The 230,686-nt window shown below is 28.1% G+C and carries 217 protein-coding genes, 25 tRNA genes, 4 rRNA genes, 1 pseudogene, 1 riboswitch and 3 other annotated features (1 of these 251 cut by a window edge); of the genes and pseudogenes, 224 read left to right on the forward strand and 23 right to left on the reverse strand.

What is annotated here, in order from left to right:
* From BGI42_RS00835 to BGI42_RS00850, 4 genes are all read left to right on the forward strand, one after another.
* Window positions 1–1,503: ribosomal RNA gene (locus BGI42_RS00835) — 23S ribosomal RNA — on the forward strand; it begins 1,406 nt to the left of the window's first position.
* Between the two features lie 54 nt (window positions 1,504–1,557).
* A 5S ribosomal RNA gene (gene rrf / locus BGI42_RS00840) occupies window positions 1,558–1,674 on the forward strand.
* Window positions 1,675–1,678: 4 nt separating this feature from the next.
* Window positions 1,679–1,754 (forward strand) — tRNA-Phe (locus tag BGI42_RS00845).
* A 1-nt stretch (window position 1,755) separates the two neighbouring features.
* Window positions 1,756–1,829: transfer RNA gene (locus tag BGI42_RS00850), tRNA-Cys, on the forward strand.
* A gap of 372 nt (window positions 1,830–2,201) precedes the next feature.
* Here BGI42_RS00850 and BGI42_RS00855 read toward each other — a convergent pair.
* A complete protein-coding gene (locus BGI42_RS00855; RefSeq protein ID WP_069678525.1) occupies window positions 2,202–3,146 on the reverse strand; it encodes a magnesium transporter CorA family protein in 945 nt (314 codons plus the stop codon).
* Between the two features lie 280 nt (window positions 3,147–3,426).
* On the opposite strand from BGI42_RS00855, the gene BGI42_RS00860 reads away from it, so the two are divergent.
* The gene (locus BGI42_RS00860; RefSeq protein ID WP_069678526.1) at window positions 3,427–3,903 is read left to right on the forward strand and encodes a hypothetical protein; all 477 of its coding nucleotides are present in this window, start codon (window positions 3,427–3,429) and stop codon (window positions 3,901–3,903) included.
* A 58-nt stretch (window positions 3,904–3,961) separates the two neighbouring features.
* Here BGI42_RS00860 and BGI42_RS00865 read toward each other — a convergent pair whose 3' ends face one another.
* A complete protein-coding gene (locus tag BGI42_RS00865; protein WP_069678527.1) occupies window positions 3,962–5,122 on the reverse strand; it encodes a zinc-binding metallopeptidase family protein in 1,161 nt (386 codons plus the stop codon).
* Between the two features lie 162 nt (window positions 5,123–5,284).
* On the opposite strand from BGI42_RS00865, the gene BGI42_RS00870 reads away from it, so the two are divergent.
* The 6 genes from BGI42_RS00870 (at window position 5,285) to BGI42_RS00895 (ending at window position 8,857) form a co-directional block, all read left to right on the forward strand.
* Window positions 5,285–5,455, forward strand: coding sequence for a sigma factor G inhibitor Gin (locus BGI42_RS00870; protein WP_069678528.1), 171 nt, complete (start codon window positions 5,285–5,287; stop codon window positions 5,453–5,455).
* 146 nt (window positions 5,456–5,601) lie between these two features.
* A complete protein-coding gene (locus BGI42_RS00875; protein ID WP_069678529.1) occupies window positions 5,602–6,279 on the forward strand; it encodes a dTMP kinase in 678 nt (225 codons plus the stop codon).
* A gap of 72 nt (window positions 6,280–6,351) precedes the next feature.
* Window positions 6,352–6,684, forward strand: a complete 333-nt coding sequence (locus BGI42_RS00880) for a cyclic-di-AMP receptor (protein WP_069678530.1) — start codon at window positions 6,352–6,354, stop codon at window positions 6,682–6,684.
* A 12-nt stretch (window positions 6,685–6,696) separates the two neighbouring features.
* Window positions 6,697–7,629 carry a DNA polymerase III subunit delta' gene (locus BGI42_RS00885; RefSeq protein WP_069678531.1) on the forward strand — a complete coding sequence of 311 codons (933 nt, stop codon included), beginning with the start codon at window positions 6,697–6,699 and terminating at the stop codon, window positions 7,627–7,629.
* A gap of 4 nt (window positions 7,630–7,633) precedes the next feature.
* Window positions 7,634–8,542: a PSP1 domain-containing protein gene (locus BGI42_RS00890; RefSeq protein WP_069678532.1), complete on the forward strand. Its 909-nt coding sequence runs from the start codon at window positions 7,634–7,636 to the stop codon at window positions 8,540–8,542.
* Window positions 8,543–8,686: 144 nt separating this feature from the next.
* A complete protein-coding gene (locus tag BGI42_RS00895; RefSeq protein WP_069678533.1) occupies window positions 8,687–8,857 on the forward strand; it encodes a DUF362 domain-containing protein in 171 nt (56 codons plus the stop codon).
* A 220-nt stretch (window positions 8,858–9,077) separates the two neighbouring features.
* On the opposite strand, the gene BGI42_RS00900 is transcribed toward BGI42_RS00895, so the two are convergent.
* The gene (locus tag BGI42_RS00900) at window positions 9,078–9,716 is read right to left on the reverse strand and encodes an MBL fold metallo-hydrolase (RefSeq protein ID WP_069678534.1); all 639 of its coding nucleotides are present in this window, start codon (window positions 9,714–9,716) and stop codon (window positions 9,078–9,080) included.
* Between the two features lie 183 nt (window positions 9,717–9,899).
* On the opposite strand from BGI42_RS00900, the gene BGI42_RS00905 reads away from it, so the two are divergent.
* The 6 genes from BGI42_RS00905 (at window position 9,900) to BGI42_RS00930 (ending at window position 16,071) form a co-directional block, all read left to right on the forward strand.
* Entirely contained in the window at window positions 9,900–10,355 is a 456-nt protein-coding gene (locus BGI42_RS00905; RefSeq protein ID WP_069678535.1) for a CtsR family transcriptional regulator, read from the forward strand.
* Between the two features lie 14 nt (window positions 10,356–10,369).
* Entirely contained in the window at window positions 10,370–10,945 is a 576-nt protein-coding gene (locus BGI42_RS00910) for a UvrB/UvrC motif-containing protein (protein ID WP_069678536.1), read from the forward strand.
* A complete protein-coding gene (locus BGI42_RS00915) occupies window positions 10,929–11,942 on the forward strand; it encodes a protein arginine kinase (protein ID WP_069678537.1) in 1,014 nt (337 codons plus the stop codon). Before BGI42_RS00910 ends, BGI42_RS00915 begins: the two co-directional genes overlap by 17 nt.
* 33 nt (window positions 11,943–11,975) lie before the next feature.
* Window positions 11,976–14,414, forward strand: coding sequence for an ATP-dependent Clp protease ATP-binding subunit (locus tag BGI42_RS00920; RefSeq protein ID WP_069678538.1), 2,439 nt, complete (start codon window positions 11,976–11,978; stop codon window positions 14,412–14,414).
* 490 nt (window positions 14,415–14,904) lie between these two features.
* A complete protein-coding gene (locus BGI42_RS00925) occupies window positions 14,905–15,840 on the forward strand; it encodes an NAD(P)/FAD-dependent oxidoreductase (protein ID WP_069678539.1) in 936 nt (311 codons plus the stop codon).
* 3 nt (window positions 15,841–15,843) lie between these two features.
* The gene (locus BGI42_RS00930) at window positions 15,844–16,071 is read left to right on the forward strand and encodes a glutaredoxin domain-containing protein (RefSeq protein WP_069678540.1); all 228 of its coding nucleotides are present in this window, start codon (window positions 15,844–15,846) and stop codon (window positions 16,069–16,071) included.
* Window positions 16,072–16,167: 96 nt separating this feature from the next.
* Here BGI42_RS00930 and BGI42_RS00935 read toward each other — a convergent pair whose 3' ends face one another.
* Together BGI42_RS00935 and BGI42_RS16145 are read right to left on the reverse strand one after the other, a co-directional pair.
* The gene (locus tag BGI42_RS00935; protein WP_069678541.1) at window positions 16,168–16,395 is read right to left on the reverse strand and encodes a glutaredoxin family protein; all 228 of its coding nucleotides are present in this window, start codon (window positions 16,393–16,395) and stop codon (window positions 16,168–16,170) included.
* A gap of 66 nt (window positions 16,396–16,461) precedes the next feature.
* Window positions 16,462–16,629, reverse strand: coding sequence for a hypothetical protein (locus BGI42_RS16145; RefSeq protein ID WP_192875383.1), 168 nt, complete (start codon window positions 16,627–16,629; stop codon window positions 16,462–16,464).
* A 262-nt stretch (window positions 16,630–16,891) separates the two neighbouring features.
* On the opposite strand from BGI42_RS16145, the gene radA reads away from it, so the two are divergent.
* Window positions 16,892–18,259 carry a DNA repair protein RadA gene (radA, locus tag BGI42_RS00940; RefSeq protein WP_069678542.1) on the forward strand — a complete coding sequence of 456 codons (1,368 nt, stop codon included), beginning with the start codon at window positions 16,892–16,894 and terminating at the stop codon, window positions 18,257–18,259.
* Between the two features lie 17 nt (window positions 18,260–18,276).
* Window positions 18,277–19,341 carry a DNA integrity scanning diadenylate cyclase DisA gene (gene disA / locus BGI42_RS00945; RefSeq protein ID WP_069678543.1) on the forward strand — a complete coding sequence of 355 codons (1,065 nt, stop codon included), beginning with the start codon at window positions 18,277–18,279 and terminating at the stop codon, window positions 19,339–19,341.
* Window positions 19,342–19,415: 74 nt separating this feature from the next.
* Here the strand turns inward: disA and BGI42_RS00950 are convergent, their stop codons facing one another.
* Complete coding sequence (locus BGI42_RS00950; RefSeq protein WP_069678544.1) at window positions 19,416–19,814, reverse strand: DUF1573 domain-containing protein; 399 nt, start codon at window positions 19,812–19,814, stop codon at window positions 19,416–19,418.
* A gap of 245 nt (window positions 19,815–20,059) precedes the next feature.
* Between BGI42_RS00950 and BGI42_RS00955 the strand changes: the two genes are divergently transcribed.
* The 63 genes from BGI42_RS00955 to cwlD all read left to right on the forward strand — a co-directional run bounded on the left by BGI42_RS00955 (window position 20,060) and on the right by cwlD (window position 68,796).
* The gene (locus BGI42_RS00955) at window positions 20,060–21,154 is read left to right on the forward strand and encodes a PIN/TRAM domain-containing protein (RefSeq protein WP_069678545.1); all 1,095 of its coding nucleotides are present in this window, start codon (window positions 20,060–20,062) and stop codon (window positions 21,152–21,154) included.
* An 18-nt stretch (window positions 21,155–21,172) separates the two neighbouring features.
* Window positions 21,173–21,847 carry a 2-C-methyl-D-erythritol 4-phosphate cytidylyltransferase gene (gene ispD, locus BGI42_RS00960; RefSeq protein WP_069678546.1) on the forward strand — a complete coding sequence of 225 codons (675 nt, stop codon included), beginning with the start codon at window positions 21,173–21,175 and terminating at the stop codon, window positions 21,845–21,847.
* A 69-nt stretch (window positions 21,848–21,916) separates the two neighbouring features.
* Window positions 21,917–22,097 (forward strand) — a binding site (T-box leader).
* A 72-nt stretch (window positions 22,098–22,169) separates the two neighbouring features.
* Window positions 22,170–23,882, forward strand: coding sequence for a proline--tRNA ligase (locus BGI42_RS00965; RefSeq protein WP_069678547.1), 1,713 nt, complete (start codon window positions 22,170–22,172; stop codon window positions 23,880–23,882).
* A gap of 18 nt (window positions 23,883–23,900) precedes the next feature.
* Window positions 23,901–25,313: a cysteine--tRNA ligase gene (gene cysS, locus BGI42_RS00970; RefSeq protein WP_069678548.1), complete on the forward strand. Its 1,413-nt coding sequence runs from the start codon at window positions 23,901–23,903 to the stop codon at window positions 25,311–25,313.
* A gap of 47 nt (window positions 25,314–25,360) precedes the next feature.
* On the forward strand, window positions 25,361–25,786 hold the full coding sequence (locus BGI42_RS00975; RefSeq protein WP_069678549.1) for a Mini-ribonuclease 3: 426 nt from the start codon (window positions 25,361–25,363) through the stop codon (window positions 25,784–25,786).
* 6 nt (window positions 25,787–25,792) lie between these two features.
* The gene (gene rlmB / locus BGI42_RS00980; RefSeq protein WP_069678550.1) at window positions 25,793–26,599 is read left to right on the forward strand and encodes a 23S rRNA (guanosine(2251)-2'-O)-methyltransferase RlmB; all 807 of its coding nucleotides are present in this window, start codon (window positions 25,793–25,795) and stop codon (window positions 26,597–26,599) included.
* A 23-nt stretch (window positions 26,600–26,622) separates the two neighbouring features.
* A complete protein-coding gene (locus BGI42_RS00985) occupies window positions 26,623–27,135 on the forward strand; it encodes an NYN domain-containing protein (protein WP_069678551.1) in 513 nt (170 codons plus the stop codon).
* 85 nt (window positions 27,136–27,220) lie between these two features.
* Window positions 27,221–27,841, forward strand: coding sequence for an RNA polymerase sporulation sigma factor SigH (gene sigH, locus BGI42_RS00990; RefSeq protein WP_069678552.1), 621 nt, complete (start codon window positions 27,221–27,223; stop codon window positions 27,839–27,841).
* Window positions 27,842–27,918: 77 nt separating this feature from the next.
* Window positions 27,919–27,994 (forward strand) — tRNA-Thr (locus BGI42_RS00995).
* Window positions 27,995–28,052: 58 nt separating this feature from the next.
* Window positions 28,053–29,246 (forward strand): elongation factor Tu, encoded by a 1,194-nt coding sequence (gene tuf / locus BGI42_RS01000; RefSeq protein WP_069678553.1) that lies wholly within the window; start codon window positions 28,053–28,055, stop codon window positions 29,244–29,246.
* Between the two features lie 160 nt (window positions 29,247–29,406).
* A complete protein-coding gene (rpmG, locus tag BGI42_RS01005; protein ID WP_069678554.1) occupies window positions 29,407–29,556 on the forward strand; it encodes a 50S ribosomal protein L33 in 150 nt (49 codons plus the stop codon).
* 49 nt (window positions 29,557–29,605) lie between these two features.
* Window positions 29,606–29,839 (forward strand): preprotein translocase subunit SecE, encoded by a 234-nt coding sequence (secE, locus tag BGI42_RS01010; RefSeq protein ID WP_069678555.1) that lies wholly within the window; start codon window positions 29,606–29,608, stop codon window positions 29,837–29,839.
* A gap of 36 nt (window positions 29,840–29,875) precedes the next feature.
* Complete coding sequence (gene nusG / locus BGI42_RS01015) at window positions 29,876–30,397, forward strand: transcription termination/antitermination protein NusG (protein ID WP_069678556.1); 522 nt, start codon at window positions 29,876–29,878, stop codon at window positions 30,395–30,397.
* Window positions 30,398–30,474: 77 nt separating this feature from the next.
* Complete coding sequence (rplK, locus tag BGI42_RS01020; RefSeq protein WP_069678557.1) at window positions 30,475–30,900, forward strand: 50S ribosomal protein L11; 426 nt, start codon at window positions 30,475–30,477, stop codon at window positions 30,898–30,900.
* A gap of 54 nt (window positions 30,901–30,954) precedes the next feature.
* On the forward strand, window positions 30,955–31,644 hold the full coding sequence (gene rplA, locus BGI42_RS01025; RefSeq protein WP_069678558.1) for a 50S ribosomal protein L1: 690 nt from the start codon (window positions 30,955–30,957) through the stop codon (window positions 31,642–31,644).
* A 46-nt stretch (window positions 31,645–31,690) separates the two neighbouring features.
* Window positions 31,691–31,820: a sequence feature (ribosomal protein L10 leader region), on the forward strand.
* Window positions 31,821–31,855: 35 nt separating this feature from the next.
* Window positions 31,856–32,359: a 50S ribosomal protein L10 gene (rplJ, locus tag BGI42_RS01030; RefSeq protein WP_069678559.1), complete on the forward strand. Its 504-nt coding sequence runs from the start codon at window positions 31,856–31,858 to the stop codon at window positions 32,357–32,359.
* A gap of 52 nt (window positions 32,360–32,411) precedes the next feature.
* The gene (gene rplL, locus BGI42_RS01035; protein WP_069678560.1) at window positions 32,412–32,774 is read left to right on the forward strand and encodes a 50S ribosomal protein L7/L12; all 363 of its coding nucleotides are present in this window, start codon (window positions 32,412–32,414) and stop codon (window positions 32,772–32,774) included.
* Window positions 32,775–33,137: 363 nt separating this feature from the next.
* Complete coding sequence (rpoB, locus tag BGI42_RS01040) at window positions 33,138–36,860, forward strand: DNA-directed RNA polymerase subunit beta (RefSeq protein ID WP_069678561.1); 3,723 nt, start codon at window positions 33,138–33,140, stop codon at window positions 36,858–36,860.
* Window positions 36,861–36,880: 20 nt separating this feature from the next.
* Window positions 36,881–40,414, forward strand: coding sequence for a DNA-directed RNA polymerase subunit beta' (rpoC, locus tag BGI42_RS01045; RefSeq protein ID WP_069678562.1), 3,534 nt, complete (start codon window positions 36,881–36,883; stop codon window positions 40,412–40,414).
* Window positions 40,415–40,713: 299 nt separating this feature from the next.
* On the forward strand, window positions 40,714–41,091 hold the full coding sequence (gene rpsL / locus BGI42_RS01050) for a 30S ribosomal protein S12 (protein WP_069678563.1): 378 nt from the start codon (window positions 40,714–40,716) through the stop codon (window positions 41,089–41,091).
* A 147-nt stretch (window positions 41,092–41,238) separates the two neighbouring features.
* The gene (gene rpsG / locus BGI42_RS01055; RefSeq protein WP_069678564.1) at window positions 41,239–41,709 is read left to right on the forward strand and encodes a 30S ribosomal protein S7; all 471 of its coding nucleotides are present in this window, start codon (window positions 41,239–41,241) and stop codon (window positions 41,707–41,709) included.
* Between the two features lie 78 nt (window positions 41,710–41,787).
* Window positions 41,788–43,854, forward strand: coding sequence for an elongation factor G (gene fusA, locus BGI42_RS01060; protein ID WP_069678565.1), 2,067 nt, complete (start codon window positions 41,788–41,790; stop codon window positions 43,852–43,854).
* Window positions 43,855–43,911: 57 nt separating this feature from the next.
* Entirely contained in the window at window positions 43,912–45,105 is a 1,194-nt protein-coding gene (tuf, locus tag BGI42_RS01065; RefSeq protein ID WP_069678553.1) for an elongation factor Tu, read from the forward strand.
* 502 nt (window positions 45,106–45,607) lie between these two features.
* Complete coding sequence (gene rpsJ / locus BGI42_RS01070; RefSeq protein ID WP_002582605.1) at window positions 45,608–45,916, forward strand: 30S ribosomal protein S10; 309 nt, start codon at window positions 45,608–45,610, stop codon at window positions 45,914–45,916.
* A gap of 68 nt (window positions 45,917–45,984) precedes the next feature.
* On the forward strand, window positions 45,985–46,614 hold the full coding sequence (gene rplC, locus BGI42_RS01075) for a 50S ribosomal protein L3 (protein ID WP_069678566.1): 630 nt from the start codon (window positions 45,985–45,987) through the stop codon (window positions 46,612–46,614).
* 25 nt (window positions 46,615–46,639) lie between these two features.
* Window positions 46,640–47,260, forward strand: a complete 621-nt coding sequence (rplD, locus tag BGI42_RS01080) for a 50S ribosomal protein L4 (RefSeq protein ID WP_069678567.1) — start codon at window positions 46,640–46,642, stop codon at window positions 47,258–47,260.
* Window positions 47,260–47,556, forward strand: coding sequence for a 50S ribosomal protein L23 (gene rplW / locus BGI42_RS01085; RefSeq protein ID WP_012423941.1), 297 nt, complete (start codon window positions 47,260–47,262; stop codon window positions 47,554–47,556). Before rplD ends, rplW begins: the two co-directional genes overlap by 1 nt.
* A 60-nt stretch (window positions 47,557–47,616) precedes the next feature.
* Window positions 47,617–48,450 (forward strand): 50S ribosomal protein L2, encoded by an 834-nt coding sequence (gene rplB, locus BGI42_RS01090; protein ID WP_069678568.1) that lies wholly within the window; start codon window positions 47,617–47,619, stop codon window positions 48,448–48,450.
* 67 nt (window positions 48,451–48,517) lie between these two features.
* On the forward strand, window positions 48,518–48,796 hold the full coding sequence (rpsS, locus tag BGI42_RS01095; RefSeq protein WP_069678569.1) for a 30S ribosomal protein S19: 279 nt from the start codon (window positions 48,518–48,520) through the stop codon (window positions 48,794–48,796).
* A gap of 20 nt (window positions 48,797–48,816) precedes the next feature.
* Window positions 48,817–49,152 (forward strand): 50S ribosomal protein L22, encoded by a 336-nt coding sequence (gene rplV, locus BGI42_RS01100; protein WP_069678570.1) that lies wholly within the window; start codon window positions 48,817–48,819, stop codon window positions 49,150–49,152.
* Window positions 49,153–49,171: 19 nt separating this feature from the next.
* A complete protein-coding gene (gene rpsC / locus BGI42_RS01105; RefSeq protein ID WP_069678571.1) occupies window positions 49,172–49,837 on the forward strand; it encodes a 30S ribosomal protein S3 in 666 nt (221 codons plus the stop codon).
* Window positions 49,838–49,854: 17 nt separating this feature from the next.
* Window positions 49,855–50,289, forward strand: a complete 435-nt coding sequence (gene rplP, locus BGI42_RS01110) for a 50S ribosomal protein L16 (RefSeq protein ID WP_069678572.1) — start codon at window positions 49,855–49,857, stop codon at window positions 50,287–50,289.
* Window positions 50,289–50,501 (forward strand): 50S ribosomal protein L29, encoded by a 213-nt coding sequence (gene rpmC / locus BGI42_RS01115; protein ID WP_069678573.1) that lies wholly within the window; start codon window positions 50,289–50,291, stop codon window positions 50,499–50,501. The genes rplP and rpmC overlap by 1 nt, the downstream gene beginning before the upstream one ends.
* Before the next feature lie 23 nt (window positions 50,502–50,524).
* Window positions 50,525–50,779, forward strand: a complete 255-nt coding sequence (gene rpsQ, locus BGI42_RS01120; protein ID WP_069678574.1) for a 30S ribosomal protein S17 — start codon at window positions 50,525–50,527, stop codon at window positions 50,777–50,779.
* Between the two features lie 28 nt (window positions 50,780–50,807).
* Entirely contained in the window at window positions 50,808–51,176 is a 369-nt protein-coding gene (gene rplN / locus BGI42_RS01125; protein ID WP_069678575.1) for a 50S ribosomal protein L14, read from the forward strand.
* Window positions 51,177–51,191: 15 nt separating this feature from the next.
* Window positions 51,192–51,506, forward strand: coding sequence for a 50S ribosomal protein L24 (rplX, locus tag BGI42_RS01130; protein ID WP_069678576.1), 315 nt, complete (start codon window positions 51,192–51,194; stop codon window positions 51,504–51,506).
* Between the two features lie 23 nt (window positions 51,507–51,529).
* Window positions 51,530–52,069 carry a 50S ribosomal protein L5 gene (gene rplE / locus BGI42_RS01135; RefSeq protein ID WP_069678577.1) on the forward strand — a complete coding sequence of 180 codons (540 nt, stop codon included), beginning with the start codon at window positions 51,530–51,532 and terminating at the stop codon, window positions 52,067–52,069.
* Window positions 52,070–52,085: 16 nt separating this feature from the next.
* Complete coding sequence (locus tag BGI42_RS01140) at window positions 52,086–52,271, forward strand: type Z 30S ribosomal protein S14 (RefSeq protein ID WP_069678578.1); 186 nt, start codon at window positions 52,086–52,088, stop codon at window positions 52,269–52,271.
* A gap of 32 nt (window positions 52,272–52,303) precedes the next feature.
* Window positions 52,304–52,702, forward strand: coding sequence for a 30S ribosomal protein S8 (gene rpsH / locus BGI42_RS01145; RefSeq protein WP_069678579.1), 399 nt, complete (start codon window positions 52,304–52,306; stop codon window positions 52,700–52,702).
* Between the two features lie 72 nt (window positions 52,703–52,774).
* Entirely contained in the window at window positions 52,775–53,317 is a 543-nt protein-coding gene (rplF, locus tag BGI42_RS01150) for a 50S ribosomal protein L6 (protein WP_069678580.1), read from the forward strand.
* Between the two features lie 18 nt (window positions 53,318–53,335).
* Window positions 53,336–53,695 carry a 50S ribosomal protein L18 gene (rplR, locus tag BGI42_RS01155; RefSeq protein ID WP_069678581.1) on the forward strand — a complete coding sequence of 120 codons (360 nt, stop codon included), beginning with the start codon at window positions 53,336–53,338 and terminating at the stop codon, window positions 53,693–53,695.
* 19 nt (window positions 53,696–53,714) lie between these two features.
* Window positions 53,715–54,212 carry a 30S ribosomal protein S5 gene (gene rpsE / locus BGI42_RS01160; RefSeq protein ID WP_069678582.1) on the forward strand — a complete coding sequence of 166 codons (498 nt, stop codon included), beginning with the start codon at window positions 53,715–53,717 and terminating at the stop codon, window positions 54,210–54,212.
* An 11-nt stretch (window positions 54,213–54,223) separates the two neighbouring features.
* Window positions 54,224–54,403, forward strand: coding sequence for a 50S ribosomal protein L30 (gene rpmD, locus BGI42_RS01165; protein WP_069678583.1), 180 nt, complete (start codon window positions 54,224–54,226; stop codon window positions 54,401–54,403).
* 23 nt (window positions 54,404–54,426) lie between these two features.
* Window positions 54,427–54,867, forward strand: coding sequence for a 50S ribosomal protein L15 (gene rplO, locus BGI42_RS01170; RefSeq protein WP_069678584.1), 441 nt, complete (start codon window positions 54,427–54,429; stop codon window positions 54,865–54,867).
* A 1-nt stretch (window position 54,868) separates the two neighbouring features.
* Window positions 54,869–56,149 carry a preprotein translocase subunit SecY gene (gene secY / locus BGI42_RS01175; protein ID WP_069678585.1) on the forward strand — a complete coding sequence of 427 codons (1,281 nt, stop codon included), beginning with the start codon at window positions 54,869–54,871 and terminating at the stop codon, window positions 56,147–56,149.
* Between the two features lie 24 nt (window positions 56,150–56,173).
* Window positions 56,174–56,821, forward strand: a complete 648-nt coding sequence (locus BGI42_RS01180; RefSeq protein ID WP_069678586.1) for an adenylate kinase — start codon at window positions 56,174–56,176, stop codon at window positions 56,819–56,821.
* A 3-nt stretch (window positions 56,822–56,824) separates the two neighbouring features.
* Complete coding sequence (map, locus tag BGI42_RS01185; protein WP_069678587.1) at window positions 56,825–57,574, forward strand: type I methionyl aminopeptidase; 750 nt, start codon at window positions 56,825–56,827, stop codon at window positions 57,572–57,574.
* Window positions 57,575–57,662: 88 nt separating this feature from the next.
* Window positions 57,663–57,944, forward strand: a complete 282-nt coding sequence (locus BGI42_RS01190) for a KOW domain-containing RNA-binding protein (protein ID WP_069678588.1) — start codon at window positions 57,663–57,665, stop codon at window positions 57,942–57,944.
* A gap of 7 nt (window positions 57,945–57,951) precedes the next feature.
* Window positions 57,952–58,170, forward strand: a complete 219-nt coding sequence (infA, locus tag BGI42_RS01195; RefSeq protein ID WP_002582630.1) for a translation initiation factor IF-1 — start codon at window positions 57,952–57,954, stop codon at window positions 58,168–58,170.
* Between the two features lie 51 nt (window positions 58,171–58,221).
* On the forward strand, window positions 58,222–58,335 hold the full coding sequence (rpmJ, locus tag BGI42_RS01200) for a 50S ribosomal protein L36 (protein WP_003373491.1): 114 nt from the start codon (window positions 58,222–58,224) through the stop codon (window positions 58,333–58,335).
* A 205-nt stretch (window positions 58,336–58,540) separates the two neighbouring features.
* Window positions 58,541–58,909 (forward strand): 30S ribosomal protein S13, encoded by a 369-nt coding sequence (gene rpsM, locus BGI42_RS01205; RefSeq protein ID WP_069678589.1) that lies wholly within the window; start codon window positions 58,541–58,543, stop codon window positions 58,907–58,909.
* 18 nt (window positions 58,910–58,927) lie between these two features.
* On the forward strand, window positions 58,928–59,320 hold the full coding sequence (rpsK, locus tag BGI42_RS01210; RefSeq protein ID WP_069678590.1) for a 30S ribosomal protein S11: 393 nt from the start codon (window positions 58,928–58,930) through the stop codon (window positions 59,318–59,320).
* Window positions 59,321–59,347: 27 nt separating this feature from the next.
* Window positions 59,348–59,968 (forward strand): 30S ribosomal protein S4, encoded by a 621-nt coding sequence (rpsD, locus tag BGI42_RS01215; protein WP_069678591.1) that lies wholly within the window; start codon window positions 59,348–59,350, stop codon window positions 59,966–59,968.
* 111 nt (window positions 59,969–60,079) lie between these two features.
* Entirely contained in the window at window positions 60,080–61,027 is a 948-nt protein-coding gene (locus tag BGI42_RS01220) for a DNA-directed RNA polymerase subunit alpha (protein ID WP_069678592.1), read from the forward strand.
* Between the two features lie 12 nt (window positions 61,028–61,039).
* On the forward strand, window positions 61,040–61,381 hold the full coding sequence (gene rplQ / locus BGI42_RS01225) for a 50S ribosomal protein L17 (RefSeq protein ID WP_069678593.1): 342 nt from the start codon (window positions 61,040–61,042) through the stop codon (window positions 61,379–61,381).
* Window positions 61,382–61,630: 249 nt separating this feature from the next.
* Entirely contained in the window at window positions 61,631–62,482 is an 852-nt protein-coding gene (locus BGI42_RS01230; protein ID WP_069678594.1) for an energy-coupling factor transporter ATPase, read from the forward strand.
* Complete coding sequence (locus BGI42_RS01235) at window positions 62,467–63,324, forward strand: energy-coupling factor transporter ATPase (protein WP_069678595.1); 858 nt, start codon at window positions 62,467–62,469, stop codon at window positions 63,322–63,324. The genes BGI42_RS01230 and BGI42_RS01235 overlap by 16 nt, the downstream gene beginning before the upstream one ends.
* Before the next feature lie 94 nt (window positions 63,325–63,418).
* The gene (locus BGI42_RS01240; RefSeq protein WP_069678596.1) at window positions 63,419–64,222 is read left to right on the forward strand and encodes an energy-coupling factor transporter transmembrane component T family protein; all 804 of its coding nucleotides are present in this window, start codon (window positions 63,419–63,421) and stop codon (window positions 64,220–64,222) included.
* Window positions 64,223–64,238: 16 nt separating this feature from the next.
* Window positions 64,239–64,973, forward strand: a complete 735-nt coding sequence (truA, locus tag BGI42_RS01245) for a tRNA pseudouridine(38-40) synthase TruA (RefSeq protein ID WP_069678597.1) — start codon at window positions 64,239–64,241, stop codon at window positions 64,971–64,973.
* A 158-nt stretch (window positions 64,974–65,131) separates the two neighbouring features.
* Complete coding sequence (gene rplM, locus BGI42_RS01250) at window positions 65,132–65,566, forward strand: 50S ribosomal protein L13 (RefSeq protein WP_069678598.1); 435 nt, start codon at window positions 65,132–65,134, stop codon at window positions 65,564–65,566.
* A 27-nt stretch (window positions 65,567–65,593) separates the two neighbouring features.
* Entirely contained in the window at window positions 65,594–65,986 is a 393-nt protein-coding gene (rpsI, locus tag BGI42_RS01255; RefSeq protein ID WP_069678599.1) for a 30S ribosomal protein S9, read from the forward strand.
* 334 nt (window positions 65,987–66,320) lie between these two features.
* Window positions 66,321–67,919 carry a Na/Pi cotransporter family protein gene (locus BGI42_RS01260; RefSeq protein ID WP_192875396.1) on the forward strand — a complete coding sequence of 533 codons (1,599 nt, stop codon included), beginning with the start codon at window positions 66,321–66,323 and terminating at the stop codon, window positions 67,917–67,919.
* Between the two features lie 214 nt (window positions 67,920–68,133).
* Entirely contained in the window at window positions 68,134–68,796 is a 663-nt protein-coding gene (gene cwlD, locus BGI42_RS01265; RefSeq protein ID WP_069678601.1) for an N-acetylmuramoyl-L-alanine amidase CwlD, read from the forward strand.
* A 48-nt stretch (window positions 68,797–68,844) separates the two neighbouring features.
* On the opposite strand, the gene BGI42_RS01270 is transcribed toward cwlD, so the two are convergent.
* Both BGI42_RS01270 and BGI42_RS01275 read right to left on the reverse strand, forming a co-directional pair.
* Complete coding sequence (locus tag BGI42_RS01270) at window positions 68,845–69,603, reverse strand: hypothetical protein (protein WP_069678602.1); 759 nt, start codon at window positions 69,601–69,603, stop codon at window positions 68,845–68,847.
* 365 nt (window positions 69,604–69,968) lie between these two features.
* Complete coding sequence (locus BGI42_RS01275) at window positions 69,969–70,826, reverse strand: YitT family protein (RefSeq protein WP_069678603.1); 858 nt, start codon at window positions 70,824–70,826, stop codon at window positions 69,969–69,971.
* A gap of 256 nt (window positions 70,827–71,082) precedes the next feature.
* On the opposite strand from BGI42_RS01275, the gene BGI42_RS01280 reads away from it, so the two are divergent.
* The 10 genes from BGI42_RS01280 to iadA all read left to right on the forward strand — a co-directional run bounded on the left by BGI42_RS01280 (window position 71,083) and on the right by iadA (window position 84,180).
* Window positions 71,083–71,799 (forward strand): tetratricopeptide repeat protein, encoded by a 717-nt coding sequence (locus BGI42_RS01280; RefSeq protein ID WP_069678604.1) that lies wholly within the window; start codon window positions 71,083–71,085, stop codon window positions 71,797–71,799.
* Window positions 71,800–71,873: 74 nt separating this feature from the next.
* Complete coding sequence (locus BGI42_RS01285; RefSeq protein WP_069678605.1) at window positions 71,874–72,566, forward strand: response regulator transcription factor; 693 nt, start codon at window positions 71,874–71,876, stop codon at window positions 72,564–72,566.
* A complete protein-coding gene (locus BGI42_RS01290) occupies window positions 72,538–74,376 on the forward strand; it encodes a sensor histidine kinase (protein ID WP_069678606.1) in 1,839 nt (612 codons plus the stop codon). Before BGI42_RS01285 ends, BGI42_RS01290 begins: the two co-directional genes overlap by 29 nt.
* 206 nt (window positions 74,377–74,582) lie before the next feature.
* Window positions 74,583–76,808, forward strand: a complete 2,226-nt coding sequence (locus BGI42_RS01295) for a ribonucleoside-diphosphate reductase subunit alpha (RefSeq protein ID WP_084023895.1) — start codon at window positions 74,583–74,585, stop codon at window positions 76,806–76,808.
* Between the two features lie 317 nt (window positions 76,809–77,125).
* The gene (locus BGI42_RS01300) at window positions 77,126–78,160 is read left to right on the forward strand and encodes a ribonucleotide-diphosphate reductase subunit beta (protein ID WP_069678607.1); all 1,035 of its coding nucleotides are present in this window, start codon (window positions 77,126–77,128) and stop codon (window positions 78,158–78,160) included.
* Between the two features lie 192 nt (window positions 78,161–78,352).
* Window positions 78,353–79,972, forward strand: a complete 1,620-nt coding sequence (gene ptsP, locus BGI42_RS01305; protein WP_069678608.1) for a phosphoenolpyruvate--protein phosphotransferase — start codon at window positions 78,353–78,355, stop codon at window positions 79,970–79,972.
* Window positions 79,973–80,486: 514 nt separating this feature from the next.
* A complete protein-coding gene (locus tag BGI42_RS01310) occupies window positions 80,487–81,020 on the forward strand; it encodes a chromate transporter (RefSeq protein ID WP_069678609.1) in 534 nt (177 codons plus the stop codon).
* 3 nt (window positions 81,021–81,023) lie between these two features.
* Window positions 81,024–81,548: a chromate transporter gene (locus tag BGI42_RS01315; protein ID WP_069678610.1), complete on the forward strand. Its 525-nt coding sequence runs from the start codon at window positions 81,024–81,026 to the stop codon at window positions 81,546–81,548.
* A gap of 146 nt (window positions 81,549–81,694) precedes the next feature.
* Complete coding sequence (locus BGI42_RS01320; RefSeq protein WP_069678611.1) at window positions 81,695–82,972, forward strand: tetratricopeptide repeat protein; 1,278 nt, start codon at window positions 81,695–81,697, stop codon at window positions 82,970–82,972.
* Window positions 82,973–83,007: 35 nt separating this feature from the next.
* Window positions 83,008–84,180, forward strand: coding sequence for a beta-aspartyl-peptidase (gene iadA / locus BGI42_RS01325; RefSeq protein ID WP_069678612.1), 1,173 nt, complete (start codon window positions 83,008–83,010; stop codon window positions 84,178–84,180).
* Between the two features lie 260 nt (window positions 84,181–84,440).
* Here iadA and BGI42_RS16655 read toward each other — a convergent pair whose 3' ends face one another.
* Together BGI42_RS16655 and BGI42_RS01335 are read right to left on the reverse strand one after the other, a co-directional pair.
* Window positions 84,441–85,073: a cell wall hydrolase gene (locus BGI42_RS16655; protein WP_069678613.1), complete on the reverse strand. Its 633-nt coding sequence runs from the start codon at window positions 85,071–85,073 to the stop codon at window positions 84,441–84,443.
* Window positions 85,074–85,142: 69 nt separating this feature from the next.
* Window positions 85,143–86,129 (reverse strand): hypothetical protein, encoded by a 987-nt coding sequence (locus BGI42_RS01335; protein ID WP_069678614.1) that lies wholly within the window; start codon window positions 86,127–86,129, stop codon window positions 85,143–85,145.
* A gap of 188 nt (window positions 86,130–86,317) precedes the next feature.
* On the opposite strand from BGI42_RS01335, the gene cdaA reads away from it, so the two are divergent.
* The 35 genes from cdaA to BGI42_RS01515 all read left to right on the forward strand — a co-directional run bounded on the left by cdaA (window position 86,318) and on the right by BGI42_RS01515 (window position 116,269).
* On the forward strand, window positions 86,318–87,172 hold the full coding sequence (cdaA, locus tag BGI42_RS01340) for a diadenylate cyclase CdaA (protein ID WP_069678615.1): 855 nt from the start codon (window positions 86,318–86,320) through the stop codon (window positions 87,170–87,172).
* Window positions 87,142–88,365, forward strand: coding sequence for a CdaR family protein (locus BGI42_RS01345; RefSeq protein WP_069678616.1), 1,224 nt, complete (start codon window positions 87,142–87,144; stop codon window positions 88,363–88,365). Before cdaA ends, BGI42_RS01345 begins: the two co-directional genes overlap by 31 nt.
* 194 nt (window positions 88,366–88,559) lie before the next feature.
* Window positions 88,560–90,152 (forward strand): NAD(P)/FAD-dependent oxidoreductase, encoded by a 1,593-nt coding sequence (locus tag BGI42_RS01350; protein ID WP_069678617.1) that lies wholly within the window; start codon window positions 88,560–88,562, stop codon window positions 90,150–90,152.
* Between the two features lie 189 nt (window positions 90,153–90,341).
* Window positions 90,342–91,250: a phosphate butyryltransferase gene (gene ptb / locus BGI42_RS01355; RefSeq protein ID WP_069678618.1), complete on the forward strand. Its 909-nt coding sequence runs from the start codon at window positions 90,342–90,344 to the stop codon at window positions 91,248–91,250.
* Between the two features lie 24 nt (window positions 91,251–91,274).
* A complete protein-coding gene (gene buk, locus BGI42_RS01360) occupies window positions 91,275–92,342 on the forward strand; it encodes a butyrate kinase (RefSeq protein ID WP_069678619.1) in 1,068 nt (355 codons plus the stop codon).
* Between the two features lie 387 nt (window positions 92,343–92,729).
* The gene (locus tag BGI42_RS01365) at window positions 92,730–93,563 is read left to right on the forward strand and encodes an AIM24 family protein (RefSeq protein ID WP_069678620.1); all 834 of its coding nucleotides are present in this window, start codon (window positions 92,730–92,732) and stop codon (window positions 93,561–93,563) included.
* An 83-nt stretch (window positions 93,564–93,646) separates the two neighbouring features.
* Complete coding sequence (locus BGI42_RS01370) at window positions 93,647–93,943, forward strand: YerC/YecD family TrpR-related protein (protein ID WP_069678621.1); 297 nt, start codon at window positions 93,647–93,649, stop codon at window positions 93,941–93,943.
* A 357-nt stretch (window positions 93,944–94,300) separates the two neighbouring features.
* Window positions 94,301–95,644: a phosphoglucosamine mutase gene (gene glmM, locus BGI42_RS01375; RefSeq protein ID WP_069678622.1), complete on the forward strand. Its 1,344-nt coding sequence runs from the start codon at window positions 94,301–94,303 to the stop codon at window positions 95,642–95,644.
* A gap of 424 nt (window positions 95,645–96,068) precedes the next feature.
* Window positions 96,069–96,764 carry a phage baseplate assembly protein V gene (locus BGI42_RS01380; RefSeq protein WP_242984736.1) on the forward strand — a complete coding sequence of 232 codons (696 nt, stop codon included), beginning with the start codon at window positions 96,069–96,071 and terminating at the stop codon, window positions 96,762–96,764.
* Window positions 96,765–96,777: 13 nt separating this feature from the next.
* Window positions 96,778–97,143 (forward strand): DUF4280 domain-containing protein, encoded by a 366-nt coding sequence (locus tag BGI42_RS01385; protein WP_069678623.1) that lies wholly within the window; start codon window positions 96,778–96,780, stop codon window positions 97,141–97,143.
* 17 nt (window positions 97,144–97,160) lie between these two features.
* Complete coding sequence (locus tag BGI42_RS01390; RefSeq protein WP_069678624.1) at window positions 97,161–98,612, forward strand: hypothetical protein; 1,452 nt, start codon at window positions 97,161–97,163, stop codon at window positions 98,610–98,612.
* Window positions 98,613–98,642: 30 nt separating this feature from the next.
* Window positions 98,643–99,167, forward strand: coding sequence for a hypothetical protein (locus BGI42_RS01395; RefSeq protein ID WP_069678625.1), 525 nt, complete (start codon window positions 98,643–98,645; stop codon window positions 99,165–99,167).
* 2 nt (window positions 99,168–99,169) lie between these two features.
* Window positions 99,170–99,796 (forward strand): hypothetical protein, encoded by a 627-nt coding sequence (locus BGI42_RS01400; RefSeq protein WP_069678626.1) that lies wholly within the window; start codon window positions 99,170–99,172, stop codon window positions 99,794–99,796.
* A gap of 4 nt (window positions 99,797–99,800) precedes the next feature.
* Entirely contained in the window at window positions 99,801–100,751 is a 951-nt protein-coding gene (locus BGI42_RS01405) for a pentapeptide repeat-containing protein (protein WP_069678627.1), read from the forward strand.
* Window positions 100,752–100,795: 44 nt separating this feature from the next.
* Window positions 100,796–101,686, forward strand: coding sequence for an HNH endonuclease (locus BGI42_RS16150; RefSeq protein WP_069678628.1), 891 nt, complete (start codon window positions 100,796–100,798; stop codon window positions 101,684–101,686).
* Between the two features lie 17 nt (window positions 101,687–101,703).
* Window positions 101,704–102,192 carry an SMI1/KNR4 family protein gene (locus BGI42_RS01420; RefSeq protein ID WP_069678629.1) on the forward strand — a complete coding sequence of 163 codons (489 nt, stop codon included), beginning with the start codon at window positions 101,704–101,706 and terminating at the stop codon, window positions 102,190–102,192.
* 275 nt (window positions 102,193–102,467) lie between these two features.
* The gene (locus BGI42_RS16335; RefSeq protein ID WP_105165889.1) at window positions 102,468–103,007 is read left to right on the forward strand and encodes an HNH/ENDO VII family nuclease; all 540 of its coding nucleotides are present in this window, start codon (window positions 102,468–102,470) and stop codon (window positions 103,005–103,007) included.
* The gene (locus tag BGI42_RS01430) at window positions 103,004–103,447 is read left to right on the forward strand and encodes an SMI1/KNR4 family protein (RefSeq protein WP_105165890.1); all 444 of its coding nucleotides are present in this window, start codon (window positions 103,004–103,006) and stop codon (window positions 103,445–103,447) included. The genes BGI42_RS16335 and BGI42_RS01430 overlap by 4 nt, the downstream gene beginning before the upstream one ends.
* 57 nt (window positions 103,448–103,504) lie before the next feature.
* Window positions 103,505–103,717: a hypothetical protein gene (locus tag BGI42_RS01435; protein ID WP_069678630.1), complete on the forward strand. Its 213-nt coding sequence runs from the start codon at window positions 103,505–103,507 to the stop codon at window positions 103,715–103,717.
* Window positions 103,718–104,201: 484 nt separating this feature from the next.
* On the forward strand, window positions 104,202–104,585 hold the full coding sequence (locus tag BGI42_RS01440) for an EndoU domain-containing protein (protein ID WP_069678631.1): 384 nt from the start codon (window positions 104,202–104,204) through the stop codon (window positions 104,583–104,585).
* A 10-nt stretch (window positions 104,586–104,595) separates the two neighbouring features.
* Complete coding sequence (locus BGI42_RS01445; RefSeq protein ID WP_069678632.1) at window positions 104,596–105,147, forward strand: hypothetical protein; 552 nt, start codon at window positions 104,596–104,598, stop codon at window positions 105,145–105,147.
* 256 nt (window positions 105,148–105,403) lie between these two features.
* Window positions 105,404–105,685 (forward strand): ribonuclease domain-containing protein, encoded by a 282-nt coding sequence (locus BGI42_RS01450; RefSeq protein WP_242984737.1) that lies wholly within the window; start codon window positions 105,404–105,406, stop codon window positions 105,683–105,685.
* Window positions 105,686–105,699: 14 nt separating this feature from the next.
* A complete protein-coding gene (locus tag BGI42_RS01455; RefSeq protein WP_069678634.1) occupies window positions 105,700–106,146 on the forward strand; it encodes a barstar family protein in 447 nt (148 codons plus the stop codon).
* Between the two features lie 96 nt (window positions 106,147–106,242).
* Complete coding sequence (locus BGI42_RS16155; protein ID WP_069678635.1) at window positions 106,243–106,791, forward strand: hypothetical protein; 549 nt, start codon at window positions 106,243–106,245, stop codon at window positions 106,789–106,791.
* A gap of 11 nt (window positions 106,792–106,802) precedes the next feature.
* On the forward strand, window positions 106,803–107,306 hold the full coding sequence (locus tag BGI42_RS01470) for a hypothetical protein (protein ID WP_069678636.1): 504 nt from the start codon (window positions 106,803–106,805) through the stop codon (window positions 107,304–107,306).
* Window positions 107,307–107,498: 192 nt separating this feature from the next.
* Window positions 107,499–107,858, forward strand: a complete 360-nt coding sequence (locus tag BGI42_RS01475) for an SMI1/KNR4 family protein (protein ID WP_069678637.1) — start codon at window positions 107,499–107,501, stop codon at window positions 107,856–107,858.
* A 132-nt stretch (window positions 107,859–107,990) separates the two neighbouring features.
* Window positions 107,991–109,052 (forward strand): leucine-rich repeat domain-containing protein, encoded by a 1,062-nt coding sequence (locus tag BGI42_RS01480; protein WP_069678638.1) that lies wholly within the window; start codon window positions 107,991–107,993, stop codon window positions 109,050–109,052.
* A 261-nt stretch (window positions 109,053–109,313) separates the two neighbouring features.
* Window positions 109,314–109,475: a hypothetical protein gene (locus BGI42_RS16340; protein ID WP_242984738.1), complete on the forward strand. Its 162-nt coding sequence runs from the start codon at window positions 109,314–109,316 to the stop codon at window positions 109,473–109,475.
* A gap of 21 nt (window positions 109,476–109,496) precedes the next feature.
* Window positions 109,497–109,697 (forward strand): leucine-rich repeat domain-containing protein, encoded by a 201-nt coding sequence (locus BGI42_RS16345; protein WP_275542705.1) that lies wholly within the window; start codon window positions 109,497–109,499, stop codon window positions 109,695–109,697.
* Between the two features lie 69 nt (window positions 109,698–109,766).
* Window positions 109,767–110,180, forward strand: a complete 414-nt coding sequence (locus BGI42_RS01490; protein WP_069678640.1) for a hypothetical protein — start codon at window positions 109,767–109,769, stop codon at window positions 110,178–110,180.
* Between the two features lie 318 nt (window positions 110,181–110,498).
* Window positions 110,499–110,759 (forward strand): GIY-YIG nuclease family protein, encoded by a 261-nt coding sequence (locus tag BGI42_RS01495; protein WP_069678641.1) that lies wholly within the window; start codon window positions 110,499–110,501, stop codon window positions 110,757–110,759.
* A 21-nt stretch (window positions 110,760–110,780) separates the two neighbouring features.
* Window positions 110,781–111,782 (forward strand): LacI family DNA-binding transcriptional regulator, encoded by a 1,002-nt coding sequence (locus BGI42_RS01500; RefSeq protein ID WP_069678642.1) that lies wholly within the window; start codon window positions 110,781–110,783, stop codon window positions 111,780–111,782.
* 308 nt (window positions 111,783–112,090) lie between these two features.
* Window positions 112,091–113,755 carry a glycoside hydrolase family 13 protein gene (locus tag BGI42_RS01505; RefSeq protein ID WP_105165891.1) on the forward strand — a complete coding sequence of 555 codons (1,665 nt, stop codon included), beginning with the start codon at window positions 112,091–112,093 and terminating at the stop codon, window positions 113,753–113,755.
* Window positions 113,756–113,817: 62 nt separating this feature from the next.
* A complete protein-coding gene (locus BGI42_RS01510; protein ID WP_069678643.1) occupies window positions 113,818–115,479 on the forward strand; it encodes a PTS transporter subunit IIBC in 1,662 nt (553 codons plus the stop codon).
* Between the two features lies 1 nt (window position 115,480).
* The gene (locus BGI42_RS01515) at window positions 115,481–116,269 is read left to right on the forward strand and encodes an endonuclease/exonuclease/phosphatase family protein (RefSeq protein ID WP_069678644.1); all 789 of its coding nucleotides are present in this window, start codon (window positions 115,481–115,483) and stop codon (window positions 116,267–116,269) included.
* A 47-nt stretch (window positions 116,270–116,316) separates the two neighbouring features.
* Here the strand turns inward: BGI42_RS01515 and BGI42_RS01520 are convergent, their stop codons facing one another.
* The gene (locus BGI42_RS01520) at window positions 116,317–116,808 is read right to left on the reverse strand and encodes a MarR family winged helix-turn-helix transcriptional regulator (RefSeq protein WP_069678645.1); all 492 of its coding nucleotides are present in this window, start codon (window positions 116,806–116,808) and stop codon (window positions 116,317–116,319) included.
* A 286-nt stretch (window positions 116,809–117,094) separates the two neighbouring features.
* Between BGI42_RS01520 and BGI42_RS01525 the strand changes: the two genes are divergently transcribed.
* The 6 genes from BGI42_RS01525 to BGI42_RS01550 all read left to right on the forward strand — a co-directional run bounded on the left by BGI42_RS01525 (window position 117,095) and on the right by BGI42_RS01550 (window position 127,168).
* The gene (locus BGI42_RS01525; RefSeq protein WP_069678646.1) at window positions 117,095–118,321 is read left to right on the forward strand and encodes an efflux RND transporter periplasmic adaptor subunit; all 1,227 of its coding nucleotides are present in this window, start codon (window positions 117,095–117,097) and stop codon (window positions 118,319–118,321) included.
* 4 nt (window positions 118,322–118,325) lie between these two features.
* Window positions 118,326–121,526 (forward strand): efflux RND transporter permease subunit, encoded by a 3,201-nt coding sequence (locus BGI42_RS01530; RefSeq protein WP_069678647.1) that lies wholly within the window; start codon window positions 118,326–118,328, stop codon window positions 121,524–121,526.
* A 26-nt stretch (window positions 121,527–121,552) separates the two neighbouring features.
* Entirely contained in the window at window positions 121,553–122,722 is a 1,170-nt protein-coding gene (locus BGI42_RS01535) for a multidrug transporter (protein WP_069678648.1), read from the forward strand.
* Window positions 122,723–122,883: 161 nt separating this feature from the next.
* Window positions 122,884–123,930, forward strand: a complete 1,047-nt coding sequence (locus BGI42_RS01540; RefSeq protein ID WP_069678649.1) for a transglutaminase domain-containing protein — start codon at window positions 122,884–122,886, stop codon at window positions 123,928–123,930.
* Window positions 123,931–124,754: 824 nt separating this feature from the next.
* A complete protein-coding gene (gene glmS / locus BGI42_RS01545; RefSeq protein WP_069678650.1) occupies window positions 124,755–126,581 on the forward strand; it encodes a glutamine--fructose-6-phosphate transaminase (isomerizing) in 1,827 nt (608 codons plus the stop codon).
* A gap of 182 nt (window positions 126,582–126,763) precedes the next feature.
* Complete coding sequence (locus BGI42_RS01550; RefSeq protein ID WP_069678651.1) at window positions 126,764–127,168, forward strand: hypothetical protein; 405 nt, start codon at window positions 126,764–126,766, stop codon at window positions 127,166–127,168.
* A gap of 221 nt (window positions 127,169–127,389) precedes the next feature.
* Here BGI42_RS01550 and BGI42_RS01555 read toward each other — a convergent pair whose 3' ends face one another.
* On the reverse strand, window positions 127,390–127,950 hold the full coding sequence (locus BGI42_RS01555; RefSeq protein ID WP_069678652.1) for a beta-class carbonic anhydrase: 561 nt from the start codon (window positions 127,948–127,950) through the stop codon (window positions 127,390–127,392).
* A gap of 224 nt (window positions 127,951–128,174) precedes the next feature.
* On the opposite strand from BGI42_RS01555, the gene BGI42_RS01560 reads away from it, so the two are divergent.
* Window positions 128,175–128,771: a 5-formyltetrahydrofolate cyclo-ligase gene (locus BGI42_RS01560; protein ID WP_069678653.1), complete on the forward strand. Its 597-nt coding sequence runs from the start codon at window positions 128,175–128,177 to the stop codon at window positions 128,769–128,771.
* Between the two features lie 289 nt (window positions 128,772–129,060).
* Here the strand turns inward: BGI42_RS01560 and thrS are convergent, their stop codons facing one another.
* Window positions 129,061–130,992, reverse strand: coding sequence for a threonine--tRNA ligase (gene thrS, locus BGI42_RS01565; RefSeq protein WP_069678654.1), 1,932 nt, complete (start codon window positions 130,990–130,992; stop codon window positions 129,061–129,063).
* Between the two features lie 49 nt (window positions 130,993–131,041).
* Window positions 131,042–131,290 (reverse strand) — a binding site (T-box leader).
* A 79-nt stretch (window positions 131,291–131,369) separates the two neighbouring features.
* On the reverse strand, window positions 131,370–131,783 hold the full coding sequence (locus tag BGI42_RS01570; protein WP_069678655.1) for an HNH endonuclease: 414 nt from the start codon (window positions 131,781–131,783) through the stop codon (window positions 131,370–131,372).
* A 254-nt stretch (window positions 131,784–132,037) separates the two neighbouring features.
* Between BGI42_RS01570 and BGI42_RS01575 the strand changes: the two genes are divergently transcribed.
* The 3 genes from BGI42_RS01575 to BGI42_RS01585 all read left to right on the forward strand — a co-directional run bounded on the left by BGI42_RS01575 (window position 132,038) and on the right by BGI42_RS01585 (window position 135,070).
* A complete protein-coding gene (locus BGI42_RS01575; protein WP_069678656.1) occupies window positions 132,038–132,598 on the forward strand; it encodes a glycerol-3-phosphate responsive antiterminator in 561 nt (186 codons plus the stop codon).
* 116 nt (window positions 132,599–132,714) lie between these two features.
* Window positions 132,715–134,043, forward strand: coding sequence for a glycerol-3-phosphate transporter (gene glpT / locus BGI42_RS01580; RefSeq protein ID WP_069678657.1), 1,329 nt, complete (start codon window positions 132,715–132,717; stop codon window positions 134,041–134,043).
* Window positions 134,044–134,473: 430 nt separating this feature from the next.
* A complete protein-coding gene (locus BGI42_RS01585) occupies window positions 134,474–135,070 on the forward strand; it encodes a hypothetical protein (RefSeq protein WP_084023823.1) in 597 nt (198 codons plus the stop codon).
* 111 nt (window positions 135,071–135,181) lie between these two features.
* Here BGI42_RS01585 and ispF read toward each other — a convergent pair whose 3' ends face one another.
* On the reverse strand, window positions 135,182–135,655 hold the full coding sequence (gene ispF / locus BGI42_RS01590) for a 2-C-methyl-D-erythritol 2,4-cyclodiphosphate synthase (RefSeq protein WP_069678659.1): 474 nt from the start codon (window positions 135,653–135,655) through the stop codon (window positions 135,182–135,184).
* Window positions 135,656–136,280: 625 nt separating this feature from the next.
* Here ispF and BGI42_RS01595 point away from each other — a divergent pair.
* On the forward strand, window positions 136,281–137,318 hold the full coding sequence (locus BGI42_RS01595; protein ID WP_069678660.1) for an anti-sigma factor domain-containing protein: 1,038 nt from the start codon (window positions 136,281–136,283) through the stop codon (window positions 137,316–137,318).
* Between the two features lie 55 nt (window positions 137,319–137,373).
* On the opposite strand, the gene BGI42_RS01600 is transcribed toward BGI42_RS01595, so the two are convergent.
* Entirely contained in the window at window positions 137,374–138,309 is a 936-nt protein-coding gene (locus tag BGI42_RS01600) for a polysaccharide deacetylase family protein (RefSeq protein ID WP_069678661.1), read from the reverse strand.
* 244 nt (window positions 138,310–138,553) lie between these two features.
* Between BGI42_RS01600 and BGI42_RS01605 the strand changes: the two genes are divergently transcribed.
* Both BGI42_RS01605 and BGI42_RS01610 read left to right on the forward strand, forming a co-directional pair.
* The gene (locus tag BGI42_RS01605) at window positions 138,554–139,279 is read left to right on the forward strand and encodes a DUF3298 and DUF4163 domain-containing protein (protein ID WP_069678662.1); all 726 of its coding nucleotides are present in this window, start codon (window positions 138,554–138,556) and stop codon (window positions 139,277–139,279) included.
* A 64-nt stretch (window positions 139,280–139,343) separates the two neighbouring features.
* Window positions 139,344–140,192: a YitT family protein gene (locus tag BGI42_RS01610; protein ID WP_069678663.1), complete on the forward strand. Its 849-nt coding sequence runs from the start codon at window positions 139,344–139,346 to the stop codon at window positions 140,190–140,192.
* Between the two features lie 201 nt (window positions 140,193–140,393).
* Here the strand turns inward: BGI42_RS01610 and hydE are convergent, their stop codons facing one another.
* Together hydE and BGI42_RS01620 are read right to left on the reverse strand one after the other, a co-directional pair.
* Complete coding sequence (gene hydE / locus BGI42_RS01615) at window positions 140,394–141,443, reverse strand: [FeFe] hydrogenase H-cluster radical SAM maturase HydE (RefSeq protein WP_069678664.1); 1,050 nt, start codon at window positions 141,441–141,443, stop codon at window positions 140,394–140,396.
* Between the two features lie 185 nt (window positions 141,444–141,628).
* Complete coding sequence (locus BGI42_RS01620) at window positions 141,629–144,298, reverse strand: cation-translocating P-type ATPase (protein WP_069678665.1); 2,670 nt, start codon at window positions 144,296–144,298, stop codon at window positions 141,629–141,631.
* A 377-nt stretch (window positions 144,299–144,675) separates the two neighbouring features.
* Here BGI42_RS01620 and BGI42_RS01625 point away from each other — a divergent pair, with 377 nt between their 5' ends.
* The 46 genes and pseudogenes from BGI42_RS01625 to BGI42_RS01855 all read left to right on the forward strand — a co-directional run bounded on the left by BGI42_RS01625 (window position 144,676) and on the right by BGI42_RS01855 (window position 200,021).
* Window positions 144,676–145,368, forward strand: a complete 693-nt coding sequence (locus tag BGI42_RS01625) for a FadR/GntR family transcriptional regulator (RefSeq protein ID WP_069678666.1) — start codon at window positions 144,676–144,678, stop codon at window positions 145,366–145,368.
* Window positions 145,369–145,671: 303 nt separating this feature from the next.
* Complete coding sequence (locus BGI42_RS01630; protein ID WP_069681010.1) at window positions 145,672–147,201, forward strand: L-lactate permease; 1,530 nt, start codon at window positions 145,672–145,674, stop codon at window positions 147,199–147,201.
* Window positions 147,202–147,225: 24 nt separating this feature from the next.
* Window positions 147,226–148,014 (forward strand): electron transfer flavoprotein subunit beta/FixA family protein, encoded by a 789-nt coding sequence (locus BGI42_RS01635; protein WP_069678667.1) that lies wholly within the window; start codon window positions 147,226–147,228, stop codon window positions 148,012–148,014.
* Window positions 148,015–148,101: 87 nt separating this feature from the next.
* Window positions 148,102–149,292 carry an electron transfer flavoprotein subunit alpha gene (locus BGI42_RS01640; protein WP_069678668.1) on the forward strand — a complete coding sequence of 397 codons (1,191 nt, stop codon included), beginning with the start codon at window positions 148,102–148,104 and terminating at the stop codon, window positions 149,290–149,292.
* A gap of 4 nt (window positions 149,293–149,296) precedes the next feature.
* Window positions 149,297–150,700, forward strand: coding sequence for an FAD-binding oxidoreductase (locus BGI42_RS01645; protein ID WP_069678669.1), 1,404 nt, complete (start codon window positions 149,297–149,299; stop codon window positions 150,698–150,700).
* 336 nt (window positions 150,701–151,036) lie between these two features.
* Complete coding sequence (locus BGI42_RS01650) at window positions 151,037–151,879, forward strand: patatin-like phospholipase family protein (protein WP_069678670.1); 843 nt, start codon at window positions 151,037–151,039, stop codon at window positions 151,877–151,879.
* Window positions 151,880–152,041: 162 nt separating this feature from the next.
* On the forward strand, window positions 152,042–153,256 hold the full coding sequence (locus tag BGI42_RS01655) for an SEC-C metal-binding domain-containing protein (RefSeq protein WP_069678671.1): 1,215 nt from the start codon (window positions 152,042–152,044) through the stop codon (window positions 153,254–153,256).
* A 176-nt stretch (window positions 153,257–153,432) separates the two neighbouring features.
* On the forward strand, window positions 153,433–154,500 hold the full coding sequence (locus BGI42_RS01660) for a mannose-1-phosphate guanylyltransferase (protein ID WP_069678672.1): 1,068 nt from the start codon (window positions 153,433–153,435) through the stop codon (window positions 154,498–154,500).
* Window positions 154,501–154,766: 266 nt separating this feature from the next.
* Window positions 154,767–155,348: a zinc dependent phospholipase C family protein gene (locus BGI42_RS01665; protein WP_069678673.1), complete on the forward strand. Its 582-nt coding sequence runs from the start codon at window positions 154,767–154,769 to the stop codon at window positions 155,346–155,348.
* A 287-nt stretch (window positions 155,349–155,635) separates the two neighbouring features.
* Window positions 155,636–156,001 (forward strand): ArsR/SmtB family transcription factor, encoded by a 366-nt coding sequence (locus tag BGI42_RS01670; protein ID WP_069678674.1) that lies wholly within the window; start codon window positions 155,636–155,638, stop codon window positions 155,999–156,001.
* Window positions 156,002–156,019: 18 nt separating this feature from the next.
* Window positions 156,020–158,281, forward strand: coding sequence for a heavy metal translocating P-type ATPase (locus BGI42_RS01675; protein WP_069678675.1), 2,262 nt, complete (start codon window positions 156,020–156,022; stop codon window positions 158,279–158,281).
* A gap of 408 nt (window positions 158,282–158,689) precedes the next feature.
* Window positions 158,690–159,322, forward strand: a complete 633-nt coding sequence (locus tag BGI42_RS01680) for a redox-sensing transcriptional repressor Rex (protein WP_069678676.1) — start codon at window positions 158,690–158,692, stop codon at window positions 159,320–159,322.
* A 347-nt stretch (window positions 159,323–159,669) separates the two neighbouring features.
* Window positions 159,670–160,452: a short-chain-enoyl-CoA hydratase gene (locus tag BGI42_RS01685; RefSeq protein WP_069678677.1), complete on the forward strand. Its 783-nt coding sequence runs from the start codon at window positions 159,670–159,672 to the stop codon at window positions 160,450–160,452.
* 80 nt (window positions 160,453–160,532) lie between these two features.
* Window positions 160,533–161,672: an acyl-CoA dehydrogenase gene (locus BGI42_RS01690; protein ID WP_069678678.1), complete on the forward strand. Its 1,140-nt coding sequence runs from the start codon at window positions 160,533–160,535 to the stop codon at window positions 161,670–161,672.
* Between the two features lie 15 nt (window positions 161,673–161,687).
* On the forward strand, window positions 161,688–162,470 hold the full coding sequence (locus BGI42_RS01695; protein WP_069678679.1) for an electron transfer flavoprotein subunit beta/FixA family protein: 783 nt from the start codon (window positions 161,688–161,690) through the stop codon (window positions 162,468–162,470).
* Window positions 162,471–162,492: 22 nt separating this feature from the next.
* A complete protein-coding gene (locus BGI42_RS01700) occupies window positions 162,493–163,500 on the forward strand; it encodes an electron transfer flavoprotein subunit alpha/FixB family protein (RefSeq protein WP_069678680.1) in 1,008 nt (335 codons plus the stop codon).
* Window positions 163,501–163,583: 83 nt separating this feature from the next.
* Entirely contained in the window at window positions 163,584–164,432 is an 849-nt protein-coding gene (locus BGI42_RS01705) for a 3-hydroxybutyryl-CoA dehydrogenase (RefSeq protein ID WP_069678681.1), read from the forward strand.
* A 150-nt stretch (window positions 164,433–164,582) separates the two neighbouring features.
* Window positions 164,583–165,011, forward strand: a complete 429-nt coding sequence (locus tag BGI42_RS01710) for a C-GCAxxG-C-C family (seleno)protein (protein WP_069678682.1) — start codon at window positions 164,583–164,585, stop codon at window positions 165,009–165,011.
* Window positions 165,012–165,092: 81 nt separating this feature from the next.
* A complete protein-coding gene (locus BGI42_RS01715; RefSeq protein WP_069678683.1) occupies window positions 165,093–166,016 on the forward strand; it encodes a DNA-3-methyladenine glycosylase family protein in 924 nt (307 codons plus the stop codon).
* A gap of 160 nt (window positions 166,017–166,176) precedes the next feature.
* Window positions 166,177–167,661 (forward strand): 4Fe-4S dicluster domain-containing protein, encoded by a 1,485-nt coding sequence (locus tag BGI42_RS01720; protein ID WP_069678684.1) that lies wholly within the window; start codon window positions 166,177–166,179, stop codon window positions 167,659–167,661.
* Between the two features lie 380 nt (window positions 167,662–168,041).
* On the forward strand, window positions 168,042–168,737 hold the full coding sequence (locus tag BGI42_RS01725) for a response regulator transcription factor (protein WP_069678685.1): 696 nt from the start codon (window positions 168,042–168,044) through the stop codon (window positions 168,735–168,737).
* 3 nt (window positions 168,738–168,740) lie between these two features.
* Complete coding sequence (locus BGI42_RS01730) at window positions 168,741–170,165, forward strand: sensor histidine kinase (RefSeq protein ID WP_069678686.1); 1,425 nt, start codon at window positions 168,741–168,743, stop codon at window positions 170,163–170,165.
* Between the two features lie 14 nt (window positions 170,166–170,179).
* Window positions 170,180–171,010: a DUF3919 family protein gene (locus BGI42_RS01735; protein ID WP_069678687.1), complete on the forward strand. Its 831-nt coding sequence runs from the start codon at window positions 170,180–170,182 to the stop codon at window positions 171,008–171,010.
* A 21-nt stretch (window positions 171,011–171,031) separates the two neighbouring features.
* Window positions 171,032–172,069: an ABC transporter substrate-binding protein gene (locus BGI42_RS01740; RefSeq protein WP_069678688.1), complete on the forward strand. Its 1,038-nt coding sequence runs from the start codon at window positions 171,032–171,034 to the stop codon at window positions 172,067–172,069.
* A gap of 409 nt (window positions 172,070–172,478) precedes the next feature.
* Entirely contained in the window at window positions 172,479–172,763 is a 285-nt protein-coding gene (gene groES / locus BGI42_RS01745) for a co-chaperone GroES (RefSeq protein WP_069678689.1), read from the forward strand.
* A gap of 13 nt (window positions 172,764–172,776) precedes the next feature.
* Window positions 172,777–174,402 carry a chaperonin GroEL gene (groL, locus tag BGI42_RS01750; protein ID WP_069678690.1) on the forward strand — a complete coding sequence of 542 codons (1,626 nt, stop codon included), beginning with the start codon at window positions 172,777–172,779 and terminating at the stop codon, window positions 174,400–174,402.
* 197 nt (window positions 174,403–174,599) lie between these two features.
* Window positions 174,600–175,004 carry a type II secretion system protein gene (locus BGI42_RS01755; protein ID WP_069678691.1) on the forward strand — a complete coding sequence of 135 codons (405 nt, stop codon included), beginning with the start codon at window positions 174,600–174,602 and terminating at the stop codon, window positions 175,002–175,004.
* A 98-nt stretch (window positions 175,005–175,102) separates the two neighbouring features.
* A riboswitch (purine riboswitch) is annotated at window positions 175,103–175,200 on the forward strand.
* Window positions 175,201–175,342: 142 nt separating this feature from the next.
* The gene (gene guaB / locus BGI42_RS01760; protein ID WP_069678692.1) at window positions 175,343–176,797 is read left to right on the forward strand and encodes an IMP dehydrogenase; all 1,455 of its coding nucleotides are present in this window, start codon (window positions 175,343–175,345) and stop codon (window positions 176,795–176,797) included.
* A 76-nt stretch (window positions 176,798–176,873) separates the two neighbouring features.
* Window positions 176,874–178,415, forward strand: a complete 1,542-nt coding sequence (gene guaA / locus BGI42_RS01765) for a glutamine-hydrolyzing GMP synthase (RefSeq protein WP_069678693.1) — start codon at window positions 176,874–176,876, stop codon at window positions 178,413–178,415.
* 317 nt (window positions 178,416–178,732) lie between these two features.
* The gene (fliB, locus tag BGI42_RS01770) at window positions 178,733–179,896 is read left to right on the forward strand and encodes a flagellin lysine-N-methylase (protein ID WP_069678694.1); all 1,164 of its coding nucleotides are present in this window, start codon (window positions 178,733–178,735) and stop codon (window positions 179,894–179,896) included.
* A gap of 116 nt (window positions 179,897–180,012) precedes the next feature.
* Entirely contained in the window at window positions 180,013–180,864 is an 852-nt protein-coding gene (locus BGI42_RS01775) for a polysaccharide deacetylase family protein (protein ID WP_069678695.1), read from the forward strand.
* Between the two features lie 124 nt (window positions 180,865–180,988).
* The gene (locus tag BGI42_RS01780; protein ID WP_069678696.1) at window positions 180,989–181,564 is read left to right on the forward strand and encodes a Yae1 family protein; all 576 of its coding nucleotides are present in this window, start codon (window positions 180,989–180,991) and stop codon (window positions 181,562–181,564) included.
* A 345-nt stretch (window positions 181,565–181,909) separates the two neighbouring features.
* The gene (locus BGI42_RS01785) at window positions 181,910–183,874 is read left to right on the forward strand and encodes a BglG family transcription antiterminator (protein WP_069678697.1); all 1,965 of its coding nucleotides are present in this window, start codon (window positions 181,910–181,912) and stop codon (window positions 183,872–183,874) included.
* Window positions 183,875–183,877: 3 nt separating this feature from the next.
* The gene (locus tag BGI42_RS01790; RefSeq protein WP_069678698.1) at window positions 183,878–184,294 is read left to right on the forward strand and encodes a transcriptional regulator GutM; all 417 of its coding nucleotides are present in this window, start codon (window positions 183,878–183,880) and stop codon (window positions 184,292–184,294) included.
* Window positions 184,295–184,325: 31 nt separating this feature from the next.
* Window positions 184,326–184,886, forward strand: coding sequence for a PTS glucitol/sorbitol transporter subunit IIC (gene srlA, locus BGI42_RS01795; protein WP_069678699.1), 561 nt, complete (start codon window positions 184,326–184,328; stop codon window positions 184,884–184,886).
* 70 nt (window positions 184,887–184,956) lie between these two features.
* Window positions 184,957–185,945 (forward strand): annotated as a pseudogene (gene srlE / locus BGI42_RS16350) (PTS glucitol/sorbitol transporter subunit IIB).
* A gap of 37 nt (window positions 185,946–185,982) precedes the next feature.
* Window positions 185,983–186,348 (forward strand): PTS glucitol/sorbitol transporter subunit IIA, encoded by a 366-nt coding sequence (locus tag BGI42_RS01810; protein WP_105165893.1) that lies wholly within the window; start codon window positions 185,983–185,985, stop codon window positions 186,346–186,348.
* A gap of 279 nt (window positions 186,349–186,627) precedes the next feature.
* The gene (locus BGI42_RS01815; protein WP_069678701.1) at window positions 186,628–187,449 is read left to right on the forward strand and encodes an SDR family oxidoreductase; all 822 of its coding nucleotides are present in this window, start codon (window positions 186,628–186,630) and stop codon (window positions 187,447–187,449) included.
* A 448-nt stretch (window positions 187,450–187,897) separates the two neighbouring features.
* Window positions 187,898–189,247 (forward strand): glucose-6-phosphate isomerase, encoded by a 1,350-nt coding sequence (locus BGI42_RS01820; RefSeq protein ID WP_069678702.1) that lies wholly within the window; start codon window positions 187,898–187,900, stop codon window positions 189,245–189,247.
* A gap of 3 nt (window positions 189,248–189,250) precedes the next feature.
* On the forward strand, window positions 189,251–189,697 hold the full coding sequence (locus BGI42_RS01825) for a YaiI/YqxD family protein (RefSeq protein WP_069678703.1): 447 nt from the start codon (window positions 189,251–189,253) through the stop codon (window positions 189,695–189,697).
* Between the two features lie 339 nt (window positions 189,698–190,036).
* Window positions 190,037–192,064: a triple tyrosine motif-containing protein gene (locus tag BGI42_RS01830; RefSeq protein WP_069678704.1), complete on the forward strand. Its 2,028-nt coding sequence runs from the start codon at window positions 190,037–190,039 to the stop codon at window positions 192,062–192,064.
* 153 nt (window positions 192,065–192,217) lie between these two features.
* Complete coding sequence (locus BGI42_RS01835; protein WP_069678705.1) at window positions 192,218–192,955, forward strand: lytic transglycosylase domain-containing protein; 738 nt, start codon at window positions 192,218–192,220, stop codon at window positions 192,953–192,955.
* A 147-nt stretch (window positions 192,956–193,102) separates the two neighbouring features.
* Window positions 193,103–193,819 (forward strand): pseudouridine synthase, encoded by a 717-nt coding sequence (locus BGI42_RS01840; RefSeq protein ID WP_069678706.1) that lies wholly within the window; start codon window positions 193,103–193,105, stop codon window positions 193,817–193,819.
* A gap of 522 nt (window positions 193,820–194,341) precedes the next feature.
* The gene (locus BGI42_RS01845; protein WP_069678707.1) at window positions 194,342–197,662 is read left to right on the forward strand and encodes a UvrD-helicase domain-containing protein; all 3,321 of its coding nucleotides are present in this window, start codon (window positions 194,342–194,344) and stop codon (window positions 197,660–197,662) included.
* An 86-nt stretch (window positions 197,663–197,748) separates the two neighbouring features.
* A complete protein-coding gene (gene ligA / locus BGI42_RS01850; protein WP_069678708.1) occupies window positions 197,749–199,749 on the forward strand; it encodes an NAD-dependent DNA ligase LigA in 2,001 nt (666 codons plus the stop codon).
* Window positions 199,749–200,021, forward strand: coding sequence for a hypothetical protein (locus tag BGI42_RS01855; RefSeq protein ID WP_069678709.1), 273 nt, complete (start codon window positions 199,749–199,751; stop codon window positions 200,019–200,021). Before ligA ends, BGI42_RS01855 begins: the two co-directional genes overlap by 1 nt.
* A gap of 88 nt (window positions 200,022–200,109) precedes the next feature.
* Here BGI42_RS01855 and BGI42_RS01860 read toward each other — a convergent pair whose 3' ends face one another.
* Window positions 200,110–200,409 (reverse strand): hypothetical protein, encoded by a 300-nt coding sequence (locus BGI42_RS01860; protein ID WP_069678710.1) that lies wholly within the window; start codon window positions 200,407–200,409, stop codon window positions 200,110–200,112.
* A 227-nt stretch (window positions 200,410–200,636) separates the two neighbouring features.
* Between BGI42_RS01860 and BGI42_RS01865 the strand changes: the two genes are divergently transcribed.
* A complete protein-coding gene (locus BGI42_RS01865) occupies window positions 200,637–202,121 on the forward strand; it encodes an ABC transporter substrate-binding protein (protein WP_069678711.1) in 1,485 nt (494 codons plus the stop codon).
* 71 nt (window positions 202,122–202,192) lie between these two features.
* Here the strand turns inward: BGI42_RS01865 and BGI42_RS01870 are convergent, their stop codons facing one another.
* Window positions 202,193–203,923: a hypothetical protein gene (locus tag BGI42_RS01870; protein WP_069678712.1), complete on the reverse strand. Its 1,731-nt coding sequence runs from the start codon at window positions 203,921–203,923 to the stop codon at window positions 202,193–202,195.
* 242 nt (window positions 203,924–204,165) lie between these two features.
* On the opposite strand from BGI42_RS01870, the gene rph reads away from it, so the two are divergent.
* From rph to BGI42_RS02035, 33 genes are all read left to right on the forward strand, one after another.
* The gene (rph, locus tag BGI42_RS01875) at window positions 204,166–204,915 is read left to right on the forward strand and encodes a ribonuclease PH (RefSeq protein WP_069678713.1); all 750 of its coding nucleotides are present in this window, start codon (window positions 204,166–204,168) and stop codon (window positions 204,913–204,915) included.
* Between the two features lie 4 nt (window positions 204,916–204,919).
* On the forward strand, window positions 204,920–205,537 hold the full coding sequence (locus BGI42_RS01880; protein ID WP_069681011.1) for an XTP/dITP diphosphatase: 618 nt from the start codon (window positions 204,920–204,922) through the stop codon (window positions 205,535–205,537).
* 11 nt (window positions 205,538–205,548) lie between these two features.
* A complete protein-coding gene (locus BGI42_RS01885) occupies window positions 205,549–206,028 on the forward strand; it encodes a YfcE family phosphodiesterase (RefSeq protein ID WP_069678714.1) in 480 nt (159 codons plus the stop codon).
* A 129-nt stretch (window positions 206,029–206,157) separates the two neighbouring features.
* A tRNA-Pro gene (locus BGI42_RS01890) sits at window positions 206,158–206,233 on the forward strand.
* Window positions 206,234–206,248: 15 nt separating this feature from the next.
* Window positions 206,249–206,322: transfer RNA gene (locus tag BGI42_RS01895), tRNA-Gly, on the forward strand.
* Between the two features lie 220 nt (window positions 206,323–206,542).
* A tRNA-Arg gene (locus tag BGI42_RS01900) sits at window positions 206,543–206,619 on the forward strand.
* 7 nt (window positions 206,620–206,626) lie between these two features.
* Window positions 206,627–206,702, forward strand: a tRNA-Pro gene (locus BGI42_RS01905).
* 15 nt (window positions 206,703–206,717) lie between these two features.
* A tRNA-Gly gene (locus BGI42_RS01910) sits at window positions 206,718–206,791 on the forward strand.
* A gap of 13 nt (window positions 206,792–206,804) precedes the next feature.
* Window positions 206,805–206,881, forward strand: a tRNA-Arg gene (locus tag BGI42_RS01915).
* A gap of 4 nt (window positions 206,882–206,885) precedes the next feature.
* Window positions 206,886–206,961, forward strand: a tRNA-His gene (locus BGI42_RS01920).
* Window positions 206,962–206,964: 3 nt separating this feature from the next.
* Window positions 206,965–207,039, forward strand: a tRNA-Gln gene (locus BGI42_RS01925).
* Window positions 207,040–207,045: 6 nt separating this feature from the next.
* Window positions 207,046–207,121 (forward strand) — tRNA-Lys (locus BGI42_RS01930).
* Between the two features lie 10 nt (window positions 207,122–207,131).
* A tRNA-Leu gene (locus BGI42_RS01935) sits at window positions 207,132–207,216 on the forward strand.
* 5 nt (window positions 207,217–207,221) lie between these two features.
* A tRNA-Gly gene (locus tag BGI42_RS01940) sits at window positions 207,222–207,296 on the forward strand.
* A 26-nt stretch (window positions 207,297–207,322) separates the two neighbouring features.
* Window positions 207,323–207,396 (forward strand) — tRNA-Gly (locus BGI42_RS01945).
* 8 nt (window positions 207,397–207,404) lie between these two features.
* Window positions 207,405–207,480: transfer RNA gene (locus BGI42_RS01950), tRNA-Lys, on the forward strand.
* Between the two features lie 9 nt (window positions 207,481–207,489).
* Window positions 207,490–207,565: transfer RNA gene (locus tag BGI42_RS01955), tRNA-His, on the forward strand.
* A gap of 5 nt (window positions 207,566–207,570) precedes the next feature.
* Window positions 207,571–207,645: transfer RNA gene (locus BGI42_RS01960), tRNA-Gln, on the forward strand.
* A 6-nt stretch (window positions 207,646–207,651) separates the two neighbouring features.
* A tRNA-Lys gene (locus BGI42_RS01965) sits at window positions 207,652–207,727 on the forward strand.
* Between the two features lie 10 nt (window positions 207,728–207,737).
* Window positions 207,738–207,822 (forward strand) — tRNA-Leu (locus BGI42_RS01970).
* A 5-nt stretch (window positions 207,823–207,827) separates the two neighbouring features.
* Window positions 207,828–207,902 (forward strand) — tRNA-Gly (locus BGI42_RS01975).
* Window positions 207,903–207,928: 26 nt separating this feature from the next.
* Window positions 207,929–208,002 (forward strand) — tRNA-Gly (locus BGI42_RS01980).
* Window positions 208,003–208,042: 40 nt separating this feature from the next.
* Window positions 208,043–208,119 (forward strand) — tRNA-Arg (locus BGI42_RS01985).
* 1,289 nt (window positions 208,120–209,408) lie between these two features.
* A 16S ribosomal RNA gene (locus BGI42_RS01990) occupies window positions 209,409–210,922 on the forward strand.
* A 119-nt stretch (window positions 210,923–211,041) separates the two neighbouring features.
* A tRNA-Ile gene (locus BGI42_RS01995) sits at window positions 211,042–211,118 on the forward strand.
* 270 nt (window positions 211,119–211,388) lie between these two features.
* Window positions 211,389–214,297: ribosomal RNA gene (locus BGI42_RS02000) — 23S ribosomal RNA — on the forward strand.
* Together the 16S and 23S rRNA genes with 2 tRNA genes alongside form the textbook arrangement of a ribosomal RNA operon.
* Before the next feature lie 54 nt (window positions 214,298–214,351).
* A tRNA-Asn gene (locus tag BGI42_RS02005) sits at window positions 214,352–214,426 on the forward strand.
* A gap of 306 nt (window positions 214,427–214,732) precedes the next feature.
* On the forward strand, window positions 214,733–215,692 hold the full coding sequence (locus BGI42_RS02010; RefSeq protein WP_069678715.1) for a polysaccharide deacetylase family protein: 960 nt from the start codon (window positions 214,733–214,735) through the stop codon (window positions 215,690–215,692).
* A gap of 209 nt (window positions 215,693–215,901) precedes the next feature.
* Complete coding sequence (locus BGI42_RS02015; RefSeq protein ID WP_069678716.1) at window positions 215,902–216,591, forward strand: response regulator transcription factor; 690 nt, start codon at window positions 215,902–215,904, stop codon at window positions 216,589–216,591.
* Window positions 216,592–216,595: 4 nt separating this feature from the next.
* On the forward strand, window positions 216,596–217,993 hold the full coding sequence (locus BGI42_RS02020) for a sensor histidine kinase (RefSeq protein ID WP_069678717.1): 1,398 nt from the start codon (window positions 216,596–216,598) through the stop codon (window positions 217,991–217,993).
* Complete coding sequence (locus BGI42_RS02025) at window positions 217,990–219,447, forward strand: hypothetical protein (protein WP_069678718.1); 1,458 nt, start codon at window positions 217,990–217,992, stop codon at window positions 219,445–219,447. The genes BGI42_RS02020 and BGI42_RS02025 overlap by 4 nt, the downstream gene beginning before the upstream one ends.
* A gap of 226 nt (window positions 219,448–219,673) precedes the next feature.
* On the forward strand, window positions 219,674–221,056 hold the full coding sequence (locus tag BGI42_RS02030) for a TldD/PmbA family protein (protein WP_069678719.1): 1,383 nt from the start codon (window positions 219,674–219,676) through the stop codon (window positions 221,054–221,056).
* 3 nt (window positions 221,057–221,059) lie between these two features.
* Window positions 221,060–222,403 carry a TldD/PmbA family protein gene (locus BGI42_RS02035; protein WP_069678720.1) on the forward strand — a complete coding sequence of 448 codons (1,344 nt, stop codon included), beginning with the start codon at window positions 221,060–221,062 and terminating at the stop codon, window positions 222,401–222,403.
* Between the two features lie 124 nt (window positions 222,404–222,527).
* On the opposite strand, the gene BGI42_RS02040 is transcribed toward BGI42_RS02035, so the two are convergent.
* Entirely contained in the window at window positions 222,528–224,378 is a 1,851-nt protein-coding gene (locus BGI42_RS02040) for an LTA synthase family protein (protein WP_069678721.1), read from the reverse strand.
* A 191-nt stretch (window positions 224,379–224,569) separates the two neighbouring features.
* On the opposite strand from BGI42_RS02040, the gene BGI42_RS02045 reads away from it, so the two are divergent.
* Complete coding sequence (locus BGI42_RS02045; RefSeq protein ID WP_069678722.1) at window positions 224,570–225,526, forward strand: NAD(P)/FAD-dependent oxidoreductase; 957 nt, start codon at window positions 224,570–224,572, stop codon at window positions 225,524–225,526.
* Here the strand turns inward: BGI42_RS02045 and BGI42_RS02050 are convergent.
* Both BGI42_RS02050 and BGI42_RS02055 read right to left on the reverse strand, forming a co-directional pair.
* Window positions 225,510–226,073, reverse strand: a complete 564-nt coding sequence (locus BGI42_RS02050; protein ID WP_069678723.1) for a GDSL-type esterase/lipase family protein — start codon at window positions 226,071–226,073, stop codon at window positions 225,510–225,512. The genes BGI42_RS02045 and BGI42_RS02050 overlap by 17 nt on opposite strands.
* 15 nt (window positions 226,074–226,088) lie before the next feature.
* On the reverse strand, window positions 226,089–226,730 hold the full coding sequence (locus BGI42_RS02055; protein ID WP_069678724.1) for a RusA family crossover junction endodeoxyribonuclease: 642 nt from the start codon (window positions 226,728–226,730) through the stop codon (window positions 226,089–226,091).
* Between the two features lie 439 nt (window positions 226,731–227,169).
* Between BGI42_RS02055 and tsaD the strand changes: the two genes are divergently transcribed.
* The 3 genes from tsaD to BGI42_RS02070 all read left to right on the forward strand — a co-directional run bounded on the left by tsaD (window position 227,170) and on the right by BGI42_RS02070 (window position 230,540).
* Complete coding sequence (gene tsaD / locus BGI42_RS02060; RefSeq protein ID WP_069678725.1) at window positions 227,170–228,189, forward strand: tRNA (adenosine(37)-N6)-threonylcarbamoyltransferase complex transferase subunit TsaD; 1,020 nt, start codon at window positions 227,170–227,172, stop codon at window positions 228,187–228,189.
* A gap of 2 nt (window positions 228,190–228,191) precedes the next feature.
* On the forward strand, window positions 228,192–229,196 hold the full coding sequence (locus tag BGI42_RS02065) for an alpha/beta fold hydrolase (RefSeq protein ID WP_069678726.1): 1,005 nt from the start codon (window positions 228,192–228,194) through the stop codon (window positions 229,194–229,196).
* A gap of 162 nt (window positions 229,197–229,358) precedes the next feature.
* Window positions 229,359–230,540, forward strand: a complete 1,182-nt coding sequence (locus BGI42_RS02070) for a S1C family serine protease (protein ID WP_069678727.1) — start codon at window positions 229,359–229,361, stop codon at window positions 230,538–230,540.
* The last annotated feature ends 146 nt before the right edge of the window (window positions 230,541–230,686 follow it).

Consider the following 230,686-nt stretch of genomic DNA (forward strand, 5'->3'; position numbering starts at 1 on the left):
TAGGCGATGGACAATCGGTTGATATTCCGATACCACTATTATCGTTATTATCGATGGTGTGACGGAGAAGGATAGGATGTGCTAGCTATTGGATGCTAGTCTAAGCGTTTAGGGAGTTAGAATAGGCAAATCCGTTCTAACAATCCTGAGGCGTGATGGGGAAGGTTCTACGGAACCGAAGTATCTGATTCCATGCTTCCAAGAAAAGCATCTAGAAAGAGAAGTAGTGCCCGTACCGCAAACCGACACAGGTAGGTGAGGAGAGAATCCTAAGGCCGGCGGAAGAATTGCAGTTAAGGAACTAGGCAAATTGACCCCGTAACTTCGGGAGAAGGGGTGCCTGCGAGAGCAGGCCGCAGAGAATAGGCACAAGCAACTGTTTAACAAAAACACAGGTCTCTGCTAAAGCGAAAGCTGATGTATAGGGGCTGACGCCTGCCCGGTGCTGGAAGGTTAAGGGGAACACTTAGCGTAAGCGAAGGTGTGAACTTAAGCCCCAGTAAACGGCGGCCGTAACTATAACGGTCCTAAGGTAGCGAAATTCCTTGTCAGGTAAGTTCTGACCCGCACGAATGGCGTAATGACTTGTGCACTGTCTCAACTGCAAATCCGGCGAAGTTGTAGTGCGAGTGAAGATGCTCGCTACCCGCGATTGGACGGAAAGACCCCGTAGAGCTTTACTGTAGCTTAGCATTGAATTTCGGTATTGTCTGTACAGGATAGGTGGGAGACTGGGAAATCAGAGCGTCAGCTTTGATGGAGTCATCCTTGGGATACCACCCTGATAGTACTGGAATTCTAACTGGATGCCATGAATCTGGTGACAGGACATTGTTAGGTGGGCAGTTTGACTGGGGCGGTCGCCTCCTAAAAAGTAACGGAGGCGCCCAAAGGTTCCCTCAGAACGGTCGGAAATCGTTCGTAGAGTGCAAAGGCAGAAGGGAGCCTGACTGCGAGACCTACAAGTCGAGCAGGGACGAAAGTCGGGCTTAGTGATCCGGTGGTACCTCGTGGGAGGGCCATCGCTCAACGGATAAAAGCTACCTCGGGGATAACAGGCTGATCTCCCCCAAGAGTTCACATCGACGGGGAGGTTTGGCACCTCGATGTCGGCTCGTCGCATCCTGGGGCTGAAGTAGGTCCCAAGGGTTGGGCTGTTCGCCCATTAAAGCGGCACGCGAGCTGGGTTCAGAACGTCGTGAGACAGTTCGGTCCCTATCCGTCGCGGGCGCAGGAAATTTGAGAAGAGCTGTCCTTAGTACGAGAGGACCGGGATGGACCGACCTATGGTGTACCAGTTGTTTCGCCAGAAGCATAGCTGGGTAGCTAAGTCGGGACGGGATAAACGCTGAAAGCATCTAAGCGTGAAGCCTCCTTCAAGATGAGATTTCCCATAGCGTAAGCTAGTAAGACCCCTTGAAGACTACAAGGTTGATAGGTCAGAGGTGTAAGTGTGGTAACATATTTAGCTGACTGATACTAATAGGTCGAGGGCTTGACCAATAAATATTATATATAAATTATGTGTAATTTTGAAAGAACAATCTTTCAAAATAATCTGGTGATGATGGCATGGAAGTAACACTCCTACCCATTCCGAACAGGATAGTTAAGATCCATAGCGCCGAAGGTACTGCATGGGAGACTGTGTGGGAGATTAGGACGTTGCCAGGTGAATGGCTCGATAGCTCAGTCGGTAGAGCAGAGGACTGAAAATCCTCGTGTCACTGGTTCGATTCCAGTTCGAGCCACCATGGCGCTATAGCCAAGTGGTAAGGCAGAGGTCTGCAAAACCTTTATCCCCAGTTCAAATCTGGGTGGCGCCTCCATTAAAAACCTTGAATTATCATTCAAGGTTTTTTTTATTTGCAAATTAAAAGTTTTATATTATAAATAATTTTTAATTGTATACTTTTAATATAATGATTGTTATTTTAAAGTATTTAAGTTTAGTGATTTTTTCTATTAGACATTTCTAAATTTTTAAACAAAAAGATTAAAAATTATCCACAAAAAATCCGGTTATTAAAAAGTTATCAACAATTTATTTAAAAAACTCATATAAATAATGTTTTTATGTGGATAAGTTGTAGATATTGTTTATACAACTTTCATTTATAAAAAATGAAATTAATATTTTTAGGTAATATAAAAACCTATATTAATAGACATTTTTATTGTATATTAATATAGGCTTTAGATTAATTAAACATATCTTTTTTATATAAGATAAATGCCACTATAAAGCATATTCCAAGTGTTAATATCATAACTATTGGAAATCCATTTGGATCTTTTGCAAATGGTAATATAACATTCATACCAAATATTCCACTTATAATAGTAGGAATTGCCATAAGGATAGTTACAGAAGCTAATACTTTCATAACTATATTTAAGTTATTTGATATAACAGATGCAAAGAAATCCATTGTACTAGCTAAAATATTGCTATAAATTTCTGTCATTTCTATAGCTTGCTTATTTTCAATAATAACATCTTCTAATACATCTTTATCTTCTTCATACTTTTGCATAATTTCTAATTTTAACATCTTTTCTAATGTTATTTCATTAGCTTTTAATGAGGTAGAGAAATATACAAGAGATTTTTCTAGAGAATGAAGCTGAATAAGCTCCCTATTTTTCATTGATTTATGTAATCTTTTCTCAATCATTAGACTTTTTTTATCTATCTGTCTTAAATACAATAAGTAGTAAGTGGATATCCTATTTAATATTTGTAGTATAAATCTTGATTTTTTAAATGTAAAAAATGATTTTATTCTAGCATTAGCAAAGTCAGTTATGATTTTACTATTTTTTAAACATATAGTAACTAACAATTTGTTAGTATGTATTATGGCAAGTGGATAGGTATCATATGTTAAAGAGTTTTCTTCCATTTCAGTAAATGGTATATCTACTATAACTAATATAGCATCATCTTCAATATCTATTCGAGATGTTTCCTCATCATCTAAAGCAGCGTTTAAGAAATCAATAGATATACCAGTTTTTTTAGATACAAGTATAAGTTCTTCTTCTGATGGAGCCACTATATTTATCCAACAACCATTTTCAATACTATCAATAGATTTTAAGTTTGAATTTAATTCACTCTGACTTTTGTAAATTTGAATCAATAAAATCACCTCCAAGTATATTTATTATATCATTATACTATTATAATAAAGATATTACGAATATGCTATAATAATAAGTTAAAGAGAAAAATCAGCTTTTATAATAAGGAAATAGGATTAAAACATAGAAAACATATAATTAAAAAGCAAAAATTAATGATATTTTAATATTTATCGGAAATATAAAGGAATATGAGGTTATTTGAAAATAGCATTATATTGAAAAGCTTAGTATAATCATAATGTTATTTTAATTATTGAAATATGGAGGAAAATATTAATGCATAAAGAGGTAGTCATAAAAAAGAAGGCACCTGTTATAGCGGTAGTATTACTTATAATTACAGCAATGTTATATTTATATCAAGGAATAAGTATTTTGGGTATAAAAAATGCGATGTTTGTTAAATTTTATAATATTACAATTACGTTTTTAACTTTGAGTATAATATTTTTTGAAATAATCAAATGCAAGATATCATATAAATATTTAATTATTGCGAACAAGCTTATTATTAATAAAATTTTCAATAATAATGAAAAAAACTTAGAAAGTATAAATCTAGATGATATTGTTTATATTGGAAAAGAGAATTATATACCAAAAGAATACACAATAAAGAATAAAGGTAATTATTCTTGTGGTACAATTAATAAGAATAAATATTGTTGTGTATACAAAAGAGAAAATGTGTATTATAAGTTTACCTTTAATCCAAGTGAGAAACTTATAAAAAGATTAAATATAAATAACTAAATTATAATAAAAATATATGTTTACTATATAAATAAAGGTACTCTAAGAGTACCTTTATTTATATAGTTTTATTATTAAAAAAATCAGTCTTTACTTCATTAAGAAGATTTTCATTTTGTATTAAATCCATTCCTGTGTAGGCTAATGCTAGGGAAGCATTTTTACATTGTTTATGTGCAAAATTTGATTGAGTAGCATTAGCAAAATCTTTTGTTCCATACTTAATATTAGGATCATCAGTTATGCGTATATAAGGATGTATACAAGGAACCTTATGACTAACATCTCCTAAACTTAAACCAGCATATATATCACGAGGTTTTCCAATATCAATTATTCCACTTTCTTTTAAATTATGACTAAATAATCTATTAAGAGTTCTATTAGTTATTAGTTCTTTGTTTGATGGTTCATATAAAGAAGCCGTATATTCTAAATTTGTTAACTCTGAAATATATTTAGCTATGGTTCTAAGTTTATTATCAGCCCATTCAGCAGTTTTATAATTATTACTTCTTATATAAAATTTAGCTTCTGCTTCATATGGTAATAATAAAGGAGTATAACCACCTTTAGATAAAATTGAGTTTATATCTAAATTTTTTGGAAATCCTTTTTGTAGTGAATTTAATATATTTAAATTTAATAATACAGCATCTAATGCTGTATATGTATTTTGATTTAAAAAGGCTAAACCATCAGTTCCACTGTATTGTATACTTAAAGGAATTATTGATGATGATGTTCCACTTTCACTTGTTACTACATCTGGATGTGCTAGCATCACAACATCTATATCATCAAAAACTCCTTGCCTAGCCATAACAGCTTTAGTTCCACCTAAATATTCTCCTGGACAGCCTATAACTATAACAGATCCTCCTATTTTATCAACAATACTTCCTAATGCTAGAGCAGCTCCAATTGATATTGTACTTAAAGCATTATGTCCTGTTATATGTCCATAACCTTTTACAGCATCATATTCGCTTAAAAAACATATTTTAGGATACCCAGTACCTTTTTTACATACAAAAGAATTAGAAATATCTAAAAAGTTATTAGTAACTTCAAAATTATACTTATTTAATAAATCACATATATATTTTGATGAATTAGTTTCAGCATAACTTTCTTCTGGATTATTATATAAATAAGAACTTAAATCAATAAGTTCTTTATCACAAGTCTCTATAAATGAATTCATTTTTTGTTTCATAATACAATCCTCCCAAATATTATTTAATTTTATTTTTTCCAACTATTAAAAAAATATTTGTTATTATGAATTAAAAGAAAAATATATAAGTAAATTTAAGATTAAAAAATTTGTATATGGACATAATTAAGCTAAAAGAAGTATTAGGGGGTATATATAATTTTGAATAATAAAGTATGTTTTTTATGTGGTAAAAAAGAAGGTAGTGGTATAATATTAAAAGGGAAAAAGATATGTTCTCATTGTGAATGTGAATTAACTAATATTAGCATTGTAAATCCTAAATATAATTATTTTAAAGATAAGCTAAAAGATACATTATTTAAAAGATAAAAAAATTTGTTTTAAATTTAGATTTATTAAAAGCTATATTTAATTATATAGCTATTTTTATTTTATAGGAATTTTAAATCTATATAGATTATAAGTTTAAAATTTATATAAGAATTATAGAATAAACTATTATGGGGGATTTTATTATGAAAAAAGGTAAACTAATTATAATAGAGAGTGGATCAGATGCTTCAGGAAAAGCTACTCAAGCAAAAAAATTATATGATAGATTATTGGAAGAAGGATATAAAGTAAAGAAAATAACATATCCTAATTATGATAGTCCAGCATGTATGCCCGTTAAGATGTACTTAAGTGGTGAATTTGGAAATAAGCCAGAAGATGTAAATGCATATGTAGCATCAACTTTCTATGCTATTGATAGATTTGCTTCATACAATAAAGAATGGAAAGAGTTTTATAATGATGGTGGAATAATCATTTCTGATAGGTATACTACATCAAATATGGTTCATCAAGCAGTAAAAATGGATAAGGAAGAAAAAAATAAATATTTAGATTGGTTATATGATTTAGAATTTAATCTATATAAGTTACCTATTCCTGATTGTGTAATATTTTTAGATGTATTACCTAAAATAAGTCAGAAATTAATGAAGGATAGAAATAATAAATTTACAGGTGAAAAGGAAAAAGATATACATGAAAATAATAAGGAATATTTAATTAAATCTTATTATAATTCATTGGAAATATCGGACAAATATAACTGGAATAAAATAGAATGTACTGATGGTGAAAATTTAAAGACAATAGATGAAATTCATGAAGAAATTTATAAAGAAGTTAAGAAGTATGTATAGTATATAATTAAGAATATAAACATTTATGGTAAAATAAAATTAAGAATAATATGAATTAGAGGTGGAGAGGATATGAAATTAGTTATTGCTATAGTACAAGATGAAGATGCAATTGATGTATTAGATTCATTAACAGAGAAAAATTTTCGAGTAACTAAGCTAGCTACTACTGGTGGGTTTTTAAAAGCAGGAAATACAACTTTGATGGTTGGAGTAGAAGAAGAAAAACTTGATGAAGTAATAGAGATAATTAAGAATGTATGTAAAAAGAGAAAAGAAACAGTGATAGCCCCAACACCTTTAAGCAGTAATGAGGGCGGGTATATTCAACAATGTCCTATGCAAATTACTGTAGGTGGAGCAACTGTATTTGTTGTAGATGTTGATAAATTTATAAGAATATAAGGAGAAGAAGCATTGAGGGAAATTATTGGTCATGAAAGAATTATTAATGGATTCAATTTAAGAAAAAAAAATAATGCTTTTTCTCATGCTAATTTAATTATTGGTGATGATGGGATTGGAAAAAGTTTAATTGCAACTTATCTTGCAAATAGTATGTTGGGACTAGAGGGTAATAAAGAGTTTGTAGATATTATAAATTATAGCCCTCTGTCTTCTTCATTTGGAGTAGACGATATAAGAAATATTATAGAAGAAGTAGCTAAAAAGCCATTTCAAGGTGATAAGAAAGTATTAATACTTCATAAGTGTGAAAAGATGACTATTCAAGCGCAAAATGCATTATTAAAAACTATAGAAGAGCCTCCCAAAGGAGTATATTTAATACTTCTTAGTGAATCATTAGAATTAATTTTAGATACTATAAAATCACGTTGTCAAACTTATAAATTAACGCCATTATCTAAAGATGAAATTGATAAATATATAAGTTATAAGTATTGTGATATAGATTTGGAAAATAGAAAAGCAGCTTTAGCATACAGTCAAGGGATTCCAGGAAAAGTCGAAAAATTTATAGAAGATCATAAGTTAAATAAATTAAGAAATATATTATTAGAATTATTATATGATTTAGAAAATAAAAAAGAAGATTTTGTTTTAAAATATAAAGAAATATTAGGTGGTTATAAAGATAAACAAGATGAGGTCTTGAATATACTAATTTCATATATAAGGGATATAATGTTCTTGAAGGAATTAGATTCTAATGGTTTAATTGTAAATTTCGATAAACTTAAAGAAATAGAAGACATATCAATAAGAATGTCTTATAAAAAGCTTAATTCTATGTTAGAATACATAAAAGAAGCTAGAATCAGTTTGAATAACAACAATAATTATTCAATGACCATAACAGTATTACTTATGGGATTTGTGGAGGTATAATTTTATGATAAAAGTTATTGGAGTAAGATTTAAAAAGGCAGGAAAAATTTATTATTTTGATCCAGTGAATTTTGCTGTTAAAAAAGAAGACTATGTAATAGTTGAAACAGCTAGAGGTATAGAATTTGGTCAATGTGTTATAGGAATAAAAAATATATCAGAAGATGAAATAGTATCACCTTTAAAAGAAGTGATAAGAATTGCTGACGAAAAGGATATTCAAAAACATAAAGATAATAAAAGCAAAGAAAATAAAGCTTTAGAAATATGTTTAAAAAAAATACAAGAACATGGCTTAGAGATGAAATTGATAGATGTAGAATATACATTTGATAATCATAAAGTTATATTTTACTTTACAGCAGATGGAAGAGTTGATTTTAGAGAATTAGTTAAAGATTTAGCTACTATATTTAAAACTCGAATAGAACTTAGACAAATAGGTGTAAGAGATGAAGCTAAAATGATAGGTGGTTTAGGACCATGTGGAAGACCGATGTGTTGTTCTACTTTTTTAGGTGATTTTGCATCTGTATCTATTAAAATGGCTAAAGAACAAAATCTATCTTTAAATCCTACTAAAATATCTGGAATATGTGGTAGACTTATGTGTTGCTTAAATTATGAACAAAGTACTTATGAAAACATTAGAACACGACTTCCCAAAGTAGGATCAATAGTTAAAACCGCTGATGGAAAAGGAGAAGTAATAGGTAATTTAACTGTAAAAGAAAGTGTAAAAGTTAAGTTAAAGCGTGGAGATGAAGAAGTAATTGATGTATATAAAATAGATGAAATTAAATTAATTTCAGGAAGCTATGAAGGAACAGTTGATAATTCAGATATAAAATTAGAGGTTGAATCTGAAGAAGATAAAAAATTAATAAAAGAGTTGATTAAAGAAGAAAATTAGAGAAATATAAAGAAAAATTTCGTAAATTATCAATATAATAGGTTATCAAATCCATACTTTTACCACAAAGTACTTTTAAAACATTAAAATACATGATAAAATTGTAGATGGTTAATTATCATACAATTTTAGGAGGTGTTTTTAATGGCATACGTAATTAATGATTCATGTGTAAGCTGTGGAGCATGTGCTGGAGAATGTCCAGTTAATGCTATAAGCCAAGGAGACGCATACTACGTTATTGATGCAGATACTTGTATCGATTGTGGTAACTGTGCTAATGTTTGTCCAGTTGGTGCTCCAGTTCAAGAATAGTAAAAAAGATCGTCATTAGACGATCTTTTTTATTCTTTATGAAATTATATTACTAAAGAATATGTGGATAATTTTAAAAATACTGCATTTTAAATATATTATGAGTACATTTAAACAATAAAAAGTAAGCATATGTGGCATCATTATTTTAAATATCAGTTAAGAGCAGACAGTGAAAAGTAGAGAGTTAAAGTGGAATAGCCACTTTTTCTATACAATTTTATGGAGGAGATAATAATAAAACAGAATTTTCCTTATATAATTTTAAATCATCACTAGTTAGTATATTAGAGTTAATTTTTTCGACATTATTCATATTTATTAAAAAGTTTTTAGGGTCATCTAGATAAAGTAACGACTTAAAAGTTTTATAATGAATAGGAATTATGTATTTGGGTGAAATTAATTTACTTATTTTAGCACCTTCTTCACCATTTAAAGTAAAATGTCCTCCTATTGGAACAAGTAAAATATCGATATCTTCTAATCTTTTGGAAATTAATTCTGATGGAATTTCTCCTAAATCTCCCAGATGACAAATTTTCAACTTATCTAATGTAAAAGTATATATTATATTAGTTCCTCTTTTTAATCCATTTAATTTATCATGAAATGAAGAAAAACCTTCAATACTAGCAAAGTCAAAATCAAATCTACCAGGGGTATTAATAATTTTTATATTATTATCATTGTTTTTTAAAAATGAATGATCAAAGTGATTATGACTGATTGTTATAATATCAGAATGAAGAAAATTATTACTGTATCCTATAGAATCATCAAATGGGTCTATTAATATTCTTTTACCATTATTACTTGTTATTAAAAAACAAGAATGTCCATACCAAGTTAATTTCATAATTTAAATTCCTTTTTAAAATATATAAAGTTGTATATTAAATATATTTAACATCTAGTAAAGTTTTATTCATATTTTAATAAATATAGTATTTTAAATTATAATATAAATATAGTATAATAACTAAAAAGTCAAAGTAAGTCAAAAACAAAAATATAAACTTATGTTTAGGTAGGTGAACTTATGGCAAAACTTTCAGATATAATTGAAGAATTTATAAAAGAGATGTTTAATGATAGTGGAGATAATATAGTTTTGATACAGCGTAATGAATTGGCTGATCAATTTAGGTGTGCTCCGTCACAAATAAACTATGTTTTAACAACTAGATTTACTTATAATAAAGGTTATTTAATTGAGAGTAAACGAGGTGGCGGTGGTCATATTATTATCAAACAATTAGATAATGATAGTTCTAATAAAAGAGAGGAGATAATAAATCAAAGTATAGGTAATATAATAACATATCATAATGCTGTAAATATAATTGATAATCTATTCGAGTCAGATGTTATTACAGAAAAAGAATGTGAATTGATGAAAATAGCTGTAAATGATAGAACTTTAATTTCAGCTGAAAACAGAAATAAAATAAGGGCAGATATTCTTAAAGCAATGATTATGGTTATTTTATCTTAAGAGGTGGGGATTATATGTTATGTGAAAAATGTAAAAAGAATGAGGCTAAAATTAATTTAGTGAAAATAGTTAATGGAGAAAAAAATGAAATTTGGTTATGTGAATCTTGTGCTAAAGATATATCAGATATACCATTTATAAATTCTTTAAATGAAATTAGTGGATTACAATTTGAAAATATATTAACAGGATTTTTAAATAATCTTGGTGATAAAAAAGAAAAGCCAAAAGAACTTGTTTGTCCAAAATGTAAAATGAATTATTCTGAATTTGAAAAAACAGGTAAATTAGGTTGTAGTGAGTGCTATAATGTATTTTCTGAATATATAAAGCCTATAGTAAAAAGAATTCATGGAAATGTAAAACATGTAGGAAAAATTCCTAAGTATGATGGTGAATCCTTAATTAAAAGAAAAAAAATAATAAAATTAAAGCAAGAATTACAAAATGCTATTAAACTAGAAGAATATGAAAAGGCAGCTGTATTAAGGGATGAGATTAAAGAATTAGAAGATTTTATATTTATTAACAGCAAAGATAGCAAGGTATTTTTAGTTAAGGAGGAAAAAGGTAATGAAAAACTGGATTAATGAAGAATGTAATAGAGAAGATATAGTTATAAATACTAATATTTCTTTAACTAGAAACCTAAAAGAAAAACCTTTTTCCAATAAACTAGATAAGATAGAAGCTAGAGAAAATGCAGGATTTATTTATCAAGTTATTAGAAGTGAACTTGAAGATGACTGTTGTATATATCAATTATGGAATGAAGATAAAGAAACAATTAATAGCTATTTAGATAAGCAATTGATAAGTAAAGAATTAATAAAAAATAAAGATAAAACTGCATTTATTTTAAATGGTGAAGAAACTTTAAGCATTATGATAAATGAAGATGATCACTTAAAAGTAAAATGTATAACAGCCGGTTTTGATTTAGATACTACATTTGATAGTATAACAAAGCTTGATGATAAAATAGAAAAGCGAGTTCATTATGCATTTGATGAAAATTTAGGTTATTTAACTACTTCTCCTACAAACTTAGGTACAGGAATGAGAGCAGCCGTTAATATTCATTTACCAGCTTTAAATTTTAGCAATGAAATAAATAATTTTTCAAAAGGATTAACTCAAATTGGAATGGATATGAAAGCTATCTATGAAGAAGGTAATAAATCTTATGGAAATATATATAAAATATCTAATCAAGTAACTTTAGGATTAACAGAAGAAGAAATAATAGATAATTTAAAAGGTGCAGTATCAAATGTTATTTGTGAAGAAAAGAAGTTTAGAGAAGTTTTATTAACAAAATGTAAATATGATATAGAAGATAAAATTTTTAGAGCATATGGTATTTTAACTTCTGCTATCTTATTAGGGGAAAAAGAATGTATAGAATTATTATCTAGTGTAAGGTTTGGAGTTGAATTATCATTATTAGATATTCCTCAAAGTAAATTAAATAAATTATTAGTTTATACTAGAGATTCATCACTTCAAAACTATTTAAAAAGAAAGCTTTCAAGTAAAGAACTTAATTATGAAAGAGCTAAATTTGTAAAATCAGTATTAGCTTAGAATTAAATGAGATAAGGGAGGGATTTTTTTAGTATGGATTTCAATAAATTTACAGAAAGAACTCAATCAGTAATATTAGAAGCGCAAATTGAATCACAAGAATTTAAACATGGATATGTAGGAACAGAACATTTATTATTAGGTTTAGTTAAAGAAAATGGTGATCAATCTAAAATATTAAATGAATTTGGTATTGATGCTGAAATAGTTCGTGATATGATTAATAGATATTTAGGTTATGGTGAATTGCAAATGCCTGAAGACGATATTTTATTAACACCTAGAGCTAAAAGACTTATTGATAAAAGTTTTGTTGAAGCTAAAAAATTTAATCATAAAAATGTTAGTCCAGAGCATATATTAATGGCATTACTTAATCAAGACGAAGGAATGGCATATACTATATTAAAAAATTTAAAATTAAATTTTAAAGAAGTAAAAGATAAATTATCTATATTTTTAAATAATGAATTTGTAGATAGCAATGAAGAAGTTAAATCTAAAAAGTCGGAAAAAACTAAAACGCCTATGTTGGATAAATATGGAAGAGATTTAACTGAAATTGCAAGAGAAGGAAAGTTAGATCCTGTGATAGGAAGAGATTCAGAAAATCAAAGAGTATTAGAAATATTATGTAGAAGAATAAAGAACAATCCTTGTCTAATAGGTGAACCAGGAGTAGGAAAAACAGCTGTTGTAGAAGGATTAGCTCAAAGAATTGTAGAAGGTAATATACCTGAAATTTTAAGAAATAAAAGAATAGTAACTTTAGATTTAACTGCATTACTTGCAGGTGCAAAGTACAGAGGTGAGTTTGAAGATAGACTAAAAAAAGTAATGCTAGAAATAGAAAAAGATAAAAGTATTATAATATTTATAGATGAAATTCACACTATAATAGGTGCAGGCGCAGCAGAAGGTGCTATAGATGCTTCTAATATATTAAAACCAGCACTTTCTAGAGGTGAAATTCAATGTATAGGTGCAACTACTATAAATGAATATAGAAAGCATATAGAAAAAGATTCTGCGTTAGAAAGAAGATTTCAACCTGTTAATGTTGGTGAACCATCAAAAGAAGAGACTTTAATAATATTAAAAGGTCTAAAAAATAAGTATGAGGATCATCATAAAGTTAATATTACAGATAAAGCATTAGAAGCAGCTGTTGAATTATCTGATCGATATGTATCAGATAGATTTATGCCAGATAAGGCTATTGATCTAATAGATGAAGCAGCTGCTAAGGTTAGAATTAAAAATTTAATACCTCCTGCTAATTTAAAAGAAATTGAAGAAAAAATAAAAAACGTCATTAAAGAAAAAGAAGAATGCATAAGAGTTCAAGATTTTGAAAAAGCAGCTAATATGCGAGATCTTGAGAATAATCTAAAAAATGAATTAGAATCACTTAGAAAAGATTGGCATGATAAAAATTCTAATAAACAATTAAGTGTAGATGAGGAAGATATAGCAGAGGTTGTGTCCGCTTGGACTAGGATACCAGCTAAAAAACTCACAGAAAAAGAAAGTGAAAAATTATTAAAACTTGAAGAAATATTACAAAAGAGGGTTATAGGTCAAAATGAAGCTGTTAAATCTATAGCTAAAGCTGTAAGAAGGGCTAGAGTTGGAATAAAAGATCCTAATAGACCAATAGGTACATTTATATTTTTAGGACCTACTGGTGTTGGAAAGACAGAACTTTCAAAAGCTTTAGCTGAAACTATGTTTGGAGATGAAAATAGTATTATTAGAATAGATATGTCTGAATATATGGAAAGTAATTCTGTATCTAAATTAATAGGTTCACCTCCAGGATATGTAGGTTATGATGAAGGTGGTCAATTAACAGAAGCAGTTAGAAGAAAACCTTATTCGGTAGTTCTTTTAGATGAAATTGAAAAAGCACATTCAGATGTGTTTAATATATTACTTCAAATAATGGAAGATGGAAGACTTACAGATTCTCATGGAAAGGTAGTTAATTTTAAAAATACAATAGTTATAATGACTTCTAATGTAGGAGCTCATGAAATAAAGAAACAAAAATCAATTGGATTCAATACTAATGTAGATGAAAATTCTGAATATGAAAAGATGAAAGAAAATGTATTAGAAGAATTAAAGCGAAGTTTTAAACCTGAATTTTTAAATAGAATAGATGATACGATAGTATTCCACAAATTAAAAGAAGAGGATCTTTTAGATATAGTTGATTTAATGCTAAAATCTATTACTAAAAGGCTTCAAGATAGAAATATACATTTGAATTTTGAAAAAGATAGCAAGAAGTTCTTGATTAATAAGAGAGTGGATTTAAATTATGGAGCAAGACCTTTAAGAAGAATTATTACAAAAGAAGTAGAAGATAAACTTAGTGAAGAGATACTTTTAGGTAATATAAAGATTGGTGATAGAATTAAAGTAAATCAATCAGAAGATAATTTAGTATTTACAAAATTAGATTAGGAATGCGAAAATAAATACCAAGTCAAATATGCAACGGATATTTTGTGAAACAAAATGACTTGGGTTATATTAATGGTTGTGTGCTATTAGTAGGTTCAGAAGAGAAGCAGTTTACAAGATAAACTAGCCATACTGACTAGCTATTTATTTGAATGTGTATTAATAGTGTAAAACTATTTTAAAATCACTTTAATGTGTTTATATACGTTAAAGTGATTTTTTAGATAAATTTGTTTATATATGTTTATTTGAATAATGATATATAAACAAATGATGAATTAAGATTTAAACTTAGTAATACTAAAATAAGTATAGTTATTTTATTTATTAACTTACAGTTAAATAATATTTATTTAATAATAGTGTTTATTAATTAAGTATTAAGTGATAGAATTATAAATATAATAGTTAATTTAAGAAAATAATTAACTTATACAATTTTAAATAAATTTGTTAGATAAAATTTATTTAAAAGACGAGAGGTGAATTTATGGCTAAACAAGAAAAAGAAATAGATTTAATAGTAGTTGGTGCAGGTCCTGCTGGATTAGCAGCAGCAATTTATGGTGGAAGAGCAAAATTAGATATGATTGTTTTAGAAGAAAAAATTATAGGTGGTCAGGTAAGAAATAGTTATACTATTGAAAACTATCCTGGATTTGAAAAGATATCAGGATCAGAATTAGCAGATATTTTTCAAAAACAAGTTGAATCATTAGGAGTAACTATAGATGAATTTGATTTAATAGAAAATGTAGAACTATATGAAGATAAGAAAATTGTAGAAACTGAAAGTTATATATATAAACCTAAATCTGTAATAATTGCAACAGGAGCTTCACCTAAAAAAATACCAGTGTTAAATGAGTCAAAGTACCAAGGCAAAGGTGTTCATTATTGTGCTGTTTGTGATGGTGCTATATATGAAGGCAAAAAAATTGGTGTAGTAGGTGGAGGAAACTCAGCACTAGAAGAAGCAATTTTTTTAACTAAATTTGCTGAAAAAGTTTTTATTATTAGAAGACATGATTATTTTAATGGAGAAAAATCTTTAATAGATGAGGTACTAAATCATCCTAAAATAGAAGTTTTGTTTAATGAAGATTTAGTAGATTTAAAAGGTGAAAACTTTTTGGATGAAGTAGTTATTAAAAATAAAAATACAGGTAAACTAAGTAATTTAAAGCTTGATGCTGTATTTGGATACATTGGTACAGAACCAAAAACAAATGGATTTGATAAGTATTTAAAAGTGAATGATTATGGATATATAATTACTAATGAAGATATGGAAACTAATATAGATGGAGTATATGCAGTTGGTGATGTACGTGAAAAGAAATATAGACAAATAACTACAGCTGTTTCAGATGGAACAATAGCGTTGTTAAATGCTGAAAAATATATAGTGCAAAAGGAGAGATAATATATGATAAAAATTTATTCAACATCATGGTGTCCAGATTGTATAAAAACAAAGAAGTATTTTGATTTAAAAGGCTTAAAGTATGAAGAAATAAATGTTGCTGATAAGCATGAAGATAGAGAAGAGGTATTTAAAGTATCAGGTCAAAGAAGTGTACCTGTGATAGATATGTCTGGTAATATAATTGTTGGTTTTGATAAGAAAAAAATAGATGAGTATATAAGAATTTAAAAAAATTAATGTTTTTTAGTTAATGAATAAAACAAAAGAAGACTTGGTAAATAATTATAAGTGTTACCAAGTCTTTTTATTATTGATAATGTAGATTTATTTGCTTAGAGCTTCATCTATAGAGGATTTGTCAAATCCGATAATTATAGTATCATTTATATCTAATACGGGTACGCCCATTTGTTTAGATTTTTTAACCATTTCTTCTCTAGCAATCATATCCTCTTGAACATTTAATTCTTGAAAGTTAAAATTTTTTGATTTTAAATAATTTTTAACTTTAACACACCAAGGACAAGAATTTGTAGTATAAACTTTTATCATAATAACACTCCTTAATTAACAATTATTATTACCTAATATTATAATACTTAAGGAACAATATATCAATTATTTTATAATATTATTATTTTCTAAATTGGAGTTTAAAATTAAATTAGAAAATTCATTTTGAGAGTATGTATTAGTAAAATTATGTTTAAAAAAATGTTCTTCATTATCTCTTAATATATTTTTAGAAGGAAGTGTAACATTATTAAAAGAATTACTAGTTATCATATTATCATCTCCTTAAATTATATAAATAGTTTTTGTAATGAACAAAATATTTATACAAATTAGGTTTTTAAAATATTAAAATATTTTAAATTAAAATGAATAATCATATTGTTAATTTTAGATATTATAACTATGTAATATCTAAAATTAAAATAGTTACACATATTTTTATTTAAAAGTTATAATTAATATTAAAATTTATGTTATTATAAAATTATTGATTAATATAGCAATTGAATCTAAATGAAAGAAAGGAATATTTATGGCTAAGATAAAATCTACATATATATGTCAACAATGTGGATATGAAGCCCCTAAATGGTTGGGAAAATGTCCATCTTGTAATAATTGGAATACTTTTAATGAAGAAATAAAAGAAGATAATAAAACAACAACTTCATTAAAGGTTAATAGCATAGTACAAAATAACCAACCCAAAAGTATAAAAGATATAAAATCTGGTGAAAAAGAAAGATATGATACAGGAATAAAAGAACTTAATAGAGTTTTAGGTGGTGGATTAGTTAAGGGATCTTTAACTTTGATTTCAGGAGATCCTGGAATAGGAAAATCAACATTATTACTACAAACAGCCAATAACATAGCTATAAAATGTGGTAAGGTTTTATATGTTTCTGGAGAAGAATCTGAAGAACAGATAAAAATTAGAGGAGATAGATTAGGCGCAAATAGTGAAAATTTATTTATAATATCTGAGACCAATTTAGATGCTATCTCAATATACATAGAACAAATTAATCCTAATTTTGTTATAATAGATTCAATTCAAACTATATTTAAAGAAAGTGTTTCTTCAGCACCTGGTAGTGTATCACAAGTAAAGGAATGCTCAAATACTATTATGAGAATGTGTAAGGGTAAAAACATACCATTCTTTATAGTTGCGCATGTAACTAAACAAGGTGAATTAGCTGGACCAAGAGTTTTAGAGCATATGGTTGATACTGTTTTATATTTTGAAGGAGAGAGAACAGAGGAGTATAGAATTTTAAGAACCATGAAAAATCGTTTTGGAACTACTAGTGAAATAGGTGTATTTGAAATGCAACAGGAAGGTTTAGTAGAAGTATTTGATCCATCAAAGATTTTCTTAGAAGATACTAGTTTTAATCAAGAAGGTTCTGTGGTGGTTGGAGTTATGGAAGGTACTAGACCTATATTAATAGAAATTCAAGCATTAGTAAGTGAAACTAAGGCACCAATGCCTAGGAGAACAGCTGTTGGAATTGATAATCAAAGGTTAAGCCTTATATTGGCGGTTTTAGAGAAAAAGCTAAAAGTATTTTTCTATAATAAGGATGTTTATGTAAATGTAGTTGGTGGATTTAATATAGATGGTACATCAGCAGATTTAGGTTTAGCATTAGCATTAATATCTAGTGCAAAGTCTAGAGAATTTAGATTAGATAAAACATTAATGGTTGGAGAAGTAGGATTAACTGGAGAGATAAGACCAATTTCATCAGCAGAAAGACTAGTTAAAGAAGCTGAAAAACTTGGATTTAGTAATGTAATAATTCCTGAAAGAAATTTAGATAAAGTAAAAAAAGAACATATAAATGTAATAGGTATTAGACATTTAATAGAGGCAGTAAATAAGATATTTTAAAAAGAACAGGTGAGTGTATGAGATTAGAAAAGGGAATGAAAATAAAAGATACATTAAAAATTATGTGCCCAGGCACTCAACTAAGAGAAGGGCTTGAAAATATCCTTAGAGCTAAAACTGGTGGATTAATTGTAATTGGTGATAGTAAAGAAGTAATGGGAACGGTAGATGGCGGCTTTATTCTTAATTCAGATTATAGTCCATCATATGTTTATGAATTAGCTAAAATGGATGGGGCAATAGTAATTAGTGAAGATCTAAAAAAAATTGTTTGTGCAAATGCTCAACTTATACCAGATGCATCTATTATAACTCATGAGACTGGTACTAGGCATAGAACAGCACATAGAATAGCTAAGCAAACTAATAATATAGTAGTTGCTATTTCTCAAAGAAGAAATATAATAACTGTATATAAGGGTGATATAAAGTATGTATTAAGAGATAGTAGTATAATTTTAGCTAGGGCAAATCAAGCTATTCAAACGTTGGAGAAATATGTTTCAGTGTTAGAAAGAGTAATTAATAATTTAAATCTTTTAGAATTTCAAGATTTAACAACTTTGTTTGATGTTGTTACTGCAATTCAAAGAACTGAAATGGTAATGAGAATAGTAGAAGAAATAAATATGTATATTTTAGAACTTGGAAATGAAGGTAGACTTATATCTATGCAACTTAATGAACTTGTTAAGCATATAGAAAGAGATGGAATATTATTAATAAGAGATTATTGCAAAGAAGATGATGAATATAATGAAGTATATGAGCAAATACAAAAATTGAATTCGGCTGAACTTTTGGATTTAGATGCAATTGCAAGAGTTTTAGGTCATGGAGGAGTCTCAATTGTAGATACCCTTATATCTGCTAAAGGGTATAGAATATTAAGTAAAGTTCCTAGAATACCATCAACAGTAATTGAAAATTTAATTAAAGAATTTAAAGAATTAAATAATGTAATAGAAGCTGATATTGATGAATTAGATATTGTTGAAGGAATAGGTGAAGCAAGAGCAAAAGCTATTAAAGATGGATTAAAAAGAATAAGGGAACAAATTCTTTTAAATAAAAAAATATAAAAATAAAAAATCGGTATTACCAATAGATGGTAAGCCGATTTTTTATTCCGTTAAGTAAAAAATGAATTTATATCTTATCTAAGATTAAATTTTCCAAGTGTATTTATTCTATTGTATTCTTTAAGCAAAACATCATATAAGTTTATATTTAAGTTATTGCATAAAGAAGTAAGATAAAAAATATTGTTTCCAATTTCTCTTTCTATAATTTCACGACAGTTTTCACAAATCTCACCATTTAAGTGGGAAGATAAACAGGCAGATAAGTCGTCAATAGATTTATCTTCATTCAATGAATTTTGTTTAGAAGCATTAATATTTACACATCCGCAATTTGTAACAGATTTTGCAATTGCTCTATTAACTCTAGAACTAGATTCACTATATTTAGTAAGGATATCTAAGATGCTCTTATGTCTTACCAAAGAATCACTTACAGAGTTTTGAAAATCATCAAATATTATATCTTTCATACGCCTCAACTCCTTGATATACTTTAAATAATTATAAATATTTTTAGACTATTTTCTTAATAAGGGATTAAGATTTAGAATACATGTATATAATACAGAAGAATTATATTAATTCATAGGGGGAGTATTTAAGTAAAATTAATAAATTATTAATTTTAGATATATGTATATTGTGATATAATACAGTTAATATATGAAAATGGATTATAATGAATATTGTAGTAATTTAGGAAGGGGTGAACTATTTGTTAAAGAGAATTGTAAGAGGCATTTTTTCAGCTATAGGTTTATTGGTTGGTTATATTGTAGGAAAATCTTTGTTAGATGTATCCAGTATTAAAGAATTAAAATATTTTTCAACATTAACAGGATCTATAGTGTTTATAACGGTTATATCTTTATTATTCGGAATTATATTGTATATTGTATCTCCAGTTATATATAAGGCTATTTCTAATTTAGTTGAATATATAGAAAAAAATATTCAAAAGCTTACTTTAATTGAAATCATTTGTGGGGCATTTGGTTCTATTATAGCTCTAATATTAATGAGTTTTATTGCAAAGCCAATAAATGGACTAGATGATTTGTTTGGGCCTATTTTATTTATATTTCTAAATTTAATATCAGCAATAATAGGTGCTGATATTATGATTAAGAAAAAAGATGATATAGTAACGTTAATTTCTAGCATAAAGAAGAATACAGGTAAGGAAAAGAAATCAAAAGGTAATCAGGTAAAGGGTGTAGCAAAAGTTTTAGATACTTCAGTTATAATTGACGGAAGGATATTTGATATTTGTGAAACCGGATTTATAGAAGGGCCGTTAGTAATTCCTAATTTTGTTTTAGATGAATTAAGGCATATTTCAGATTCTTCAGATTCGTTAAAGAGAAATAGAGGAAGAAGAGGGTTAGACATATTAAATAAGATACAAAAAGAGCTTTCAATCGAAACTCAAATTTGGGAAGGTGATTTTCCTAAGATTAATGAGGTAGACAGTAAATTATTAAAGTTAGCTCAAACATTGAATGGAAAAGTAATAACTAATGATTACAACTTAAATAAAGTTGCAGAATTTCAAGGAGTACCTGTATTAAATATAAATGAATTATCAAATGCTATAAAGTCAGTTGTTTTACCAGGTGAAGAAATGTCAGTAGATATGATTAAGGATGGTAAAGAGTCAACTCAAGGAGTAGGTTATTTAGATGATGGTACTATGATAGTAGTAGAGGGCGGTAAAAAATATATTGGTGAAACAATCTCTGTCATAGTAACGTCAGTTTTACAAACAGCAGCAGGAAGAATGATTTTTGCTAAGCCGAAAGATAATTAAGTAAAGGAGCTTTTCTATATGGTTAGTGCGATAGTAGTAGCTGGTGGAAGAGGTAAAAGAATGGGCACTGTTCAAAGTAAGCAATATCTTAATTTGAATGGAAAGCCCATTCTTTATTACACCATTAAAAGTTTTTTAAACTGTAAATTAGTAGATAATATTATATTGGTAGTGCCTTTTCATGAAATTGATTATTGCAAAAATGAGATATTAAATAAAAATTTTATAAAGGTAAATAAAATAATAGCTGGTGGAAGTGAGCGATATGAATCAGTATATAATGGATTAATGGCAGCAGAAGGATCAGATATTGTTTTAATTCATGATGGTGTAAGACCATTTGTTTCAGAAAAATTAATAAATGACTCAATAATGTATGCCAAAAGATACGGTGCAGCAGCACCGGGAGTTATGCCAAAAGATACTATAAAGGTTATTGATAAGAATAGATTTTCTATACAAACACCTAATAGAAGTGAATTAGTGTCAGTACAAACGCCTCAAGCATTTAGATATGATTTAATATATGAATGCCACAAAAAAATAAAAAATGAAGATGTGGAAATTACAGATGATACTATGGTGGCTGAATATTTTGGTAATAATGTATATATATATGAAGGAGAGTATTCGAATATAAAAATTACTACCCCAGAAGATCTTATTATAGGTGAGTATTTAGCTAATAAATAGGTAGTAGATAATATATTGACAGTGAAATTACAAAAAGTTATAATGAATTAAGTTAATTGTAAAATTATATGAAAAACGTTGATGAAGAATAGTAGAAATCACTTTTCAGAGAGAAAATCCATAGGCTGAAAGATTTTCAATAGATTTTGAACCAGCTTCGGAGTAATAGGAAAAAACTATCGGTTTAATACCGTTATCATTATTAGAGAACAAATTTAGGTGGTACCGCGATCATAAGTTCGCCCTAAGCGATAGGGTGGGCTTTTTTATTATTCTTAAAGCCACTTTAATATAAAAATAATATATTGGAGGAAGTTTAATTATGAAAATGTCTAACATGTTAATATCTACACTAAGAGAAGTTCCAGCAGAAGCTGAAATTGATAGTCATAAGCTTATGCTTAGATCAGGAATGATAAGAAAAATGGCTTCAGGAATATATAACTATATGCCATTAGGTTTAAAAGCTTTAAAAAAAGTTGAAGATATAATAAGAGAAGAAATGAATGAAGCAGGAGCACAAGAATTTTTAGCTTCTGCAATGATTCCAGCAGAATTGTGGCAATCATCAGGAAGATGGGATGCTTATGGACCTGAAATGTTTAGAGTAAAAGATAGAAATGAGAGAGATTTTTGTTTAGGACCTACACATGAAGAAGTATTCACTGATATAGCTAAAAATGAAATTAAATCTTATAAACAATTACCAGTAAATTTATATCAAATTCAAACAAAATATAGAGATGAACGTAGACCAAGATTTGGTGTTATGAGATCAAGAGAATTTGTTATGAAAGATGCTTATAGTTTCGATAAAGATCAACAAGGATTGGATGAATCATATAATAAAATGTATGAAGCATATGTTAAAATTTTTAATAGATGTGGATTAGACGCAAAATGTGTTGAGGCAGATTCAGGAGCAATTGGAGGATCAAATTCAGCAGAATTTATGGTTAAATCAGAAGTTGGAGAAGACGATATTGTTTTCTGTACTAAATGTGATTATGCAGCTAATATTGAAAAAGCAACTGCTAGTTTAGATGAATCAGAAAAAGAAGAATTAATGGAAATTGAAAAGGTAGCAACTCCAGATAGCAGAGGAATAGACGAAGTATCAGAATTTCTAAAGATATCTTCTAAAAAAACTGTTAAGACATTATTATATAATGTTGATGGAAAGATAGTTGCTGTATTTGTAAGAGGAGACAGGGAAGTTAATGAAGTTAAGGTTGCTAATGCTTCAAATGCTTCAGGAGATATAGAGATGGCTTCTCATGAAGAGTATATGAATGCAACTGGTTGTGGAATTGGATTTGCAGGACCAATAGGAATAAAAGTTGATTTAATGTTAGTAGATGAAGAAGTTAAAGAGATGTGTAACTTTGTAACTGGAGCAAATGAAACAGGATACCATATTAAAAATGTAAATTATGGTCGTGATTTTGAAGGTGTAGTTGGAGATTATAGAAATGTAGTTGAAGGAGAATCATGCGTTAAATGTGGAGGAAAACTTACAATTTCTAGAGGAACAGAAGTAGGTCATATATTTAAATTAGGAACTAAGTATTCAGAAGCTATGGATGCTAAATTTATAGATGAAAATGGAAAAGAAGCTCCATTTATAATGGGATGTTATGGAATAGGTGTTACAAGAACTATGGCATCTATTATTGAACAACATAATGATGAAAATGGGATAATGTGGCCGTTAGCAGTTGCTCCATATCATGTTTCAGTAATTGCTGTAAATGTTAAAGATGAAGAACAAGTAAAAATTGCAACTAAGATTTATGAAGATTTAAAAGCTATAGGAGTAGATGCATTATTAGATGACAGAAAAGAAAGAGCTGGGGTTAAATTTAAAGATTCTGAAATAATGGGAATTCCTATGAGAATAACAGTAGGAAAGAAAATTTCAGATGGAGAAGTTGAATTTAAACTTAGAACTGGTGATATGGAAGTTATTAAAATAGAAGATGTTTGTCAAATTGTTAAAGGAGAGTTTGATAAAAATAATATTAAATTAAGATAACACAGGAGGTAAAAATTAATGAGGATATTTAATACTTTAACGAGAAAAAAAGAAGAATTTATCCCTATTACTCCAGGTCAGGTTAAAATGTATGTTTGTGGCCCGACAGTTTATAATTTCTTTCATATAGGGAATGGGAGAACTTTTATAGTATTTGATACAATAAGAAGATATTTAGAGTATAGAGGGTATAATGTTAAATTCGTTCAAAATTTTACAGATATAGATGATAAAATGATTAAAAAAGCTAATGAAGAAAATACTACTGTAAAAGAAATAGGCGATAAATATATTAAAGAATATTACGAAGATGCAGACAATCTTAAAATAGAAAGAGCTACAGTTAATCCAAGGGCTACTGAATATATAGATGATATTATTGAATTTGTTACTAAATTAATTGAAAAAGGGTATGCATATGAAGTTAAAGGTGATGTATATTTTAATACTAATAAGTTTAATAATTATGGTAAATTATCAGGTCAAAGTATAGAAGATTTACAAATGGGAGCAAGTAATAGAACTTCGTCTGTAGCTGATGAAAGAAAAAAAGATCCTATGGATTTTGCTATATGGAAAGCTCAAAAACCAGGAGAACCTGCTTGGAAATGTCCTTGGGGAATGGGAAGACCAGGTTGGCATATAGAATGTTCATGTATGGCAAAGAAAATATTAGGAGAAACAATTGATATTCATGCAGGTGGTATGGATTTAGCATTCCCGCATCATGAAAATGAAGTTGCACAAAGCGAGGCATTAACAGGAAAGAAATTTGCAAACTATTGGATGCATTCAGCATATGTAAATGTAAATAATCAAAAAATGTCTAAGTCTTTAAATAACTTCTTTACTGCTAGAGATATATTAAAGGAATATGATTCAGATGTTATAAGATTTTTTATGATGTCAGCTCATTATAGATTACAAATAAACTTTAGCAAGGACTTATTAGATTCTGCAAAAGCATCGGTAGAAAGACTTTATAATGCAGTATCAAATTTAGAAAACTTAATTGATGAAGTTTCAAGAGAAAATATGAATCAGGAAGAAGTTAAATATTTAGAATCTTTAAATAAGTATAGAGAAAAATATATTGAAAAAATGGATGATGATTTCAATACAGCAGATGCTCTTACTGTGCTATTTGAATTAACTAAGGATACTAATACCAATATAACTATAGATTCATCTAAAGAGTTAGTTGAAAAAGCATTAGAATTTATAAGAGAATTAGGAGCACCATTAGGGTTACTTCAAAAAACTACTAAAGGTAGTTTAGAAGAAGAAATAGAATCTTTAATTGAGCAAAGACAAAATGCAAGAAAAAATAGAGATTTTGCTTTAGCAGATAAGATAAGAGACGATTTAAAAGATAGAGGCATTATTTTAGAAGATACTCCACAAGGGGTTAGATGGAAAAAAATAAATTAATTAGATAGGGCTGCAAATTGCAGCCCTTATTTAAAGGAGTATAAATTATGTTAGATGATTTAAAGATAAGGGAATTTAGTGAACAAAGTGTAAGAATGTTAAATCCTCTTCAACTTGCAATAATAGGTGATGGAGTGTATGAAGTATTTATAAGGACATATATTCTATCAGAAAATGAAGGATTAAGTGCTAATAAAATTCATAGAAAAGCAATCAGTTATGTGAAAGCTAAAGCACAATCTTTTATTATGCACAATTTAGAAGAATACTTAACAGAAGAGGAATTTAGAATATACAAAAGAGGAAGAAATGCTAAATCTGCAACAGTTCCTAAAAATGCAGATGTTAGAGATTATAGAATGGCAACAGGATTTGAAGCATTAATAGGATATTTATATTTAATAGGAAATAAAGAAAGACTAGAATTTATGTTACAGAAAAGTATTATAGTTTTAAATAAAAAAGAGGTGTAGCTTTTAATGAAAGAAAACAAAAAAGGATTAAAAAAAAGAGATAATAGAAATAAATTTTATGATAATAGTTTTGAAGAAAGAGAAGATATAATAATTGGAAGAAATGCAGTTACGGAAGCATTAAAAACTGACAGAACAATAGAAACTCTTTATATATCTAATGCTAAATTAGAAGGATCTATAAATTCTATAATATCAAAAGCAAAAGAAAAAAAGATACTAATAAAGGAAGTAGATAAAAGGAAATTAGATTCTATGTGTAATAATGCAGTTCACCAAGGTGTTATTGCACGAGTAACTCCTTATAAATATTCAGAAGTATCAGATATTCTAGAATTAGCAGAAAAAAAAGGAGAACAGCCATTTATTGTAATATTAGATGAAGTAGAGGATCCTCATAATTTAGGTTCAATTATAAGAACATCAGAATTATTTGGAGTTCATGGAATAATAATACCGAAAAGAAGAAGTGCATCTGTAACAACAATGGTATACAAATCTTCAGTAGGAGCTATAGAACATGTAAAGGTAGCTAGAGTTACAAATTTGAATTCAGTAATAGATGAATTAAAAGAAAGAGGAATCTGGGTTTATGGAACAGATATAAGGGCAGAAGAATATAGTTATCAAACTGATTTTAGTGGCCCATGTGCTGTTATAATTGGTAATGAAGGAAAGGGAATATCAAAATTAACATTAAAAAAATGTGATAAACTAATAAAAATCCCAATGGTAGGTAAGATTAATTCTTTAAATGCTTCTGTGGCTGGTGGTATAATTATGTATGAAGTATTAAAAGGTCGTTTAAAGTAAAATGAATTTAAGAGGTAACTATTGTGAAAATTATTTTTGTTGATGGATATAACGTTATAAATAGTTGGCCAGATTTAAAAATAAAAAAGGATTATAGTTTTGATGGTGCTAGAAGATCGTTAATAGATACAATGCATAATTATGGGGTTTATAATGACTGTAAAGTAATAGTTGTTTTTGATGCACATAAAGTATCAGGTAGTATTCAAAAGGTAGAGAAATTAAATAAAAATTTATCAATAGTTTTTACCAAAGATGGAGAAACTGCTGATGGCTATATTGAAAGGGAAGTAAATTTACTAGGAAGAAAATATGAAGTCATTGTTGTAACTTCCGATTGGTTAGAGCAACAAACTATTTTTCAAAGAGGTGCTGTAAGAATGTCATCTTTAGAGTTTTATAATGAAGTTTTAGATGTAGCTGAATCTATAACAAAAACAAAAAATAAAAATAAAATTTCAGAAAAAAACATTCTTAGTGATAATATAGACTTGGAAATATTGAAAAAATTAGAAAAAATAAGAAGAAGCCAGTAAATTTAATTGACTAAGATATTTTAGCTGAGTTATAATTGTTTACATAGATATACAGTGATTATAAGGAGAAAGTTGAGAGTGAATATTGGGTGAGTTTTTAGAATTTAAAGATAGGTTAGATGAAGAAGTTGTATTAGAAGCTAAAAAAGGAAATACTAGAGCTCAAGAATATCTAATTTCTAAATATGAAAATTTTGTTAAGTCAAAAGCGAAATCTTATTTCTTGATAGGCGCAGACAAAGAAGACATATATCAAGAGGGTATGATAGGTTTATATAAAGCAATAAGAGATTTTAAAGCTGATAAATTAACTTCATTTAAAGCTTTTGCAGAGTTATGTGTAACAAGACAAATTATAACTGCAATTAAAACGGCAACTAGACAAAAACATATTCCATTAAATACTTATGTTTCATTAAATAAACCTATTTATGAAGAAGACTCTGAAAGAACACTATTAGATGTTTTGTCTGGAATAAAAATTTCAGATCCAGAAGAGCTTCTGATAAACAAGGAGCATATGGATGATATTGAATCTATAATTGCTAAAGTTTTGTCTGATTTAGAGTTAGAGGTTCTTATGTCATATCTAGATGGAAAATCTTATCAGGAGATCGCATGTGACTTAGATAGGCATTCAAAATCTATTGATAATGCATTGCAAAGAGTAAAGAGAAAGCTTGAAAAATGCCTAGGTATAAAGTGATTAAATTATATTGACAAATAAAACGAATAATAGTAAACTTTATAATTGGTATATCAAGAAAATGTTAAGATATGAGTGCTCACGTAGCTCAGTAGGTAGAGCGTCGCCTTGGTAAGGCGGAGGCCGTCGGTTCAATCCCGATCGTGAGCTCCAATTATAAAATAAAAAACACTAGGCAAAGTTTATTAAAGGATAAGAGGAGGAATTCAGAATGTCAAAGGAAAAATTTGAGAGAAGTAAACCACACGTAAATATTGGAACAATCGGTCACGTAGACCACGGTAAGACTACATTAACAGCAGCAATCACAACTGTATTAGCAAAAAGAGGATATGCAGAAGCTTTCGATTATGCAGCAATAGATAAGGCTCCAGAAGAAAAAGAAAGAGGAATCACAATCAATACTGCACACGTTGAATATGAAACAGACAACAGACACTACGCTCACGTTGACTGTCCAGGACATGCTGACTATGTTAAGAACATGATCACAGGAGCAGCACAAATGGATGGAGCTATCTTAGTTTGTTCAGCAGCAGATGGTCCAATGCCACAAACAAGAGAACATATCTTACTTGCATCAAGAGTTGGAGTTGACTACATCGTAGTATTCTTAAACAAAGCAGATATGGTAGATGACGAAGAATTATTAGAATTAGTTGAAATGGAAGTTAGAGAATTATTAAGCGAATACAACTTCCCAGGAGATGATATTCCAGTAATTAAGGGATCAGCATTAAAAGCATTAGAAAACCCAACAGATGAAGCAGCAATCGCTCCAATCTTAGAATTAATGGAAGCAGTAGATAGTTACATCCCAACACCAGAAAGAGCAACTGATAAACCATTTATCATGCCAATCGAAGATGTATTTACAATCACTGGTAGAGGAACAGTTGCAACTGGTAGAGTTGAAACTGGAGTACTTCACGTAGGAGACGAAGTTGAAATCGTAGGATTAAGTGAAGAAAAGAAGAAAGTTGTTGTAACTGGAATCGAAATGTTCAGAAAATTATTAGACGAAGCGCAAGCGGGAGATAATATAGGAGCATTATTAAGAGGTGTTCAAAGAACTGACATCGAAAGAGGTCAAGTATTATCTTTACCAAACTCAGTACACCCACACACTAAGTTCGTAGGTCAAGTATACGTACTTAAAAAAGAAGAAGGTGGAAGACATACTCCATTCTTTGATGGATATAGACCACAATTCTACTTTAGAACAACAGACGTTACAGGATCAATCAAATTACCAGAAGGAATGGAAATGGTAATGCCTGGAGATCACATTGATATGAACGTTGAATTAATCACACCAGTAGCTATGGATGAAGGATTAAGATTCGCTATCAGAGAAGGTGGAAGAACTGTAGGTTCAGGAGTTGTTACTAAGATTAACGCTTAATCTTAATAATATATTTAGAAATAATTGGACTGGGTGCTAAACCTGGTCCTTTCAAAGGAAGTTGACATTTTACATATTGTATGATATTGTGTAAAAAGTAACGCTTAAATAAGAGATTGAATCTTTTGTACTATTATATATAAAAATTGGAGGTGCAGTTATGAGAACTAAAATAACTTTAGCATGCACAGAGTGTAAACAAAGAAATTATGATTCTATGAAAAATAAAAAGAACAATCCAGATAGATTAGAAATGAACAAATATTGCAAATTCTGTAAAAAGCACACACTTCATAGAGAAACAAAATAGAAGTAATAAAAGTAGACATATACTTAATTACATTTAAGGAAGTGAAGTTATGTCAGTAAAAGATATTGCAAAAACTAATAAGACTACTAAGAAACAAGGTGGCTTGTTTAGTTTTTTTAGAGAGGTTAAGGCAGAAGTTAAAATAATAACTTGGCCTTCAAAGGATGAGACAAAAAAAGCATTTATTGCAGTGGGTATATTCGCAATAATATATATATTATTAGTTGGCGGATTAGATTTTATTTTCAAGAACCTCTTTGAAATGATTTTTAATTTGAAGTAAAAGGAGGTTTGGGTGAGTTTTATTCACCTAACAAGTATGAGTGATAGAGCAAGATGGTATGTAGTGCATACATACTCTGGATACGAAAATAAGGTTAAAGCAAACCTAGAAAAAGCAATTGAAAACAGAAATCTTGAATCACTAATTTATGACATGCAAGTGCCAATGGAAGAAGTGATTGAGGAAAAAGATGGCAAACAAAAAGTCTCATTAAAAAAGAAATTTCCTGGTTATGTTTTAATAAAAATGCTGATGACAGATGAATCTTGGTATGTTGTAAGAAACACAAGAGGGGTCACAGGATTTGTAGGACCAGGATCAAAGCCAGTTCCTCTTTCTGATGAAGAAGTGGAAGCAATGGGAGTTTTAGAAATGCCTGTTGAGATTGATTTAGAAGTAGGGGAAAGTATAAAAATTATCTCTGGACCTTTAAGGGATTCAGTAGCAAAGATCCAAGAGATAGTTTTAGAAAAGAAAAAGATAAAGGCTTTAGTAGATATGTTTGGCAGGGAAACACTTGCTGAACTAGACTTTAATCAAGTTGAAAAATTAGTTTAATTTTAAATATAAACTAATTTCAAATAAGTGGGAGGACAAAAGTCCGTATATACCACAGTGTAGGAGGAATAACGAAAATGGCTAAAAAAGTAACTGGAATGATTAAACTTCAACTTCAAGCAGGTAAGGCAACACCAGCACCACCTGTTGGTCCGGCTTTAGGTCAACATGGTGTAAATATAATGGGATTCTGTAAGGAGTTTAACGCAAAAACAGCAAGTCAAGCTGGATTAATAATACCAGTAGTAATAACTGTTTACCAAGATAGATCTTTTAGTTTCATATTAAAGACTCCTCCAGCTGCTGTTCTAATCAAGAAAGAATTAGGATTAGAAAGTGGATCAGGAGTGCCTAATAGAACTAAAGTAGGAAGTTTAACTAAAGAACAAGTTAAAAAGATTGCCGAAGTTAAAATGCCAGACTTAAATGCTGCTAACATTGAATCAGCTATGAGAATGATTGAAGGTACAGCAAGAAGTATGGGTATAACAATTCAAGAGTAATTTGTAAAAATAAGTGGGAGGTAAAAACCGCTAATACCACAGAGGAGGCTTATAATGGGAAAGAAATATATTGAAAGTTCAAAGTTAATAGATAAAAGTGCTTTATACAATCCAGCAGAAGCATTAGATTTAACTGTAAAAACTGCGAAAGCAAACTTTGATGAAACAATTGAATTACATGTAAGACTTGGTGTTGATCCAAGACATGCAGATCAACAAGTTAGAGGAGCAATTGTATTACCTAATGGAACTGGTAAAACAGTTAGAGTTCTTGTTTTTGCTAAAGGAGATAAAGCTACTGAAGCTCAAGAAGCAGGAGCAGATTTTGTAGGAGCTGAAGAATTAGTTCAAAAGATCCAAACAGAAAACTGGTTTGATTATGATGTTGTTGTTGCTACTCCAGATATGATGGGTGTAGTTGGTAGAATAGGTAGAATATTAGGACCTAAAGGATTAATGCCAAACCCTAAATCAGGTACAGTAACATTTGATGTTGCTAAAGCAATTGCTGAAATTAAAGCTGGTAAAGTTGAATATAGAGTTGATAAAACTTCTATAGTTCACTGTCCAATAGGAAAGAAATCTTTTGGAGCTGAAAAGTTAAAAGAAAACTTTACAACATTAATGGAAGCTTTAGTTAAAGCTAAGCCAGCTGCTGCTAAGGGACAATATTTAAAATCAATTACTGTTTCTAGCACAATGGGACCTGGAGCAAAAATTAATCCAACAAAAGCTTTAGATTAATATTGACATAATGAATTAAATATGATATATTTTAATTCGTTGTGAAAAGTTAAAAATATATTTTCCATAGACAGTAGGTGCGAAAGCGTAACGGTGTATACTACCTACCGAGGTATATAATAATTAGTTTATTATAGATCTTCTCTGTCTATGGGAAGATCTTTTTTAATAGAAATAAGCAGTTTAAAACTGTGAGGAGGTGGATCATAGCATGAACAACAACAGACAACTTAAAGAAGCAAAGGTTGCTGAAATTAAAGAAAAGTTAGAAAAAGCAAAAGCAGTTGTGTTCACTAAGTATCAAGGCTTAACAGTTGAAGAAGATACGGCTCTTAGAAAAAATTTAAGAGAAGCAGGCGTAGAATATAAAGTATACAAAAATACTTTAGTAACTATAGCAGCTAAAGAATTAGGTTTAGATGGTGCTGTAGAATACTTAGAAGGACCAGTAGCTATTGCATTTGGATATGAAGATGTTACTGTAGGAGCTAGAGTTCTAAATGATTTTGCTAAAGATCATAAAAAGTTAGAATTAAAAGCTGGTATCGTAGAAGGAGAAATCTACGATGCAGATAAGATCAAACAACTTGCTACAATTCCTTCAAAAGAAGTTCTTATTGCAAAACTTCTTGGAAGTATCAAGTCTCCACTATCAAATTTTGCTTACTTATTAAGTGCAATTAAAGATAGTAAGGAATCAGAATCAGCTGAATAATGCTGAATTAAAAAAATAAAATTAATGAAAAATTTCGGAGGTGCTATTTAAAATGACAAGAGAAGATATCATTCAAGCTATAAAAGAAATGAGCGTTTTAGAATTAAATGAATTAGTAAAAGCTTGCGAAGAAGAATTTGGAGTAAGCGCTGCTGCTCCAGTTGCAGTAGCAGGAGGAGTAGCTGGTGGAGCTGCAGAAGAAAAAACTGAATTTGATGTAATATTAGCTAGTGCTGGTGGAAACAAAATCAAAGTAATCAAAGCAGTTAGAGAAATTACTGGATTAGGATTAAAAGAAGCTAAAGAAATAGTTGATGGAGCTCCTAAGACATTAAAAGAAGCTGTATCTAAAGAAGAAGCAGAAGACATGAAAGCTAAATTAGCTGAAGTTGGAGCAGAAGTAGAAGTTAAATAATTTAATTTCTTATATATAAAAAGGTGCTTATATAGCACCTTTTTTAAACTCATTTTATAAAGCTATATAAAATGTTCATTTATGTAGTGAATAATTTATATAGCTTTATAGCTATTAGAGTGTTAATATATCTAAAATTTTCCTGAAAGTTTTACTTAAATAATATATTGACAATGAAAATTTTATATGATAGTATCATATAATGTACTTAACCATGATAGTGGGTAAGTATATATATGTGGGAAAAATAAGTATAATCTGACCATAAATGGTTATACTGAAAGAAGACGCTATCCGAAAGCATAAATCCTTAGGGAAAGTATGTTTTTTGGTTATTTTACTTTATACAAGGGGTGAAAGTTGATGGTACATCCTGTCCAAATTGGAAAAAGAACGAGAATGAGTTTTGGTAAAGTCAAAGACGTTACAGAAATGCCGAATTTAATTGAAGTTCAATTAGATTCATATCAGTGGTTTTTAAAAGAAGGCCTACACGAAGTTTTTGATGATATCAATCCTATTACAAATTTTACAGGAAATTTAGTGCTAGAATTTGTAGATTATAAACTTGATATGGATAATATCAAGTATTCTGTTGAAGAGTGTAAAGAAAGAGATGCAACTTATGCAGCACCATTAAAAGTTTCAGTTAGATTACAAAATAATGAAACTGGTGAAATAAAAGAACAAGAAGTATTTATGGGAGATTTTCCATTAATGACTGAACAAGGTACTTTTATAATTAATGGTGCAGAAAGAGTTATTGTAAGCCAATTAGTTAGATCGCCAGGAGTTTATTACAATTATTCAATTGATAAGACTGGTAAGAAACTATATTCAGCTACTGTAATTCCTAATAGAGGTGCATGGTTAGAGTATGAAACAGACTCTAACGATATTATTTATGTAAGAATTGATAAAACAAGAAAGCTCCCAATTACAATTTTAGCTAGAGCTATGGGGTTTGGAAGTGATCAAGAACTATTGGATTTCTTTGGTGAAGATGAGAGATTCAGAGCAAGTATTGAAAAAGACAATACTAAAACTAGAGAAGAAGCACTACTTGAAATATATAAGAGATTAAGACCGGGTGAACCACCAACGGTAGATAGTGCAATATCATTAATAGACTCATTATTTTTTGATGCTAAAAGATATGATTTATCTAGAGTTGGAAGATATAAGTTCAATAAAAAACTTGCATTAAATTTAAGAATAGCTAATCAAATAGCAGCTATGGATATAATTAATCCATCTACTGGAGAAATTATGGTTGAAAAAGGCCAAAAAATAAGTAGATTACTAGCAGAAGATATTCAAAATGCAGGAATAAAATCAGTTGATATATTAGTTGATGATAAACTTGTTAGAGCTATTAGTAATAATTTTGTAGATATAACAAAGCAAGTACCTTTTGATGTAAGTGATTTACAAATAAAAGAGTTAGTACATTATCCGACTTTAAAAGAAATATTAGATAATTATTCTGATGAAGCAACAATTAAAGAAGAGATTAAAAAGAATTTAAGCAGACTTATTCCAAAACATATCATAAAAGATGATATATTTGCAACTATTAGTTATGAATTAGGTTTACCTTATGGAGTAGGTTATGTTGATGATATAGACCATCTAGGAAATAGAAGACTAAGATCTGTAGGAGAACTATTACAAAATCAATTTAGAATTGGTTTATCTAGAATGGAAAGAGTAGTTAAGGAAAGAATGACTATTCAAGACCAAGAGTCAATAACTCCTCAAATGTTAATTAATATAAGACCAGTAGCAGCAGCTATTAAAGAATTCTTTGGTAGTTCTCAATTATCTCAATTCATGGATCAAACAAATCCATTATCAGAATTAACACATAAGAGAAGATTATCAGCTTTAGGACCAGGAGGTCTTTCAAGAGAAAGAGCTGGGTTTGAAGTTAGAGACGTTCATCATTCTCATTATGGTAGAATGTGTCCTATAGAAACTCCAGAAGGACCAAATATAGGTCTTATAAACTCATTAGCTACTTTTGCAAGAGTTAATGAATATGGTTTTATAGAAACACCATATAGAATTGTAGATAAAGAAAATGGTAGAGCAACTGATGAAATAAGATATTTTACAGCTGACGAAGAAGATCAATGTTTAATTGCTCAAGCAAAAGAACCATTAGATGAAGATGGTTATTTTGTAGATAAAAAAGTAACTGTCAGATATTTAGAAGATGTATTAGTAGTTGCAGCAACAGAAGTTGATTTAATGGACGTATCAGCAAGACAAATTGTATCAGTAGCAACAGCTATGATACCTTTCCTTGAAAATGATGATGCATCAAGAGCTCTTATGGGATCTAACATGCAACGTCAAGCAGTTCCATTATTAAAACCACAAGCGCCAATAGTTGGTACTGGAATAGAATTTAAGGCTGCGGTAGACTCAGGAGTTCTTCCAAAAGCTAAAAACGCTGGTACTGTTACTTATGTATCTGCAAATGAAATTCGTGTAAAGAGAGATTCAGATGGAGGAACGGATACTTATAGATTATTAAAGTTCAAAAGAAGTAACCAAAGTAGTTGTATTAATCAAAGACCTATGGTAAGTACAGGTGAAATGGTATTTAAGAATCAAGTTCTTGCAGATGGTCCTTCAACTGATTTAGGGGAAATAGCATTAGGTAAAAACATCAGAATGGGATTCATAACTTGGGAAGGTTATAACTATGAAGATGCTATGCTTATTTCAGAAGAATTAGTTAGAGAAGATGTATTTACATCTATGCATATTGAAGAATATGAATGTGAAGCAAGAGATACTAAGTTAGGACCAGAAGAAATAACTAGAGATATACCTAATGTAAGTGAAGATGCACTTAAAGATATAGATGATAGAGGTATCATTAGAATAGGTGCTGAAGTAAGATCGGGAGATATCTTAGTTGGTAAAGTTACACCTAAGGGAGAAACTGAGCTTACAGCTGAAGAAAGATTATTGAGAGCAATCTTTGGAGAAAAGGCAAGAGAAGTTAGAGATACTTCTTTAAGAGTTCCTCACGGAGAAGCGGGTATAATCGTTGATATTAAGGTATTTACAAGGGAAAATGGAGACGAATTAAATCCAGGAGTAAATGAACTTGTAAGATGTTATATAGTACAAAAAAGAAAAATATCAGTAGGAGATAAGATGGCTGGACGTCATGGTAATAAAGGGGTTATTTCAAGAATATTACCTGAAGAAGATATGCCATTCTTGCCAGATGGTAGACCGTTACAGATATGCTTAAACCCTCTAGGTGTACCTTCACGTATGAATATTGGTCAGGTACTTGAGGTTCATTTAGGATGGGCAGCTAGTAAATTAGGTTGGCATATATCAACACCAGTATTTGATGGCGCTACTGAAAATGAAATAGAAAAATGTTTAGAAAAAGCAGGTTATAATGCAAATGGAAAAACTACATTATATGATGGTAGAACAGGAGAGCCATTTGATAATCCAGTAACAGTAGGTATAATGTATATCTTAAAACTTGCCCATCTAGTTGATGATAAGATTCATGCTAGATCAACAGGTCCATATTCTTTAGTTACACAACAACCACTAGGGGGTAAAGCTCAATTTGGTGGTCAAAGATTTGGAGAAATGGAAGTTTGGGCTCTAGAAGCATATGGAGCAGCTCATACATTACAAGAAATATTAACTGTTAAATCAGATGATGTTGTAGGTAGAGTAAAAACATATGAGGCTATTGTTAAAGGTGAAAATATTCCAGAACCAGGAGTTCCAGAATCATTCAAAGTACTTATAAAAGAGCTTCAAGCATTATGCTTAGATGTTAAAGTTTTAAATGAAAGTCATCAAGAAGTTAGTTTAAAAGAGTATGCTGATGAAGAAATGACTGATTTAGATGTTAATATGGAAGGTTCAGAAGAAAACACTGCGGTAGAAGAAAACATTGCAGTAGCAGATAATAATGTTGAAACTACCGATGAGGAATATAGGGAAGACCTTGATGAAATTGAATATGATGAAAATTTTGAAATAGAACCATTTGAAACTAATCTAGAATTAGATGATTTTAATGATGAACATTAATTTGAAGGGAGGATTTACCCTTGTTTGAGTTAAATAATTTTGATGCCATACAAATTGGTTTAGCATCTCCAGAACAAATAAGAGAGTGGTCAAGAGGAGAAGTAAAAAAACCGGAAACTATTAATTACAGAACATTAAAACCAGAAAAAGACGGTCTTTTTTGTGAAAGAATATTTGGACCTATGAAAGATTGGGAATGTCACTGTGGAAAATACAAAAGAGTAAGATATAAAGGTATAGTTTGTGACCGATGTGGAGTTGAAGTTACAAAAGCTAAAGTAAGAAGAGAAAGAATGGGGCACATTGAACTGGCTGCTCCAGTTTCTCACATCTGGTATTTCAAAGGAATTCCATCAAGGATGGGATTATTAATGGATATGTCACCAAGGGCTTTAGAAAAAGTTTTATATTTTGCGTCTTATATAGTAATAGACCCAAAAGAAACACCATTATTAAAGAAACAATTGCTTAATGAAAAAGAATATAGAGAAGCAGTAGATAAATATGGTGATGACAGTTTTGTTGCTGGAATGGGTGCTGAAGCAATCCAAGAATTACTTGGAGAAATAGATTTAGTAGCAGGTGCTAAAGAACTTAAAGAAGAATTAAAACAAAGCACAGGTCAAAAAAGAGTAAGAATTATAAGAAGATTAGAAGTTGTTGAATCTTTTGCTAAATCAGGAAATGATCCTAAATGGATGATTATAAATGTAATTCCTGTAATTCCACCAGATTTAAGACCTATGGTTCAATTAGATGGAGGAAGATTTGCGACATCTGATTTAAATGATTTATATAGAAGAGTTATTAATAGAAATAATAGATTAAAGAAATTATTAGATTTGGGAGCACCTGATATTATAGTAAGAAATGAAAAAAGAATGCTTCAAGAAGCAGTAGATGCTCTTATTGATAATGGTAGAAGAGGTAGACCAGTTACTGGTCCAGGAAATAGACCTTTAAAATCCCTTTCAGATATGTTAAAAGGTAAGCAAGGTAGATTTAGACAAAACTTACTTGGTAAGAGAGTTGATTATTCTGGTAGATCAGTTATTGTTGTTGGACCAGAATTAAAGATGTACCAATGTGGACTTCCGAAAGAAATGGCTTTAGAGTTATTCAAACCATTTGTTATGAAAAAGTTAGTCCAAGATGGAATTGCACATAACATAAAGAGTGCTAAGAGAATGGTAGAAAGAGTTTTACCACAAGTATGGGATGTATTAGAAGAAGTTATTGCTGATCATCCAGTATTACTTAACCGTGCTCCTACACTACATAGATTAGGAATTCAAGCATTCCAACCTGTATTAGTAGAAGGAAGAGCAATTAAATTACATCCATTAGCATGTACAGCATATAATGCAGATTTCGATGGAGACCAAATGGCTGTTCACGTACCTTTATCAGTGGAAGCACAAGCAGAAGCTAGATTCTTAATGTTAGCAGCAGGAAATATTTTAAAACCATCTGATGGTAAGCCTGTTTGTGTACCAACACAAGATATGGTTCTTGGTTCTTACTATTTAACAATGGATAGAACTGATGCTAAAGGTGAAGGAATGACTTTCTCTAGCAAAGAAGAAGCTGTTATGGCTTATGAATCTAAATATATAGATATTCATGCACAAATAAATGTTAGAGTATTCAAGGAAATAAATGGAATAGTAGAATCAGGAATAATCAAAACTACAGTAGGAAAACTTATATTTAATGAATCAATTCCACAAGATTTAGGATTTGTTAATAGAGTTACTGAAGAAGAAAAATTAAATTTAGAAATAGATTTCTTAGTGACTAAGAAAGCATTAGGAAAAGTTATAGATAAATGTTATATGAAACATGGTCCTACAAAAACTTCTATAATGCTTGATAACATCAAAGCTTTAGGATACCATTATTCATCAATTGGTGCGGTAACAGTTGCAGCATCAGATATGATAGTACCTAAGGTTAAGTATGATTTACTAAAAGAGGCAGATGAAACAGTAGAGAAAATCGAAAAGATGTATAAGAGAGGATTCATATCTGAAGATGAAAGATATGAGAGAGTTATAGAAAAATGGACTAAGACAACAGAAGATGTTGCAGATGCTTTAATGGATAGTATGGATAAGTTTAATCCAATTTACATGATGGCAGATTCAGGAGCCAGAGGTTCTAAGTCACAAATTAAACAATTAGCAGGTATGAGAGGTCTTATGGCAAGTCCATCAGGAAAGATTCTTGAATTACCTATCAGGGCATCATTTAGAGAAGGTCTTGATGTATTAGAATACTTTATATCTACTCACGGAGCTAGAAAAGGTAATGCGGATACAGCGTTAAAGACAGCCGATTCAGGTTATTTAACAAGAAGACTTGTTGATGTCTCTCAAGATGTAATTGTAAGAGAAGAAGACTGTGGAACTGATGCAGGAATATATGTAACTGAAATAAAAGAAGGTTCAGAAGTAATCGAAGAATTAAAAGAAAGATTAATTGGTAGATATACTGCAGAAGATATAGTTGATCCTAATACTGGAGATGTTATAGTAGCTAAAAATGAGTATATGGATTCACAAATAGCTGATAAGGTTGTTACAGCTGGAATTAAGAAAGTTAAGATAAGATCTGTATTTACATGTAGTTGTAAAATAGGTGTATGTGCAAAATGTTACGGAATGAACATGGCAACTGCTAAGAAGATTGATATTGGAGAAGCAGTTGGTATAATAGCTGCTCAATCAATTGGTGAACCTGGAACGCAGCTTACAATGAGAACATTCCATACTGGTGGAGTTGCTGGATCAGATATTACTCAAGGTTTACCTAGAGTTGAAGAATTATTCGAAGCTAGAAAACCAAAGGGGCTTGCTATAGTAAGTGAGATAAATGGGAATATAAGAATTGAAGAAACTAAGAAGAAGAGAACTGTATTTGTGATGGATGCAGATGGTGAAGAACGTAGTTATGATATACCATTTGGATCAAGATTAAAAGTAACAGATGGAGATTACATTGAAGCTGGAGATGAAATAACAGAAGGATCAGTAAATCCACATGATATTATGAACATTAAAGGTGTAGATGGAGCTAGAAGATACTTACTTTCAGAAGTTCAAAAGGTATATAGATTACAAGGTGTTGATATTAATGATAAACATCTTGAAGTAGTTGTAAGACAAATGACTAGAAAAGTAAAAGTTCTTGAATCGGGTGATACTGAATTATTACCAGGTACAATGATAGATATATTTGATTTTGAAGAAGCAAATGCTAAGGTTAGAGAATTTGGTGGAGAAGAAGCTAAGGGCGAACAATCTTTACTAGGTATTACTAAAGCAGCATTAGCAACAGATAGCTTCTTATCAGCAGCTTCATTCCAAGAAACTACTAGAGTTCTTACAGAAGCAGCTATAAAAGGAAAAGTTGATCCATTAATAGGATTAAAAGAAAATGTAATCATCGGTAAATTAATACCAGCAGGAACAGGTATGATGAGATACAGATCTTTAAATTTAAATACAAAAAATGAAAAAATAGAAGAAAATATTATAGAATCAGTTGAATAATTAATTTTATTGACATGAGTATATTAAAATGATAAAATACAGTTTGTGTGGCTGATAAAGCTACAAATTTATATTTGTTAATAAACATCATGAAGGCAAAATGAGTTTTGTCTTCATGAGTTTTTATGACAATGTATATTTATGTAAAGCTTGTATGCAAGTATAAGCTATAATTGATTTTATGGTTATATATGAATTATTGAGTAAATAATTATTTTTAGGTTAAAGTTAATTATGCTTATTTAACTTAGTGTTTATCTTAATTTAATATAGATAAATAAATTTTGGGAGGTGAAAAAATGCCAACTATTAGCCAATTAGTAAGAAAAGGCAGAAAGTCAACAGCAGTAAAATCTACTGCACCAGCACTTAAAGAATGCCCTCAAAAAAGAGGGGTATGTACTGTAGTAAAAACAACAACTCCAAAGAAGCCTAACTCAGCGTTAAGAAAAATTGCGAGAGTAAGACTTACAAATGGATTTGAAGTAACTGCATACATTGGTGGTGTAGGCCATAACTTACAAGAACATAGTGTTGTTCTTATAAGAGGTGGTAGAGTTAAGGACCTTCCTGGTGTAAGATACCATATAGTAAGAGGTGCGTTAGACTGCGCAGGAGTAGCTAACAGAATGCAAGGAAGATCAAAATACGGTGCTAAGAAACCAAAGAAAAAATAAGGTTAACTTAGTTTAGTGCTAATCTTCGCATTTACATAGATTTTTAATTTTAGTTTATATAGATGTATGAGGAAAGCACTTTACGGTATGAAAAAACATACCGAGTACCGATGAACTTAAATTTAAATTGTTAAGGAGGGAAGAAAAGTGCCAAGAAAAGGACATATCGCAAAAAGAGATGTATTACCAGATCCAGTTTACAATTCAAAAGTTGTTACTAAATTTATAAACAGCATAATGGAAGATGGTAAGAAAGGTGTAGCTCAAAAAATCTGTTATAAAGCATTTGAAATAATCGCTGAAAAAAGCGGTAAAGAAGCTTTAGAAGTTTTTGAAGAAGCTATGAATAATGTAATGCCACTACTAGAAGTTAAAGCTAGAAGAATAGGTGGTGCAACATACCAAGTTCCTATGGAAGTTAGAACAGAAAGAAGACAGACTTTAGGAATCAGATGGATGTTATTAGCAGCTAGAAAAAGAGGCGAAAAGCTAATGAGTGAAAGAGTTGCAGGAGAATTATTAGATGCAGCTAACAATACTGGAGCAGCTGTTAAGAAGAGAGAAGATACTCATAAAATGGCAGAAGCGAATAAAGCATTTGCTCATTACAGATACTAATATATATAAAAACTGTTTTGGTTTATGCCAAGACAGTTTTGTCAAATTTATACTTACTATTTGAGAGGAGGACAATTAATGGCTAGAAAATATCCTTTAGATAAATTTCGTAATTTTGGTATAATGGCTCATATTGATGCTGGTAAAACAACAACAACTGAGCGTATATTATTTTATACAGGCGTTAGTCATAAAATAGGAGAAGTTCATGATGGTGAAGCTACAATGGACTGGATGGTTCAAGAACAAGAGAGAGGTATAACAATTACTTCTGCTGCAACATCATGTGAATGGAACGGTCATGAATTAAATATTATTGATACTCCTGGTCACGTAGACTTCACAGTAGAAGTTGAAAGATCATTAAGAGTACTTGATGGAGCAGTTACTGTTCTTGATGCTAAGAGTGGTGTTGAACCACAAACAGAAACAGTTTGGAGACAGGCGGATAAATACGGCGTTCCAAGAATGATTTATGTAAATAAGATGGATGCAACAGGTGCAGATTTCTTTAGATGCGTAAATACAGTAAGAGATAGATTAAAAGGAAATGCTGTTCCAATACAAATTCCAATAGGTGGAGAAGAAAATTTTAAAGGTATGGTAGACCTTATAAGAAATGTTGCTTTCGTATTCTATGATGATCTTGGAAAAGATATGAGAGAAGAAGAAATTCCAGCTGATTTAGTAGATCAAGCTGAAGAATACAGAGCAGCAATGATAGAAGCTATTGCTGAAACTGATGAAGAATTAATGATGAAATACTTAGATGGTGAAGAGCTTACAGTTGAAGAATTAAAAGCTGCTTTAAGAAAAGCTACTATAGCTAATGAAATTTATCCTTGTATTTGTGGTTCTTCATATAAAAATAAAGGTGTTCAAGAAATGATTGATGGTGTTGTTGATTATTTACCATCTCCATTAGATATACCAGCAGTTTCAGGAACAACTTTAGAAGGAGAAGAAGCTGAAAGAAATGCTGACGATAAAGAACCATTATCAGCATTAGCATTTAAGATTGCTACTGACCCATTTGTTGGTAAGTTAGCTTTTGCAAGAATATACTCAGGTGTAATGGAAAAAGGTTCATATGTTCTTAACTCAACTAAGGGTAAAAAAGAAAGAGTTGGAAGACTTGTTAAAATGCACTCTAACTCAAGACAAGAAGTTGAATCATTGGAAGCAGGAGAATTAGGAGCTATAATAGGATTAAAGAACACTACTACTGGTGATACTTTATGTTCAGAAAAAGAACCTATAGTTCTTGAATCAATGGATTTCCCAGAACCAGTTATTGATATAGCTATTGAACCTAAAACTAAAGCAGCTCAAGAAAAGATGGGATTGGCTTTAGCTAAGTTAGCAGAAGAAGATCCAACTTTTAAAACTTGGACTGATGAAGAAACAGGTCAAACAATTATATCAGGTATGGGTGAATTACATTTAGATATCATTGTTGATAGACTTAAGAGAGAATTCAAGGTTGAATGTAACGTTGGAGCTCCTCAAGTTTCTTATAAAGAAACAATCAGAAAAGCTGTTAAAGCAGAAGCTAAATATGCTAAACAATCAGGTGGTAAAGGACAATACGGTCATGCTGTAATTGAAATGGAACCAACTGATGGAGAATACGTATTTGAAAATGCGATTGTTGGAGGAGCTATTCCTAAGGAATATATTCCAGCTGTTGACAATGGTATTAAAGAAGCAGCTTTAAATGGTGTAATTGCTGGATATAACGTTATTAACTTTAAAGTTAAGTTAGTACACGGTTCATATCATGAAGTTGATTCATCGGAAATGGCATTTAAGATTGCTGGTTCTATGGCATTCAAGAATGCTATGGCTAAGGCAGATCCAGTACTTCTTGAACCAATGATGAAAGTTGAAATAACAGTTCCAGAAGAATACATGGGAGATGTTATTGGAGACGTAAATTCAAGAAGAGGTAGAATGGAAGGCATGGAAGCAGTTAATGGTGCTCAACTTATCAAAGCGTTTGTACCGTTATCAGAAATGTTTGGATATGCTACATCTTTAAGATCAAGAACTCAAGGTAGAGGTGTTTACGCAATGGTATTCGACCACTATGAAGAAGTTCCAAAGAGTGTTCAAGAACAAATTGTTGGAAAAAAATCTAAATAATATTTAGAAATTAATATAATATTTTAAATTATTTTATAATAAGGGAGGAATTTTACAATGTCAAAGGAAAAATTTGAGAGAAGTAAACCACACGTAAATATTGGAACAATCGGTCACGTAGACCACGGTAAGACTACATTAACAGCAGCAATCACAACTGTATTAGCAAAAAGAGGATATGCAGAAGCTTTCGATTATGCAGCAATAGATAAGGCTCCAGAAGAAAAAGAAAGAGGAATCACAATCAATACTGCACACGTTGAATATGAAACAGACAACAGACACTACGCTCACGTTGACTGTCCAGGACATGCTGACTATGTTAAGAACATGATCACAGGAGCAGCACAAATGGATGGAGCTATCTTAGTTTGTTCAGCAGCAGATGGTCCAATGCCACAAACAAGAGAACATATCTTACTTGCATCAAGAGTTGGAGTTGACTACATCGTAGTATTCTTAAACAAAGCAGATATGGTAGATGACGAAGAATTATTAGAATTAGTTGAAATGGAAGTTAGAGAATTATTAAGCGAATACAACTTCCCAGGAGATGATATTCCAGTAATTAAGGGATCAGCATTAAAAGCATTAGAAAACCCAACAGATGAAGCAGCAATCGCTCCAATCTTAGAATTAATGGAAGCAGTAGATAGTTACATCCCAACACCAGAAAGAGCAACTGATAAACCATTTATCATGCCAATCGAAGATGTATTTACAATCACTGGTAGAGGAACAGTTGCAACTGGTAGAGTTGAAACTGGAGTACTTCACGTAGGAGACGAAGTTGAAATCGTAGGATTAAGTGAAGAAAAGAAGAAAGTTGTTGTAACTGGAATCGAAATGTTCAGAAAATTATTAGACGAAGCGCAAGCGGGAGATAATATAGGAGCATTATTAAGAGGTGTTCAAAGAACTGACATCGAAAGAGGTCAAGTATTATCTTTACCAAACTCAGTACACCCACACACTAAGTTCGTAGGTCAAGTATACGTACTTAAAAAAGAAGAAGGTGGAAGACATACTCCATTCTTTGATGGATATAGACCACAATTCTACTTTAGAACAACAGACGTTACAGGATCAATCAAATTACCAGAAGGAATGGAAATGGTAATGCCTGGAGATCACATTGATATGAACGTTGAATTAATCACACCAGTAGCTATGGATGAAGGATTAAGATTCGCTATCAGAGAAGGTGGAAGAACTGTAGGTTCAGGAGTTGTTACTAAGATTAACGCTTAATCTTAATAATAATTTGTAAATTTAATATAAAATTATAATTTTAAAAATTCTAATTAGAATATGTAGATAGGGTAGAGAAAAGACGTTTTCTCTACCTTATTTTTTTCTATTAAAAGATAAAAATGAAAAATATTATTAAAAAAATATAATAAATAAATATAATAAATGTATTGAAATTTATAAGAAATACTATTAAAATGATACAAAGAAACAAAAACGAAAAAATAAAAATATCAAGTGAGTAAAAACTTCAAGAAAAGTATAAAAAAAACTTGAAAAATATTTTTAATGATAGTATAATAAAGAAGTTGCATAGCATACAGCGATGAATCGAGAGGTTGCCGGACTTCCGGGTAATTCTTGATGAGTAGTTTGGATCTAGAATCCGACGACAGGGATTTTATAAACTTTTGAGGTGGCAATGAAACACCCGGTACAGTTTATAGAATAGCCGCTGTTGTGCGTTAGAAGTAAAGCGTACATGAAAAGGAGGGAAACCATAATGTCAAAGCAAAAAATAAGAATCAGATTAAAAGCTTTTGATCACACAATATTAGATCAATCAGCTGAAAAAATCGTAGAAACTGCAAAAACATCAGGAGCTAAAGTAGTAGGACCAGTTCCACTACCAACTGAAAAAGATGTTGTTACAATATTAAGAGCGGTTCACAAATATAAAGATTCAAGAGAACAATTTGAAATTAGAACTCATAAGAGATTAATCGACATAGTTAATCCATCACCTAAGACTGTTGATGCATTAATGAGATTAAATCTTCCAGCAGGTGTGGATATAGAAATTAAATTATAAGCTGGAAATTAAAAATGAACTATTATGATTGGAAACAGTCCGCTAATTAGTTTGGGAGGTGTAAATACATGAAAAAAGCTATAATAGGTAAGAAAATAGGAATGACTCAAATCTTTAATGAAGCAGGAAAAGTTATTCCAGTTACAGTAGTAGAAGCTGGTCCATGTGTTGTTGTTCAAAAGAAAACTGTAGAAAAAGATGGTTATGACGCAATACAAGTTGGTTTTGGTGATATAAGAGAAAAATTAGTTAACAAACCAGCTAAAGGACATTTTGAAAAAGCAGGAGTTTCTTTAAAGAGAACTCTAAAAGAATTCAGACTTGAAGATGTAAGCCAATATGAAGTTGGTCAAGAAATTAAAGCTGATGTATTTGAATCAGGAGATAAAATTGATGTATCAGGAGTTTCTAAAGGTAAGGGATTCCAAGGTGTTATTAAGAGATGGAACCAACAAAGAGGACCAATGACTCACGGTTCTAAATTTAAGAGAGCACCAGGTTCAATGGGAGCTTCTTCAGACCCATCTAGAACATTCAAGAATAAGAGAATGCCTGGACATATGGGTAATGTAAATACAACAGTAATGAATTTAGAAGTAGTTAAAGTAATAGCTGAAAAGAACTTATTATTAATTAAGGGTGGTATCCCAGGACCTAACAAAGGTACAGTAGTAATAAGAAATGCAGTTAAAGCTTAATTTCTAAAGGAAAGGAGGAGACATAATGCCTACAGTAGGATTATTTAATCAAGAAGGAAAACAAATTGGAGATATCCAATTAAATGCAAATGTGTTTGAAGTAGAAGTAAATAAACATGCATTACATCAAGTGGTAGTTGCTTTATTAGCTAATAAGAGACAAGGAACTCAATCAGCTAAAACTAGAACTGAGGTAAGAGGAGGCGGAATCAAGCCTTGGAGACAAAAGGGTACTGGTAGAGCAAGACAAGGTTCTATTAGAGCACCTCAATGGATCAAAGGTGGTATTGTATTCGCACCAAAGCCAAGAGATTATAGAGTTTCAATTCCTAAGAGTATGAGAAGAGTTGCTATGAAGTCAGCATTAACTAGCAAAGTTAATGAAGGACAAATGGTAGTTTTAGAATCATTGTCTTTTGAAGCTCCAAAGACTAAGCAAGTTATAAAAATGTTGGATGCATTTAATGCAAAAAAAACATTAATAGTAACTGCTGAATCAAATGAATCTATTTATAAATCAGCAAGAAATATCCAAGGGGTTAGTGTTATCCCAGTAAACAATATCAACGTATATGATTTATTAAAATTCGAAAAAATAATCATAACTAAAGATGCTGTATCAAAAATTGAGGAGGTGTACGCATAATGAAATTAACAAGCCATGATATAATAAGAAAGCCTGTTATAACTGAAAAGAGTATGGCTGCTATGGCAGAAAAGAAGTACACTTTCATGGTTCACGTGAATGCTAATAAGTCTCAAGTAAAGAGAGCTGTGGAAGAAGTTTTTGATGTTAAAGTTAAAGATGTTAACACTATAAACGGTTTAGGAAAAACTAAGAGAATGGGCGTACATGTAGGAAAGAGATCTGACTACAAGAAAGCTATAGTTACATTAACAGAAGAAAGCAAAGCTATTGAATTCTTTGATGGATTACAATAGTATAATTAAGGCCATTATTGGTGAAATGCCAGAAAAGCTGAAAAAAAGGAGGGAATTGTAATGGCAGTTAAAAAGTTTAACCCTATTACACCATCAAGAAGACAAATGACTATGCCAACATTTGAAGAAATAACTTCACAACAACCGGAAAAGTCACTTCTTGTATCATTAAAGAGTAAAGCAGGTAGAAATGCTCAAGGTAAGATTACTGTGAGACACCGTGGCGGTGGCGTTAAAAGAAAATACAGAATCATAGATTTTAAGAGAAATAAAGATTCAATTTCAGCAAAAGTTGCAACAATAGAATATGATCCAAATAGATCAGCTTATATTGCACTTGTTGTTTATGCAGATGGGGAAAAGAGATACATATTAGCTCCAGCAGGATTAAATGTTGGTGATGTTATAGTATCAGGTCCAGATGCTGATATCAAACCAGGTAATGCTCTTCCATTAAAGAACATACCAGTTGGTACAATTATTCATAATATCGAATTACAAAAAGGTAAAGGTGGTCAATTAGTTAGATCTGCTGGTAATTCAGCACAATTAATGGCTAAAGAAGGAAACTACGCTACTTTAAGATTACCTTCAGGTGAAATGAGATATGTAAGAATAGAATGTAGAGCAACGATTGGAACAGTTTCTAATCCAACAAATGATATTGTCAATATCGGTAAAGCTGGTAGAAAGAGACATATGGGATGGAGACCTACAGTTAGAGGTTCTGTAATGAATCCTAATGATCACCCTCATGGTGGTGGTGAAGGTAAATCACCAGTTGGTAGACCAAGTCCAGTTACTCCATGGGGTAAACCAGCACTTGGATACAAGACAAGAAAGAATAAGAAATATTCTGATAGATTTATTATCAAGGGTAGAAACTCTAAATAGTTTGAAGAGAAGTTTTAATTCTCTTCTAGCTTATTGTTAGTAAGGTTTATGAAGGGAGGCAATATTAGTGAGTAGATCAACAAAAAAAGCACCTTTTGTACATGAAGGACTTTTGAAGAAAATAGAAGAAATGAATGCAAGTGGAGATAAGAAAGTTGTTAAGACTTGGTCAAGAAGTTCAACAGTTTATCCACAAATGATAGGTCATACAATTGCAGTTCATGATGGAAGGAAACATGTTCCAGTATATTTATCAGAAGATATGGTTGGACATAAGTTGGGTGAGTTCGTATTAACTAGAACTTACAGAGGTCATGTTGCAGATAAAACATCAAAAAGAAAGTAGCCTGGAAAGGAGGAACATAAATGGAAGCTAGAGCTATAGCTAAATATATTAGAATGTCTCCAATGAAAGTTAGAGTGATTCTTAATTTAATAAGAGGAAAACAAGTTAAAGAAGCTTTTGCTATCTTAGAATATACTCCAAGAGAAGCAGCAGTAGTAATTAAGAAAGTATTAAAATCAGCTGTTGCAAATGCAGAAAATAATTTAGAATTAAATGCTGACAACTTATATGTTTCAGAAGCTTATGTTGGTGAAGGTCCAATACTTAAGAGATTCAGACCAATGGATCACGGTAAGGCATTCAGAATCAACAAGAGAACTAGTCACGTAACAGTAGTTGTTAAAGAAAGAGCTTAAAAGAAGGAGGGAAAGTTAAGTGGGTCAAAAAGTACATCCTCACGGTCTTAGAGTAGGCGTTATCAAAGGATGGGATGCAAAGTGGTATGCTAATAAAAAAGACTTTGCTGATAATCTTGTAGAAGATAACCAAATTAGAAAATTTGTAAAAAAGGAACTTTTCTCAGCTGGTATTTCTAAAATAGAAATTGAAAGAGCTGCTAAAAGAGTTAAATTAAATATATATACTGCTAAACCAGGTGTTGTTATAGGAAAAGGTGGATCAGGAATTGAAAGTTTAAAAAATAAATTAACTAATTATATTAGCGGAAAACATATATTAATCAACATAGTTGAAGTTAAAGCTGTAGAAGCTGATGCTCAATTAATGGCTGAAAATATAGCTGCACAATTAGAAAAGAGAATATCATTCAGAAGAGCTATGAAGCAAACAATGCAAAGAGGTATGAAACATGGAATAAAGGGTGTTAAAACTTCTTGTTCTGGTAGATTAGGTGGAGCAGAAATAGCAAGAACTGAACAATATCATGAAGGAACAATTCCACTACAAACATTAAGAGCTGATATCGAATATGGATTTGCTGAAGCAAATACAACATACGGAAAAATCGGAGTTAAAGTTTGGGTTTATAATGGTGAAGTTCTTCCAACAAAGAAAGTAGAAAAGGAAGAAGCTAACGCGTAAGAAAGGAGGAATAGATCATGTTAATGCCTAAAAGAGTAAAACATCGTAAGGTACAACGTGGTAGAATGAAAGGTAGAGCTACAAGAGGTAACTTCTTAGCATATGGAGATTTTGGTCTTCAAGCTACAACTTGTGGATGGATAACAAGTAATCAAATCGAAGCTGCCAGAATTGCTATCAACAGATATATAAGAAGAGGAGGAAAACTTTGGATAAAGATTTTCCCAGATAAGCCAGTAACAGAAAAACCAGCTGAAACAAGAATGGGATCAGGTAAAGGATCACCAGAATATTGGGTAGCTGTTGTTAAACCTGATAGAGTAGTTTTCGAACTATCTGGAGTTGCTGAAGATGTTGCAAGAGAAGCGATGAGACTTGCATCACATAAACTTCCTGTAAAAACTAAGTTTGTTACAAGAAGAGATTTTGAGGAAATGGGTGGTGAAAAATAATGAAGGCTAGAGAATTAAAAGAATTAAGATCAAGCAATCCTCAAGATTTAGCAGTAAAGTTAGGAGATCTTAAAGCAGAATTATTCAATTTAAGATTTCAATTAGCTACAGGACAATTAGAAAATCCTATGAGAATTAGAGAAGTAAAGAAATCTATAGCCCAAATAAAGACCATCTTAAGAGAAGACGAAGTGAGGGCATTAGAACAGTAAATCTGGAAGGAGGGTAAGCCCTAATGGATAGAACATTAAGAAAGAAAAGAACTGGTAAAGTTGTTTCAGATAAAATGGATAAAACAATCGTAGTAGCTGTTGAAACTAAGGTTAGACATCCACTATATGGAAAAACAGTTAATAGAACTACAAAGTTTAAAGTTCATGATGAAAATAATGAAGCTAAAATTAATGATAGAGTATTAATAATGGAAACTAGACCTTTATCTAAAGACAAAAGATGGAGACTTGTTGAAATAGTAGAAAAAGCTAAATAGGCTTTAATACTGAAAGGAGGGTAATTGTATGATACAACCACAAACTTTACTTAAAGTTGCAGATAATTCAGGTGCAAAAGAGATTATGTGCATAAGAGTATTAGGTGGATCAAAAAGAAAATTTGGTAATATAAGCGACGTTATTGTAGCTAGCGTTAAAAGTGCAACACCAGGCGGAGTTGTTAAAAAAGGCGAAGTTGTTAAAGCTGTTATAGTTAGATCAGTAAAAGGATTAAGAAGAGCGGACGGTTCATATATTAAATTTGATGAAAATGCTGCAGTTATCATTAAAGACGATAAACAACCAAGAGGTACTCGTATCTTTGGACCTGTTGCTAGGGAGCTAAGAGATAAAGAATTCAACAAAATTCTATCATTAGCACCAGAAGTTCTATAAGAGGAGGTGTCTTACTTGAAGGTACATGTAAGAAAAAATGATACAGTTGTAGTTATATCTGGTAAAGATAAAGGAAAAACTGGTGAAGTTTTAAAAGTATATCCAAAAACAGGAAAGGTTCTTGTTCAAGGAGTTAACATAGTTAAAAAGCACCAAAAAGCTAATAAGAGCCAAGTTGAAAGCGCTATAATTGAAAGAGAAGCTGCTATTAACAGTTCTAAAGTTATGTTATATTGTAACAAATGTAAAAATGCTACAAGAATAGCTAATAAAATATTAGATGATGGTACTAAAGTTAGAGTATGTAAGAAATGTTCAGAAACATTCTAAATTCTGAAAGGAGGTAACTATAAATGACAAGACTTCAAGAAAAGTATGAAAAAGAAGTAATTCCAGCAATGGTTGAAAAGTTCGGATATAAGAACGTTATGGAAATTCCAAAGCTAGAAAAAATCGTAATTAACATGGGTGTTGGAGAAGCTAAGGAAAATCAAAAAGTTTTAGAAGCAGCAGTTAATGATTTAAGCTTAATAGCTGGTCAAAAACCAATATTAACAAGAGCAAAAAAATCAGTTGCTAACTTTAAAATAAGAGAAAATATGGCTTTAGGATGTAAAGTTACATTAAGAAAAGCAAAAATGTATGAATTCGCTGATAAGCTAATGAGTATAGCATTACCTAGAGTAAGAGATTTCAGAGGAATTTCAGCTAAAGCATTCGATGGTAGAGGAAACTATTCATTAGGAATAAAAGAGCAATTAATATTCCCAGAAATAGAATATGATAAGATTGATAAAGTTAGAGGGATGGATATAATCTTCGTTACAACAGCAAATACAGACGAAGAAGCAAGAGAATTACTTAGATTTCTTGGAATGCCATTCGCTCAATAATAAGGAGGGAAACATATTGGCACGTAAAGCTATTATTGAAAAGTGGAGTAAAACTCCTAAATATAAAACTAGAGCTTATACAAGATGTAGAATATGTGGAAGACCACATTCTGTATTAAGAAAATACGGAGTATGTCGTATTTGTTTTAGAGAACTTGCTTATAAAGGCGAAATTCCTGGTTGCAGAAAAGCAAGCTGGTAATAGACATGATGTAATGAAAGGAGGCACAAAAAATGGTTATGACAGATCCAATAGCAGATTTACTTACACGTGTAAGAAATGCTAATGCTGTAAAACATGAAGTTGTAGAAGTACCTTCTTCAAATGTAAAGAAGGCAATTACAAATATATTATTACAAGAGGGTTATATTAAAAATATAGAAGAATATAACGACGGAGTTGTACCAATGTTAAGAATTACTCTTAAGTATGGTGCTAATAATGAAAGAGTTATAACTGGTATTAAGAGAATTTCTAAACCAGGATTAAGAGTATATTGTAAAAAAGATGAAGTACCAAAAGTTCTTAATGGATTAGGAGTTGCAGTAATTTCAACTTCAAGAGGATTAATGGTTGATAGAGAAGCTAGAAAGAACGGTTTTGGTGGAGAAGTTGTTTGCTACGTTTGGTAGTATTTAAACTTTAATAACAAACAGTATGTAGTTTCAAATATAGAATTTAGAAATAATACAGGAGGTGTACTTATGTCAAGAGTTGGTAGATTACCAATAGCTGTTCCTGCTAACATAACTGTAACAGTAACACCAGACAACGTTGTTACTGTTAAAGGACCAAAAGGCGAGTTAGTTAAAGCTATGCATAAAGACATAAATATAGCAGTTGAAAACAATGAAGTAGTTGTTACTAGACCAAGTGATAATAAAGATCATAGAGCTCTTCATGGTTTAACAAGAGCGTTAATTAATAACATGGTAATCGGAGTTAATGAAGGTTATCAAAAGACTTTAGAATTAGTTGGTGTTGGTTATAGAGCTCAATTACAAGGTAAGAAACTTGTAATGAACCTTGGATATTCACATCCAGTTGAAATAGAACCTATCGATGGGATCACATTTGAAACTCCTGCTGCAACTAAGGTAATTGTTAAAGGTATCGACAAAGAAAAAGTTGGTGCTGCTGCAGCTGATATAAGAAAATGGAGATTACCAGAACCATACAAGGGTAAAGGTATCAAGTTCGAAAATGAAGTGATCAGACGTAAAGAAGGTAAAACTGGTAAGAAATAATAGGAAGGAGTGAGCTGTATGTTCAAAAAGGTAGACAAAAAAGCAAGCAGAACTAAGCGTCACCTTAGAGTTCGTAAGAAAGTTTTTGGTACTCCTGACAGACCAAGACTTTCAGTTTTCAGAAGTGAAAAAAATATATACGCACAAATTATAGATGACGTAAATGCTGTTACAATAGTAGCTGCTTCAAGTTTAGATAAAGATTTTGCATCTAAAGGTGGAAATAAAGAAGGTGCTAAACTTGTTGGTGCAGCAGTAGCTAAAAAAGCTATAGAAAAAGGAATTACTGAAGTAGTATTCGACAGAGGTGGATATGTATACCACGGAAGAATTCAAGAATTAGCAGAAGGTGCTAGAGAAGCAGGCTTAAAATTCTAATATACAAGGAGGGAAATACATGAGAATCGATCCTAGTACGCTAGACCTTAAAGAAAAGGTTGTTGATATAAACAGAGTTACTAAGGTTGTTAAAGGTGGTAGAAACTTCAGATTCAGCGCTTTAGTTGTTGTTGGAGACGAAAACGGACACGTTGGCGTTGGAATGGGTAAATCTATCGAAATTCCTGAAGCAATCAAAAAAGGAATAGAAGATGCTAAGAAAAACTTAGTAAAAGTTGCTATGGTAGGAACTACTGTTCCTCATCAAATAAATGGAAAATTTGGAACAGGTAATGTTCTAATAATGCCAGCTAAAGAAGGTACAGGAGTTATTGCCGGAGGTCCAGCAAGATCTGTACTAGAATTAGCAGGTTTAAAGGATGTAAGAGCTAAATCATTAGGTTCAAATAATCCTAAAAATATGGTTAAATCTACAATAAACGGATTAGCAAACTTAAGAACAGCTGAAGATATAGCTAAATTAAGAGGAAAATCTGTAGAAGAAATATTAGGTTAGGAGGAATTGCAATGGCTAAACTAAAAATCACTTTAGTGAAGAGTTTAATAGGTAGAAAAAAAGATCATATCGCTACTGCAAATGCTCTTGGACTTAAAAAGATTCATGCTACAGTAGAACATGAGGGAACACCTCAAATTAAAGGTATGTTAAAGAAAATTGATTACCTATTAAAGGTAGAAGAAATATAAGAATATAAGGAGGTGTGCTTAAGATGAAACTTCATGAATTACAACCAGCAGCTGGAAGTAAAAAAGCTCCTAAGAGAGTTGGTAGAGGTACAGGTTCTGGTTTAGGAAGAAATGCTGGTAAAGGTGAAAAGGGTCAAAATGCAAGATCAGGCGGTGGTGTAAGACCGGGTTTTGAAGGAGGTCAAATGCCTTTATATAGAAGACTTCCGAAGAGAGGTTTTACAAATATTTTTGCTAAAAAATACGTTAGTATTAACGTTGATAGATTAAATATATTTGAAAATGGTACTGAAATAACTCCAGAATTATTACTTGAAAGAAGAGTTATAAGTAAAGTATTAGATGGAGTAAAAATACTTGGTAACGGAAATTTAGAAAAATCTTTAACAGTAAAAGGATGTAAGTTCTCAAAGTCTGCAATAGAAAAGATCGAAGCAGCTGGAGGAAAAGTTGAGGTGATTTAAAGTGCTTCAAACTTTACGTAACGCATTTAAGGTTTCTGAACTAAGGAAGAAATTTCTTTGGATAATCTTATTGGTTGCAGTTTTCAGGATAGGAAGTCATATTCCTGTTCCTGGAATCAATGCTGAATATTTAAAACAAATGTCCCAATCAGGAGGACTACTAGGCTTTTATGATTTATTATCAGGAGGAGCTTTTAGTAGATTTAGTATATTTGCATTAGGAGTTATGCCTTACATTAATGCATCAATCATAATGCAATTATTAACTGTTGCCATACCTCAATTAGAACAACTTTCTAAAGAGGGTGAAGATGGAAGAAAGAAAATACAAAACGCTACTCGTTATGTGTCACTTGCAATATCATTTATTCTAGCATTTGGAATATATGCAACTATTTCTAATAGTGGAGCTACAGCAGGAATAAAGACTAGTCAAATGTTTGTTGTAATATTTGCATTAGTTGTTGGAGCTACTTTCTGTATGTGGTTAGGTGACCAATTAACTGTTAATGGAATTGGAAATGGAACTTCAATATTAATTTTTGTTAATATAGTTTCAAGAATTCCAATGACTATAGCTTCAATTTCTGCTTCAAAGCAAGCAGGAAATGTGAGCATAATAGAGGTTTCAGTATTTGCAGCATTTTTTGTTGCATTGTTAGCTATTGTAATTTATTTCTCATTAGCTGAGAGAAGAATACCTGTTCAATATGCTGGTAAAGCTATTGGGGGAAGTAAAATGATGAGAAATCAAACTAGTCATATACCTTTAAGTATTATAGGATCAGCAGTTATTGCAATAATATTTGCAATGTCTGTTATGGATTTTCCTAGAACAATAGCAAACTTTGTTCCGAATAAAAGTTGGGCAATGTGGATTTTAACCAATAAAACATGTGTTTTTAATTCTAATAGTTGGATGTATGTAGTGCTATATGCAATACTTACTTTATTCTTTACATGGTTCTATACTCAAATAACGTTTAAGCCAGATGAAATGGCTGAAAACTTACATAAATCTACAGGATTTATACCAGGAGTAAGACCAGGAGAAGCTACAACAAGATATTTTGAAAGAATTCTTAACAGAGTTTCAATAATAGGTGGAGCATTAGCGGCTATGTTAGCAGTAACTCCAACTATAGTTCAAAATTATACAGAATTTAAAAATATATCTTTCTCAGGAACGGCACTTTTAATAATTATAGGTGTAGCATTAGATTTCAACAGACAAGTTGAATCTCAAATGACAATGCGTCACTATAAAGGATTTTTAAAATAGATTAAGTAAATGGAGATGAAGCCCGTGAAGATAGTATTACTAGGTCCTCCAGGAGCAGGAAAAGGAACACAGGCAAAATCAATTAGTAGTAGATATTCAATACCACATATTTCTACAGGGGATATTTTTAGAAAAAATATTTCTGAAAATACTCCACTTGGAATGGAAGCAAAAAGTTACATGGATAAAGGTTTATTAGTTCCAGATGAAGTAACTATTAATATGGTTAAGGATAGATTACAACAGGAAGATTGTCTATCAGGATATCTATTAGATGGTTTCCCAAGAACTGTAGCACAAGCTGAAGCTCTTAATGAGTTCCTTGAAGGTAGAAACGAACAATTGGATACAGCATTATTAATTGATGTACCTAGTGAGTTTATATTAGAAAGAATGACAGGTAGAAGAGTTTGTACATCGTGTGGAGGAAGTTTTCATATTAAATTTAACCCACCAAAAATTGATGGAAAATGTGACTTGTGTGGAAGTGATATTATGCAAAGAAAAGACGATACAGTTGAAACTGTAAAAGAAAGAATCGATGTATATGATAAACAAACACAACCACTAATTGATTTTTATAAAAGTAAAAATTTACTTTCAATGGTAGATGGTACGAAAGCTATTAATCAAGTATTTGAAGATATTTGCAAAGTATTAGGAGAGCAATAAAGCATGATTATTCGTAAAAATAATGATGAAATTGCTTTAATGAGAAAAGCAGGTAGAATAGTAGCTGAGACATTATTACTATTAGAAGAAAAAATAAAGCCTGGTATAACTACTGCAGAATTAGACAAGGTAGCAGAAGAATTTATAACTAAGCATGGAGCGAAACCTTCTTTTAAAGGATTATATGGTTTTCCTTCGTCACTATGTATTTCTGTGAATGAGCAAGTAGTTCATGGAATACCAGGAAATTATAAAATAAAAGATGGTGACATAGTTAGTATTGACTGTGGAGCTTTCATTAATGGTTTCCATGGAGATGCAGCAAGAACCTTTCCAATTGGAGAAGTTACAAATGATGCTAAAAGATTAATTGATGTAACAAAAGAAAGTTTCTTTAGAGGTATAAAATATGCTAAAGAAGGAAATAGATTAGGTAATATATCACACGAAATACAAAACTACATTGAGGCAGCAGGTTTTTCAGTAGTAAGAGACTTTGTAGGTCATGGGATTGGAAGGAAACTTCATGAAGATCCAGACGTGCCTAACTTTGGAAGAGAAGGCAAAGGAACTAAATTACTTAATGGAATGGTATTAGCTATAGAACCTATGGTTAATATGGGAAATTGGAAAGTTAAAACTTTAAGTAATGGATGGACTGTTGTAACAGCAGATTCTACTTTATCTGCACATTATGAAAATACAGTTGCGATTTTGCCAGATGGACCAGAGATATTAACACTTATTAAGTAGAAACAGAGTGTTGCTTAGTTATAAATTTGCATGATACCATTAAGTTAAGTGCTAATTTATTACTAAGGTAATCATCGAGGTGAAAATTTTGCAAAGCAATGACTTGATTGGGAAAATAGTACTTTCAAAAGCAGGGAGAGATATAGAACATTTATATGTTATTGTTAGGCAACTAGATGGCAAGTATGTTTTGTTATCTAATGGAAATACAAAAACAATAAATAAGCCTAAGAGGAAAAAACTTAAGCATTTAAATATATTAGAAAGTGTAGATGAAGAACTTAAATCATCTATAAAAGTATGCGATAAAAGTACTGATTTAAAAATTAAGAGATTTCTAAAACTTAGAAGCATTGTTAAGGAGGGTTGATTACCTTATGTCAAAAGATGATGTTATAGAAATGCAAGGTACAGTACTAGAATCTTTACCAAATGCCATGTTCCAAGTTGAACTTGAAAGTGGGCATAAAATTCTAGCACATATATCAGGAAAATTAAGAATGAACTTCATTAGAATTCTACCAGGAGATAAGGTTACAGTGGAGCTTTCTCCATATGACTTAACTAGAGGAAGAATTACATGGAGAGCAAAATAAGATAGAGATATTAGGTTGGATCTATCATTAGAAATATGAGGAGGGTTAGCTATGAAAGTAAGACCATCAGTTAAGCCTATTTGCGAAAAGTGCAAAGTAATAAAAAGAAAAGGAAGAGTAATGGTTATCTGTGAAAATCCTAAGCACAAGCAAAAACAAGGTTAATGATCAATTTTACAATAAACTTACATTATAAGGTTAAATAATATTGACATTTTCTTAAAAGTCAAATATGATTATATAGTCGTTTAATTAATTGCAATAGATTTTTAGGAGCGGCTGCAATAGAGAAGTCTATTGGCCTAAAATTTTTATATAATTTTTAAATCAAACTTTTATGCATTTCAATTATCAGGAGGTGTAATTTTTAATGGCAAGAATAGCAGGTGTTGACCTACCAAGAGAAAAAAGAGTTGAAATTGCTTTAACTTATATCTATGGGATAGGTTTATCAACTTCACAAAAAATCTTATCTACAACAGGAATAAGCTCTGATGTTAGAGTTAAAGATTTATCAGAAGACGAAGTAAATGAAATCAGAACTTATATAAATAAGAACTTAATGGTTGAAGGTGACTTAAGAAGAGATGTTGCTTTAAACATTAAGAGATTAGTAGAAATAGGATCATATAGAGGTATTAGACACAGAAGAGGTCTTCCAGTTAGAGGTCAAAAGACTAAGACTAACGCTAGAACTAGAAAAGGTCCTAAGAAAACAATAGCTAATAAAAAGAAATAGCAAGGAGGGAAATAACTAATGGCTCAAAAAGTTAAGAAAACTAGAAGAAGAAAAGAAAGAAAAAATGTTGAGCATGGCGCAGCACACATAAAGTCAACTTTCAATAATTCAATAGTTACTTTAACAGATGCAGTAGGTAATGCTTTATCATGGTCAAGTGCAGGAGCACTAGGCTTCAGAGGATCAAGAAAAAGTACTCCATTTGCAGCTCAAATGGCAGCTGAAACAGCAGCTAAAGCAGCTATGGAACATGGCTTAAAGAGTATTGAAGTTTATGTTAAAGGTCCAGGTTCAGGAAGAGAAGCTGCTATAAGATCTTTACAAGCAGCAGGATTAGAAGTAACTTTAATAAAAGATGTTACTCCAATTCCACACAATGGTTGTAGACCACCAAAGAGAAGAAGAGTTTAATTTAACCGTAATAGGAGGTGTAATTTAATGGCAAGATATACTGGAGCTACATGTAGATTATGTAGAAGAGAAGGTATGAAGTTATTCCTAAAAGGGGATAGATGTTTTACAGATAAATGTGCTTTTGTTAGAAGAAGCTATGCACCAGGACAACATGGAGCAAGCAGAAAGAAATTATCAAACTATGGAATTCAATTAAGAGAAAAACAAAAAGCAAGAAGAATATATGGCGTTTTAGAAGGCCAATTTAGAACATATTATGAAAAAGCTGAACACATGAAGGGTATAACAGGTGAAAACCTACTTAAATTACTAGAAATGAGATTAGATAACGTAGCTTATAGACTAGGTTATGGTGCATCTAGAAATGAAGCTAGACAATTAGTTACTCATGGACATTTCTTAGTAAATGGTAGAAAAGTTGACATTTGTTCATATCATGTTTCAGTTAATGATGTAATTACTGTATGCGAAAAAAGCAGATCAAGTGAAAAGTTTAAGACTTTCGTAGAAAATCCAAAAACTTTACCAAAATGGTTAGAAGCTAATGTTGATAACTATGAAGGAAAAGTTGTTGCAGAACCATCAAGAGAAGATATTGATGTTCCTGTTAACGAAACACTTATTGTTGAGTTATATAGTAAATAATATATTGAATAAGGTTATATTTGTTAGGCAAATCTATCAAATGATATGCAAATATAGAATCAGTTGCCCTCAAAATAAGGTTGCCATTTATAATATAAGGAGGGTTTGTGGATGTTAGAAATCGAAAAGCCAATAATAGAATGTATAGAAGCTAGTGAAGATGGAACTTATGGAAAATATGTTGTTGAACCACTTGAAAGAGGATATGGTATTACATTAGGTAATGCTCTAAGAAGAATACTATTATCATCTCTTCCAGGAGTAGCAACTAGTTCTATTAAGATTGATGGTGTTCTTCACGAGTTTTCTACTGTTAAAGGAGTTAAAGAAGATGTAACAGAATTAATTCTTAACATTAAATCTTTAGCTTTAAGAATGAATGGTGAAGGTCCTAAAGTTATCTATATTGATGCTAAAGGTCCTGGTGAAGTTACTGGAGCAGATATAAAGACTGATGGAGACGTTGAAGTTGTTAATAAGGATTTACATATAGCAACTTTAGATGATGGCGGAAGACTTTATATGGAATTAACAGTTAATAGAGGAAGAGGTTATGTTACTCAAAATAAAAATAAGAGTGATGATTTACCAATTTCAGCAATAGCTGTTGATTCTATCTATACACCAGTAAAGAAAGTTAATTTTACAGTTGAGAATACTAGAGTAGGTCAAATTACTGATTATGATAAATTAACTTTAGAAATATGGACTAATGGTACTATAAAGATTGATGAAGCTATAAGCTTATCAGCTAAAATCCTTATAGAACATTTCAAATTATTTATGTCATTAACAAGTAATACTAATGATGTTGAAATAATGATAGAAAAAGAAGAAGATAAAAAAGAAAAAGTACTAGAAATGACTGTAGAAGAACTTGATTTATCAGTTAGATCATATAACTGTTTAAAGAGAGCTGGAATTAACACAGTACAAGAACTTGCTACTAAATCAATGGATGATATGATGAAAGTCAGAAATCTAGGAAAGAAATCTTTAGAAGAAGTTGAAAGAAAACTTAAAGAATTAGGTTTATGCTTAAAACTAAACGATGAGTAAGGAGGTAAATCCATGGCAGGTTATCGTAAGTTAGGTCTACCTACAGACCAAAGAAGAGCTATGCTAAGAAATCTTGTTACAAGCTTATTAAAACACGGAAAAATCGAAACAACTGTAACAAGAGCTAAGGAAACTAGATCTCTTGCAGAAAAAATGATTACTCTTGGAAAAAGAGGAGATCTTCATGCTAGAAGACAGGCATCAGCTTTTATACAAGAAGAATTAGTTGTTAAGAATTTATTTGATAACGTAGCTCCAAAATACGCTGAAAGAAACGGCGGATATACAAGAATGTATAAAAAAGGTCCTAGAAGAGGAGACGGAGCTGAAGTAGTAATACTTGAATTAGTATAACTAATAAGGGGATTAAGTTAAAACTTAGTCCCCATTTTAACATATAAAAATATTAAATTAATATATTATAGAGAATTTTCTATAAAATCATAGAAATATTTTGAAATTTTATTATTGAACTTACAATATTTTATTATATAATTAACTTAGCTAATTTTATGTATAATAACTTAGGTGTAATTTTATATAAAAATTATATTTAAAATTTTGTATAATGTATTAGTTATTATAATTTATGGAGGTTAAACAATGAATCAGGAAATGGTTAATTGCACTGATGTATCCTTCAAATATATTAGAAATGAAGAAGGTACAAGAGAAGAAAAATACGCACTTAAAAATGTTAACCTTACCGTTAAGAAAGGGGAATTTTTAGTAGTATTAGGTCATAATGGCTCAGGAAAATCTACCATAGCTAAACATATGAATGCATTACTTACACCAAGTAGTGGTACTGTAATAGTAGATGGTTTAAATACTAGTGATCAAAATAATTTATGGGAAATAAGATCTAGAGCTGGAATGGTGTTTCAAAACCCAGATAACCAATTAGTAGCAACAATAGTTGAAGAAGATGTAGCTTTTGGACCAGAAAATTTAGGGGTAGAATCAAAAGAAATAAGAAGACGAGTTGATGATAGTTTAGAAAAAGTTGGTATGAGTGAATATAAAAGACATGCACCACATCTTTTATCAGGTGGTCAAAAACAAAGAATTGCAATTGCAGGTATTTTAGCAATTCAACCTAAATGTATAATATTTGATGAGCCAACGGCTATGTTAGATCCATCAGGTAGAAAAGATGTTTTAAAAACTATAAAGGATATAAATAAAAATTATGGTATTACTATAGTTTTGATAACACATTATATGGATGAAGCAGCTCAAGCTGATAGAATTATCGTTATGGATGGTGGCGAAGTTAAAATGGAAGGAACACCAAAAGAAATTTTTCCACAGGTTGAAATGATGAAAAATATAGGTTTAGATGTTCCTCAAGTTACAGAATTAACTTATGAACTTAGAAAAAAAGGAATAAATATTCCAAAAGAAATATTAAATGTAGATGAGATGGTGAACGCGATATGTCAATTAAAGTAGAAAATTTAAAACATATATATATGCCTAAAACACCTTTTGAAAAAGTTGCATTGGATAATGTTAATATAGAAATAAAAGATGGAGAATTTGTAGCGTTAATTGGACATACAGGTTCTGGAAAATCTACTTTTATTCAACATTTAAATGGATTATTAGAAGCGACAAGTGGAACTATAATAGTTGATGGACTGGATATAACAAAAAAAGAAGTAAATTTAACTGATGTAAGAAAAAAAGTTGGTCTTGTATTTCAATATCCTGAATATCAAATATTTGAGGAAACTATAGCTAAAGATATAGCTTTTGGGCCTAAAAATTTAGGACTAAGTGATGATGAAATAAGTAATAGAGTAATTGAATCAATGAATATGGTGGGATTGGATTATGATACATATAAAGATCAATCTCCCTTTGATTTAAGTGGAGGACAAAAAAGAAGAGTAGCTATAGCTGGTGTTATTGCTATGAAACCAACTACATTAATATTGGATGAACCCACAGCAGGATTAGATCCTAAAGGAAGAGATGATATATTAGAACAAATCTCTAAACTTCATAAAAAATATAATATGACTATAATTTTAGTTAGCCATAGTATGGAAGACGTAGCCAAGATAGCAGAAAGAATAGTTGTTATGAATCATGGTGAGGTTGCATTACAAGGTAAACCGTCAGAAGTATTTAAAGAAGTAGAAAAATTAGAAAAAATAGGGCTTGGGGTTCCTCAGGTTACATATTTAGTAAGAGAACTTAGGAAAAAAGGTATTGAAATATCAGATGATGTTTTTACAATAGAAGGTGCTAAAAAGGAATTACTAAGAATTTTAAAAGACAAGAATTAAATAGTTATAGATTATATTACTCTTAAATAGGAGAGGAGGAATTTTGCTAAATCACATATTAAAACAAGTGATTATTAGCAATAATTAAATTAATATGTTAAAGGATATTACTATAGGACAATATATACCAGGGGAATCATTTATCCATAAATTAGATCCAAGAACTAAAATAATGATTTCTATACTTTTTATTGTGTGTCTATTTATAATAAATAAATTTATTGGATATACATTTATATTTTTATTTTTAGCTTCAATAATATTAATTGCAAAAATTCCATTAAGATTTATTTTCAATGGATTAAAACCAGTATTTTTATTAATTGCATTAACTGCTATATTGAATATTTTTATGATTAAAGGTACTCCAGAAACATTTATATACAGTATAGGATTTTTATCTATATATGTAGAAGGTGTTAAATTAGCAGGATTTATGGCGTTAAGATTAATATTTTTAATAGTTGGAACATCTATACTAACTTTAACTACTTCACCAATAGAATTAACAGATGGGATAGAAAAGTTGATAAGACCAATAGGAAAAGAAATGGCACATGAACTTGCTATGATGATGACAATAGCATTAAGATTTATTCCAACACTTATGGACGAAACAGATAAAATAATGAAAGCCCAAAAAGCGAGAGGTGCTGACTTTGAATCTGGAAATATAATAAATAAAGCTAAAAGTTTAGTTCCGTTACTAGTGCCACTATTTATAAGTTCTTTTAGAAGAGCAGATGAGTTAGCTATGGCTATGGAAGCTAGAGGTTATAGAGGTGGAGCAGGTAGAACAAGAATGAAAATTCTTAAATTTACATCAAAGGATACAGTTGCAGCAGTTGTATTTTCTTTACTTATATTATGGAGTTTAGCTGTAAGATTTATCTTATAATTTAAAGAGGAAACATATGAGAAATATAAAATTAATAATTGAGTTTGATGGTACTAATTTTTGTGGATGGCAAAGACAAATTAAGGATAGAACTGTTCAGGGATGTTTAGAAAATGCTATTTTTAAGATAACAGGAGAAAAGAGCTTAACTAATGGTAGTTCTAGAACTGATGGTGGAGTTCATGCAAAAGCTATGGTAGCTAATTTTTTTACTAATAGCAAGATACCAGGAGAAAAATTTAGAGAAGCGTTAAATACTAAATTACCTGATGATGTTGCAATAATAAAATCAGAAGAAGTAGATGTAGATTTTCATGCAAGATATTCTTCTAAAGGCAAGATGTATTCATACACAATTATTAATAGATATGAAAAATTATCTTTTGGAAGACAGTATGTACATCATGTTAGAAAAGAATTAAATGTTGAAAATATGAAAAAAGCATGTGAATATTTTACAGGAAAACATGATTTTAAAGCATTTATGTCACCAGGAAGTTCTGCAAAGACAACTATTAGAACTATACAAGAATTTTATATAGAGCAAAATGAAAATATGATAAAAATCTTTGTAAGCGCTGATGGTTTTTTATATAATATGGTAAGAATAATAGTGGGAACATTAATTAATGTAGGAATAGGTAAAACAAAACTTGAAGAAGTAAAAGATATAATAAATGATGGAGTTAGGAAAAGAGCTGGTATGTGCGTACCACCTAATGGACTAGTATTAGAAAAAGTTTTTTATTAAATATTATAAAAAATCTTGACACGCCCGTAAGCGTGTATTATAATAAGTTTGTTTGTTAAAAGATTTATGTATATAAGATCCACTAGCCCCGGGTCTTGACATAAAAGTGCATACAAAAATTAATGTATGCCATAATGTAAGTTCAGGGAGGGAAAGAGATGAAATCATACATTGCGAAAGCACAAGAAGTTGAAAGAAAATGGTATGTTGTTGATGCTGCTGGTAAGCCACTAGGAAGAGTTGCTAGCCAAGTTGCTTCAATTCTAAGAGGAAAAAATAAACCAACATTTACACCAAATGTTGATTGCGGAGATTTCGTTGTAGTAATCAATGCTGAAGAAGTTGTTTTAACTGGTAAAAAGTTAGATCAAAAAATGTTAAGAAAGCATAGTTTTTATCCAGGTGGATTAAAGGAAACTCCTTACAGAGAAGTATTAGCTAAGAAGCCTGAATTCGCTTTTGAAGAAGCTGTTAGAAGAATGCTTCCAAAAGGAGTATTAGGAAGACAAATGCTAAAGAAATTAAAAGTATATAGAGGCGCTGAACATAATCATGCAGCTCAAAAACCAGAAGTACTAGAATTAAAGTACTAATAAGATCTCGGGAGGAGGAAATAGAAAATGGCAAAAGTTCAATACATGGGTACTGGAAGAAGAAAGAAATCAGTTGCAAGAGTTAGACTTGTACCAGGAAACGGTAAAGTTACTGTAAATAAAAGAGATATCGAAACATTCTTTGGTTTAGAAACTTTAAGAGTTATAGTTAATCAACCATTAGTTTTAACTGCAACTAAAGATAAGTTTGACGTTTTAGTAAATGTTCACGGTGGTGGATTTACAGGTCAAGCAGGAGCTATCAGACACGGTATAGCTAGAGCATTAGTTAAATCTGATGAAGCTTTAAAATCAGACTTAAAGAAGGCTGGATTCTTAACTAGAGATCCAAGAATGAAGGAAAGAAAGAAATACGGTCTTAAAAAAGCAAGAAGAGCTCCACAATTCTCAAAGAGATAGGAACTTATATATTGCAAGAAAAGGGGGAGGATTTGTTTCTCTTCCTTTTTTTTTATCTTTAACAATATCTATAAAATAATTTTAAATTGGAAAATAGTTAATAAAAATATAAGGAGAGTTATAAATTCCTATTAAGTTAGTTATAATAACAAAAAATAAATTTTCTTCAAAAATGACATAATAAAAATTGATTACAATAAAAATATAAAGTTTTATATTAAAACTAGGTTAAAAATCACTCTAAAATATTAACATTATGTAAAAAATCATGTACACTAAATAATGTTGATAAATAAAATAAGTGAAGGGGACAAATAATTTGGAATCTATAATAATGATTATAATAAAATTAATGGGTGGCTTAGGCTTATTTATTTATGGTATGAAATTAATGGGTGACGGGTTAGAAAATGCAGCAGGAGATGGACTGAAAAAAATTCTTGAAAAAGTAACAAGCAATCCAATATCAGCTGTTTTTATTGGAGCTGTAGTTACTGCTGTAATTCAAAGTAGTAGTGCAACTACTGTTATGGTAGTTGGATTTGTTAATGCAGGACTTATGAATTTAGTCCAAGCAGCAGGAATCATTATGGGAGCTAATATAGGAACAACAATAACGGCTCAATTAGTATCATTTAAATTAGATGAAATAGCACCACTATTTGTATTTGCTGGGGCTGCTATGGTTATGTTTGTAAGGGGAAAAAAGAGAAAAGATATAGGAAATATAATTTTAGGTTTTGGTATCCTATTTACAGGAATGGGCATAATGAGTGCTTCAATGAAACCATTAACAAGTACTCCTGTATTTTCTGATTTTATAGTATCTATAGGCAATAACTGGTTTATTGGAGTAATAGCAGGAGCTGCTATAACAGCAATACTTCAAAGTTCATCAGCAACAACAGGAATATTAGTAGCATTAGCTAGTGCAAATGCAATTGATATAAGAATAGCTTTACCAATTATATTTGGATGTAACATAGGAACATGTATAACTGCTATGATTGCAAGTGTTGGAACTAACAAGACAGCACATAAGGCAGCAATATTACATTTAATATTTAATGTTGCAGGTACTGTATTATTCTTACCATTCTTAGGTATTCTTGGTGATTTTGTATCTACGGTTAGTAATGATGTAAGTAGACAAATTGCTAATGCACATACAGTATTTAATTTAGTAAATACTGCAGTATTATTACCACTTAATAAATATATAATAAGGTTTGTTAATAAGTTAATACCAGGAGAAGATGATATAGAGAAAAAAGGTCCTAAATATATAGACAATAGGCTTTTAGAAACTCCTGTTATTGCAGCAGGACAAGTTATAAAAGAAACTATAAGAATGGCTAATAAAGCTAGAAAAAACTTAGAATTGTCTATGAAATCATTTATTGATAATGATGATACTTTAGTTAAGCAAGTGTATGAAAATGAAGAGATAATTAATATTTTAGAAGAAAGTATAACAGCTTATTTAGTTAAACTATCTAAATGTGATTTATCAGATAAAGAAAAAGGAATAGTAGCATCTACTTTCCATGTAATTATAGATATTGAAAGAATAGGAGATCATGCTAAAAATATTGCAGAATTAGCTAATCAAAAAATACATAAAAAACTTAAATATAGTGAAGAAGCTATAAGAGAATTAGATGATATATATAATAAAACAGTTGAAGCATTAGAGATTGCAATTAATTCATATGCATCAAGAGATTTTGACAAAGCAAAAACTATCATAGAAGTAGAAAGAAAAATAGATACATATCAAAAAACTTATAGAGATAAACATATTCAAAGACTTTATGATGAAAAATGTAATGCATATGCAGGGGCTATTTTCTTAGATTTAGTTAATAATTTTGAGCGTATAGGAGATCATTCAACTAATATAGCTGAAAGCGTAATAGAAAATTATAAGTAATTTGAAAGCATATCAAATAATAAATTAAAATATTATTTGATGTGTTTTTTTATTTATTTCCACATGCCTGAAATAAAATTTTAATAGTATACCCAAATACATCCTTAGATATATTAATAAAAAACTATTATAGTATTTATACATTGTTTGAATAAATAAAATTAATGCAACAAATAATATATTGTATAAGAGTTCTTTATTGGAGGTATTGTTTATGAAAATGAGAAGAGTATTATCAATATTTTGTATATTATTTATTGTATTTGCATTGCCAATAAAAGCAATGTCAAAAGAAAGTGAAGCAAAACATATAATTTTAATAGATCCAGGTCATGGTGGTATAGATGGTGGAGCTAAATCTAAGAATGGTACTGTTGAAAAAGATATAAATTTATCTATAAGTTCAAAGTTAAAGAATAAACTAGAAGAGGAAGGTTATATTGTTTATTTAACTAGAGAAGGGGATACAGAGTTAGATAGAAAAAAAGTAAATGATTTAAATGCAAGATGTAAAATGAAAAAAGATAAAAATTGTGAAGTTTTTATATCTATTCATCAAAATATGTTTCCACAACCTAATTGTTTTGGAGCACAAGTATGGTATTCTAATAATGATAAAAGTAAGGTTTTAGCTAATAATATACAAACATCATTAAAGTCCAATATAGATAATGGAAATAAGAGAGTCGCAAAAGCTGCTAAAGATAATTATAAAATATTGAGAGATGGCTATGATGGAGCTTGTGTATTAGTTGAATGTGGTTTTTTATCTAATAGTAAAGAGGAACAGAATCTAAAAAGTGATGAATATCAAGAAAAAATATCTAAAAGTATTTTAGAAGCTATTAATTCTTATTTTGAATCATCTAATAAATAAAAATATATCTCAAAATGATTAACAATCGTTTTGAGATATATTTTTATATTATTTTTCATCTACTTTATTTTGAACATTAGAAAAATTATAGGACAATGTGGAGTCACTATTTAAGGTTAACCAAAAAGTTTTTCCTTTGGTTAGATATAATAGAGAATTTCTTTTAAACTCTTTAAATAAGCCATTAGAATATACGTAAAAAGTATTTTCTTTTTGAGAGCTAGCATCTATTACTATATTTTTATATGTTATCGGAAATTTTGCACATATACTAATGCCTTGCAAGCCATTATAAAAGTAATGATACTCATTATTATAATAAAGGAAATTTGAAAAACTCGAATCAATATTTACTACTGATATAGTATCGATATAATTATTATTAAATTTATTTTTTAAGTCATTATAATTTAAAAAATTTATTTTAGGAAAATCTTTCTCATCAATATAAGATATAACTTCCATAGATGAGTCTTTTATAAAATTATTATTTGAAAATACAGCAGAATAATTAAATTGATGATTGGATGAATCATAATCTAACATTAATATATCAGCACTTGATATTGAACTCAATTTGTTTATATCATTTTCTTTAAATTTTATTTTATATGATGAGTTTATATTAAAATCGTTACTAATGTTATCTATTGTTTTATTAACGCGAAAACTATTTTTATAAGAAGTTTTATTAAAAAATTGATTATTTAACAATAAAATACTGTTGTATATTATAAGAACAATTAAAAATACTGTTAATATATAAATAATATTTCTAATTAATTTGTTTAAATTAATATTCTTCATTTTACACTCCTTAATAAAGTATTATGTTTAATTATAGTAATAAAATTTTTAAAATATGAAATTTTTATTATTATAATTAAATAAAAATAAAGTAGAATAGGATAAGAGATGTATTTATTTTTATAGGCCTAATTAAGGTTTAAGAATAGGATATTAAGAAGGATTTTTAGGAAAATTAGTAAACAGTGATCTTTTAAGAGGTGTTAATACGAAGGATAAGCATTAGGAGATAATACTGTTTGGTAAAAATATCAGGCAAATTAGTACTATAATTACAAAAGAATAATATATGCAAAAATAAAAGAAGAGCTATCATCAGCTGATAATTTTTCAAATAATCAATTGATGAGAGCTCTTCTTTAATACTAAATATTTTTAAAACCTTTGCCTTTAACTTCAGATATATCTACTATAGTGATAAATGCTGTTGGATCTATATTATGGATAGATGTTTTTAAATTTAGCATTTGTCTAGTTGTAACTATACAATAAAGCATCTTCTTTTTGTGATGAGTATATTCTCCTTCAGCAACTAAAGAGGTTACTCCTCTATGTAAATCAGTTATAACATAATTTATAACCTCTTCTTCTTTTTCTGTTAGAATAAGTAATAATTTTTTACTGCTTAACCCTTTTAATACGTTGTCTAATACAATACCTTGAGTAAATACTGATATCAATGTATATAGTGCTTGAGGTAATCCAAATATGATTGCTCCAATTATAATTATTATGCAATTTAAAGAAAAACCTAAGCTACCAATATTAAAGTTGGAATATTTTTTTCTTATAAGCATAGTTATTACATCTGTTCCACCAGTTGAACCATGTCTTAGAAATACTAATCCATATCCTATGCCACATAAAACACCACCATATATACAATAAAGAAGTATATCATTTATATATATAATATTTGTAAAAGGCCTTGTTAAAATTAAAGATAATGATAAAGAAATCATTCCTATTGCTGTGTATATAGTGAAATTTTTATCTAGTTTTTTATAACTTAATAATAATAGAGGCATGTTTATAATAAATACACCGATACCAGAAGGTAGTCCAGTAGTATATTCTAGTATAAGTGCAATACCTGTAGCACCTCCACTTAATAGTTTGGCATGAGACAAGAATAGATTTACACCTAGAGAAGCTATAAGACATCCTAAAAAAATAAATGCAGTATCAATGATTATGTTTTTGTATTTGCTGATCGTACCCATCAAAATTACTCCTTTGAATATATATAAATTGAGTGTATTAAATATTAATACACTTTATAGAATAAAAATCAAGTTACGTATATACCATAACATATTTTTTGTAATAATGTGTAGTAATAATTGAAAACATTAGTATTATAATAGATAATATCTTTATAAATTAATTGTTTTAAATTAGTTTAATACTTTAGTTGTATCTTTTTATTATTTTATTAAAAGTTAATTATCAATTTAAAATATAGTTAGGAGAAGTAATATGATAAGAACAAAATTACCAGGAAGCAAAAAGATTAAAATAATAATTTTATTAATATTATTAGTGATAACTTTAGTAATATTATTATTTGAAGGAATTAATAATCACGGAAATAGAAATATTATTGATAAAGAGAATATTGAAAATGCTCAGATATTAGATGGAAATAGTAATATAAATAATGATAATAATAAAGTACAAGAAGGTAAGAATGAAATTACAGAAAATGAAAAAGAAAATAAATTATATAATGAAGCGTATACATTGTTTTTTTCAAGAGAATATAATAAATCTATTAAAAAATCAAATGAGATTATAAAAGAGTTTCCAAATAGTGCAAAAGGATATAATATAAGAGGAATAGCTAAATCTTATAGTGAAAGTTTTGAAGCAGGTATAAAAGATATAGACAAAGCATTAGAAATTCAACCACAATATGGGTATGCAATTTTTAATAAAGCTTTAACTTATGAGTTATATGGAAAACTAGATGAAGCATTATTGTGGTATAATAAAAATTTAGAGATAGAAAATTATATATGGACTTATTATGGTATAGCATCTATATATGGAAGAAGAGGGGATGTTAAAAATACTATAAAATATTTAAGTAAAGCAATAGAAATAGATGGAGTTGTAAAAAATCAAGCAAAAGAAGAGGATGATTTTAATCCAGTAAGAGATGCTAAAGAATTTCAAGACTTAATTAGTAATTAATAAGCCTAATTTGATATAAATAGAATTTTTAATTTCATGTGTAAATAAATATTAAGATTGGGAGTTGATAAATTATGTATAACGTATTGGTTGTAGATGATGAAAAAGAAATAAGAGATGCAATTGAAATATATTTAAGAGGAGAAAATTTAAAAGTTTTTAAGGCAGCAGATGGATTAGAAGCATTAGAAATTCTTAATAATGAAAAAATACATGTACTTGTATTAGATATAATGATGCCTAAACTTGATGGTATAAGAACATGCCTGAAAATAAGAGAAACAGAAAATTTACCTATAATCATGTTATCAGCAAAAGGTGAAGATTCAGATAAAATTCTTGGCTTAAATGTTGGAGCTGATGATTATATAACAAAACCTTTTAATCATTTAGAATTAGTTGCTAGAGTTAAATCTCAATTAAGAAGATATGACAAGCCTTTAAATATAGAAGATGAGGAGCAAGTAATAACAGTAAAAGACTTAGTTATAGATACAGTATCTAAGAGTATTACTGTAAGAGGAGAAGAAATAAAAGCAACAGCTACAGAATATAAAATATTACATCTATTAGCTTCAAACTTAGGTAAGGTATTTTCAATAAAAGAAATATATGAAAAAGTATGGGAAGAACCATTTTATAAGAGTGAAAATACAGTTACAGTTCATATAAGAAGAATAAGAGAAAAGATTGAGATAAACACTAAAGAGCCTGAATATATTAAGGTGGTGTGGGGAATTGGCTATAAAATTGAAAAAGAGAATTAAAAATTATTTAAGAGGAATATATCTAATAGATATACTACTTATAATATTAATATCAGGAATATTATTTTCGGCAGCTTTAGAATATAAAGATTTTATTAAACAAAATAATAATGTAAATTTAATTAAATCTGTATTTAATGAAAAAGAATATGAAACAAAGAAACTATGTGAAGATAGTAAAGCATTTTCTCAATTAATATATGAAACTACAGATGGATTATATGATTTATTAACTGGAAGTAACGAAATAAAAGAAAAAATAGGTCAGTTAATGAAGTATTTTAATAGTAATGTAGAGGAATACAATAGTCATTTAAAATTAAGAGATAATGTTTATTTTATAATTAGAAATAAATATACTAAAGAGCTATATACAAATGATCCATTTTTAGATTCATCCATTAAATACATAAAGGAAAATCAAATAGACAATTTATTAAATAATAGGTTTAAGAAACAGGGAGTAGTAAGTGTACGATTTGATAATGAAAAAGAATTTAATTATTTGGTTAACAAGGGATCAGTAAACTATTTAGATGATACAATTAAAAATTTTGAAGAAGTTTATTATACCTCTACAGATACTTATAAAGAAGAAATGATGGCAATAAGAAAGCAAATAATAAGCTTATCCCTTTTATTTTTAATTTATGTATTTTTAATTATTAAGATATTATTAGTAATAGCTAGAAGAGGAAATAAAGAAGAAAAAATAAAATCTAATATAATAAATAGCATAATTTTCGTTTTAAAAAATGGATTTAAGTATAGGGAAACAAGTAAAACATTATTAATATCATTAGCAATAATAATAATAATATTAATAACTTATCTTTATTTCCTTGCAATAGGTGGATATGAAAATAATATTTTTGTAAGATTTTTTAAAACATATCCATTTAAAGGAGCTATTTCAATAATAACAGCTTTAATTTTAATGGTAATATTTACGGTTAAGAAGACATTAGATATTGCAGTTATTAATGAAGGACTTAAAAAATTAAATGAGGGTAATTTAGATGAAGATATACCTGTTTTTGGTTCAATAACTATTAGAGAGTTGATTACTAATATTAATTTAATAAAAGAAGGATATAAGAATTCTTTATATGAAAGAGTAAAGGATGAAAAACTAAAGACTGAATTGATATCAAATGTATCACATGATCTGAAAACGCCATTAACTTCTATAATAAATTATGTAAATATATTAAAAAATAAAGATATTACAGAAGAAGAACGAAAAGATTATTTAGCAATACTAGATTCAAAATCATTAAAATTAAAATCATTAATTGACGATTTATTTGAAATGTCAAAAATAAATAGTGGGAAAATAGTATTAAATAAAGATAAATTAGATATTTTATCTCTTATACATCAAGGAATAGGGGAATATAGTTTTCTTTATGAACATAAAAATATAAACTTTAAAGTTATTAGTAATGAAGAAGAAATATTTGTGGAATTAGATGGAAGGTTAATTTCTAGAGCAATAGAAAATATAATAATTAATGCATTAAAATATTCATTGGATAATACAAGAGTTTATATAGAAGTTGAAAAAAATAATGATAATGTTGAAATTGTAGTAAAGAATATATCAAATTACGAAATGGATTTTGATGAAGAAGAAATATTTGAAAGATTTGCTAGAGCAGATAAATCAAGAAATTCAAGTGTTGAAGGCTCTGGGTTGGGTTTAGCTATAACAAAAAGTATAGTTGAATTACATGACGGTAAAACTAAAATAGAAAGAGAAGGCGATATGTTTAAGATATATATAATATTGCCTTTGAAGAATAAATAATATTAATAAATAAAATTTATTGATTAAGTGGTTAATTCATAGCAAATTGAAGATTAACCACTTTTTTTGTAAATAAAATATGTTTTTTAGAGTTTTACAATTATAATATTAGCAATTATACTATAAACGTTAAAACGATATGTTGTATGTTAAATATAAATAATAAAAATATATACACAATATGTAGTAGAGGAGCGGGAATATTGATTTTGAAGAAACTTTGCGATTTAGCATTAAACGGAATTAAAGATAATGATGGTACATATACAGAAGAAAAATTATTAAAATCATTGGAACATATAATGAGGGATGGAATGGATATTAGTGAACTTAGAAAATCTTTAATTCAGGTTTCTTTAGATTTAACTAATGATATGGAACCTAATTGGCAGTATGCAGCATCAACAATATATATATATGAGCTTTATGATAAAGTAAGAGAAAATAGAAATTTAGATTCAGATAAAAATTTATATGATAATTATTATGAATTTATAAAGGAGTTAACAGAAAGAAATCTTTATGGAGAATATATTTTAGAAAATTATTCAAAGGAAGATATACTAAAACTTCAAAAAGAAATTAAACCAGAGAGAGATTTTCTATTTAACTATAGCGGAATAGATCTTGTGGCAAAAAGATATTTGGTTCAAGATTACAATAGAAAAATTATAGAACTTCCACAACAAATGTTTATGGGAATTGCTATGCATCTTGCTATTCCAGAAGTTAAAGAAAAAAGAGTATATTGGGCAAAAAGATTTTATAATGTTTTAAGTCAACTTAAGGCTACAATGGCAACTCCAACAATGTCAAATGCTAGAAAGCCGTTTTATCAATTAAGTTCTTGTTTTATTGATACTGTTGATGATAGCTTAGAAGGAATATATAAATCCTTAGATAACTTTGCTAAAGTTTCAAAATTTGGTGGTGGAATGGGTATATATATAGGGAAAATTAGAGCATTAGGTTCTCCGATTAGAGGATTTAAAGGGGCATCAGGTGGAGTGATTCCATGGGTAAAACTATTTAATGATACAGCAATTGCAGTAGATCAATTAGGAGTTAGAAATGGATCAGTAGCAATATGGCTAGATGCTTGGCATAAGGATATACCTGAATTTTTGCAAATTAGAACCAATAATGGAGATGATAGAAAGAAGGCTCATGATGTATTTCCTGGAGTTTGTTATCCAGATTTATTTTGGAAGCTTGCTGAAGAAAATATAGATAGTGATTGGCATATGATGTGTCCTCATGAAATAAAAACAGTAAAAGGATACTCACTTGAAGATTTCTATGGTAAAGAATGGGAAGAAAAATATTTTGAATGTGTTAAAGATGATAAGATTGAAAAAAGAAGCATTAAAATTAAAGATTTAGTAAGACTGATAATTAAAAGTGCAGCAGAAACAGGAGCACCTTTCGCATTTTTTAGAGATACAGCAAACAAAATGAATCCTAATAAACATAAAGGAATGATATATTCTTCAAATTTATGTACAGAAATTATGCAGAATATGAGTGCAATGAAAGTTAATGGAGATACTACAATTAAAGATAATGATAAATATACAGTAATGCAAAATATACAGGCAGGGGATTTTGTTGTTTGTAATCTTTCATCATTAGTGCTTGGAAATATAGATGTACTTAATGATGAAGAATTAGAATATGTTGTTGAAACACAAATAAGAGCTATGGATAATGTAATTGACTTAAATTACTATTCAGTTCCATTTGCTGAAATAACTAATAAAAGATATAGAGGAATAGGACTTGGAACAAGTGGTTATCACCATATGTTAGCTAATAATAAAATTCATTGGACAGAAGAAAAGCATAAAACATTTGTTGATAATGTATATGAAAGAATTAATTATTATTCAATAAAAGCCAGTATGAATTTATCTAAGGAAAAAGGAAAATACCAATTGTTTGATGGCTCAGATTGGGAAAATGGAATGTACTTTGAACTTAGAGGATATAGTGATGAAAAGTGGGATAATTTAAGAAAAAATGTTAAGGAATTTGGTATGAGAAATGGATACTTAATTGCTGTAGCTCCGAATGGATCAACTGCAACTATTGCAGGAACTTCAGAAGGCATTGATCCGATAATGGCTAGATTTTATTTAGAAGAAAAGAAGGGTATGATAATTCCTAAGACAGCACCAAATCTTTCAGAAGATAATTATTGGTATTATAATACTGCCTATAATTTAGAACAAGGTTGGTGTGTAGAAGTAAATGGAGTTCGTCAAAGACATATAGATCAAGGACAATCATTTAATTTATATATAACAACTCAATATACAATGAGACAAATAATGAATTTATATATAAAAGCATGTAAATGTGGAGTTAAATCTATCTATTATGTAAGGTCTAAATCTTTAGAAGTAACAGAATGTGAAAGTTGCTCAGCATAAGTAGGAGCTTAAAAGTAAATGTTGAAATTTTATATTTGGCAATTTGAACTTATGCAATGAATAAAATAAATTAAGAATTGATATTGGAAAGTGGAGAGTTGATTAAAAAATTCTTTAGGGAATTTTGAAATATATATTTTCAAAAAAAATTTAGGATTTTTAACTAAAATTCTAAGCTTTTCAATTATCCACTCTCAACTAAAAAAAGGGTGGAGCTTTTTGTTCGTATTTAAGAAAAGATAGTGTAAAGTACACTATGAAAAAATAACACAAAAAATAAAATAACTAGATGATTAATAAAATGGGGAGAAATAATTATGGAAGTAAAGAAAAAACCACTATTTAATGAATTTGGAGATAGAGATCCAGGATTAAAAAGAATTATAAATGGAAATACAACTAATTTAAATGATTTTAATAATATGAAATATACATGGGCTTCTGAATGGTACAGACAAGGAATGAATAATTTTTGGATACCAGAAGAAATTAATTTATCACAAGATTTAAAAGATTACAAAAAGCTTTTACCAGAAGAAAGAACTGCTTATGACAAAATATTATCATTTTTAATATTTTTAGATTCTATACAAACAGCTAATTTAAGTAATATAAATAGTTATATTACAGCAAGTGAAATAAACTTATGTCTAACTATTCAAAGCTTTCAAGAAGCTGTTCATTCTCAAAGTTATAGCTATATGCTTGATAGTATATGTTCACCAGAAGAAAGAAATGAAATACTATATCAATGGAAAGATGATGAAATTTTACTAAAGAGAAATAAGTTTATAGGCGATTTATATAATGAGTTTATAAATAATCCTAATGAATATAACTTAATAAAAACATTAATGGCCAATTATATATTAGAGGGAATATACTTCTATTCAGGATTTATGTTTTTTTACAATTTAGAAAGAAATGGTAAAATGCCTGGTTCAGCTCAGGAAATTAGATATATAAACAGAGATGAAAACACTCATTTATGGTTATTTAGAAATATAATAAAAGAATTACAAAATGAAAACTCAGAAAGTTTTACAACTGATTTAAAAAATGAACTTAGAGAAATGATGCGTACTGGTGTTGAAAATGAAATATTATGGGGACATTATGTAATAGGAGATAAAATTCAAGGAATAAATAAAAAACTAATTGAAGATTATATAAAATATTTAGGAAATAAGAGACTTAAGGAAATAGGTCTAGAACCATTGTTTTCAGGTTATGATGAAAATCCAGCTACATGGGTTGATATTGTTGCTAATTCTAATTCTGTAAAAACTGATTTTTTTGAAGCTAAATCGACAGCTTACGCGAAAGTTTCTACTTTAATTGATGATTTATAAAATAATTTGAGAATTTTTGAAAAATTTTTTATAAAATTAGCAATAAGCTATTAAATATTTTAAAAATTATGTTATAATAACTAAAGTTAGAATTTTAAATCTAGAAGTTATTCTCAAATAACATAATGGATTAATGACCATAGATTAAGTTATAAAAAACAATTTCAAAATATCGAGGAGGAGTTTTTAGAGATGAAAAAAGGTATTGCTGCATCTAAAGGATATGCAATAGGAAAAGCATTTTTAACTGAAAATGAAGAAATAGTTATAACTGACGCTTTAATTAGTGATATAGAAAGTGAAAAAGAAAAATTACAAAAAGCATTAGATGATTCAAAATCACAATTACAAGCTATTAAAGATAAAGCTGAAAAAGAAATGGGAGCAGAAAAAGCTGCTGTTTTTGAAGCACATATTACATTATTAGATGACCCAGAATTTACTGGAGCAATGATGAGTGAAATAGAAACAAACAGTCTTAATGGATTAAAATCTATAGAAAATGTTACAAACAGTTTTGTAACTATATTTGAATCTATGGATAATGATTATATGAGAGAAAGAGCAGCAGATATAAAAGACGTATCAAAAAGAATAATATCTAATTTTGCTGGTAAAGGTGGAGATGCTTTTGCCATTAATGAAAACAATACCGTAATCGTTGCACATGATTTAACACCATCTGATACTGCTCAATTAGATAGAAGTAAAGTAGTAGGATTTATTACTAACATAGGCGGAAGAACTTCACATGCTGCTATTATGGCTAGAACATTAGAAATACCTGCAGTACTTGGTTTAGGTAACATCACTGAAATCGTTAAGACAGGAGATATGGTTATTGTTGACGGATTAACTGGAGACGTAATCATAAACCCATCAGAAGAAGTTTTAGCAGATTACAGAGCTAGACAAGAAAAGTTTAAAGCAGAACAAGAAGAACTAAAGAAATTAATAGATGTAAAAACAACTACTAAGTCTGGTAGAAGAATAGAAGTTTGCGGAAACATAGGTAAACCAGAAGATGTACTTGGTGTTATAGCAAATGGTGGAGATGGTGTAGGATTATTCAGAACTGAATTCTTATACATGGATAGAGATAGTGCTCCAACAGAAGAAGAACAATTTGAAAGTTACAAATTTGTTCTTGAAAAAATGGAAGGTAATCAAGTTGTTATAAGAACTCTTGATATTGGTGGAGATAAGACTCTTCCATACTTACCATTACCAGAAGAAATGAATCCATTCTTAGGATATAGAGCAATAAGACTTTGCTTAGATAGAAAAGAAATATTTAAGGTTCAATTAAGAGCATTATTAAGAGCTTCTGTATATGGTAACCTTTGTGTTATGTTCCCTATGATTTCAGGATTAGAAGAATTCTTACAAGCTAAAGAAGTAGTTGAAGAATGTAAAGCTGAATTAAAAGCAGAAGGAAAAGAATACTCAGAAAATATTCAATGGGGTATAATGGTTGAAATTCCTGCAGCAGCAGTTTATGCTGATGAATTAGCTAAACATGTTGATTTCTTCTCAATAGGGACAAATGATTTAATTCAATATACATTAGCAGCTGATAGAATGAGCGAAAAAGTTTCATATCTTTATAATCCAATGCATCCAGCAGTACTTAGATTAATAAAAATGACTATTGATGGTGCACATAAACATGGAAAATGGGTTGGAATGTGTGGAGAAATGGCTGGAGATGAAGCAGCTATACCAACATTAGTTGAATATGGATTAGATGAGTTCTCAATGAGTGCTACATCAATATTAAATGCTAAGAAAATAATTTTAGAACAAGAATAATAATATTTAGGCACATTCAAATAAATAGTCATTATGCTAGTTTATTTTGTGAACTATCACTTCTTTGGAGACTACTAATAGCAAAACTATTATAAGAATCCAAATCATTGTATTTCACAAAATATACGTGACATCTTTGACTTGTTATTTATTTTCATATGCCTTAACATAATTAATAAAAAGATGGAGTTTTACTCCATCTTTTTTTATTTTTAGGAAGTTATATAAATTTTAAAGCTTGAAAAGCTGATAAGATCTAAGTTGAAGTAAATATTAGCTGAGAGGGGAGATTGAAGAATTAAAGATTTAAGGAAAAAATTCTTAGTGAAATTTTAAAATACATATTTTTTATATGATTATTTCTGTACTATATTTGAAAAATATGTATGGCTAAAAAATTTATCCTCTAAAATTACTTAATGATTTTTTATAAAAATTATTAAGTAATTTTAATAATATAGTTTGTTTAATGATAAAATAATTAATAGCAAAATTTATAAGTGGAGGATTATATATGAATAAAATTTTAGAAATGTTTATATCATTTTTCAAAATTGGTGCCTTTACTTTTGGTGGGGGATATGCAATGATTCCTTTAATAGAAGAAGAGGTTGTTAATAAGAAAAAATGGCTTACTAAAGAGGAATTTATGGATTTTTTAATAGTATCCCAAAGTTTACCAGGTGCATTGGCAATAAATTGCTCTGCATTTATTGGGCAAAAGATAGGTGGAATGCTAGGAGAAGTAGTAGCTATATTAGCAGTAACATTACCATCATTTTTTATAATAATTTTAATTGCAACATTTTTTATGCAATTTAGGAATAATTATTTTGTTAATTTAGCCTTTAAAGGAATAAATGCAGCTGTACCAATGTTGGTTTTGTTTGGTGTAATAAGTTTATCAAAAGGTGTAAAAAAGAATTTAAGAACATTAATAATGATAATTTTAGCACTTATAGCATTAATAATATTTAATATTCATCCAGTAATTGTTATCTTAGTGTCAGCAATATATGGAATGATATTTTTAAGAGAGAAGGTATAAACTATGATATTATTGAAATTATTTATATCCTTTTTTAAGATTGGAGCATTTAGTTTTGGTGGAGGATATGCCATGATTCCATTTATTAAAAAGGAGATAATAACCAATAATTCATGGCTTACAATAAGTGACTTTATGGATATCATAGGTATATCACAAATGACACCGGGACCAGTATCTATTAATTCAGCTACTTTTGTTGGATTTAAAGTATCAGGGATTTTAGGTAGCCTATTTGCCACTATAGGTATAATAACTATATCATTTATATTAGTTACTATATGCTCAAAAACTTTGGAGAAATTTAAAGATTCTAATTTGGTAAAAAGTGCATTACTTGGGATGAGGCCTATATTAATAGCTCTTATACTTCAAGCGTTTTTTGATTTAGCTAAAGAATCTTATGTAGATATAAAGTCAATAATAGTTACTTTAATAATTGGAGCATTATTATTATCTCGTAAAATTCATCCAATAATATGTGTACTTATATCAGCAATATTAGGAATATTATTTTGGAGTTTTTAATTTAAAAAATATTTTAGCAAACAATAAAAATATATAAAAAAACATAGTTTGATTTATAATTTTTCTGTTAATCAATACTATGTTATTCTTATACTATACTTAGATTAATTAAAAATTTATACGTATTTACAATAAAGGGGAATAATATGAAAAAAGCAAGTAAAAGGTATTATGATAAAGCTATAAAATATTATCAGAATGGAGAACTATCTAAATCTTTAAAAATATGTGAAGAAGGATTATCTTGTAATTTAAAGAATCCATCTATATTAAATCTAAAAGGACTTATATTATATCAGCAAGGTAAACTAAAAGAAGCTATTACAGTATGGAAAATTAACAAAGACATTAATAATAATGAGATATCTAAGAATTATATAAATAGTGCTAAAGAAGATGAAGTAAGGGTAGAATTATATGAACTTGGAGAGAAAAAATTAAAAGAATTAAAAATAGGTGAAGCAATAGCAATATTTAAAAAGTGTAAAGAAAGTGATTTTAACTGTATAAAGGTAAATACAGCTCTAGCATTATGTTATCAAAAAAAAGGCGAAATAAATAAGTGTATAACATATATGAATAAAGTTTTGTCTACAGATAAAAACTATATTGTAGCAAAACAAATAAAAAAGCAATTAATAGAAATCAAAGCATATAAAAAGGATTCTAATGGTCTTATAAAATGGATTATAGGGATTTTAATGGCATTTATATTTGCAACAACTATCTATGTATTTAAAGATAATTTTAAAATTAATAATAAAAAAGATAGTAATACACAAATAAGTCAAGAAGAGGTAAATATAAACAAATCAGAAGTAACAAATACTGAAGAAGTAAAAGAACCTGAATCAAAAATTCCAGAAGAAACTATTTCAGAATCAACTGTTAATGAAGAAAAGAAAAAAGCACAATTAGATTTAAACAGATTGAATGAGTATTTAGAAAATGCAGAATTTGATAATATTTATTATGTTTTAGAAAATGTAAATGAACAGGATATCCCAAATGATTATAAAGGGGTATATAGAAAATGTATAAATTTATTAAAGACTTCAGGAATTGAAGAATTTTATAGAAAGGGAATGGAAGAGTATAATAAAGAAAATTATGAAAATGCTAATGTTGAATTTAATAAAGCATATACATATAGTAATGGCAATTATTTAAGAGAACATATTGTATTTTATAATGCAGTTACTTTAGAGCAATTAAATAATTTCGATGAAGCAATAAAATTATATGAATTATATTATGAAGAATATCCTAATAGCTCATATACAGATAATGCATTATATAATCTTTCATTAATACTTAGTTCTATTAATAAAGAAAAAAGTGTTTACTATGCCAGTAAATTGGTAGATAATTTTCCTGACTCAATGTATATTAATGAAACAATAAACCAAATATTAAATAGTTAATTTAAGATAAAAAATTAATATGGGATGTGATAGTAATGATATCAGTAATCAAGGATATTAAGGTATATGCTCCTGAGTATTTAGGTATAAGAGATATTGTAATAGCAGGAGGAAAGATAGAAGGAATTTATGAGAACATAGATATATCAGATACTTTCATAAAGATTAATGTAATAAACGGAAAAAATAAGATTATATTTCCAGGATTTATAGATAGTCATGTACATCTTATTGGAGGTGGTGGTGAAGGTGGCTATAGAACACGTACACCAGAACTTCAATTATCTAATTTAACATCAAGTGGAATAACAACAGTAGTTGGATGTATTGGGACTGATAGTGAGTGTAGAAGTATAAAATCTTTAATAGCAAAAGTAAAATCCTTAAAAGAAGAAGGAATATCTGCATATTGTTATACAGGATCATATGCTATTCCTGTAAAAACATTAACTGACGTTATTGAAAGAGATTTAATGCTAATTGAAGAAATAATAGGTGTTGGAGAAATAGCATTATCAGATAATAGAAGTTCAGAACCTAGTTATGAAGAATTTGTTAAATTAGTAGCACAATCTAGGGTTGGAGGAATACTATCTGGTAAATCAGGAGTTGTAAATGTGCATATAGGTCAAGGAAAAAGAAAACTTGATTATTTATTTAAATTAATAAAAGAATCAGATATACCAGTTTCTCAACTATTACCTACTCATATTAATAGAAATATTAATTTATTTATTGAAGGATTAAATTATGTAAAAGAAGGTGGTTTTATAGATTTAACCACAAGTAGTGACGTGAACTTTTTAGAAGATGGAGAACTTACAGCTTCACAAGGATTAAAAAAGTATATCGAATCAGGATTACCAATAAAAAATATAACATTTTCATCTGATGGTAATGGAAGTATGCCAAAGTTTAATGAAAATAAAGAAATGATAGGTCTTGGAATTTGTTCTGTAGAATCTCTTTATACTCAAGTAAAAGAAAGCATAAAAAAATATAATACACCTATTGAAACAGCCATAAAAGTTATAACATCAAATGTAGCAGATATATTAAAATTGTACAATAAAGGAAGAATATTAGCAGGAAAAGATGCAGATTTAGTAATAGTTGATGAGGATTCTTTAGATATAGATATAGTTATATCTAATGGAATAAAGATGGTTGAAGATGGTGAATGTATAATAAGAGGAACATTTGAATAAAGATGTTTTCATTAATAATAAAAGAGTAACTTATAGTTAAATAATTTGAAGAAATAACGACCTAATCAATTTAATTGTATGATTTGGTCGTTATTTTTTAGGCACATTCAAATAAATAACTAGTCAGTATGCTAGTTTATTTTGCGAACTACTTCTTCCTTAAAACCTACTAATAGCACACTATTAGTAGAACCAAAGTCAGTTTATTTTACAAAATATCCGTTGCATCTTTAACTTGTTATTTATTTTCATATACCTTATTAAGATTTAATTTTGAAAAATGTATGATGTCCTATTGTTTTTGTATCTTGTTTTTGAGTTTGATGCATCCATGCACAAGTTGCTGTACTTGGATTATAAAAAAATAAAGCTTCGTTTGTAGGATCATACCCTTTTATAGCATCATAGACGGCATTATAGCATGTTTGATTTGGATTAGCTTTGATTTTTCCATTTTTAACACATGAAAAAGCATTTTTCTGAAAGATTACTTCTCTTATTGAATTTGGAAAGTTTGGACTCATAACACGATTTAAAACAACTGATGCAACGGCTACTTTTCCATCATAAGGTTCACCAATACTCTCTGCATAAACTAGCTTAGCCATTAATTCAATATCATTTTCCGTTATATAGAGTTTTTTTGTATTATAACTAAAAACTTCTACTGTAGATTCATCTAAAATATTTTTATTTATAGTATTGTTATTTAATTGTGCATTACATTGAGTTTCAATGTTTATATTATTTAAATAAGTTTCATTGCTTTCATGTCTAGATATAAGATTAGTATGAAAATTGTTACTTAATACTTCAGCATAAGCAACTTTGTTATTAATAACGGAAAGATATAGCATTAAATTAATTATGAAAAGACTATATATTTTTTTCATAAAAAATCCTCCTCTGGTATATTTCAAACCAATAATATTATCTCCTGAAAATATTCTTATATACATAAATTAATATTTATATGATAATATGGATTTTTGTAGGTTATCAAGATTGCTTAAAAAATAATTATATTTATCAAAGGAATCAACATACAAGTCATCTACATTATTGAAATTAGATTTTGAATTTTCATATAAATTCATTTCATCTTGTACACTTTTTTTAAAAGAATTTATATAAGAATCATATGCAGAAATAGTTTCTTTTAAAGCTTCATAACAATCATCAGCACCAACAGGAATAGATATTGATAAAGAACTATCTTTTATTTTATTAAAGTTTGAGTATTTTTCATTAATATCACACATTACTACAGATAAATCTCGTTTATCTTCTCTGATTTTTTCTAAAGCAGGTTTAACATCATCTTTTAACTCGGAAAATCTATTTAATAAGTCATTAACTTGTATAAAGAAATCACGTTTTTGTTCATTTAGAATATCATTTTCTCTAACTGACTTATATGATTTATTTAAAAATTTATTTAAGTCTGAAAAAAATGTTTTTAAGTTTTTAGAAAGTGAAATTTTAATGTTAGATTTAGATAATGTATCTGTTTCTTTAAGAAAATTTTGTTGGTTTTTTATTAAGTTTTCATATAATACTTGAAAATATTTATTATTCTTATTATTTATAATAGATATAATAGAATTATATAGATCAATATTTGTTTTTAAATAATCTTTTAAGTTATTTTTTAATTCATTAGACGTAGATTTTTTAAAATTTAAATTATTTAAACCATTATCTAATTCAGTTAATAAGTTAAGATTTTTATTTAAAAGTTCATTTGTATTTTTGAAATTAATATTAGCATCATTTTCATCGAATTTTAATGATGAATTTATAGTTGTTATTGTCTTAGAAATTTTATTTATTTTATTTAGTTCAGTATTTTTAAAAAATAACGTTAATAATATAAGTATTAGTATAAATAAACTAGATAATAAACTTACAATTTTTAATGTTTTTTTATCTATTGAAAAATTTATCATAACCATAACCCCCTCATCCTTATTAATCAATAATATATTTTTAGTTACTTAATATTACTTATATTATGTTGATTAAAAAAATATTATAAAAATAATGAATTTTTAATAAAATAGTAATTCTCTTTGTATATAATAATTGAAATTTTGATGTATAATTTTATATATATGCAAAATTGGAGGTGAAAGTATTGCAAGATTTTATATCACTAATAATAAAGAGTTTAAACAATATGTCCTTGTGGTCAATATTAGATATATTAGTGGTTTCTTATATATTCTATAAAGGATATATGCTTATTAAAGAAACAAGAGCGGAGCAATTACTAAAAGGTATAGTGTTAATTATAGTATTAATACCAATAAGTTATTTATTAAAATTAGATATGTTGTATTTTATATTAAATAAGACACTTACAATTGGAGTATTATCTGTAATTATAATTTTTCAACCAGAGATTAGAAGAGGATTAGAACATATAGGTAGATCGGCATTTGAGGATGTACATTATGCAAACGATAAAGAGAGTATACAAAGTTCTATAAATGAAATAGTTAATGCTGTACAAAATTTATCAGAAAGTAAAACTGGTGCATTAATAGTAATGGAACAAAAGACAGGTCTTGCAGAAATAGTTTCATCTGGAACAATATTAGATGCCAATATAAGTTCAAACCTTTTAGAAAATATTTTTGTAGTGAATACTCCTTTGCATGATGGAGCAACAATAATTAGAAATAATAAAATACTAGCTTCAGGATGTGTTCTTCCTTTAACTAATAATAATAATATTAATAAAAAATTAGGTACTAGACACAGAGCAGGATTAGGGCTTTCAGAAGTTTCTGATGCTTTAATAATTATTGTATCTGAAGAAACAGGAGTAATTTCGTTAGCTATAAATGGAAAATTGAGTAGAGGGTATGATAAAGAACGATTAAGAAGCATATTATCAAATATAATTGAGAATAGAAATAAGAAAAATGTTAAGGATGCTAAGGAGAGGGTGAGATCATGGGTAAGGGGAATAAAAATAAATCATTAATAGCTAAGATTATTTGTTTGCTTTTATCTTTTGGTCTTTGGCTCTATATATCAAATGTGGAGAATCCTGTAAGAACATATGAGTTAAAAGGCGTACCAGTAGAACTAATAAATATGGATAGTATTTCAAAATCTAATTTAGCTATAGTAGAAGATGAAAATTTTACAGTTAACTTAACACTAGAAGGGGCTACAAGTGATATAACTAACGCAAAAAAAGATTCTTTTAAATTAATAGCTGATATGAGTTCATATGCACTTAAAAATGGGGAAAATATAATTCCTATTCAAATAGTAAGTTACCCTCAAAATATAAATATAAAAAATAATGGATTTATAGGAATAAAAGTTAAACTAGAAACATTAGTGACAAAAGAAATCTCTTTAAAATCTCAGGTAAATGTTAATTATAAAGAGAATATTTATAAAAGAGATTTATCTATATCGCCACAAAAGGCAACTATAGTAGGTCCAGAAACTCAAGTAAATAAAATTGATAGGGGCATCCTTATAGGAAATGTAGAAAATTTAGATAAAGATTTTAATAAGAAATTTCCTATTAGATTTATAACTAAAGACAATAAGGAAGTTAAGGGAATTAAATCTAATATAAATGAATCTGAATTAAATATAACAATTAATAATGGAAAAACAGTTCCAATAAATATAAAAACTACAGGTAAGTCAAGTGATGGTATATCTATAGAAAGTATGACTGTTGAGCCTAAATCAATTCATATTATAGGTGATGATAAGTTGTTAAGTGGCATTAATTCTATAAATACACAGGAAATTAATATAAGTAATATTACATCTGATGCTGAAATAAATACAAACTTAAAATTACCAGAAGGTATTACTACACAGGAAAATAGCCAAAATGTTAAGGTTAAATTTGCAGTTAAGAAGATACAAGATGTATCAAAAGATATTTCATGTATAGTGGAATATATAAATTTAGATCCCAATTTAGTAGTTGATTCATCTAAGGAAACTGTTAATGTAAGTGTTTCAGGATTAGAATCAGTATTAAATAATATACCTGATGGAGAATTAAAAGCTACAGTTGATCTATCAAATATAAGTGAGCCTGGAGCTTATACTTATAAACCTACAGTTACTAGCGTAAGTAATAGGACTGATTTTAATATACTATCAGTTGAAGATGTTCAAATAGTTTTAAAAAATAAATAATAAAATAGCCACAACTTATTTAATTGTGGCTATTTTTTATGATATAATCGGTTAAACTTATAATTGAAATATATATCTGATATATTTATAAATAAACTAGAATGAGTACTTGCAATTTTACTTTATCTATTGAATATATTGATATAAATTTAAAGTACAATTAATTATTAAAAATAAAATAGGAGAAAGTACATATGAGTATAAGAATAAATAATTTAACTTTAAGTATAGATGATAATAAAGAAGTATTAATAAAAAAGATAAGTAAGAAATTAAAGATATCTTCTAAGGATATAAAGAAATTAACTATAATAAAAGAAAGTTTAGATGCAAGAAAGAAAAATGACATAAAATTTAATTATTGCGTTGATATAAAATGTTATAATGAAAAGAAGATAGTATCTAAAATTAAAGATAATAATATTATTCTCCAAGAGGATGATAAGGGGTTACAAATAAAAAAAGGTGATATTAAATTAAATAGCAGACCAGTTATAGTTGGATTCGGTCCAGCAGGTATGTTTGCAGCACTAACTTTAGCACAAAATGGATATAAGCCTATTATATTTGAAAGAGGAGAAGAGGTTGATAGTAGAACAAGGACAGTTGAAGATTTTTGGAAGACTGGAAATTTAAATATTGAATCAAATGTACAATTTGGTGAAGGTGGAGCAGGTGCATTTTCTGATGGAAAATTAACAACAAGAATAAAAGATCCAAGATGTGCTTATATATTAGAAGAACTTGTAAATGCTGGAGCTCCAGAAGAAATTAAATATTTAGGAAAACCACATGTTGGAACAGATATCTTAAAAGGTGTTGTAAAAAACATAAGAGAACAAATAAAATCTCTTGGTGGAGAAATTCATTTCAATTCAAAATTAGAGGATATAAAATATGAAAATAATAAATTAAAAAACATAGTTGTTAATGGAAAAGAATTAGAATGTGAAATTCTAGTTTTAGCTATTGGTCATAGTCCAAGAGATACATATGAAATGCTGTATAAAAGAGGTATTTCTATGGAAGCAAAGCCTTTTGCAATAGGTGTTAGAATAGAGCATCCTCAAGAATTAATAAATATTAGTCAATATGGAGATTATCATAATCATCCAAGATTAGGATCAGCAGAATATAGATTGACTTATAAAAGTGAAAAATTAAATAGAGGGATATATTCTTTTTGTATGTGTCCAGGTGGAACAGTAGTGGCATCAGCATCAGAAGAAGGAAGATTAGTATCTAATGGTATGAGTTATCATGCAAGAAATTTAGCTAATGCTAATTCTGCATTAGTTGTAACAGTTTCTACAGAAGATTTTGAAGGAGATTCTCCTTTAAGTGGAATGGAATTCCAAAGACATTATGAATGTTTAGCGTTTAAATCAGGTGGTGGCAATTACAAAGCACCAATACAATTATTAGGTGATTTCATGAATGATAGACCTAGCACAAAATTAGGTAGTGTTAATCCAAGTTATTTACCTGGGTATGAATTTAGAGAATTAAAAGAATGTTTACCTAATTATGTTGTAGAAGGAATAAAAGAAGGCATACAAAATTTTTCTAAAAAGATAGAAGGATATGGGATGGAAGATGCTATTTTAACTGGAATAGAAACTAGAACATCAGCTCCAGTTAGAATTCATAGAAATAAAGCACTTGAAAGCATAACAGTGAAAGGTCTTTATCCAGTAGGTGAAGGAGCTGGCTTTGCAGGTGGAATAGTTTCATCAGCAGTTGATGGAGTTAAAGTAGCAGAAAGTATAATAAATCAATTTTATTAATACTTTAATAACTTTAATAATTTAAATAAATTTATTAAATAGTCTCAATATTCTAAAAAAGGCCAATATTACGTTATTTTTTGTTACAATAAAGATAATGAGTTTAAAATATAGTTAATTAATAAAATAAAAAGGAAAATAAAGTTAATATAGATAGATTAATTTATTAGAATAAGAGGTGCATTTATAATGAGTAAAAACTTTGATGATTTATTATCTAAATTAAAAGCAAATAAGAAAAAAAAGTTATCAGTAGCAGTAGCACAAGACGAACCAGTTTTAGAAGCAGTAATGGCGGCTAAAGAAAAAGGAATAGCAGATGCAATATTAGTTGGAGATCAAGAAAAAATAAGACAAATCGCAGAAAAAATAAAAATGGATTTAACTCAATTCGAGATAATTCATGAACCAGATACTAAAAAAGCGGCATTATTTGCAGTTCAATTAGTATCAAGTGGAAGAGCAGATATGGTTATGAAAGGTTTAGTAGACACAGCAACTTTCTTAAGAAGTGTTCTTAACAAAGAAGTAGGTCTTAGAACAGGTAAAGTTATGTCTCACGTAGCAGTATTTGAAGTTGAAGGTATGGATAGATTAATATTTTTAACAGATGCTGCATTCAACACTTATCCTGATTTAAAAGCTAAAGTTCAAATAGTAAATAATGCTGTAACAGTAGCTCATGCTTGTGGAATACAAGTTCCAAAGGTAGCACCAGTATGTGCTGTTGAAGTTGTTAATCCAGACATGCCTGCAACAATAGATGCGTCATTATTGACTACTATGAATAATAGAGGACAAATAAAAGGTTGTATAGTAGATGGACCTTTAGCATTAGATAATGCGTTATCAGAAGAGGCTGCTCATCATAAAGGTATTACAGGTCCAGTAGCAGGACAAGCAGATATTATATTATTACCTAATATAGAAACTGGTAATGTAATGTATAAATGCTTAACTTATACATCAAAGAGTAAAAATGGTGGTTTATTAGTAGGAACATCAGCACCAGTTATTCTAACATCAAGAGCTGATAAATTTGAAACAAAAGTAAATTCTATAGCTTTAGCAGCATTAGTTGCTGAAAATGCTAAATAAGATTATTATTGGGGGTATTATTTAATGTCATATAAATTATTAATTATTAATCCAGGATCAACTTCTACAAAAATAGGAGTTTATGAAGATGAGAAAGAACTATTTGAAGAAACATTAAGACATACTAATGAAGAAATAAAAAGATATGAAACTATTTATGATCAATTTCAATTTAGAAAAGATGTAATATTAAGTGTTCTTAAAGAAAAAGATTTTGATATAACTACTTTAAGTGCAATAGTTGGTAGAGGTGGAATGCTAAAACCAGTAGAAGGCGGAACTTATGCTGTTAATGACGCAATGATAGAAGATTTAAAAGTAGGAGTACAAGGCCCTCATGCTTCAAATCTTGGAGGAATAATAGCAAAATCAATTGGTGACGAATTAAATATACCATCATTTATAGTAGATCCAGTTGTTACAGATGAATTAGATGATGTAGCAAGATTATCAGGAGTTCCAGAACTTCCAAGAAAGAGTAAATTCCATGCTTTAAATCAAAAAGCAGTAGCTAAAAGATATGGTAAAGACAGTGGAAAAGGATACGAAAATTTAAACTTAATAGTTGTACACATGGGTGGTGGAGTTTCTGTTGGAGCCCATAAAAAAGGAAAAGTAGTTGACGTTAACAATGCTTTAGATGGTGATGGACCATTTTCACCAGAAAGAGCAGGAGCAGTGCCAGTAGGTGACTTAATTAAAATGTGCTTTAGCGGACAATATACTGAATCAGAAGTATACACTAAGGTTGTTGGTAAAGGTGGATTTGTTGGATACCTAAACACTAATGATGTTAAAGGTGTTATAGACAAAATGGAAGCTGGAGATAAAGAATGCGAAAAGATATATAAAGCTTTCCTTTATCAAATAACAAAAACTATTGGAGAAATGTCAGCTGCATTAAATGGAAAAGTTGATCAAATATTATTAACAGGTGGAATTGCATATTCACCAACACTTGTTCCAGATTTAAAATCAAATGTAGAATGGATAGCTCCAGTAACTGTATATCCAGGAGAAGATGAATTATTAGCATTAGCTCAAGGTGCGATAAGAGTTCTTGACGGAGAAGAAAAAGCTAAGGTTTACTAAAATAAATTAATAGAGGATATCTCATTTAATGATTTAATAAAATCATTGTGAGATATCCTTTTTTATGTATAGAAATTATAGAGTTATTGAGGTTTCAAAAGTACATTCATTTTGTGCTTAATAAAAGAATCGTTACTTTATTTAAAGAACTTAAGTTAAAAAATCAATAATGTTAATTAAAAAAATAGTATTGTTTAGTACAGTATAAAATGATTATATTAGATTTTTAATGTTTCTGTATAATTATTCTAAAAAGAGACGAGATTTATATAATAGAGTATCAATATAAAAATAGCAATTTTAAAAGTTAAATGATAAGATTATTCGGTTATTGTATATATTAATACATATGTTATACAGTCATTATAAAAGATAAGGAGTATGATTATGAGGAGTTCTTTGAATATAACAAACAAATTAACCATGTTAACAGAAATGGAGAATGATTCAAAATTTCAAATTTTAGAATATACTGATTTAAATGGAGCTACAGATTTAGAAACCGCTTTTGGATTAAATATAATTAATGAAAGTAATATAAAATTAAAACAAATAAGAATAATACTTGATGATAGCTCAGTAAAATTAGAATCTGGTCTTTTGAGTTATATGAAAGGTGATATAGATATTAAGAGTAATATGGGAGGGGTATTGGGTTTAGGAAAAAAGTTTATTACAAGTAAATTAACAGGTGAAACTATGTTTAAACCAGTTTATAGAGGATCAGGGGAAATATTTTTAGAATCATCATTTGGTCATTTTGCTTTAATTGAGTTAGAAGATGATGAAATAATTGTAGATGATGGACTGTTTTGTGCTTGTGAAGGTGGAATTGAGGTAGGAGCATCAATACAAAAAAATTTATCCTCAGCTTTTTTAGGAAATGAAGGATTATGCCAAACTAAAATAAGTGGTAATGGTATAGTAGCATTAGAAATACCAGTTCCTGAAACTGAAATATTTAAATGCATATTAATAGATGATACATTAAAAGTAGATGGAAACTTTGCAATTTTAAGAACTGGAAATATTGAATTCTCAGTAGAAAAATCATCAAAATCTATTACAGGTTCAATAACAAGTGGAGAAGGTTTCGTTAATGTATATAGAGGAACTGGAGAAGTATGGCTTGTTCCAACAAAAGCTATATATGATGATATGAGAACTAAGAGTTTTAAAGAAATGACTAAACCAAGTAGGGAACGAAATACAGAAAGTTAATGCTTTTATATATTAAAGTTGTGAAGAAAAGAAGTTAAAGTTATAATATTTAAAGAGGAAATAATTAAAGAGGTGAGAGAATAATGAGTTCATCAGATTCAAAAATTAAAAGCAAAGAATTAGATTTATTTTTTAAAGGAATTTTAGAACTTGAAAATATAGATGAATGTTATAACTTTTTTGAAGATGTAGCTACTATTAATGAAATAAAATCATTAGCTCAAAGGTTTCATGTTGCTATGCTTTTAAATAATAAAAAGACATATACTGAAATAGCAGAGGTTACAGGAGCAAGTACAGCTACTATAAGTAGAGTGAATAGGTGCTTAAATTATGGTAGTAATGGTTATAAAATAATTTTAAAAAAATTAGAAAAATAAATATTGAATTTTTATAAATTTTTGCTATAAGTAATTGAAAAATACTTATAGCATATTTTAGTTAAAATATTAATAGAAGTAGAATAAAAAATAGTATAAGAAAATCTTTAATACTTTTACGGAATAATTCTAAATTTCCTTTTTGATTAAAAAATGGATTATATACTTTTTATTACTAGTATATATATCTATGAACATAAGCTTAAAACATTGTCAATATTAATGAAAAATATTATACTAATATATAGGTTAAGTTAAAAAATTTATCAATATAAATAGAGAATTATCAAATTTATTATTATTTCATAATAATATAGTAATTAGATATGTGAGAGAATAAAAAAGCGAGGTAAAAATATGGACAGAATGTTTGGAACTGATGGAGTTAGAGGAATTGCTAATACTGAGTTGACAGCTCAAATGGCTTATAATTTAGGTAGAGCAGGTGCATATGTTTTAACAGAAGGTGCACATAAACCAAAAATATTAGTAGCTAAGGATACAAGAATATCTGGAGATATGTTAGAATCTGCTTTAGTTGCAGGTATATTATCAGTTGGAGCAGAAGCAGTAATATTAGGAGTAGTTCCAACACCAGCAGTTGCATATTTAACAAGAAAATATGATGCAGACGCAGGTGTAATGATATCAGCTTCTCATAATCCAGTAGAATACAATGGAATAAAATTCTTTAATGACAAAGGATATAAACTTTCTGATGAATTAGAAGATGGAATCCAAAAGGTAATTGAAAGTGATTTTGAAGGAGTACCAAATCCAATAGGAATAGACTTAGGAAGAGAAAAGATAGAAGTTGCTGCTTTAGAAGACTATACAGAATTTGTAAAGCAAACAATTCCTTATAATTTAAAAGGAATGAAAATAGCTTTAGATTGTGCTAATGGTGCATCTTATAAATCTGCTGTAAAAGCATTTAGAGATTTAGGTGCTGATGTTTTTGTAATTAATGATAATCCAGATGGAACTAATATAAATAAAAATTGTGGATCAACACATCCAGAGGAACTTATGGATTATGTAGTTAAAAAAGGTTGCGATTTAGGTTTTGCATTTGATGGAGATGCAGATAGATGTTTAGCAGTTGATGAAAATGGTAAATTAATAAATGGTGATTTTATATTAATGTTATGTGCAAGTTATCTAAAAGAAATAGGAAAATTAAGAGAAGATACTTTAGTTGTAACAGTTATGAGTAATTTAGGTTTAGATATTGCATGTAGAAATTTAGGAATAAAGCTTGAAAAGACAAAAGTTGGAGATAGATACGTTCTTGAAGAGATGACTAAAGATAACTATGTATTAGGTGGAGAACAATCAGGTCATGTTATATTCTTAGACTACAATACAACTGGAGATGGACTAGTTACAGCTCTTCAAGTTGCATCAATAGTTAAGAAGAAAGAAAAAACATTATCAGAATTATGTTCTGTAATGAAAGAATTACCACAAGTTTTAGTTAATGCAACTGTTCCTAATGATAAAAAGAATATATACTTAGAAGATACAGAAATAGTAGAAGCTATTAAAGAAATGGAAGCAAAACTAAATGGTGTAGGAAGAGTTTTAATAAGACCATCAGGAACTGAACCATTAGTTAGAGTTATGCTAGAAGGTGAAAACCAAGCAGAAATAGATGAAATGGCTCATGGTTTAGCTAACTTAATTTTATCTAAAATATAAAGGATAATTTATGATTTAGTCATATGTTGACATATTTATAGGTAAAGCTGGACAGATTAATTGGACTTAAGAATACTAAAAAATATATAGTGTCGTTTTAGCTTGTTAATGATATAAAATTGTGACAAGCAAACATGATAATAAGGAATTTATAGAGAACTATCATAAGGTGATTAAAAATCATTTTATGATGGTTCTTTTTTTATGTCTTAAGACTTCAACCAAAATTCTAAATTAAAAAGCAGGTTGTAGACCACTTTATTCTTTTATAATATGAATTAGCAATTTTAAAAAAGTAATAAAAAGTAAAAATACTAAAACAAGTATAATGGAATTTAAAATTTGATAAAGAATTAAAGAAAATGATTTACCGGATTCTGATGAAAATCAGTATATAAATTATAACGTAAAAAGTCATGATATTTTGGAATTAGGTGCTTGCGTTAATTTTAAGGGGCACTTTTTTTCTATTTCTAAATTAATTTATGAAATAGAAGATGGAATATTAGAAACTACTTATGATTTACAAACTAGCCAAGGACAAAATCAATGCAGAATATACAATGAAAAATTACAAGGAATATCATTAGAGGGAACTGTCACCGATGTTTCAAGTGATGAAATAAAAGTAAAACTAGATATAGACGGAAAAAATGAAAATAGTGAATATTGTTGGTTTAAATATTCAACCATAGCTGCATCACCTGATGGAAGTGGATGGTATTTTATGCCTGAAATTAATGATAGAGCAAGAGTATATTTCCCAACTAATGATGAAAATGAAGCATTTGCAATAAGCTGTATACATAAGATAAATGCAGATCCATCTGTTAAGTATATAACAACTATAAATGGAAAGAAGATAATTTTTAGTGAAGACAGTATTACAATTTCAGCTAATGACAGTGCAACAATTACTTTAAGCAGTGGAGGGGGAATAAGTATATCAGGAGGAAGTATAAGTTTAAATGCAAGTGAAAATATTTCTATTAGAGCAGAAGACAGTGTTGTTGTATCAGGTAAAGATAATGTAGAGATTAGTTGTGACAAAGGTGGAAAAGTAACTTTAGATAATGGAGGAAATGTAGTACTTAATGGAACAAAAGTGAAAATTAATTAAGGGGGTGTAATCAATGGGAATATCATATGTCGTGGATAAAGCTAAGATAAAGTGCTCTAAGGCAATTGGAGAAAGTGTACTAAATAAATCACCAGATAATGAAAACTTAGAACTTCATGGAAAAGTAATGCTTACAATTGCAGATAATAAACCTAATATAAATATTACACCATTTCCACTATGCGAAAGCAAAAAAAATCCTGAAGTTATTAAAAATGGTATGAAGCCAGTACCATGTAAGCCATCTATATGTAATAAGTGGATGAAAGGCGAAAAAGATGTGTATTTGAATGGAGAATTGGCATTAAATAGTGGATGTGAATTGACTTGTTTATATGGTGGATTAATAAAGATATCTGATGATGGTCAAAGAAAGTAATAAAGGAGGTAGTTTAAATGATTATGAATTATGAAAATATACAGGTAGAACTACCATATGAAATTTTACAAATTGAAGATTTAAATTTTAAAGCAGAAATTAATGAACACCATACTTTTAATATTAAAGCACTTATAGATGAAAATAATGTGGATAAGTACTTAAATGAAGATACAGAAAATAAACAAATTAAGATTATTATAAACAACAGTACAATTTATGTTGGAAAAATAATAGAGCTTAAAATAAGCTGTATTAATCATTTATCATACTTAAATATAAAATCAATATCTTATTCTTATAATTTAGATATAAAAAGAAATAACCATGCTTTTACAAATTTAAAATCTACATATGAGAATGTAATTAATGAAACATTGAGTAAATATAAAAATTATATCTTTAAAGACAATATAACAGAAGGAAAAAGTATTGATAATTTAATTGTTCAGTATGAAGAAACAGACTTTGAATTTTTAAAACGTCTAGCATCACATTTTAAAAGTGTACTTGTAGTAGATAGTGGCAGTGATGTAATTAGATTTCATTTTGGAGTAGAAACTATAAGTAATAAGTATGTTTTGGAAAACTCATTTAATGAAATAGAGAAGAAATTTGATTTTTTTAATACTATGCAGAGTGTAACAAAGGACTGTTTATATGAGCAGGATTTTATAGGATGGAAGTTAGATAATAAAGAATATTTTCCATTAGGAACTGAGTTTACTTATTATGGTCAAAAGGTTTGTGTATATAAAGTAGAGATGAAAATTAAAAAAGGTGAAATCATTTATACATATGAATTGAAATTTCTAAAAGGAATAATTACAGAATGCAAGATCAATCATAAGCTTAAAGGAGTAAGTTTAGAAGGCATTGTTAAGAATGTAAAAAACAATGAAATGCAAATTTATTTTTGTATAAATGATAATTATAAAGATGATGCAAGTAATAAGTGGTTTGATTATTGCAGAGAAACAAGCAACTTTTATGTTATGCCTATGGTAGGGAGCAAAGTTCACATTACTTTTTTTACTGGTGATGAAAGAAAAGTTAATGTAACTAATGCTATAAGAAGCGCTGAAAGTAATGCTAAATATTATAACAAAATATCAAATCCAAGGAATAAATCTTATTCTACAGAAAATGGACAAGAACTTTTAATGTCACCAGATATGATTCAAATAGCTCAAGATGATGGAAAAAGTATTCAGGTTACATTAAGCAGCAATGGAAGTGTAAGTATATCAGGAAACAATATAAATTTATCTGCTAGTAAGAAAGCTGAGGTTGGAAGTAAAGCACCTTTTGATGCTAAGAAAAATCCAGTAAAGCCTAGAAGTATAAGCATATCAGCAAAAAATTGTGTAACTATAACTAGAAGCGTAGGAAGTAGTGTAAATCCAAGTGAGGTTATACAACTTAAAGAAGAAAATAATATAAAAGGTATCGTAAAACTAGGAAGATAAAATAAATTTTTATTAGGAGAGCAGTTATTTATGAAGTATTTTGAAATGATACAAGATAACAGAATAAGTTATGATTACAAAATTGAAAATTTAGAGTGGGAAAAACTAGATACAGATGAGGAAGAAAAAGAAATAGTAGGTATAGTTTCTTTTAAGGGAAAAGAAGAATCAGTACCAGATTTTATAGCTTATAAAAAACGTTTTTTTGTTTCTGCAGAGTTAAAAAAAGTTATGGCAATGTATAGTGAAGATTTAAAGTTTAATCTAGTTATGTTTAGTAATATAGAAAATAAAATTCAAAAAGAATATTACGATGTAGAATCTCCATTAATAGAAGGTTTAAGTGATAATTCAACTTATCATAAAGATCATTCAGTAAATAAAAAAATAATAAAGCATAAAAAAGTTAAGGACTCTCCTGTATTTAGATTAAAAGAAATGGAGACTACACAGTTTTCACCAAAGCATATTTTTGTTCATTTAGATATTGTTGAAAGTGCCGTTAGAAGAGAACTTTGGGGAATGATTTTTGAAGAAATTCAGGTGGAGGAATAGAAATGTCTTTTTTAGATGAGAAGATTGCTAAATTGCAAAAAATTAAAAAGGTAGCTAAAAAGAGAGAAATTTTAAAAGCTCAGCAAAAAAATATAGAAGCAGAAATATTGCCTGAAATATCTCAAGAAGAAGTTACTTTAGCTATAGAAAATGGGAAATTAGATTATAATGGCGTTGAATTTGAATTTGAAAATAAAGATTGCTTTGACGGAATGATTACTTTTCCTATAATTAAAAATTTTTTTGAGGATTATTTAGAAGATGAATCAAAATATTTATGGAATAAAGAAAAGAATTTAAATATTCTATTAAGCAAAATAAATATTGATGATACAGATAGACAGAAGATTGATTTTAATATAGTACTTCAACAGTTATTAAAGAAAAATAAACTTTATGTGGAATGTTCAAGTATTACAGAAGATTTATATATGAATTATCCAAGAAACACAATAAAGCTTAGGATGCCAACAGCTTATGATTATATGTATCAATACATTGAAATGATAGATTTAGGAGAGCAATGTATAATATTAGTTTTTTCATGTTTAGAAAAAGATAAGAATAAGTGGGAAAAAATCATGATAGGAATATCGGAGCTTATTAAAATTAATGAGGGAGATAAATAGATTCATGAAAGAAATTGAAGAAAAATTTTTAAAGGAAGAAGCTAAACCAGTTTTAGAAAAATATAAAGAAAAAGTACTTTTAAATATATTAGAAAATGAAGATAAATTAAAGAATCAAATATTAGAAGTCTTAAAGAAAATAGCTGATAAATCAAAGAAAGATGAAGAATTTAAAATAAAATATATAGATTTTTCAATACTTAAAATCGGTATTTTAAATAAAACTTATGATATAACAGCAATTGCTTATGGTAAAGAGTGGTATGCAGGAGACATGATATATGAAGTGTTTAGTATAGATTATATATTTGAGGGATTAGAAGAAATTAGAAATGATTTATATCAAAAAATAAAGAAGTATGTAGGAAAAATAAAAGCTTGTAGTGTAGATCAATATATTTTAAGACAAGTTGCTGGTTACAATGAATACTTAACATATTTTTTTATTAAATATCTTAAGCAATATGATGAAGAAATTAGCTTTAATGAAATGAATAAATACGAAACATTGAGGATTAGTTATGGAGACTATAAGGATTACTCTCAAACAGTATATTATTATGATAATTTTGAGAAAAGTGAAGATATTTTTAAAGAAGAACTAAAAGAAAATAAGATAGAAAAATTGGTATTCAGTTATTGGACAGGCTTAAAAGCAGAGAATTTTAAAATTGAAAATCAGGATATAACATGCATGAATTTAAAAAGATCAGATCTAAAAAAATTTATCTTAAAATCATGTAAAGCAGTTGGATTAAATTTAAAAGAAGCTAAATTAAGTAAATGTCGTTTTATATCTAGTGATTTAGGAACAACAGATTTTAGTTTTAGCATTTTAGAAGATGTAGTTTTCGAGGATTGTATTTTAAGAAATACAAAATTAAAAAATGCTAAGTTAACTAATGTATATGTTATAAACAATGGAAAAGCTGTAAGACTTGAAAATAAAAAATGATTAAACGTTAATAATCTAGTTTTTAAGAGAGGGGGAGATTATTAATGCCATTTGTATTAATACCAGCGGCAATAGAACTTGTGTCTGCGATTATTACTACAGCAAAAATTGTTTTAGGATTAGCAGCAGCGGCAACTGCAATAGTAGTTGCTCATGAAGGTATTAAAGAATTAATACAAGGAATGACAATAGATGATTCTACTGTATCTGATAATCAGGATTGTATAGATTCTGATATTGAAGAAATGAGTGGTATTATATCTGGTTTAGTAGTAGGCAGTGCTACTAGCAGAATTTGTGATATAATTAATACAACACAAAATGATATAATAAGTTCAGCAGTAGATAAATGTTGGATTTCAGAAGGTATAAATGAACCTACAATTGAGGTATTTCCAGCATATGATGGAATAGACATGCCTAATATAGAAGTATTCCCATTAGATAATATAGCAGATATACCTAATATAGAGGTATTCCCATCAGATGATGGATTAAATGTACCTAGTATAGAAACATTCCCAATATATGATGATATTGATATACCTAATATAGAAACATTTCCAATGGATGAATCTGATGAGATGGATAATATTATATTATTTAATGAAATTGATGACATAAGAGTAACTAATAGAAAAGGAGTTGCTTATCCTCAAGTAATAGTTGATGGATATGGAGAAATACCTTTTCCAGATGGTCCGTATGTACCAAATAATTCAGCAAGATTAAGACCAAAATTTACTGCAAGATATAAGGAGTTATTTAAAGAATGGTGGATAAGTCAAGGAAGACCTTGGCCAGAAGGAAATGTTAATATACATCACATAAAACCTTTATCAAAAGGAGGGGATAATAGTTTTGAAAATTTAATTCCATTAGTTCAGCCAGATGAACATCAACCGTTTACTAATTGGTGGCGAAGTTATCCATAGATGAGGAGTGAATTTTTATGTCAGTAGAAAAAATATTGAAATTAAAAGATAATTTGATAGATTTAAAATTAAATATATTTGATAGTGAAGGTAATAGTATTGAAGTTGGATTTAACTTTAATAATCCAGCAACTGAAAATGAAATAACTTATGTAGAAAATAAACTTAATTTTAAATTTCCAAAATCGTTTATAAATTTTCTTGAAACTTTTAATGGATGTACTTTATTTAATTATAAAGAATTGGATGGATTAATAATACTTAGTACAAATGATTTTATTAAAATAAATAACTATCTAATTAACACATTTGAGGAAGATTGGAATTCAGAGTTGATAATCTTTGCTAAATATATTGGTGAAGATAATTATCTTGCATTTAATGGAGAAAAAATTATAGATTGTTTTACAGAAGAGCTACCAAGTGAATGGCGCATAATATCAAATGATTTTAATCAATTTATAGATGAATTTATAGAGAATGATGGTGCTAAATATTGGTTGTAATATTTTTTAGAATGAAAAAGTAATGATATCAACAACAGTTATAAAAATAGTTAATATTTATAATTTTAAATATTAACTATTTTTATTTAATCTAAATTATACTAAATAATTAATACAACACAAAATGATATAATAAGTTCGCAGTAGATAAGTGTTGGGCTGAAGAAGTAAGTGGACCGAGTATAGAAGTATTTCCAGCACATAATGATGAGGGAATAATTATTACTGATATACCAGCAACAGAAGTACCATCAACTACTATATTAGATACGCCAATGATAGTAGAGAAACCAAATAATGTAGAAGTATTTCCAGAGCAAAGAGTTGAAACACCAATAATTATAGATTTTCCAGCAGAAAAGCAGAGTGAAAAGGAAAATGTTATTTTTATTGAGGGGGTTAGTAAACCTAAATTTAATTATGATATACCACTTGATAAAGCTATGGAGTCTTTGGATGGATTCTCCAGAATAGATAATTATTCAGCTAATTTTAGGGGATTGGAAGTAAGAGCTCAACGTTCTTTGGAACATCTTTCGGATAAACAGTTACAATTTCAATATAAGGAAGGTTTATCTCCAAAAGACATAAATGGTGATACTATTATACTACATCATCATGAACAAAATGTAGCAGGACCAATTATAGAAATACCTAGGCCCAATCATAAGATGGGTAATATAAAACAGCATCCATTAGGTAATAGCGGTGGAGTAGGTAGTGGTGCTGAAAGGGAAGCTTTTAATGCATGGAGAGCACAATATTGGAAAGCTAGGTATGCAGAAGAATTAATAAGAAGAGGTGTTATAAAGTGAATAAAAATATTTTAAGCATTATTAAGGAGCAATTTGATATGGTGCCAGAGTCATTTGGTGGTGAAGTTACAATTGAAGAAGTTGATAAAGCTAAAGAGTTGATAGGTGTTGAATTACCAGAAGATTATATTGAGTTTATTTGTATGTTTGGATGTGGAGTTGTTGGAGCTACAGTTATATTAGGGTTAGGAGAAGCACAGTTTGTATCTACTCCATCATTTGTTAATCAAACAATAGAATTCAGAGGTGAATTACCTAATAAGTACAAAGATTTTGTAGTAATTGGTGTAGATGGAGCAGGAAATCCAATAGGTTTTAATTCACCAAGTAAAGAAATAATTCTATTTGACCATGACTTCGATGGGGAAGTATGCTTAGCTCTTAATTTTTCGGAATACTTAAGGAAGGCTTGTTATAATGAATTGAAAATTCAGTTTTAGAAGATATTATTGATAGAAATGTAATTAGATTTTGAATGTAATAAAGAGGAGAAGAATATGATATATTGTCCGTTTTGTGATGGTCAAGGAGTAATAAATAAGGCAACTATAAAAGGAACAGAGGTGATATTGTATATTTGTGATGAGCGTGATACTGTGTGGAAAGATACAGATATAACAGAAGATAATTGTGATAACTTTGAAAGTGTAATGAATACTTTAGGTAGGAAGGCGTTATGGTCAGAACTTACAGATGTAGAAAGGTTATAAATTGATAGTGATAGATTGAAACTAACAGCATAATTAATAATATACTTACTGCATAACTTGAATAAATTGTTAATGTAATGTATTTTAGATAAAGATTATGAAAAAATAAACTGCATAATCTAAATAAAGTAGTGAGCATGGGGCAGAGGGGGAAGAGTGGCATATAATTTTAAAAAGTTAATTCTAGTTGATGAAACTAAAAAATACTTTCTAAAATCTTTACCACCTTAACCCCCTTTTCACCTAAATTAAAAGAAAATATAGTTTTAACTGAAATGTCGATACTTTAATAGTGTCGATATTTTTTTACTTTAAGTTAGATTCATAGTAGGTGATGTAGAAAATGCTACTGAAATAATACCAATACTTTTAAAAGTCAAGATAACTAGGGACTAGGAATTTTAAACTGGGATATAAAGACTTAAAGGAAAATAAGAGTTAAGTAATTAATGTAGCAGATATACCTAATATAGAAACATTTCCAATGGATGAATCTGATGAGATGGATAATATTATTTTTATTGATGGAATAAGTAATACTATAACAAAAGGAAAAGTAAAACATATATTGAATAGGCATACATTTAATCGAGTCAAAAATAATTTACAATATAAAATAAAGACTATGCCAAGAGAAGATTTAGAGATGGATATATCAGAAAGAAGTTTCTTTAATCCATCTTGGTCAGAAGAAAAAGTTGTTGAAGCAGCGCAACAGGCATATGATACAATCATAGAACAAGGTGAAATCAATGGAAAGCATACTGTAGAAGTATATGGTGAAGAAATTAATGTTTATATTGATAATGGTAAATTTGGTACTGCGTATGGATCGCACCATTATACTTTAGATGATTTTGGATTATAGGGAGGATAAGATGTTTACAATTGAACATAAGATTTTAAATGAAACATTAGAAGAAATAAAAAAAATGAGTTTAAACGAGTTTGTAAATGAATTTGATGGAGATATAGAAGGACAAATAAAAATTACTTTTAATAATAAAACGATAGGATATATAAATGATGAAATCCCTTTTTCAGAGGAGTTATTAGTCTGGTGGTTAACAAAACTAAATCAAGCCATTTATACATTAAATCAAAATAATTATGTAGCATTTTATATTTTAGATACTGATAATATATGGCTTGAATTAAAAGTTAATGATAACTTAATTCATGTAAGAAAGATAAAGTTAAAATTAAAAAATATTAATAAATCATTAGTAGATAAGCCTATGGAAGAATTCGAGAAATATAAATGGGAGGGCATAACTGTCGGTAAAAATGAATTTATTAAAAGAGTTGTACAAGATAGTCAATTATTAATAAATGAGATATCTGAGATAAATTCTAAATTGATTGAATCAGAAAGCATAAAAAATCTGAGAAAATTTTTATATTTAAATATTAATAATGTAGTAAGTTGAAATTAAATAGATAATAAAAATTATAATGGCTAATATTTTAAATAATAAATGTTAGCCATTTTTATAATTAGATATATTAGATACGCCAGCAATTGTAGAGGAACCAAATAATATAATAGTATTTCCAGAGCAAAGAGTTGAAACACCAATAATTATAGATTTTCCAGCAGAGAAGCAGAACGAGACGGGAAATGTTATTTTTATTGAGGGAGATACTAAGAATATTGATGATATTCCTTGGATTACTTTAAAAAGTTTGCCAATTGATGAAGAAAGAGCATTATTAGATTCATTAAAACATGTTGATGATGGAACAATACCTAATGGTAATTTATCAAGAAGATGGGCAATTCCTTTTAGGAATAGATATGGAGATTTACCATCTGGAAGTTATCGGGAATATAGAGTCGCACCACCACTAGGAATTACCAATGCAGGACCTAGAAGAATAGTAAAAAATATAGATACTGGTGAAGTATATTATACTTGGACACATTATGAAGATGCTGGAGAACCTGCATTTGTTAGGATTAGATAAGGAGGGTATAGAAAATGAAGTTGTTAAATGGAATATATTGTATTAGTAGTAAAGATAATAGTTATGTGTATAAAGATTTAGAAGATACAGGGTATAATATATATAATATTAAAGGTAATGACATTAAATCTATTGAAGATTTATTTGAATGGTTTAAAAAAGAGTTGCCACAAGATCCTCCACTTTCAGGAAAGGTTAATTTTGATGCCTTAGTGGATTCGCTTTGGGGAGGGTTTGATTATCAGGGAAAAGAAAAAGTAGTAATTATATGGACTAACCCAATGAAGTTAATGAAAAAAGATAAAGATAGATTTAGGATATTAATTGAGTGTTTAAAAGAATTAGCTGAAACTCTTACATTGAAAGAATATGGAATTAATAAACCTATATTTCTTAAAATAATTTTAGTGGAAGATGATAATTTGTTTGTAGAACTTAATAAATTAATTAAGGAAATATAAGATAATGCTATAAAAAAGGCTTAGATATTTTAAATGAATAATTTTTTTATTATAAAGAGAAAAAATAAATATATATTATAATTAAAAATAGAGTTAATGCTTTCTAATCAGAGATACATTAACTCTATTTATATTCAAACTAAAACAATCAATACAACGCAAATAGACATACCTAATATAGAAGTATTCCCATCAGATGATGGATTAAATGTGCCTAGTATAGAAACATTCCCAATATATGATGATATTGATATACCTAATATAGAAACATTTCCAATGGATGAATCTGATGAGATGGATAATATTATTTTTATTGATGGTACAGAGGTTGTATGGCCAAGTAAACCACATAAGAATGGCACAGAAGGACATTGGGAAGCAATATTAGAAGAAGTAAATAACATGGTTAGCAGTGGTAAATATACAAAGATATATGTTAATAAAGGTATAGGAAATGAAATTATAGGTGCAAAGCCTAACAATAGACCAGATATAATGGGAGTAAGAGAAGATGGCATGATAGATCAGGTAGAAGTTCCTAGTAAAACAGATTCTATAGAAAAATTATTAGATAGAATGGAAATAAATAAAGAAATTATGGGAGATAGAGCTGGTACTTCTAAAATAAAGAGAATTAAAAAATAGGAGGATAGTATATGGATAAAGAGATAGTAGTATCAATAACATTATATGGAGAAGTTGAATATAAAAATAATTGGATTGATTGGTATGAATATTGCAAAAGGGTTATTGAGAGATTAGGACATAAGCCTAATTATATTTCAATCGAGAGTGATTCTATTAAATCAAATAAGGTATTAAGTCTGGATAAAAATGAAAGAAAGGTAATAAAATCTATTAATAATGATACTAATATTAAATGGCTATCAGTTTATTCATTACCAAATAATTTTATTACTGCTTCATTTGATTATAATATACTTTTTACTAGAAATAATAAATATTTAAGTATTATTATGAATAAAAAATTATATTCAAAGTTAGATGTAGATAGTACTTTATCTGAATTAAGAAAATTTATTAAGTTAAAGCATGGAGAAATTTACGAAATGCATAGAGATGAAAGTCCTTTACTATACGCTTCTGGATTAAATGAAGCATCGGATTTTGATACATTAAAAATAATAAAAAAATTATAATATAGTTAATAAAGCTAATGTTTCTAATTAAAGAGACATTAGCTCTATTTATATTCAGATTATACTAAAATAATTAATACAACACAAAATGATATAATAAGTTCAGCAGTAGATAAATGTTGGGCTCCAGAAGTAAGTGGCCCGAGTATAGAAGTATTTCTAATATATTGTAAAAAGGGTAGGTAAGTAACTGTGAATATAGAATTTTTAGAAGATAAATTAACAAGTTATAAATTTAAATATCCAGAGCCATTTTTAAAAGTTATAAAGTTAAATTTAGTAGACTTTGACCAGTGGTATATAATGGATGAAGAAAGGGTAATAAACACATTAAAAGGACTTAGAGAAAGGTATCCAAATAGAAAACTTATACCTTTTGCAAGAAGAGATGATAATGATGATATAGCATGTTTCGAAGCAAATAAGGGTGAAAGAGTTCAGATAATACATGATTTTGCATCAGTAGGATATGAGCAAAGAAAAGAATATAATTGCTTTTGGGATTGGTTAACAGAAGCTATTAAAGTAATGATTGAATACAATAAAGAATAATATAATAGATGATTTTATAAATACAGGATTCTCTAAGAATACGATAAATAGAGTTTTAGAGCAAAAATACAAAATGTTAGAATAGAAAGTAACTGCATAAAATCTAAACAGAGATAATTTGGAGCAATAATTATGAAAATATTATTTTCAGATAAACAATTTGAACATGAAATAAGAAAAAAGATTAGAAAATTAAGTGGAGATATTGAAGTAGAAGATTTAAAAAATATTATTGAATTAAAAATTATACACTATAGTGATGAACCCCAAATAGCTAGTTTAGAAGGAATTCAATATTGTGATAATTTAAGAAAGCTTGAATTAATGGGAACTTATTTAAATGATATTTCATTAATAAAGAATATTAAGAAACTAGAGTATTTAGATTTAAGTGATAATAATATAACGGATATTAGTTTCATATGTAATATTAAGACTTTAAAGTATTTAAATTTAAGTGGAAATCCAATAAAAAATATAGATTATATTAATGATATAAGAAGTTTGGAGCGTATTAATTTAGAAAGAACAGATTGTGAGGTTCCTAAATTAAATAATCCGGATAAAATAAGATCATTTGGGTTGCCACAAAATTGTTTCGATTTAGAATTTTTAGATAGATATAAGAATTTAAAAGAGATAACTTTACCAAGTTGCTTAAAAACATTAGAAGTTATAAAAGAGTTTAAAAACTTGCATAATGTAGAAAGTTTAGCTATAAATAATAGCAAAGTAAATGATTTAACACCATTATCTAATTTAAAAAGATTAAAAAAGTTAGATTTATTTGCTAATAATTTAGAGGATATTTCTGCAATTCATAATTTAAAGGAATTAATTAGTATTAATGTAGGTATAAATAAAATCTCGGATATTTCATGCATAGAATCATTAACAAATTTAGAATATTTTACAGCAGAACAAAATCTAATTAAAGATATAGCTCCATTAAAAAATCTTTTTCAATTAAAGGAATTAAATTTAAGTGGGTGCCAGATAAGTGATATTTCGCCATTAGAAAAGCTAAAAAAATTAGAAATTTTAAATTTAGAAGACAATTTACTTACTAATATAAATGGAATTGAAAAATTAGATAAATTAAAAGAAATTAATTTAGAATATAATGAAATTAATGATATAGAAATGTTAAGAAAACTTCAACAGAAAAGAAATGATTTAGAAATAATATATTAAACTTACAATATGAGCTAGTGTTCCTAATTTAAGAGACATTGGCTCTATTTATATTTATTTAAACTAAAACAATCAATACAACACAAAATGATATAATAAGTTCATCATTAGATAAATGTTGTTGGGCTCCAGAAATAAGTGGACCGAGTATAGAAGTATTTCCAGCAAATAATTATGATTGAATAATTATTTTATTTTACTTCATGGAACACATCTTCCAGGATTTTTTGGAACATATTAATAATTAAGGAGCAACAATTTATGAAGGCACTTTTTTTAGATAAACAATTTGAACATGAAATAAGAAAAAAGATTAGAAAATTAAGTGGAGATATTAAAGTAGAAGATTTAAAAAGTATTATTGAATTAAAAATTATACACTATAGTGATGAACCCCAAATAGCTAGTTTAGAAGGAGTTTAATATTGTGATAATTTAAGAAAGATTGAATTAATGGAAACTTATTTAAATGATATTTCATTAATAAAGAATATTAAGAAACTAGAGTATTTAGATTTAAGTGATAATAATATAACTGATATTAGTTTCATATGTAATATCAAGATTTTAAAGTATTTAAATTTAAGTGGAAATCCAATAAAAAATGTATATATTAAGAATAAAAATCAAGTTTTTTGTTTATAGAATAGCAATTATAAAACTGGGGTATAAATAAGATAATGTCTAAAAGTACATGCTAAGGAGGAAATGCTTATGAATATAGTTCCGTATAATGAATATTTGTTAGTTATGCCAAATGGTGATACTAAAGGATTTAATGATTTAGAATTAGCAAAAGCTTATATAAATATATATTATGAAAGAGTTATAGATCATAAAATTGACAAAAACGATTATAACGATGCAACAGAAATTGGAGCAGAGGAACCAAGAAGAAATATATGTACTCAATTAGGAGTAGCTGAAGGAAAATGTGAAGTTTATAACATAGATAATTTTATAGAGGTTGTAAGGGACAAAGTAGTTTTTGATGAAGAAAGAGAAGAAATAATCTCAAAATTATTAGCAAAAGAAATAGATTTTAATGTTTATGATTATAATTTAGATAATATATTACCAGATATTAAAACTATTGAGATGATGGAGCAATATGGAGATCCAGATTAAAAATTATGTGTTATATTAATCCTTATATTTCTTAATAAACAATATACGAGTTTTATAAATTTTATATACAATTTTATGCACAATTTTTGTAGATAACAATTTCATTTATGAAAAAAGTGTGGATAACTTTAAAAAAATGTGGATTCATTAAATTTGAATTCACATTTTTTTAGTATAAATAAACTTAAAAATATGTTTATGCTAAATTTATTTTCCTATGCTTTATGCAAACACTTTTATTTATTATATAAAATTATTAACTACTTTATGTTATAATAATTACTAATAATACATAATAAAATATTGAGGAATTTGTATATGAATTATGTTTATATTTTAGAATGTTCAGATAAAACCTTGTATACAGGATGGACCAATGATTTAGAGAAAAGAGTAAAAATGCATTCTTTAGGCAAAGGGGCAAAATATACAAGGGGGAGAACTCCAGTTAAACTTTTATATTATGAAATATTCGAAGATAAAAAAGAGGCTATGAAAAGAGAGTATAGAATAAAGAGACTAACTAGGTTACAAAAAGAAGAATTAATAAGAAATTTTAACTGTGATTTTAGGATATAGTCATGGATTTTGGAGGGGTTTATGAAGGTTACTATAAAAGATGTTGCTAAAGAAGCAAATGTTTCGCCTTCTACTGTGTCTAGAGTGCTATCAAATAGTAGTCAAATCAGTGAGGAAACTAAAAATAAGGTTAGGGAAGCTGTTAAAAAATTAAAATATAAACCTAATGCTATTGCTAGAAGTTTAGCAAATAATAAAACAAGAATAGTAGGAGTAATACTTCCTAATGAAGCTCAGGATTTATTAACAAATCCGTTTTTTATCCAAGCAATGAAAGGAATGAGTGTTTTTGCTCAAAGCAAGAATTATTATATTACTTATGCATTCAGTAAAGATGAAGAACACGAAGCACATCATGTAAAGGATTTTATAAGCAGTAATTTAGTGGATGGAATTTGTCTATTAAGAGCTAAGTCTAATGATAGTAATATAAAATATTTAAAGGAAACAGGCTTTCCATTTGTTGTTATAGGTAGACCAGAAGAGACAGAAGGAATTTTATGGGTAGATAATGATAATTTTAAAGCAACATATGATTTAGTTAATAAATTAGCTAAAAAAGGCAAAAAAAAGTTAGCTTTTTTAGGAGCTAGAAAAGAGTGGAATTTAACTAAAGATAGAATTAATGGATTTAAGGTATCATGTCAAATGAATGGGATTAATATAAAAGATGAAGATATTGTAATCAAAGAAGAATTTACTGAAAAAGAAGGAATTGAAGCTACTAAGGAGCTTTTAAAGCATAAGATTCCAGATGCCATTGTAGCAGAAGATGATATGTTAGCTTTTGGTGCATTGAAGGTATTTAAAGAAGAAAATTTAATAGATATAGCTATAATAGGATTTAATAATACTCAATTAGCAGAATTTCAAAATCCACCATTAGCATCAGTGGATATAAATGCATATGAGTTAGGATATTATGCAGCTAAAATATTAATAGATTCATTAGAAAATAGTAATAAAAGTGTTGACCATTATATAATAGATACAAACTTGGTAATTAGAGATTCAATAAAATAATGCTTTATTGAATCTGTATAAGTTTTTTTGCAACCGATTGCGAGAAATACTTTGTAATTGTGAGAAAGAATATGAAAAATAAAGGATTAAGTATAATTTTTATCTAATAAAGGAAAAAAATCTTTTGTAATCGGTTGAAATAATTGATATAATTAAGGTACAAAATTTAGATAACAGTTAATTTTAAACACAAATGATGAATTTACATTACTAAATATCTGATTAGATCATATATTTCTTAGTATATAAAATTAGTCATTTAAATTTTATATTTTATGCAATCGATTGCGAAAGGAATGTACTTACTAATGAAAAAAATTTGGTGGAAAGAAGCAATAGGTTATCAAATCTATCCAAGAAGTTTTAAAGATTCTAATGGGGATGGAATTGGTGATTTAAGAGGAATAATATCTAAGTTAGATTATTTAAAGAACTTAGGAATAGATGTAATTTGGATATGTCCAATGTACAAGTCTCCTAATGATGATAATGGATACGATATAAGTGATTATCAAGATATAATGGAAGATTTCGGAACAATGGCTGACTTTGATGATTTATTAGAGGAAGTTCATAAAAGAGAAATGAAGTTAATTATTGATTTAGTTATTAATCATACAAGTGATGAACATAAATGGTTTATAGAATCTAAGTCATCAAAAGATAATCCTAAAAGAGATTGGTATATTTGGAAATCTGGTAAAGATGGAATTGAACCTAATAATTGGGAAAGCATATTTAAAGGTCCTGCATGGGAATATGATGAGAATACAGATGAATATTTCTTACATTTATTTTCAAAAAGGCAACCTGATTTAAATTGGGAAAATCCAGAAGTAAGAAACGAATTATATAAAATGATAAATTGGTGGTTAGAAAAAGGCATTGATGGATTTAGAGTTGATGCTATAAGTCATATTAAAAAAGATCAAACATTTGAAGATATTAAAAGTGAAAAAAATGAAAGATATGTATCTTCATTTGAAAAACATATGAATTTTCCAGGAATACATAGATTTTTAGCTGAACTTGCTGATAATACTTTTGAAAATTATGATATCATGACTGTTGGCGAAGCTAATGGTGTTGATTCAGAAGAAGCAGAGCTTTGGGTTGGAGAAGAAGATGGAAAATTTAATATGGTATTTCAATTTGAACATCTTGATTTGTGGGATTATGACTCAGATAGTAAATTATCAGTAGTTGCATTAAAGAAAGCATTAACAAAATGGCAAAACAATTTAAATGGTGTAGGTTGGAATGCATTATTTATAGAAAATCATGATATTCCAAGAGTTGTTTCAACTTGGGGAAATGATAAAAACTATAGAAAAGAATGTGCTAAGGCATTAGGTTTAATGTATTTTATGCAACAAGGAACCCCATTCATTTATCAAGGACAAGAACTTGGTATGACAAATGTTAAATTTGAAGATATAAATAAATATGATGATATTAAATCAGTAAACATATTTAATGAAAGAGTACAAGCAGGAATTTCAAAAGAAGACGCACTTAAAGAAATTTGGGCAATATCAAGAGATAATTCTCGTACACCAATGCAATGGGACAGTAGTAAAAATGCAGGATTTTCAACTGATAACCCTTGGATAGATATTAACTCAAATTACAAAGAAATAAATGTTGAATCTGAATTAAAAGATTCTAATTCAGTATTTAATTTTTATAAGAGAATGATACAAATTAAAAAGAATAGTGAAACTTTAATTTATGGTGAATACAAACTTATATTAGATGAAGATAAAAATATATATTCATATATGAGAATTTTAGATGATAAAAAATATATGATTATATGTAATTTATCAGATAATGAAAATTTATATAAATATGATGAAGAAGTATTAAGATTTGAAAATTTAATTTTATCTAATTATCATGTGGATAAGCATGATGAAATTAATAGTATAAATTTAAAACCTTGGGAATGTAGGTTATATAAATTAATTTAAAACTAAGTTTTTATGGTAATAGGGTATTGAGAAAAAATAATTATAAGGATAGGGTGGAGAAGATGAAAGCAAAAAGAGAAAAATTATTTTCATTTGAATTTTGGCAAAAATTCGGTAAAGCACTTATGGTAGTTGTTGCTGTAATGCCAGCAGCTGGATTAATGATTTGTCTTGGAAAATTAATAGGAATGTCTGTAGATTTAGCTTTAGTGCAAACCATTGCAAGAGTTGTTGAAGACTTAGGTTGGGGTATTATTGGTAATTTACATGTTTTATTTGCAGTGGCAATTGGTGGATCTTGGGCAAAAGAACGTGCAGGTGGAGCATTTGCTGCGATAATAGCATTTATACTTACTAACCGTATTACAGGTGCTATATTTGGAGTTAGTTCAGCAATGTTAGGAGACAAAACTGCGACAGTAACATCACTTTTAGGAAGACAATTAGTAGTAGGAGATTATTTTACATCTATACTTGGAGCACCAGCTCTAAATATGGGAGTTTTTATTGGAATTATTTCTGGGTTCTTAGGAGCTACATTATATAATAAATATTATAACTTTAATAAATTACCTAATGCATTATCATTCTTTAACGGTAAACGTTTTGTTCCTTTTGTAGTTATAGCAGGTTCAATAGTAACAGCAATAATACTTTCAATTATATGGCCTTTTGCTCAATCAGCTTTAAATGCTTTTGGTGTATGGCTTGCAGCATCTAAGGATACAGCACCTATATTATCACCATTTATATATGGTTGTTTAGAACGTTTACTATTACCGTTTGGATTACATCACATGCTTACAATACCAGTAAACTATACTGAATTAGGTGGAGTTTATACAATATTAACAGGTTCTAATGCAGGACATGTTATAGCAGGTCAAGATCCATTATGGTATGCTTGGATATCAGATTTAATAAACTTAAAAGGTGCAGGAGATATGTCCACATATAACAATTTATTATCAACAGTTACACCAGCAAGATTTAAATATGGACAAGTAGTTCTTTCAAGTGCTTCATTAATGGGTGTTGCTCTTGCAATGTACAGAAATGTTGATGAAGATAAGAGACATAAATATAAATCAATGTTTTTATCAGCAGGGCTTGCAGTATTTTTAACAGGTGTTACAGAACCAATAGAATTTATGTTTATGTTTGTTTCACCAATACTTTATGGAGTATATGCTATTATAACAGGTATTGGATTTGCATTAGCTGATATAATAAATTTAAGAATACAAGCTTTTGGATTTGTAGAATTTACAACTCGTATTCCTATGTTTGTTAAAGCAGGATTATCAATGGATTTAGTTAATTTTGTAATAAGTGGAATTGTATTTTTCTTCTTAAATTACTTTACATTTAATTTCTTAATCAAGAAATTTAAGATTGCTACTCCTGGTAGAAGAGGAAATTATATTGACTCAGAAGATGATGATTCTTCACAAAATTCATCAAATTCAAATGCGTCAGGTGATGAACTAGCAGTAAAAATAATTTCATTATTAGGTGAAAGAGAAAATATTGTAGATGTAGATGCTTGCATGACACGTTTAAGAGTAACAGTTAAAGATAAATCTTTAGTGGCGGATGAAAAACAATGGAAGAAAAATGGTGCACTTGGTTTAGTGGTAAAAGATAAAGGAATACAAGCAATATATGGACCTAAAGCTGATGTTTTAAAATCAAATATTCAAGATATATTAGGAGTGTACTAAAGTGAAACTATTAACTTTAAATTGTCATTCTTGGCAAGAAGAAAATCAATTAGATAAAATAAAATATTTAGCTAAAACAATAGTTGAAAAAGATTATGATGCAATAGCACTTCAAGAAGTAAGTCAATCTATTGATGCAAAAATTATTAATGGTAACTTAAAAGCAGATAATTTTGCATTACTATTAAAATATGAATTAGATAAATATGATACTAGCTATAATTTTTTCTGGGATTTTTCTCATATAGGTTATGGAAAATATCAAGAAGGTTTAGCAATATTTACTAAGCATAATATAATTAATGAAAAATCATTTTTTATAACTAAAGCAACAAATATACAGTATTGGAAGACTAGAAAAATTGTAAAGATTACATTTAAATATAAGAATAAAAATATAGATTTTTATTCTTGTCATCTAGGATGGTGGGACGATGAAGAAGAACCATTTGAAAATCAAGTAGAAAAATTATTACAGGAAAATACTTCTGATAAAATTATATTTTTTATGGGTGATTTTAATAATAATGCATTTATAAGAAATGAAGGATATGATTATTTGCTTAGTAAAGGTTTAGTTGATACATTTAAAATATCCAAAGAATGTGATAATGGAATTACGGTCAAAGGAAAAATAGATGGTTGGGATGAAAATAAGGAAAAGTTAAGATTAGATCTTATTTTAAGTAATAAAAAGTTAGATGTCTTGACATCTAGAGTAATATTTAATGGAATTAATAAAGATGTAATATCTGATCATTATGGTGTTGAAGTTAGCCTAAACTTATAAATAAAATAAATGAAATAAAAAAAATAAGACGAATGATTTTATTCGTCTTATTTTTTTTCTATTTTTTTCATTATATTGTATAGCTTTGATACACAATCGTTTAATGTGTATAAATCATCATCATCTAAAATTTCGATTTTACTTACTAATTTAGCTTTTGCAGCATTTCTAAATTCTTCAAATATATCTAATGCCTTTTTTGTTAGCTCAACTCTAAGTATTCTTCTATCATTTTCATCACAATATCTATTAACTAAACCATATTCTATAAGTTTATCTATTATAGGTGTCATATTAGATTTAGATATACCTAAGTTATTAGCTATTTGAGATATTGGAGAAGAATTTGCTTTATGCAGATAAAGAATTACTTTTGTATGAGATGGTGGCATTGGAAATTTATTCATATAATCTTCGATTTTTTTTGGTGGTTTAGGAAAATTTTTTATAAAATCATTTTCACTAAAAATATTATTTTTCACTAAAAATAAAAAAGTTAATAAAGAATCAGAAATTTTATCTAAATCTTGTTTATGCATTAGTACAACTCCTTAAAATTCTAATAAATACAATATAGATTATAAACTAATAATTATTTAGACACAAGAAGGAAAGTTATTGACTTAGAATAATTATAAATTTATAATTAATTATACTTTATTAATTAATACTAATGTTGACAAAATTTAGATACTGATAGACATTTTTTAGAGAAATATGACTTTAATCGTGATAATAAAAATATTAAATGTTAGGAGATGTTTAGAAAAATTTATATGAATTGTTTTAATTAAAAATGACATTAAAAGTTGGAGGGCAATAAGTATGAAAAAATATTTAGCATTATTATTAGTATTTAATATGATGTTGTTAGTTGGTTGTGGAAAGAAAGATGTACATACAGAACAAGAAAAATCAATAGCAGTGTCAGTTAAAAGATCTAAAAACAGTGGTATAGAAAATAAGAATACATTTACAGGTACTACTAAAGTAGCTACAGAAACTTCTATTACAGCAGAAATGGCTGGAACAGTAGAGAAGATATATGTATCACTTGGTCAAGAAGTTAAAAAAGGGGATGTACTTTTAACTTTAAAAGGTGATGATGTGAATAATAGTGTTAATCAATCAAAAGCAGCTTTAGATTTAGCACAAGCAAATTATAATAATACTACAAGCGGAAGCATAGAAAGTCAAAAAAATCAATTAGAAAGTTCATTGAAACTTGCTCAATTACAATATGATGAAGCAAAAAGAAATTATGACATGTATACAACATTATATCAAGCAGATGCAATAAGTGAAGATCAATATAAAAAAATAGAGCTTAATTTTAATCAAGCAAAGCAACAATTAGATGTAGCTCAAAAATCATATACAACATCAACAGAAAAGAGTATTCCTCAATTGCAAGAGTTAGCTGAAAAACAATTAGAACAAGCTAAGGTAGCATATGAAATAGCATCTAGTAATTTAGATAAGCTTACATTAGTATCACCAGTTGATGGAGTAATTACAACTAAAAACTGTGATTCTAATGAAATGATTAGTCAACAACAGCCAGCATTTATCATTTCTTCTCCAAACACTTTAGAAGTTAATATAAATGTGGCACAAGCTGATATAAATAAGTTTTCAGCTGGACAAGATTTAGAAGTTATAATAGATGGACAAACTATAAATGGAAAAGTTCAATATGTTCCATTAGTAGTAGATTCAAAAACCTCTTTATATCAAATAAAAATATTAATAGATAATTCATCAAACATTTTTAAAGCTGGGATGTCTGCAGAAGTTAATTTAAGTTTAGAAAAAAATGAAAATACAATAACTGTTCCTAAAAAAGCTGTATTTGAAGAAGATGGTAAAAAATATTTATATATAGTAAATGATGAAAATAGAGCTATAAAAACAGTTGTTAAGACAGGAATAGAAACATCAAATAATATTGAAATTAAATCTGGAATTAATTCTGATGATACAGTAGTTGTTGGTGGAATAACACTTATAAATGATGGAAGTAAAGTATTTCCTGTAGAAAAGGAGGACTAAGCTTATGAATTTAACCAAAACTTCAGTTAAACGTCCTCTTACAATAATAATGGTATTTTTAGTTGTTATTATGTTTGGTTATATAGGTTATTTAAAGATGCCAGCAAACTTGATGCCAGATATAGAAATACCTGTAGTAATGGTAACAACACAATGGCCAGGAGCAGGGCCGGAAGATATTGATGAACATATAAGTGAAAAAATTGAAGAAAAGTTATCCGCAGTATCTAATGTTAAAAAGACTATTTCAATGTCTCAGGAAAGTGTTTCTATGGTTGTAGCACAATTTGAGTACGGAACAGACCTAGATGAAATATTAAATGATATACGGTCAAAGGTTGATTCTGTTCAAGCTACTTTACCAGATGATGTTACAAAATCAACTGTACTTAAAATGGATATAAATGCTCAAGCAATATCACAACTAGTTATATCAGGTGGACATAGTTCAGAAGCTTTAATGAAATATGCTGAAGATACTATTCAACCTAAAATTGAATCAGTTGAAGGTGTTACAGAAGCAGGAATCAATGGTGGAGATAAGTCACAAGTAAATATAACTGCTGATCCTGCTGTTTTATCAAATTATGGTGTAAGTTTACAAACTATAAAAAATGTGTTATCAGCTACTAATAAAACTTTTCCATATGGTTCAATAATTCAAGGAGAAGATAAAATTGTATTAAGAGGCGTTGACGAATTAAATTCCTTAGATGATGTAAAACAGATTCAAATACCATTAAGTGGTAAAAATACTGTTAGATTAGACAAGATATGTGATGTTGAATATGGATTTGTTAAGAAAAAATCTATATATAGATATAATGGTGAGAATAGTTTAGTAATAGATATACAAAAGCAACAAGATGCAAATACTGTACAAATTATGAATGATGTTTACAAAACAGTAGAGAAACTTAATTCAGATAACCCAGAATACAAAATAGAAATAGTAAATGACTCAAGTGAATATATAAGTGATTCAATTAGAAGTGTAATGCAAAATCTTGGGATAAGTGCAGTTATAGCATTTTTAGTTATATTACTTTTCTTAAAAAATATTAGAGCATCATTAGTTGTTGCAATTGCAATACCTACATCAATAATAGGTGCCATTGCATTACTTTATTTTACTGGTGAAACTTTAAATATGGTAACATTAGGTTCACTTGTAATAGCGGTAGGTATGGTTGTAGATAATGCAACAGTTATTATAGAAAATATATTTCAATATAGAAGAGATACTATATTAGATATTGATAATTGTGCTATAAAAGGAACTCAAACTGTAACTAATGCAATTGTAGCATCAACATTAACTACAGTAGCTATATTTTTACCTATATTATTTACTGAAGGATTTACAAAAATAATGTTTGGTGCTTTAGCTAAAACCCTTATATATGCATTAACATTATCGTTAATAGTAGCAGTAACTCTTGTTCCTAGTATTTTTGCAAAGTTAAGTAAAGGTGAAAATTCTAAAAAAATAGTAGAAAAACCATCACCTATTTTTAATAAGCTTAGTAAAAAATATAAAAGTATATTAAATGTTGCTTTAAATCATAAAAAAATAGTGGTATTTATAAGCATATTATTATTTGTTGCATCTATATTTGCTTCTACACTTGTAGGTGTGGATTTCATGGCATCAACAGATGAAGGAAAGCTAAATATATCAATAACATTACCAGAAGGACTTGAATTAAATGCTAATGATTATTATGTATCAATGGCAGAAAATAAGATTTCTGATATTCATGAAATAAAAACTACTATGACAACATTAGCTCCATCATCTAGAAATGGGAATAATACAGCGAATATAGCAATAGAATTAATACCAAAAAGTGAAAGAAAAAAATCAACTAAAGACGTAGAAAAAGAAGTAGTTGAAAGAATGTCAACTGTTCCTGATTGTGAAATAAAAGTTAGTGCAAGCAGTAGTATGGAAGGTGGCTCTGATGGTGTTTCGCTTGAGTTAAAGGGACCTAATATTGATGTATTAGAAGAAATAGCAAAACAAGCTAAGGAAAAATTAAATTCTTTAAAAGGTTTTAGAAATGTAGATACATCTCTTTCTGATACAACTAAAGAAGCTCAGTTTAAAATAGACAAAGACAAAGCTGAGCAATATGGGATAAATACTTCTGGAATAGCAAGTTTGTTACGTACAGCAATAAATGGAGATTCAGTAACAACAGCAACAATAGATGATTATAAAGTTAATGTTAATTTAAAATATAAAGAATCAAGTATTGATAGCATAGATGATATAAAGCAAATTAAAGTAACATCTCAAACAGGTCAGCAAATTCCAATAGCTGCATTTGCTGAAATAACAATGGAAGATGGTTTAAAGTCTGTTTCTAAAAGTGATGGAGATTATACTATAACTATTTCAGCAACAGTAGATGATTTAGATACAGGTACGGCGTCAAAACAAGCTATGAATGCTATTAATGAATTAGATATGCCAAGAGATTATAATGTTTCTTTTGGTGGATCAACAGAAATGATGAATGAATCAATGAGTGGATTAATTTTTGCTATGGTTATAGCCATAATACTTGTTTATATGGTAATGGTTGCACAGTTTGAATCATTTAGTAAACCATTTATTATAATGTTCTGTATTCCATTTGCATTTGTTGGAGTTATTGCTGCATTAGTAATAACAAGAGCAAACCTTAATGTTGTAGGAATGCTCGGATCTATACTACTTATAGGTATAGTTGTTAATAATGGTATAGTTTTAATAGATTATATTGAACAACTTAGAAAAGCTAAACCAAATGATAATTTAATAGATATAGTTTCTACTGGATCAGCAACAAGACTTAGACCAGTTCTTATGACTACAATGACAACAGTTGTAGGAATGATACCAACAGCTTTAGCTTTAGGTAGTGGTGGAGAGACAATGCAACCTTTAGCAGTAGTAATAATAGGTGGACTTTCAGTATCTACTTTAGTAACACTTATATTGATTCCTACAATATATATGATATTTGATAAAATAGGAAATAAATTTTTAAATGGATTTAATAAGTTGAAAGATAAAATAATTAAAAAAGTAAAAAAATCGCCTTTTAGAAATAAAGAAAAAACAGATACTAATAATGAAACAAATTATGATATTGATATAAAACAAATAGAAAAAAACACTGAAGAAATACTGAATAATGACGATGAAAATAAATAATACGATATTAGGAAGGATGGGATGTAATGAATAAAAGCTTAAAAAGATTAGTATCATTGACTGTTGCAGGTTTAATAACATCAATATCATTAGTTCAAATGCCAGTAAGTGCTAATACATCTAAGTCAGTATTAAGTTTAGAAAAAGCTATAGATTCAGCAGTAGATAATAGTTATCAAATAGTGTTAAATGAACAAAAACAGGATATGCTTGAAGATAAAGATGATTTTTATCAGGATGTTGATAAGGATGATGATGGATATAATGATATACAAATGAGTGAAAATGAGCAAAAGAGAAAGTTTTTAGAAGATCAAATATCTGTAGATGTAACTAATAAATATAATTCAATAATATTACTTAAAAAAGAATTAAAGAATATAAACATAGATATAAAAATAAAAACTAAAGACTATGAAACTATGGAATTGAAAAAGAAAATAGGTTTAGTTAGTACTATTCAAATTCAAAATGCTAAAGCAGAAATAGACAAACTTAAGGCTGAAAAAAAGTCAAAAGAAGAAGAACTAGAGAATAGTAAAAAAGTTTTTTCTATAATAACAGATATAGATGTTGAAGATTATATATTAGATAATGATGTTAAATTTAAACCATTAAGGCTGGATGAATCTTTAGAGTTTTATCTTGATGATAGAATAGATACTTACTTTAGATATAATAAAAAGTTAGCTGAATGGGTTGAAGATAATTACACAAGTACAGCAGGATCTAAACCAGTTTCACCAAATTCAAGTGATGAAAAATATAAGGAAAAAGATGAAGATGGAAATTTTAAATATAATTTTAAAACTGATTTAGAACAATGGAAATTAGATTATAGAAATTGGATGGCTAATTCATTAAAAGATATAGAAAGTGAGTATAAAGCTAATACAGCTGTAGACTCAGTTAATGATGGTAAGAGAACTATGAAGCAAACATTGCTTACAACTTATACAAAGCTTGTTACATTAGAAGGTAATATATCTTCAATGAAGTCACAGCTTGAAGTATTAAATAATAAAACTAAGATAACTAAGTTACAATACGATATTGGACTAGCTACGAAACAAGATTATTATAAACAACTTTTAGCTAATGAACAATTAAAGGTTACTTATGAATCTTTAATTAATAGCTACAATGATTTAAAAGAAAAAATAGATAAACCGTGGACTATTTCTTCTGGAATGTAGTAAAAAAGCCATGCTTTGGTGAAGCATGGCTTTTTTATTCTTTGTAATTTATAAAATACTGTATTTTAAAGATTATTTTTATTAAATATAAATATATAGTATAATTACTAATAAATTATTATACATTTTAGTAATAAAATTATATAGTTAGGGGGAGCAGAATGAAGGTATTAAGAAATACATTAAAATCAATAATAATAGGAATAACTTTAATTACTTCTACATATGTAAATGTTTATGCTTCAGAAACATTTTATGATTCTAATAAATTAAAGAATGAAATTTATAATAATTTAGAGGATTGGAAAACAGATTTTACTCTTAATTATGGTGGAGAAAATATTCAGTCTATACTAGATAGTGCAATAAATAATGAAGATTATTTAGAAAGATCAGTAGCATCATATAACATAAAAATTAGTGGAGCTATAAATAAATTTAATATAAAATATAGAACAACAAAATCACAAGAAAATTTTATTGATAGTGAATTAAAAAGAATAGTGAATAATTTAATAGATCCCAATATGAGTAAAGTAGATAAGATTATAACTATAAATAATTATTTGGTTAAAATATATAAATATGATTATAATTTAAAATCTGATAATGTATATTCTGCATTAACAACTAAAAAAACTATATGTCAAGGTTATGCTATGACTGCATATAAAATGTTTAAGATATTAGGTATAGATTCTAGAATTATTAGTGGAACAATAAATGGAACAGCACATGCTTGGAATATGGTAAATATTAAAGGTAATTGGTATCATTTAGATATAACTAATAATGATAATGTTATTAGAGATAAATATTTACTTGTAAGTGATCAATTTTTAATATCAGAAGGATTCAGTTGGGATAGATCTAAATACCCAGTTTCATATTCTAATTATTATAATAGTCATAAGACTTATGTAGATTATAATAATGATAATGAAAAAGATATATATACTTATTATAATGGTGGAAAGTGGTATATTAAAGATGGTGTTTGGCATTATTTTAGATATTGTGGTAAAGATGCTATAGGATGGCTTAAAAATGATGGAAACTGGTATTACTTTGATAGGAATGGTGATATGAAAGTAGGGTGGATATTAGATAATGGAACATGGTACTATTGTTATTCTAATGGACAAATGGCCTATAATACTACTATAGGTAAATATAAATTAGGTAGTACTGGAGCTTTGATAAATTAGAATTTTTTATTTAGAATAATTCATATTAAATATTAGTAAAAAAATTAAACATAGGAAAAATTTAATATAAATAAAAACACCTATATTTTATATAATAACAATATAGGTGTTTTTATTTTTTAAAGATATTATGAGTACACTTAAAGAATAAAAAAATAATCATATGCCGTACCATTATTTCTGCACTACGTTTGGAAAGGGTGCATGGCTAGAAAATCCACGCTTCAAAGTGGCTTAGCGATTTTTTATTATTTATGAATTAATATTTCTAAAGAATATGAGGATAACTCAAGTTATATTTTCTTGATATGTATTCGAAAATTTAGATGTTTAAAAAATTACATATTTACAGTTACATTGTAAATTTTTTATATATAAAAATATTAAATTTGTAGAATTTTATACATAAAGATATATATTATATTATAGACAAACTAAAATTATATGATAAAATAAATCCATAGGCATGAAATTAACTGATAGAAGGGAGAATTTAGGGATTAAAATCAATTAAAGCGCCAGGACTTAAGTGGCAATAGAATTTTTGTTAAGTTCTACTTATTAAATCAAAAATTTAGATCATCACTTAAGTTGACGAGGTTGGGGAGTATCGAAACTTCGGCGGGTGCCCCACGGTATTTGCACTACCGTTAGCAACTGGCAAAACTATAAAGTAATTTATAGTACAAATCCAGTTAGGTGTTAAAACCTTCTTAATTTAGATTTTGTATTTAAGAGTACTATTATGCCTATTTTTAAGTTTCTGATTAAAAATCTAAAAGAGGTTATAATTTTTTATTATGAATTAAGAAAGGAAGATTAATATGTGCGGAATAGTTGGATATTTAGGAAGTGGAAAAGCTACTTCATTTTTAATTAATGGATTATCAAAATTAGAGTATAGAGGTTATGACTCAGCTGGAGTAGCTGTTGTTAATAATGGAGATATAGAAGTAAGAAAGTTTAAAGGAAGATTAGCTAATTTAGCAGATAATATAAAGGGAAATCCTGTAGAAGGTAATATGGGGATAGGACATACAAGATGGGCAACTCATGGAGCACCATCAGATGTTAATTCACATCCACATTTAAATAGTAAGGAAACAATTGCTGTAGTTCAAAATGGAATAATTGAGAATTATCTAACATTAAGAACGTGGCTTAAAGGCGAAGGTTATACTTTTAAATCTGAAACAGATACAGAAGTAATTCCTAACTTAATAGATTACTATTATGAAGGAGATTTATTTGAAGCAGTTATAAAAACACTTAAGAGACTTGAAGGGAGTTATGCTTTAGGTGTTGTTTGTAAAGATGAACCAGATAAATTAATAGCAGTAAGAAAAGAATGTCCTTTAATTGTAGGTTTAGGAAAAGATGAATCATTCATCGCATCAGATATTCCAGCTGTATTAAGTTACACTAGAGATGTATATCTTTTAGAAGATCATGAAATAGCTGTTCTTTCAAATGATGGTGTTAAACTTTATGCTGAAGATGGAAAAGAAATAAAGAAAGATGTTTATCATGTTACATGGAGTGAAGATGCTGCTGAAAAAGGTGGATTTGAAGATTTCATGTTAAAAGAAATTCATGAACAACCAAGAGCTATAAGAGATACTATGGCAGGCAGAATTTCAATGGAAAAGAGCATGCTTTTAGATGATTTAAAAATCACTAAAGAAGATTTAGAAAATACAGATAGAGTATTTATAGTAGCTTGTGGTACTGCATATCATGCTGGACTTGTAGGTAAAAATATGATTGAATCACTTGCAAAAATTCCAGTAGAAGTTGATATAGCATCTGAGTTTAGATACAGAAATCCACTAGTAACAGAAAAATCTTTAGTTGTTGTTATAAGTCAATCTGGAGAAACAGCAGATACCTTAGCAGCTTTAAGAAACAGCAAAAATATTGGAGCTACTATAATAGCGCTAACTAATGTAGTTGGAAGTTCAGTATCAAGAGAAGCTGATCATGTATTATATACATTAGCAGGACCAGAAATTTCAGTTGCATCTACTAAAGCTTATACAACTCAAATAATTGGAATGTATATGATGGCTATGACATTTGCTAAAATATTAGGAAAATTAAAGAGTGATAGATTAGAAAAATTAAAAGAAGAGTTATTAGATTTACCAGAAAAGGTAGAACTAGTTTTAGAAGATAGAGATAAGATAAAAGCAATAGCTGAAAAAATGTATGAAGAAAAAGATGTATTTTATTTAGGTAGAGGTCTTGATTATGCAGTTGCATTAGAAGGATCACTTAAGCTTAAGGAAATATCATATATTCATGCTGAAGCATATGCAGGTGGAGAATTAAAACATGGTCCTATAGCATTAATTGAAGATGGAACAAATGTAGTTGCTTTATTAACTCAAGAAGCTTTAAAAGAGAAAATGGTAAGTAATATTGTTGAAATTAGAGCAAGAGGAGCAAAAGTTATAGGAGTTTGTTATCAAGGAACTAAGGGATTAGAAGAAGTTTTAGATGAGGTTATTTATATTCCAAGAACTAAGGATATGTTTGCACCAGTATTAAGTGTTGCTGCACTTCAATTATTATCATATTATGTAGCAAAATCTAAAGGTTGCGATATAGATAAGCCAAGAAACTTAGCTAAATCAGTTACTGTGGAATAATCTAAGATTTTAAAAGTAAATTTATATTAAAATATATTAGATTAAATAATAGTTAGATAAGTGTTTTAGATAATAATAAAATTATCTAAAACACTTTTTATTTTAGACAGTATGTACTATGAATGATAAAATAAAATTATGCATTAGGATTTTAAAATATATTAGAGATAGATGGTGATTAGGTGATTATAATAAAATTAGAGAAAAATAGAAGAAATAAAATAATTTTTAAAGCAAAATTTACAGATGGTGAAGAAAAGAAAATATTTTTTAAGAGAGCTATTATAGAAGGTAAAAAACTTAAAGGAGAATTTGAGTATCAAATACCATTAAGATTTTTTATTCCAATAGTAAAAAATATAAATAAAAAAGAAGTTTTATTAGATAAAGATAGCTTATTTTGTTATCTAGAATTTTCTGATATTTATGATCAAAATTATTATAATGAAACACAAGCTACTCCTAATTATATGAAAAAGTGGAGAGAAGAAGGATGTCCCGAAATATATAAAGTAACAATTGATAAAGAAAGTTATGATATAGAAAAAGAGATTATTTTTAAAAAACCACATATTTGCATTAAATAATTTCTAAATATAATACTTATTTCAGTATTTTGGTATTTGTAAAAATATTAAAAATATAACTGGAAACATAATTTCCAGTTATACAATATATTAAAATATTTAATTTACACAAATTCTTTTACATTATCTTAATTTACATAAATTTTTCTACATTCTCAAATCATAAATTCAAGCATTTTTATACCAGGTGTCGCGCTGGAATTGAAGATTTATCATAAATATTATTTATCATCATCTATAAGTACATCTATTTTACCTGTATCTGGGCTAATGATTAATCCATGAACTCTTATATCTTTAGGCATCAAGGGATGATTTTTTATCATTTTTACACTTTTTTCTATAGAATGTTCTACAGACTCAAATCCATGAAGCCATGACTCAATGTTTATTCCAGAATTATTTAAAATAGAAACAGTTTCAGCGTTTATTCCTCTATTAATCATTTTATTTACTATTTTTTTAGGGTCTATATTGCTCATACCACAACCATAGTGTCCTACTACAAAAACATCTTCAGCTTCAAATTCATATATTGAAACTAATATACTTCTCATCACACTTCCAAATGGATGCACTATCATTGCACCAGCATTTTTTATTATTTTTGCATCTCCATTTTTTATGTTCATAGCTTTAGGTAATAATTCTGTTAATCTAGTATCCATGCATGATAATATAACCATTTTCTTTTTGGGTGTTTTTGTTGTAATAAATTCTTCAAATCTTTTATTTTCCACAAAATTTTTATTAAAGTCTAATATTTCTTTTAATTTACTCATATGTTGCCCCACCTTTATTATTTTATATTAAATAGATTATACAATTAAAATAGTATTTATTAAATATGATTTTAGAAAAAATATTATTATAAAAATTAGTTAGAGTATAAATGAATAGATATTAAGTTGTCTAAAAATTAAATTTTAGATATACTTATTCATAATAAAATATCGTATTAATATATGATAGCAATTTACTATAATTTATAGGGGGCAAAATAAATATGAATATTTTAGAAGAAAAAAAGGAATTAAGAAAAAAAATATTAAATTTAAGAAAAGAAATAAATTCTACAGAAAAGAAAAATTTTGATAATATAATCCACAAGAAATTTTTTGAAAGTAAATTTTATTCACAATGTAGAAATATTTTTGTGTATATCTCTTACGATTCTGAAATTGATACTAAAACTTTAATAATAAAAGCATTAAAAGATGGAAAAAATATATATGTACCTAGGACAAATTATAAGACTAAATTAATGGAAGCTGTTAAAATAACATCTTTAGAAAATCTTATAGAAGATAGATATGGGATTTTACAGCCTAAAGAAAGTGAGTTATCAACTGAGTTAAATAATATTGATTTAGTCATTATACCAGGAGTTGCTTTTGATATAAATGGTGGCAGAATGGGATATGGAGGGGGATTTTATGATAGATATTTAAATAAATGTAAAAAAGACATATTTAAAATTGCATTAGCATACGATTTTCAAGTAATAGATTATATACCAATGGATAAGCATGATATAAGTGTAGATTGTGTTATTACAAACACTAAAGAAATCATTATAAGATATCAAACAAGCATTAGATGAAGTTAATAATGATTTTCTTTAAGAAGATATTTATATATGTGTAAGTAAAAATATGAAGAAAATGATATATATTTTATGATTTAAATAAAATACGATATATGCAATAGATGAATATGGATTGTAATTTGGCTTTTAGAATTCTTAATGAGTATTGTCACATTTACTGCTTATTGCAATTTAAAATTGCAACAAGCTAAAATGGGGCTATACTGATTTTAGTTTTCTTAAGTCTAATTACTTGGTGCTGTTTACTTATGCATATATCGTATTTTTAGTAAATCAAAAGAAATTATCTTTCTTTTGTAGCTATTTCATTTAATAGTCTTTCAGTAAAGGCATCTAGTTTCATAGCACCTTCATCATCATTCTTTCTACTTCTTACAGAAACTTCATTATTATTAGCTTCTTTTTCTCCAACTACTAAGATATAAGGAGTTCTTTCAAGTCTAGCTTCTCTGATTTTGTAACCAATTTTTTCAGCTCTGTAGTCAGCTTCAATTCTAACACCTTTATTTCTTAATGATTTAACAACTGATTCAGCGTAATCATTATATTTATCTGATATTGGCAATACTTTCACTTGAACTGGAGAAAGCCAAGTAGGGAATGCACCAGCATATTTTTCTATAAGCATTGCTAAAGTTCTTTCATAACAACCAATTGATGATCTATGAATTATATATGGACGTTTCTTTTCTCCATCTTTATCAACATAATTCATATCAAATCTTTCAGCTAAAGCAAAATCTATTTGAACTGTGAATAATGTGTCTTCTTTTCCATGAACATTTCTAAATTGTAAATCAAGCTTTGGACCATAGAATGCAGCTTCATCATCAGCCTCAACATAATTAATTTTTAAATGATCTAATATAGTTCTCATTGTATCTTGAGTCTTGTTCCAAGCTTCAGGATCATTTATATATTTTTCAGTATTATTTGGATCCCATTTAGAGAATCTATAGCTTATATCTTCATCTATACCTAATGTTTTCATTATATATTGGATTAATTCAACTACACCTTTAAATTCTTCTTCTAATTGCTCTGGAGTTACAATTAAATGACCATCAGCTAGAGTAAATTGTCTAACTCTTATAAGTCCATGCATTTCTCCAGAAGATTCATTTCTAAATAGAGTAGAAGTTTCACCATATCTTATAGGAAGATCTCTATAACTATGTTGTTCAGCATTATATATAGTATATTGGAATGGACAAGTCATTGGTCTTAATGCAAAAACTTCATCATCCTTTTCTTCATCACCTAATACAAACATACCATCTTTGTAATGATCCCAGTGACCAGAAATTTTATAAAGGTCGCTTTTAGCCATAAATGGAGTTTTAGTTAATACATAACCTCTTTTTTCTTCTTCATCTTCAACCCATCTTTGAAGAAGTTGAACAATTTTAGCTCCTTTTGGCATTAATAAAGGAAGACCTTGACCTACATTTTCATCAGTAGTAAATAATTTAAGTTCTCTACCTAATTTATTATGATCTCTTTTTTTAGCTTCTTCTAATGCTTCTAGGTATGCATCAAGATCAGATTTTTTTAAGAAAGCAGTACCATATATTCTAGTAAGCATTTTATTTTTTTCGTCACCTTTCCAGTAAGCGCCAGCACTTCTAGTAAGTTTTATTGCTTTAATTGATTTTAATGACATAACATGAGGTCCTGCACATAAGTCAGTGAAATCTCCAATCTTATAGAATGATATTACTTCATCATCACTTAAGTCATTTATTAATTCAACTTTATATGGTTCATCTTTCATTAACTCTAAAGCTTCATTTCTTGGAAGTTCAAATCTTTCAATTGAAGGATTTGCTTTTATTATTTTTTTCATCTCTGCTTCAATTTTTTCTAAATCTTGAGCTGAGAATGCAACATCTTTATCAAAATCATAGTAAAAACCATTTGCAATAGATGGTCCTATAGCTAATTTAGTATTGGGGAATAATTTCTTAACAGCACAAGCTAGCACATGAGAAATACTATGTCTTACAGCATCTTTACCTTCTTGAGAATCAAAAGTGCAAATACTTAAGTTTATATCTTGAGTAATTTTGTCTCTAAGATCATATACTTTACCATTAACAATACCACAATATGCGTTTCTAGCTAAACCTTCACTAATTGATTTTGCTATTTCATATATAGATATTCCAGCTTCAAATTCTTTAATTGATCCATCTTTTAAAGTTATTTTTATCATTAAAAAAACTCCTTTCAAAATTAAAATAAAAAAACTCCGTCTCTAAAAATATAGAGACGAAGAAATATCCGTGGTTCCACTCTAATTATCTAATTACTTACTTAAACTAAATATAACTATAATATATAACTAAGTAGGAGATTAGATCACTTTAAATTACCGTAACGTGGTAATAAACGGACTGTATTAAAGTCACTCAGAGGTGGTTTTCAACTAAATTTATTTAAGAATAATTCCACCAACATATTCTCTCTCTGAAAATAAGGTTTTAGTTTACTGTCCTCATCAACGTATTATTTTTATTATCATGTTAATATTTTTTATTATAATCATTGCATTTTTTTATGTCAATAAAATAAAAAATATTTGTTATAAAATTAATGTTCTTTATCTATATTGTCGATTAATTTATCTAAATTTAGATTTTCAATCATTTCTTCAGAATATAATTTTCCACCCATAATCTTAACTATTATATCTAATTTCTTATATCCTTCTTTGTATAGTTTTAAGTCTTTTACTATTCTTTTTAGTTGATTTCTAGATACTTCGAGAATTGTCATTAATTTTTTAAATTTGTAATAGTCATTTTTTAAAAGATAAAATAGATTGTTTTGAAGTTCTAACTTGTACAAAATATCAGTTTCTTCACAATGATGAGGTCCTAGCTTACCTCTATGATGATATGGACATAAATATTTATAATTTAACTTTATATCCAATCCACCTTCACTTCTGTGAACAATATGATGAATGTCAGCCTGTTTTTTACATATTTCACACAAATACAACTACTTTCCTCCTTAAATGCTTCTATATATAATTATAGAATAATTAAGTTAAAATATCAATTTACTCATTTTTGATAAAAGTGAATTAAATAAAAATTATTCAAATAAAATCCAATTAAATAATCTTCCCTATAATAAATAATATTTAAAAAAAGTTTAAAGTGTTACATTTTTGAAACAATTAAGAACAAGTTTTGAAACGATTACTTGCTATTATATAATCATAGTAAACGTTTTACAGAGGGGGAAATTTATTGAGTACATTAGAGTTATTAGAACATAACCCTATTATAGCATCTGTAAAAAATGAGGAAGAGTTAGAATTAGCTTTAAAATCTTCAGTACAGATTATATTTGTGTTATTTGGTAGCATAATGAATATAAAAAAAATAAGTAACTTAATAGAAGAAAAGGGTAAAGTGGGAATAATTCATTTAGATTTAGTTGATGGGTTTGTTTCAACAAAAGAAATAGTACTTAGCTATTTAAAGAAAAATACTAGTTTTAAAGGAATTATAAGTACTAAACCACATATTCTTAAGATTGCTAAGAATTATGGATTATTAGCAATTCAAAGACTTTTTATATTTGATACGCTATCATTTACAAATTCTAAGAAGCATCTAATATCAGGAGCTGATGCAATTGAAATATTACCTGGAATTTTACCTAAGGTTATAGAAGATATGTCTAAAAATACATTAAAACCAATAATTACAGGTGGATTAATTGAAAATAAACAAGAAATTATTTTAGCTCTAAAATCTGGTGCGACATGTGTATCTACAACTAAACAGCAACTTTGGAGTATTTAATTAATAATTAGGCGTATTTTAAATATTTCTTTTAATTTATTATAGGAATTATTTATAGTATAAAAACAAAAAATTAGTTTTACAAACTAAGAGATTAATTTTGTGGAGGGATTTTTATGTTTAACTTTTTAAAACCGGCACCTCATATTGAGAGAATGCCAGCAGAAAAAATACCATCAAGCTACAAGAGATATCGAATACAAGTATTTATAAGTATCTATGTTGGATACCTTATTTATTACTTTGTAAGAAGTAATTTCTCATTAGCTAAAGTATATCTTATAGATCAAGGGTTTACAAAAACTGAAGTTGGTTTTGTTGCCTCAGCTTTAGGGTTAGCTTATGGTGTAAGTAAATTTGTAATGGGTAATAAATCTGATAGATCTAATCCAAGATTTTTCTTAGCAATAGGACTTATTTTATCAGGTGTAACAAATTTATTCTTACCTAATGCAACTAATATAGGTATGATGTTTGTATTAATGTTACTTAATGGTTGGTTCCAAGGTATGGGTTGGCCTCCATGTGGTAGAATAATGACTCACTGGTTCTCAGATAGTGAACGTGGAGTTAAGATGTCAATATGGAATACTGCACATAATATAGGTGGTGGATTTATAGCTACAATCGTATTACTTGGTGTATCTATATTTGGAAGTTGGAAAGGTTCATTCTATTTACCAGCACTTATTGCTATAGTTGGTGGTATCGTTTATATGATTTTTGCAAGAGATACTCCTCAATCTGTTGGTTTACCACCAATTGAAGAATATATGGATGATTATCCAGAAGTTTCAGAACAAGTAGAGGATGCAGAAGCAGAACTTACTGCAAAAGAAATATTATTTAAATATGTACTTAATAATAAATTATTATGGTGTATTGCTCTAGCTAACGTATTCGTTTACTTGGTTAGATATGGTGTTATTAATTGGGTTCCAACATACTTACAAGAAGTAAGAAACTTTAATCCTAAAGATTCTTCAGTAGCATTTGCTTTATTTGAATATGCTGCTATTCCAGGAACTATTATAGTTGGATGGATTAGTGACCATGTATTCCATGGAAGACGTGCTCCAATCGGAATTATTTGTATGATTGGTGTTGCAATTGCAACATTTGTTTATTGGAAGAGTACAAGCCCAATAGCAATTAACTGTGCCTTAGCATCAATTGGTGCTTTAATATATGGACCAGTTATGTTAATAGGTGTTAGTGCTTTAGACCTTGTACCTAAAAAAGCAGCAGGAACAGCTGCTGGTTTCACTGGATTATTTGGATACATGGGTGGACAAGTTGCAGCAGAAGTTGTAATGGGTGCTGTTGTTGATAAATTCAGTTGGAACGGTGGATTTATGTTATTAATGGCTTCATGTGTTATTGCAATATTCTTCTTATCATTCACATGGAATTCTCATAATATAGCTGCTAAAAAAGCTAATTAAATAAGATAAACTGATTAAATAAAATAGATTAATTAAACAAAATTAAAAGATTTACCAATCCCCAATTTTATAAATTATTATATTAATGAAAAAGCATATTTTCAAACTGAAGTTTGGAAATATGCTTTTTAATTTAATCTAATCACTAAGGCTATATAAATATTAAGGGAATATTATTGGGAAAAAATAACAATAATATTAATGTTAAAATTTTTTTTATTTTAAATATTAATAAAAATATGAAAAAATTATAGTATAAATAAATTGCTTAAACAGTATTATATACTATATAATATAATATAGAGATAAGTATTAAATAATAAATAAAATAAATGAAAGAATGGTGATTGGGTTGAAAGAGAAGTATAATTCATTTAGATATTGGGACGAGATTACTAGTAAAAATAAGACTATTAGAGGACATATGTTTATGGAAGAACTTCCAACTGAGAGGAGCATTTATTTTCATACACTTATTTTTAATAAAAATATAGGAGTAAGTAGCATTTGGGGGTATATGCCTAATCCTAAAGCTTTACTTGGATATATTCAACATTCATTTTTACAAGAAGCTTTTTATAAATGGATACATGGGAATCAGAAATTAGTAACTAAAATTCCATCTTTACCTGTTCAAATTATTATTAAAGAGGCAGAAAAACTTAAAAAAATTAATAAAGATATAGCTATTAAAATGAAGCATGATTATGATAAATTGAATAATTTATGGAATAGTCCTATTAGTAAATTAGATTTAGAGGTAAAAAAATTTGTTAAGGAATTTAATGGAAGATGGCGTGGAGATAACAAGCAATTTTTATATTTAAAAATATTTAGAAATGCCAGAGAATTAGGAGATTTTGTAATATCATCTGGTTTAATTACAAATACAGAAAAAGAATTAGAAAAAAAGATAGGAGTGCCATTAGAAAAGTGGAAAGATATTTGTGAAGATGTAGTTAAAGATAAAGATAATGGAGAAAAATTTAGAAATGTATTATTAAAAAGATTAACTGAAGTATTTTAAAATAAGATAATATTTTATAAAAATATTAATATATTTATAAGTGAATTTTGTAGATTAATTAAAAAAGGGGTTACTAAAAATTGTAAAATGATTTATAGTAACCCTAAAATACTATTTTTTAATAATAGATGCTATACTTTGAGATGATATACCAAGCATATTTCCTGTAAAACCAAGTCCTTCTTCTGTAGTTGCTTTTACATTAATTTGATCAATATTAATATTGAGAGCATCAGATATATTTTTTCTCATGTTTTCTATATAAGGAGCAAGTTTTGGCTTTTGAGCAATAATTATAGAATCAATATTATTTATAATATATCCTTTTGCCTGTATTAATTTATTTACTTCTTCTAAAAGTTTTATACTAGATATTCCTTTAAATTTATTATCGTTATCAGGAAAATGACGACCAATGTCTCCTAATGCACAAGCACCTAATATGGAATCCATTATTGCGTGTAATAAAACATCAGCATCAGAATGTCCTAATAATCCTTTTTCATAAGGAATTTCAACTCCACCTAAAATTAATTTTCTATTTTCAACTAACTTATGAACATCATATCCAAGTCCTACTCTCATGTAATAAAATTCCTTTCAAGATAAATTAGATTTTAATAATTATAGTACAATTTTATCATTTAAATTTGTAGTAATCAATTTTAGCATTAGTAGTAATCGAATAATTATTGTCTAGATGTTTTGAAGAGAGTTTGACATTTATATAATAGATAAGACGATTTAAAATAAAAGTAAGGAAACTTATTTTACGTTTTTTAATAAAATCTACATAGATAACTTTTTTTTTCATATTAATCTCCATAAATATATTGATTTAAAATTAAAATTTTTTTAAGTATTATTTAATTAATCTTAGATTATTCTATTGAAGATTAAATATAAATTGTTTTAAGATGGAGTTGAATGTTAATAGCAGTAAAATAAATTTCTATGATATAATAATATCATATGAAACATTAGTTAGTTTTGATATTTATAATATTAATTAAATAAATATTATAAGGTACATTCAAATAAATAACTAGTCAGTAGGTTAGTTTATTTTGCGAAATATATCTTCCTTGGAATCTACTAATAGTACAACTATTAGCAGAACTCAGGTCATTGTATTTCACAAAATATCCATCGTATTTTTGACTTGTTATTTATTTTCATATTCCTAATATTAAATTTGGAGGAAACTAAGATGAACAAGCTAAAAATTAAATATGTTTTTTCATCAACACCTAATATTTTGTTGATAGGTGAAAAGACAGATGTAAATAGAAATAAACAAATAGAATTATTTTTAAAAGAATTATCTTTATATAATATTTTGCTTAAGGATTTAATCAATTATCCTCCTAAAGAAAAACAACGTAATATGATCTTAAATATATCATATTATATTCTTGAAAATAGCAATTTAATGGATTCTGTTGAGAGAAAAAAGGATTTACATATAAGGAGTATTTGCAAAGAACTTGATGTAAGTGAAGAATTTTTAAGGAAATGGAAAGAATATATTATATTTTATTATATTATTTTTTCAAATGAAAATTATAAACTTATACAAGATTATTTGAAAATAGAAGAAAGATCAATTAATGTAGTAAATTTAAATAATAAAAATAAAACTAAAACTCAATTTTTTAGAGGAATAGTTATAAAAAGTTTAAGAAATAGTGCATACATTTTAACATCAAGTGGAGAAATAATTAATATAAAGACTGATAAAAACACTAAAATTGGTCAAGAAATTAGTGGACAAGAGAAGAAATCATTTAGAAATTTTAAGATACATTTTTGTATTTTAATATTTATAATGATTATAATTGGAGCATCTTTTTATTCTCAGTATTGTATACCTAAGAGCACAGTAATAGTAAGAACAACATCACCTATAAAATTAGAATGCAATTTTTTAAGTAAAGTCATTTATTCATATTCAGGAACTGAAAAAGGAAAGAAGTTGGTAATTTCAACTGATATATTGCATGAGAATATTGATATAGCTATAAAAGAGGTTTTAGAATATGCATTTAGTAATAAAATGATACCGTCTGATAATGAAATATTGATAACTGTAAATGGAGAAACTTTAAAGTATGGTACTTTAAAAGAAACTAGTAAATTTATAACTGAAATAAATGAAAAAAATAAAAATGAACATAAAAAACAAATTTCTGTATTGATAAATAATGGAGGAAATGAACATAAATTAACTCCTAATTTATATGAATAAGGTACATTCAAATAAAAAAATCTGATAAAAACTATTTTATCAGATTTTTTTATTATTATTTTTTTGTATTATTTAATAATTTTTTAAATGTATCCATATCGTAATTAGAACTTATATAAATTCTATCAAGAAGCAAAGGATTATCATTTCTATCGGAAAGACCTAAATGAGTAGTGAATCCTAGTTTAAAACCAGCATCTTTAGCTGCTTTTATAGTATTATTATTGTAATGTCCATAAGGATAAGCAATACTAGTGACAGGTTTTTCTGTAATTGCCTCTAAGGTATCTTTGGATTCTATAAATTCTTTTAATTGTTCTTCGTATGTCATAGTAGCAAGGTCAGGGTGACCAGCAGTGTGACTTTGAATATCTATTCCGTAATCAGACATCTTTTTTATGGCATCTTCAGAAAGATAATATCCTCCATCTAATTGAAAAGTTATGCAAAAAATAGTAGCTTTAATTTCTAAATCTTTTAGTATAGGAAAAACATTAGTATAGTTATCCATATATCCATCATCAAATGTAATTACTATACTTTTTTCAGGAATAGGAATGTTATTTAAAAGATGATCTTCTAATTCATTAAGTGTTAGCGTTGAATATCCTGAATCCTTTATATATCTAAGTTGATTTCTAAGTTTTTGAGGGGATATTATAATCTCACTGCCCTCAGAATTTTTAACTGAATGATAATATAAAACAGGAACACCTATATTTTCATTAGTTAGTTTTAAGTTAGGTTTTTCTTTAATTTTATTTTCATTTTCAACATCTAAAGTTTTATTATCAGTCTTATCATCTAATTTGGTAGTTTGAGTATTAGAATTTTCAACCTTTTTAGTAGTGTTAGAATTATTTAAAGGTTCATCAACAGTATTTTTTAAATATAAAGGGTTATACATAAAATATACACCAATTGCACAAATTAAAACACAAGCAAGTATAATTATATTTTTTTTATTAAGAAACGTATTTAAATTTTTCAATTATTTATCCTCCTAGTTATTTTAAGTACTCTTTATATAATATAAGCATAATAAGGATATTTTAACATAATATTTTCTTTGTAATAAAAAATTAAAAAAAGAAAAATTTTACAACTTATCAACATTATCCACAATGGGCTGTGGATAACCTGTTATAAAAATAATTTTGTAAAAAAAAATTGCTGTGTATTTTGTTAATATTTTTTTATAGTGTTTCTATAGGAAAGGAGAAGAAGATAGTATAATGCACTTAGTTTCAAATGTTTTATCAATATTTTTAATCCCTATAATATTATCTCAAAGTTATCCACAATTTATGTTTATAAATAATAGAATAAAAAACGACAATAATCTAAAAATTGTGGAAAAGTCTATAAATAAAAATTTAGATTATTTAAAAGAAGATATTAGAATTTTGCAAATTCAAGGTGGAAAAGATAGAAAAAAAATTAATAATATAAATTCTAAAATAAAATCCGACATTATTAATAGAGTTAGTGAAGCAGAAAAAATTTCAGAAGAATACTTTAAAGATATAAATATTAAACCTACATTTCCATATGAAATAATATCTAAATATGTTATTGAAAGAGATGATGATGAAATTTTAAGCTTTTATAATGATTATTATGAGTTCTTAGGAGGAGCACATGGAATGACTATAAGAACTTCATATACTATAGATAAAAACAAAGAGGAATTTATAAAGTTAAATGATTTATTTAAGTCAGGGTATGATTATTTAAGTATAATAAATAAAGAAATAAAAAAGCAAATAGAAAGCCATCCAGAAGATTATTTTGATTTAGGAAAAGAATTTAAAGGTATAAATAATGAACAAAATTTTTATTTAGATAAAAATAATATTATTATATATTATCAGTTATATGAGATAGCTCCTTACGTTTATGGTATTCCAGAATTTAAAATTCCTATAAGTTTATTTAAAGGAAATTTTATGTATAATTAGGGTTTAATTTGGATTGTATACATGATAATATTTACTTTATATATAAGATCTAATGGAGGTTTAAATGAAGAAGTTATTAAAAGAATATATAATAATAACTATAGGAATTATTATAGTTGCTACAGGACTTGAGGTATTTTTTTTCTCAAATAATATAGCATCAGGAGGAGTTTCGGGATTAGCATTGGTTTTGAATGAAGTTTTGGGAGTTGAGCCGGGGATAGTAATGATTGTATGTAATATAATATTATTTGTTGCAGCTTTTATATTTATTGGTGGTAATTTTGGAATAAAGAGTATATATGCAGCATTTGGTTTATCATTTCTATTGTCAGCAGTTGAAAAAATTTATAGCCCTATAGTAGTAACTAATAATTTAGTTTTAGTATCTATATTTGGAAGTGTATTAGTAGCAATGGGAACAGCAATTATGTATACTCAAAATGCTACTACAGGAGGTACTAGTATCATAGCTAAGATATTAAGTAAATATTTTCATATTGATTTTGGAAAGGCATTATTATTATCAGATTCTATAGTAATATTATTAGCAATTTATACATTTGGAATAGAATTAGGCTTGTTTGGATTATTAAGTGTATATTTAATAGGTACTTTGATAGATAAATTTATAGATGGATTTAATTTATCAAAACAAGTTATGATTTTTACAGAAAATGAAGAACTTGTAGCAAATTATATAATTAATGATGTTGGAAGAGGATGTACAGTTTTTTATGGTAAAGGTGGATATACTAAAAAACAAAATTGTGTTATTTTAACTATATTAAGTAGAGCGCAATTTATTAAGTTAAGACAATTTATGATAAAAAATGATTCTAACGCATTTATAACTGTAAATGAAACAACAGAAGTATTAGGCCAAGGATTTAAAAGCATATTAGATACTTAATGTGAATTTATATAAAAATAAAATTATTTTATTTGAAATTTTTATGATCAATTAAGTAAAAATTAAAAAGTTATATATTAAAGAATACATAAATCATTGAAAAACAGCCGTAAAGTATATATTATAAAGTAATAAATTGTAAGCTGTGATAAAATTAATTATAATTAATTTTATCACAGCTTATTTTATAAAAAATTTAGATTACTTACTTTTGTAAGAATTTGAATTTTTATTTCCTCTAAATCCATATCCATCAGAGACTTGTCTATTAATTGAAGCTACTTTTCCAGTTATACATCCTCTACAATGAGAAGGAGTATCTCCTGTACAAATTTTACCTGGATATAGTGCATAAAGTTTTCTATATTCACCTTCAGTTACATTTGGCATAACTACATTAGCACCACTTTGAAGTGCTATAATACGACCATTTTTATGTAATGATTCCATTGCTGTAGTAGCAGGGATGTTTATGTCAGGAAGTAATAATCTAGTTATAGACATTACTTTTAAAGCTAAAATAAGATTTCCACCTTCTGCATCTTTTAGCGGAGTATCTTCATTTGGAATAAAAGGACCAATGCCAATCATGTCAGCATTTATTTTTTTGAAAAATAAAATATCATTTGCTAAAGAATCTAATGTTTGATTTGGTAGTCCTACTAATACACCTGTACCAACTTCATAATCTAAATCACCTAAATCTTTTAAACATTTTAATCTAGCTTGAAAATTCATTAAAGGATCCATTTCTTCATAAAGTTTTTTATCAGTAGTTTCAATACGGATTAGATATCTATCAGCCCCAGCTTCTTTAAAAGCTTTGTATTCATCGTATGTTTTTTCACCTAAACTTAAAGTTAGAGCAACATCTAATTTTTTAATTTCTTTTATTATTTCTACCATTCTCTCTTTTGTGAAAAAATCATCTTCACCACCTTGAAGAACTATTGTTTTATATCCATAAGATACAGCTTTTTTTGCAAAATCAATAATCTCATCTTTGCTTAGTCTATATCTTTTTATATTTTTATTATCTCTTCTTAATCCACAATATAAGCAATTTCTCTTGCATATGTTAGTAAATTCTATAAGACCTCTTAAATGTACAATATTGCCTAAATATTTTTCTCTTACACTATCAGCAGCATGAAATAAATCATCATTTATATCATCACATGATAATAGTTTTAATATTTCATCTTTACTTAATTCATGCGTAGTAATTGCTTTTTCAATTAAATTTTTCATGTATCCTCCATAATTTTAATTTATTAATAATACTTAAATTTAGTATACTATATAAAAAATAAGAGTTAAAGGAAGATACTTTACCAATTAACTCTTATTCTTATTACAATACTATTTTATATGTTGAATAATAAATACAAATATAAAGTACAAAATATTTGTAAGCATATGAAAATATACTTAATTTAAGCCACTTGTTTTTTTTCTTTAATATTACCATCTTTGTTTTTAATATTAATATCACTATCTTTTTCAGAATCATATTTAATCATTTTATATATTTGAATTATTATTGTTGGAAGGAAAGCAAATAAGTATATATATCCTAAATTTGTTTTGCTTAATGGAACAACTTCAAATAATGATTGTAATGGTGGAACTAATAGAACTAAATTTAATAATATTAATCCAATTCCGAAAGCTATCCAACTAAACTTATTTTCAAATAAACCTAATTTAAATATAGATTTTCGTCCTCTACAATTAAAACCATGGAATAATCTAGCTAAACATAATGTAGCAAATGCCATAGTACTAGCAGTTCCAACTGGACCATTTGATAATCCAATATGATAAGAAGTAACAGTAGCAACTGCAATTAGTAGTCCGTCAAATAATATACTCTTAATGAAGTTTTTGTTTAAGATTGATTCTTTACTGTTTCTAGGCTTTTCATTTAAAACATCTTTTGTTGATTTTTCCATACCTATTGCAATAGCAGGTAAACTATCAGTAAGTAAATTTATAAATAATAAATGTACAGCAGCAAAAGGCACTGGTAAAGCTCTTAAAGAGGCATATAATACAGCTAATATTCCAGAGGTATTTCCAGAGAGTAAAAATCTAATTGAATTTTTTATATTAGCATAAATATTTCTACCATTACTTATTGATTTAACTATAGTTGCAAAGTTGTCGTCAGTTAATATCATAGAAGCAGCATCTTTTGAAACTTCTGTACCTGTTATACCCATTGCAATACCAATATCAGCTTGTTTTAAAGCAGGAGCATCATTTACACCATCACCAGTCATAGAAACTATTTTGTTTTTACTTTGCCATGCTTTAACTATTCTAATTTTGTGTTCTGGAGATACTCTAGCATAAACAGAAATGTGTTCTAATTTATCTAATAACTCTTTATCAGACATTTTATCTAATTCAATACCATTAACAGATACATCGTTTTTTTGTAGTATTCCTATTTCTTTAGCAATAGCAGAAGCTGTAATTTTATGGTCTCCTGTAATCATTACTGGTTTAATTGAAGCTTTAATACAATCACGTACAGCAGCTTTTGATTCCTCTCTAGGTGGATCTATCATGGAAATTAATCCAACAAATATAAAATCTTTTTCATCATCTAAAGATAATTCTTTATTATTATCTAATTTTTTATATCCGAATGATAGTACTCTTAATCCATTAGAAGATAATTCATGATTAATCTTATTTATATCATCTATATCTTTTTCAGTAATTTTTCTTATGCCATTAGATGTTTTTATTAATGCTGTTCTTTTTAATAATACGTCAATAGCACCTTTTGTAATCATTAAATACTCATCATTTATATTATGAAGTGTACTCATTAATTTTCTATCTGAATCAAAAGGAATTTCACTTAATCTAGGATGTTCTTTTCTATAATCAACTTCATTTATATTAAAATTATGACCTAAATTAATCAAGGCTACCTCAGTAGGATCACCAAGTTCTTTACCATCAATAGATGTAGAATCATTACAAAGTATAGAACTATTTATTAAAAATTTGGAAAGTGGATCATTTAAATTAATTTCTTTAGAAGTTATTAATTTATCATCTACAAAGATACTTTTAACAGTCATTTTATTTTGGGTTAAGGTACCTGTTTTATCTGAACAAATTACAGATACACAACCTAAACCTTCAACAGCCCTAAGATTTTTAATAATAGCATGCTCTTTAGACATTTTTTGAGTTCCTATAGAAAGAACTATGGTAACTATTGAACTAAGAGCTTCTGGGATAGCTGCAACTGCAAGAGCAACAGCAAACATTAATGAATCTAATATAGTATTGTTTCTATAAACATTTAAAGCAAATACAATTCCACAAATAATAATTACTCCAATAGCTAATTTTTTTGAAAAATCATCTAAAGATACTTGAAGAGGTGTTTGCTTTTCTTCAGTTTCCTCCATTAAAGTGGCTATTTTGCCTAATTCAGTATTCATACCAGTACTTGTTACAAGCACTGTACTTCTTCCATAAGTTACAAGGGAACTTGAAAAAACCATATTTTTTTGATCACCTAAAGCTACTTCAGGTTTATCTATTTTTTCGGAAATTTTATCTACACTTTCTGATTCACCTGTTAAAGAGCTTTCATTAACTTGTAATGAAAAACTTTCAATTATTCTTCCATCTGCAACTATTAAGTCTCCGGCTTCTAACATTAAGATATCACCTGGTACTACGTCTTTGGATGGAATTTCTATTTTATTAGAATTTCTAATAACTTTAGCAGTAGGAGAAGATAGCGCCTTTAAACTGCTTAATGATTGCTCAGCTTTGACATATTGAACTGTACCTAAGATTGCATTTACAGTTATAACAACTAAAATAACAATAGTACTTTCAATATTTCCAGTTGCTATAGATATAATTGCAGCAGCTATTAGAATAATAACTAATAAATCCTTAAATTGATCTAAAAATATAGAAGTAATACTCTTTTTCTTTTTTTCTGTCAAGGTATTATCCCCATATTTATCTAATTGATTTTTTACTTGTTCTTCGGTAAGACCTTTTAAAGTTACATTAAAATTTTTTAAAGTATCCTCAGGACTTTTATAAAAATATTTTTCCATCTCATTTTATCTCCTTCTTATATTAATTATCATATACTAAAAATAGCAAGCAACATTCTTATATATAGTTTGCTCATTATTTTATTTCAAATGCTTAAAGAATAAAAAAAGACTTTTAATATAATTTCATTTTTGAAATTATATTAAAAGTCTCGTTACCCAAAAGGTTATAACACCAGGTTAGTAAATAACCGAGCATGTTGATGTTATATTATAACTACTCCCTTTTAATTAAGGATTATATTTTAATATATTTAAAACTAATATATTCTAATTTCAAGGTATTGTCAATTGAATTTTACTATAATTAGAAATTAATATTAAATTTTAGTTATGATATAATTAATAATAAAATAATTGAAGAGGAGATAATCTTTATGTTTACACCTATAAAGACACCAAAAGTATATGATCAAGTTATAGAACAAATAAAATTAAAAATAAAAAGTGGTGAACTCAAAAAAGGTGATAAGCTTCCATCAGAAAGAGAAATGTCAGAAAGTCTTTGCGTTTCTCGTACTTCAGTAAGAGAGGCTATAAAAGCATTAGAAGTAATAGGTCTTATCGAAAGTAGACAAGGTGCAGGAAACTTTATAAAAACTAATTTTGATAATTCACTTTTTGAACCTTTATCTGTAATGTTTATGCTTCAAGAAAGTTCTCTTAAAGAAATGTATGACTTAAGAAAAACTTTAGAATTAGAATGTGGAAGATTAGCATCAAAGAATATAAAAGATAATGAGTTAGAGCACTTAAGTGCCATATTAGATAGAATGTATCAATCTGAAACAGAAGAAGAAAGTTTAGAATTGGATATAAAATTTCATTATGTTATAGTAAAATCAGCTAGAAATGTTTTACTTACTAATATATTGGAAGTAATATCTCAATTAATGGATGAATTTATAAGAACATCGAGAATGCAAATTTTACATACTGATAATAGTAGAGAAATATTATTGTCAATGCATGAAGATTTAGTTAAAGCATTAAAATTTAGAGATGAAAAAGCGATTCAAAGTGCAATGGAAAAACATTTTGATTTAATATGGAAAGCATATGGTTATTAAGAATAATTAAATATTCTTAGGTGAAATATTGTTAATAAAATGTCAAATAAAAAGTTCTTATAAAAATAAAAAGAGTTTTTTTTATTTTTATAGGAGCTTTTTTATATGGATTTTACTATTAAAAAACTTTGTAATAAACAAACGATAGCTATTTAAATAGATTTTTTTAGAACACAAACGCTGTAAATGTTTTCTGTTAATTTAATAACAATTATTTACATGTAAAACTTTTAAATATATAATAATAATTGTAAGTGGTAGTACCAATTTCAAATTGGTATGATATATTACCAAAATGGAGGGATAACCGTGTACATTTTATTTGTTTTAGCTTGTATTCCTATTATTTGGCTTATGATTTCGTTAGGAAAGCTTAAGGTTGCAGGTCACAAGGCATGTCCTACAGCTCTCTTAATAACAGTATTACTTGCTATATTCATTTGGAAAATGAATATTACTGATGCAATTACCTCTACTTTGGAAGGTGTAGCGTTAGCATTATGGCCTATAATGCTTGTCATTATAGCAGCAGTTTTTACTTACAATTTATCTATTCACACAGGTAGTATGGACATTATAAAAAAAATTATGACAAGCGTAACAACAGATAAAAGAATCTTGGTACTTATCTTAGCTTGGGGATTTGGAGGGTTCCTTGAAGCTATAGCAGGATTTGGTACAGCAGTAGCTATACCAGCAAGTATTCTTGCAGCATTAGGTTTTGAACCAGTATTTGCAGCAATTATTTGCTTAATAGCAAATACAACTCCAACAGCTTTTGGTGCCATAGGGTTACCAATAATAACATTATCGCAAATTACAGAATTAGATATACATCATTTATCTTATGCTATAACAATTCAATTAGCTGTAATGATAATAATTATTCCATTTATACTAGTTGCTTTAACTGGAAAAGGTATTAAATCAATAAAAGGAGTTTTTGGAATTACATTAATATCAGGTGTATCATTTGCGATTCCTCAAGTATTTGTTGCAAAATTTATGGGTGCTGAATTACCAGCAGTAATAGGTTCAGTAGTTTCTATGGTATTAACAATTTTTGTAGCAAAGAAATTCTATAATAATTCAGAAAATAAGACAAGTACTAAAGAAAAAATCACATTTAGTCAAGGATTTAAAGCATGGTTACCATTTATACTAGTATTTTTATTCGTAATGATATGTTCACCATTGTTTAAATCAATATATGAACCATTATCAAAAATAAAGACGTCTGTACAAATATATACAGGAGTAGGAGGCAAACCATATACTTTTTCATGGATTGTTACTCCGGGAGTATTAATAATACTAGCAACTTATGTTGGAGGTCTATTACAAGGATGCAAATTCAAAGAAATTAGTTTAGTTCTATTTAACACTATGAAACAAATGGTTAAATCTTGTATAACAATAGTTTCAATTGTATCTTTAGCAAAAGTTATGGGTTACAGTGGAATGATTAAATCTGTAGCAGATGTTTTAGTTATTATAACAGGAAGCTTTTATCCACTAATAGCCCCTATAATAGGAGCACTTGGGACATTTATAACAGGAAGTGATACTTCAGCTAATGTTTTGTTTGGTGAGTTACAAGTACAAGCTGCTAATTCAATTGGAGCAAATCCTTATTGGATTGCAGGAGGAAATGTAATGGGAGCAACTGCAGGAAAAATGATTTCTCCTCAAAGTATAGCAGTTGCAACGGCAGCAACCAATCTTGTTGGTAGTGAAGGAAAGATTTTAAATTCAACATTAAAAGTTTGTTTATTTTATATTGTTTTATCAGGATTATTAGTATATTTCTGTGGACCACTATTTGGATTTTAGAATATATTTTTAGGAGGTATTTACATGAATATTTTAGTTTGTATTAAACAAGTACCAGGAACTTCAAAGGTAGAAGTTGATCAAGCCACTGGAGTATTAAAAAGAGATGGTATTGATTCAAAAATGAATCCATATGACTTATATGCATTAGAAACAGCATTGAGAATAAAAGAAAGCAAAGGTGGAACTGTAAAAGTTTTAAGTATGGGACCAAATCAAGCTCTTAGCGTAATTAAAGAAGCTTATAGCATGGGGGCTGATGATGGTGCATTATTATCAGATAGAAAATTTGGAGGTGCTGATGTTTTAGCAACATCATATACAATATCTCAAGGTGTAAGAAAAATGGGAGATTTTCAATTAATAATTTGTGGAAAGCAAACTACTGATGGAGATACAGCTCAAGTAGGTCCTGAGATGGCTGAGTATTTAAATATACCTCATGTAGCAAATGTTGAGAGAATAATAGAAGTTAAGGAGGAATCAGTTATAGTTGAAATGGATATGCCAGAAACTTTAGAAGTAGTTGAAATTTCATATCCATGTTTAATAACTGTAAATAAAGGAATATTTGAGCCAAGGCTTCCGTCTTATAGGAAGAAAATTGCAACTAAAGATAAAAAAATTTCAATTATGAGTTTAGCTGATTTTGAAGATAGAAATGAAAAGAAATACGGATTAAATGGTTCACCAACTCAAGTTGAAAGAATATTTCCACCAGAAGTTAATGATGATAGAGAAATGTGGACAGGTGATTCAAATGAATTAGTTGAAAAGATAGAACATAAATTAAAAGAGTTTAAATTTATTTAACTATAAAAATTTAGACAAATTCTTATAATATAGTATTAAAAAGGTTTAAAGTGTATAAATAAAGCATTAATCAAGGAGGAATGATTTATGGCAAAGTTAGTTGTTAATCAAGAAAAAATAACTAATAAAGAAGAGTTAATAAAAATATGCCCATTTGGTGCTCTTGAGATAAATAATGGAAAAGTTGAGATAAATGGAGCTTGTAAAATGTGTAAGCTTTGTGTAAAAAAAGGTCCAAAAGGAGCAGTTGAATATATTGAAGACGAAGTAAAAGCGATAGATAAAAGTTTATGGAGAGGAATATCCGTTTATGTAGATCATGTTAATGGAAAAATTCACCCTGTAACGTATGAATTAATTGGTAAAGCTAGAGAATTAGCAGCTAAAATAAATCACCCTGTTTATTGTGTATTTATTGGACATAACATTCTAGATGAAGCAAAAGAGTTATTACATTATGGAGTAGATAAGGTATTTGTATATGATGATGAAGAATTAAAAGATTTTAGAATAGAAACTTATGCAGCAGCTTTTGAAGAGTTTATTAAGAAAGTTAAACCATCATCAATATTAGTTGGAGCTACAACAATAGGTAGATCATTAGCACCTAGAATTGCTGCTAGATTTAGAACAGGTCTTACAGCAGATTGTACCATACTTGATATAAAAGAAGATACTGATTTAGTACAAATTAGACCAGCATTTGGTGGTAACATAATGGCTCAAATAGTTACTCCTAATTCAAGACCACAACTTGCAACAGTAAGATATAAAGTAATGACAGCACCAGAAAGAAAAGATGAAACTAACGGTGAAATAATTAAATGTGAAATCAAAAAAGACAAACTCAATTCTGGTATTAAAGTTCTTGAAATTAAAGAAAAGAATACAGAAGTTGGAATAAGTGATGCTGAAGTAATAGTAGCAGCAGGTAGAGGAGTTAAATCAGAGAAAGACTTAACAATGATAAAAGAACTTGCAGAACTATTAGGAGCAGAGTTTGCATGTACTAGACCTTTAATTGAAGCAGGATGGGTTGATGCAAAAAGACAAATTGGTTTAAGTGGTAGAACAGTAAGACCAAGACTTATAATAACTTGTGGGATTTCAGGAGCAGTTCAATTTTCAGCAGGTATGAATAATTCAGATTATATATTTGCTATTAATAGTGATGAGAAAGCACCTATATTTAAAGTTGCTCATTACGGAATAGTTGGCAATATGTATGATATTATTCCACAACTTATAGAAAAAGTAAAAATGAGTAAGGGGGCATAAGGCTATGACTTATAAAAATATTGATATTAAAGATTATGAATATATATTATCTATTGCAGAAAATGATAAAGAGAGAGTTTTCTTTGGCGATGAAATAAATGAAGATTATAGCCATGATGAATTAGGTGGAATAAAGAAAATGCCTGATATTGTAGTTCAAGCTATAAGTACTGAAGAAGTTTCAAAAATAATGAAATATGCTTATGAAAATTCTATTCCAGTTACTCCAAGAGGTTCTGGTACAGGTCTTGTAGGTGCAGCTGTTCCGATAAAAGGTGGAATAGTTATAGATCTTTGTAGAATGAATAAAATATTAGAACTAGATGAAGAAAATCTTACACTTACATTAGAACCAGGTGTATTACTTATGGAAATAGGTAAATACGTTGAAGAATTTGATTTATTTTATCCTCCAGATCCAGGTGAAAAATCAGCTACTATAGGTGGTAATATAAGCACTAATGCAGGTGGTATGAGAGCAGTAAAATATGGTGTTACTAGAGATTATGTAAGAGGTTTAGAAGTAGTACTACCTAATGGTAAAGTAGTAGAACTTGGTGGAAAAGTAGTTAAAAATAGTTCAGGATATTCATTAAAGGATCTAATAATAGGAGCAGAAGGAACTTTAGGTATAGTAACTAAAGCAATATTAAAGCTATTACCATTACCTAAGAAGTCATTAAGTTTACTTATACCATTTCCCACATTAGAAAATGCAATAGATACAGTACCTAAAATAATTAAATCAAAGACAATTCCAACAGCAATTGAGTTTATGCAAAGAGAAGCTATATTAGCAGCAGAAGAATTTTTAGGAAAGAGTTTTCCAGATAAATCATCAGATGCATATCTTTTATTAACTTTTGATGGGAACTCAACAGAAGAAATTGAAAAAGCATATGAAAATGTAGCTAATATATGTTTGGATGCAGATGCCATAGATGTATTTATATCTGATACTGAAGAAAGACAAGAATCAATTTGGTCAGCTAGGGGATGTTTCCTTGAGGCAATAAAAGCATTAACAACAGAAATGGATGAAGTTGATGTAGTTGTTCCAAGAAATAAAATAGGTGAATTCGTTAAATTCACTCATGAGCTTGAAAGTAAATATAATATTAGAATAAAGAGTTTTGGACATGCTGGAGATGGAAATTTACACATTTATATATTAAGAGATCTATTAGATGAAAATGTATGGTATGAAAAACTTGAATTAGTAATGAAAGATATGTATGATAAGTCAAATGAATTAATGGGACAAGTATCAGGAGAACATGGAATAGGTTTTGCTAAAAAACCTTATTTAAAAGAATCTCTATCTGATGATATAATTTCAGTAATGGAGGGAATTAAATTATCATTTGATCCTAAAAATATATTAAATCCAGGAAAAATATTCAAATAAATAATCTCTCAATTTAGATAAACTATTTTAACAAGGGTATACCAAATAAATTTTGGTATACTCTTTTTATGACTAGCAAAAGTATTAATATAATATATAAATAAAGGTTATAAATTCATATATTATATTTTTTTGTACAAAATTTCATGTAAAATTACTAAAAATGCTAATATAATAGTTAGCATTTTTAGTTAATTTTTAATTACAAAACACTTTTTAATTTATTATGTTTATATAGATAATAATGTTTTATAGAAAAAAAATGAAAATTATCTTATAATTTCTATATTGGTAGTACAATAATATAGAATTTATAAATAAAGGAGACTAAATAATATGACAGGTCTTGTTTTAGAGGGAGGAGCATTTAGAGGGCTTTTTACAGCTGGGGTTTTAGATGCTTTATTAGATATGAATTTAGACATGAAATATATAGTTGGTGTATCTGCTGGAATAACAAATGGTTATTCATATGTTTCTAGACAAAGAGGTAGAAATCTAGAAGTTATGGAAAAATTTATAAATCATAAAAGATATGTTGGATATAGAAATCTATTAAAATGTAAATCTATAATGGATATGGATTTTGTTTTTGATGAGATTCCAAATGAGCATTGTCCTTTTGATTATGAGACTTTTGATAAATTTGATGGTAAGGTATTGGCTGGAAGTGTTAATGTTAATACTGGTGAAGTAGAGTATTTTGATAAAAAACATATAGAAAACCAAAATACTATACTTAGAGCTACATGTTCAATTCCACTTTTGTTTCAATTTGTTGAAATAAAAAATCAATTTTATGCTGATGGTGGGTTAATAGATGCAATACCTATAAAAAAATCTGTTTTTGATGGAAATAATAAAAATATAATAGTTTTAACAAGAAATGAAGGATATAGAAAACATGAATCCAAAGTAAGCAAATTTGTTTATAAATTATATAGAAAAAGATATCCTAAATTAGCTGAAGCTTTGAAAAATAGACATATTCAATATAACAATCAATTAGATTATTGCAAAGAATTAGAGAATAAAAACGAAGCTATAATTATAAGACCAACAATAGAAATGAATATAGGAAGATTTGAAAGAGATAAAAATAAATTGAAAGAAATTTATAATAATGGCTATAATGAAACAATAAAAATTAGGGAAAAATTAATAAAATTTATTGATTAGAATAAAGTTAATTTGTTTTAAAATGATTATATATAATTAAATTATATATAAAAGATTGAGTAGATTTTATTTATTTACATATAATGTTTAGATAAAATTTGAGTTATATAATAAAATGTATACTTAGGAGATAAAATTTAGATAAAAAAGGAGAATAGTTACTTGATTAAGAAGGAATGTTCTAAAAAATATATGAATAATGAATTTATTGAAAATAAAGAAAATGATGAATCAGCAGAATTATATGATAATATGATGGATGATTTATTTGAAAAGTATGAAAATAAGATGAATAGAATGTTTGTAAAAGGCGTATATTCTTTTGAAGTATCTGAACAATTAAAATCATTATCTAAAGAAGCAATTTATAGCATAGCTAGAAATCTAGGAATGAGTAGAATTTCAACATTAAATAAGGATGCTTTAATTGAAAAAGTACTTACTGAATATAATGAAATAATTGAAAAACAATTTATATATTTTGAAGAAGAGAGATTTGATATCTTAAAGAATTATATTAATAATGGTGGAGTAAAAGTTTTTGATGAAATTGATACTTATGAACTTAGTAGAACAGCATACTTTATGCAACAGGGAATTATATTTCCATCAACAAAAGATGAAAAAGCAGTATTTTTAATGCCTAAAATAGTTCAAGATATAATAAGAGAAAAAGAGAATAGTGAATATACAAATAGATTAAAAAAGAATAGAGAAATATTAGATTTATATAGAGGATTAAATAAGGCGTATGGTATTGTAAATACTAAAGATGTTATAAGTTTATTACAAAGATATGATATAGATAATTCTGAGGAATTTAATATAAATGAAATAATAAAAGAGGCTCAATATTATTATAGAGAGTATAGAGAAGAAAAAGGATTTTTTATAAATAATAATATAGAAAATTGGTCAGATTTATTAAATGATATAGAGAAAGATAATAATAATTTAGAATATTGTAATATAAATAAAAATGAATTATTAAATATGATTGATCATGAGTGGATATATAAAAGTAAATTTGGAAAAGCATTTTTAAAAGAATTTACTAATATATTTGAGATTAAAAAAGAAATGGTATATCAAATAATGGATGATTTATCTTTTGATATTCAAGATAATAATATAGATGAAACTATAAATAGTTTATTAGAATTAATAAATGCTGATAATATAGAGCTTAGAAATTATATAAAGGGCTTAGCAAATAAATTTTTAAGTAATATAAGACTTTGGAAATATAAAGGTGCCACACTTAATGAAATAAATGGAAAAGATAAAGAAGTAAAGACAAAAATAACTGTTGGTAGGAATGACCCTTGTATTTGCGGTAGTGGAAAGAAATATAAAAAATGTTGTGGAAAAAACTAAATTAATGTTTTATTATCAATAATATAATAATAAAGAACTACTTACTTATTCAGTAGTTCTTTTAATTTTGATAATTTTTTCTTTCGTGGTTTGGTTTATAAATAAAATTGTTTTTTCACAAATATTAATAATTATACATATATTGAATTAGTATCATTACTTGGAGTTGAAAATACGTGATATACGGTTTGATATTAGCTGGAGGAAAAGGAAGTAGATTATATCCATTATCAAGAAATAATCAACCAAAACAATTCCTTAAAGTTATTAATGACAAAAGCTTTTTAGTTAATACAGTAGAAAGAATAAAACCATTAATAGATAGAGAAAATATTTACGTTGTAACTAATACAGATTATGAAAATAAGATAAAAGAAGAGATTCCAAATATAAAAAAAGAAAATATTTTTATAGAGCCTGCCAATAAAGAAACTGCTACGTGTATAGGGCTTTCTGCAGTAAAACTTTTAAAACAAGATGCAGATGCAATTATGGTAGTTTTGCCATCAGACCATTATATTCAGGGTGAAAAAGAATATTTAGATACTTTATCACAAGCAGTAGAAATGGCTAATAAAAAAAGATGTATAGTAACTTTAGGTATAGAACCCACACGTCCAGAGACAGGGTATGGATATATAGAAATGGGTGATAGATACTCAGGTAATATATCTACTTATAAAATTGCTAGATTTACGGAAAAACCAAATTTAGAAATAGCAAAAGACTTTTTATTAAAAGGAACTTATTTATGGAATTCTGGTATGTTTGTGTTTAGAGCAGATGTGATATTGAGAGAAATAGAAAAATACATTCCTAAAATGCATAAATCATTAATGGAAATATATAAGCATGTAGGAGAAGAAGACGAAGAAAAGGTAATTAAAGAACAATATGATATTATTGATGGAATATCAATTGATTTTGGAGTTATGCAAAAGACTAGAAAAGCATTTGTAATAAAGTGTGATTTTAATTGGGATGATATAGGAAGTTTTAATGCTCTAAGTAGATTTTTAGGTAAATATAGAAATAATAGTGTATCTAAAAATGTTTATATGGAAGATTGCGAAAGTTGTTCAGTATTTGGAGGAAAAAATTTAATAATAGGTTTTGGAATAAAGGACTTAGTAATAGTAGATGCAGGTGATGTTATTTTAGTTATGGATAAGAATAGAGATCAAGAGATAAAGCATTTATTAAATAAATTAAATAGTGAGGACAAATATAATAAATTTTTATAGTTTTTAAAATAAGAGTGTTAAAAAGCATATTATTTAATTATTATGATACTTTTTAATATTCTTATTTTTTATTTGTTAATAATTGCATCTATTAATTGAAAAATATTAAAAAAATATAATATTTTTCTATAAATAACATAAAAAATATTAATAAAAACATTGTAAATTAGCTTATATAATATTATTATATGAGTATACTAATTAGTTGTTATTTAATATAAATATTATATTGATAATGACAAATGAGAGGGCGTGTATAGAATTTGATGATGAATACTCATAAAATTATTGCACAAAATATTTTGAATTATACAAATAGTAAGAGTATATATCTAATTAATGATTATAGATTTATATGGGGAAATATAAAACCAGATTGTGTACTTAAATATAAAATGATAAAACATTACTTCATTGAAAGTATAGATATAATGATAAAGAAAATTGAGAGACTATGTTCTTTATCTTTACAGGACATTTATTACAAGGTATCAGTTAATAAGTTTAGCGAAGAGCTTGGAGTAATTTGTCATTTCATGTGTGATTATTTTTGTGCTCCTCATTATTATAGATGGGAGTTTAAAAGTACAAGTCAAGTTAAGAATCATGTTATGTATGAAAAAGATTTGGGGAAAATAGCAAAAGAGTTCAATTCAAAAGGGTGTATAACTTCAAGCATAGATATAGATAATATTAAAGAATTTATCTATGATTTACAAAATCAATATAAAGGTTCTTTAGATTTTAAGAATGATTTAACTTATGCTTATTATGTTTGTAACAGCATAGTTAATATGGTTTTAAATAGAGTATTTTTAAATGAATGCAGTTTATCGAAAGTAGTATAAGGCACATTCAAATAAATAACTAGTCAATATGCTAGTTTATTTTGTGAACTATTTCTTCCTTGGAACCTAATAATAGTACAACTATTAGCAGAACCAAAATCATTGTATTTCACAAAATATATGTGGCATCTTTGACTTGTTATCCATTTTCATATGTCTAATTAAATTTTTAAGAAACTTATTTTTATAAGTTTCTTTTTTTAGTTGCATAAATAAAATTAAAGGCATATAATATAAGAAAACATATGAACAATAAAGCATATGTTCATATAAATGGAGGAGTTATTATGAATAATGAAAATAATTTTGTAGAAAATTGTAAATGCAATATTATACATGAAGATATAGTGATGAAAGTAAAAGATTTATTGCCACAAGAAGAAATTTTATATGATTTAGCTGAATTATTTAAAGTATTTGGTGATTCTACAAGGATTAAAATAATATGTGCATTATTTGAATCAGAATTATGTGTTTGTGATATGGCAGCTCTTTTAGGAATGACTCAATCTGCAATATCTCATCAGCTAAGAACATTAAAATCAGCTAGACTAGTTAAGTTTAGAAGAGAGGGCAAAGTAATTTATTATTCACTTGATGATGAACACATAAAACATATATTTGATGAGGGATTTAAACATATTACTGAATAAAGGGGGATTATATTAATTATGGATGATGAAATGAAACTTTCACTTAATGGACTAGATTGTGCTAATTGTGCTAATAAAATTGAAAGAAAAGTTAATGATATGGAAGATGTTGAAGAAGCAAATATGAATTTTTCTTTAGGTAAGTTAACTGTTAAATTACATGAAAATAAAGATAAAGAAAAAGTTTTTAATTTAATTAAAGATATAGTTAAGAAATTAGAGCCACATGTAATTGTAACAGATGAAAAAGATGTTTTTAACAACAAGGTAAATATAAATAAATTAAATTATAGTTGTAAAAAACCATGTTGTAGTCATGAAAGCTGTGCTACTCACAATAATGGAAATAGCACACATGTTCATGTTAAAAAATATAATCATTCAGAAAATATATCACATGATAATAAAACAAATAGTACAACCAAGTTATTTGATAAAAAAAAGTTTTTCTATGAAAATCAAGTATCTATTATAGGATTAATTTTATATATAATAGCAATATTATTTAGGGAAGAGAATTATTTAAATACATCTATATTTATTTTTAGTTATATATTAATTGGAGGAGAAGTATTAAAAATTGCTTTTAAGAATATTTTAAGAGGAGAAATTTTTGATGAAAATTTTTTAATGACTATAGCTACAGTTGGAGCATTAGCAATAGGGGAATATCCGGAAGCAGTCGGGGTTATGATGTTTTATAAAATAGGAGAATTGTTTCAAGGTTATGCTGTAAATAAATCAAGAAAATCTATAACATCACTTATGAATATACGTCCAGAATATGCAAATATAATTACTAACCAAGGTGAACAGAAAGTGTCTCCAGAAGAAGTTAAAAAAAATGACTTTATAGTTGTGAAACCAGGGGAAAGGATACCACTTGATGGGGTAGTGATAGAAGGAACTGGTAGTATAGATACTTCAGCATTAACAGGAGAATCACTTCCAAGAGAAATTAATGTTGGTGATGAATTATTATCAGGAAGTATAAATTTAAATTCAGTTATAAAATTGAAAGTTACTAAAATGTTTAGTGAATCAACTGTATCAAAAATATTAAACTTGGTAGAAAATTCTAGTAGTAAAAAGGCTAAAACAGAAAAATTTATTACTAAGTTTTCAAGATTATATACACCAATAGTAGTATTTTTAGCAATAGCAGTTGCAATAATTCCACCAATTTTAATTAAAGGAGAAGTATTTTCAGATTGGTTATATAGAGCATTAATATTTTTGGTTATATCATGTCCATGCGCATTAGTTATTTCTGTACCTTTAGGATTGTTTGCAGGGATTGGAGGAGCATCTAAAAAAGGTATTTTAATAAAGGGTGGAAATTATATTGAAGTGTTAAAAAATGTTGATACAGTAGTATTTGATAAAACAGGTACTTTAACAAAAGGAACATTTAAAGTTTCAGAAATTAATGCTATAGACATGGAAAAAGAAGATTTCTTAAGAATTTCAGCATTAGGTGAAAGTTTTTCAAATCATCCAATTGCTAAATCAATAGTAAAGGAATTTAAAGGTGAATTAAAAAAAGATAATGTGGAAGATTATAAAGAATTATCAGGTCATGGTATAAAAGCTGTGATTGAGGGTAAAAATGTAATTTTAGGTAATTATAAATTACTTGAAGATAATAATATTAATTTAAAAAAAGTAGAAAAAGCAGGGACTGTGGTATATGTTTCAATAGATGGTAAGTATAGTGGAAATATAGTTATAGCAGATGAAATAAAAGAAGATTCAATTAAAGCAATTAAAAAATTAAAAACTACTGGAATAAAAAGAACTGTAATGCTTACTGGAGATAATAATATTGTAGCCAATAGCGTAGCTAAAGTAATAGGTATAGATGAAGTGAAAAGTGAGCTTCTGCCTGGAGATAAAGTATTAGAAATAGAAAAATTAATAACTAATAACCAGTCAAAAGGAAAAGTAATGTTTGTTGGAGATGGTATAAATGATGCACCAGTTCTTGCTAGAGCAGATGTAGGAATTGCAATGGGAGGAATAGGATCTGATGCAGCAATAGAAGCAGCAGATGTTGTTTTAATGAAAGATAATCCATTAGCATTATCTGATGCAATAAAAATATCTAAAAAAGTAAATTTAATATTATGGCAAAATATAATTTTTGCTCTTGGAGTTAAAATTTTTGTTTTAGTTTTAGGTGCTTTTGGAATAGCTAATATGTGGGAAGCAGTATTTGCAGATGTAGGTGTTACATTGATAGCTATTTTAAATTCTATGAGGAGCTTAAAAAACAATTAAGTAAGAAATTATATTTTGATTTTATTTATAAAATAATAATAAGAGCAGTTAATATCCATAACTGCTCTTATTATTGGTGGTATTTTACATTCATATTTTTGTGTAAAAATTAATTATTAATAATAAGCCTAGAAAAAAATAAAATTTTGTATTATGATAAAATATAGATGATTTTTATACAGATTTACAATTCATCTATAAATAATAATTATTTATAGATGTGTTTAAAAGATTTTATATGTGTTTTTAGTAAGTTATTAAAATAACATTTATTTCAATAATGAGTATGTTAAAATAATATCTTTTAATTTGTTAAAATTCTAAATTTTAAGGTTTAGTAAAATGATTAATAATAAATTGTATTTTTAGAGAAAAGATTAAATATAAATAAAAATAAGGAGTAATGGTATGGATAAAAATAAAAATATATCTATGGCAGTTGTAAAGAGATTGCCTAAATATCATAGGTATCTTAACGAACTGATGAAAAACGATGTAGACAGAATATCATCAAAAGAACTTGGAGAAAAGATAGGATTTACAGCATCTCAAATTAGACAGGATTTAAATTGTTTTGGTGATTTTGGTCAACAGGGATATGGATATAATGTTAAAGAATTATATACACAAATAAATTCAATATTAGGTCTAGATAAGGAGTATAATGCTGTTTTAATCGGAGCAGGTAACATAGGTCAAGCGATAGCTAATTATACTAGATTTGATAAATTAGGAATTATGATAACTGCTATTTTTGATGCCAATCCTAAACTTATAGGGATAAAAATAAGAGATATTGAAATAAGAGATATTGATGAATTAGGAAGTTTTCTTAATTTTAATTCTACAGCTATTGGTGTTATATGTGTACCTAAAAAAAGTGCACAAAAAGTTAGTGATGAATTAATAAAGGGAGGAATAAAAGGTATTTGGAATTTTGCACCTATAGATTTAGTTGTACCAGAAGATGTAAAAGTTGAAAATGTTCATTTAAGTGATAGTATATCAACATTAATTTATCAATTACATCAACAAAGCTAAGAGTGAGAATTTGAGGGGTTATATAAAAAATATGTTAATAATACAATATTTTATTGCAAATAATACTTATAAGTATTATAATTTAAGAAAAGAAAAAATATTGTTTGCATATTTTTTTATGAACAATTGTTAATATTATAACAATTGGTAACAATTGTTGACATAATAAGACTATTTAAGGCCTTTTATTTTTAAGTTTAATTGTTAATATTATAACAATTTTAATTAGAAAATAATTTGCTAAGAATAAGAGTTGTTATAATAATTTTTACCATATCTAAAATCTAAAAATAAAAAAATTTTAATAAAAAAGTACAAGTATATAGGTTTAAGGGAGGATTATGAAAATGGAATTAAAAAATGTAATTCTTGAAAAAGAAGGTCATTTAGCAACTGTTATAATTAACAGACCAAAAGCTTTAAATGCATTAAATTCAGAAACATTAAAAGACTTAGACGTAGTTTTGGAAAATTTAGAAAATGATAGTAATATATATGCAGTTATTTTAACTGGTTCAGGAGAAAAATCTTTCGTTGCTGGAGCTGATATATCAGAAATGAAAGATCTTAATGAACAACAAGGTAAAGAATTTGGTGAATTAGGAAACAAAGTTTTCTTAAGATTAGAAAAGTTAAACAAGCCTGTAATAGCAGCTATTTCAGGATTCGCTTTAGGTGGTGGATGCGAATTAGCTATGGCATGTGATATAAGAATAGCATCAGAAAAAGCAAGATTTGCTCAACCAGAAGCAGGACTTGGAATAACTCCAGGTTTTGGTGGTACTCAAAGATTACCAAGAATAGTTGGAATGGGTAAAGCTAAAGAATTAATTTATACTTGTGCTCAAGTAAAAGCTGATGAAGCATTAAGAATAGGATTAGTAAATAAAGTAGTTTCATTAGAAAACTTAATGGATGAAGCAAAAGCTATGGCAGAAAAAATAATAGTTAATGCTCCAGTAGCTGTTAAGCTTTGTAAGGATGCAATAAATAGAGGAATGCAAGTCGATATAGATAAGGCTGTGTTAATAGAAGCAGAAGATTTTGGAAAATGTTTCTCAACTGAAGATCAAAAAGAAGGTATGACTGCTTTCTTAGAAAGAAGAGAAAAGAATTTCCAAAATAAATAATTAAAAATTAAGTTAAAAATCTAATAGGTTTTTATATAATTGATCATCAATAGAGTGTAATCAATAAGGAGGGTAATTTAATGAATTTCCAATTAACTAGAGAACAAGAATTAGTACAACAAATGGTTAGAGAATTCGCTCAAAATGAAGTGAAACCAATTGCTGCTGAAGTGGATGAAACTGAAAGATTTCCAATGGAAAACGTTGAAAAAATGGGTAAAATAGGTATGATGGGAATACCATTTGCTAAAGAATTTGGAGGAGCAGGTGGAGATGTTCTTTCATATATAATGACAGTTGAAGAATTATCAAAAGTATGTGCTACAACAGGTGTTATAGTTTCAGCTCATACTTCATTATGTGCATCTGTAATAAATGAAAATGGTACTCCAGAACAAAAAGCAAAATATTTACCAGATCTTTGTCAAGGTAAGAAAATCGGTGCTTTTGGTTTAACTGAACCAGGTGCTGGAACAGATGCTGCTGGTCAACAAACAACAGCTGTATTAGATGGAGATCATTATGTATTAAATGGATCAAAAATCTTCATAACTAATGGTGGAGTAGCTGAAACTTTCATAATATTTGCTATGACTGATAAGAGTAAAGGAACTAAAGGAATTTCAGCTTTCATAGTTGAAAAGAGCTTCCCAGGATTCTCAATCGGTAAATTAGAAGATAAAATGGGAATCAGAGGATCTTCAACAACTGAACTTGTAATGGAAGAGTGTATAGTACCAAAAGAAAACTTAATTGGTAAAGAAGGTAAGGGATTTGGTATAGCAATGAAGACTCTTGATGGAGGAAGAATTGGTATAGCTGCTCAAGCTTTAGGTATTGCAGAAGGTGCATTTGAAGAAGCTGTTAATTACATGAAAGAAAGAAAACAATTTAAGAGACCATTATCAGCTCAACAAGGTTTACAATGGTATATTGCTGAAATGGACGTTAAGATAGAAGCTGCAAGACATTTAGTATATAAAGCTGCTTGTAAGAAACAAAATAAACAACCATACTCAGTAGATGCTGCAAGAGCTAAATTATTTGCTGCAGAAGTGGCTATGGAAGTTACAACTAAAGCAGTTCAAATATTCGGTGGATACGGATATACTAAAGAATATCCAGTAGAAAGAATGATGAGAGATGCTAAGATAACTGAAATATATGAAGGAACTTCAGAAGTTCAAAAAATGGTTATCGCAGGAAGCATTTTAAGATAGGGGAGGACTTATAGAATGAATATAGTAGTTTGTGTAAAACAAGTTCCAGATACTACAGCTGTAAAGATTGATCCTAAGACAGGTACACTAATAAGAGATGGTGTTCCATCAATCATGAATCCAGAGGATAAACATGCATTAGAAGGTGCATTACAATTAAAAGAAACTATTGGAGCAAAAGTAACAGTTATAAGCATGGGACTTCCAATGGCTAAAGCAACATTAAGAGAAGCTTTATGTATGGGAGCTGATGAAGCTATCCTATTAACTGATAGAGTATTAGGAGGAGCTGATACTTTAGCTACTTCAAAAGCATTAGCAGGAGTTATTGCTAAATTAGATTATGATATAGTATTTGCAGGAAGACAAGCTATCGATGGAGATACTGCTCAAGTTGGACCAGAAATAGCTGAGCATTTAAATATCCCTCAAGTTACTTATGTTCAAGGCGTTGAAGCAAAGGGAGATAAAGAATTAATAGTTAACAGAGCTTTAGAAGATGGATTTGAAAAAATACAAATACAAACTCCATGTCTATTAACTGCAATTGAAGAACTTAATGAACCAAGATACATGAGTGTTGCTAAAATATTTGCAACTTCTGATGATCAAATTAAGGTTATGAGTGCAGATGATATAGATGTAGATAAAGCTGAATTAGGACTTAAAGGATCACCTACAAAGGTTAAAAAGTCAATGACTAAAGAAGTTAAAGGTGCAGGCGAAGTTATTAATAAGCCAGCAAAAGAATCAGTAGCTTACGTTGTAGAAAAACTACAAGAAAAACACTACATCTAGTATAATAGGAGGGTAATTTATTATGAATATAGCAGATTACAATGGCGTTTGGGTATTTGCAGAACAAAGAGAAGGCCAATTACAAAAAGTATCTTTAGAATTACTTGGAGAAGGTAGAAAAATTGCTGATAAATTAGGTGTTAAATTAACAGCTTTATTATTAGGTAACAATATAGAAAATTTAGCTAAGACATTAGGAGAACATGGTGCTGATGAAGTTTTAGTTGCAGAAGATAAAAACTTAGAACACTACACTACTGATGCATACACAAAAGTTATTTGTGACTTAGCAAATGAAAGAAAACCAGGAATATTATTTATAGGAGCTACTTTTATAGGAAGAGACTTAGGTCCAAGAGTTGCTGCTAGATTATCTACTGGATTAACTGCTGACTGTACATCTTTAGATGTTGAAGTTGAAGGTGGAGCTTTATTAGCTACTAGACCTGCATTTGGTGGTAACTTAATGGCTACTATTGCTTGTCCAGAACACAGACCACAAATGGCTACAGTAAGACCAGGAGTATTTGGAAAAATTACTACTGATGCAAGTAAATGCAATATAGAAAAAGTTGAAGCTAAACTTTCTGATAGTGATGTCAGAACTAAGGTATTAGAAATAATAAAAGAACACAAAGATGTTGTAGATATATCAGAAGCTAAAGTTCTTGTAGCTGGTGGTAGAGGAGTAGGTTCTAAAGAAAACTTTGCTTTATTACAAGAATTAGCAGTAGCATTAGATGGAACAGTAGCTGGATCAAGAGCAGCTGTTGAAAATGGATGGATAGAAAGAGATTACCAAGTTGGTCAAACTGGTAAGACTGTAAGACCATCAATCTACATTGCTTGTGGTATTTCAGGAGCAATCCAACACGTTGCTGGTATGCAAGAATCAGATATGATTATAGCTATCAACAAAGATGAAACTGCACCAATCATGCAAGTTGCTGATTATGGTATAGTTGGAGATGTAAGTAAAGTATTACCTGAATTAATAGCTCAAGTTAAAGAAGTTAAGAGTGCTGAATAGTATTTAAGATTTTTATCCTTCATCAAATATGATCATATTTGATGGAGGTATTTATAAATAAAAGTTCTGAGGAGGATTTATCAATGAAAAAGGTATTTGTACTTGGTGCTGGAACAATGGGTGCTGGAATCGTTCAAGCATTCGCACAACATGGTTATGAAGTAATAGTAAGAGACATAAAAGATGAATTTGTTGAAAGAGGAATAGCTGGAATCAACAAAGGACTAACTAGATTAGTTTCTAAAGGAAAAATGACTGAAGAAGTTAAAGAAGAAATTCTTTCAAGAATTTCTGGAACTACTGATATGAAATTAGCTGCTGACTGCGATTTAGTAGTAGAAGCTGCTGTTGAAAACATGAAAATAAAAAGAGAAATATTTGCTGAATTAGATGGAATCTGTAAACCAGAAACTATCTTAGCATCTAATACTTCTTCTTTATCAATTACAGAAGTTGCATCAGCAACTAACAGACCTGATAAAGTTATAGGAATGCATTTCTTTAATCCAGCTCCAGTAATGAAGCTTGTTGAAATTATCAGAGGAATGGCTACTTCACAAGAAACTTTTGATGCTATAAAAGAATTAACTGTAGCTATAGAAAAGAATCCAGTAGAAGTTGCAGAAGCTCCAGGATTTGTTGTTAACAGAATATTAATTCCAATGATTAATGAAGGTATTGGAATATTAGCAGAAGGTATCGCTTCAGTTGAAGATATAGATACAGCTATGAAATATGGTGCAAATCATCCAATGGGACCTTTAGCATTAGGAGATCTTATCGGATTAGATGTATGTTTAGCTATTATGGATGTTTTATATAATGAAACAGGAGATACTAAATATAGAGCTCACAGCTTATTAAGAAAATATGTAAGAGCTGGATGGTTAGGAAGAAAAACTGGAAGAGGTTTCTACGACTATTCAAAATAATATATATTTTGGACTCAAGCATTATGCTTGAGTCTTTTTTTGTGTCTAGAAAATTATATATAGAAATTTTTGATTTATATTTTATTTAATAATATACTATATAATAGAATATATTATTTGATAATTATTTTAGTTTAGAGGTGATTTATTATGTTAAAAGAATTAGCTCAAAAATATTGGGATGATAAGTATGATTTAAATTGTGCAGAATGTCTAATATATGCAGCAAATGAAGAATACGAGTTGAATTTATCAAAAGAGACTTTAAAAACAATGTCTGCATTTGGTGGAGGAATGGCAATAGGAGAGATGTGTGGTGTTATTTCTGGAGCAATAGCTGCTATCGGAATAATGTTTACCAATATAAGTGGACATAAGAGTCCAATTGTTAGAGAAATGACTACAGAATTTATAAATAAATTTAAAGATATTCTTGGAAGTAATAATTGTATTAAATTAAGGGAAGAATATAAAAAGTCTAAAGAAGACGGAACTTGTATAGTTATGGTTGAAACAGCTGCCGAAATTCTTCAAGATATTGTAATTAAATATGATAAATTTAGAGTCAATTGGAACTAAATTTTATTAACATATATTTTTATAAAGATATGTTAATAAAATTTTCTGGTATATGTGTAAAGTAGGAGGGGACTTAATTTAATGGATTATAAAAAAATAGAAACTAGCAACAATAGTATAATCATAAAAGGAGTTAAAAATTTTAATTTAAAACATATATTCGAATGTGGTCAAATTTTTAGATTTGAAGAAATTCAAAAAGATAATTTTATAGTTATTGCATTTGGTAGGTTAATTGAATTAGTTCAAAGAAATAATGAGGTATTTGTATATAACACAACGGAAGAGGAAGTTAAAGAAATATGGTTAAATTATTTTGATTTAAATAGAGATTACTCTAATATAAAAGAAGAACTATCTAAAGATGAGTTATTAAAACAAAGTATAGAATTTGGTTATGGAATTAGAGTTTTAAACCAAGATTCATTTGAAATGCTTCTTAGCTTTATAATATCTGCAAGAAATAACATTCCCTCAATTAAGAAAACTGTTAATAAAATATCTGAAAAATGGGGAAATAAGATAGAATATAAAGGAAAGATTTATTATTCATTTCCTACAATTCAACAAATAAAAGATGCTACTTTAGATGAGATAAAAGAAACAGGAGCATCTTTTAGAAGTAAGTATTTACTGGATACAATTCAAAATATATATAGATCTACTATTAATGATTCCGAAATACAGGATAATGAAGATTCATTTAATGTGTATAATTTAGATTATATAAAAAAGCTAAATGATGATGAATGTCATAAAGCTTTGCAAGAATTTAAAGGTGTAGGGGCCAAGGTGGCTGATTGTATAATGCTTTTTTCAATGGGTAAAACATCAGCTTTTCCAGTAGATGTATGGGTTAAACGTGCAATGATACATTTTTATAATGCTGAAGAAGGTTCATTAAATAAAATTAGAATATTTGCAAGAAATAAGTTTGGAAAATTATCAGGATTTGCTCAACAATATTTATTTTATTATGCTAGAGAAAATAATATAAAAGTATAAAATAAACTATTGGGTAATTCTATATTTTGTAAAGTAATTTTATAGCAAATTCAGAAAAATTTGAATAATATGATTATAACATGTAACTAGTTATTATTATGGTATAATTACCGTATCATTACATTGATATAATAATTTGCTGGGAGAGTGTGTGCGTAGTATGTTCAATTTTGAGAACCAACTTATAAAATTAAAACATGATGTATTAAGCAATATTGTAAGATTAGCCAAAGAAAATAAGATTAATAAAGAAAATTTAGAAAAGATACCTTATGAAATGTTGCCAGGGGATGAACCTAAATACAGAGAAAGTATAATACATGAAAGAGAAGTATTATTAGAAAGATTAAAGTTAGCAGCTGGATTTATTCCAAATGGAAAAGGTACAGACGATTTAATAAATATAGAAGATGAAGAACAAATATTATATGTTATAAAGAATGCATGTGATATGTGTCCAACTAAGAAATTTGAAGTAACAGATGCATGTAGAAATTGTATAGCACATAAATGTCAAAGTGTTTGTAAATTTGGTGCTATTAGTTATGTAGATGGTAAAGCATATATAGATCCTGATAAATGTAAGGAATGTGGAATGTGTAAGAAAGCATGTCCGTATGATGCTATTGCAGAAGACATGAGACCATGTAAAAAATCTTGTCCAACAGGAGCATTAGATATTAATAGCGATAAAAAAGCTATGATAAAACAAGAAAAGTGTGTTAATTGTGGTGCTTGTATGGCTGCATGTCCTTTTGGAGCATTAGAGGATAAAAGTCTTTTAGTTAAAGTTGTTAAAGAATTAACTAGTAATTCAAATATTTATGCTGTTGTTGCACCTGCAATAACTGGGCAATTAAATTCTAAGACTACTTATGGACAAGTTAAAAATGCTATGAGAGAGTTAGGATTCACAGATATGATAGAAGCTGCATGTGGTGCAGATGCAGTAACAGTACATGAAAGTAATGAATTTGTTGAAAGAATGGAAAATGGAGATTCCTATATGACTAATTCTTGTTGTCCAGGCTTTTTAAGTTATATAGAAAAGATTATGCCAGATCAAGTAGATAGAATATCTGGAACGGTTTCACCTATGGTTGCAACAGGAAGATTCATAAAAGCTAATGATAAGAATGCAAAAGTTGTATTTATAGGACCATGTACTGCTAAGAAGTCTGAAATTTTAAGAGATTCAATAAAAGATGCAGTTGATTATGCATTAACGTTTGAAGAGTTATTAGCATTATTTGAAGGATTTGATATAGATCCATCTAACTTTGATGATATAGTTGTTGATGAAGCATCAGTTTTTGGAAGAGGATTTGGAGCTGGCGGTGGTTTAACAGCAGCTATTGAAAATTATGTAAAAGATAAAGGGATAGAATGTGAATTTAAGCCAGTTAAAGTTTCAGGTGGGGCTGAGATAAAGAAAACTATGATGATGGCTAAGATGGGTAGATTACAAGGAAACTTTATAGAAGGAATGATGTGTGAAGGTGGATGCATTAATGGACCAGGAAAAATATTATCGCCAATGAAAGCAAAAGCATCATTTAATAAAATAAATAAACAATCCAGTATGAAAAATGTTTTAGAAAATTCTAGAATTGAGGATTATAAAGACATAAATTTAGAAAGATAAATTTAAATTGTAAAAAAGAAGCCCTCTTAGGACTTCTTTTTTTATTTAAGAAATTATATTACTAAAGAAATTATGGATAATTTCTAAAATACTGTATTTTAAAGGTATTATGAGTAGTTCTAAAGAATAAAAATAATCATATGCGACACCATTATTTTTGTACTACTGTTGGAAAGGGTGCATGACTAAAAAATCCATGCTCTAAAGTTAATTAGCAATTTTTTTATAAATAAATTGCTAATTAAATATAAATATAAAATATAATTTAATATTTAAAAAGTTAGATATTAACAATTTTTCATTAAATAAAAAAAAGTTACTATATAATTATTAAAAGGTGTATTATATAAATTACAGGAATATTTAGGGGGGATAGATTTATGAAGATTTTATTGGTTGATGATGAAGAATCAATATTAAACTTAATAAAAATGAATCTTATATTTGAAAATTATGAAGTAATAACTGCTGAATGTGGAATAGATGCAATAGAACTATTCAAAAATGAATCTCCTGATTTAATTGTATTAGATCTAATGCTTCCTGATAAAGATGGGTTTGAAGTTATACATGAATTTCAAAAGATAAATAGTGAAGTTCCTATAATTATACTTAGTGCAAAAGATCAGTTAAACAATAAACTTTTAGGTCTTCAACTTGGAGCTGATGATTATATAACGAAACCATTTGACAGTAGAGAACTTATATTAAGGATTAGAGCTATATCTCGAAGAATAAATAAAGCTAAAGCTCTTGTAAAAAATGAAATTAAAAATAAAAAAAATGATATTATAGAAAAAGGACTTATAAAAATAATTATTCCAGAAAGAAGAGTATTTATCGAAGGTAAAGAAGCTATATTTACACATATAGAATTTGAAATAATATTATTAATGATACAGAATCCTTATAAAGTATTTACAAGAGAAGAATTATTGGACAAGATATGGGGATACAGTTTTGCAGGAAACACTAGAGCAGTAGATATTCATATAAAGAGAATTAGAAAAAAATTATCTGGAAATGAAGACGTTATAAAGACAATATATGGAGTAGGATATAGATTAGAGGTATAATATATGAAATTGGGTATCAAAGGAAAAATAGTGATTATGAATATATTTATTTTAATAATAGCTATATTAAGCATATATGTAGTGACAATTTATACCCTTTATAGTAGAGTGATAAATAATTCCATAGACATGCTAAAAAAAGAAAGTTATACAAGTCAAGCATTTATTATGAATTATTTAGATAAAGAAGATGATTTTCATGCAGAAAACGTTTTGAATGAAATGAGTCCATTTATTGCAACATATTTGTCTAATGGTTGCAAGTTTAGAGTTCAAATCTACAATAGTTCATCATTAATAGGAGATTCAGATAGTTATCCAAATATAAATAAAGATGATGATGTTGTGACTGCACTAAAGGGAAATAAATCATATATTATAAGAAAAATGGAAGATTCATCATATATACTATTTTCAAGTCCTATTTATTATTCAGATGGAACTATAGGATGTGTACGATATGTATATGATCTTGATAATGAAAGTACAATTATAACTAATACCATTTTAAGTATGGTTTTATTTGCAATAGTAGCAATAATATTTTCTAGTATTATGAGTAACTCATTTTCTAATAGAATAGTTAGACCTATAGTTAGTCTTAAAAATATTGCGAGAAAAGTATCTTTTGGTGATTTTTCTAAAAAAATTAGTATAAATAGTGGAGATGAGATAGAGGAGTTATCTAATTCATTTAATATAATGTCTAATAATATAGAAATAATGATTGACAATCTAAAAGAAGAGAAAGAAACTCAAAAGAGATTTTTAGATAATGTTACGCATGAATTTAAAACTCCTTTATCCGCAATTTTAGGATATTCAGATTTACTATTAAGAGTGAGAGAAAAGAAAGATGTTGAGAAATGTGTAAAATATATAGTAAAAAGTAGTAATAGATTACTAAAACTTGTTGAACAACTTCTTGATTTATCAAGGCTTAATAAAAATGAAATAGATATAAAGAATGAAATTGTTGATATAAAATCTATAATTGAAAGTGCTGCAATGATGTTAAATCCTAGGATTCATAAGTTTGGAATTAATCTTAATATGGATTTAGTTAGTAAGAATATTTATGCAGATAAAGAAAAAACAGAGCAGGTTGTACTTAATGTATTAGATAATGCAATAAAGTATAGTGAGTGTACAGAAATCAATATATATATGAAATATAATGAATGTTATGTAATAATATTCATTTCAGATAATGGACAAGGCATACCTAAAGAAGATCTAAAGAATGTATTTGAAAATTTTTATACAGCTCATAAAGTTTTGCAAAAGAAATATGGTGGAAGTGGATTAGGGTTATCAATATGTAAGGAATTTATGGAAAAGCAATCTGGAAAAATTGAAATAAGCAGTTTAAATGGAACTACTGTAAAATTAAGTTTTAAGCATGCAATTAAGAAGGAGATAAAGTAAGGTGAAATAAGATTATGATAAAGTTTAACTATAAAATAGTTATAAATCTATTTATAATATTAATTATATTATTGATTGGTATATATGTATATTTAAAAAGTAGTATTTATAATAATTTAGTTATTTTAGATGATAAAGAGCAGGTTATTCAGTATTCAATTGATTCAATACCAGTTAAAGTAGAACTTTACAGTAAAAGATGGGGAAAATTAACTATAGATTCAAATGAACAAATAAAAGAGTTTTGGAATATAGTTGATGGAATGCCTAAAAGTAATAATTTTTATAATTCTAAAATAGAAAATTCTTTTAATGAGATAACTGGAACAATTTATTATTTAGATGGAAAAAAAGGAACATTATATTTAAATGATACACTTAGAATAGATGATATTTATTATGGAGGTAATGATAGTTCTGCGTATATAAATAGAATTAAAAACTATATTAATGATATTTTTTGTACACCATCTGTATTATCTAAACTTATAAACGATAAAAATAAAATAACTATAGTAGATACTTATAATAATATAAAAAAGTGTGGTAGCAATGATAAGTTGTTATTAAAAGATGAAATTATGAATTTGAAAAGAATTAAAGATAATAAAAAGTTAGAATGGGCTGTAGCTAATAAGGGTGATTTAAATTGTCACATTAGAATTTATCGAGATGAATTTTATGATAATAAAATAGAAGATAATATTAATAATTATGATGTAATAAGTCTTGATATTTATGAAAATAACTATGTAATTGTTAGAGACTATGGAGATGAGATAGTAAATTCTTTTTACATGGAAGGAAATTTAAATAATATATGTGATAATTTATTTAATCAGTAAAGTTTATTTGGAGGTAAAAATATGTTAAGTAAAAGGAAGAGTATTTTATTAATATTTATTTTACTTATGATTTGTATTATTAATGGATGTTCTAATAATATATTTAGTAGTAAAGAGCTACCTAATCTTAAAAATGATAATTTGGTGGTTTATGTTGCATTTAATGAAGATGAAGCTAAGGTCTTACTTGATGGATTTAAAGAAAAGACAGGTTGTAATTATACATTTTTAAGATATCCAACAGAACAACTTGCTGATAAAATTAAAAATCGACAAATTTTAGGTGAAGCTGATATATTTTTAGGGGGAACAGCTGATGCTGTTGAATTACTAAAAATGAATAATTGTTTAGAAAGGTATGCTATAAATAGTTCAAATGAAATACCAATGCAATATATAGATAGTGATGGATATTGGATAGGATTATATGTAGAAGCTTTATCAATAGGAATAAATGAAGATAGATGGAATAAAGAATTTCAGGGTATTAAAAAACCAAAAACAATAGAAGATTTAGTAAATCCTAAATTTAAAGGTGAAATAGTATTAGCTGATCCAAGGACATCGGGAACAGGATATACCTTTTTATCTTATTTGGTTCAAAGTATGGGTAAAGATAATGCATTAAAGTTTTTCAAAAAGCTAAAAAATAATGTTGGACAGTTTACTGATAGTGGATTTACTCCAGCTAAAAAAGTTGGTATGGGAGAATATTTAATAACAGTAAATTTTATAAATCAACAACTTATAGTAAGAAATTCAGGATTTAATATAGAATCAATAGTTCCTGAAAATACAGGATGGACAATATGTCCTATAGCAAAGATAAAGAATAGCAAAAACGATAAAGCATCTGAAGCATTTATGAACTATTGTGTAACAAAAGAAGCCGGAATATCTCTTAAGGATTTTTCAATGGGATTTTCAACAATACCAGGAGTAAATTACCCTAATATAGAGAAAGCTTTTACTTCATATAAATTAAGCAAAGAATATGATTTTAAAAAGGCAGCTAAAGATAGAGAAGAGCTATTAAAGGATTTAGAAGAAATAATGTAAAAGTAATTAAGGATATTGAATAAAGTTAATGCTTATTTAATATCCTTAATTATTTTATGATAAGAGTTTAAACATTAGTGTATATATTAATTGATTAAAGTAAAAACTAATTAATAGTTGATTTTGTTGTATAAAACATATTATCAACAAGTAAAATACATAAATGTAAAAAATATATAATTAAATATAAATTTAATTTATTAAGAAAATAAAAGAAAAAATAAGTAAATAGAAGATATAGTGAGAAAAAATACAGTTTTTAAAGTGAAAAAGCAATATAATATTATAAAAAATATTTGAATTATATGGTCATAAAGGATATTATAATAATTGTATTAGCACTCAATGCTAATGAGTGCTAATACTAAATTAAAAACATTTATACTTAAAAATATAGGAGGGACTTATTATGAGAATAAAACCACTTGGAAATAGAGTAGTGATCAAGAAATTAGAAGCAGAAGAAAAAACAAAGAGCGGTATAGTTTTAACTGGAAGCGCTAAAGAAGTACCACAAGAAGCAGAAGTTGTAGCAGTAGGTCCAGGAAGCGTTGTTGATGGTACAAAAATAGAAATGGAAGTTAAAGTAGGAGATAAAGTTTTATTTTCTAAGTATGCAGGCACAGAAGTAAAATTAGACGGTGAAGAATATATGATATTAAAACAAGATGACATATTAGCAATAGTTGAATAGGAGTGTGGTAATAATGGCAAAGATGTTAAAATTCGGAGAAGATTCAAGAAGATCTATGCAAGTTGGAGTTGATAAACTTGCTGATACTGTAAAAGTAACATTAGGACCAAAAGGAAGAAATGTTGTTTTAGATAAAAAATTTGGTTCTCCATTAATAACTAATGATGGTGTTTCTATTGCAAGAGAAATAGAATTAGAAGATCCTTATGAAAATATGGGAGCTCAATTAGTTAAAGAAGTAGCAACAAAAACTAATGATGTAGCTGGAGATGGTACAACTACAGCAACTTTGCTAGCTCAAGCTATTATAAGAGAAGGCTTAAAGAATGTTACAGCAGGTGCTAATCCTATGCTAATTAGAAATGGTATAAGAATGGCTGTAAATAAAGCTGTAGATGAAATTAAAAAGATTTCTAAACAAGTAGAAGGTAAAGAGGATATAGCAAGAGTTGCAGCCATTTCAGCAGCAGATGAAGAAATAGGTAAGCTAATAGCTGATGCTATGGAAAAAGTAGGAAATGAAGGCGTTATTACTATAGAAGAATCTAAGTCTATGGGAACTGAATTAGATGTAGTTGAAGGTATGCAATTTGATAGAGGATATGTATCACCTTATATGTCAACAGATACAGAAAAGATGGAAGCTTTATTAGATAATCCATATATATTAATAACTGATAAGAAGATTTCTAATATACAAGAGATATTACCTATATTAGAACAAATAGTTCAAGCAGGTAAAAAATTATTAATTATAGCTGAAGATATTGAAGGCGAAGCTATGGCAACATTAGTTGTAAATAAATTAAGAGGAACATTTACTTGTGTAGCTGTAAAGGCACCAGGTTTTGGTGATAGAAGAAAAGAAATGCTTCAAGATATAGCTATATTAACAGGCGGAACAGTAATTGCTGAAGAATTAGGAAGAGATTTAAAAGAAGTTACTCTTGATATGTTAGGTCAAGCTGAAAGTGTAAAAGTAACTAAAGAAAATACTGTTATTGTTAATGGTAAAGGTAATTCTTCTGATATAAAAGATAGAGTTTTACAAATAAAAGCTCAAATAGAAGAAACTTCATCTGAATTTGATAAAGAAAAATTACAAGAAAGACTAGCTAAACTTGCTGGTGGAGTTGCTGTAATTAAAGTTGGTGCTGCAACTGAAACAGAATTAAAAGAAAGAAAACTTAGAATAGAAGATGCTTTAGCTGCTACAAAAGCTGCAGTTGAAGAAGGAATAGTACCAGGTGGTGGAACAGCATATATTAATGTAATAAATGAAGTTGAAAAATTAACATCTGATGTTCAAGATACGCAACTTGGTATAAATATAATTGTTAAATCTTTAGAAGAACCATTAAGACAAATAGCAAGCAATGCTGGAGTTGAAGGATCTGTTATTATAGAAAAAGTTAAAAAAAGTGAAGCAGGAATGGGATATGATGCTTTACATGGAGAATATGTAAATATGATAAAGAAAGGTATAGTTGATCCAACTAAGGTTACAAGATCAGCTTTACAAAATGCAGCATCAGTATCATCAACATTCTTAACAACAGAAGCAGCTGTTGCTGATATTCCACAAAAAGAACAACCAGCAATGCCAGCACCAGGAATGGGAATGGATGGAATGTATTAATATGATAAAAAGACTACCTACCAGGTAGTCTTTTTGTATATAAGTTTTATTTTTTCTTGTATATAAGTTTTAATTTTTAAAATCATTATACAACATAAGGTAATATTTAATTATAAAAGATATATTAAAAATATTTGTATATTTATTATTTGATATAGCAATAATTTAAATATATTCAAATTATTGGAGGTACATATATGATTAATAATTTTAATGTAAAAATTAAATATAAGAAAATGAAAGGATTTACTTTATTAGAACTTATATCAGTAATAGCTATTATAACTATATTAGCAACAGCAATTTTACCTAAAGTTACTGGATATATAAATGAAGCTAAAAAAACGAAAGTACTAGATCAGTGTAGAAAAGTTGTAATGGCAGTAGAATCTTATAATTTAACGCACTCATCTAATTATGATAAAGAAAAAAGTATATCTAATATTAAAGAAGATAATAATATAAATAAATATTTAGAAGGTGTTGAATTTAATAATTTAGATCTAAGTACAACAGTAAAAAATTGTTATGATATATTGAACGGAAAAGAATTTAAATTAAAAACAAATAGTGAAATCTTAGATTTATCTACGATTAATTAATGAAACCGATTATATAAAATGAATGTCTTATTTTTGCAATTTTAATTTCAATTTTATTGACTTTAGGCATAGCATACATTATAATATTTTTAATTAAACAAAGAAAATATTTAAAAACTTATATATACCTTGAATATGGCAAGGAGTATCTACCAGAAACCTTAAATTTCTGACTATGAGTGATATTAATATATTAATATACTTTAAGCATATTAACGTATTAACTTCACTTACGGAGTTGATGCGCTTTTTTTTTATACATAAAAACGCAGAATAAAATGCAAGGAAACAGTTAAAATAAATATAAAATGAAAGAAAAAAATCAAGGGGGAATAATCATGGCTAGAATAATAAAAACAGCTTATACATTTGATGATGTACTATTAGTACCTAATAAATCAGAAATATTACCTAGGGAAGTAAGTGTAAAAACACAATTAACAAAGAAAATATCATTAAACATTCCTTTAATGAGTGCAGCTATGGATACAGTAACAGAATCTAAAATGGCTATTGCTATGGCAAGAGAAGGCGGAATGGGAATAATTCATAAAAATATGACTATAGAAAATCAAGCAAAAGAAGTAGATAAAGTAAAAAGACAAGAAAATGGAATTATAACCGATCCAATATTCTTATCAAAAGAACATACACTTCAAGATGCTGAAAATTTAATGAGTCAATATAGAATATCTGGTGTTCCTATAACTGAGAATGGAAAATTAGTTGGTATACTTACAAATAGAGATATAACTTTTGAAAATGATTTTACAAAGAAAATAGAAGAAGTTATGACAAAAGAAAATTTAATCACAGCTCCAGAAAACACTTCTATTGATGAAGCTAAGGAACTTTTAAAGAAGCATAAAATAGAAAAGTTACCTTTAGTTGACAGTGAAGGAGTTTTAAAAGGATTAATTACAATTAAGGATATTGATAAAGCTAAACAATTTCCTAATGCTGCAAAAGATGAAAATGGTAGATTACTATGTGGAGCTACTGTGGGAGTTACAGTAGATATGATGGATAGAATTGATGCATTAGTAAAAGTTAAAGTTGATGTTATTACAGTAGATACTGCTCATGGTCATTCAAAAGGAGTTTTAGAAGCTGTTAAAGAAATAAAAAGTAAATACCCAGAATTACAAATTATAGCTGGAAATGTTGCAACAGCAGAAGCAACAGAAGATTTAATAAAAGCTGGAGCTGATTGCGTTAAGGTTGGTATAGGTCCAGGATCAATATGTACTACAAGAGTAGTTGCAGGTGTTGGAGTACCACAATTAACTGCTGTTATGGATTGTGCTGAAGTTGGTAAAAAATATGGGGTTCCAGTAATAGCTGATGGTGGATTAAAGTATTCAGGAGATGTAGTAAAAGCTTTGGCAGCAGGAGCATCTGTAGCAATGATGGGATCATTATTTGCAGGATGTGAAGAAGCACCGGGAGAAATGGAAATATACCAAGGTAGAAGTTACAAAGTGTATAGAGGAATGGGTTCTTTAGCAGCAATGGCTTGTGGATCTAAAGATAGATATTTCCAATCTGGAAATAAGAAGTTAGTACCAGAAGGTGTCGAAGGTAGAGTAGCATACAAAGGATATGTTTCAGATACTATATTCCAATTAATAGGAGGAATAAAATCAGGAATGGGATATTTAGGATCTAAAGATTTAGATACTCTATATAAAACTGCTGGATTTGTTGTTCAAACAGCATCAGGATATAGAGAAAGTCATCCTCATGATATAAATATAACTAAGGAAGCTCCAAATTATAGTGTAGGACAATAAATATATTTTATATTTATTGAATAAAGTTCTTAGTTGTTAGATAATTAGGTGGTAAAAAACAATTTAGGAGGAAATGATGAAAAAAGAGTTAGTTTTAGTTATAGATTTTGGTGGACAATATAATCAATTAATTGCGAGAAGGGTAAGAGAATGCAATGTATATTGTGAAGTTCATCCTTATAACTTAAGTGTAGATAAGATTAAAGAAATGAATCCAAAGGGAATTATTTTTACAGGTGGACCAAATAGTGTATATGGTGAAGATTCTCCATTATGTGATAAAAAAATATTTGAAATAGGAGTGCCTGTACTTGGTATATGCTATGGTTCTCAACTTATGTCTCATATGCTTGGTGGAAAGGTAGCAACTGCTCCAGTAAGTGAGTACGGAAAAACAAAAGTTGATGTAAGTGTAGAATCTAAACTTTTTAAAGATGTATCACCTTCAACAATTTGTTGGATGAGTCATACTGATTACATAGAAAAAGCTCCTGAAGGATTTAAAGTAATAGGTTCTACTCCAGTTTGTCCTGTTGCAGCTATGGAATGTGAAGATAAAAATTTATATGCAGTTCAATTTCATCCAGAAGTTATGCATACACAAGAAGGTACAAAAATGCTTTCAAACTTTGTATATGGTGTATGTGGATGTAATGGTGACTGGAAAATGGATTCTTTTGTTGAAAAAACAATTGAAGAAATTCGTGAAAAAGTTGGAAATGGTAAAGTATTATGTGCTTTATCAGGTGGAGTAGATTCATCAGTAGCAGCAGTATTACTTTCAAAAGCTGTTGGAAAGCAACTGACTTGTGTATTTGTTGATCATGGTTTACTTCGTAAAAATGAAGGGGATGAAGTTGAAGAAATATTTGGACCTAATGGACAATATGATTTAAATTTCATTCGTGTAAATGTACAGGAAAGATTTTATGAAAAATTAGCTGGTGTAGAAGAACCAGAGCAAAAGAGAAAAATTATTGGTGAAGAATTTATAAGAGTGTTTGAAGAAGAAGCTCAAAAGATAGGATCGGTTGATTACCTTGTACAAGGAACTATATATCCAGATGTTATTGAAAGTGGTCTTGGAAAATCAGCAGTTATAAAATCTCATCATAATGTAGGTGGACTTCCAGATTGTGTTGATTTTAAAGAAATTATAGAACCACTTAGATTACTATTTAAAGATGAGGTTCGTAAAGCAGGTTTAGAACTTGGAATTCCTAAAAATTTAGTGTTTAGACAACCTTTCCCAGGTCCAGGTCTTGGAATACGTATTATAGGAGAAGTAACAGCTGAAAAAGTTAAGATAGTTCAAGAAGCAGATGCAATATATAGAGAAGAAATTGCAAAAGCAGGCATTGATAAAAAAATTGGCCAATATTTTGCAGCTCTTACTAATATGCGTTCAGTAGGTGTTATGGGAGATGAAAGAACTTATGATTATGCAGTTGCACTACGTGCTGTAACTACAAGTGATTTTATGACAGCTGAAAGTGCTGATCTTCCATGGGAGGTACTTGGAAAAGTAACAACTAGAATTGTAAATGAAGTAAAAGGTGTAAATCGTGTTATGTATGATTGCACAGGAAAACCACCAGCAACTATAGAATTTGAATAAATAACAAACATTTCAGCAAACCATATTTAATTAAGGCTAGCTGAAATGTTTTTTTATTCTTTAAGGATTTATATTACTAAAGAATCTGTGAATAACTTATAGAATACTGTATTTTAAAAGTATTATGATTATTTATAAAGAATAAAAAATAATTATATGCCACACTATTATTCCTGCACTACGTTTGGAAAGGGTGCATGGCTAAAAAAATCAACGCTCCATAGTCGCTTAGCGATTTTTTTGTTTTTAGATTTTTACAAATTTATGATAGAATTATATAGTAAATTTTATTAAATAGAGTAAGATGAGGTAAAAGAATGAAAATAAGAGTACCTAATTATTATAAGAATTTTAAATGTATAGCTTCTAAATGTGAAGATACATGTTGTGCAGGTTGGGAGATTGTAATTGATGATGAAACATGTGAATTCTATAAAACGGTAAAGGGAAACTTTGGAGATAGATTAAAGAAAGAGATTATTTTAGATGATGATGGAGAAAATATTTTTATGCTAAAAGGAGACAGTTGCTCTTTTTTAAATAAAAATAAGATGTGTGATATATATAGTGAACTTGGTAAAGATAACTTATGTAATACATGTAAGCAATATCCAAGATTCATAGAAGAGTATGGAAGCACACGTGAAATGGGAATTTCTTTATCATGTCCAGAAGCAGCAAGGATAATTTTAAATGATTCTGATAAAGTTAAATTTGAAATAGAAGAAAATGATGAAATGGTTATTGCGTATAATGATATTAGTTTTGAAATGTTTATTCAATTGTTAAAATCAAGAAAAATATTTATAGAAATATTGCAAGAACGTTCTATTGATTTAAATAAGAGAATGGCTCTAGTTCTTAATTTTGCACAAGAAATTCAAAAAATGGTAGATGAAAATAAGATATCTAATATATCAGAAATTAGAGAAAAATATTCAGATAGTAAATTTATAAAAAAATTTATCAGCAAATTAAAAGAACATGAAGAAAACAAAATAAATAAGTATAATAACGTATATAAAATTTTAGAAGTATATAAAGGTATGGATCATATTAATGATAATTGGCCGAAAGTTTTAAAACATACTATTAGTTATTTTTATGAAACAGATATTAGCGTTGAGTTTTATATGGATAAACATGATAGGTTTAATAAATATTATATTGATAAAACATATGAATATGAGCATTTAATGGTTTATTTTATATTTAGATATTTAATGAAATCTGTATATGATTATGATGTGATTGCCAAGGTGAAACTAGCAGTATTTAGTTATTTAGTTATAAAAGAATTAAATGTTGTAAGATGGTGTGATAATGAATATAAATTTACTAAAAATGATCAAGTGGATATAATGCAGATGTATTCTAAGGATGTTGAACATTCAGATGAAAATTTAGAATATTTATCAGAAGTATTTGAGATAAATGAAATTTTCAATGTAAAGAATTTTATGATTATGTTGATGAATTAAGTAGATGTAAAGTTTAAGAATAAATTAATAAAAATATAATGCAAAATAGTATATAATTTAGACATAAAAGGTATAAAATAACAAATAATATAAGCTTATTTTCTAGGAGGTATATTTTGAAAAGAAGAAAAAATACTCTTTTAAAAGGGTTAATAATAGTAATAATATTAACTATTATTTCATTATTTACATATCAAATTAAAAATAATATAAAAGGAGAAAGTGTTCAAACCTCAACTAATGAAAATTTAGATTTAGTAAAAAATAATAATGAGGAAGGTCCTTTTAATGGTACAGAAGTTACTGACGAAGATATGGGGGTTATTGTTTTAGGATATCATTCTATTGGTAATGAATTTAAAAAGGATCCGTTAGTTGTATCTAAAGATTTATTTAGGCAGCATTTACAAGCAATAAAGGATGCAGGATATACTACTATCACATTACAACAATTATATGATTATTTATATAATGGAGCTAAAATCCCTAAAAAGAGTGTAGTTATAACATTGGATGATGGATATAAAGATAATTACACAAATGCATTTCCTATTCTTAAAGAATTAAAAATGAATGCAACTATGTTTATAATAGCTAATTATTTAGATGGTGGCGTATATATGTTACCTTCACAAGTTAAAGAAATGAGTGATTATGGTATAGAAATTGAAAGCCATACATTTAATCACAAGGAGCTTTCAACATTAAGTTATGATGACCAACTAAAACAGTTAAAAGATTCTAAAACTAAACTTGAAAATCTAACTGGAAAAAGTATTAATTTTGTAGCATATCCATCAGGAAGTTATAATGAAGATACATTAAAAGCAGTTAAAGAAGCAGGTTATGATATGGCATTTACCGTTAAGAAAGGACAAGCTCATAAAGGGGATAATAAATATAAACTAAATAGAGTATTAGTTGATTATACTTATAAGCAAAGACATATAAAAAGAAATTTAAAGTAGTAAATAATTATATTATCTGTAATATTAAAATACAGATAATATAATTATTTTTTTATAAATATTAACCAATAATTAGACATCGGCATACTATGTACTATATATTATTTACAAAGGAGATAAAGCGATGAACGATTATTATTGTAACGATTATTATTGTAATGAAGATGAATTAGTTTGTAGAGTTGATGAAGTAAGTGATTGTGAAGATATAAATTGTAATATGGAAGATACTTTAAGTGAAACAGATACTAATTCTATATGTAGAAGATGTTATAAAAAAGGTTTTAGAGATGGTTGCAAAAAGGGATATAAAGAAGGATTTAAAGACGGTAAAGCTAAGGGTTATGAAGAAGGCTTTAAAGATGGTCAAGAACAAGGATACAAAGAAGGATTCAAAGCTGGTTGCGAAAAAGGATACAAAGAAGGCTTTAAAGATGGTAAAGCTAAAGGTTATGAAGAAGGCTTTAAAGATGGTAAAGAACAAGGATACAAAGAAGGATTTAAGGCTGGCTGTGAAAAAGGATACAAGAAAGGCTTTAAAGATGGACGTGAAAAAGGCTATGAAGAAGGTCTAAATGATGGATACAACAAAGGATACAAAGATGGACGTAAAAATGGTTTCCAAGAAGGATGTAGAGCAGGCTATGAAAAAGCTCTAAGAGATATTATGAGATGTTTAAAGAAAAATAATTGTTGTTAGATTTTTTAATGTAATTATTAAATTGATTTAATATTATTAAGAGAGTTTATTTTTATATAAACTCTCTTTTTAATTAGAATAAAAAATAAGTTATAATTAATATATAAAGTTAAAAAAAGTGTATAAATGTGTTATAATACAAAAAATAATTTGTATAATGTACGTTATATTACATAAGATAATTCATGTAATATATTTCATAATACAAAAAATAATTTGTATAATATACGTTATTATAATTTTAATTAGTATACATTTTTTCAAACATATAATGAAAAAGTTGATATTAAATAAATATAATTAATGTACTATTATATAATTGTAAGATGGAATGAGGGGTTGAAAATGATTACAAGATCATTAGACAGAAAATTATTTACTATACTTGAAATGCTAGTTAATAGCAATGGTAATACTTTAAAAGATTTTTCAGATGAGTTAAATGTAAGTACTAGAAGTATTAGAAATTATTTAAAACAACTTGAAGATGAAATACCTAGAGAGATTGCAGAAATAATAAAAACTAATAATTCTAAGTATAGCCTAAATATAAAAGATGAAAAAGAATTTAAAGAATTACTAAAGTTAAATAGAAAACAAAAACAAAAATTTACTCAATTAAATAATCCAGAGGAAAGAGTTGACTATTTAATAAATAAGTTAGTAGGCCTTGATGAGATTGTGACAATAGATGATTTAGCAGAGGAGATGAATGTAGGGAGAACTACTTTGGTTAAAGATTTAAAGAAAGTGGATCACAAGTTAAAAGAGTATGCATTAGTATTGAAGAGAAAAACAAATTCAGGAATAAAAATTGAAGGTGATGAAATTAATTTAAGACTAATTATACTCGAACATATATGTAAAACATATAATGATTCAATAATTTTATTAGAAAATAATAATATTCTTACTGAAGAGAAGGTTATTAAACTTCAAGAACAAATAGTAAATTACTTAAAGGAAAATAAACTTAGCGTTACTGAAGCTTTAATAAATAATTTAATAAGATATATAGCAGTTATGCTAATAAGATTAGAGAATAATAAGAAAATAAATACTCTACAATCACAATATAAAATAATAAAAGAATCAGAAGAGTATGAAATAGGTAAAAATATAAAAAATATAATTGAAGTAATAGAAAATCAACACATAGATGATTTAGAAATAATTTTTATAGTAATGCCTTTGCTTGGAAGAAATGCTCCTTTATATCATGAAGTACTAAGAAATTTAACAATAGGTGAAAATATAACATTATTGAGAAAAGAAATTTTTAATAAGGTTTTTGAATTTACTGGATTAAGTTTAGAAGAAGACGAACAGTTAATACAAGGGTTAGAATATCATCTATACTATGCATTAAATAGAATAGTACTAAACATAAAATATAAGAATCCTATGTTAAAAGAGATAAAAGAAAAATATAAACTACCTTATGAAGTTGCTAAAATAGCTGCTTCGGTAATCGAAGAAGAATATCAAGTACAAGTAGAAGACGATGAAATTGGGTATTTAGCATTACATTTTGGAACATATGTTGAAAGAGCAGGTAAATCTTTTGTTCATATAAAAAATGCAGCAATTGTTTGTGGAACAGGTTTGGGCACAGCAAAATTACTAATTATGAAATTAAAGAAAATACTTGGAGAAGAAATCAATTTTAAGTCATTCCCTGATCTGGATTTTACAGAAGATATGGCAAGAGAGTATGATATGATATTTACTCTTGTTGATTTAGATATAAATGCTCAAATACCAATAATAAAAATTACTTCTATTTTTGATGAAAGCCAATTAAAAGGAGAAATAGAAAGTCAAATATTTTTAAATAAAACTAACGAAATAAGAAATAATACTGAACAATATATTTTAAATGGAATGTTAAATAAAAATTTAGTGTTTTACCTAAATAGAGATACTTTTATGAATAATTTAGATGAAATGTTAGATAATTTAATAAATCTAAATATTGTATCAAATGAATATAAGGAAAGAGTTATAGCAAGAGAGAAAAAAGCAGGGACAGCATTTGGAGGTTATATAGCATTACCACATGCAGTTGATGAAAAAGTAGAAAATGTAATAGTAGCATATGGGGTATTAGACAAATTAATTATAGTGGATGGTAAAGAAGTAGGACTCATAATATTACTTGTAATACCTTCAGAAGGTCAAAATAGTCAAGAAGTAATAGTTAAAACATACCAAGAAATTATAGATTTATCAAGCAATAAAAAGATAGTTCAAAAATTAATAAAAACTAAAGAGTATAAAGAATTTAAAGAAGTTTTAGAAAGGAGATAAATTATGAATTCAGTTGTATTTTTAATAATAATAGGGATTACTATTTGGATACTTAATTTTATCTTTGGATTAATGCAGATTAGAGATTTTAATAAAAACTATATAGAATTAAGAAAATTAGGAAAAGTAGCAATAGGAAGAAAAAAAGGAATGATTAACTCAGGCACTATAGTTCTTATAAGAATTCAAGATGATGGATTGATTTTAGAGACTAGAAAAATGCAAGGAGTAACTGTAGCAGCAAGAGTTAAACAATTTACTGGACTTGAGAATATGTATATCTACAAGATTAAAGAAAACGATTTAAAAGAATTTAACAAACCACTAAAAAGAGCAATTTTAGATGCTGTTAAGAATTACAAAAAATTTAAACAAGAGGAGGTGAGTAAGCAAGAGGCAGACTTAGAGGTGGTTGTTTAAAGATAGTATAAATTAATGAGGAGGTTTTCTTATGACACAAATGTTTGATTTTTTAGCTAAAGGTGCAGATTCGTTTATGAATTTATTTAGAGCAGGTGGTAATCAGTTTATGGATTTCGTAACAGGAATAATACCACTATTAGTAGCATTACTGGTTACAATGAATGCAATTATAAAATTTATTGGAGATGAAAAAATAGAAAAATTAGCAACAAAATGCTCTTCAAATCCAATATCTAGATATTTATTATTACCTGTTATAGGAACATTCGTATTTGCAAATCCAATGACATTATCACTAGGAAGATTTATGCCTGAAAAATATAAACCAAGTTATTATGCAGCATCAAGTTTTTCTTGTCACACAATGAATGGATTATTCCCTCACATTAATCCAGGCGAATTATTCGTATTCTTAGGAATAGCTGCAGGTATTACAACTTTAGGTTTTTCAACTACAGATTTAGCAATTAGATATTTATTAGTAGGTATAGTGACAAACTTTTTTAGAGGTTGGATAACAGATTTTACAACTACATATGTAGAAAAACAACAAGGAGTTAAGTTGAATACAGAAATAAAATTAAGTTAATTAGAAAGATAAAAATTATTAGAATACAGAGTTAAATTTAAATAAAAAAATAAAGATTAAGGAGTTGGCAATTATGGGATACAAAAAAGTTAGAATAAGTAAAGGATCAGGCGGATGGGGAGGTCCATTAGTAATAGAACCTACAGAAAAGAAAAATAAAGTGGTTTATATTACTGGAGGAGCTAAACCAGAAACAGCAGTGAAAATAGCAGAGTTAACAGGCTGTGAATTAGTAGATGGATTTACGACAGGAGTTAAAGATGATGAGATTGCTTGTGTAATAATAAATTGTGGAGGAACATTAAGATGTGGAATTTATCCACAAAAGAAGATACCAACAGTTAATATAATGAGAACTGGTAAAAGTGGACCGTTAGCAATGTTTATAAAAGAAGATATATATGTTTCAGCAGTAAAACCTGAAAATGTAGAGATAGTAGAATAACATTAATTTAAAAGATAGCAAAATATAATCTAAAGGAGGAAGACTTAATGAGTTACGATACTAATAAAAAGATTAGTCAACAAAGTGGAGGCTTAGTTGGAAAAATAGGTATAGCAATAGGTAATTTTAGTAGCACATTATTCCAAGCTGGAAGAGATACTATTGATACAATAATTCATACAATATTACCATTTATGGCTTTCGTTGCGGTAATGATAGGTATAATTAATGCATCTGGAATTGGTAGCTGGATTGCAAATTTACTTACACCATTAATTGGAAATGTAGGTGGACTAGTTGTATTATCACTTATATGTTCATTCCCATTACTTTCACCATTCTTAGGACCTGGTGCTGTTATAGCTCAAATAGTTGGTGTTTTAATAGGTACTGAAATTGGTAAAGGAAATATACCACCGCATTTAGCATTACCAGCATTATTTGCCATAAATGCACAAGCAGCTGCTGATTTTATACCAGTTGGTTTAGGATTAGCAGAAGCAGAATCAGAAACAGTGCAAGTAGGTGTTCCATCAGTTTTATATTCAAGATTTTTAACAGGAGCTCCAACAGTTGTGGTAGCTTGGCTTGCAAGTTTTGGATTATATAGCTAAATTATATTAACTAAATAATCAAGAAGGGAACAGTTTTATGAAGACGATTTATAGTACTAGAATAGAAAAGATTGGAGAAAAAGCTGAAGAGTTTTTTGCAGCAAATATGTTCATAACTTTTAAAGATAATGCTCCTCAAGAGTTAGTTGATTACTGTTTTATTCATAATGAAAATAATTTATTAGAAGAAATAAATCCTAACGATATACTTTGTATAAATGATATTACTTATGAAATAAAAGCAGTAGGTGAATTAGTAAATAAAAATTTAAAAGAGTTAGGACATATAACATATAATTTTCTAGGAGAAGAAGAAGCTAATGTAGCTGGAACTTTATACTTAGAAAAAAAAGAAATTGCACCAATTGCCGTTGGTACAATCTTAAAAATAATAAGAAATTAATTTTAAATAGTTAAAAAATAATATTCAAGAAAATTATAAGTCAAATTGCATAATAAGTCAATTTGTATAAGAAGTCAATTTAATAAAAATGTATAAAGTAATCTAAAGTTTATATGTAAAAAATAATTGAATAATTTATAGGATTGATTGTTCCTTGAATTTTAAATAGGTTTGATTACGTATATACTTATATCGGAAATAAGTAGAAAAATCAAACCTATTCCTTAATAAATATAGAGAGAAACGATATTCATATAAATTAACATTGGAGGGATAAAAATGATAAAATCATGGTTAAATTTAGAGGGAAAAACAGCAATAGTTACAGGTGGAGCATCAGGAATAGGAAAGGCAGTAGTACAAGAGTTTTTAAATAATGGTTCAAATGTTGTGGTATGTGATATGAATCCTAATGCACCAGAATTAGAAATGACAGAAACAAGTGGAAAAATGTTATATATGAATACAGATGTAACAAATTATGATAGTGTTAAAGAAATGGTTGCTAAGACTAAAGAAACATTTGGAAGAATAGATATTTTAGTAAATAATGCAGGTATTAATATACCTAGATTATTAGTAGATCCAAAAGAAGAAAATAGTAAATATGAATTAGACGAAGTTGTGTTTGATAAGATAGTTAATGTTAATATAAAAGGCGTATTCTTCTGTGCTCAAGCTGTTGCTAGAGAAATGGTCAAGAATGGTTCTGGAGTTATTATAAATATGTCTTCAGAAAGTGGATTAGAAGGATCAGAAGGACAAAGTATTTATGCAGCAACTAAAAATGCAGTAAATTCATTTACAAGATCTTGGTCTAAAGAATTAGGTAAACAAGGTGTTAGAGTTGTAGGTGTGGCACCAGGAATATTAGAAGCTACAGGATTAAGAACTATAGAATATGAAACAGCATTAGCTTATACTAGAGGAATTACAGTTGAAAATTTAAGAGAAGGATATAGCAAAACATCAACTACTCCTCTTGGAAGATCAGGGAAATTATCAGAAGTTGCAGATTTAGTTTGTTATTTAGGTTCAGAAAGAGGAAGTTATATTCACGGAGTAACTTATAATATTGCAGGTGGAAAAACTAGAGGTTAGTTTTAAAATGTAAATTAATTTTAAGTAAAAAACAAAAAAATATATTTTAGACACATGTATTACTCTCTTATAAATTTTAAATATATAACATTAAAAGTTCCTAATTTTAAAGGAGCTTTTAATGTTATATACGTAATTATTATTGATGTAATGAATGAATTTATAAAGCATTAATTAACTGATTAAGTATAAAAAACAAGTCATTAAATATTAGTAAAATGCATATAATAAAGTTACTGTATTATAATAAAGTAAAATAAATTTAAAATACTTTATTATAAATAATATAAATTTTAAAGAATTTATATGCGTTACAAGCATGATTTATCATTTTTTAGTATGATATTCCAAACTTTGAATAATATCATAAATGTTTAATAAATCTTCAGTAAAAATGTGATATAATTGTAAAGAGAAATTTACGTAATTAATATATGGAGGTATGGTTGTGAAAAAAGGATTAACATTAGATTTAAGTAAAGCACAAGCATTTGTAAAAGACTATGAACTAGATTACATGGAAGGAATGGTAAAAGATTCACATGATAGACTTCATAGTAAAACAGGTCAAGGAAATGACTTTTTAGGTTGGATAGACCTTCCAGTAAATTATGATAAAGAAGAATTTGCTAGAATTAAAAAATCAGCAGAAAAAATACAATCTGATTCAGATGTTTTAATAGTTATAGGGATTGGTGGATCTTATCTTGGAGCTAGAGCAGCAATAGAAATGTTAACAAGTAATTTCCATAATGTTTTAGATGGAAATAAGAGAAAAACACCACAAATATTCTACGCAGGTAATAATATAAGCTCAACTTATATGGCTGAATTATTAGAAGCTATAGAAGGAAAAGACGTTAGTGTAAATGTAATTTCAAAATCAGGAACTACTACAGAACCAGCTATTGCATTTAGAATATTTAAATCATATTTAGAAAAGAAATATGGTGTAGAAGAAGCAAGAAAGAGAATCTATGCTACAACTGATAAAGCTAGAGGAGCATTAAAGAGCTTAGCTGATGCAGAAGGATATGAAACATTTGTGATTCCTGATGATGTTGGAGGAAGATTTACAGTTTTAACACCAGTAGGATTATTACCGATAGCTGTAGCAGGAATAAATATAGATGAAATGATGCAAGGTGCAGCTGATGCAAGAGAAGCATATTCAAATCCTTCACTTAAGGAAAATGATTGTTACAAATATGCTGTTGCGAGAAATGCATTATATAACAAAGGTAAAGCAATAGAAATATTAGTTAACTATGAACCATGTCTTCATTACTTTAATGAATGGTGGAAACAATTATATGGAGAATCAGAAGGAAAAGATAATAAAGGATTATTCCCAGCAGCAGTTGATTTCAGTACAGATCTTCATTCAATGGGACAATACATTCAAGAAGGTAGAAGAAATCTTTTTGAAACAGTTATACATGTAGAAAAACCAAGAAAAGAAGTTACAATAGAATTCAGCGAAGGAGACTTAGATGGATTAAACTTCTTATCAGGAAAAACTATGGATTTTGTAAATAATAAAGCATTCCAAGGAACTTTATTAGCTCATAATGATGGTGGAGTACCTAATATGGTATTAAATGTTCCTGAATTTTCACCTTACTACTTTGGTCATATGGTATACTTCTTTGAAAAAGCTTGTGGAATGAGTGGATATCTTTTAGGAGTAAATCCATTTGATCAACCAGGAGTTGAAGCATATAAGAAAAATATGTTTGCACTTCTTGGAAAACCAGGATATGAAAACATGAAAGAAGAATTAGAAAAGAGACTTTAATTCATGAAAATTATAATTGATGGAGATGCCTGTCCAGGCATTTCCATTATTGAAAAAGTAGCTAAAAACAGAAATATACCAGTGGTGATTTATTGTGATATAAATCACTGTATAAAAAGTGATTATTCAGAAGTTAAAATTGTGGATAGTGGATTTCAAAGTGTGGATATGTTTGTAATAAATGAAACTAAAGCAAATGATATAGTAGTATCTCAAGATTATGGGGTAGCAGCAATATGTTTACCTAAGAAAGCAAAAGTGATAAATCCTAAAGGATATATATATGATGAAAGCAATATAGATAGATTATTAGAAGAAAGACACTTAGCACAAAAAATTAGACGTGGTGGAGGAAAAACTTCAAATCCTAAAAAGAGAAACAAAGAGGATAATTTAAGATTAGAAAAAAACTTGATAAGACTTATAGGATTAATTAATAAAGATATATAGAGGAAAATACCTCTATTTTTTTTTATTCTTTCTTTAGCAAATTATATCTTTGGAATATCTTTATATAACTCATAAAATACTACATTTTAAAGATATTATGAGTATTCCTAAATAATAAAAAATAATTATATGCCGCACCATTATTCCTGCACTATGTTTAGAAAGGGTGCATGGCTGAAAAAATCGACGTTTCACAGTCGCTTAGGGATTTTTTTATTATATGATAATAATTATATAAATATGATATAATTTAAATAAAAATTAGCTGAAGTTATTTACAAAAAATGGAATAAATGTATAATATAATTAAGGAGTATACAGAGAGGGGGTTTGAGAAAAATGCAGGAGCTTCAGTTAAAAGATATAGAACTCGTATTTGACAAAGAAAAACCGCAAACCAGAGGATCTGAAATAAAAATAAAGAGTAAGGTTAACAAATATAATGATGATATAGAATATAAATTTATTATTGGTTTAAATGGTATATGGACAACTATACAAGATTATTCAGAAAAAGATAATTGCTGTTGGAAACCAGTTTATGAAGGGGAATATACGGTTATGGTTCAAGCAAGGGATAAGAAAGGTAAAAAATCATTTGATTATTTAGCAAAAGAGGATTATTTAATTAGTAATAAAGATTTAATAAGTCTTATAGAAGATGTAAAAATAGATAAGCCTGATTTAAGCGTTGGAGAAAAATGTTCTATAGAAGTAAAATCAGTTAAAGAAGATCTACTTTATAGATTTTATATAAAGGGTAAACAAGGATGGGAACTTATTGTAGATTATACAACGGACAATACATTATTATATACTGCTAATAATGCAGGAAAAAAAGAATTCTTAATAGAATGTAAAAGAGCAAATTCAGATGACAATTTTGATGATTATACAACTGTTAAAATTAATGTAGAAGATATCAAAGATGTAGAAATAACCAATTTTGTATGTCACAATACTGAATTAATAGTTGGACAGGAACTTAAATTTACATTAGAAACTAAAAATGAGAGCAATAGAACGATTCTATATAAGTTTTATAAGATATCTAAAGATGGAAAAGCTACCTGTATGCAAGATTATTCTACTAAAAATTATGTTGTATATAAGGAATATAATAAAGGAAGCTATAGACTTTTAGCTTGTGTAAAGGATATATTCTCTAACAAGGAATATGATGACAGAGCAGTTCTTTTATATAATATAAAGCCTTATAAGGATATAGTTATTAAAGGATTTGCAGCGGAGTTAAGCTCACCTCAAATTATAGATACAGATATAAAGTTTAATACAGAAGCAGAAGGTGGTATTAACCTTTTATATAGATATAAAGTAAATGGTTCATATGAGGAAGATACTGGTTTTATAAGGAACTCAGAATATGTATGGAAACCTAGAGAGTCAGGAAGATATGTTATTTCGGTTTATGTAAAGGACGCTTCATCTGGAGCTGAATATGAGGCTTTTGAAGAAATTGATTTTGAAATAGAAAAAAGAGGAAATAAACCAGTAAAAATAGTAGATGTTGTTGTAGATAAAGAAAAAAATGTTTTAATTAATCAACCAGTAAATATAATGGTTAATGCAGAGGGCGGAACTAGATTAGGCTACTCTTTCATAGTTTATAAAAATAAAGTAAAAATAGAACAAACAAAAAGTAGTAAGAAAAATTGGGTTAACTTTACTCCAGAAGAAAAGGGAGACTATGAAATAGAAGTTATTGTTAAAGATAGATACTCTGACAAGGAGTTTGATGCTCATACCTTTGTATATATAAAAGCAAATGAATATATCCCAGGTGAAATAGACTATATAATGTTACCATCTAAAAATAATTATGTAGTTGGGGATACAATAGAGTTTGAATCAGTAATACAAAATACTAAAAGTGTTTTGGTTAAGTATGTAACTAAAATTAATGGACATTTAGTTGAAGAAACTGAATTTGTAGGAAATAAAAAATTAAGATTTGTACCAAAAACTGCTGGAAAATATACAATAGAAGTATATGCTAAAAATGTAAAGTGTACAGATGAATATGATTCTAAAAAAGAAGTTAGTGTATATATAAATGAAGCATCACCTGTTATAAATACAAAAATAATTATAAATAAAAAGAAACCTAAAATTAATCATGAATTAACTTTTGAGGTTAAGAGTAAAGGTGGAAAAGATGTTTGTTATGAATTTTATTTAATGGAACATGGAAATTGGAATAAAGTTCAATCTTATAGTAAAAAAAATTACTATAGTTTTATACCTTTTATTAAAGGAAAATATAAAATCTTAGTATTATCTAAGAGTTACTATAAAAATGTTAATTATGAAGATTATTCAGAAATATCTTTTAAAGTATTAGATTAAGATTTTTAAACTTATTACGAAAATAAATAGAGTATAGTAGTTTAGTTTTATACTTAAGAATAGCTATGTTTTAGTAATATATTGATATTTTAATTACTATTTCATATATCAAAACATACTTAAGACAAGCGTACTAAAAATTGGAGGATAGTTATGGGTATAAATAATTTAAATTCATTTTCAAATGAATTAATGGCATTAACGGCTATTAATAATAGTGGAAATAGTAGTAAGAGTAAAGAAAGTAGTACAGGTGGATTAGAATTTGCATTAGTTATGCAAGCTTTAGCAGATCAATCTAATCAAACATCGAATGAATTAAATAAAGATAAAAGTAATTTAGAAGCTATGAAATCATTAGAAAATACGCAAACAACTCCAGGCCAAAGATTAGATTATATGAAAATGGTTTTAAATGAAAATTTAATTTCTAACCTAAATAGCTCTAGCAATGTATCAAATGTTAATATAGATACTGATAATGAAAGTAAGCAAAGAATATATACAGCAGTAGAAGAAGCATCTAAAAAATATGGAATAGATTCTAATTTGATTTTATCTATAATTAAGCAAGAATCAAATTTTAATCCAAAAGCAGTTTCTGGTGCAGGAGCCATGGGGCTTATGCAACTTATGCCAGAGAATTGTGAAGAAGATGGAGTAAATGATCCTTTTAATATAGAACAAAATATAAATGGTGGAACTAAGCAATTAAAAGGATATATTGATAGATATAATGGTAATATTGAAATGGCTCTTATGGCATATAATGCAGGGCCAGGAACAATGCAAAGAAGGGGCGTTACCTCTGTTGAACATTTATATAAAATGCCTAAAGAAACTCAAAATTATATTCCAAAAGTAATGGGATATTATAGAAGTGGATTTTAGGGTAACTCAAATAAAAGATGAAGTTATTTTGTAATGACTTCATTTTTTATTTAAAAATAATTTCTATTTATGTGAATATTTATTTTGACATATGTGATAAGATACTAATGTACAGAGAGATAATAATCACAGAGTGGAGTGTGGAAAATGCAGAGATTAGATAAAATAGTTTCTAATTTAGGATATGGAAGTAGAAAAGAAGTTAAAGCATTAGCTAAAAAAGGTTTAATAGAAGTAGATGGAAAAATACTTAAAGATAGTAGTATAAATGTAGATCCAGAAAAATCTATAATTAAAATAAACGGAGAAGAAATATTTTATCGTAAGTACATATATTTAATGATGAACAAACCAGCAGGAGTAATATCAGCGACTCATGATTCAAAAGATGAAACTGTTGTTGATTTGTTAGAAATAGATCATCAAGTTTTTAATCCATTTCCAGTAGGTAGATTAGATAAGGATACTGTTGGTTTATTACTATTAACTAATGATGGCGATTTTAATCATAGAATGATATCTCCTAAATGGCATGTAGATAAAATTTATTATGCTAAAATAGATAAAGAAGTAAATGAAAAAGATCAAGAAGCATTTAAAAAAGGTGTAGTATTAGATGATGGATATAAATGTTTAGAGGCTGATTTAGAAATTATATCTTCTTCACTTGAAGGTTCAGAAGTTAGAGTTACCATACAAGAAGGAAAATATCATCAAGTTAAGAGAATGTTCGAAGCATGTGGTAAAAAAGTGATTTATTTAAAGAGAGAGGAATTTGGAGGTTTAATTCTTGATGATGAATTAGAAGAAGGCGAATATAGAGAGTTGTCAGAAGAAGAATTAGCTATTTTAAATGAAAATTAACGAACGTTATAATAATTTGCAATAAAATAATTCATTTTTGGTGCATAAGTAAATATTTTTCGTAAAATTACTTGCATTTTAATATAGAATATCCTATAATAATTTTGCAAGGATAAATAAAAGGAATTATATAGCCCCCTTTTTATTTATTGCTTATTGCTTATTGCTAAAGCGCAACCTAGCCCCAAGGGTTGCGTTTTTTTTGTTTAATAAATGAAAATGTTTACTATAGGTGTAAATTTATTAATATCTATGAGATATAGAAAAATTCTATAATTTAAATATGAAATATACAAATGAATTAATTCATTCATTAAAATTTAAAAATGAATGAATTAATTCATTTTTAGGTTGGTTTTATATTAAAGAATAGGAGATAATAAAAAGGTGTATAATTTTACATAAAATAATTAAATAGTAATCGCTGAATATAAACATTAATCAGCATATAAAAGTTAAATATTATTAATAGTTTTGCTATGTTATAATATTTAGAGATTAAGAAAGGAGCAGGTTAACCAAATGGAGTTAAAATCATTGCTTAATAAAGAACAATATGAAGGTGCCACTAATATAGATGGACAATTGTTAATATTAGCTGGAGCAGGATCAGGAAAAACAAGAGTATTAACTTATAGAATGGCACATATGATAGAAGATATTGGAATACAACCATACAATATATTAGCTATTACATTTACCAATAAAGCAGCTAAAGAAATGAAGGATAGAGTTATATCATTAATTGGTAATAAAGCAGAAAATATGTGGATATCTACATTTCATTCAACTTGTGTAAGAATTCTAAGAAGAGAAATAGATAAGATTGGTTATAATAGTAACTTTACAATATATGATACATCTGATCAAAAAGTATTAGTAAAAGAGTGTATGAAACTTTTAAATATTAATGAAAAAGATATATCTGACCAAGAGATATTAAGTAAAATTGGAAAAGCAAAAGATAGTATGCAAAGTGCTCAAAGTTTTATGAGGCAAAATGAATCTAATTTTAGAGAAAAGAAAATTGCAGAAGCATACGAAATGTATCAAAAGAGATTAAAAGAGAATAATGCATTAGATTTTGATGATTTAATATTTAAGACTGTTGAGCTTTTTAAATCTAATCCAGAAGTATTGGATTTTTATCAAAATAAATTTAAATATATTATGGTAGATGAGTATCAAGATACAAATGGAGCTCAGTATGAATTAATTAGATTATTGGCATCTAAATATAAGAATATATGTGTTGTAGGGGATGATGATCAATGTCTAGTTGAAGGTACCTTAATATCTACTGAAGGTAAAAAAGTTCCTATAGAAAAATTAACTTCTAATGATAAAGTTAAAGTATCATGTGGTAATGGAGAAATGGGAATATTACCTATAAGTAATATAAGTAAAAAGAAGTATTGTGGAGAAATAATAAAAATTACTACAAAAAGTAATAAAGTAATAAAATCTACACCTAATCATATTTCATTTGGAAAAGTATTATTGGAAGAAGATAAATATTATGTTTATTTAATGTATAAAAAGGATTTTGGTTATAGAATTGGTCAAACGTCATCTATAAGATCTAGGGATGAAAGAGAAGCTAGTGGTTTAGCAGTTAGATTAAATGGAGAACAGGCAGATAAGATATGGATTATAAAAGTTTGTAGTTCAAAAGGTGATGCAACTTATTATGAACAATATTATTCTGTAAAATATGGAATACCAACTATTGTGTTTAATTCAAGAGGAAGAAATTTAGCAATATCTCAAGAACATATAGAGAATATGTTTAAAGAAATTGATACAGTAAGTGCTGCTGAAAGATTAATGGAGGAAGAATATTTATATAAAGAATATCCTCATCATTTAAGCAATGCGGTAATAAGAGGAGATTCAATACGAAAGAGAATTAATATTACTTTTTTTGGAGGAAAAAAGTCAGTACAAAGAGGTTTATATTCTCATAGAATAGGACTTAATTCATCTGGTGATGAAACAAAAAATAAATTTATAGAAGCTGGATTTAATGTTAGAAATGGTGAAAGAAATACATATAGAGTAGAAACTGAAAGAGCTTTATATGATGATGCAGAAGAATTTGCTAAGAATTTAGAGCAAGTTGAAGAAAATTTTGATATATTAAAAAAAGCAAGATTAACAGAAAGTAAAAGCTTTTTATTTATGCCGATTGGAAGTTTTAGAGAAGGAATGGCAATTTCAATAGAAAATAATGGAATGATAACGGAAGATATTGTAGTATCTATTGAAAGAGAGAATTATGATGGATTTGTATATGATTTAAATGTAGATAATGCTAGAAATTATATAGCAAATAATATTGTAGTTCATAATTGTATCTATCAATGGAGAGGTGCAGATATTCAAAATATATTAGATTTTGAAAAAGATTATCCTGATGCTAAGGTAATAAAATTAGAACAAAATTATAGATCAAAAAGTAATATATTAGATGCAGCAAATGTTGTAATTGTGAATAATGCAAATAGAAAAAGTAAGGTACTTAGAACTCAGCAAGAACCAGGAAATAAAATAAAGGTTTATAGGGCATTTTCAGATAGTGATGAAGGAGATTTTGTTAGTAAACAAATAGTAGATATTAAATCTAAGGAAAATAAAGAGTACAAAGATTTCGCAATATTATATAGAACAAATGCTCAGTCACGTATATTCGAAGAAAGCTTAAGAAGAAGAGGAATTCCATATAAAATTATAGGTGGAACAAGATTCTATGATAGAAAAGAAATTAAAGATATTTTAGCATATCTTAAATCTATAATTAATCCTAGAGATGATGTTAGCTTAAAGAGAATAATAAATGTACCGAAAAGAAGTATAGGTGATGCTACTGTATCGAAGGTTCAAGAATTTGCTAATAATTTTGAATTAGATATATGGGATGCTTTAATGGAAGTTAGAACTATTCCAACACTAACACCTAGGAATGCTAATAACATAGAAAACTTTACAAATTTAATGGACGAATTCATGAATCTTAGTGAAACAGCCCCTGTATCTGTATTAATAGAAACAATCCTTAAGGATACTGGTTATTTAAAACAACTAGAATCATCAAAGGAAATTGAAGATAAAAGTAGAATTGAAAATTTAAAGGAATTAGTTTCAGATGCAGTTGATTTTGAAAAGAATAATGAAGATAAATCTTTAGCAGCTTATTTGGAAAAAGTATCACTAGTTCAAGATACAGATAAGATTGAGGAAGAAGAGGACACTATTGTATTAATGACAGTTCATAGTGCAAAAGGTCTTGAATTTCCAGTTGTATTTATGGTTGGAATGGAAAATGGAATTTTCCCGGGAAATATGTCGTTTGAAAAAGAATCTGAGATGGAAGAGTCACGAAGATTATGTTATGTAGGTATAACAAGAGCAAAAGAAACATTGTTTATGACATCAGCTGAGGTTAGAAGAGTATTTGGTAGAACAGTTGCATATCCTCAATCAGATTTTATTAATGAAATAAAACCAGAACTTAAGGAATATGTAAGTGGAAATAGAATTGGCTCAGGAAATAGTTCTAGTATTAAGGGACAAAGAAATAATCGATATAATAATCCTCATAGTTTAAGAAGTACAATAAAAAGGGATGTTTCTCAATCTAACAATTTTGTAAGTAATAATGATTCTGATTATTTGAGCGTTGATGAGGTTACTTTAGGTAGAAAAATACAACATGAAAAATTTGGAGTAGGAACAATAGTTAGTGTTCAAGATACTGGAAATGACAAGAAACTAACTATTGCTTTTGATAAGCAAGGAGTTAAAAATCTAATGTTGTCATTTGCTAAATTAAAAGGTATTTAAATTTTAATTTTAGTTTATAATTTTAAATATATATTAATATGTAGATTTATAAAAAAATTATCGGTTTATGATATGGAGAGATAGTAGTGGATAAGATAGAAAGAATAAAAGAACTTGTTGAAAAATTAAATAGATATTCATATGATTACTATGTATTAGATAATCCATCTATAAGTGATAAGGATTATGATAAAGAATATGATGAACTTAAAGCTTTAGAGCAAGAGACTAATTTTATACTACCGTATTCACCTACATTAAGAATTGGTGATATTATTTTAGATGGTTTTAAAAAATATACTCATAAGGGTAAACTTTGGAGTTTAGATAAAGCTCAAAGTTTAGATGAAATAAAAGACTGGCATAATAGAAATGTTAAATTTGTAAATGAAATGCGAGCTAAAGGTGAAGATTTACCAGATTTAAAATATATAGCTACTAAAAAGTTTGATGGATTAACAGTTAACTTAACTTATAATAAGGAAGGCTTAATTGAAACAGGTGCTACTAGAGGAAATGGCGAAATAGGAGAAAATGTAACATCTCAAGTAAAAACTATTAAATCTATACCATTAAAACTTCAAGAAAATGATGATTTATTTGAAGTTCATGGGGAAGCTATTATGACTCAAGAAGCATTTGAAAAATATAATGCCTCTTCACAAATTCCATTAAAGAATTTAAGAAATGGAGCAGCTGGTGCACTTAGAAATCTTAATGTAAAAGAAACTGCACGAAGGAATTTGTCAGCGTTTTTTTATGATGTTGGTTATAAAGAAGGAAATCAGTTTAAAACTTATTTAGAAATGATGGACTTTATAAAAGAAAAGGGTTTGCCAATTGATGATTATTTAAAAGTATGCACGTCTATTGAAGATATAAAAAAAGAAATAGAGTATATAGAAAAAATAAGATTTGATTTAAATTATGATATTGATGGTTTAGTATTAGCTATAGATGATATTAAAACTAGAGAATTGATGGGATATACTGTTAAATTCCCTAAGTGGGCAATAGCATATAAGTTTGAAGCTCAGGAAGCTACAACAAAACTTTTAGATGTTGAATGGAATGTTGGAAGAAGTGGTAGAATAGGACCGACAGCAATATTGGAGCCAGTAGAATTAGCAGGTGTAACTGTTAAAAGAGCAACGCTTAATAATATGGATGATATAAAGAGAAAAGGTGTTAGAATTGGAGCAGATGTATTTGTAAGAAGATCAAATGATGTTATACCTGAAATAATGGGAACTGTAGAAAATACATTGGAAAATTCTGAAGAAATAACACCACCGACTAAATGTCCAGCATGTGGAAGTCATGTGGTTTTAAATGGTGCACATTATTTCTGTGAAAATACACTTTCTTGTAAGCCACAATTAGTTAAAACTATAGTTCATTATGCTTCAAGAAATGCTATGAATATAGCTGGGTTTTCTGAAAAGACAGCAGAACAGTTGTTTGAAAAGTTAAATATTAAGTCTATATCAGACTTATATAAATTAAGAAAAGAAGATTTAATAACATTAGAAAAGTTTGGAGATAAAAAGGCTGAAAATTTATTAAATGCAATTGAGAATAGTAAAGAATGTAAGTTGTATTCATTTATATATGCTTTAGGTATTCCAAATGTTGGAGTAAAAACTGCTAAAGATATTGTTAACAAATTCAAATCTTTAGAAGGATTAAAGAATGCTAAATTTGATGATTTAGTTTCAGTTCAAGATGTTGGAGATGTAGTTGCACAGGATATAATTGAATTCTTTAAAGAGGAAAAAGTAATAAATACTATTGATGAGTTATTAAGTTTAGGAGTAAATCCAGAATTTGATGAAGTAAAAATAGTAGAGAGCATTTTTAAAGGAAAAACCGTAGTTGCCACTGGTACGCTTAACAGCTATTCTAGATCTGAAATAAAAGCTAAACTAGAAAACTTAGGTGCTAAAGTTTCAGGTAGTGTAAGTAAAAAAACTGATTATGTTATAGCTGGTGAATCAGCTGGTTCAAAGTTAACTAAAGCACAAGAATTAGGAGTTAAAGTTATTTCAGAAGAGGAATTTGAAAAAATGTTAGGAAGTGAAAATTAATGAAAGCACTTGTAAATTGGTTAACATTAATATGTGGGTTTATAACTAGTATATTAATAGTATGTACTTTTTTAACTAGTTATCAATTTTATTATGTCGATCAAGTTTTTTACTCATATTTACCTGTTCAATTGGGAATATGTATAACTATGCTAGTGCTTACAATTAGATTTATACTTAATGAAACTGGTAGAAAAAGAATGATATATTCTGCTTTTAGTTTTATGATATCTATTTCGTTAATATTTTTTATAGTTAATTTAGTAAAATAGAAAATTTTATAATAAAATTAGTTGATGAATAATTAGAAAAAGATAATAATATAAAAACTACCATGAAATTTAATTTCATGGTAGTTTTTTAGGTTAATTCATTAGAATTATCAAAGCCTGATATATTATCATTACTAATATCTTCATAGGAATTATCTGAATCGATTTCATCTCTTGAGTAATCTAAATTATCATTTTGAGTTTCACTTAAATACATTTTATCAGATAATGTATTTATTTTTTGACAAATCTTTTCTAATATATAGTTTTGATATCTTAATTGTTTATGTGATTTTAGTGCGACTATAAACAACCATATTCCTATGAACATAAAAACTAACATAAATAATATTGCAACTATTAGAAAAGTAGCTGTTAAAAATTCCATTTTAAAAACCTCCAATAAAATATGCTAATATTATACCATATCTAAAATAAATATTTTAAATATATATGTACATTTATATTATTGTAATAATTTTATTTTAATGCAAGGATTTATTTTATATTTTTATTGAAGATAATAAAAATAATTATAAAACTTACTGATTACAAATTAAATAAAATGTTAATACTTTAATTATGTTTAGTATGATAATAAGGAGGGTATTAATATTGAAAAAATACTTGCTACCTATATCTTTAATTTTTATCATAGGTGCTTTTTTATTAGGATTCATAGAGATTGATACTGTTTCAATAGACAAAAAAACAGATAATGTCATTAATTATGGATTAGAAAATATATCTGATAATTTAAAAAATATTACTAATTTATCTAAAAGAGATCAAGATATAATTTGTGCAGTTAGCAGAGGATTAGTTTCAAAGAATATAGATAATAATATTGTACCTTCTTTAGCTAAAGAAATAATTAAAAGTGAAGATGAAATAGAATATGAATTTAAAATAAATGATAATATATATTGGAGTGATGGAAGTAAAATAACTTCAAATGATATAGTAGTTTTTTTTAGAGAATTATTAAAAGAAGAAGATGAAAAAAATATAAGTGCATTATTAGATGTATATGGTGCAAAAGAATTTAGAGAAGGAAAAACTACATTTGAGAAGGGGGTTGCTATTAAATCAAAAGATAACAGTGTTATTATAAGGCTTAATTCGAAGAATGATAAATTTTTAGATGAGTTAACTAAACCTCAATATAGATTAAGAAAATATCTGATAATGTGGGAAAATATGAAGAAAAATTACAATGAGTTAGTATATAGTGGTGAATATAAAATAACATTATTTGAAAATGATAAGGTTACGCTAGAATCTAATTATGATAGTGATAATAAAAAAGTTATAAATTTAATAAATGATAGCAATGTGGAGCTATCTATGGCATCATTTGAGGTTGGAGAAAGAGATTTAGTTGTAGATCCACCACAAAGTCAATTAAATAAGCTAAGTAATGATGGTAATTTAATAACTATTCCTAAAAATGAAGGGGTTTATTTATATATAAATGATAGTAACAATATTTCTTTACAAGGTAGAAGAGAGATATATAAATATATATCTAAATCTATGGAAAATTATTTGATATCAAATGATAAATCTTTTGAGTTAGCAGAAGGAAGTTATTTTAGAGAAGATAAAGACGATTTAACTAAATTACAAACAAGAAAAGTGATAAGTAATAAGCAAGAAGAGTGGTCTCCACCCAAAGTACTTACAATATTATGTAAAGATAATACTATGAATAGAGAACTGTGTAGGATTATAGAAAAGTGGTTTAGAGAAAATACAAGAATATTTATAAAATATAGCTTATTAAAGGAAGATGAATTTAATGATGAAGAGTTACAAAGAAGATATGACATGATATTGTTTAATAATGAAGCTAATATATTAAATAAAGACAAATTTTATAAGAAATTTATTAATTATATGAGCGAAAGTGAAAAAGAAACTTTACTATCTAGCAATAATAATGATGAAGAATATCTAAGTATAGAAAATAAACTTTTTAGAGAGTACAGAATAGTGCCTTTGATATTTTATAATGAAAATATAGCTTTTTCTAGAAAGGTGTCTAGTATTAAGATGGATGGTAATGGAAACATAGATTTTTCAACTATTATAAATTGATATATATATATATATAATAGTTTAAGGCTACGTCAACAATGATGTAGCCTTATATATTTTACAATATAAAATTAAATTTTCTTATTGCTAGATTTATCTCTGATAGATTTTTTTGATTTATTATCTGACGAATTTAAGGTTTTGTTAATATCATTTGTTGATTTTTTAGCTATGATAATTTCTTTACTTGATTGTTTATCATTACTTGAATTCAGTTGTTTGTTATTATTGTTAATACTAGCAATTTCAGATTTAGTATTATCAGCATCATTAATTATATTTGCATTATTGATTTGGTTTGAATTATTAATATCATCGCTAGAGACATTGTTATTATCAACATTATCATTAATATCAGAAGTAGTTCTACAAGTATCTAAATCTAAACTATTATTTTCTTTATTAAATCCCATTTCTTTTTGTACATCTTCTTTAAGAAAATATATAAATAATAGGAAAGAAAACATATTTTTATTTGAATCAAAATATACTTTACGTACTGTAAAACAATCTTTTTTTCTAGAGTAATTTAAATATTTAACAAATATAGGTGCTAAACCAGTACTTTCAGGAGATGGTAAATTAGGCATTCTAAAATAAGTTTCATCTAACATATCATCAGATTTTAAGCTTAATTTCTTATATCTTTCTACTTCATCTAAAGTTGGAGCTTCAGGCCAACTTGTTAATAAATCATTATTTATATAAAATTTTCTATATATGTTAGATATAATTGGTTTTAATTCTGAAATTTTATCTTCTTCTTTGGCATAAACCATTAAAGATAACAAATAAAGATTAATTTCTACGCAAGAATACTTAGTTTCTTTTTTGTCAGTTAATTTAATAAAAATATTTTTTTCATTATCGTATAAACTTAATAATTTATCATTAATTTCTTTATTGATTTCTTTAAAAGATATTATATTTGTATGTTTATAAGATTCCATTAAACATATAGCTAATAAACAACAATTTTCTAGTGAATTTGAATAATAATCCTTTGTCATAAATTTATTTATTAAGAAATCACTTAAATCTAATATAAGCTCATAAGCTATTGGGTTATGTGAATATTTATAATGAATATTTAAACATAATAAAATATTTAAATCATCTTCAAATGATAAATCATAAAGTGATTCTTTATAATCATTTAATACATACAGTATTTCATTAGAAAATCGTTCATAATCATTACTATCAGCATCAGATTTATTATAGAAAGAATATAAGTAATATGCAGCCATCATAAAAGCTTGATCAGAAAATTTAAATTTATTATTTTTATCAATTAAATTAAAACCTTTAGAGTTTCCGTCAGAAATATTTTTTTTATTAACAAATACACCTTCATTATTTCTAAGATTTTCTGAATAAAATTTTAGTTGTTGTTTTGCAAGATATTTAAATGGTTTTTCAAAAGAGATAATATTTCTATTATCTTTATCATAATTAGAGTAATAGTCACTTAACTCTAATAAGCATAGAGTCATTAAAGCATTTGTAGAAGGATTTATTTCTTTTTTTAATGTAGATTCATCAAACCCACGTGAAGTTTTATTGTGTATAAACATAGGGGATGATTTTTTATATATGCACATTAGTGGAGAAAAATTATTTAATATGCTAATATCATTTGTAGAAGAAGACTTCTTTGAAATTCTAATAGGAATTAGCAGACCACATTTTGAATTAAGAACAATAGTTTTTACTGATTCCTTTGATAAATAAAAAAGCTGATTACTAATTTCCTTTTGAGAAAGACTATTCATTCTAAAAAAGGGTCCTATATATCTCAATTAAATTCACCTCTCTAAAAATTCTCATACTATTAATTAATATGAGATAAATTTAAAAATAGTGCATAAAATCTAAATAAAAGGTGAAATTTTTTGATAAAGGAGCTAAATAAATCTTTTAAATAAGGTGTTAATATTAGTTAAGTATAGTAAGATATATAATAAGATAAAACAATAGAATGATATATATATATTAGAAATATTATAGAATTTGAAATATATGAGTATGGAGTGTGAGTTCATTGAGAAGTGATGGAAGAAAAAACGATCAAATAAGACACGTGAAGGTAACAAGACATTATACAAAGTATGCAGAAGGATCAGTATATACAGAAGTAGGGGATACAAAAGTATTATGTAATGTTTCAATTGAAGATAAAGTTCCTCCATTTATGAAAGGAAAAGGATCAGGATGGATTACAGCTGAATATAATATGCTTCCGAGATCAACAGAAACAAGAAAAGTAAGAGATATTGCAAGATTAAAAATAGATGGAAGAACTATGGAGATACAAAGACTTATAGGTAGGGCTTTAAGATCAGTTGTAGATTTAAAAGCATTGGGAGAAAAGACATTATGGATTGATTGTGATGTTATTCAAGCTGATGGTGGTACAAGAACTACAGCTATTTCAGGAGCATTTATAGCATTAGTTGATGCAGTTAATAGATTACATAGGATAAAACCGTTTAAAATATATCCAATAAGGAGTTTTGTTGCTGCTGTAAGCGTTGGTATAGTTAATGACGAAAAAATATTAGATTTATGCTATCAAGAAGATTCAAATGCTAAAGTTGATATGAATATAATAATGACTGATGAAGGAAGTTTTGTTGAAGTTCAAGGTACTGGAGAAGAAAGTCCATATACTAGAAATGAATTAAATGAATTATTAGATTTAGGTGAAAAGGGGATAAAGCAAATGATTAACGTTCAAAAAGAATCATTAAAAATGGATTCACTTTGGATAGGCACTGGAGGAAATGATTAAAATTATGAAAAAACTTATTTTAGCAAGCAATAATTTAAAAAAAGTAAAAGAAATGAAAGAGCTTCTAAGTGATTTAAATATAGAAATAAAATCACTTAAAGAAGAAGAAATAGATGTAGAAGTTGTTGAAGATGGAAAAACCTTTGAGGAAAATGCAAAGAAAAAAGCAAAAGAAATATATGAATTATTAAAAGCAAGAGGAGAAAAAAATTTTTTGGTTTTAAGTGATGATTCAGGTTTGCAGGTTGACTATCTAAATGGAGCACCTGGTATATATTCAGCTAGATATGCAGGTGAACATGGAAATGATAAAAAGAATAATGCCAAATTATTAGAAGAACTAAGAAATGCATCTAGTGATGAAAGAAGAGCTAAATTTATATGTCAAATTGCTTTGTTTGATGAAATGGGAAAATATTATCCAATAACAGGAGAGGTAAAAGGTATTATTTTAAATGAAGCATATGGGGAATGTGGATTTGGATATGATCCATTATTTTTATATGAACCTTTGAAGAAAAGTTTTGCAGAGTTAACTTCTGAGGAAAAAAATAGGGTCAGCCATAGAGGGGTAGCATTAAACAAATTAAGAGATATAATTGAGGATCTTATAGATGAATAGGAGAGTAAGGAATGTTAATTGCAGTAATAAGTGATACTCATAGGATGAAAAATTATATAAATATTGCTAAGAAGAATATAAATAAAGCTGATATGGTTATACATTTAGGAGACAATATTGAAGATGCTGAGGAAATATTAAAAGATTTTCATGGAGAAGTATATATTGTAAGTGGAAATTGTGATTATAGTGATAAATATCCTAAGGAAGGGATTTTGAATATAGAGGATACTAGAATATTTTTTACTCATGGAGATTTATATGGAGTTAAGTATGGATTAAATAATATTTATTATAAGACAAAGGAGTTAAATGCTGATATAGGTCTTTTTGGTCATACTCATATTTCAATGATAGAAAGATATGATGATGTAATATTGATGAATCCAGGCAGTATATCATTGCCTAGAAACAATGGAAGACATATAGGATTTATAGAGGTTGAAAAAGGCATAGAACCTAGTGTTTATTTAGAAAACATTAATGTATAAAATAAGCAGAACAGTATAATATTAAAGAAAACAACAAAAAATATAATATTTTTTTTTAAAAAAGTATTGACGGATTAATTTAGATATTGTAGAATAGTCATTGTCGTCAGGAGATAACAACAATGACTCCGGGGTGTGGCGCAGATGGGAGCGCGCGTGGTTTGGGACCATGAGGTCGCAGGTTCGATCCCTGTCACCCCGACCAATTAAATGTAATATTGCGGGTGTAGCTCAATGGTAGAGCCCTAGCCTTCCAAGCTAGTTACGTGAGTTCGATTCTCATCACCCGCTCCATTATTCATTGTTAACTTATAATTCTTGATGAATGTTCGAGTAGTTAAAACATGGTAAATGAAAAAACACTTGACATAAATATGAGAATAACTTATAATAATAAGGGTTCTCAAGGGAAGTTCAGCAAGCAATTTTAAAAAGTAAAAAAAGTGCTTGACAGAATAAATCTTATGAATTAAAATAATAAACGTTGTAATGAGAGATTAAATAAATAAAATATGCGTTTTTAGCTCAGCTGGATAGAGCAACGCCCTTCTAAGGCGTGGGCCAGGGGTTCGAATCCCTTAAAACGCACCATTAATTTCGGGGTGTGGCGCAGATGGGAGCGCGCGTGGTTTGGGACCATGAGGTCGCAGGTTCGATCCCTGTCACCCCGACCAATTACAACTAAATATGCGGGTGTAGCTCAATGGTAGAGCCCTAGCCTTCCAAGCTAGTTACGTGAGTTCGATTCTCATCATCCGCTCCATTAAAAATAATATGCGTTTTTAGCTCAGCTGGATAGAGCAACGCCCTTCTAAGGCGTGGGCCAGGGGTTCGAATCCCTTAAAACGCACCATATGGTGAACGTAGTTCAGTTGGTAGAGCGCCAGTTTGTGGCACTGGTTGTCGTGGGTTCGAGTCCCATCGTTCACCCCATATTGGGATGTCGCCAAGCGGTAAGGCAATGGACTTTGACTCCATTATGCGTAGGTTCGAATCCTGCCATCCCAGCCAATATGTGGTTCACTAGCTCAGTCGGTAGAGCACATGACTTTTAATCATGGTGTCCCGGGTTCGATTCCCGGGTGAGCCACCAAATTTAAAATGCAGATGTGGCGGAATTGGCAGACGCACTAGACTTAGGATCTAGCGCTTTACGGCGTGGGGGTTCGACTCCCTTCATCTGCACCAAGTATGCGGAAGTGACTCAATGGTAGAGTGCCACCTTGCCAAGGTGGATGTTGCGGGTTCGAGTCCCGTCTTCCGCTCCAGTTTAAATATAATACAAGATAAATATGCGGATATCGTATATCGGTAATACTCTAGCCTTCCAAGCTAGAAAGGTGGGTTCGATTCCCACTATCCGCTCCATTTAATATGCGTTATTAGCTCAGTTGGTAGAGCACCTGACTCTTAATCAGGGTGTCCCGGGTTCGATCCCCTGATAACGCACCAAAAAGAATGGTGAACGTAGTTCAGTTGGTAGAGCGCCAGTTTGTGGCACTGGTTGTCGTGGGTTCGAGTCCCATCGTTCACCCCATGTAATGGGATGTCGCCAAGCGGTAAGGCAATGGACTTTGACTCCATTATGCGTAGGTTCGAATCCTGCCATCCCAGCCAATATATGGTTCACTAGCTCAGTCGGTAGAGCACATGACTTTTAATCATGGTGTCCCGGGTTCGATTCCCGGGTGAGCCACCAAATTTAAAATGCAGATGTGGCGGAATTGGCAGACGCACTAGACTTAGGATCTAGCGCTTTACGGCGTGGGGGTTCGACTCCCTTCATCTGCACCAAGTATGCGGAAGTGACTCAATGGTAGAGTGCCACCTTGCCAAGGTGGATGTTGCGGGTTCGAGTCCCGTCTTCCGCTCCAGTTTAAATATAATACAAGATAAATATGCGGATATCGTATATCGGTAATACTCTAGCCTTCCAAGCTAGAAAGGTGGGTTCGATTCCCACTATCCGCTCCATTTAAACAACTGTTATCAGTTGTTTTTTTATTATATTTAAACATCTATAGCTCAGCTGGATAGAGCGTTGGACTTCGAATCCAAGCGTCGCAGGTTCGAATCCTGTTAGATGTACCATAAACATAGTAATACCAATAGTTCGTATTAAGTATAAACTGTTGGTATTTTTAATTCTATTAATATAAATATTTAAAATATGTTACATAAATATATAAAACAATATATTTATAACAAGCTTATTAGTGAGAATTAGTAGAAGGTATAGATTTAAATTTAATAAATAGAATTAAAAAAATAGTTTAAATAATAAATTAAAGGTGGATTAAGATAGCATTAAATAAAGAAGAGTATATACTTATAATAGAATATAGACATAGGGACTTCTAATTTATACTATAAAAATTAATTATAGAGAAGTTAAATTATTATATTAGTTAGAATATTAATTATAAAATGAATTATTAATATATTTAGATAATTTATCAACAATTACAAACAAAAAAAATGAAATGCTTGTGGATATCTTTAAGAGAACGTATTACAAATATATAATTATATTTTATAGAGTAAAGAAATACTAATTAATATTATAATATTTAAGCAAAATAACTTTTAACGTATTTATGAAAATACTTTAAAAGTTATTTTTTTATAGAAAGTAGAGGTTTTATTATTGTACAGATCAATTATAAAAATTCTTAAAATTTTAAAAACTGATAAATATCAAGTTAAAGCAAATATTAGTTAAAAATGAGAGGGTGGGTAGGCGATTCGAGAATAAAGAATTAATAGTTTAGAGTTAAGGGGATAATTATTCAATGGAATGTAAATATAAAGTTTTAATATAGAAAGATATATATCTTTAGAAAGTCTTAAGACTTTTAACCAGAACTCTCAATTCTTAATTATTCACTCTAAACTAAAAAGTGTGACATAGCCACTTTGTTCATAATAATAATATAATTTTTGTTTAATATTTGTTTAATATATGTACATAATAATATTGAAGTGTAATATATTATTAATATAGCGGTAAAAACTTTTCCTAGTGTATCATTATAAGGAATATTAAGAAAATAAAAATAAATAATAATAAATTAAATATATTCTAAAAAAATAGACAATCAGATATATATTTACATTATTCGATATGATAGAATAAATCTCGTCGCTAAGAGGTGACAACAAATAACACAGAATTAAATGTTTGGAAAGATACATTTGAAAAAAGTGTTGACAAGAAAGTAACTAAATGTTACACTGATAAAGTCGCTTGAGGGTGACAAGTTAAAACAAAAGTTGACAATAAAGTCAACTAAAGAAAAAATTGGTCTTTGAAAATTGAACAGAAGAAACATTAAAATAAACCAGCAATTCTTTATTTAAAGTAAGTCAAGATTAAACTTTTTATTGAGAGTTTGATCCTGGCTCAGGACGAACGCTGGCGGCGTGCCTAACACATGCAAGTCGAGCGATGAAGCTCCTTCGGGAGTGGATTAGCGGCGGACGGGTGAGTAACACGTGGGCAACCTGCCTCATAGAGAGGGATAGCCTTCCGAAAGGAAGATTAATACCTCATAAGATTGTAGTTTCGCATGAAACAGCAATAAAAGGAGCAATCCGCTATGAGATGGGCCCGCGTCGCATTAGCTAGTTGGTAAGGTAATGGCTTACCAAGGCAACGATGCGTAGCCGACCTGAGAGGGTGATCGGCCACATTGGGACTGAGACACGGCCCAGACTCCTACGGGAGGCAGCAGTGGGGAATATTGCACAATGGGGGAAACCCTGATGCAGCAACGCCGCGTGAGTGATGACGGTCTTCGGATTGTAAAACTCTGTCTTTGGGGACGATAATGACGGTACCCAAGGAGGAAGCCACGGCTAACTACGTGCCAGCAGCCGCGGTAATACGTAGGTGGCAAGCGTTGTCCGGATTTACTGGGCGTAAAGGGAGCGTAGGTGGATATTTAAGTGGGATGTGAAATACTCGGGCTTAACCTGGGTGCTGCATTCCAAACTGGATATCTAGAGTGCAGGAGAGGAAAGTGGAATTCCTAGTGTAGCGGTGAAATGCGTAGATATTAGGAAGAACACCAGTGGCGAAGGCGACTTTCTGGACTGTAACTGACACTGAGGCTCGAAAGCGTGGGGAGCGAACAGGATTAGATACCCTGGTAGTCCACGCCGTAAACGATGAATACTAGGTGTAGGAGCTGTCATGGCTTCTGTGCCGCCGCTAACGCATTAAGTATTCCGCCTGGGGAGTACGGTCGCAAGATTAAAACTCAAAGGAATTGACGGGGGCCCGCACAAGCAGCGGAGCATGTGGTTTAATTCGAAGCAACGCGAAGAACCTTACCTAGACTTGACATCTCCTGAATTACTCTTAATCGAGGAAGTCGCTTCGGCGACAGGAAGACAGGTGGTGCATGGTTGTCGTCAGCTCGTGTCGTGAGATGTTGGGTTAAGTCCCGCAACGAGCGCAACCCTTATTGTTAGTTGCTACCATTTAGTTGAGCACTCTAGCGAGACTGCCGTGGTTAACGCGGAGGAAGGTGGGGATGACGTCAAATCATCATGCCCCTTATGTCTAGGGCTACACACGTGCTACAATGGCTGGTACAGAGAGACGCAATACCGTGAGGTGGAGCTAAACTTTAAAACCAGTCTCAGTTCGGATTGTAGGCTGAAACTCGCCTACATGAAGCTGGAGTTGCTAGTAATCGCGAATCAGAATGTCGCGGTGAATACGTTCCCGGGCCTTGTACACACCGCCCGTCACACCATGAGAGTTGGCAATACCCAAAGTTCGTGAGCTAACCCGTAAGGGAGGCAGCGACCTAAGGTAGGGTCAGCGATTGGGGTGAAGTCGTAACAAGGTAGCCGTAGGAGAACCTGCGGCTGGATCACCTCCTTTCTATGGAGAAATCTAGTTAACAAGACGTTTAACTAGTATTAAAATAAATGCTTACTTAATTAAGAAGGTTTATTTAATGATTTCTGTTCAATTTTGAAAGACTAAGTCTTTCAAGTTGAGGGCTTATAGCTCAGCTGGTTAGAGCGCACGCCTGATAAGCGTGAGGTCGATGGTTCGAGTCCATTTAAGCCCACCATTGTTCTTTGAAAATTGCACATAATAAATTGTATATAATACAACAAGCCAAGAATATATTCTTTGTAATAATTGAAATAATTACCTAGATAATTACTCAAATTAATATTGGCAAATTGTTTTTTTGTTTTTAAACAAATAAAACAATGTTACGAAGTTTAGTGGCGATAAATACGAGGAAACGAATATTTTATGCTCGGAGCGTATTGTGATACGTGAGTACATAAAATATGAAGTTGACAAAGTAGTTAGCGACAATAAATGAGTAAAAGGTCAAGCTACAAAGGGCGCATGGTGAATGCCTTGGCATCAGGAGCCGATGAAGGACGTGATAAGCTGCGATAAGCTTCGGGTAGGCGCACATAGCCAGAGATCCGGAGATGTCCGAATGAGGAAACTCACATGGGAAACCCCATGTATCGTAAAGTGAATACATAGCTTTATGAAGGTAAACCCAGGGAACTGAAACATCTAAGTACCTGGAGGAAGAGAAAGAAAAATCGATTTTCTTAGTAGCGGCGAGCGAAAGGGAAAGAGCCCAAACCAAAGATTTATCTTTGGGGTTGCGGACAGAACATTAACGAGAAGTTGTAATTAACCGAACACAACTGGAAAGTTGGACCGTAGGAGGTAATAGTCCTGTAAGTAAAAGTTATAACAATCAAGTTCTGATCCAGAGTACCACGAGACACGTGAAACCTTGTGGGAAGCAGGGAGGACCACCTCCCAAGGCTAAATACTACCTGATGACCGATAGTGAAGCAGTACCGTGAGGGAAAGGTGAAAAGAACCCCGGGAGGGGAGTGAAATAGAACCTGAAACCATGTGCCTACAACCGATCAAAGCACCTTATGTGTGTGATGATGTGCTTTTTGTAGAACGAGCCAACGAGTTACGGTATGTAGCAAGGTTAAGTACTTAAGGTACGGAGCCGAAGGGAAACCGAGTCTTAATAGGGCGACTAGTTGCATGCTGTAGACCCGAAACCGGGTGACCTATCCATGGCCAGGTTGAAGCGAGGGTAAAACCTCGTGGAGGACCGAACCACGTTGCTGTTGAAAAAGCATGGGATGAGCTGTGGATAGCGGAGAAATTCCAATCGAACTCGGATATAGCTGGTTCTCCTCGAAATAGCTTTAGGGCTAGCGTCGGAAAATGTGAGTACTGGGGGTAGAGCACTGAATGGGCTAGGGGGCATAGCGCTTACCGAACCTTATCAAACTCCGAATACCAGATACTATCAGTCCGGCAGTCAGACTGCGAAAGATAAGTTCCGTAGTCAAAAGGGAAACAGCCCAGATCGTCAGCTAAGGTCCCAAAGTGTAAGTTAAGTGGAAAAGGATGTGGGATTTCTAAGACAACTAGGATGTTGGCTTAGAAGCAGCCACTCATTAAAAGAGTGCGTAATAGCTCACTAGTCAAGAGATCCTGCGCCGAAAATGTCCGGGGCTCAAACTTACCACCGAAGCTACGGGTTCACACTTTGTGTGAGCGGTAGAGGAGCGTCGTAATCGGGCTGAAGTCGTACCGTAAGGAGCGGTGGACTGATTACGAGTGAGAATGTTGGCATTAGTAGCGAGATGTAGGTGAGAATCCTACAGGCCGAATACCTAAGGTTTCCTCAGGAAGGTTCGTCCGCTGAGGGTTAGTCGGGACCTAAGCTGAGGCCGAAAGGCGTAGGCGATGGACAATCGGTTGATATTCCGATACCACTATTATCGTTATTATCGATGGTGTGACGGAGAAGGATAGGATGTGCTAGCTATTGGATGCTAGTCTAAGCGTTTAGGGAGTTAGAATAGGCAAATCCGTTCTAACAATCCTGAGGCGTGATGGGGAAGGTTCTACGGAACCGAAGTATCTGATTCCATGCTTCCAAGAAAAGCATCTAGAAAGAGAAGTAGTGCCCGTACCGCAAACCGACACAGGTAGGTGAGGAGAGAATCCTAAGGCCGGCGGAAGAATTGCAGTTAAGGAACTAGGCAAATTGACCCCGTAACTTCGGGAGAAGGGGTGCCTGCGAGAGCAGGCCGCAGAGAATAGGCACAAGCAACTGTTTAACAAAAACACAGGTCTCTGCTAAAGCGAAAGCTGATGTATAGGGGCTGACGCCTGCCCGGTGCTGGAAGGTTAAGGGGAACACTTAGCGTAAGCGAAGGTGTGAACTTAAGCCCCAGTAAACGGCGGCCGTAACTATAACGGTCCTAAGGTAGCGAAATTCCTTGTCAGGTAAGTTCTGACCCGCACGAATGGCGTAATGACTTGTGCACTGTCTCAACTGCAAATCCGGCGAAGTTGTAGTGCGAGTGAAGATGCTCGCTACCCGCGATTGGACGGAAAGACCCCGTAGAGCTTTACTGTAGCTTAGCATTGAATTTCGGTATTGTCTGTACAGGATAGGTGGGAGACTGGGAAATCAGAGCGTCAGCTTTGATGGAGTCATCCTTGGGATACCACCCTGATAGTACTGGAATTCTAACTGGATGCCATGAATCTGGTGACAGGACATTGTTAGGTGGGCAGTTTGACTGGGGCGGTCGCCTCCTAAAAAGTAACGGAGGCGCCCAAAGGTTCCCTCAGAACGGTCGGAAATCGTTCGTAGAGTGCAAAGGCATAAGGGAGCCTGACTGCGAGACCTACAAGTCGAGCAGGGACGAAAGTCGGGCTTAGTGATCCGGTGGTACCTCGTGGGAGGGCCATCGCTCAACGGATAAAAGCTACCTCGGGGATAACAGGCTGATCTCCCCCAAGAGTTCACATCGACGGGGAGGTTTGGCACCTCGATGTCGGCTCGTCGCATCCTGGGGCTGAAGTAGGTCCCAAGGGTTGGGCTGTTCGCCCATTAAAGCGGCACGCGAGCTGGGTTCAGAACGTCGTGAGACAGTTCGGTCCCTATCCGTCGCGGGCGCAGGAAATTTGAGAAGAGCTGTCCTTAGTACGAGAGGACCGGGATGGACCGACCTATGGTGTACCAGTTGTTTCGCCAGAAGCATAGCTGGGTAGCTAAGTCGGGACGGGATAAACGCTGAAAGCATCTAAGCGTGAAGCCTCCTTCAAGATGAGATTTCCCATAGCGTAAGCTAGTAAGACCCCTTGAAGACTACAAGGTTGATAGGTCAGAGGTGTAAGTATGGTAACATATTTAGCTGACTGATACTAATAGGTCGAGGGCTTGACCAATAAATATTGTATACAAATTATGTGCAATTTTGAAAGAACATTCTTTCAAAATATTCCGCGATAGCTCAATGGTGGAGCACTCGGCTGTTAACCGATAGGCTGGAGGTTCGAGTCCTCTTCGCGGAGCCAATTTGATATTTCAAAGTCGATTTAATCGGCTTTTTTTTTATGTTTAGGAAAGTATAGAACTTTAAAATATATATTTTTAGAAAGTCTTAAGACTTTCAATCAAAATTCTTAACTTTCAATTATATATTTTCAACTAAAAGTGTGGCGTAGCCACTTTTTTGTTGTCTTAAATTATTTATATATACATGTAATAATTTTGTAACAAAAGTAAAAATAATGTATTATATAATTGTATGTGTAGTAATTTGGTGAACTTAATAAGTAGACAAGCTATTAATAATGGAAAAGTGCGGGGGTCAACAATAAATGAGTAATAATATTAATTATAGAAGAAGAAGAAGTAACGGAAAGAATAAAAAAAAGAAAATAATTTTATTTTCTTCAATAGTTTTAGCAGTAGTAGTAGCAGGAATGTTATCTGCTAAATATATTCATAGTAAAAATATTAATGCTGATGCAAGTGAATTTAATAATAAGGGAGTTGCAACGGAAAATAAAGTAGAAGCAGTTCCAGTAGAAGAACCTAAAGAAAAACCTAAATTAGAAAATTCTGGATATTTAACAGCGAAAGAGGATTCAAATGCAGATTCAGCTGAATTTGTAGAGAAGTATTTATATCAACAAAGTCTGGGTCAAATGCCAGAAGGAGCTAATGGTCATAAAGTAGCATATTTAACTTTTGATGATGGTCCATCGGAAACTGTAACACCAGAAGTTTTAAGCGTATTAAAAGAGAAAGGTGTAAAAGCTACTTTCTTTGTATTAGGTAAATCTATAAATGAGAGCGATAAAACTAAAGAATTATTAAAAGAGACAGTAAAAGATGGACATGCAATTGCTAGTCACACATATTCACATGATTATCATTACTTATATCCACATAGAACTGTAAGTATTGAAAACTTTATGAGTGATATAGAAAAAAATAATGAAACGTTTAGACAAGTTTTAGGAAAAGATTTTGTAACTAAAACAATTAGATTTCCTGGTGGATTAATGTCTTGGAAAGGAAAAGATGCAATAAAAGAAAAATTACAAGAGGGTGGATATCATTATATTGAATGGAATTCTTTATCTAAGGATGCAGAAGGAAAAGCTAAAGTTGCATCAGAATTATTAGAAGAAGTTAAAAAAAGTGTTTCAGGAAGAGAAAAAGCAGTTATATTAATGCATGATGCTGCAGGAAAACAAGAAACTGCAAAGGCTTTACCACAAGTAATAGATTATTTAAGAGAACAAGGTTATGAATTTAGAAGTATAAAATAAGACATATGAAAATAAATAACAAGTCAAAGATGTGACGGATATTTTGTGAAGTATAATAACTTAGGTTTTGCTAATAGTTGTGTTATTAGTGGGTTCAAAGGAATAAGTAGTTTACAAAATAAACTAGTAAATATATAAAGAGGCTGCAAGGTCTCTTTTTTATTATAAGAAAAGTATAAATAGGTATAATGTATATAGGAGGTATTTATATGAAAAAGATTCTTTTAGTTGAAGATGAAGAGAGTATAAGAGGCTTTATTAAAATAAATTTAAAAAGAAATGATTTTGAAGTTATAGAAGCAGGAACAGGTGAAGAAGGTCTTAAAGCAGCTGAGGAATTCAATATTGATTTAGCAATTTTAGATGTTATGCTTCCTGGGATAGATGGTTTTAAAGTTTGTGATGAATTAAGAAAGCGATATCCTAAAATAGGAATTGTAATGCTTACAGCACGTACTCAAGATATGGATAAAATAATGGGGTTAGAATATGGAGCAGATGATTATATAATAAAACCATTTAATCCATTGGAGTTGGTTCTTAGAATTAAAGCTATATTAAGAAGAATTGGAAATAAAAATGAAGAAAAAGAGGATGAAGAAAGATTAATAATGGAACCATTTATAATAGATTTATATTCGCAGAAGTTATTTAAAAATAATTTAGAAATAGATGTAACTCCTAAAGAGTATTTACTTATGAAATTATTTTTAAAAAATCCTAATAAAGCATTTTCTAGAGATGAGCTTTTAAATTTAATATGGGGATATAATTATTTTGGTGATCCTAAATTAATAGATGTTAACATCAGACGTTTAAGGGCTAAAATTGAGGATAATCCATCACAACCTAAATTTATAGAAACAATATGGGGTAAGGGATATAGATGGAAAGGATAATAAAATGAAGAGTATTAAAAACACTTTAATTAAAAATTTTTTATTTTTAATATTATTTATTGTTATTTGTATGAATCTTCTTTTGGGAACTTTTGTTAAGAAGTATTATTATGATAATGCAGAAACTTTATTAAGAAATCAAATAGAAATAGCAACAAATTTTTATAATAAATATTTATATAAATCAAGATTAATTGAGAATATATATGATAATGTTGATTCATTTTGGAATAAAAGCAATGCTGAAGTTCAAATACTAGATGAAAAAGGAAACTTATTAATGGATTCCATAGGAGTTAATGATGATAAGTTAAATGAAAAGCCAGATGTTAAAAAAGCAATTAATGGTGAGAGTGGTAGCTATGTTGGAAATGTTAATTACTGTGATTATAAAGTTATGTCTGTTTCGCAACCTCTTTTAAATAATAATAAAGTTATAGGAATAATTAGATACGTTATATCTTTAGAAGAAGTAAATAATGAATTAAAAAGTATATTTTTACTTTTTATGCTAATATCTATATTTGTATTAATTTTAGGAGTAATTATTAGTTTAATCTTATCTAATAAGATTATAAATCCTATAAAAAGGTTAACTGATATAGCTGAAAAAATGGCTAATGGAAATTTAAGAGTTAGAAATAATGTTAGTGGTGAAGGCGAAGTTGCCCAACTTGCTAATACATTAGATTATATGGCTGAAGAGATTATAAAAAGGGAACAATTAAAGGATGATTTTATATCATCAGTATCCCATGAATTAAGGACGCCTTTAACTTCTATAAAGGGATGGGTAATAACTCTTAAAGATAATAATACTGATGAAGAGACGTTTAAATTAGGGTTTAATATATTAGAAAAGGAAACTGATAGATTAGCTAATATGGTGGAAGAATTACTAGATTTTTCAAGACTTATAAATGGAAAAATGCAATTAAAACGAGAATATGTAAATATAATGGAATTAATAGAATATATAGAAAGTTATATGATTCCTAGAGCATTAAAAGAATCTATTAATTTTAATGTGGTATCTAATCTAGAAAATAAAATATACTGGTTAGATATAGATAGAATGACGCAAGTTTTAATAAATCTAATAGATAATTCATTTAAATTTGTAAATAATAAAGGTATTGTTAATGTTATTTTTAATGAAGAAAATAATGCATTAAAGATCATAGTTGAAGACAATGGGTGTGGAATAAGTGAGTATGATTTACCAAGGGTAAAAGAAAAATTTTATAAGGGTGCTAATTCAAAATCTAAAAATGGTATAGGACTATCCATTTGTGAAGAAATAGTTAATCTTCATAATGGAAGTTTAGATATAGTTAGTGAAGAAGGAAAAATGACTAGAGTCACCATATTAATTCCTGAGAAAAGGGAGATAGATATATGAAAAAATTTATTAATATGATTTTAGTTATTCTTATGTCTTTTTTTATAATAGGATGTAATGATATTACTCAAAATAAAATTTATAAAATTAAGCCACCAGAAAATAATTCTTTAAGTATTAAAGGAATTTGGCGGATAAATGATTATAAAATTTTAGATAATGATATATATTCACTTAATAATAGAAAATTTTTAATAGGAGAAGATATTGAAATATGTAATGAATATGTAAAGTTAAAGGATATTGATTATGGAAATATAACTTATAAATTAAAATTAGTTAAGGATGATTATGTTATTTCATATGAAGAAAAGTATAACATAGGTAATTTGAATTTAAATAAAGATAATTATGAAGTTATATCAGTATTTTATAATAATAATATAATGTTTGAATTCATAAAAAATACAGATAAAGAAAGTTTTATATTTTATAATGGAGCATTGTATAATGTTAGTTTGGTTAGTCAAATTAATCAGCCTGTAGATAGTAATATTAAAAAAGAAAATAATAAAATAGATAGTAATTTAATTAACTATTATAATTATCCAGTAGGGGTATATTTGGGAATAAAATCCAATAACGAAGAAGATAATACAGAAGAATATAAGACTGTATATGTTTCATTCCAAAATGATAAGTTACAACCTATAAGAGAAAAATCTGGATTAATAGTTCCACGGATGAATGGAATTTGGAGCATAAACAAAAAATACAGAGAAAAAAATGATTATTATTATGAATATTTTAATGCTAATCCTATAAATAATAAGGATTTTATAAATAATGATAATAAAAATTTAGATAATATAGATAAAAATAGATATATAAGTATAAATTTTGTTGGTAATGATTATATAGCTACTGAAGTATATGAAGGTAATAAATTTACTGGCAAATATGGGAAATATGAAGTTTTACCAATAGATAATATAACATCTAATATACCAATTGTTATAAGTGATATATATTCTGATGATGCAAAGAAAGTTTTTAAACAAGTTTATGATAATATTGTTAATAATTTTTCAGAAGAAGAGAAACAAAAGTATAGTTCTTATATAAATTATAGTAATTTTTCTCTTAAAAGGGCAAATGGAAAATGGAATGTTATTGGCAAGATATCTCCTGCTTATGGATTAGAGGATAGTGGTTATGATTATACATTAAACTTTAAACACAATAAAAAATTAGTTAATTATGATTCATTATTGATTCCTTGGAAAACATTGAAACGTGAATTACCAGATATTAAAGATGCTTTTACATCACCAAATGAGAGAATTGCATTAATTTTAACTGAAAAAGGATTACTTATATATGAAATTGAGAATTCAAAAATAAATAATGCTCCACTTGATATAATAAATATGGATCACAATGATCAAATTATAATGGCCGAATGGTGTATAGGAGATTATGTTGATAATTGGGCAAAACCATTTTTAAATTAAATAAAACGTATAATTTACGTTATAATATAAATAGATATATATTATTTATTAAAATTATTAAATTAGAATTTTAAATTAATATAGACTAACTATAATATGGGATAGTATAGTATTATAATAGATATTATTAGAATATCAAGATAGTATAATTTAAATTTAGTTTAAAGTTATATTGTAATAAGAGATTTTTTATATAAAAGTAAGGTAAGTATAAGGGAGGATTTATATGTTAGAGAAAAGCATTGTATCTCAGGTACTAGCAAAATGTCTAATAACAGGGGGAGATTTTGCAGAGATTTTTGAAGATGATTCTATAAGTAATTCTATATCATTAATAGATGGAAAAGTAGAAGATGCTATTGGTGGAAGAAATTATGGAATTGGAATTAGAATTTTTAAAGGATTAAAAAGTGTATATGCATATACAAATAATAATAGTTTAGATTCTTTATTGGAAACAGCCTATAGAGCAGCATTAGCTTTAGGTGAAGCAACACAAAAAGAAAATAATATTATAGTTAATAAAAAGAAGATTGAAACAATTCATCCTATAATTTATTATCCAAAAGATGTAAATTATAATAAAAAGATAGATATTTTAAAGTTGGCATATAATAGTGCTAAAAATTATAGTAATGATATTTCACAAGTTATAACAAGTTATGGTGATAAAGAACAAAATATTTTAATAGCTAATAGTGATGGACTATATATAGAAGATAAGAGAATTAGAACAAGACTTGGAATAAATGCTATTGCTTCTAAAGGTACAGAAAATCAAACAGGATTTGAAGGTCCAGGAAGACATATGGGAATTGAAATGTTTGAAAGTATAGATCCTGAATATCATGGAAGAGAAGCTGCTAGAATAGCACATACAATGCTTCATGCTAAGAATTGTCCAGCAGGAAATATGACTGTTGCAATAGATAATGGTTTTGGAGGAGTTATATTCCATGAAGCATGTGGTCATGCTTTAGAAGCAAGTTCTGTTGCTAAAGGAAATTCAGTTTTTGCAAATAAATTAGGTGAGCAAATAGCATCTACTAAAGTAACAGCTATAGATGATGGAACAATACCTAATGCTTGGGGATCACTTAATATAGATGATGAAGGTAATAAGACTCAAAAGAATATTTTAATTGAAGATGGTATATTAAAAGGATATATGATTGATAAATTAAATGGTAGAAGAATGAATATGAATCCAACTGGTAGTTCTAGAAGACAAAGCTATAAATATCAACCTACTTCAAGAATGACTAATACTTATATAGCAAATGGAAATGATAATCCAGAAGATATAATTAAATCTATTTCAGATGGATTATATGCTAAAAAATTAGGGGGAGGTTCTGTTAACCCTGTAACTGGAGAATTTAATTTTGCTGTACAAGAAGGATATTTAGTTAAGAATGGTATTATCAAAGAACCAGTAAGGGGTGCTAGCCTTATAGGAAAAGGTAGTGAAGTTCTTATGAATATTGATATGGTAGGAAATAATTTAGAATTAGCTCAAGGGATTTGTGGTTCATCATCTGGAAGTATTCCAACTAATGTTGGTCAACCTATGATTAGAGTTAAGAAAATGACAGTTGGGGGGAGATAATATATGGAATTTAATTTATTTAAAGAAACACTAATGAGTGAAGCTAAAAAAGCAGGATTTGAAGAATGTGAAATATATTATTCTGATGTTGAAAGCCTAAGTATAAATGTATATGAAGGCGATGTTGAAAAGTATAAATTAAATAACTCATTTGGATTATCATTTAGAGGGAAAATAAATGGTAAAATGGGATATTCGTATACTGAAATATTAGATGAGAATTCAATAGATACTCTTATAGAAAATGCTAAAAGTGCAGCATTAGTTATAGAAAATGATGATGTTCAATTTATTTATGAAGGTGATAGTCAATATAAAGATATAAATTGTTATAAATATGAATTAGATAATATAAAACCTGATAAACTTATTAAATTAGCTCTAGAAATGGAAAGTGAATGTAAAAAACAATGCAATAAAGTTGTTAATTTTGGTGGATGTGGAATAGGATATGGAAAATCTAGATATGGAATATTAAATTCAAAAGGATTAAATTTATCTACTTCAAGGAATCATTTAACAGCTTATGTAGCACCAATAATTGAAGATAATAATGAAAAATATGATGGAATGGGATATGTTATTGCAAAAGGAGAAGCAGATATTAATCCTGAAAAATTAGCTAAGGATGGTCTAGAAGAAGCACTTTCTAGAGTTGGTGGAAAAAGTATAAAGTCAGGAAAGTATAAAGTAGTTATAAATAATGAGGCTATGGTATCATTACTTGGAACTTTTTCAGGAATTTTTAATTCCGAACAAGCACAAAAAGGATTATCTTTATTAAAAGGTAAAGAAGGAGAAATTATAGCTTCAGATAAGTTGACTTTAATAGATGATCCACATCGTAAAGATGGTCTTGGAACAACAGCATTTGATGATGAAGGTGTTGCAACTTATAAAAAAGAAGTTATAACTAATGGAAAATTAAATACATTATTATATAATTTAAAAACAGCACATAAAGCAAATGTTAAGTCTACAGGAAATGGTTTTAAATCATCTTATGCATCTATAGTTGGCGTAAGTGCAACAAATTTTTATATAAAACCAGGTGATAGAAGTTTTAAGGAAATATGTAAAGAAGTTAATAATGGAGTAATAATAACTGAATTTGCAGGTCTTCATTCAGGAGCTAATGCTGTTACAGGAGATTTTTCTTTAGCAGCTAAAGGATTTATGATTGAAAATGGTAAAAAGACATTTCCAATAGAGCAAATTACAGTAGCAGGAAACTTTTTTACATTGATTAAAGATATTGAACAAATAGGAAATGATTTAAAGTTCCCTATGAGTAGTGTAGGATCACCATGTGTTGTTGTAAAAGAATTATCAATAGCAGGAAAATAATTTTAATCAGAATTATTAAATAGATATAAAAATAGAAGGATTAAATTAGTCCTTCTATTTTTATTTAAATGTGCCTTATTCATATATTAATACTTTACTAAAGATATACTAATTATATAAAATATTATTTTTTAAAATAATTAGCTCTTATCATTTTATCTGATAGATCAAGAATATTTTTATAGACTTTTTTTTCTTCATTAGAAAGAGTATCTTTATCTCTAATTGTACCATTAGTTAAGATAGCAAATGATTTTTTTGTATTTAAAAGATTTCTTCCTAAAACAGTATTTTCATATTCTTTTTTATCAATACCAAGCATATAAAGTAAAGTTGGCATAACATCAATTTGTCCACCATATAAATCAAATGTTTGTCCATTCTTTATAGATGTATCATAAACTACAAGTGGAACAACAGGATTACCAGTATCTAAGTACCAATCTTCTTTATTAGATAAATTTTCAATACTATCATTATAATATTTATGAACACCTGTATGATCACCCATAATAGCAATAATACTATTGTCTAATAAACCTTCACTATCTAATAATTTTAAGAAATTACCTATTTGAGCATCTGTATAATGTAAACTTTCAAAATATCCACCTAATTCATTTTCATCTAATTCAGGATCAAGATTTAATTCCCTGTATTCTTTTGGTATGTCAAATGGACCGTGACTTGTTAAAGTTACTGTTAAAGCATAGAATGGTTTAGATTGTTCTTTTAGCATTGGAACAACTTGTTTAAAATAGCTTCCATCGCTTATTCCCATGCCAATGATTTCATCAGCATTAAATGAATAATAATCATTAAATTTATCAAATCCTATTGATTTAAGTCCAGCAGAATAATTCCAAAATGATCCTTTATCAGGATGAATAGCAATACTGCTATAACCATCTTTCTCTAAAATATTAGGCAAAGAGTTATAAGCTGTATTTGGATATCTAAAGAAAGTACTACCTCTTCTTAGTGGAAACATGGATGTATTAACCATTAAATCACAATCAGAACTTGTCCCTTCATTAACTTGTTCAAATATATTAGGAAAATAAAATCCTTTAGATGTTAAATCATTTAAAACAGGAGTAATTTCTTTTCCATTAATACTTTTATTTATAACGAAATTTTCTAAAGATTCTACTTGAATATAAATGAGATTTTTACCTTTAGATATACCAAAGTAATCATTATTAGGTAAGTTTTCATTTTTTATTTGGAATAATTTATTCAATTTATTCTCATCTTCAATTGTAAATTTATATGGTTTTGAATCACGATAAACTGTATATAAATCAAATACATGATATCCTATTGGTGAAAAGTATCTAGCTGTATTTGTTGGATCGTAATTATCATATAAATAAGCATTTTTAACATCTTTATTATTTAAAATATGTATATTAAAAGGAATATAAGCTATAAATAATATTGGCGCAATAAAAGTTATAAGGAAAGTTTTTATTGCTCTTTTATTTATTTTATATATGTATTTTCTAGTAAGATAAACATAAATTCCTAATAAAAAGAAATCTATTATAAAAATAAAATCGAAAGCACTAAACATAGAATATATGGCGCCAGATAAATTATCTAAATTTGCTGTTTGCATAGTAATAAGAACAGAAGGAACTGTTAAAAATCCTCTAAAATAACAAACATCTAATATGATAACAACAGTTAATAAAATATTTATTACAAAAAGATATATTATTCTTGATTTACCTTTAAATAAAAGGGAAAAACTTATGAATATTAAAATAAAAGCTAGATAATAATTTAAAAAAGGTCTAGCATAGTCATAACCAGCATTAAAATTAAAGTTATATGGGTTACTATTTGTAATAAATCCTTGAAAAAATATACATTTAAGAAATATAGTAATTAAAGGGAATATAAATAGTATCCATTGATTCATTCTGTTTTTATTAAATAAATTAGTAATTTTATTTTTGTAAGAATGCATAAATTCACCTCGCTATAGAAATTAATATAAAATTATAAACTAACATAGTAATTGTTATCAAATAGTTAACATATTATATTATACATAAATACATGAATCAAACAACCCATATAAAATTAAACATGATATAATAAAAGAGTCTAATAATTTAATAAAGCTATAATATGCGATATATATTTGGAGGAATTATAATGTTAGAATATGATTTAGCTGTAATTGGTGGAGGCATAGCAGGCATGACTGCTGCTTTAGGAGCAGTGAAGAATGGAATAAAAAAAATATTAATATTTGAAAGAGAACATAGTTTAGGTGGAATATTAAATCAATGTATACATAATGCATTTGGTGAAAATTTTTTAGGTGAAAAAGTAACAGGACCTGAATATGTAAACTTTATTGAAGAAAAACTAAAAAAATTTAATGTAGATATTAAACTTAAAACAAATGTTATTGATATAACAGATGATAATGAAATAACTTATGTTAATTCAATAGAGGGTAGTAAAGAGATTAAAGCTAAAGCTATAATTTTAGCAACTGGAGCAAGAGAAGTTTATACTGGAAGTGTTATAGTACCAACTCATGGATTAACAGGAATATTTACTTTAGGATCAGTACATAGATTAATCAATTTAGAGGGGTATCTTCCAGGGAAAAAAACAGTAATAATTGCTAAAAATAAATGGGGATTTTTAGTTGCAAGGCGTATAATAATTGAAGGTGGAAGTGTAGAAGCAGTAATAATTGAAGATGAGATTAAAGATTTGATAGATAAAGAAATTGAAAGCTTGATAGATGGATTTTCTATAGAAATTTTAGAAAATTCTAGAGTTGTAGAGATTTATGGTGATAGTAGAGTAAATAAAATCAAAGTACTTAATTTGAAGGAAGATATAACTTCAAAAATAGAATGTGATTCTTTAATTTTATCCGTTGGATTTAGACCAGAAAATAAACTTGCTAAAAATTTAAAGATAGATATTAATAAAAATACATTAATCCCAGAAACAAAAGAATTTGAAACATCTAAAGTAGGCGTTTTTGCATGTGGTAATTTAATATATGGAAAATTAGCACTTATAATGGAAGAAAAAGATGGTCTTAATTGTGGAATAAAAGCAGCAAATTATATTAAAAATAAGATATAGCATTTTTATACATAATATCATTGCCTAAAGAATTAAGATGTATTCCATCTAAATATATATCATTGTTATTTAAAATAATTGAATAGAAATCTATATAAGAGAGATTATAGTTAATTGATAAATTAATTATTTCCTCTCTTAGTATAGGTAAATTTTTTTCTGAATAGTTATAAAATGGAGAGTACGAAAATAATTTACTTGCCATATCGCCTATAATTGAAGGTGGAATACCAAGTATAATTTTAGAGTTAATTTCTAAAGCTTCTTTAATCATTAGTTCTATATTTTTAATTATTGATTTTACAGTTCGTCCTAAAAGTAAATCATTGCTACCACACATAATAAATATTTTATTAGGAGTATACTTTATTACATCTTCATAATATCTTGTAAGCATACCTGTACTTGTATCACCATTACAACCTTTATTTAATGATGTTAAGCTTATAGTATTTTGAATTTTATAAACCCAAGAATCTTTTTTATGAACACCATATCCAAATGTTAAACTATCACCTAAAAATATAATATCTACATGTTTATCCATAAAACAAACCTACCTTTAAAATAATTTATTAAAACATTTTTTGCATATTAAAGTTTTTCCACCATCTGCTGTCATATAATCTTTTGTTTTTATTTCATTATTACAAATTGCACATATATTTTTGTTTGTAACTGTATTTTTATTAGAATTAATATTTTTATCTATATTTTTATCAGAATCACGTTTTAATATATTTTTTTTTATTGGAAAATATAATTTAGGATTATCTATAATAGATTTTTTATTTATAGAATAGTTAATCTCATACTCACTTTCTCCAAACAGTTCTAATTCGAATCTAGGATTTTGTTTATCATAATATTCTTCAACAATTATTCTAGTAATCTGAGCATCATTTATTATAAGCCCACTCTTCTCGATTCCATCAAATATACTTTTAGTTATATTAATTGTATCAGGATGGCGCTTTTCACTTTTATAGTAAACTTTAAGTATAGCAATTAAACTTTCTTCTAAGACAATATCAGGATTTTGATTTCTAGCTATAAGTGCAATTTCTTGTTCATATAAAGCATATCTATCATGATATTTACCAGAATTACTAGGTAAAATAGCACGTCCATTAATATTATGTAATTTAAAATTTGATTTTGTTATTGGTGATCCGTTAACTATTATTTTAGCGTAAGTTGTCATATAAAACTCCTTATTTATAAATCTTATTAAAATATTATTATACTACATAAAAATATATAGTATAAATAGTAACTTATGTAATAAGGCATATTCAGATTAATAATTAATCAATAGTTTAGTTTATTTTGTGAACTAATTATTCCTTGGAATCTACTAATAGCATAACTAAAGTCATTGTATTTCACAAAATATCCATTGCATCTTTGACTTGTTATTTATTTTCATATGTATAATCAAAAATTGATAATATATGTTATATACAGTATAATATTTGTGGTAATCTGTATTTTAACATGATTTTTTATGATGTTTATATATTTTAGTATTTATAAATATAATTAATGAATTTAATATGTTTATGTATAAATAAGCATTAATAAAAAATATAATTAATAGATATGGATTTAGTAATTGAATTAAATAAAAGAGGTATTTAATTATGGATAAAAAATTAATTTTAGCAATAGAATCAAGTTGTGATGAAACTTCAGCAGCAGTTGTTGTTGATGGAAGAGAAGTTTTATCGAATGTTATATCTACACAAATAGATACTCATAAAAAATTTGGTGGTGTAGTACCAGAAGTTGCATCTAGAATGCATATTGAAATAATAGATTATGTAGTAAAAAAAGCTTTAGATGATGCAGGGGTTTCTTTAGATGATATTGATGCTATAGGAGTTACTTATGGACCTGGCTTAATAGGTGCACTTTTAGTTGGACTTCAATATGCGAAAGGATTAGCATTTTCATCTAAAAAGCCATTAGTTGGTGTAAATCATATAGAAGGTCATATATGTGCTAATTTTATACAATATAAAGAGTTAAAGCCACCATTTATATCTTTAGTTGTATCTGGAGGACATACTTTTATAGTTTCTGTTAATGATTATTGTGATTTTGAAGTAATTGGTAAAACAAGAGATGATGCTGTTGGTGAAGCTTATGATAAAGTAGCAAGAGCTTTAGGTCTTGGATATCCTGGTGGTCCTAAAATTGATAAATTAGCTAAAGAGGGTAATCCGGATGCAATTAATTTTCCAAGGGCTAAGTTTCATGAAGATACATTAGATTTTTCATTCAGTGGAGTAAAATCTGCAGTGTTAAATTATTTAAATAAAGCTAAGATGAAGGGCGTTGAAGTTAATAGAGCTGATGTAGCAGCATCATTTCAAAAAGCCGTTATAAATGTTTTAAAAGACAATGTATTTTTAACTTGTAAAAAGAAAAAGGTTAATAAAATAGCTGTAGCAGGTGGAGTTGCTTCTAATTCTTGTTTAAGAGAGACTCTAAAAAAAGAAGGTGCATTAAGAAAAATTGAAATTTTATTTCCAGAACCAGTATTATGTACAGATAATGCAGCTATGATAGGAAGTGCAGCATATTTTAATTATGAAAAGAATTATATTTCTCCATTAGATATAAATGCAAAACCTAATTTAAAGTTGGGAGAACGTTAAGTATGAATTTATTGCCTCACTCTAATGGATTTCAAAGGATTAAACCACCTAAATTTAATTTATTAGATTTTTTAAGAAAATCAGTAATTATTATTATAGTTTTTCTTATAATTGGATTTTTAGTACAATCCATGAGCAATTTTATTGCTAATGAAACGTTAAAAGCAAATTTAAAATATGTAAGGATAGAAACTAGAAAGTTAGAGTACAAGATAAAAGGAACAGGATCACATACAGTAGTTTTTGATGGAGGAATTGGAAGTAATATATATGAATGGGATGAAGTTTGCAAGAAATTAGAGCGCGATTATGACGTTAAAACATTTGTATATAATAGAGAAGGATATGGATTTAGTGATTCCGGGGAAAGAAGAAGTCCAGAAGAACAAGCAGAGGATTTAAAGAATTTATTAAAAAAGTCTGGTGCTAATGAGCCGTATATATTTGTAAGTGAAGAATATGGTAGTTTAATTTCTATGAGTTTTGCTGAAAAATATCCAGAATTAGTAGGTGGACTTGTATTAATAAATCCATTGTCCTATGATTTAGTAAATAGTAAAGAATATTCAGATTCAATAAAATGGCAGTATTATAAATCAAAGCTAAGATATTTAGGAAGTTATTTTTATATAACAGAATTGTGTGATAAATTAGGAATATTAAAAAGTGAAACTGATATAGAAGATTTACCAAAAGGAGCACAAGAGGAAATTAATATACATAAAAATAAGAAAAATTATACTAAAGCGATATATGATGAAATAGGAAATTTATATAAAAAAGATTTTAAAACTGATATTAATAAAATAATAGAAACTGTACCAACATATTTAATAAGTAATGAAATTACGTCTGAAATAGAGAATATACCAGAAAATTCACTATTAACAGTATATAAATCTTCAATATTAAGTACTCCATATGCATTACATGATCAAGAAAGTATTATAGATGGAGTTAATAATATATTAAAAAAAGCCAAAAGACTAGAAAAAATTAATTCGTAAAATTAATGGTAAAATAATTAAATAATAAATGAAAAAATATGGAATATTAATATATAGTAGTATATGTTATATTCCATATTATTATTTATTGACATTTTTTTGACACAAAAAAATTTTATACTAAGAATATAAGATAAATGAAAAAATTAGGAGGAATTTATAATGGATAATAAAGAAGATTTTATAGATGTACATGAAAATGAAATTAAATATACAGATGATAATTTTTCAGAAAAAAATGAACGTAAGAAAAGACGAAAAAAAATAATTAAAAGAGTAGCAGGATCATTATTATTAGCATTAATAGGGGGACTTTTTGGAAGTGGAATAACTTATTTTTTAGTCAAAGATAATATGACTACTGTGCAATATAAAAATTACACACCTTCAGTATTTACACAACAAACATCATCAGGGACTTTATCTACAACAGAGGCATTTAATAAAGTAGCACCAGCAGTTGTAATTGTATCTACAAAAGGATTATCAAATTTAGGATTTTTTCCACAAGAGGTTGAAGGAATAGGATCTGGATTTATTATAAATGAAGATGGATACATCTTAACTAATTATCATGTTATACAAGGAGCAAATGAAGTTAAAGTTACTTTAAGCGATGGAAAAGAAGTTAATGCAAAAGTAGTAAATTATGATGAGACAAAAGATTTAGCTATGATTAAAGTTGAAGATGGAACTAAGGTTCCTGCTGTTGCTGAACTTGGTGATTCTGAGGCACTACTACCTGGAGATCAAGTTATAGCAATTGGAACACCACTTTCAAAAGAATTTGCTCAGACTCTTACACAAGGTATTATAAGTGCTGTAAATAGAAATGTTTCAACTCAAAATGGAACTAGTGTTAATCTTATACAAACAGATGCAGCTATAAATCCAGGGAATAGTGGAGGACCATTAGTAAATTCTAAAGGTCAAGTTATAGGAATAAATTCAATGAAGATAGGTACTCAATTAAGTGGAACTAGCGTTGAAGGAATGGGATTTGCTATTCCAATAAATGAAGTAAAAGATAAGATAGAGTCTTTATCTAAGCCTATATTAACTTTAGGAATACAAGTAAGAGAAATTGATAGTAAACTTGCAAAAAGATATGATTTACAAGAAGGAATATATGTTGCTGGAGTTGAGGAATTTTCACCAGCAGAAAAAGCAGGAGTAAAAGTTGGAGATGTAATAATTAAATTTGATGGTAAGAGCATTACAAAATTTAATGAACTAAAAGAATTAAAATCAGGAAAAGAAGCTGGAGATAAAGTGAAGGTTCAAGTTGTAAGAGACGGAAAGAATGTTGATTTAGAAATCACTTTAGAAGAAAAACCTCATTAATTTATTGAAAAATACCATGTTTAACTATCTAATTAAACATGGTATTTTTTGTTTTTTAAAGGAAAATATATTACTAAAAAACCTATGGATAACTTCAAAAATACTGTATTTTAAAGATTTTACAAACATACATAAAGAATAAAAAA

It is taken from the genome of Clostridium taeniosporum (assembly GCF_001735765.2).
Lineage (GTDB): Bacteria > Bacillota > Clostridia > Clostridiales > Clostridiaceae > Clostridium > Clostridium taeniosporum.

What these genes read in the sequence shown, in the direction of transcription:
- BGI42_RS01835 (WP_069678705.1), top strand. Translation starts at nt 192,218, where the DNA reads ATGGGTATAAATAATTTAAATTCATTTTCAAATGAATTAATGGCATTA.
- BGI42_RS01270 (WP_069678602.1), bottom strand. Translation starts at nt 69,603, where the DNA reads ATGAAGAATATTAATTTAAACAAATTAATTAGAAATATTATTTATATA.
- BGI42_RS01230 (WP_069678594.1), top strand. Translation starts at nt 61,631, where the DNA reads ATGAATCAGGAAATGGTTAATTGCACTGATGTATCCTTCAAATATATT.
- BGI42_RS01860 (WP_069678710.1), bottom strand. Translation starts at nt 200,409, where the DNA reads ATGGAATTTTTAACAGCTACTTTTCTAATAGTTGCAATATTATTTATG.
- truA (WP_069678597.1), top strand. Translation starts at nt 64,239, where the DNA reads ATGAGAAATATAAAATTAATAATTGAGTTTGATGGTACTAATTTTTGT.
- rpsQ (WP_069678574.1), top strand. Translation starts at nt 50,525, where the DNA reads ATGGATAGAACATTAAGAAAGAAAAGAACTGGTAAAGTTGTTTCAGAT.
- BGI42_RS01505 (WP_105165891.1), top strand. Translation starts at nt 112,091, where the DNA reads ATGAAAAAAATTTGGTGGAAAGAAGCAATAGGTTATCAAATCTATCCA.
- thrS (WP_069678654.1), bottom strand. Translation starts at nt 130,992, where the DNA reads ATGATAAAAATAACTTTAAAAGATGGATCAATTAAAGAATTTGAAGCT.
- BGI42_RS01420 (WP_069678629.1), top strand. Translation starts at nt 101,704, where the DNA reads ATGTCAGTAGAAAAAATATTGAAATTAAAAGATAATTTGATAGATTTA.
- rpsE (WP_069678582.1), top strand. Translation starts at nt 53,715, where the DNA reads ATGAGAATCGATCCTAGTACGCTAGACCTTAAAGAAAAGGTTGTTGAT.
- srlA (WP_069678699.1), top strand. Translation starts at nt 184,326, where the DNA reads ATGACACAAATGTTTGATTTTTTAGCTAAAGGTGCAGATTCGTTTATG.
- BGI42_RS02045 (WP_069678722.1), top strand. Translation starts at nt 224,570, where the DNA reads ATGTTAGAATATGATTTAGCTGTAATTGGTGGAGGCATAGCAGGCATG.
- rpsL (WP_069678563.1), top strand. Translation starts at nt 40,714, where the DNA reads ATGCCAACTATTAGCCAATTAGTAAGAAAAGGCAGAAAGTCAACAGCA.
- BGI42_RS01390 (WP_069678624.1), top strand. Translation starts at nt 97,161, where the DNA reads ATGATTATGAATTATGAAAATATACAGGTAGAACTACCATATGAAATT.
- BGI42_RS01440 (WP_069678631.1), top strand. Translation starts at nt 104,202, where the DNA reads ATGGATGAATCTGATGAGATGGATAATATTATTTTTATTGATGGAATA.
- BGI42_RS01715 (WP_069678683.1), top strand. Translation starts at nt 165,093, where the DNA reads ATGGATTATAAAAAAATAGAAACTAGCAACAATAGTATAATCATAAAA.
- BGI42_RS01365 (WP_069678620.1), top strand. Translation starts at nt 92,730, where the DNA reads ATGAGGAGTTCTTTGAATATAACAAACAAATTAACCATGTTAACAGAA.
- BGI42_RS00860 (WP_069678526.1), top strand. Translation starts at nt 3,427, where the DNA reads ATGCATAAAGAGGTAGTCATAAAAAAGAAGGCACCTGTTATAGCGGTA.
- BGI42_RS01785 (WP_069678697.1), top strand. Translation starts at nt 181,910, where the DNA reads ATGATTACAAGATCATTAGACAGAAAATTATTTACTATACTTGAAATG.
- BGI42_RS01280 (WP_069678604.1), top strand. Translation starts at nt 71,083, where the DNA reads ATGATAAGAACAAAATTACCAGGAAGCAAAAAGATTAAAATAATAATT.
- BGI42_RS02010 (WP_069678715.1), top strand. Translation starts at nt 214,733, where the DNA reads ATGAGTAATAATATTAATTATAGAAGAAGAAGAAGTAACGGAAAGAAT.
- rplO (WP_069678584.1), top strand. Translation starts at nt 54,427, where the DNA reads ATGAAACTTCATGAATTACAACCAGCAGCTGGAAGTAAAAAAGCTCCT.
- BGI42_RS01345 (WP_069678616.1), top strand. Translation starts at nt 87,142, where the DNA reads ATGGGTAAGGGGAATAAAAATAAATCATTAATAGCTAAGATTATTTGT.
- rplQ (WP_069678593.1), top strand. Translation starts at nt 61,040, where the DNA reads ATGGCAGGTTATCGTAAGTTAGGTCTACCTACAGACCAAAGAAGAGCT.
- BGI42_RS01530 (WP_069678647.1), top strand. Translation starts at nt 118,326, where the DNA reads ATGAATTTAACCAAAACTTCAGTTAAACGTCCTCTTACAATAATAATG.
- rpmJ (WP_003373491.1), top strand. Translation starts at nt 58,222, where the DNA reads ATGAAAGTAAGACCATCAGTTAAGCCTATTTGCGAAAAGTGCAAAGTA.
- BGI42_RS00900 (WP_069678534.1), bottom strand. Translation starts at nt 9,716, where the DNA reads ATGAAATTAACTTGGTATGGACATTCTTGTTTTTTAATAACAAGTAAT.
- fusA (WP_069678565.1), top strand. Translation starts at nt 41,788, where the DNA reads ATGGCTAGAAAATATCCTTTAGATAAATTTCGTAATTTTGGTATAATG.
- secE (WP_069678555.1), top strand. Translation starts at nt 29,606, where the DNA reads ATGTCAGTAAAAGATATTGCAAAAACTAATAAGACTACTAAGAAACAA.
- BGI42_RS16335 (WP_105165889.1), top strand. Translation starts at nt 102,468, where the DNA reads ATGATAGTAGAGAAACCAAATAATGTAGAAGTATTTCCAGAGCAAAGA.
- rplM (WP_069678598.1), top strand. Translation starts at nt 65,132, where the DNA reads ATGAAATCATACATTGCGAAAGCACAAGAAGTTGAAAGAAAATGGTAT.
- cwlD (WP_069678601.1), top strand. Translation starts at nt 68,134, where the DNA reads ATGAAAATGAGAAGAGTATTATCAATATTTTGTATATTATTTATTGTA.
- BGI42_RS01735 (WP_069678687.1), top strand. Translation starts at nt 170,180, where the DNA reads ATGATAAAGTTTAACTATAAAATAGTTATAAATCTATTTATAATATTA.
- BGI42_RS01320 (WP_069678611.1), top strand. Translation starts at nt 81,695, where the DNA reads ATGAAAAAAGCAAGTAAAAGGTATTATGATAAAGCTATAAAATATTAT.
- BGI42_RS01830 (WP_069678704.1), top strand. Translation starts at nt 190,037, where the DNA reads ATGCAGGAGCTTCAGTTAAAAGATATAGAACTCGTATTTGACAAAGAA.
- BGI42_RS01855 (WP_069678709.1), top strand. Translation starts at nt 199,749, where the DNA reads ATGAAAGCACTTGTAAATTGGTTAACATTAATATGTGGGTTTATAACT.
- BGI42_RS00965 (WP_069678547.1), top strand. Translation starts at nt 22,170, where the DNA reads ATGAAAATGTCTAACATGTTAATATCTACACTAAGAGAAGTTCCAGCA.
- BGI42_RS01670 (WP_069678674.1), top strand. Translation starts at nt 155,636, where the DNA reads ATGAATAATGAAAATAATTTTGTAGAAAATTGTAAATGCAATATTATA.
- glmS (WP_069678650.1), top strand. Translation starts at nt 124,755, where the DNA reads ATGTGCGGAATAGTTGGATATTTAGGAAGTGGAAAAGCTACTTCATTT.
- BGI42_RS01555 (WP_069678652.1), bottom strand. Translation starts at nt 127,950, where the DNA reads ATGAGTAAATTAAAAGAAATATTAGACTTTAATAAAAATTTTGTGGAA.
- BGI42_RS01335 (WP_069678614.1), bottom strand. Translation starts at nt 86,129, where the DNA reads ATGATAAATTTTTCAATAGATAAAAAAACATTAAAAATTGTAAGTTTA.
- BGI42_RS16655 (WP_069678613.1), bottom strand. Translation starts at nt 85,073, where the DNA reads ATGAAAAAAATATATAGTCTTTTCATAATTAATTTAATGCTATATCTT.
- BGI42_RS01525 (WP_069678646.1), top strand. Translation starts at nt 117,095, where the DNA reads ATGAAAAAATATTTAGCATTATTATTAGTATTTAATATGATGTTGTTA.
- disA (WP_069678543.1), top strand. Translation starts at nt 18,277, where the DNA reads ATGAGATTAGAAAAGGGAATGAAAATAAAAGATACATTAAAAATTATG.
- rplR (WP_069678581.1), top strand. Translation starts at nt 53,336, where the DNA reads ATGTTCAAAAAGGTAGACAAAAAAGCAAGCAGAACTAAGCGTCACCTT.
- rplK (WP_069678557.1), top strand. Translation starts at nt 30,475, where the DNA reads ATGGCTAAAAAAGTAACTGGAATGATTAAACTTCAACTTCAAGCAGGT.
- radA (WP_069678542.1), top strand. Translation starts at nt 16,892, where the DNA reads ATGGCTAAGATAAAATCTACATATATATGTCAACAATGTGGATATGAA.
- BGI42_RS01495 (WP_069678641.1), top strand. Translation starts at nt 110,499, where the DNA reads ATGAATTATGTTTATATTTTAGAATGTTCAGATAAAACCTTGTATACA.
- nusG (WP_069678556.1), top strand. Translation starts at nt 29,876, where the DNA reads ATGAGTGATAGAGCAAGATGGTATGTAGTGCATACATACTCTGGATAC.
- buk (WP_069678619.1), top strand. Translation starts at nt 91,275, where the DNA reads ATGTCATATAAATTATTAATTATTAATCCAGGATCAACTTCTACAAAA.
- BGI42_RS01560 (WP_069678653.1), top strand. Translation starts at nt 128,175, where the DNA reads ATGAATATTTTAGAAGAAAAAAAGGAATTAAGAAAAAAAATATTAAAT.
- BGI42_RS01500 (WP_069678642.1), top strand. Translation starts at nt 110,781, where the DNA reads ATGAAGGTTACTATAAAAGATGTTGCTAAAGAAGCAAATGTTTCGCCT.
- rpmC (WP_069678573.1), top strand. Translation starts at nt 50,289, where the DNA reads ATGAAGGCTAGAGAATTAAAAGAATTAAGATCAAGCAATCCTCAAGAT.
- BGI42_RS00875 (WP_069678529.1), top strand. Translation starts at nt 5,602, where the DNA reads ATGAAAAAAGGTAAACTAATTATAATAGAGAGTGGATCAGATGCTTCA.
- BGI42_RS01260 (WP_192875396.1), top strand. Translation starts at nt 66,321, where the DNA reads ATGATTATAATAAAATTAATGGGTGGCTTAGGCTTATTTATTTATGGT.
- BGI42_RS01710 (WP_069678682.1), top strand. Translation starts at nt 164,583, where the DNA reads ATGTTAAAAGAATTAGCTCAAAAATATTGGGATGATAAGTATGATTTA.
- BGI42_RS01675 (WP_069678675.1), top strand. Translation starts at nt 156,020, where the DNA reads ATGGATGATGAAATGAAACTTTCACTTAATGGACTAGATTGTGCTAAT.
- rpsH (WP_069678579.1), top strand. Translation starts at nt 52,304, where the DNA reads ATGGTTATGACAGATCCAATAGCAGATTTACTTACACGTGTAAGAAAT.
- rplW (WP_012423941.1), top strand. Translation starts at nt 47,260, where the DNA reads ATGAAATTAACAAGCCATGATATAATAAGAAAGCCTGTTATAACTGAA.
- BGI42_RS01700 (WP_069678680.1), top strand. Translation starts at nt 162,493, where the DNA reads ATGAATATAGCAGATTACAATGGCGTTTGGGTATTTGCAGAACAAAGA.
- BGI42_RS02055 (WP_069678724.1), bottom strand. Translation starts at nt 226,730, where the DNA reads ATGACAACTTACGCTAAAATAATAGTTAACGGATCACCAATAACAAAA.
- rplE (WP_069678577.1), top strand. Translation starts at nt 51,530, where the DNA reads ATGACAAGACTTCAAGAAAAGTATGAAAAAGAAGTAATTCCAGCAATG.
- rplA (WP_069678558.1), top strand. Translation starts at nt 30,955, where the DNA reads ATGGGAAAGAAATATATTGAAAGTTCAAAGTTAATAGATAAAAGTGCT.
- BGI42_RS02025 (WP_069678718.1), top strand. Translation starts at nt 217,990, where the DNA reads ATGAAAAAATTTATTAATATGATTTTAGTTATTCTTATGTCTTTTTTT.
- iadA (WP_069678612.1), top strand. Translation starts at nt 83,008, where the DNA reads ATGATATCAGTAATCAAGGATATTAAGGTATATGCTCCTGAGTATTTA.
- BGI42_RS01635 (WP_069678667.1), top strand. Translation starts at nt 147,226, where the DNA reads ATGAATATTTTAGTTTGTATTAAACAAGTACCAGGAACTTCAAAGGTA.
- BGI42_RS01810 (WP_105165893.1), top strand. Translation starts at nt 185,983, where the DNA reads ATGAAGACGATTTATAGTACTAGAATAGAAAAGATTGGAGAAAAAGCT.
- BGI42_RS01640 (WP_069678668.1), top strand. Translation starts at nt 148,102, where the DNA reads ATGGCAAAGTTAGTTGTTAATCAAGAAAAAATAACTAATAAAGAAGAG.
- groL (WP_069678690.1), top strand. Translation starts at nt 172,777, where the DNA reads ATGGCAAAGATGTTAAAATTCGGAGAAGATTCAAGAAGATCTATGCAA.
- rplV (WP_069678570.1), top strand. Translation starts at nt 48,817, where the DNA reads ATGGAAGCTAGAGCTATAGCTAAATATATTAGAATGTCTCCAATGAAA.
- BGI42_RS01650 (WP_069678670.1), top strand. Translation starts at nt 151,037, where the DNA reads ATGACAGGTCTTGTTTTAGAGGGAGGAGCATTTAGAGGGCTTTTTACA.
- BGI42_RS01790 (WP_069678698.1), top strand. Translation starts at nt 183,878, where the DNA reads ATGAATTCAGTTGTATTTTTAATAATAATAGGGATTACTATTTGGATA.
- fliB (WP_069678694.1), top strand. Translation starts at nt 178,733, where the DNA reads ATGAAAATAAGAGTACCTAATTATTATAAGAATTTTAAATGTATAGCT.
- BGI42_RS01610 (WP_069678663.1), top strand. Translation starts at nt 139,344, where the DNA reads ATGAAGAAGTTATTAAAAGAATATATAATAATAACTATAGGAATTATT.
- rplJ (WP_069678559.1), top strand. Translation starts at nt 31,856, where the DNA reads ATGAACAACAACAGACAACTTAAAGAAGCAAAGGTTGCTGAAATTAAA.
- BGI42_RS01720 (WP_069678684.1), top strand. Translation starts at nt 166,177, where the DNA reads ATGTTCAATTTTGAGAACCAACTTATAAAATTAAAACATGATGTATTA.
- BGI42_RS01285 (WP_069678605.1), top strand. Translation starts at nt 71,874, where the DNA reads ATGTATAACGTATTGGTTGTAGATGATGAAAAAGAAATAAGAGATGCA.
- BGI42_RS02015 (WP_069678716.1), top strand. Translation starts at nt 215,902, where the DNA reads ATGAAAAAGATTCTTTTAGTTGAAGATGAAGAGAGTATAAGAGGCTTT.
- BGI42_RS01685 (WP_069678677.1), top strand. Translation starts at nt 159,670, where the DNA reads ATGGAATTAAAAAATGTAATTCTTGAAAAAGAAGGTCATTTAGCAACT.
- cysS (WP_069678548.1), top strand. Translation starts at nt 23,901, where the DNA reads ATGAGGATATTTAATACTTTAACGAGAAAAAAAGAAGAATTTATCCCT.
- ispF (WP_069678659.1), bottom strand. Translation starts at nt 135,655, where the DNA reads ATGAGAGTAGGACTTGGATATGATGTTCATAAGTTAGTTGAAAATAGA.
- BGI42_RS01315 (WP_069678610.1), top strand. Translation starts at nt 81,024, where the DNA reads ATGATATTATTGAAATTATTTATATCCTTTTTTAAGATTGGAGCATTT.
- BGI42_RS01490 (WP_069678640.1), top strand. Translation starts at nt 109,767, where the DNA reads ATGAATATAGTTCCGTATAATGAATATTTGTTAGTTATGCCAAATGGT.
- BGI42_RS00890 (WP_069678532.1), top strand. Translation starts at nt 7,634, where the DNA reads ATGATAAAAGTTATTGGAGTAAGATTTAAAAAGGCAGGAAAAATTTAT.
- BGI42_RS00975 (WP_069678549.1), top strand. Translation starts at nt 25,361, where the DNA reads ATGTTAGATGATTTAAAGATAAGGGAATTTAGTGAACAAAGTGTAAGA.
- BGI42_RS00905 (WP_069678535.1), top strand. Translation starts at nt 9,900, where the DNA reads ATGGCAAAACTTTCAGATATAATTGAAGAATTTATAAAAGAGATGTTT.
- BGI42_RS01275 (WP_069678603.1), bottom strand. Translation starts at nt 70,826, where the DNA reads ATGGGTACGATCAGCAAATACAAAAACATAATCATTGATACTGCATTT.
- BGI42_RS01480 (WP_069678638.1), top strand. Translation starts at nt 107,991, where the DNA reads ATGAAAATATTATTTTCAGATAAACAATTTGAACATGAAATAAGAAAA.
- rpsJ (WP_002582605.1), top strand. Translation starts at nt 45,608, where the DNA reads ATGTCAAAGCAAAAAATAAGAATCAGATTAAAAGCTTTTGATCACACA.
- BGI42_RS01625 (WP_069678666.1), top strand. Translation starts at nt 144,676, where the DNA reads ATGTTTACACCTATAAAGACACCAAAAGTATATGATCAAGTTATAGAA.
- BGI42_RS01840 (WP_069678706.1), top strand. Translation starts at nt 193,103, where the DNA reads ATGCAGAGATTAGATAAAATAGTTTCTAATTTAGGATATGGAAGTAGA.
- rpsD (WP_069678591.1), top strand. Translation starts at nt 59,348, where the DNA reads ATGGCAAGATATACTGGAGCTACATGTAGATTATGTAGAAGAGAAGGT.
- tsaD (WP_069678725.1), top strand. Translation starts at nt 227,170, where the DNA reads ATGGATAAAAAATTAATTTTAGCAATAGAATCAAGTTGTGATGAAACT.
- BGI42_RS00935 (WP_069678541.1), bottom strand. Translation starts at nt 16,395, where the DNA reads ATGATAAAAGTTTATACTACAAATTCTTGTCCTTGGTGTGTTAAAGTT.
- BGI42_RS00865 (WP_069678527.1), bottom strand. Translation starts at nt 5,122, where the DNA reads ATGAAACAAAAAATGAATTCATTTATAGAGACTTGTGATAAAGAACTT.
- BGI42_RS16340 (WP_242984738.1), top strand. Translation starts at nt 109,314, where the DNA reads ATGAAGGCACTTTTTTTAGATAAACAATTTGAACATGAAATAAGAAAA.
- map (WP_069678587.1), top strand. Translation starts at nt 56,825, where the DNA reads ATGATTATTCGTAAAAATAATGATGAAATTGCTTTAATGAGAAAAGCA.
- BGI42_RS01520 (WP_069678645.1), bottom strand. Translation starts at nt 116,808, where the DNA reads ATGCATAAACAAGATTTAGATAAAATTTCTGATTCTTTATTAACTTTT.
- rplF (WP_069678580.1), top strand. Translation starts at nt 52,775, where the DNA reads ATGTCAAGAGTTGGTAGATTACCAATAGCTGTTCCTGCTAACATAACT.
- BGI42_RS01395 (WP_069678625.1), top strand. Translation starts at nt 98,643, where the DNA reads ATGAAGTATTTTGAAATGATACAAGATAACAGAATAAGTTATGATTAC.
- BGI42_RS02050 (WP_069678723.1), bottom strand. Translation starts at nt 226,073, where the DNA reads ATGGATAAACATGTAGATATTATATTTTTAGGTGATAGTTTAACATTT.
- BGI42_RS01825 (WP_069678703.1), top strand. Translation starts at nt 189,251, where the DNA reads ATGAAAATTATAATTGATGGAGATGCCTGTCCAGGCATTTCCATTATT.
- BGI42_RS01405 (WP_069678627.1), top strand. Translation starts at nt 99,801, where the DNA reads ATGAAAGAAATTGAAGAAAAATTTTTAAAGGAAGAAGCTAAACCAGTT.
- BGI42_RS01240 (WP_069678596.1), top strand. Translation starts at nt 63,419, where the DNA reads ATGTTAAAGGATATTACTATAGGACAATATATACCAGGGGAATCATTT.
- BGI42_RS00950 (WP_069678544.1), bottom strand. Translation starts at nt 19,814, where the DNA reads ATGAAAGATATAATATTTGATGATTTTCAAAACTCTGTAAGTGATTCT.
- BGI42_RS02030 (WP_069678719.1), top strand. Translation starts at nt 219,674, where the DNA reads ATGTTAGAGAAAAGCATTGTATCTCAGGTACTAGCAAAATGTCTAATA.
- BGI42_RS01350 (WP_069678617.1), top strand. Translation starts at nt 88,560, where the DNA reads ATGAGTATAAGAATAAATAATTTAACTTTAAGTATAGATGATAATAAA.
- BGI42_RS01300 (WP_069678607.1), top strand. Translation starts at nt 77,126, where the DNA reads ATGGAAGTAAAGAAAAAACCACTATTTAATGAATTTGGAGATAGAGAT.
- BGI42_RS00915 (WP_069678537.1), top strand. Translation starts at nt 10,929, where the DNA reads ATGAAAAACTGGATTAATGAAGAATGTAATAGAGAAGATATAGTTATA.
- BGI42_RS01705 (WP_069678681.1), top strand. Translation starts at nt 163,584, where the DNA reads ATGAAAAAGGTATTTGTACTTGGTGCTGGAACAATGGGTGCTGGAATC.
- BGI42_RS01370 (WP_069678621.1), top strand. Translation starts at nt 93,647, where the DNA reads ATGAGTTCATCAGATTCAAAAATTAAAAGCAAAGAATTAGATTTATTT.
- BGI42_RS02065 (WP_069678726.1), top strand. Translation starts at nt 228,192, where the DNA reads ATGAATTTATTGCCTCACTCTAATGGATTTCAAAGGATTAAACCACCT.
- BGI42_RS16155 (WP_069678635.1), top strand. Translation starts at nt 106,243, where the DNA reads ATGCTTTCTAATCAGAGATACATTAACTCTATTTATATTCAAACTAAA.
- rpsK (WP_069678590.1), top strand. Translation starts at nt 58,928, where the DNA reads ATGGCTCAAAAAGTTAAGAAAACTAGAAGAAGAAAAGAAAGAAAAAAT.
- rpsM (WP_069678589.1), top strand. Translation starts at nt 58,541, where the DNA reads ATGGCAAGAATAGCAGGTGTTGACCTACCAAGAGAAAAAAGAGTTGAA.
- rpoB (WP_069678561.1), top strand. Translation starts at nt 33,138, where the DNA reads ATGGTACATCCTGTCCAAATTGGAAAAAGAACGAGAATGAGTTTTGGT.
- BGI42_RS01725 (WP_069678685.1), top strand. Translation starts at nt 168,042, where the DNA reads ATGAAGATTTTATTGGTTGATGATGAAGAATCAATATTAAACTTAATA.
- BGI42_RS01605 (WP_069678662.1), top strand. Translation starts at nt 138,554, where the DNA reads ATGCACTTAGTTTCAAATGTTTTATCAATATTTTTAATCCCTATAATA.
- BGI42_RS01585 (WP_084023823.1), top strand. Translation starts at nt 134,474, where the DNA reads ATGGAAGAACTTCCAACTGAGAGGAGCATTTATTTTCATACACTTATT.
- guaA (WP_069678693.1), top strand. Translation starts at nt 176,874, where the DNA reads ATGAAAAAAGAGTTAGTTTTAGTTATAGATTTTGGTGGACAATATAAT.
- BGI42_RS02070 (WP_069678727.1), top strand. Translation starts at nt 229,359, where the DNA reads ATGGATAATAAAGAAGATTTTATAGATGTACATGAAAATGAAATTAAA.
- BGI42_RS01445 (WP_069678632.1), top strand. Translation starts at nt 104,596, where the DNA reads ATGTTTACAATTGAACATAAGATTTTAAATGAAACATTAGAAGAAATA.
- hydE (WP_069678664.1), bottom strand. Translation starts at nt 141,443, where the DNA reads ATGAAAAATTTAATTGAAAAAGCAATTACTACGCATGAATTAAGTAAA.
- BGI42_RS01385 (WP_069678623.1), top strand. Translation starts at nt 96,778, where the DNA reads ATGGGAATATCATATGTCGTGGATAAAGCTAAGATAAAGTGCTCTAAG.
- BGI42_RS01880 (WP_069681011.1), top strand. Translation starts at nt 204,920, where the DNA reads ATGAAAAAACTTATTTTAGCAAGCAATAATTTAAAAAAAGTAAAAGAA.
- groES (WP_069678689.1), top strand. Translation starts at nt 172,479, where the DNA reads ATGAGAATAAAACCACTTGGAAATAGAGTAGTGATCAAGAAATTAGAA.
- rplL (WP_069678560.1), top strand. Translation starts at nt 32,412, where the DNA reads ATGACAAGAGAAGATATCATTCAAGCTATAAAAGAAATGAGCGTTTTA.
- BGI42_RS01730 (WP_069678686.1), top strand. Translation starts at nt 168,741, where the DNA reads ATGAAATTGGGTATCAAAGGAAAAATAGTGATTATGAATATATTTATT.
- glmM (WP_069678622.1), top strand. Translation starts at nt 94,301, where the DNA reads ATGGACAGAATGTTTGGAACTGATGGAGTTAGAGGAATTGCTAATACT.
- BGI42_RS16145 (WP_192875383.1), bottom strand. Translation starts at nt 16,629, where the DNA reads ATGATAACTAGTAATTCTTTTAATAATGTTACACTTCCTTCTAAAAAT.
- rpmG (WP_069678554.1), top strand. Translation starts at nt 29,407, where the DNA reads ATGAGAACTAAAATAACTTTAGCATGCACAGAGTGTAAACAAAGAAAT.
- rpsI (WP_069678599.1), top strand. Translation starts at nt 65,594, where the DNA reads ATGGCAAAAGTTCAATACATGGGTACTGGAAGAAGAAAGAAATCAGTT.
- BGI42_RS01620 (WP_069678665.1), bottom strand. Translation starts at nt 144,298, where the DNA reads ATGGAAAAATATTTTTATAAAAGTCCTGAGGATACTTTAAAAAATTTT.
- BGI42_RS00895 (WP_069678533.1), top strand. Translation starts at nt 8,687, where the DNA reads ATGGCATACGTAATTAATGATTCATGTGTAAGCTGTGGAGCATGTGCT.
- BGI42_RS01595 (WP_069678660.1), top strand. Translation starts at nt 136,281, where the DNA reads ATGAACAAGCTAAAAATTAAATATGTTTTTTCATCAACACCTAATATT.
- rlmB (WP_069678550.1), top strand. Translation starts at nt 25,793, where the DNA reads ATGAAAGAAAACAAAAAAGGATTAAAAAAAAGAGATAATAGAAATAAA.
- BGI42_RS00920 (WP_069678538.1), top strand. Translation starts at nt 11,976, where the DNA reads ATGGATTTCAATAAATTTACAGAAAGAACTCAATCAGTAATATTAGAA.
- BGI42_RS01815 (WP_069678701.1), top strand. Translation starts at nt 186,628, where the DNA reads ATGATAAAATCATGGTTAAATTTAGAGGGAAAAACAGCAATAGTTACA.
- BGI42_RS16150 (WP_069678628.1), top strand. Translation starts at nt 100,796, where the DNA reads ATGCCATTTGTATTAATACCAGCGGCAATAGAACTTGTGTCTGCGATT.
- BGI42_RS01470 (WP_069678636.1), top strand. Translation starts at nt 106,803, where the DNA reads ATGGATAAAGAGATAGTAGTATCAATAACATTATATGGAGAAGTTGAA.
- BGI42_RS01690 (WP_069678678.1), top strand. Translation starts at nt 160,533, where the DNA reads ATGAATTTCCAATTAACTAGAGAACAAGAATTAGTACAACAAATGGTT.
- BGI42_RS00910 (WP_069678536.1), top strand. Translation starts at nt 10,370, where the DNA reads ATGTTATGTGAAAAATGTAAAAAGAATGAGGCTAAAATTAATTTAGTG.
- ptb (WP_069678618.1), top strand. Translation starts at nt 90,342, where the DNA reads ATGAGTAAAAACTTTGATGATTTATTATCTAAATTAAAAGCAAATAAG.
- BGI42_RS01645 (WP_069678669.1), top strand. Translation starts at nt 149,297, where the DNA reads ATGACTTATAAAAATATTGATATTAAAGATTATGAATATATATTATCT.
- BGI42_RS01535 (WP_069678648.1), top strand. Translation starts at nt 121,553, where the DNA reads ATGAATAAAAGCTTAAAAAGATTAGTATCATTGACTGTTGCAGGTTTA.
- rplB (WP_069678568.1), top strand. Translation starts at nt 47,617, where the DNA reads ATGGCAGTTAAAAAGTTTAACCCTATTACACCATCAAGAAGACAAATG.
- BGI42_RS02020 (WP_069678717.1), top strand. Translation starts at nt 216,596, where the DNA reads ATGAAGAGTATTAAAAACACTTTAATTAAAAATTTTTTATTTTTAATA.
- BGI42_RS01680 (WP_069678676.1), top strand. Translation starts at nt 158,690, where the DNA reads ATGGATAAAAATAAAAATATATCTATGGCAGTTGTAAAGAGATTGCCT.
- BGI42_RS01540 (WP_069678649.1), top strand. Translation starts at nt 122,884, where the DNA reads ATGAAGGTATTAAGAAATACATTAAAATCAATAATAATAGGAATAACT.
- rpmD (WP_069678583.1), top strand. Translation starts at nt 54,224, where the DNA reads ATGGCTAAACTAAAAATCACTTTAGTGAAGAGTTTAATAGGTAGAAAA.
- ispD (WP_069678546.1), top strand. Translation starts at nt 21,173, where the DNA reads ATGGTTAGTGCGATAGTAGTAGCTGGTGGAAGAGGTAAAAGAATGGGC.
- BGI42_RS01400 (WP_069678626.1), top strand. Translation starts at nt 99,170, where the DNA reads ATGTCTTTTTTAGATGAGAAGATTGCTAAATTGCAAAAAATTAAAAAG.
- BGI42_RS01455 (WP_069678634.1), top strand. Translation starts at nt 105,700, where the DNA reads ATGAAGTTGTTAAATGGAATATATTGTATTAGTAGTAAAGATAATAGT.
- tuf (WP_069678553.1), top strand. Translation starts at nt 43,912, where the DNA reads ATGTCAAAGGAAAAATTTGAGAGAAGTAAACCACACGTAAATATTGGA.
- BGI42_RS00880 (WP_069678530.1), top strand. Translation starts at nt 6,352, where the DNA reads ATGAAATTAGTTATTGCTATAGTACAAGATGAAGATGCAATTGATGTA.
- ptsP (WP_069678608.1), top strand. Translation starts at nt 78,353, where the DNA reads ATGAAAAAAGGTATTGCTGCATCTAAAGGATATGCAATAGGAAAAGCA.
- BGI42_RS01740 (WP_069678688.1), top strand. Translation starts at nt 171,032, where the DNA reads ATGTTAAGTAAAAGGAAGAGTATTTTATTAATATTTATTTTACTTATG.
- rplN (WP_069678575.1), top strand. Translation starts at nt 50,808, where the DNA reads ATGATACAACCACAAACTTTACTTAAAGTTGCAGATAATTCAGGTGCA.
- tuf (WP_069678553.1), top strand. Translation starts at nt 28,053, where the DNA reads ATGTCAAAGGAAAAATTTGAGAGAAGTAAACCACACGTAAATATTGGA.
- BGI42_RS00925 (WP_069678539.1), top strand. Translation starts at nt 14,905, where the DNA reads ATGGCTAAACAAGAAAAAGAAATAGATTTAATAGTAGTTGGTGCAGGT.
- BGI42_RS01310 (WP_069678609.1), top strand. Translation starts at nt 80,487, where the DNA reads ATGAATAAAATTTTAGAAATGTTTATATCATTTTTCAAAATTGGTGCC.
- BGI42_RS01885 (WP_069678714.1), top strand. Translation starts at nt 205,549, where the DNA reads ATGTTAATTGCAGTAATAAGTGATACTCATAGGATGAAAAATTATATA.
- BGI42_RS01235 (WP_069678595.1), top strand. Translation starts at nt 62,467, where the DNA reads ATGTCAATTAAAGTAGAAAATTTAAAACATATATATATGCCTAAAACA.
- rplP (WP_069678572.1), top strand. Translation starts at nt 49,855, where the DNA reads ATGTTAATGCCTAAAAGAGTAAAACATCGTAAGGTACAACGTGGTAGA.
- BGI42_RS01695 (WP_069678679.1), top strand. Translation starts at nt 161,688, where the DNA reads ATGAATATAGTAGTTTGTGTAAAACAAGTTCCAGATACTACAGCTGTA.
- BGI42_RS01755 (WP_069678691.1), top strand. Translation starts at nt 174,600, where the DNA reads ATGATTAATAATTTTAATGTAAAAATTAAATATAAGAAAATGAAAGGA.
- BGI42_RS01435 (WP_069678630.1), top strand. Translation starts at nt 103,505, where the DNA reads ATGATATATTGTCCGTTTTGTGATGGTCAAGGAGTAATAAATAAGGCA.
- glpT (WP_069678657.1), top strand. Translation starts at nt 132,715, where the DNA reads ATGTTTAACTTTTTAAAACCGGCACCTCATATTGAGAGAATGCCAGCA.
- rplC (WP_069678566.1), top strand. Translation starts at nt 45,985, where the DNA reads ATGAAAAAAGCTATAATAGGTAAGAAAATAGGAATGACTCAAATCTTT.
- BGI42_RS02035 (WP_069678720.1), top strand. Translation starts at nt 221,060, where the DNA reads ATGGAATTTAATTTATTTAAAGAAACACTAATGAGTGAAGCTAAAAAA.
- BGI42_RS01510 (WP_069678643.1), top strand. Translation starts at nt 113,818, where the DNA reads ATGAAAGCAAAAAGAGAAAAATTATTTTCATTTGAATTTTGGCAAAAA.
- BGI42_RS01220 (WP_069678592.1), top strand. Translation starts at nt 60,080, where the DNA reads ATGTTAGAAATCGAAAAGCCAATAATAGAATGTATAGAAGCTAGTGAA.
- BGI42_RS01780 (WP_069678696.1), top strand. Translation starts at nt 180,989, where the DNA reads ATGAACGATTATTATTGTAACGATTATTATTGTAATGAAGATGAATTA.
- BGI42_RS01845 (WP_069678707.1), top strand. Translation starts at nt 194,342, where the DNA reads ATGGAGTTAAAATCATTGCTTAATAAAGAACAATATGAAGGTGCCACT.
- BGI42_RS02040 (WP_069678721.1), bottom strand. Translation starts at nt 224,378, where the DNA reads ATGCATTCTTACAAAAATAAAATTACTAATTTATTTAATAAAAACAGA.
- rplD (WP_069678567.1), top strand. Translation starts at nt 46,640, where the DNA reads ATGCCTACAGTAGGATTATTTAATCAAGAAGGAAAACAAATTGGAGAT.
- guaB (WP_069678692.1), top strand. Translation starts at nt 175,343, where the DNA reads ATGGCTAGAATAATAAAAACAGCTTATACATTTGATGATGTACTATTA.
- BGI42_RS00930 (WP_069678540.1), top strand. Translation starts at nt 15,844, where the DNA reads ATGATAAAAATTTATTCAACATCATGGTGTCCAGATTGTATAAAAACA.
- infA (WP_002582630.1), top strand. Translation starts at nt 57,952, where the DNA reads ATGTCAAAAGATGATGTTATAGAAATGCAAGGTACAGTACTAGAATCT.
- BGI42_RS01665 (WP_069678673.1), top strand. Translation starts at nt 154,767, where the DNA reads ATGATGAATACTCATAAAATTATTGCACAAAATATTTTGAATTATACA.